The organism is Microbacterium sp. TPU 3598 (assembly GCF_002356155.1).
In the GTDB taxonomy this organism is placed as follows: domain Bacteria; phylum Actinomycetota; class Actinomycetes; order Actinomycetales; family Microbacteriaceae; genus Microbacterium; species Microbacterium maritypicum_A.
On the sequence record NZ_AP017975.1, the window covers coordinates 57672 to 288357 of the forward strand.

Here is a 230686-nt window from a genome sequence, read left to right on the forward strand (position 1 = left end):
CCTCGCTCACACTAGCGGCGGTCCCGCCACCGGCGGGGAAGAGCCAAACCGATGAGGAAGACGAGCGTGGCGGTCACCAGGAGGATCGCGAGGGGCAGGCATGCAACGAACAGGTCGACAATCTCCTGCCCGAACGTCGCGAAGAAATCGGGTTCGTCAGTGGCAATGAGAAGGTAGTGCACGTCGGCTCCTGTGCTCGCGTTGACGCTCTGCAACATCGTGAGCGTACGCGCACGCCGCGGACACGTAGACACGTACTTGATGTTCTCCGTAGACGCCGCTCGGCGCTGCGTGGTACACCGTAATTCACCAGTAAACGAGCCTGCTCGTTCGCCGCCCCTGGGGTGCGAGCCGAAGAGCTGCAGGCGGGGAAGGGGGGCCATGTCCCGGAATGAGCAGTTCCTCACCGCGGTCGACATTTTGCAGAGCAGCCGGAGTGTGGAGGTTACCGGGGAGCACGGCAGTGGCCGCACGCATCTTCTGCAACGGATCCGGGACCATTTCGTCACACTCGGATGGCGGGTCGTTGAGCTACCCGGGCAGGAGCCGTTCCGGCGAAGCCAGCTTGTCGCTCTCGCATTGGCGGGGATCGCCACCACAGGCAACGACCCTCGTGTCTCCCCTCTCGTCACCGCCTACCGATCACTGTTGGAACAGGTCGCCGGTGAGAGGACGGTCGTCCTCGTCGACGACAGCGACAGCATGGATGACGGGTCGTGGGGCATCATCACCGCGGTCAGCGCAGCGCAGCACGCCCCCGTCGCGTATACGCGTGTTCCGCACCGCCCGGCGCCTCCGGCGGGAGCTCTTGCCCCGGTATACAGCATCGACCTGCTTCCATTGTCCTATGCGGAACTCGAGGCCGCTGTGGAGGCGTCCTGGTCATTGACCATCGAGCCAAACACGATGAGTCGGGTGTTCGCCAAATCAGGGGGAAACATCGGCATCGCCCACCTCATACTCGATGCCGCGCGGCGGGCAGGCCGACTGACCGAACAGGACGGCATCGCCCGTGCGGTCGGGTCGTTGTGGGTGCCGACCTTGCGGGCGGTGGTAGATCGCATCATGGAGCCTTTGGATGCGCATGACATCAGTGCGCTGCAAGCGCTGTCGCTGCTCGGCACCGTCGACATCGAAACGGCGGTGAAGGTGGTCAGCCAGGAGCGACTGATCGCGTTGGAGGGTGCCCGGTTCGTGAGTGTCGTCCCTTTCGGGGGCAGGCGAATGTTGACAGTGAACCCGCCATTGATCGTGGAGTACTTCCGTACCCAGGCGCAGCCAGCTCAGTATGCGGCCATCCTTGCGAAGATTGGCGATTCGCTGCACGGTGAGGCGGCGGTGCAAACCACGTCTGCCGATCCCCGCAACACCTCATCGCACGTCCGTGTCGTCCACGAGCAGATTCGGATGCGGGCGGTCCGGGCGCGGGAAGCGTGGCATGCACATCCGACAGTCGCGCATGCGACGGCTCTGCTGCAGGCGATGCAAGCCGATAGTGCGCACATCGCCGATGAGGTTGATACTCTCGCGGTCGCGGTCGGACAGCTGGCGGCCCCCGATGAGGACTGGGCGGACTGGGAAAGCGCGTACTGGTCCCATGTCGCCCAACATCAAGGGGATGTCGAGCGTGCCCTTGAAGGGTTGGCGACCGCGGAGAACAAGTACCCGGCGGAGGCTGTTCGCCTCCGCGCCACCAGGCTCCTTCTGCAGATGGCGTTGGTCGACGTCCCAGAAGAGGAACCGTTCGCCGAGGTGGATACTGCCGTGCTGGCCGCCCGCGACGTGCCCCTGGTCCTGATGGTGCGGGTGGGATGGCATCTCATCCGCGGAGATGCCGTGCGAGCGCACGAGCTGATCACAGTAGGGTACGACGATGCCGCTCCCATCCCCGAACTTGATGCTCTTCAGGTGTACTGCGAATTGGGCTTGGATCGATATGAGCTGGCCTCCGAGCTGGCGGAGGAACGCTTGGAGAAAGCGCACGCGGCCTTCGACGCCACCAATATCCGGGTGTACTCGTACTTGGTGGCGCTGTGCGGGCTCGTGTCTCGACGGTTGGAGCGTGCCGAGACAATTATCTCGGAAGCGGCCGCGCTCGGCCTGCCGCCCGGGCAGGCACCCCTCAGCTACGTCGGTTTGACGTTGATGGGCGCGTACTTCGCGATCCGTCGGGGACAGCGCGGACAGATGGCCCAGTTCTTGGCGGAGCTCGACGAAACCGGTCTCCCCGACGGGACCCTTCCAGGACAGAACCGGGCGTTCATCAAGACGCGTCTCGCGCTCTTGGAGTCCGACACCGTCGCGGCCGCTCGCGTGAGCCGTGAGTCCGGCGACGCCCTGTGGGAGCGTGGAGCGCGCCTCGCGGCCGGCCACTGCTACCTCGACAGCGTGAACGCGGATCTTCGACCAGGGGACTGGGCGCACGCCAAGCATCGTCTCGACCAGCTCAACAGTCCCACCTTCGCCCGCGCCGCCTCTGTCTACGACGCGATGATGTCCGGGGACATGACCTCAACGGTCGAGCAGGTGAAAGCGTTGGCGGAGGTGGGAAGGCGCGGGGAAGCGGCTTACTACGCGCGCGCCGCGCTGCGCATCTTCACCGCGGACGATGCCGACACGCAGCGGACGCGGGAACTGTTGTCCGAGGTTATCGACGCCGCGCCGGTATCGCTGACGCGTTCAGGGGTCCCGGAGCTGACCGCGCGGGAACGGGAGGTTGCGGAGCTGGTCGCGTCCGGGTTGACGAATCCGATGATCGCCGATGCGTTGGTTGTCTCCGTGCGCACCGTGGAATCCCACGTCAACAAACTCATGAGGAAGATCGGCGTGAAACGGCGTACGGACGTGAGGGAGTACCTTCTCGCCAGCGGGGCTCGGGGGTAACGCCGCACGTACGCCCCGGTCGGTGTTCTACGGAGAAACGAGCCGTGAACACGCAACCATGCCCTGTTCGGGGTCGGGCCGGGTACGTGCGGGGCACGATGGGTTTGTGGTACTGAAGCCGTTCGATCTCGATTTCCGTGGTCGTTACGGCAGGACCACCCTGACGTCCCCACCCAGGGACGCGCGAGACCCGAACCCGCCCCAACACTCGCGGCAGTCCCAAGAGCCGTGAGGAGTCAGGAGATCCTCATGTATACCATCCCCTCTGCAGGAGGCGTCGTGCCCGGCGCGATCCTCGCGACCACGGGTGGAACCCTCACCGCCGTCGTCATCGGCCTGACCATTGCCGTGCTGTCCATCACCCTGGGCATCATGCTTGCTGTCCGTGAACGTCGGCGCCAACAGGAGCTGGAGGTGGCTCCCAGTGAGCGGTGACGTCACTGCGGTGGTGTCCGACACGCGCCGCGCGCAACGTGCCCTCTCCGAACCGCACCCGGTTCACCGCGTACCGGTGGCGCGAAAGATTGCCCACTATCTGGTCGGGCTGCTGCTGATCGCAGGCGGCATTGCCTTGATGGTGTCCGAAGGTGCGCTGCGAGAGTATGAAGCTCGTCTCGCGACCCAGATCGCGCACGCTACGTTCGCTCAGGACACGATGTTCGTGTGGAGCGCGGGAGAACCGGCGATTGGTTTCGCGGTCGCCGATTCTTGGTACGTCGCGAGAGTCACCGTCCAATGCGCTATTGCCCTCTATCTCGGACCCATCGCGATGCTCGCAGGACTGATGGCTTTCAGTGTTCGTCTGCGGTTGAACCGCATCCTGCTCGCCGCGGTCATCGGTCTTACGGGAATGGTCCTCCTCAACCAGGTGCGGCTCGTCGCGATCTGCTTCGCCTGGGGGACCTGGGGCCGGGACGGTTTCCACTGGTTCCACGGCCCCGTGGGTACCGCAGTGATGCTGCTCGGAATCGCCGGTGTGCTGATCACTTTCTTCCTTGTGGTCGTTCGAGGGCAGCGAACGGTCGCCGTCGCCCGCCCGGCCAAGGAGACCGCTCCTGACGTCGCTGTGGACAAGCTGTAGGGCACCGGGGGTCCGATGGGCGGCCCGAGCCAGAACGGCTCGCGGCCCACACCCCGGACGGCCGTGAACGATGGCGCGGTCCTCCGGCTGCCATCTGAACCTCCAGCACGCCAGTCAGCACTCCGACGCGGTTCATCCACGCTGGGGTGCTGCCGGCGTCTCGGCCTCGCTCATTCCCATTCCGCATCGGCACGCCGGTGCTGGTCCCGATGCGGGCGCGCGCTACCCGCACGTCCGATAGGCGCCGCCGTCCCCGAGCGTTGTGCCCCCGCGCTGCCTGGTGTCGCGCACAGCCGCTGCAGTTTCCACCGCAGCACACTGAGATTTCGCGAGACCACACCTAACACGTATGGGCTCGGACTCGCGTTTTATAGAGTCGATACGTCGCGGGCTGTCTCCGCGTGCGTGACGCGGCGCTTCTCGAGCCGCCCAGCGGGTGCGTTCTCGAGCCGGGAGCCGAAGACGCGTGTTGTAGCTGTTTCACCCATCTCAACGGGCGCCACGTCGGAAGTGAGAGGCGTTGCAGCGGTCGAGAACTCAACCGAAGGACCTACACCCGTGGATGACCCTCCTGTTCCCCCCCCCATGCTGTGAACGGGAATGCGCGCCGATACACGCGATGGCTAGCAATCGCCGCAGCCGGAGCTCTCGTCGCCGCGGCCGCCATCACCGTCACCGTTGTCGCAGGACTCTGTCCCATCCCGGGCTGACTGACGATGCGGGTCCCCGCTTCGTGCGGGATGCTCAACCCGCTCCCCGCCCCGCTCGGGGCGAGCGGATGACACTGCCGACGTTGCAGTGGCGCGCTGCCCTCGGCGTGCGATGAGCGACGGGGTGGGTCCCTACCTTCCGCCAGGCAGACAGATGACAGTTGTCGCGTCCTGACCTCGCACTTCGTGCCGCTCGACCGCTAGGAACAGAAGGATTGTCGTGCGTCCGGGTAGAAGCCGATACAGAGCGCCGTTTTCGCGGGAGTCCATCCGACTGGATGGCTCACACGGGGGCGACGGCGGGCCGGCAGGAAAGGAGTATTTCCGGAGCGCCCGCGTCCATCTTCGGCCTCTTCGTCACGATGACAGTGTCGATACGCAGCTCGCCCATTTCCCTCGAACGACCTTTGGGTTCGTGAGGTCTTCACGGGTGGGGGCGGTCTGGGCGCGCGACGGCGATTCCCGGTCTCGTGTGCTGCTGATCATGGTCCGCTCTGGGCGGATGAAGACTGACACTGCCGGGGCGGTGGTGCGTCGCGGGATGAACGCGGTGCTCGTGCTCCCCGGGCGCAATCCGGTGACGTTGTCAGTGACGACGTCTCGATGCGAGTTCGTGTACATCAGCACGGACATGGACGCCCTCCCTCCTTCGGCGATCACACTCAGGGGTGATATCACGGCCGCACCGATCTCCTGGGAACGTCTGGCGCCGCTGTACGCGTTTGTCCGAGCCGCCTGTATGACGGCTGTCGTGACCCGTAACGACCAGAATCTCGACGTGCTGTCCAGCCCGGCGGGCGAGATCGTCGCGTCGCTTCTGCGGGCGATGGTGCATGATCTCGATTGCCGCGGGGGACTGGTCGGTGGGGCTCGGGAGGTCATTCGCCGCCATCACACGGACGCCAACCTCACGCCCTCCCTGGTGGCAGAGCGGTTGGGGGTGTCGGAGCGGACCTTGCAGAGAGCCTTCGCGGTCGAGCGCACCGGAGTTCAGGAGGAGCTACGTCGTGCACGCGCAGGGCGAGCCAGGCGGCTGGCACGCGTGTACCCCCACCTCACCCGCGCACAACTCGCGGAGCTGTCCGGATTCTCGTCGCTATCGGCCCTGTATCGAAGTCTGGTCGACGACACCACCACCACGCAGTGAAAAGGTCTCGTCGTGGCGTCATCTCCCGCCAGCGCACTGTCAATTGCCGACACCGTGCCGAAGGCCAACGTGCCTGGTGCTCTACTGAAGTCGCATGCCGGGGCAGTCGCTGTGCCCGCTGGGCATCGCCTGAAGACAAGGAGAATTCGTGCGAATCGTGTACTCACGGAAACGGCTGGCCGCGCTCGCGGTTGTTCTGGCCCTGATGGCGACCTCCGTCGCCCCGATGCCCGCTGTGGGGGCGGAGTCGACATCGCCCGCCGTGATCGTGGTGAAAATGGGCGGGGATCGGCAGCAGGACGGCACGGTGTCCGGTGCACCGGGAGTGGAGTTGTCGCTGTTCAACGCCGGCACAGGCAATAGCGGGGACGCCAACAGTTCACGGCAGGGCGATGCGGGCCCCCGATACGAGTACCCGTGGGCAACGTGCGTGTCCGATGCTGAAGGGCTCTGCCGGTTTGAGATCCCCCTTCGTGGGGGTGAGCCGTCCCAGACCGGCGTTCCGGAGGACACCCGTTTTTGGGTCCAACAGAGCGGTACCGATCCACAGGGGTGGTACTCCAACCGCGTTGCCCGCTTGGGCGGGTTTGGTGCGTCGCCAGAGTACAGCTGGGAGTATCGATTCCGGACGGGGAAGGAGCTGCGCGCAGGTGTCACATACTGGTCTGATGCTGTTCCGACCGCTGAGCAGGCGCGGGATGCTGACGATGGCTTCATGTCGAACCGCAGCGATTCGGTCCAGGAGGGTGCCCCGTACCAGAACATTTCCCGTTCGACGGGGGTATGGAACCAGTCACGAGCGAACCCGTCTCTGGAGAAGACGTACTGCGGTCTCGACATCGCGCTGGTTGTCGACACATCTGGCTCCCTGAACCAGCCGGGCATCTGGGAGACACGGAAAGCCATCGCGGGGTTCGTTGACGCGCTCGAGGGGACACCCTCCCACCTGTCACTCTTCTCATTCTCGAGCGACAGCCCTGGAGCTGGTGCGAGTAACGCGCCCGACCGTTACCCTGTCGCTACCGCCGAGCAGGCGGCCGTGTTCAAGGCGCTCTCGGCGAAGTGGAACGCGAATGGCGGCACGAACTGGGATCGCGGGCTTGCCGCAGCCGCCAACTCCAGCAACCATTACGACCTCGCCATCATGCTCACTGACGGCAACCCCACCATGTTTGGAACACACCCAGCCCCGGCGGCAAGCGCGTACAACTCAAACCAAGACATCGACGCTGGTGTCTTCTCCGCGAACCAGCTGAAATCGCAGGGTACGAGGGTTATTGCGGTGGGTGTCGGGGAAGGGCTCACAGCCGCGAGCGAGGTGAACCTCCGCGCCATCACCGGACCGCTCGAAGGATCCGACTTTTTCCGTGTCGCGACATTCGCGGAACAGGGAGCCATTCTTCGACAGATCGCTGATCAAGGGTGCGAGGGGAGCGTCGAAGTACAGAAGATGCTCGTCCCCGAGGGCGGCAGCATCACGGACGCTGCCCCTGCGCCCGCGGGCTGGCAGTTCGCCGCGACCAGTGAGACAGCCGGGGTGTCGCTCGGGGAAGAGACTACCGTCGACACCGACGCTGAGGGTCGAGTGATTTTCGGAATGCGGTTCGCTGGAGACACGACCACTGGACCTGTCCAGATCTTCGAAACCCAGCAACCGGGATACGAGATTTTCCCGCAGGAGGGCAGTAACGCCACCTGCGTCAACGCCAACTCGGGGCTGGCCGTGCCGACACGCAACAGTGGCGATGCGGCATCTCCGGGATTCATCGTGGACACCCATGTGGACGATCTGATCCGATGTGTTGTGTTCAATACGCAGGTTGCGGTCGAGTCGCCCACGCGCCTCTCCGCCCGCAAGACGGCCTCCCCCAGCACAGGGCATCCTGTAGCCCCCGGAGAGCCGATCCATTACACGCTGACGTTCGAGAACGTCGGGACCGAACCTGTCGCAGTGGACCACGTCGATGTGCTCGCTGGAGCTCTCGACGACGCGACGCTGACCGGCGCTCCCGTCGTGTCGAACCCCGCGTTGACGGCCAGCGCCGTCGGTGACGACGAGTCCTTCGCGATCACGGGGACCCTCGCTGCCGGGCAGGCAGTGACCGTGTCCTACAGCGTCCTGGTTGACGTGGCGCCGTCCACTCGTGGCGACGGCAGTATCGTCAACCTGCTGCTTGCAGGCGATGAACCCCGCCCGGACACGCCAGTCAGCTGTGACGCAGAGGAACTCGACACGGTCGGATGCACGCAGCACAGACGTGACGGAGCCGGCTCCACTCCACCGTCCCCGCCCACAACGCCATCCTCGCCGATGGGATCACAGCCAGGCGAGACCACGGCTGGGGTGCTGGCTGGCACGGGTGGGCTGGCGCCGAGTGGGCTGGTGCTGCTTGCGCTACTCACGCTCCTCGGGGCGAGCACACTGCGTCGTCGACGCCGGAGCTGACGAAACGCACGGCACGGGGTCGCGTCGCGTGCCGCCGCCCCGCACCATACGTCAGGTGCGGAGGCGGCGGACGTAGCGCGTCGACCGATGACTACACCCCGGTTGCGTCCCGGCGAGGTGCGTGTCGAGTACTAGGCGGGGGCACAGAACGGGGTGGTGGTTGGGTCATCAACCGGGGACGTGGGCGAGGACCCAACCACCGCTCGTGTCGGCGCGGATGCCCGTTGCGTCGATACATCCAGGTCCCCACGCCTGGATGACCATCATCTCGCCTTCGCGTGCGTGCGGCAATTCTTGCTCAGGAATCGACGGCCGCTCGTGAGATGCGAGGGGGCCCGGGGGTGGTGCGAGACGGCCCGAGGGCGTGGCGGGCACAAGGAGAGGTGGTCAGGCGTGTGACGAAGCCGAGGTCCCGCGAGTTCACAAAAGCTCCGGCCGGCAGCAGCGCCTGAATCGCGGTGCGCAGCGAACCGTACTCAGAGACGGTCGCACTGTGCGCTCCTTTTTTCAAGGTGGCGAACCGCTCCCCGTGGCGCCAGACCGAGCCCAGCGGGTACGGATCCCGGACGGCGCGTCCTCGTCGGGGTGGTTCGATGGCGACGAGTCCGAGCTCATCGATGACAATTTCCCCGACGGGCCTGTCCGGAACCTCCTGATTTCTCACCGCGCGGCCGACGACCCTCCCAGCGGGCGAACAGAACGATTCCGAATCCCACCCGAGGTGGCGGAGCACGCGCTCAAGTGCCTCCCTGCGGGATGACATCGCCGGTCCAAGCGGCACTGTTCCGAGGTCTTGTGCGACCCACAGGTCTGCGTCGCGCTCGACATAGCCGACGCGATGAGCGAACTGGTTGAACCCGGCCAGGCGCCCGACCTGGGGGAGGTCGCCCGGGAAGACGTACACGCGTCCGCACCCGGTCACGAGAACATCTCTCATGCAGCAGGGGGCGGGATCAACGGTTCCCCCAGCGGGACGGGACCCTGTAGTAATCATCTGACTCCTCAGCGTTGCTAAACGCCAACCCTAGGTACCGCGGTGTCGCCGTTCGCCGCTAACGCGGGTAGATGCCGTGCGCGATCTCTCGACATCAGTACACGGCGTGGGCGGTGAGGCAGTCCGCGGCTTCATCCCCGCGCACCGTGCCCCTGGGAACCACTTCCTGTCCCCTCGAAGGTCAGCGCGGGCACTGCGGAAGCCGTTGTGGGCAGAAGGTCGACCGCTCAGCGGGAGCGGACCACCGATCTGTCGTCACGAGGAGGTGGTGGCGCGCGCGGCGCATATCGGAGGGTTCTCGCAGGATCGTCGTCGGTTCAGGATGAGTGCGGGGGTGCTGAGAATGTCACTGGCCGTGGCAGTTGTAGTTGGAACTCTGCGGGATCGACGGAGATGACGGCCACGAGGCCGCTGTTCATCATCCCGGCACGCAGGAGCCGCACGAGACGCACGGACGCGCCCGTCGCGTGCGCGACTTCTTCCGGGGTCTGCCGGGAGGTGCCGTTCTCATCGGCGCCGGCTGCTTCAGCGTTGATGACGGCGTCGACGACATCAACGGGTACATCGAACCTTGTGATGGCGACCTCATTGGCGCTCCGAGCGGCAGCAGATCGTGCGGCAGCGATCCACTCCTCACGGGTGGAGTACTCGGGAACCGGCATAGACGGAAGCTACCACCGTCGATCCTCGGTCCGCCATGGACCGGGTGACCTGGTCGAACGCTGAGGTGCTCGTGGTCGTACATCGGGCTGGCGACCACGGAGTGGGCTGGCACGTACGTGTGGGGCCGCACGTGCACGGTTTGGACGATGCGACACGGAGCTGGCAATGCCTTACACGGGAGTTTGAGTATCTCGGCGGGGGAGATGCGCCCTGCAACCTAACTTTGTGAAATCGGAGCAAGAACGTCACGGCCCGAACCGTTGCCCGCCACAAACCCAGGTTGGAAGACCATGTCACCGATCACTCCCACACCGGATATCCCCACCGCCCACCCCGACGAGGCTGCCACTCCAAGTGAGGCGGCGACCGAGCCGACGCGCATCCGGCTCGGCGCGAGCATGGCCCGAGCGAAGGCGTGGCTGCCGGCGGCGGCTTGGACTGCCGGGCTCGCAGTTGCGGGTATCGCAGCGCTCGTGTTCGCCCCTGCCGTCCGTGCTGTCGAAGCACGAATAGCGACCTGGCTCCTCGGGGCGACGTTTGCGGAAGACTCGATGTTCACCACCGTCGCGGGAGAGCCGGGCATCGGCTACCAGATCGCCGACGGATGGCTGGCCATGCCCGTCACGACAGCGTTGTCTGGCGCATACGTGCTCGGAGTAGTCCTCCTCATCACCGCAGCCCTCCTCTTCATCCCCCGCCTCCCCCGCCGCGCTGCCCTCACCGTCGGAGCCGCCGGCACGCTGCTCACAGCTGTCATCGTGCAGGCCCGGCTGCTCACCATTGCGATCATCTGGGGTGAGCACGGCATCAACAGCTACTACGACGCGATTGCCTGGACCGGGATCGTCGTCTTCGTGCTCGGGGTACTCGCGTGCATCGGCGCGTACTTCTTCATCACTGTTCAGCGCACCCGCGCGATCACCACTGCATAACGCTCCCTCTTCGCGGAGGGTCACTCCGCGATGGCGCCCCACAAGCGCCGTGAGGGAAGATAACCGAAGGAAGGTCTGAGCATGTCGCTCAAGAAGAATCGAAAGCCGTACCGCGCGCTTGTCGCCGTGGGAACCCTGGGCGCGTTGAGCCTGAGCTCCCTTCTCGCAGTCGCTCCTGCCAGCGCGGCCACACCCGCGAAGGTAGGACACCCGGGCGCGAGCGTGACGCTCAACGCCCCGTTCAACGGCATCCCCAGCCAAAGCCCGCTCGGTCCGATCAAGATCGTGTTCAACTTGGACAACGGTGCCACGTTCAAATCGAATCAGAAGACGGTGCCTGCGCAGACGTATCAGACCGGCAACTGGATCAGCTCCCAGGCAACGGCCACGAACTGTGTTCTCGCTCTGAGCGACACGCAGATGTCCTGCGACATCAACTACCCGGCGCAGACGTGGCCCACCCACAGTTCTTACCGGTGGAATCCCGTGGCGGTTGTGCCGGTCGGTGCCGCGGGCGGCACGATCTACAACATGACGACATCGATGACCGGTGCTCGCAACCAGGCTGCGTTGCCCGACGCTATGGAGGCAGCCGAGGCTCCGACCGTGGTCCTTTCTCCCAACGCTGACGCGACCATCGCGCACGTCGGTGAGATCATCACGGGTACGGCATCAGCGGGATACGAGGTCGTTCTCTCAACCGCGGGTGAAGGCGTTGTCGGCACCGGAATCGCGGACGACACGGGTAACTGGACCATCCCGGTCAGTGTTCCGCTGTCTGAAGGTCCGACCATCATCAACGCTACGGCGGGTGCGAACACTGCAAGCCGTTCCTTCCTGGTCGCCGCAGCGCCGCGCGCAGAGGTGGTCGTCACGACCCCGGCTGCGGGTGCTGAGCTCCCCAAGAAGGACATCGTCTTCGCCGGTGTCGGCGAACCCAACGCGGTCATCGAGATCCGCAATGACAAGGGTGATGTTCTCGCCACCGGCACAGCGGACGACCAGGGGAACTGGACGGCGACACTGCCGGGTCCGCTCACCACCGGCAACCACACGTTCACGGTCGTCGACACTCACAAGAACGGCCCCAGCACGCAGGTGTCCTACGATGTCGCTGCGGACGCGTTGAAGGTCCTGTCGCCGCAGGCCGACGAGGTGATCGGCAAGTCCGGTGTCGTCGTGGCCGGTACGGCAGAGCCCGGTGAGACCATCCAGGTCAAGGATGGCAACGGCACGGTCGTCGCCACCGGAACCGCAGACCCTCAGGGCAACTGGTCGGCAACGATCACCGGCCCGCTGTCGGCGGGAGCCGGAAGCCTCACCGTCACTGACGGTCTCGGCAACACGATCTCCATGCCCGTCACCGTGGACAGCGACGCGCTGACCGTTGCCTCCCCGGCTGCGGGCACCACGCTGGGCAAGACCGGTATCGAGTTCGCCGGAACGGCAGAGCCCGGGACCACGGTTGAGATCAAGAACAGCAAGGGCGAGGTCATCGCGTCCGGCACCGCAAACGCTCAGGGGAACTGGACGGCCACCGTTGCCGGTCCGCTCGTCGCAGGAGAGACAACCGTCACCATCACTGCGGGCGACAAGACCGTCGAGCGCACGTACATCGTCGCGACCGATGAGTTGGTCATCTCCAGCCCTGCACCGGGCGCGACGGTCGGGAAGACCGGTGTTGAGTTCGCCGGTACCGCCGAGCCCGGCGTCACCATTCAGGTGAAAGACGACGATGGAGATGTGATCGCCACCGGCGTCGCGGACGCCGAGGGCAACTGGACCGCCACGGTCGACCGTTCGCTGCCTGCAGGCAGCGGGATGTTCACCGTCACCGACGGTGAGCGGACGGTCGTCGTCTCCGGCGTCATCATCGCCACCGACGACCTCGTCATCACCAGCCCCGCCCAGGGCGCCACGGTCGGCAAGACCGGCGTGCAGTTCGCCGGAACGGCTGAGCCGGGAGCGACCGTCCAGATCAAGGACAGCAACGGCAAGGTCATCGGCCTCGCCACGGCGGACAGCGAAGGGAACTGGACCGCCACGATCCAGGACAAACTCGCGACGGGAGACAACACGTTCACCATCACCGATGGGGAGCACTCGTTCACCTACGACGTGAACGCTGCTGCCGACGAGCTCGTCATCTCCACCCCGGCGAAGGGCGCCACGGTCGGTAAGACCGGCGCCGAGTTCACCGGTACGGCCGAACCTGGAGCCACCGTCGAAATCAAGAACGCCAACGGCGACGTGATCGCGACCGGTGTTGCCGACGCTGAAGGGAACTGGTCCGCCACACTGGACGGCAAGTTGCCCACCGGCGACAACACGTTCACCATCACCGACGGGGACCAGACGATCACGTTCGACGTGACCGCCGCTGCAGACCCGGTCGTCATCACCTCGCCCGCTCCCGGATCGACCATCGAGACGACGGTCCCCGCATTCGCAGGAACTGCGGAGCCCGGCGCCACGGTCGAGATCCGCGACGCAGACGGCAACGTCATCGGCTCCGGCACGGCTGACAGCGAAGGAAACTGGACCGCACCGATCACGGGCACCCTACCCGAGGGCGCAACCACCATCACCGTGTCCGATGGCACCAACGACACCAGCTACGACTTCACCGTTGTGAAGCCGGACGCGCCCATCCAGGATGTCGTTATCACCTCACCCGCCCCCGGTTCCGAGATCAGCACCACGGATGTGGTGTTTGAAGGTACCGCAACCCCCGGTGTGACAGTGGAGATCAAGGACGCGGACGGCAACGTCATCGCCTCTGGCACCGCTGACGCTGAGGGCAACTGGACCGCACCGATCACGGGCACGCTCCCCGAGGGCGCAACCACCATCACCGTGTCCGATGGCACCAACGACACCAGCTACGACTTCACGGTCGTGAAGCCGGTGGCGCCGATGGAAGACCTTGTCATCACGTCCCCCACGGACGGCTCGACGATCAGCACCACCGATGTGGTGTTCGAAGGTACCGCCAACCCTGGTGCGACCGTTGAGATCAAGGACGCCGACGGCAACGTCATCGCCTCGGCAACTGCCGATGATCAGGGAGCATGGGCTGTCACCGTTCCCGGCCCGCTCCCCGAGGGGAAGACCACTCTGACCCTCACCGACGGCACCAACACCGTCACCGTGGAATACCTCGTGACGGACGACGAAGAAGGCACCCCGATGCTGAACTCCCTGGGTGGTGCGGCAGCTGCGGGCCTCATGCTCGGACTCGGCGCGCTGGGGCTGCGCCGTCGCAAGGCAGCGGAGGCCGTGGCTTAATCGCCACACCCCCCTGAGTGGGTGGAGTCGCTATCGATTCCACCCACATACGCAGACAGGCAACTTCCACAGAGTGGAAGTTGCCTGTCTGCGTATTGCAGTTCGCTGCCCGTGCTGCGCGCCGACGACGGCACACAGCGTACGTTGCGCCACATCGGGGGTTTGCATCGTACGAGACAGGCGCCGTGGACCGCGGGCAAAGCACTCTCACGTCGAGTGACATTCGACCCCACCGATGCGGCCCACGTGCCGACTGTTAGAACAAGTCCCCAAGCAGCGAAGCTTCCTTGACCGCTTAACCACTCGTTACGAGCTCGAAGCGGAACGTCGTCATATAGAAGCCAGGGAAAGTGGCATCCTCGATGGCGTCTTGGGCGCAGGCGAGTCCGAGATGTAGCGAATCGGAGATCTGCTTCGCGGCAGCAAGGCCGATCCCCTGGCCAGCGCTCTCCGCGACGCGGGCTGCCTTCGCTCGCACTTTTGGCATGAAGATTCCGAGGACCTCGTCCTCTTCGATGCGCGGACCTAGCGACCGAAAGCGGACTTCGACGGAATGTGCCAGTTCCGTGAACTCGACACTCGCTTCGGAGCGCGCCGGAGCGTACTTCACCATGTTGTCGAGCAGCGCCTGGATGAGTGTGCCGATGGCGTGACCGTTGTAGTGAACTTGGCGGTGGGTAGAACCGAGGAAGATGCGGAGCTTTTTCTGCTTCGCCGTCCAGTCATAGATTCGCTTGTACTTCAGCACCAGGGGGTGCACCCCGAAGGTGGACTCCCCGCCCGCGGCGCGGTTCAACTCGTTGATGTACTGCAGGGAGTCCATCTTCAACACCATCAACTGGGTGGCGAAATAGATCGCGCCTTCGTTGTGGAGTTGCTCTGCGGCATCCTCGGGGCTGAGCTTCGGGAGGCGTTCTCGGAGCAGAGCTTCCGCGTACCCCTTCACCAGCTTCACCATCTGCATGAAGTCGTGGCTCTGGTTCAGATCGTTCTCGGCGTCACGTCGGAGCTGGGCGGCGACGGCCCGTTGCATCTCCGGATCCGACTTGACCGCGGCCAATGCAACCTCGCGGCCGGCTTCGAAGCTGTCGACCACTCCGGGGCCGAGGGCGCGCACCACGTCTACGGAACGGCGAACCCGGGCCGAAGAGACATGGCGGTTGCGTTCCAGACGGATCCGCCGCTTCGTCCTCGTCGTCGGGTTCGGGAGGTCGGGGGCGACAACGCCGGCGAGGACACGGTCACGGTCGATACGTGCGTAGGTCAGGCCGAAACGGCACTGTCTTGGTGCACCGTTCTCGGTCGTCTCGTCGAGCGTGCACTCCCGGGTGGGGCACCGCCGGCAGTCCGCGTGCACCTCGAACAGCGACCCGTCGCTCAACGAATCGTCTGCGATGGTCGGAAACGGGAACAGTTTCCACGCGTCTGACATCACACGCTCCCTGTCAGGACCTTGATGCCCACACCGATCACGAATGCCGCGACCTCACGCACGTGCTCGTTGCCGAGAGTCTTAGATAGGTATGACTCGAGGGGCGCGATGTTGCCAGTGCGGAGTGCCTTCAGAGCCAGGGGTACGGCTTTCGGGGCCTTTGCCGCGTCTGCACCCAGGGTGAGGTTCATCGAGGCGATGAAATGGTCAGGGGAGGCACGCCGAACAAGAAGAGTGTCGATCTTCTCCCGGAACTCGAAGTACACACTCGACTTGTCCATCACCGCGTCCGCTTTCGCGAGCGTCACCGCATCGTTCACCGCCTGAGGCTTCGCGGAATACACGATGACGACCTGGGCGGGGTTCGTCTTCTTTATATGGTCGAGGATCCCGATGCCTTGACGTTCGGGGGAGTGCGTCATTCCGACGCCGTTGATGTCGAGCAGTACGAGCGCGTAACTGCCGTTGGTGAGACTGTCGGTATCTTCGACATCAGACCAGCGGGTCACATGGAAATGGTCGATCTCCAACTGCTTCTGATGCGGCCACTCCTGGTCATCGATGATGAGGATCTGTGCACGCTTACGCACCTCATCAAGCGAGGGGGCGACGAACGGCTTCTGGCGGCTGAACATGGCGACTCCGGATCTGCGGCAACACCGGCCAGGGCAGGTCGGGCTCCATCACTCAGCATATGGGAGGTGAGCGACGCACCCGTGAGGCAGGACGCCCTTGAGTCGGCAGGGGAGTACGGGTGCCGACGGCTCGAGTCGAGTGTCTATCGAGTGTGCACAGTGAGAGGGTGGGCGGGTGTGCGGATCGCCGTCGCGCCATCCACGAGCGCGATACCGCTCAACGCAAGACTTCGACGCACGTACGAGCAAGCTCCCAGTGATGCACTGACTTGGGATCAGCTTTTCAACTGATTCGGTCCACGATCCGCGCAAATCGTTCTCCAGCGCACGGGTCCTCCCGGTGTGGGCGGGGCACGCCGGGATGGTGGTGGTCAACTTGCTGTGCGGTCGAGCGACACCGACATCCGGATCATGCTCGCAAGAGTGAGGTAGAACACATGGGGCCCAGCGGTGCAGGCGGGACGCCGTCGAGACACGGTAGCTTCGCTGTGCTCACCCGGAGGCTGAGGCGCATGCACGACCGTTGTGTTCGCATCCAGGTGGTCGGGGGGCTCTTCGACGGTGCCGAGGTTGAGATGCCGTGGCGCACCCCTCCAGGGCTGGCGCTGAACTTGGTAGCCGAATCCGGGGAGGCGACGTATTCTCTCGTCGGAGTCGGCGAACAGATGCGGGTCGTTCCTGCATCGGGTATCCGGGGTGGTCGCTGACCCAGACACTACTTTGGGTGCGGTGCATCCCTGAATTCGTCGTCGGGCGCGGGCCCGTAACGCGCCGTGGCGGTGAGGGAGCGCCTCCCCCTAGCTGAAGATCGCAAGCGGCAGAACGCGAACTGACTTCCCGCGGACCCGGGAGTCCAGTTTCAGGTCGAGGAATTCCTCCGGGTTCAACCCGAGGACGGGGTCAGCGTCGGACAATGCGGAGCGCAACTGGCCGACGAGTTTGTCGAATGCGTCGGCGGAGAAGTTGCGAAGCAACTTGTTGCGAGCAAAGGTGGGGACATCTTCTTCAATCTCCGAGATCACCTTCCCGAAGACGGTGAACGTGCCGTCGAGGAGTCGGTCCGGGTCGCCGGCGATGAAGTGCTCGCGTTCGCAGACGGTGATCGCGGTCAGCGCAGGTTCGCGGGTGATCCGGCCGTAGTACTCACGGGTGCTCTCCTGGCGCGCGTCAGCGTGAACCGCGGCGGCAACGGCCCGAGCAAAAGCCCCCTTTCCTTCGGCTTCCACCCGCATCTTCTCGGCGTGCTCGCGGACCGCATCAACGCCGCGACCTACGGGGAATGAGTCTTTGTATTCACGGCGGACAGACCATTGAGCTATCGCGTCGACGAGGTCGGGACTGATGACCTCGAGCGCGAGGGTGAGTTCCACAGGGTCGAACGCTGTCGTGAATTCAACGAACGATCCGGGGGCGAGTGCTGCTGCGTCCTCTGCGGACGTCACACGATGCAGCTGTTGCGCCTCGGTGAGCTGGCGTCGCACGAGGTGCAGGTAGTAGGCCTGTGAGTAGACGAACTGCTGGCGTGCCGCCGTTCCCGTGGTCGAGGTCCAGCTGCCGGATGCGGACAGGTCACCGCTTGCTTTCACGTTCAGGGCGCCCAGCAGCGGAGCTTTTGCCGTACCGCCACCGGTGAGAGAACCGGATGATGCGACCGACGTATCGTCCCCCGCGGTGGTGGTGCTGTCGCGTGTCTCCTCGACGATGAGCGGCTGGCCGAAAAGTTGCTGCAGGACGCCTGCCACTTGATCCGAGTTCTGGTAGATCGTCGCGACGGGGACGGTTGCGGGTGTCCCCGTCGCGGGGCGGCGCAGCTCTTTCCTGGCAGTCATGCCCTCATAGTCCACCACGACACCAATGCAGGCCAAATCTGGCGCGGGCGGCGCTCGCGTGAGCGCAGGTCCGGCATCCGCGGCGTGGTGGGCGCGGTCGGCATGCCTGGCGCTCGTCACCGAGCCGGTTGGTTCTCGCCCTCACGGTCGACGCGCCCTCGTCTGAAACGGCCCCAGCCGACGCTGCGACGCCTGCACGTAGGGCCCGCAGGCGGTTCCGCGCGAACGAGAGCGCGCATACGGAAATCGCTCGCCCGCGTACGGAGGTCACCCCCGCTCATCTGATCGGGACGGTGAGCGACCGTACTTTCGAGAGTGTCAGATGCAGGTCGCACCCACTTCCAGGACCTGCCCGATCCAGGTTGGACTATGCACTTCTCGCGCGTACCCGAACGCTCTGTCTCGTCGCATCGCATGCTGCGTTCATATGACGCACCCCAGTCGGCTGGAGTGCGCTGATGACGACGGCACCTGTTGTGACCGCTCACCGTCTCGCCCGTCGTGACGTGTTCCTGCCCTCCGCGGTGATCCGTATCGCGGCGAGCCTGGGCCTGGTAAACGCGGGAATCGCCCTGATGGTTGTATCCGAATCGGTGCGCACCGTCGAAGCCCGCGTGTCCACGTGGGTGCTCGGAGCGACGTTCGCTGACGATTCCATGCTCACGAACGTCGCGGGGGAACCGGGCGTCGGATTCGGCATGGGTGGCGAGTGGTTCTCGCTGCCCGTATCAGCCGGCCTGTCTGGCTCCTACCTCACCGGGGCTGTCCTCGTCCTCACAGGGGCAGCGGTCCTCGTGCCAGGGATTCGACTTCGCTCCGTCGCCATCCTCGCCGGTATCGGGGTGAGCCTCACGTTCCTCCTCGTCCAAGCGCGTTTGCTGATCATTGCGACGACCTGGGGCATCCACGGCACACAGGCCTACCAGGACGCCGTCCACTGGACGGGCGTTGCGCTCTTCGTGATCGTGGCGCTCGTTTCTCTGGCCTGCTACCTCATCGTTTTCCCGTCCAAGCGCACCAACCCCTGAGGCGAGGTTCGCTCCCTGCTGTACCTGTTGGCCGTCCCGGTCACAGCGCCCCCACGCATACGTGCGTGCAACATGAAAGAAAGGTTGAGCATGTCGCTCACGAAGAAATCGAAGGCCGCACGCGTTGCCGTTGCTACTGGCCTTCTTGTAGCCCTCGGGGCCGGAACTGTCGGCCTTGCAAGCCCCGCCAGTGCCGTCGCCCCGTACGACAGGATGGTGAAACCAGGCGAGCAGGTTGCGATGACGACCTCTTTCGAGGGGACCACTCCCGCCGAGTACCAGCTGCACATGTCGACAATCGTCTTCGAGGTGGGAAACGGTGCCACGTTCAAGCCGAACAGCAGCGTTCCGGCTTCGTACTACAACAAGGGCACTGGCAAGTGGGTCGACGTGACGCACCTGTACGCGGGCAACTGCGTCACCGGCTCCGGAGGCACAACCCTGACCTGCGGCTTCCCATTCCTGCCGAAGGGGAGCGAGGCCAACTACCCCTGGAAGATGGGCAGCGCAGAGTACCGTGAGTACCTGCCCACGATTCTCGTCCCCTCGGGCGCGGCTCTTGGCACGAAGTACCCGGTGAAAGCCACAATGACGAGCACGGCTCACGCGACACGGTACGTCTCCGCTGAGGCAGTCGCGACTGTCGAGGCTGCCCCGCTCACCATGGCGACGCCCGTTGCGGGAGCGACTCTGCCCCACGTGGGCGGTGTCGTGACCGGAACCGCGTCGGCAGGCCACACCGTGACTGTCTTCAACATCAACGAGTCGCTCCAGATGACCGTTCTGGGAACCGGCGTTGCCGGCGCGGACGGAAAATACTCCGTGACGCTGACGACCCCCATGCCGGAAGGCCCCCGTGAGCTCCGCGTGGGTTCCACGGGCAAGACGGTCACGAGGAACGTCCTCTTCGCCGCCGCGCCGCGTGCGGAGATCGTGGTCTCCACTCCGGCCACGGGCGCGAAGCTGCCCAAGACCGACGTCGCTTTCGCTGGAACGGCAGAACCGAACGCCGCTCTCGAGATCCGCAACTCCCAGGGTGAAGTCCTCGCCTCGGGCGTCGCAGACGCCCAGGGAGCGTGGACGGCGAAGGTCGCCGGTCCGCTGGCGGCAGGCAGCCACACGTTCACCGTCGTCGACACGCACAAGAACGGCACCAGCACGCAGGTGACCTACGAGGTCGCCACTGACGCGCTGAAGGTGCTTTCGCCGCAGGCCGGGGAGACCATTGGCAAGAAGGGCACCCTGGTTTCGGGTACCGCTGAGCCCGGGCAGACCGTGCAGGTCAAGGACAACAACGGCACCATCCTTGCGACCGCGAAGACGGATACGTACGGTGTCTTCGTGGCGACCATCGCCGGCCCGCTGCCGGGAGGCGCCAGGACGCTGACGGTCACGGACGGCCTCGGCAACCAGGTCAACATCGATGTGAAGGTGGAAAGCGACGCTCTCACCATCACCTCCCCGACCGCCGGCGCGAAGCTCGGCAAGACCGGCATCGAGTTCGCGGGAACCGCGGAGCCTGGTGTGTCCGTCGAAATCAAGGACAGCAAGGGCAACGTCATCGCCTCGGGCGTTTCCAACGCTCAGGGCGTGTGGACAATGACCGTCACCGGTCCGCTGCCCGCGGGTGAGACGACTGTCTCGGTCACCGCAGGTGACAAGACCGTCGAGCGCACGTACACGGTCGCCACTGACCCGCTCGTGGTCACCACCCCAGCGCCTGGCGCGAAGATCGGCAAGACCGGTGTCGAGTTTGCCGGAACGGGTGAGCCCGGTGCCACCATCGAGATCAAGAACGACAACGGCGACGTCATCGCGACTGGTGTTGCTGACGTGGAAGGCAACTGGTCGGCAACGGTCAACGGTGCCCTCCCCGCAGGAAGCGGCTCCTTCACCGTCTCTGACGGTGAGCGTACGGTGACCGTGACCGGTGTGACGGTGGAAACGGATGCACTCATCGTGACCAGCCCCACCGAAGGCACCCCGGTTGCGAAGACCGGCACGGTGCTCTCCGGAACCGCCGAGCCTGGCGTGACCGTGGAAATCAAGGACAGCACCGGCAACGTCATCGGTATCGGAACAGCCGACAAGGACGGCAGCTGGTCCGCCACCGTGCAGGCGAAGCTCACCACCGGTCAGAACTCCCTGACCGTCACGGACGGTGCACACACCATCACCCACACGGTCACGGCTTCCGCTGACCCCGTCGTGATCACCTCGCCCGCCCCGGGTTCGGAGATCAGCGCGACCAACCCGGAGTTCGCGGGAACCGCAGAGCCGGGCGCAACGGTGGAGATCAAGGACGTGAACGGCACCGTGATCGGTTCGGGAACCGCCGATAAGGACGGCAACTGGAGTGCCACTGTCACCGGCACGCTTCCCGAAGGGGCCACGTCGATCACTGTCACCGACGGAACGAACGACTACACGTTCGACTTCACGGTCGTGGAGCCGGCCGCCCCGGCCGCGGACCTGGTGATTGTGTCCCCGGCGGATGGCGCAACCATCCCGACCACTGACGTGGTATTCGAAGGCACGGCAACCCCGGGCGCCACGGTGGAGATCACGGACGCGGACGGCAATGTCCTCGCTACGGCCACTGCGGACACCGAGGGTGTCTGGACGGTCACGGTCCCCGGACCGCTGCCCGAGGGAAAGAACACCCTCACGCTCAGCGACGGCACCAACACCGTCACCGTGGAGTACCTGGCCTCGGATGACGAAGAGGGCACCCCGATGGTGAACTCGCTCGGTGGCGCCGCCGCAGCCGGTCTTCTGCTGGGCCTGGGAGCCCTCGGCATCCGCCGACGCAAGACCGAGGAGGCAGCGGCCTAACCCGCACTGCTCACCCACTGTGGGGGAAGACCGGAATCGGTCTTCCCCCACAGTCATGCCCGCGCGCGCGAGGCACAGGCACACCTGCGACGCGCGTGGATGCCGGCCCCAGAGCAGCAACGTCACCGCGAGAGACGACGAGGCGACGCAGGTGGGTGTGTCCGGACGAACAGACGGTGTGGATGAAGGTCGAGGGCGAAAGGTGGTTTGTGTGCTCTGCACGGTGGATTAGCTGCTCCATGCCCACGCGTCGTGCCGGGCGTCGCGGAGCACATCGTCGAGGTGGCCGGCTCGGAGCTTGTCAACAGCGCTCGGTTGACCTTCGCCCTCGCCGTCGGGGAGTCGGGTGTTCAGCCATTGCGCCCAGGTCCATCGACCGGCGGTGCCGGTGCTCAGCACACGGAGAACCTCGCCCAGCCCCTGAACGGGGAGGCCCTGCCGGACTTGGAAAGCCGGGTAGAGCGTGACCCCGTCAGTGGAGGTGAGCTCGAGCACGTCGAGGCAGGCCGCAGCCGCGGCAACCTTCGCCTCGGTCCATCCGAGCGTGCGGGCAAGCGATGCGGTTGTGTAACAGGGGCCGATGATGTCGGCCCACGGGTTCGGTGATGGTGCGGTGCTCACTGCTCTGCAGCCTCCCGAATTTCGCGAATGCTGGGGGTGTCCATTCGCAGGGTGCGCATGTCGAGGAGTCCAAGGCTGCCTTGTTGATTGTTGCTGCCGAGACTCGCGACCCGGCGTCCGTCGGGTGTCATGCCCCCGCCGGCGACATGCATGTGTCCGTGCATCAGGAGTTCGGGTCGGACGGCGTCCCACACGTCGGCGACGCGGGCACGGGAGGCTGCCGAGTCCGCGAGCGCATCGTCGGGAAACCTCATCGGATTTGTGCGCAGTAGTTCACGCACGGCTGTCACTGGGGTGCGCGCGGGCGGCTCGTGGGTGAGCATCAGGTCTGCAGGCCCACCGGCGATAGCAACGGAGACGTGTTCGTCGGTGATGTCCTCATCGGGCCACCAGTTCACGCCTTCATGCCGCCACGCCTTGTCCACGGATACGGCACCACCGAGGGAAAGCACCTCTCGCCCTCCGACTGAGAGGCGGGCGGGGCGCGGAAGCAGCCAGGTGATCTGCGACACCCGGACTGCCCTGCCCGGGTGGGCGCGGAAGGTAGCGGTGATGTCGCCCCACGGTTCATGGTTGCCGAGAGTGACTATGACGCGGTCGATGCGCGTGGAGACGAAGGCCTCGTCCGTCGCTTCGGGATTCATCCACCAGTCCCCGAGCTGCAGGATGGTGGTCACATCGGGCGCGAGCGCCGGGAGCGCGCGAGCAAGCGTGCGAACCCACTCGACACTGCCATGCCAATCGCCGCACACCGCCACCCGCTGATCCGAAAGCGATATGTGGTCTGCCTGCTCCAAGACTCTCATCACGCCCCGTCTCCTCCGTCAGGATGTCAGCTTGCACCCGCGAGCGAGGCCCTGTCAAGCAGGCCTGTTGCAACACTATTCAGGCTGCGCTCCGTGCCTCGACCCGACACCACGAATGGGCATTATCCGTAGCTCGCGACGCGCTAACTGACGAAATCCTGTAGCTGGCTGAACCAGACTGCTACGGTGGTGGCAAACGAAAGGGGACTGGGGATGACTGGCGAACGGAAGAATTGGCGGGACGAGTTCGCGCGTGACGAGTTGAGTGCGTTGAGGTTTGCGCTTCCGGAAGGACTCAACGCGGCCCAAGAACGCTCGTCGCGCGCTCAGACGGAGTACCGAGACCCGAAGGGGCACAACTACATCTACGGCACGGGGATGGCGCGTGGGGCGCAGGACGAATGCCAGCAACGGTTGCAAGCGCTTCGCGGATACTCGGAGCGCCCTGTGCCGCGATCCACACGGGTGACGATGCACGTCGGTGAGCACCTTATCCATATTCAACGGGTGGGCAGGAGGATGCCAAACAACCACCTGCGAGTTCGCCTGAACTATATCTCCGAGGCTCGTCGAGACCAGCTGACCGACGCGAGCAGTGACGCGTTCGCTTCGCCCCCGCCGACTCCGCTGTTCGAGTTGCCGCAGGACGACATCTTCGCGACTCTAGAAGAGGCGGATGACATTGCTCGTTCCTCCGACGGAGGTGGCCTCTTCGTCGCCTATTTCAGCAGTACACCGTTTGCTCTCGGCCAGATGTACCTCGCCCCGGCGCAGCTTCACGGGAACTACCTCGAGTTCTCCGACCCGGAGCCGCTCGTCTACCGCAGGACAGGTGCGACGGAGAAGGCGGCGAAGCCGGCGGTGGCGGCGAAGCGGTTTGCGTCCGGAGAGCGTCCGCGAACCACGACCACGCTGCGCAATGAGTGACCCGAACGACAGCGCCCCACCGCGGGACCTCCTTGCCATCGCACGCGCATTCGATCCCGCGCGGCTCACGCAGGCGCGAAGAGTGAGAGGAATCTCGAAGACCGAGCTGCATCGTCTTGTCGGAGTGTCGGCGGCGGCCATCGGACAATACGAGCGGGGTGAGAAACGCCCGCGACCAGACACCGTCTCCACGTTGGCGATGGCGCTCGGGGTGCCCGCCGGGTACTTCGCCTACGGGAGACCGCGAGCGAAGGTGGAAGTCGCGGAGGCTTCCTTCCGCCGTTTGCGCTCGACGAGCGTCGCGCAACAGCAGCAAGCGACCGCGTACGTCGAGCAGGCGTGGGAACTCAGCCTCTACCTGGAGAAGCGTGTGGAGTTTCCCGCGCTGGATCTTCCCGCATGGGCGTCACCAGAATCGCAGGGCGCACCGGACCCGATCACCGCCGCGCAGCAGCTTCGGAGACACTGGGCGCTGGGCGTAGACCCCATCCCTCACCTGGTGTATGAGATCGAGCAGCACGGGATATTGACGCTGTTCTTCTCGATGAAGCAAGACCCCGACCTACCTGCGAAGAGCCGCATCGACGCGTTCTCCACGACCGCGATGCCCCGTCCGATGATTGTGCTCACCCCCGACAAAGCCGATGACGTGCTCCGGCACCGGTTCAGTGCCGCTCACGAGCTTGGCCACGTGGTGATGCATCACGGCAGACACGGCTCCGACGTGGACATGGAACGTCAGGCGAATGCGTTCGCTGCAGAGTTCCTCACCCCGCGTGACGTCATCAGGGATGCACTGCCCCGAAGGCTGAACATTGGCGTCCTCGAACAACTAAGCGAGGAGTGGGGCGTGTCGGTTCAGATGCTTCTGCGCCGGTCGCGAGACCTCGAAAGGATCTCGGACTCCACCGTCCGTCGCGGGTACATCACCCTGAACTCACTCGCTCGGCGTCCTCTCACGCTTGACGACGTGCCGAGCGAGCGACCCGAGTTGCTCCGGAACGCCATCGAGCTGCTCGGCTCAGTCGGCGTCGCGCTCGCGGACATTGCCCAGGACGTGCAGATGACCCCTCGACATGTCCGCCGGCTCGCGGGGATCGAAGTCGACGAACCGAGACTCAGTTTGGTGCGGTAGCCGTAACCGGTGTGACACCTCGGTGACTGCGGAGGTGAAGCGCGTGGTCGTTCTCCTTACGGACTGCATGGTGCTGAAATGGCTGCACCAAATCAAGTGGGCAAGTGCTGTCGCTACTTATTGACGCTCGGGCATGCTTTGGCTTCAGCGTGGTGCCAGAACTCAGCCAGGTTTACTACGTGCCGAGGACAGCCGTGGTCCGGCCGGCGCACGGTTCACTCGACGATTCCGGACGACGGTCCCGCGAAAGCGCTCCGAGGTTAAGACCCCGTGATGCGAGCACGCTCTCTCGAGACGGTGGGCGCGAGGTCAGACGCCAGCATCCGGGCCGTTTGCGTCGCCTTCGACAAACGCGCGCTGCGGCACGGTCATGAATGGTGACGGCCTCCCAACTGAAAAGTGGTGCATTCTGCTCCTCTGGTCTGACTTCCCGGAGAACCTCTGCGCGGCAGCTGAATGATGACGCGGAACATCAACGCCAGCAGACCTTCTGTGTGAGGGAACCAGTTCGCAGTCAGCGGGGAGCCGAACCCTCCGGCCGGTAAGGCCGAGGATGAACGGCGGCATTGGCCGGATGCAGACGCTGAGCGAGGTGCTCATGCCGTTCTCGACTCTTCGCGGGGAAGAAGCAGCGGTTGCGAGCGAGCGAGGGCTGATGGTCCAGCCGTCATTGTGCGGCACACGCGGCCCAGGTTCCGCCAAGGCCTCTAACGTCGGAAATGCCCAGTTCAGAGGCGTAAAATGGCGTCTTCGGCCAAGGTGGCCAAGTGCGGGGGGTGTCCCTATAGGGATTTGAAGAGAGAAGTTGCCCCTATCTTTACTACTTACTTTTGATCTCTCATATGAACTACCTACTACTTGGTCACCTTGCCACCCCCTCTCGATCCCAGTCAGGAGTAGAGCAAGCTCCAGCCAAGGTCTCCTTGGCAGAGCTTGCCAGACTTGGCAGAATCGGGCATCGGGAGCGACGTCCGCGCAGATTGACGCTGTGCACGGCGCACGCGCACACGCTCCTGGTCCGCCATGCGAGTCAGCAGGCGGGCGACGCCTACTGCCTCTGAGGGGCGGAGTTGCTTGCGAGCAACATGAGGGCGGCAGGGGACCGGTCGCCGACTCGATGTGTCGCGTCGCCGCCGTTTCTTTCGACGACGGCCACAGCGTCGGCGAGGCGACTGCGACTGCATGAGTTCGACGCGAACCCGCTTCCGCGTCTCGTGAGGGTCAGGCGCGCGATCCTCATGTGCCGCAGGGTATCTGCTGAGCGCGCCGTGTCGTGCAGAGATCGCTGCACGTAGGCGGGCGCTCAGAACGGATTCGTCTTGGAGTTCACACGTGCACCGCGCCTGCACCAGGCGCTGAAGGCGACGGTCGTCGTCTTGGTCGTACTTGGACTGGCGGTGACTGCGCTCGTTGCCACCCGGCAGCCGGCTCACGCGGCAGCGCCGGGGCACGGGTACGGCGCGTGGGATGACCGGATCGGCTGGCAGGGCGGATTTGTCGCGCCGGACGGCAGCGTCGTGTACTGCATCGAACCGGGCGTCTCAAACCCCTCCGGGGCCACCACGAGCGGCGGGCATCAGAGCAGCGTCCGCTCCGACAGCCCCTTCGGCAGCAGGACACTCACCAGCAACGACCTGGCCCGCATCAACTACCTGGTGACCGAGTTCGGACAGTCCGCGAGCAACCGGGAGGCGGCTGCCGTCAGTTTCGCGGTGAAGTACATCGCCAACCCCGGCGCGATGTTCAATTCGCACAGTTGGAACGGCACATGGGATCTTCCCGGATATGTGAACTGGGTCCTGCACGGCACCATCGGGGGCGCCGAGGCGGGGGCTGTCGCCACTCGCGCCCAGGACCTCATCACTTCGGCGTCCACGGTGACGGCCGGCCCTGCCGGGGGCGGCTCCGGATCGCTCACGTTCCAGGTAGACAACTTCAACAACTACCGCGGCACCATCACCATGGCGGGCACCGCCGGCGCTACGGGCACCGTCGCTCTCACGAACGGTGTGTTCACCACAACCGGATCGAGCTCTCTGTCCGGTATGCGAGCGAACACACCGTACCCGGTGACGGGTGTCCCGCCGACGGAAGACGGTGCTCCGTACAAAATCTCCGGAACCGGCACATTCACTGTGGCCGGCACCGGGTGGGAAGGAGCCGTGCACGTCTGGAACACCGGCAACCAGCAGGTGACGGCTGGCCCCGGTCCGCGCTCCGCCACGCAGTTCAACGTCGCAGGCACGGACCCCACGGACCGGTCCGTCCTTTTCAGCCCTGCCCTGTCCACCACGGCGACCGCATACGTGCAGCCGGGCGAGCGCGCGACCGATACCCTGACGTTCCGCACCGTCCCGGACCGGGCTGGGCTGAACAACTCGTGGCCGCGCACGGCCGACGGCAGCTACCGGGTCGTGAACGCCGAGGGAACGCTCTACGGTCCGTACGCGGATCAGCCGGCCGAATCAGAGACCGTGCCCGTCGATGCGCGCGTCGCCGGGCACGCGACCGTCTCCACCCTCACCGCAGGAGGCCCGACCGTGTCATACGCGGCGACGAGCGAGGAGCCCGTGGACGCAGCCGGCTACTACACCTGGGTGTGGGACATCGACTATGACAACCAGTCCGCAATCACCCGGATGTACCTGCCCGATGACTACTCGTTCACGGATAGTTTCGGTAAGACGGTGGAGACCAGTATCACCCCGATGCGTTTCACGGTGGACACGGAGGTTGTCGACAAGGAGGTCCTGCTGTCCGGAGCGGCCGCCGACACGGCGACCGTCACCACCGACGGCCTGTGGCTCCAGCAGAACGGGGAGAACGTTCCGGTCGTCGCCCGCTGGGACGCCTACTACGATCCGCGTGCGGCAGCAGACATCGAAGAGGTCGCGGGAACGGAGATCCCCGGCGAAGCCGTTTACCTCGGCACACATACCGAGATCATCACTGACAACGCCAACGTCTCGACGCCGACCACCGTCGAAGACGGCGCGATCCGCGTACCGGCGTCCGGTGAAGGCAGCATCGTCTGGGTGTTCAGCATTCTCCGCACTGACCAGGGCGACACTGCCGGATATGTCGTGGACGTCGTGGACAACTACGGTGTTCCCTCGGAGATCTCCACCATCCTCCAGCCCACGGTGACCACCCGGGCCTCGGCCGGCGGCCGCGTCGGCGAGGGCATTTTCGACACCGCCATCGTCGGCGGGCACTTGCCGGCCAACGGCGCCCAGCTGACGTTCGACCTCTACCGGGTCCCGATGGTGCAGGAGGACAACGGAGCCTGGGCCGTGGACTACCCGACGATGGACGAGAAGGGTGACCCGATCCTGGACGACGAGGGCAACCCGGTGGCGTTCGACTCCGGCGACCTGTCCTGGGTCTGCTCGCCGGAGAACCTCGTGGTCAGCGACACGGACACGGTCGGCACGACGGTGTCCGAGAACGGTGACTACCAGTCCTTCACCCACGAGTTGGAGGAGAACGGGAAGTACTTGTGGTCCGAGAAACTGTGGTCCATTCCCGGCACTGACGAGGACGGTGATCCTGTCGGCGAGCGGGAACTGATCCACGCCGGTGAGTGCGGGGTCGCCGAGGAGACGTCTTTCGCCCTGGACGTCAAGACGGTGGTGATGAGCGAGACCGGAGCGTCCACCGGCATCGAGCATGGTGTCAGCGTCTGGGACACCGCAGCGCTCACTGGCTACGTCCCAGAGAACGGTCGGGTGAACTTCGAGGCCTACCTCGTCCCGGACGGCACGACCGTGTGCACGGAGGAGAACCTCGCCTGGACCAGCGCCGACGTTCCTCTCGATGGCGGCCTCTACGACGCGGAGCGCCCGCTCGAGGTGAAGAGTGAAACTCACATGTTCAACCCGGATGTGGACTCGACGCTCTACTTCGTCGCCGTCACGTATGACGAGCTGGGCCGTGAGGTCAACCGCGGCGCCTGTGGCGACCCGGATGAGACCCTCAGCCTCAAGGGACAGAAGCTCATCGCGACCGGCGGTGAGTTCACACCGCTCATCGTGGGTAGCGCAGCTGCGGCTCTGCTCGCCGGACTCGGCATCTTCCTCGGAGTGCGTCGCCGCTCCCGCCATTAACGACAGCGCGGCGCCCCGGACCGGGGCACCGCGCTGTCATCCGGCCTCACGTCAGGTAGTGCAGTGCTGACCACACCTACCTGCGACTCAATCGCACTGCACTTGTCTCCACGTGCACGCGTGAGGGCCCGCAGGCGGAAGACACTGTGACCATGAAGGAATCTGCGCTATCTCCGCGCGCGTGTCTCCCACAGATCAATGGCCGACGCCGCAATAAGGGCCATGGTGCCCGCCAGACCCACGACCCCGACGGTGACCTGCGCAAGGCTGGTCAGAAGCAGGGTGGGCCTCGCCGGGTCCGAAGACACCACCGTCAACCATTCGTTGCCCGCTCCGAAGCCGAAGCACAGCAGCGTTACGCAGATCCCGCTCAACAGGACCCCGGAGCTCAGGGCCACCGTTGCCTTGCGTCGGCGCGCGTCCATTCGATGTGTCATGCGGGTTCTATGCGGCAGGGCTGACGGATGAGTAAAGGCAAACGTCGAGGACCGGCTCCACGCACAGGTACGACCTCACCGGCTTCGTTGTCGGAGGCTGCGCTGTCACGCGCCGTGGAGTCAGGTACCCAGAGCCTCCGCCGAGCACTCGCGCGTGAGTCGAGGAACCTGCAAACGACCGTGGCGGCGATGAATCGGCGCGGACGAGGAACGAAGGCAGCTATCGGCATCCTGACTGTTCTCCTATCGGCAACGGCGACCGTCAGCGCCGGCGCGTCCCTCTTTGTCGCGCTTGATGCGAGTTCGCGGGATGCTCTCACCAGCACGTTCGAAGTGCCGGTCTCATACTGCGTTTCCTTCGGCGCCGGCCCGCAGAGCAAGAGTTCGGCGACCTCGCAGAACCTCGTCATCACCAACACCGGGCGCCTTCCCATCACCGTCGTAGGAATCTGGAACGGTGATCCCGAAGGTGATCACTTCTCCTGGATTCGTCTTGAAGATCCGGACGACACCGGGCGCGATGCGGCTGTGGAGCTCGCCGTCGGGCAAGCCATAGCCGTACACATCCTGTCTCCTGGCAACACCGTCCTGTCATGGTCTGAGGTGCTCACCAGTGACGGCAAGACGCGCGAGCTCACCTCGATTCGCCCGCCGGCTGTCCCCACCCTGGCGGTCGAGCGTGCCTACTCGGCCCTACCAAGCTGCATTCCGGGCGGATCCGATGGCTGAACCCACCTAGAGCCCTGCGGATGCCCGCAGCACGAGTCAGCACACGACGAGAACGCATCAGCGTGACAGAGCATCGCGCACGTCTGTGACCGTGCCCGATGGCGAAGCACCAGCGGTCTCGGGCCGAAGTCGACGGACACCCTGTGGTGAGCGTCGCATGTTCCCCAGTGCGGAGAACTCGACGAGGGCGTCCCGCCACAAGGTGGCAGTGGGCGGATGTCGCCGTGACGAGGTCATACGTGCCAGTGCAGTCGCAGTACCGGCTCGACCATGCGCGCGGGGGCTGTGCCGCCAGGGCGTGTCACAGTCGATATCCGACACCGCGCATGGATGTGTCATGACGACACGTTCCCTGAGGGCCAAGAGTCTGGCACTACCCGTGCCCGTCGCCACAGTCCTCCGGTGTACGGCTGGAAGATCCCCATTCCCTGCGCGCCCAGATCCCCGGAAACACAAGGGCTCCGGGGGCGTCGTGGAAAATCGAGGACCTTAGCGTGGAAAGCGCTGAGAACCCCCCTCTGCGAGGCCTACTCCCGACTGGGATCGGGGATTTCATGAACCTCCCCACAGTATGTGCGTATCGGAAGTTGATCCGATCCGAGTGCGAGAATGGCCCGGTTCCGTTGAGGAAGCCGGGCCTTCTCTTTTGGATCAGGTCCGTGGACGCCGCGCCCACGGGGCCGGCGCCGGAGGTGCGGTCAGCCCCCTCACCGCACGGGCAGATACCGGTTCAGGTGCGCGAGCGGCGGCTGCGACGAGAGGTGCGACACGGCCGCGGATCCGACCGCACAGGCGGCTGCGAGCGCGTCGGCCGGCGAATGTCCGGCGCGAAGCGCGAGCACGAGAGCCGCACAGAACGCATCGCCCGCGCCGACGGTGTTCACGGCCTCCGCACGGACGCCGTCGGCCCGTGCGATCTCCTCGCCCCGGCGATACAGTGCCGCGCCGGCCGCCCCATAGGTCACGGCGACGAGCTCGGCATCGGCGAGCTCGGGCATGAGCTCGCGTTCGGTCTCGTTCACGATGAACAGGTCAACGCGACGCAGCAGGGCCTCGGGCAACGGCTGGGCGGGGGCGGCGTTGACCGCGACGAAACCGGTGGCGGTGGCGGCCACCGCTTCGACGACGGCGAGTGCGATCTCCAACTGCATGAGCACCGCCTCGTCTTCTCGGAAGGTCACCACGTCGAGGGCCACGTGGTCGTTCGCTCCCGGGCAGACCGCGATCTGGTTCTCGGCGTCGGAATCCACCACGATCAGGGCCGTTCCGGTGGGTGCGTCCACGGTCCGCAGATCGGCGACGTCCACTCCGGCCCGGATCATCTCCTCTCGCGTCCAGGTCCCGTCGGCGTCATCGCCGACGGCGCCGATCATGCGCACCCGTCCCCCGAGCTTCGCGGCGGCGACGGCCTGATTCGCGCCCTTCCCGCCCAGATCGCGGGAGAGTCGTCCTCCCGCCACGGTCTCACCTGCGGTGGGGAGGCGATCGACGAACGCGGTGACGTCGACGTTCGCGCTGCCGACGACGGCGAGAGACGGAAGAGCGGGAGTGACCATGGCGGCAGCTTTCGGATCGAGGAGGCGGTATCGGGGAACATCGGCATCGTGGTCGACTTGACGTTCCCGTAAGAAAGTGTAAACGTTTACGCACGAACATCTGCAAAGGAGCACCATGACCACTCCCGTCCTTCTCGACTGCGATCCGGGCCACGATGACGTCTTCGCGATCTGGCTCGCAGCCGGAAACGACGCCATCGACCTACGCGGGGTGACCACTGTCGGCGGCAACGGCTACCTCGAGCACACGACCCGGAACGCGCGGATCGCCCTCACCGTCGCCGGTGTCGAGAACGTGCCGGTCGCGGCAGGTGCCGACAAGCCGCTCACCCGTGAGCTGACGCCCGGGGCATGGATCCATGGGGAGAACGCCCTGGGTGGGCCCGCCCTCCCGGAGCCCACGGTGCCGCTGGACCCCCGTCACGCGGTCGAGTTCCTCGCCGACACTCTCGCCGCCTCACCGGAGCCGATCACGCTGATCCCGACCGGCCCCCTCACCAACATCGCGCTCCTGCTGCAGCAGCACCCGGAGGTCGCGCCCCAGATCAAGGAGATCATCTGGATGGGCGGCTCGACCGGCCGCGGCAACGTCGGCGCGTACCCGGAGTTCAACGCCTGGGCCGACCCGGAAGCCGCAGCGGTCGTGTTCGCCTCTGGGCTGCCGCTGACGATGGTCGGGCTCAACATCTCCCATCAGGCGCTGATCACCGAAGAGGTGATCCGGCGGATCGGTGCGGTCGGCAACGAGACAGCGGCCTTCGGCGTGGAGCTGCTGCGCTTCTTCTGCAGCACCTACGAGAAGGCGGAGGGAATGCCCGAAGGCCCTCTGCACGATCCCATCACCGTGGCGATCGCGATCGACCGCGCCGTCGCATCGATCCAGCGCTGCCACGTCGACATCGAGACCACGGGTGAGTTCACGGCGGGCGCGACCTGCGTCGATCTGCACGACATGCTGGGCAAGGAGCCGAACACCGACGTCGCGATCACCCTCGACGTGCCGAAGTTCTGGAACCTGGTGACGGATGCTGTCGCGGCACTGGCCTGACGTTCAGCGCGGCGCGACGAGCGTCGTCGACTCGGCCACACGCAGACTCGGCGCGAGGCGGCTGAGCACGTACGGGGCCTCGGGATCGTCCATTCGACGCACCAGCGCCTCGGTCGCCTCCCGGGCGAGCTCGTCGAACGGCTGCACCACGGTCGTCAACCGCGGTTCGCATACGTCGGCGAGCATCGTGCCGTCGAAGCCGGTGACCTGCACATCGGAGGGCACGCTCTTTCCGGCGCGCTTCAGCGCCGCGATGGCCCCGGCTGCGACGAGGTCGTCGCCGGCGATGATCGCATCGGGAAGCGGGCCGCGCGCCAGCAGCTCCTCCGCAGCCCTCTCGCCGAAGGCGAGCAGGTACTCGCCGAAGATGTTCTGTTCGCGGGGCATCGATCGGCTGCGCACCGTGGCCTCGAACGCCGCTCGTCGTTCACGGCCCACGGAGGTGACGTCGTTGCCCGAGACGAGCACCACACGGTGTGCGCCCCGGGCGGTGACGTGCTCGACGGCGAGATCGATGCCGGCGTCGTTGTCGACACCCACGAAGTCGGCAGGAAGATCGAGCACGCGACGGTCGAGCTGCACGAGCGGAACCCTTCGCGCGGTGTCAGCGACGGCGTCGAACGAGAGCTCGGCGTCGGAGGGGACCACGAAGATGCCCTCGACGCGACGTTCGACCAGCATGCGAAGACGGTCGCGTTCGCGGTCGACCTCGCCGTGGGAGTCCGCGATGACGAGATCGAAGCCGCGGCGCTGCAGATGGTCCTCGAGGCGGTGGATGAGTTCACCGTAGAAGGGGTTGCTGATGACCGGGACCACGACCCCGATGGTGGCGCCGGTGCCGGCGCGCAGGCCGCGGCCGATGAGGTTCACCCGATAGCCGAGTCGCTCGGCCACCTCGGCCACATGCTCCGCGGTGCGACCGGACACCCGGTCCTTGCCGTTGAGGGCTCGCGAGACGGTCGCGATGGACACACCGGCGGCGGCTGCCACCTCGTGCAGCGTGACGGACGCCTTCTTCACCACGACTTCCCATCCTGACCGGTGCCGCCGTCGACACCATCAGTCCAAGATAGGGCGTGCGTAAAGGATTACGCACGCGAACAGCCAACGATTCGACACGAAGAAGTGAGCAATGACCAATCAAGTAGATGCGGTTCGCACCCGGACCAGCGTGGTGTCGCTGATGATCGCCCTCCTCGCCGCGTGCCTGGCCTTCCAGCTCAACGCCAGCATGCTGAGCCCCGCGCTGGTGACGATGGAGCGCGAGCTCGATGCGACGTCGACCGAGATCGCCGCGACGCAGACCGTCTTCTTCACGGCCGCCGCGCTGTTCACCCTGTTCCTCCCCCGCCTGGGTGACCTGATCGGGCGCCGACGCGTCCTGGTCGGAATGCTCGTGGTGATGGCGATCGGCTGCGTCGTCGCGGCGCTGGCCACCAACGTCCCGATGCTCTTCATCGGTCGCCTCATCCAAGGCGTGTCGGGGCCGGTCGTGCCGCTCTGCCTCATCATGCTGCGGGCGGCCGTCAAGGATCCGAAGGCGTACGGGACCCTCCTCGGTGTCGTCACGGCGGTCAACGGAGGGATCGCCGGTGGAGATGCTCTGCTCGGCGGATATCTGGCGACGAACCACGGCTTCGCCTCCATCTTCTGGACGATGGCGGGTGTGGCGATCATCGCTGCGCTCACCGTGCGATTCCTCGCCCCGGAGACGATGGCCGACGACCGTCCGCGTATGGACTGGTGGGGATCACTGCTGCTGGTCATCTCGGTGGGGTCGATGCTCGTCGCTCTCAACGAACTGGGCGCGCTCGCCGAGGCGAACCTGGTGCTCGTGATCGTTCTCGCGGTCGTCGCCGTCGTGGCGTTCACCTCTTTCTGGAAGCTCGAGGGCAGGATCGACGATCCGCTCGTCTCGACGGCCCAGCTCAGGCAACGAGCCACCTGGGCGCTCAGCGCCACCTCGCTGCTCACCCTGTCGGGGATCTTCGCGATCATGAACGGAGTGGTCCCCGCCCTCGCGCAGGACACGGCGATGAACCTCGCGATGAGTGCCGAGGAGGTCTCATTGTGGATCCTGATGCCCTACGCGCTCGCCGGCCTCCTGATGGGACCGCTCAGCGGCAGGCTCGCCGCCACCGTCGGGTACCGCACGATGCTGCGCATCGGGCTGGGCGGCACCGTCGCGGTGCTCGCGCTCATGGTCGCCAATGTCGAGACCTCATCCCGGTTCGTCCTGCTCCTCCTCTCCATCGCGGTCGGCGTCACCTATGCGGGGATCGGCAACATCATGCTCAACGGCCTGGGCGTCGTGCTGTCACCGAAGGACCGCCCGGGATCGCTTCCCGGCCTGAACACGGGCGCCATCAACCTCGGGGCGGGACTGAGCTTCGTCGTCATCTACGCGGCGCAGACCTCGTTCGCCTCCGGAGCAGGCGATGCGACGGCGGGATACGTCGCGGCACTGATCACCGGGGCGGTGGTGCTCGTCGGCGCCCTCGTCTTCTCGATGTTCATCCCCAAGCCCGTGACCGCCGAGCTGTCGCGCTAGTCCTCGTCACAAAGGGCCCCTCGCCCGCCCCGGGCGGGGGTCCTCGTTATCGAACACTCGGGAAACATCCGTCCGTAGTACGACGCCGCCGCTACCTTCGGCCGATGCTTCCCCGTGCCGTCCCGGCGACGATGGAAGTCCACCCTCCTCAGAGAAGACGTTCTGTGACCTCACGCACCCCCGACCCCCGTTTCGCTCTCGCTTTGGCCGCCGTCGGGCTCAGCACCTCGGCGCTCGCGCTCGCCGCGTGCGCTTCGGCTGCCTCCCCCGCGTCCCCCTCCACCGCCCTCGACCCCGCCACGGGGGAAGATGTGCCAGCCCACCACGGCGGAGACAAATCGAAGGCTGCTGGTTAGTCTGGCCGGTATGACGGACGAGCCGAAGCCCTCGACGAAGGCCCGTCCTCGTACTCTGATCCGCGATCAGGTGTACGCGCGGTTGGCTCAGGAGATCGTGACCGGACGCCTGGCTCCGCTCGAGGAGATCCGCGATCAGGACCTGCAGGCCGAATACGGCGTCTCCCGCACACCGATCAGGGAGGCCCTCATCCGGCTCGCCGACGTGGGCCTGGTCGAGATGAGCTCGAACCGCTTCACGCGGGTGGCCCCCATCGATCTGCGGGCACAGGCGGATCGCGCCGAGGCCGCTGGCGCGCTGATCGCCTACGCAGCCGCGAAGGTGGTGCCCGCCCTCACCGACGCCCAGCTCGACTCCCTCGATGCCCGCGTGCAGGCGATCTTGGACTCCGACCTCACTCGCGGAGGGATGCCGGACGGGCTGCGGCTCTGGTTCGCCCTGTGGGTCGAGGTGATCGAACTCGCCGACAACGCGATCGTGACCGAGATCCTCGATCGCAACCTCGTGCTGCACCTGAGCCGCTCGGTACAGGATCGCCCTCTCCCCGAATGGCTCGGACAGCAGCAGCGCGTACTCGTGGAGCCGCTGCGGGTGGCGTTTCGAGCGCGAGACGGCGCGGCCGCACGGGATGCCGTCTTCGAGCTCTTCCGCGTCACCACGGTCGAGCCACTGCGGGCGGCGCTGACCGGCGAATGGCGGCATCCCGGTGAGTAGCCCGGAGTCGGAAAGGCGCGCGGGTGCTCCCTCGTTCCTGTCGGTCGAGATCCTCGACCTCGTCGATCGGAAGGATCTGGCCGCGCCGAGACCTGTGGCCACACGGCTGGAGTCGGTCGTCGAGGCACTGACCCGCAAGATGGAGACCGGCGAGCTGCCCCCGGGAGCCGCGTTGACGGTCTCGACGCTCGCGAAGGAGCTCGACGTCGCCACGAACACCGTGCGCGAGGCGATATCGATCCTGACGGTGCAGCATCTGGTCGAGGCTCGTGCGCACAAGTCGTCGGTGGTGGCGACCCCCACACGCGCGTGGCTCGCGGCCGTCGTCGCGGAATGCTCCGGGCTGTCGACTCTGGCCGCGACCCTGGGCATCGCGCGCGCGACCCCGAGCGAGCGCCGGGCGTTCCGGGTGGCCGCCGAGCAGGCGATCACGGCATGGCGGGCGCAATCCGTCGATCACCGGGTCGCGTCCGGCTTGACCTGGAACCTCTTCCAGATGCTGGCGTCCTACTCGCGAAATCAGTACCTCGAAGCGATGCACGCCGCCAAGCGTCCCGCCCTCGTGCTCGGGTTCACGCACCTCGGGCGCGAGCGCAACGCCGCGATGGTGACGGGCGCGGTCGCGGATCTTCTCGAAGCGGTCGACGACGGGGCCGCGCACGAAGGGGCGGAGATCGTCGGCGACCTCTACGTCTACGTGCTCGATGACCTCATCCTGAACTGACCGCGCACCGATATTTCACTGGGCCGGTCGGAGAGTGGATACCGTTCAGAAGTCGCCTTCTGAGGGCGACCGCACAGCATCCCTGGCTTCGCCGCCGTCACGGTGATCGTCCCCAAGATCACCATCGAGGGGTGCTGCGCCTCGTTCGTTGGCCGCCGTTCCCCACGGCGGCCGGCGGACGTCCATCCGGTGATGAAGAGTGTGAGCCGACCGCTGCCGGATCGTGAGGAGAGCGCGGCCGGCGACCGGGACAGCCGTCAGCCCAGCGGCCCCTCGAGAACGGTGAGCACGTCGACCTCCTCGAACCCGACCGACCTGTTGAGGGCGAGCATCGGCTCGTTCGTCAGCGCCGTGTACGTCTGCAGGAAACGCGAGCCGGCACTCTCCGGAACGCTCAGGAGTCGGCGGAGGTTGACGACCTTCAGCGCACGCCCGATGCCGCGACCTCGAACCCGCTCCTCGACGAAGGTGTCGTCCTGAAGGGCGATCGTCGGATCGGGCCGAGAGAGCAGGATCTCGGTGTAGCCGACGGAGTGCCCGTCGATGCGAGCGACGCTCCGCACCAGGGCATACCCCTGTTCGGACATGCGCTCCTCGTTCCGGCGGACCGCCGCGACATCGACGGGCGCGGCAGTGCGTGTCAGGTCGCCCATCGGCACGTCGTCCGACATGTGCGCGCGCAGCCGAGCCCAGTCGTCGAGAAGCTCCTCCGGACACGCGTCCACCCACGAGATGACCTCGACGTTCGACGGCGGGCCGGGGAGGCTGTCGAGGATGCCCTGCGGCAGCGGGAGATCGACCACCTGCCGGCTCTCGCGGACGCCGATCCGCATGCCCTCGGAACGTGCGAACGAGACACCGGCATCGGAGTACGTCTCGGTGCGCATCACCGTGGCGGTGCCGCGCAGGGTGTCCCGCACGGCGTGGAGCAGCGCACGGGCGACTCCGCGTCGACGGAACACATCGAGAACGGCGATTTCGACGTCTGCCGGCTCGCCAGGGTGCGCGTGCGCCTCGGCCGCGCCGACCGGCACTCCGTCGATCTCCGCGAGCAGCAGCACCGAGCGGCGGATGGGATGGGGGTTCTGGAACTGCAGGCGCGTGGCCTCGTCGCTGCGGGACCACGCCTTCTGACGGCCGAAGGCGCACCCGTCGCGGAGGATGCCGTTCCACCGCAGCAAGAGGGTGACGTTCTGCGGATCGACGGGTTCGACGCGGATGCTCATCGCGGTCACGACGCTTTCGGGGGTTCGACGACGGGCGGGTGCATGACCAGGGTGCCATGCCAGGGAGGCGTTCATCCCTTTTCGCGCTGTCGCGGAGCCTCTGAGAGGGTGGAGGCAGGACCTGCCCTGAACGATGACGAGCGGTGAGCGATGAGTGGACCTGAATCCCCGATGGTCGCGGTCGAGGGCGCATCGACGCGGTGGTCGCCATGGTGGCTGGCCTCCGGAGTGCTCTTCATCGTCTCGGCGCTGCTGGCCGCGTTCCGCAGTCTTCCCGGGTCGCTCGAGGGGAATGCTCTCGTCGGCATCTCGACGGCGGCGACCGTGGCCTTCAGCCTCGCGCTCGCCGCGGCCGGGGTCGGAGCTGCACGTCGTGACGGCACCCTGCGGCTGCCGAGGTCCGCGGTCATCTCCCTCTTTCTCCTGGCGGTCTGGCTGCCGGTCGGTCCCCCGTCGCTGGCGGCGTCGTTCGACATCACGTCGGCTGCACCGATCTACGTGAACGCCCTCGTGGAGTTGGGGCTCAGCGGAACGATCGTGGCAGGTGTCCTCCGCAGTCCACTCGCGAAGCCCTGGAACGTGGTCCCCGCGGGCGCGCTCGCCACGGTGATCCTGGGGTCGTTGACCGAGGTCGCCGTGATGTCCGGCAGCGTGACCGATCAGAATACGATGATCCTCGTCTCCCACGTGCTGACGCTGACACGAATCCTCGCCACCGGAGCGATGGGAGCCGTGGCCATCCAGGCCGCGCGCTCGCGGAGGCGATCGGTGGTCGTGTTCGGGGATTGACCCTCGTTCTGCGCATGTCGGTCGCCCCACTCCCGCCGGGCGACCGACGCTCCCGTCAGGCGGCCGACACGTATCCGTTCGACGAGTCGTCCTCGACGAGGACGTACGCGAGCAGGCCGTCCGTCTGCGGTCGTGTCCGCCGCCACACTCGCTCGTGTCCACCGGCGGCGTAGTCGAGCACGATCCATTCGGGAGCGTGCGGATCGCGCCGTCCGACCACGTATGACGTGCTACCGAGGCCGACGGATCCGAGCTGGGCGACGAACTGATCGTCGTCGAGGGAGGCGGGCGGTGTACGGCAGAGCTCGGTCGAGCGGATGTGCATGGTCTGCGCGGCCTGCGCGGCTCGCCGTCTCATGCGAGTTCACCGGCTCGGACGCCCAGCTCGCTGGTGTCGCGGAGACCGTGCGCGTCGAGGTAGGCGCGGATGGTGTCGTGGACGATGCGGATCTGCGCCTCGTTCCCCATGGCGGCCTGCATCGTCCCCATCGTGGGTGCCGGCTTGCCGTTCACGCGGTCGAGCGCCTCCCAGACGATGTCCTCGCGGGAGCCGCGGCCCATCGAATGCGGCATCGAACTGAACACCGGGTTCGGTTTCCAACCGGTTCGGGTCTCCTCCATCAGTGATTCCTCTCCTCTGTCTCCTGGCGCTGTCGAACGCGGGTGCATCCGTTCTTGCGCGTGGGCGCGCCGAACACCCCCTGGGGCCAGAGACCCCCGACGGACGGCGCGCTGTCCTGCGGCCAGGAGCCTTCCCGCAGAGCTGTCGGATGCCGACGGAGGGAAGGACGATCTGGCCGTCCGGTTCCCTACGACAGTAACACTTATTTTTAGTCATTCAAAATAAGGAGGTGGTCCGAGTGGGTCGGAAGCGCCGAGAAGGCCCGATCCACGGGGGACCGGGCCTTCTCGCGGGGTGGGTGTCAGGCGCGCGGAGCGTCGTTCCAGGACCAGATGTCGTCGCCGCGCAGCACGGCGTCGGCACCGCCGTCGCAATAGATGGTCTGACCTGCCATATGGGTGTTGGCCGGGCTGGTCAGCCACACCAGCAGCTCGGCGATCGACGATGCGGGCTGGTGGTAGTTGAGGGGCATCGGCACGGCGGCGTCGACCTGCGCCACGCCCTCAGGGCTCGCCAGCAATCCGGCGGTCATGGCCGTGGTGACCGTGCCGGGCGCGACGGCGTTGAGGGGGATCCCCGCTCCGGCCCAGGCGTCGGAGACCGACGCGCGTCGCACCCAGCGCGAGAGGGCACGCTTGCTCGAGGAGTAGTTGAGGAACCCTCCCTCAGCCGTGGCGGCGAGCTGGTCGCCGATCTCGAGGGCGAGGGGCTCGTCGCCGCTCAGTGCGGCGTCGACGAGCTCGGCCGAGACGGGCTGCAGCGATGCCATCGACGACACCACGGCGGCGCGCGGCTGGTCCGCCAGGCTCAGGTTCGGCAGCAGCGCGGTGAGGAACTCGGTCACACCGAAGTAGTTGATCGCCATGGTCTTGGCGATCGGCGCCGCGATCCCCGCGCACGCGATGATCGCGTCGATGCCTCCGTCGGCGGTGGCGAGCACGGCGTCCGCGGCGGCCGCGCGGCCTTCGGGAGTCGAGAGGTCGCCTGTGACCTCCACGCCGGCGAGGTCGACACCGATCACGGTGTGTCCGTGCGCGCGAAGCAGCTCGGCGGTCGCGGCGCCGATGCCGGATGCGGCGCCGGTGACGACATAGGTGCGGGTCATGATTCCTCCTGGGGTGATGAGACGGCATCGGACGGCGACCGCGATACGGTCGCCTGCGTCGCCCCTGGTAGGGCGGCGACGAAACGGCTGAGGTGAGCCTGGAACTGGGCGATCTCCTGTGTCGACCAGCCGGCGAGGGCGCCGCCGACCATCTGCTGCCCGGCGGCGACGAGTCGTCCGTAGGCTTCGCCGCCCGCGTCCGTCAGGCGCACATCGACCGTGCGGCCGGAGCGGACCCGGTCGAAGAAGCCCTGCGCCGACATCCGCGAGACCAGCTTCGACGTCGTCGGGCGCGACAACGCGGCTCGATCGGCCAACTGACTGAACCCCAGGGAGCCGCCGCTCATGCCGACCAGGTACAGGCTGCGCACCTCTGCGGCATCGAGGGATCTGTCGACGCTCTCGGCGACCTCTACCTGCAGCTCGCTCTGCGTCCACTCCGCGACGACGCCGACCAGCGCCTCACGGATGTCTTCGATCCTGCCTTCGATCGCCACAATCTGATCGTATCAGCTCAGTTGCGTGAGGCAACTGTGAAGGGAGGGCTGTCCGTCAAGAGAGGTCGGCCGCCGTCGCGACGACCGTGGCGTACAGATCGGCGATGCCGGCGAGGGCTGCGCGGTGCAGCTGCGCGGCCGACACGTCGCCGACGACCGAGGGGAGGCTTCGCGTCGCGGTGGCGGCAGCGACCACCGTCGGACGGTTTCCGCGGAGGAAGGCGCCCTCGGTCGTGTAGGTGACGCACATGTGCGTCATGAACCCGGCGATCACGACATCGTCGTGGCCCGCGGCGTCGATGAGGTCTCCGAGCTCGGTGCCGACGAAGGAGTTCGGAGCGGTCTTCACGACGACCGCCTCCCCGTCGGTCGGAGCGACACGTTCGTGGATCGCGCCGATGTCCTCGCGGATGTCGTACGCCGAGCCGACCCCGCCGTCGTGCTGCACGTGGATCACGGTCGCACCGGCGCTGCGGGCCCGCATGAGGAGGTCGGCCGCGGCGTCGAGGGCGGCGTCCCACCCGTCGAGCTCCATCTCTCCGCGGGTGTAGGTGTTCTGGAAGTCGACGAGGATGACGGTCGAGGCCGCGAGGGCGGCAGGGGCGTCGACGATGCCGCTCAGGGCGCGGAGTGTGGATGACGTGGTCATGAGGTGTCCTCTCTCGGGTCGTCTGTAGTCTTGTTGACCCGAACGACTCTGAACAGCCGGATTCGGGTCAGCCGTCGCCGTGATCGGCTCGCCCTGAGGATGGAGGGACGCGCAATGAGCGCACCGCGTGTGACCGTGATCGCCGTCGACGGCATCAGCCCCTTCCACCTGTCCGTTCCGTCCCTCGTGTGGGGAGGCGAGACGCCCGTCGGCGAGATCGATCCATGGCCCATCCGCGTCGCGGCGCTGCGCGCGGGCACGCTCCGCACCTCCGCCGACTTCGACATCGACGTGCGACACGGGCTCGAAGCGGTTCGCGGTGCCGACGTCGTCGTGGTGCCGTGGTGGGGCGAGCCCGACCGGGCGGCGCCGGATGAGCTGTCGAACGCGCTGCGGGACGCGCACGACGAGGGAGCCGAACTGGTCGGACTCTGCCTCGGCGCTTTTCCCCTCGCCGACAGCGGCGTGTTGGAGGGTCGCACCGCGACCACGCACTGGAAGTGGGCCGACGTGTTCCGGCACAGGTTCCCCCGCGTCGCGCTCGAACCGGACGAGCTGTACATCGACGAGGGGCAGATCGTCACGGGAGCAGGCGCCACGGCCGGGATCGACGCCTGCTTGCACCTCCTCGCCCGCCGAGAGGGCCAGCTCGTCGCGAACCGGGTCGCCCGGAGGATCGTCGCACCGCCCCATCGCTCCGGTGGACAGGCGCAGTTCATCGAGCGGCCGGTTCCGGACGCGGGAGGAGCCCCGATCGCCGAGGCGATGCGATGGAGTGCCGCGAACCTCGATGCCGATCTGTCCATCGACGTCCTCGCCGCTCGAGCCCATCTCAGCCGGAGTTCGTTCACCCGGGCATTTCGGGCGCAGACGGGGTCGACGGTGGCGAAGTGGGTGCTCGCGCAGCGGCTGGCGGCGGCTCGGGAGCTGCTCGAGGCCACGTCGCTCCCGGTCGACACGGTCGCATCGACGACCGGGTTCGGCGGGGCCGCGCTCTTCCGCCAGCACTTCGGTCGTGCATTCGGTGCGACTCCGAGCCAGTATCGGTCGGCGTTCCGAACCACCTGAGTGGATGCACGCCGCCCCGCGGAGGCAGGGGGCGGATCATCCTCCCCCTGCGCCCGCGGGGCGCTGTCGGTGTCGGGGCCGATGTCACACGGAGACGGACTCCTCGGACGCCTCGCTCCGTGCCCGCGGCTTCGTCATCCAGATCGCGGTGACGATCGCGCCGACAAGGGCGAGGATCGCCGCGCCCAGGAAGGCGGCGGAGTACCCGCGCGTCAGGTCGACCGCCGTCGGAGCGGTGCCCGAGATGCCGTAGACGATCGCGGTGAGGACGGCGAGCCCGAGGGCCGATCCGATCTGGTAGCTCGTGCTCACGAGTCCGGAGGCGACGCCCGTCTCCATCGGAGGTGCGGCGTTGATCGCGGTGCCCAGCGACGGGACGAAGGCGAGCGACATCCCGAGCGCGGCGAGGAGCGACGCCGGCAGCACGTCCGCGGCGTAGTCGCCGTCCGGGCGGACGAACGACAGCCAGAGCAGGCCGCCGGCGAGGATCAGCAGGCCGCTGACGATCATCGACCTGGCTCCGAACCGCGCAAGGAGGCGAGGGGCGAGGGCGACCATCACCAGGACGACCAGGCCCGTCATCGGCAGCAGTGCGGCACCCGCGGCGAATGCGCTCGCCCCGAGGACCTGCTGCAGGTAGAGGTTCAGGAAGAACCACATCGACACCCAAGCCGCTCCGAGGAGCAGCTGGGCGCTGTTGGCCGCGGCCAACAGCGGTGCACGCAGCAGCCCGAGGCGCAGCAGGGGGTTCCGGCTGCGTGCTTGGATCACGAAGAAGATCGCGAGCAGGACGATTCCGGCGCCCACGAAGGTCAGGGTCGACCAGGTGAGCCATCCGACCTCGGGGGCATTGACGACGCCGTAGACGACGGCAGCGAGACCGAGGGTGACGGTGAGAGCACCGGCCACGTCGATCGATCCGGCGGCCGTGCGGACGGTGCGAGGGAGGGTGGATGCCGTGAAGGCGAGCACGAACAGCGCGATCGGCACCGTCACGTAGAACACCCACGGCCAGCTCGCGTACTCGGTCAGCACTCCGCCGAGGAAGACACCAGCCGTGCCGCCGATGGGGGCGGCGGCGCCGTACACCGCGAACGCCTTGGGAAGGTCGGAGGTGCCGCCGAACAGCATCATGAGCAGGGTGAGCGCGGCGGGAGCGATCAGAGCGGACCCGGCACCCTGAATGGCACGACCGGCGATCTCAAGCCCGACGTCGGTGGCGGCGCCGGCGAGGAGCGAGCCGATGATGAGGACGATCCACCCGCTCACGAAGATCTTCCTCGCGCCGAACGCGTCGGCCAGGCGTCCGCCGAGCAGCAGCAGACCGCCGAACGCCACGACGTAGGCGTTGAACACCCACGACAGTGATTCCGGAGTGAAGCCCAGGTCGCGCTGGATATCGGGCAGAGCCACTCCGATGATCGAGGTGTCCATGATGACGACGAACTGCGCCGTGGCGATGAGGACGAGCCCGAGCCAGCGCTGGGCTCGTGAGATGGGCGGGCGGGACATGGGTTCCTCCTGAGGGTGCGTGCCGGTGGGTCCGGTCAGAGATCACCATATACCTATAGGGGGTAGGGGTATTCAAAATGTCGAAAAGAGGTCCGTTCGCGTCGAGACCTGACGAAAGGCCCGGCCTCCAGGGGCCGGGCCTTCACAGAGTCCTGCGTGCCGGTCGTCCGTCGAGACTCAGGTGCACACGCCGTCGATGCTGCACGCCTCGCCGGCCTCCGACATCGAGGCGGAGACCGACGTCATCGATGGTGTGGTCGGTTCGGCGAGAAGACGCCCGAGGTAGGTGCCGAGGGCCAGTTCATCGACTGCGCCGAATGCAATCTGACGTACGCGCCCCTCCCGGTCGACGATGATCGTCGACGGCGTTCCCCGGAGTCCGTATCTGTGCATGGTCGCCGGAATCGCCTGACCGTCGAGCGGCCGATCGATCGCCACCGGGAACTCGATCCGGTATTCCGACAGGAAGGCCTCGAGCGCCTCGCGGCCCATCACGGCGTGATGCTCGAACACCGTGTGCAACCCGAGCACGACGAGCTCGCGGGAGTCGAACATGCCGTGGAGACGCTGGGCAAGCGGGAGGCCGTGGCTCACGCATCCGGGGCACAGCATCTGGAACGCTTCGACGACCACGACGCGTCCGCGGAGCGATTCCGGGCTGATCGGGGCACTGTTCACCCACTCCGAGACGTCGAGCGCGAAGGCGTCGGCCCCGAGCAGCGGCTCAGGCACGGGCTTCCTCCTCACGCTCGGGCAGCCGCGCTGCGACGTACTCGGTGAGGTCTGCCAGGCGGTTCGAGTAGCCCCACTCGTTGTCGTACCAGGCCGAGACCTTCACCTGGTCGCCGATCACACGGATCAATCCCGCGTCGAGGATCGAGGAGTGCGGATCGGCGACGATGTCGGCGGAGACGATCTCGTCCTCGGTGTAGCGGAGGATCCCCTTGAGCGGCCCTTCCGCCGCGGCGCGGTAGGCGGCCTTCACCTCTTCCACGGTCACGGGGCGCGATGCGGTGACGGTGAGGTCGGTGATGGATCCGGTGAGCACCGGCACGCGCAGCGCGAACCCGTCGAGCTTCCCGTCGAGTTCGGGGATGACGCGTCCGATAGCCTTGGCCGCACCCGTGCTCGTGGGGACGATGTTGACCCCCGCCGCCCGAGCGCGCCGGAGGTCCGAATGCGGGCCATCCTGCAGGTTCTGGTCGGCCGTGTACGCGTGCACGGTGGTCATCAGGCCGGCCTCGATACCGAAGGCTTCGTGGAACACCTTGGCCACCGGGGCGAGGCAGTTCGTCGTGCAGGAGGCGTTCGAGATGATGTGGTGCCGCTCGGGGTCGTAGGTGTGCTCGTTCACGCCGAGCACGAACGTTCCGTCGTCTCGGGTCGCGGGCGCCGAGATGATCACCTTCCGCGCCCCGGCCTCGACGTGCTTCGCGGCGAGCTCCGCCTTGGTGAACAGCCCGGTCGACTCGATCACGATGTCGACGCCGAGGTCTGTCCAGGGAAGGCGGAGTGGATCGCGCTCCGAGAACACGCGGATCGCCTGACCGTTGACGAACAGGTGCGCGTCGTCGTGCTTCACAGGTCCGGGCAGGGTGCCGTTCGCCGCGTCGTACTTGAGCAGATGGGCGAGCGTGCGCGTGTCGGTGAGGTCGTTGACCGCGACCACCTCGAGATCCGAGTGCTTCGCGAGCAGGGCTCGGAAGTAGTTGCGCCCGATGCGCCCGAAGCCGTTGATGGCGATCTTCGTGGACATGATGCTCCCTCCTGTGCCGGATTCCGGCGGTGATTGACTTTTGGCCTATGCCAAAAATATCACGCGAGAAGAGGGGTGGGGTCGGTGGGGGGGGGTCATCGCCCCACCGACCCAGGATCAGCTGAAGAGCACCACCAGGTAGGCCGCGAACGTCACCAGGTGCGCGGCGCCGTGCATGGCGGTCACCCGCTTCGCGGCGAACGTCGTCACCGACAGCAGCAGTGTCACGCCCAGCATCAGCAGGTTCGCCGGCGACTCCGCCAGAACGACGGTCTGACCGGTGAACATGCCGATGATCAGCACCGCAGGAATGGTCAGCCCCACGGTCGACACGAGGGCGCCGTGGCACAGGTTGTTCACGCGCTGGGCCTCGCCGCCGAGAGCAGCACGCACTGCGGTGATCGACTCCGGCAGGAAGACGATCCCCGCGATGAGCACGCCGGCGAGGGCGACCGGCGCTCCGAGGCGGCCCAGGCCGTCGTCCAGGAGCGCCGCCATGTCATGCGACAGGAGCACGATGGGGATCACGGTCACCACCAGGAGCGCGAGACGCACGAGCACCTCGGTGCGATGCTCCGCGAGAACCTCGCGGATCCCGCCACCCGCCTCCGCCTTCGCCCGGTGCGGAGTGGTCTCCAGCATGCGCGGGTCGACTTCGGTGAAGTCACTCGCTTGGGCACCCATCTGCCGGTAGAGGAAGAAGGCGTAGAGCACCAGGGTGAGCACGATGATCGGGATCTCCTGCGCCGTCGTGTACGAGCCGTCCGTGCCGATGAGGGCGGGGAGGCCGAATGCGAGTGCGACGAGCACGACCAGCATCGACAGATACGCCGAGGTGCCGGTGCGATTGTGGGCCATGCCGCGATGGCGGAGGCCGCCGAGGAGGAGAGCGAGGCCGATGACGAGGTTGAGGATGATCATCGAGACGGCCATGACCGAGTCGCGGGCGATGGTCGCGTGCTCTCCCGGACCGAGCATGACCGCGGAGATCAGGATGACCTCGATCAGCACGATCGACAGGGTCAGGACGAGCGAGCCGTAGGGATCGCCGAGCCGGTGCGCGAGGGCCTCGGCCTGCTTCACGACACCGAACGCGCAGACGAGGATCACTGCGATGATCGCCCCGAGCGCGATGATGAGTACCGGGGTGGGCACGGGGGGTTCCAGCACCGGGTGGAGGAGGAGGAGAGCTGCGAAGGCCCCCCATCCCAGGATGACGCGGACGATGTCCGTGACGCTGATCAACTGTTGCCGTTCCGTGCGTGACATCGCCGGACTCCTTCGAGCTGGGGCCGTCCCCGAGTGGTGACCACGACCGGGTCGTCCCGGCCGCAGCGCTGTCTCAGCGCACTGCATCTGATGGTACGCGGCGTTCGCGGCGGATGGCCGGCGATCGACGGCGGTGGCGTCACTCCGGAGCGGAGGAGCGGGAGAGCGCGTGGATGTACCGCTCGACGTCGCGGCGGAACGCCGATTCTCGATGTCGACGACGCTCGACGCAGACCCACTGCGCAGTAGCCCAGACGAGGAATCCCGCCGAGAGGAGGAGTTCCAGCCAGATCCCGCGCACGCCGACGGACAGTGCTGCCGCGCTGACCATGGAGAACGAGACGAAGCACAGCACGAGCGTGGCGCGTGCGGCCCGAGGTTCGCGGGATACGACCCAGAGGGGCCAGGTGGACGAGTGATTCACGGGAGACTCCTGTCGGGGTCGTCCCCGGTCTGTCTCTCCGTCGGAGGTCGTCCTCCGTCGTTGTTCCGCTCCCAGGGTAGCAAACCCGTTCGCCTCGCCGCCTGCTCGGGTTTCTCCTCGGCGGATTCCCGGGGGTCGCCAGGGCTTGTCGCGGGCACCGTCGCAATGTGTCGCGCATGAGATATTTCACTAAATATTCCGAAAACGGCATGAGCCTGGCGACGAAGATTTTTCCCGTTCAGCGGGAAATTTGACTTCCCCTGGTTCCGGGCTATGGTCGGAGGTTACGCCAGCCACCGAAGGGGAAGCGAGTAACCATGTCCGGAAAGTCCATCCAGGGTCGCGACAGCAAGAAGGCGCCGCAGCTCTCGCTCAAGGAGAAGCGAGCTGCCAAGCGGGAGAAGAACGCACCGGCCGAGTTCATCAAGCCCCGTAAGGGCGCGAAGGGCTGAGTCGGTTCGACCCGTGGGTGGGCACATCCGCGCTGCGCGAGATGCCCGCCCACCGGCCGAACGCGATCTGCCGAGCGTTCGAGCGTGGCATCGATCGTGCCCACGGCTCGGCCCCCACTCGGGAATGCGGCCTGCCGATGTGACAAGCTCCCACACATCGCTGATCGGCGCCGGAACGAAGATGGAGCGTGCGCCCGACAGCTCGTCGCTTCCGGTTGCGTGCGGGAGGGCAGTCGTCAGGCGTTTCCGGCTCGCATGAACTCCTCCGCCGCGCGCACCTGCTCCGCCGACGGACGGATGCCCGTGTAGAGCACGAACTGCTCCAGTGCCTGCAGGGTCGCCACCTCCGCCCCCGTGATCACCGTCTTGCCAGCCCTGCGCGCCGCAGCGATGAGAGGTGTCTCCGCGGGGAGGGCCACCACGTCGAAGACGACGGATGCCGCCCCGATCGCCTCTTCCGAAAACGACAGCGTGTGCTCTTCCGCGCCCCCGGCCATGCCGATCGGCGTGACATTGACCAGGATGTCCGCCCTGGCATCGTCGAGCCCAGCGGTCCAGGCGAAGTCGTACAAGTCGGCAAGGGGGCGCCCGTTCGCCTCATTCCTGGCGACGATCGTCACCCGCGTGAAGCCGGCGTCGCGGAACGCGGCGGCCGTGGCCTTCGCCATGCCTCCCGATCCGCGCAGCAGCACCGAGGCCGTGCGATCGAGACCTCCGCGTGCGATGAGCTGCGCGATCGCGGAGTAGTCGGTGTTGTAGGCCGTGAGCACGCCGTCGTCGTTGACGATCGTGTTGACGGAGTCGATGGCGCTCGCCGAGGGATCCATCCGGTCGACGAGCGCGATGACCTCTTCCTTGTACGGCATGGAGATCGCGCACCCACGGATGCCGAGACCCCGGACACCTGCGATGGCCTGCGCGAGGTCGGTCGGCGCGAACGCCTTGTAGATCCAGTTCAGGCCGAGCGCCTCGTAGAGATGATTGTGGAAGCGTGTTCCGTTGTTGCTCGGGCGCGCGGACAGCGAGATGCAGAGCGTCATGTCTTTGTTGAGCAGAGTCACCGGATCAGGCTACTCGCGCGCCGATGAAGGTCCGTGGCGAGAACGTGGATCCTCCCCTATGGTGAAGGTGCGTGCACATGGGGATCGATCGTCTACGTCTCTCCCCAGGAGACGGTGGCCCACCCCAGGGGCAGACGATCCGTGCATGCGATTGGGCCCTCTCGAGTAGTTCAGTCCCCAATGGGCTACTCGAGGGGGCCGCTGTCGTTCGTCTCGCAGAGAAGTTCAGATTTGTCCCCCAAAAGGGGGACAAGAGCATCGAAAAGGGGCTAAGCTGTCTCTGACGCACCCTCCGGTCGTCTTCGGCCCTCATCGCTCCCCCCGCGGTGAGGGCCACACCATTTTCTGGGCGTTCTCGTGCGCCCCGCTCCCGCGCTCGCGCGGATGACGGCCGGATGCCGCTCGTGCAACATTTGGATTACCTTCTTGCGGCGGCTATTCCGCTCAGGGCCTCCTCCACTAGCGTTAGCGATGTCGGGGCATCCCTGCGTCGGCTTCTTCACCAGCAGAACAGGCAGTACATGAGCACCCAGGGCACGGTCAAGTGGTTCAACTCGGAGAAGGGCTTCGGCTTCATCTCCCCCGACGACGGAGGCGCTGACGTCTTCGCGCACTACTCCGCCATCCAGTCATCCGGCTACCGGTCTCTCGAAGAGAACCAGCGAGTCGAGTTCGATGTGGCGCAGGGCCCGAAGGGCCTGCAGGCAGAGAACATTCGCCCCGTCTGAGACGGGCGAGACACCGAACTCCCCACCGGATCGCGTCCCCGATGCGTCATCCGGAGGGGAGTTCTGTGCTTTCTGAGCGATGATGAGGGCGATCAGGAGATCAGCAGCGCACGCAGCTCTTCGACCGAGGAGACACGGAACGCGGCCTCGTCGCCCTCGTGCGAATCGCTGAACCCCCACTCGACGAAGATCACGGGAACGCCGTTGGCGTTGCCACCCTCGACGTCGTGGTGCCGGTCTCCGACCAGGACGGGACGCGAGGTGTCGGCGCCGAGCTCGCGCAGCCGACGAAGAGCCTCTGCCACGATGTCGGTCTTCGAGGCGAGGGTCGACTCGTCCGGGGTCGCCCCGACGGTCGTCAGGAATGCAGGGCGCAGACCGAAGTGGTCGACGAGTGCGTCGACCTGGTTCTCGGGCTTCGAGCTGGCCGTCGCCTGGGGCACTCCGGCGGCGTGCAGCTCGTGGATGAGGTCGACCACTCCCGGGTAGGTCGCGACGTCTGTGGTGTAGCCGTCGGCCTTGCCGAGGGTGCGGTAGAAGGCGACAGCCTCGGCGGACTGCTCGGGCGTCATTCCGGCCTGATCCTGGAAGGACTGGAACATGGGGGGACCGATCCAGTGCACCAGCTCTTCGCGGGTCGGCGCCGGTCGGCCGAAGTGGGTCAGCGCGACATTGAGCCGGCGGAGGATGCCGACGGACGCGTCGACGATGGTGCCGTCGACGTCCCACAGCACGCAGGAGTAGGGGGAGTGAGGCATCTCTCCAGCCTATGGGCCGAACGGAGGGTGTCCGCTCGTCCTGCACAGGTGTGCAACGCAAAAGCTTGTGCACACCTCATGTGGGCACCGTCTGTCCCCATATAAGGTCGTGACATCGGCGGATACGCGGGCGAGAATGGGGGCATGTACGTGTCGGTGGAAGTCATCACGATGCTGGCGACAGCAGTGACGCTCCTGGTGGCGATCATCAGCGGTTTCGGCTGGATGATCAACCGGATGGACGCGCGATTCGCGGCGCAGGATGCAAGGTTCGATGCGCGGTGGGATGCGATGGAGACGAAGTTCGATACGCGGTGCGATGCGATGGAGACGAAGTTCGATGCGCGGTGCGATGCCCTGGACGCGAGAATCGATGTCCGGTGCGATGCGATGGAGACGAAGTTCGATGCCCGGTGCGATGCTCTGGACGCGAAAATCGATGTCCGGTGCGATGCCCAGGATGCGAAGTTCGATACCCGGTTCGACACGATGGAGACGAAGTCCGATGCGCGTTTCGATCGCGTCGAGCAGCAGATCTTCGAGGTGAAGATCGCGATCGCGCGCCTGGAGGGGCCGGCACCCCGGCTCATCGCCGCGCGCTGAGAGGAGACGCCTCAGAACAGTCGGGGGATGCCCGACTCGATGCCCTTCATGTCGTCGTAGTCGAGCACCAGGCAGCGGATACCGCGATCCTCGGCGAGCACGCGTGCCTGAGGCTTGATCTCCTGCGCGGCGAAGACGCCCTGCACGGGGGAGAGGTGCGGGTCGCGGCCCAGCAGTTCGAGATAGCGGGTCAGCTGCTCCACGCCGTCGATGTCGCCGCGGCGTTTGATCTCGACCGCGATCGCGGCGCCGTCGGCATCGCGCACCAGCAGGTCGACGGGCCCGATGGCCGTCGGGTACTCGCGGCGTACGAGCGTCGCGCCCTCGGAGATGCGGTCCACCTGTTCGGCGAGCAGCCGTTGCAGGTCGGCCTCGACGCCGTCCTTCTGCAGCCCGGGGTCGATGCCCAGCTCGTGGGAGGTGTCGTGGATGATCTCGTAGATCTGCACGCGCAGCGCATCGCCGGTCTTCTTGTGGGTGACGCGCCAGACCTCGACGACGCCGGCGCTGGCTTCTTCCTCACCGGGGGTCTCGCTCGAGAGCGAGCACGGCGGGCTCATCCAGTTCAGCGGCTTGTAGCTGCCGCCGTCGGAGTGCACGAGCAGACTCCCGTCTCCCTTGTGCACGAGCAGACGCGTGGCAAGCGGGAGATGGGCGTTGAGCCGACCGGTGTAGTCGACCGAGCAGCGGGCGATGACGAGACGCACCCGTCGAGCCTACTTCGTCGGGAGTGCCGCGCGGTCGCAGGCGGTGGGCGCGGCGGTCATCGGTCGAGGAACGACCCGATCGCCTGAAAGAGACCGAGCTCGGTGGCGGCGGAGCGGGCGATGAGGAATCCGATGATGCCGATGATCCAGGCGGTGTTCTCCGCGCCGGTGCGCTCCATCCAGGCCGCGAAGCGTTCGAGCGGCCGCCGCACCAGGGGGGCGGCGACCAGGCGCAGGACGAGCAGCACGACAGCGGGCAGGATCATCAGCGCGCAGTACCCGACGAGCGACAGCACACGCAGCGGAGTGTCGATCCCCGCATCCGCCAGCATCGTCATCGCGACGATGTACGGGAGCATGGTGGCGATCTCGACAAGCCCGGCGGCGATCGCAACGGCCATCACGGCGGTTCCGCGAGTGCGCGGGTCGAGCAGTCGCTCGCGCCACCGGGTGATGCGACCGGGGCGCGGCGCGGCGTCTGTCGTCATCGCGGGAGTCGGAGGGGGTGGCGTCGTCATCGACGAGCTGTGCGCAGCCGACCTCGCCGGCATCCCCGTCCGCGCCGAGACCTGCGGGGTCGTGGGTCCCGACGTGGGGGTCGTCGACGTGGGCTTGGCGCGCTTGTCACCGGTCGGCATCACGAAGGCCGTGATGAGGAGCGCTCCTCCGACGAGCAGGCGGATGACCAGGCCGGCGGGCGAGGCCAGGAAGTCGGACGCCACGTCGACGAGATTCACCAGCCCCCAGAGGAAGAGGAGCCCGACGAGCAGGTAGAACGCGGCGATCGACACCAGATACAGCAGGATGCGTCCGGCGCGCACCCGCCCCGGATGCAGGAGCAGGAAGACGGGGATGAGGAGAGTGCCGACGCTCAGCCCATCGATCAGCGCCAGGAGGGCGAGGGAGAGGGGAAGCGGCATTCCGCCGAAGAGTTCCATGTCTCCACGTTCACGGAACGGGGGACGGCTGCGGATCGGGCGAAAGTATCGTCTCCTTCGGCTCCCTCATCCCTTCGTCGGATGCGCGAGTGCGCGCGCCGTGGTTGCATGAGGGCATGCACGAGCAGGTCGAAGGCGGGTTCGGAGCCTGGTACCGCCGGCACCGCTGGTGGGCGGATCCGCTCGGGATGGCGATCCTCGCGGTCGTCATGGCGGGCTTCGGGTTCCGCGGCATCTGGGGTCCGTTCTCGATCCTCGAGACCTCCGTCTCGCCGTGGTGGGCACTGGCCCTCGCGCTTCCCGCTTGCGCGCTCGCCCTCGTCAAGCGGCGTATGCCCGTGACGGTCCTCGCGCTGGTCACGCTCCTCTTCGTGGTCGATCTGCTCACCGTCGGCGGCATCGGCACGCTCGTGGTGCTGCTGGACGTGTTGTGGACGGCGGCGTTCCTGGCGGGGCCGCAGGGGAGGCGGGTGCTGCTCCTCCTGCTGGGCGCTTCGACGATCATCTTCTTCCTCGCCGCCTGGTTCTTCACCGACGTGCCGTTCGCCGTGGCCTTCCTCATCGGCGTGCAGTTCGGCGCGATCTTCGGCACCGACTACTGGTGGGCGGTGGCGGTCTCCCAGGCCCACGAACTCGCCGAGCTGCATCGTCAGCGAGCGGAAGAGGCCGCCGCCGCCGCCGAGCGGGACCGCGTCGAAGCGGTGCAGCGTGAGCGCGAGACGATGGCGAGAGAGCTGCACGATGTCGTCGCCGGTCACGTGATGGCGATGGCGATCCGTGCCGAAGCGGCTTTGTCGTCCGCACCCGACCGTGCCAGGGATCGAGAAGCCCTGCAGGCTGTGCGCGACGCGGGACTCGATGCTCATGGTGCGCTGCGATCCATGATCTCGGTGCTCCGTCGCGGCGACGGGACTCTGGCGCCCGCACCGCGCTGGGCGGATCTCGGCGGAATCGTGCAGGAGGCGGAGCGGGCAGGGCTCGTCGTGCATCTCGTCGTCGATGACATCGAGGACATCGGTGCGGCACGCGAGCAGGCCGTCATCCGCATCGTGCGTGAGGCGCTGAACAACTGCATCCGCCATGCGAGCGGCGCCGTCGTCGACATCACGGTTCAGGAGCAGGACTCCGAGGTGCGGGTCGAGGTGCGCTCGCGTGGCGGTGCGCCCAGCCGCGCGGCTGCACACGGCGACGAAGGCTGGGGGCTGCAGATGCTCCGGGAACGCGTCGGCGCGTTGGACGGCGTCTTCTCCGCGGGGCCGACCCCGGGTGGATGGGCGGTCGAGGGGCGCATCCCGATGGAGGTGCGGGCATGACGGCGCCGACCGTGCTGCTGGCCGATGATCACAGCGCGATCAGGGCGGGCCTGCGCATCATGCTCGAGACACAGGGCATCTCGGTGGTCGGAGAGGCCGCGGATGGTGAGGTCGCTGTCCGCAACGCCGCGGCACTGCGCCCCGACGTCGTGCTCATGGATGTGCGGATGCCGGGGCGCGACGGGATCTCGGCCACCAGAGAGATCGTCGAGCGCGGTCTCGGCGACGTCCTGGTCCTGACGAGCTTCGACGAAGACGACCTCGTGTTCGGGGCCATCCGCGCCGGGGCCGTCGGATTCCTGCTCAAGACGGTCGACGCCCCTACCCTCGGGCAGGCTGTCCGCGCGGTCGCCGCGGGCGACGGCGCTCTGGATCCGCGGGTGACGAGACGTGCGCTCGCCGCCGTCGCCGAGAACGCCGCGCTTCCCGTGCCGGTGCCGGATGCGGGGAGGCTCGCGAATCTGACCGGCCGGGAGCAGGAAGTGCTCGAGGGGATCCTGCAGGGGTGGTCGAACGCTCAACTCGCCGCACGGCTGTGCATCTCGGTGCCGACGGTCAAGACTCATGTCTCGAATGTGCTCACGAAGCTCGGCGCGCGCAGCCGTTCACACGCGGCAGCGCTCGTCCGCGGTGGCGAGGACTGAACCTCCCTCCGACGCCGTGATCACTCCGCCGCCGTGATCACCCCGTCGCCGTGGTCAGCCCTGTGGAGTCGTCGCGGCCGGCGTCTTCTCGTCGTCGCGGAGCGGGCGCGCGGCGCCGGAGAACAGCCCGGACATCACGACCAGTGCGACCAGGATGAACAGCGTGTTGAGCAGACCGATGTGCTCGCTGATGACGCCGAGCACGGGAGGTCCACCCAGGAACGCGATGTAGCCGATCGTGGCCGCAGCGCTCACCCGGGCCGCTGCCTTTGCCGGATCGTCGGCCGCCGCCGACATGCCGAGCGGGAAGCCGAGGGAGGCGCCGACGCCCCAGAGCGCCGCCCCGACGAGCACGAGCGGGAAGGTGGGCGCGAGGATGAACAGCAGGATGCCCGATGCCGCCGCGACCGCGAGGATGCGCAGCACCAGCACGCGGCCGAAGCGGTCGACGAGCGGACCTCCGAACAGACGCACGACGGTCATGCCCACCGAGAACACGGCGAGCGACACGGCGCCGGTACCCTCGGCGAAGCCGTGCCCCTGCTCGGTGCCCAGGGCGATCCAGTCGTTGGCGCCGCCCTCGGCGAACGACATGCCGAGCATGACCACGCCGATCAGATAGGTGCGCGGTTCGCGCCATGCCTCGAGCGCGGTGTGCATGCGTGCACGGAAGGCCGGCTTCTCGTGCGCCGCGGGATCGAGGGCGGCCTCGCGCACCGGCACCTGGAAGAAGCAGACGATCGCGATCACGGCGATCAGTGCACCCATGACCGCGGCGTGGGCGGCGACGTTGATGGAGAGCTGCGCCGCGAGGGCGCCGATTCCGGCGCCGATGACCGTGCCGAAGCTGAAGAATGCGTGGAAGACCGGCAGGATCGTGCGGCCCATCTGCTGCTCGATCGCCGTGGCCTCGACGTTCATCATCACGTCGACCGATCCGTTGCCGAAGCCGAACAGCACCATGCCGATGATGACGACGGGAACGGAGCCGAACACATTGGCCCCGAGGCCCACGAGGACGATCCCGGATGCGAACATCAGCATCGTCAGGAGCATGCCCCGCCGGGCACCGAGGCGCGCCATCACGGCGGGACCTGTCGAGATGCCGATGATCGATGACACGCCCATGCCGAGCAGGATGAGGCCGACCTGCGCGTTGTCGAGCCCCAGCGCCTCCTTGATACCGGGCACGCGCGACGCCCAGGTGGCGATCGACAGCCCGCTCGCGAGGAAGATGGCGAAGATCGCCGCGCGCCAGCGCACGAACTGCGAACGGGAGAGGGCTGTTTCCATGCCGGACAGCCTATCGAATCGATTCGACCGAAGGGAACCGTGGGGAGCTATCCTCGAAGTATGAGCAGTCAGGAGACGCCGCGTCGGCCCACGATCGCCGACGTCGCACGTGAGGCGGGCGTGGCGACGTCCACCGCCTCGGTCGTCTTCAGCGGCAAGGCGAATGTGGCGGCCGCAACGCGGGAGCGTGTGCTCGCCGCGGCGTCGGACCTCGGATACGCGGGTCCGGATCCCCGCGCGGCGTCGCTGCGTCGCGGACGCAGCGGCATCGTCGCCGTCGTTCTCGAGGGGCATCTGCGCGCGGCATTCCTCGATCCGGTGACGACGGCCATGATGGACGGCCTCACCGACGGTCTCGCCGACCTCAGCGCGGGCATCCTCCTGATGCGCGACGAACCGGGGGAGGAGGGGGCCGCCATCACGAACGCCCCCGTAGACGCCTTCGTCCTGATCGGATGCTCGGGGCGCACGAAGGCCTCGCTCGAGGTGGTCGTCGGCCGTGGTCTGCCGGTGGTCGTGATCGAAGGAGATGCCGGTGAGGATATCCCCCGCATCACGCTCGACAACGTCGCAGCGTCCGCCGACGTCGCGCGGCACGTCCACGACCTCGGTCACCGCGACGTGGCGCTGGTCACGCTCTCGCTCGACAGCGAACGGGAACGGGCACTGGTGACCCCCGAACGGATCGCGAACGCGACCGTCGACGTCTCGGTGCATCGCCTCGAGGGGATGCGTCAGGTGTTCCCCGATGCGCCGGCGATCTCGGCGTCCGGCAGCCTCATCGACGAGGGCGTGCTGGTCGGACGGATGCTTCTGACCGACCCCGCCACCCGCCCGACGGCCGTGCTCGCCCAGAGCGACCTGCTCGCGGTCGGGGTGATCCGAGCGGCCGAGGAACTGGGGCTCCGCGTGCCCGAGGACCTCTCGGTCGCCGGTTTCGACGGGATCCCGCTCGACGGCTTCGGGGATCTCACCCTCACCACCAGCGTGCAACCGGCGGTCGAGAAGGGTCGCGCGGCGGGGGAGCAGGTCGCCCGCATGCTCCGCGGAGAACCGGGCGAGACGCAGCATCTCACCTGTGTGTTCCGCGCCGGCACGACCACCGGCCCCGTTCCGCGCTGAGCGGCGCCCGCTCAGCTGCGCTGCGGACCGAGCGGCAGGCCGTTCTCCCCGAAATCGAGGATGCGGTAGCGCCCGCAGTCGATCACCTCGTCAGGGATGACCGGTGACGAGAGGCGCCAGGGGACCGTCTGGGCGTCCTCCACGAGGAATGACACCTCACCGACATCGAAATCCGCTCGGTTCACGAGCCACGCGTAGCCGTTGAGCTCATGATCGACCTGCACGAGACGGGCGGGATCCTCCAGATGCAGCTTCGGCAGGCGTACCGTCCAGAACTGGCCGGCCCCGACCCGGCCCGACGCATCGACCCAGTCGGTCACACAGGCGAGATCGGCATCGGGGGCGGCGCTCGCAGCGGCGAGCCGGGGAACGCTGAGCGTGCCGCCGATCACGAGCACCACGGTGGCGGCCGCCGCGAGGAGAGCACCGGCACGCCGCGGCACCAGCCAGGCACGGGGAGCCGCCACCAGGGCGAGCACCGGCGCGAAGACGAGGGGCTGCAGGTACCGCGCGGCGTGGGTGCCGAGAGCGATCGCGCCGATCGCGACGAGCACGGGGGTGACCCACGCGACGGTCGCGACGAACCGCGTGCCGGGATCGCCCGCTCGCGCCGTGCGCGCGATGGCCGACGCGATGAGGGCGAGCACGATCAGGGCGCCGATGATGCCGGCGGGCGTCGCCGTGCGGTCGAGGAGAAGGGTTCCGTAGTAGCCCGCCGACTCCGGCCAGAGTTCGGGCTGGGCGTAGCCGGCTCCGGTGTTGGCGATCCATGCCCGAAGAGGAATGCGACCGAGGGAGCCCATCGCGGTGCCCAGGACCAGCACGACGAGCATCGTCGCCGTGCGGGTGCGTCGAGGCGACCGGATGAGCGTCACGGCGAGGAGAAGAGCGATCGGAACCGTCGCCCAGGCGGCGAACAACGGGTTGGAGAGGGTGGACACGGCGGCCGTCGCGCCCAGAGCGACCAACGACCCGGTTCCGCCCTCGTCGCGGTCGATCACCCGACGCACCAGACCGACGGACAGCACGACGGCGATCACCGTCGAGCAGTAATACGTGGTGGTGAGCAGCAGGGAGGCGAGTTCGAGCGCGTCCCGAGAACCCGAGACATCGGTCATCGCCAAGATGCCGAAGACCGCGAGCCCGAGGAGTGCCCAGCTGACCGGGGCGGTGTCGTCGCGTCGACGGCCCGAGACCAGCCGGAGGGCCCCGTAGAGAGCGAGCATGTTGATGACGGCATTGATCGTGAGCAATCCGTTCACGTCGACGGGCAGCACCGCATCGAGGCCGGCGAACACAGCAGACTCGGGCAGGAACAGCACGCTGGACATCGCCCAATCCAGCGGAGCGCCGGACAGGACGGATCGTGCGAACATCGCCACGACCAGGGAATCTCCATCGCGGAACAGCAGGTCGGCGCGAGCGGATGAAGCGACCTGCGCCACCGTGATCATCGCCACGGCCAGTGCCCCCACCCAGCCCGCGAGCTCTCGAACCCAGACCCGCCGCATGGGGCTACTCTCGCACGATCGTGCAAACGTGGACCGCAGGAACCTCTCGCGCCGGTAAACTGGTCTGACACCCGCCCGCCTGTGCCGAAATGGCCGACGAGCCCTGAGGGAGCCGCGTATATGCTGATGCTCCTCGCTGTGTTCCTCCTCGGGTCGCTGTTGATGCCCGTTCTGGTGCGCTGGCTCGGAGCTCAGGCTTTCGCCATCGCCGCCCTCGTCCCGGCCGCCGCCTTCGTGCATGCACTCGTCATGACGCCGCAGGTGCTCGACGGGCCGGTACCGTTCGAGTCGGTCGAGTGGATCCCCCAACTGGGTCTGAACCTCTCCATGAACATGGACGTGCTCGGCTGGGTGCTCACCCTGATCGTCACGGGCGTCGGAGCACTGGTTCTCCTCTACTGCCGTTGGTACTTCTACGAGGACTCGGCGGGCGTCGGACAGTTCGCCGGCGTGCTGTTGGGCTTCGCCGGCGCGATGTACGGACTGGTCCTGACCGACGACCTCGTGATCCTCGTCATGTTCTGGGAAGTCACGAGCATCCTCTCGTACCTCCTCATCGGTCACTACCGCCGCCGTGCCGCCAGCCGTCGTGCGGCGCTGCAGGCTCTGCTGGTGACGACGCTCGGTGGCCTCGTGATGTTCGTGGGCGTCGTGCTGCTCGTGGTCGACACCGGCACCTCGAGCATCCGCGAGATCCTCGTCATCGCGCCCAGCGGACCTCTCGTCGATGCTGCGATCGTCATGCTCCTGATCGGGGCGATCAGCAAGTCGGCACTGTTCCCCTTCCACTTCTGGCTCCCCGGTGCGATGGCCGCGCCCACGCCGGTGAGCGCGTATCTGCACGCCGCCGCGATGGTGAAGGCGGGCATCTACCTGATCGCCCGGTTCGCGCCGATCTTCGCGTTCAGCACCACCTGGCGGCCGATCGTCATCGCCCTGGGCATCATCACGATGCTGCTCGGGGGCATCCAGGCGTTGCGTGAGACCGACCTCAAGCGCATTCTCGCCTTCGGCACGGTCAGCCAGCTCGGCTTCTTCGCGATCGTCGTCGGCTACGGCACGCAGGCGGCGGCGCTCGCCGGTCTCGCCCTGGTCATCGGGCACGCGCTGTTCAAGTCGGCGCTCTTCCTGATCGTCGGCGTCATCGACCGTCAACTGTCCACCCGAGACATCAACGAGCTCTCCGGCGTCGGTCGGCAGGCACCCGTCATGGCGACCGCGGCATTCATCTCCGTGGCATCGATGGCGGGCATAGCGCCGACCATCGGCTTCGTCGCCAAGGAATCCACGCTCACCGCCCTCCTCGACGACGCACAAGGCGGATCCCCGTGGGGACTCGTCGCCCTCATCGGTATCGTCCTCGGATCCATGCTGACTGCGGCATATGGGGTGCGTTTCCTCTGGGGCGCGTTCTGGAAGAAGCGCGATGAGCAGGGCCAGCAACTCCCCGACACAGCCTGGCCCGACCCGCCGGTCGGCTTCCTCTCGGCCCCGATCATCCTCGCCGGCGTCACGCTCGCGGCGGGGATCGGCGCCCCCGCTCTCGACACGGCTCTGCAGGGGTACGCCCTCACCGCGACCCCGGGGCTCGACCATGCGGGCGAAGCCGTCGAGGGCCCCGGCCATCTCGCGCTGTGGCACGGCTTCGAGCCCGCACTGGGCATCTCGATCCTGTCGATCCTGCTCGGCATCGGGCTGTTCCTGGTCACCCGCAGGACCGGATGGGATCGCAAGCCGCGGATCCTGCGATTCACCGCGGCCGACATCTACTACTTCGTCATGCGCGGCGTCGACCGGCTCTCGGTGCTCAGCACCACGCTCACCCAGCGGGGCTCGCTGCCGGTGTACGTCGGCACCATCTTCGTGGTGTTCGTCGCCGCCGAGGTCACGGCCCTCATCGCGAGCGACATCGATCGGTACAACCTGTCCCTCTGGCACACCCCGGCGCAGATCGTGGTCGCGCCGATCATGGCGATCGCCGGCATCTTCGCCGTCCGTGCGCAGAAGCGCTACACCGGCGTGGTGCTCGTCTCGGTCACCGGACTCGGCATGGTCGTGCTGTTCGCGACGAGCGGTGCACCCGACCTCGCGCTGACGCAGATCCTGGTCGAGACGGTCACGATGGTCACGTTCGCGCTGGTGCTCCGTCGCCTCCCCGCGCGGATGGGCGAGCACAACGCCTCGGTCGGGCGCATCCCCCGCGCGCTGCTGGCGATCGGCGTGGGCGTCACGATGGCCTTCGTCGCCGTCGTCGCCACCCAGTCGCGCATCGCCGACCCGATCTCGGAGGCGTTCCCGAAGCTCGCGTACGAGATCGGACACGGCAAGAACGTCGTCAACGTGGCGCTGGTCGACCTGCGCGGCTGGGACACCATGGGCGAGCTCTCGGTGCTCGTGCTCGCCGCGACCGGTGTGGCCTCCCTGGTGTTCGTCACGCACCGCGCCGACCTGCTCGCCGCCACCAAGAACCTCCCCCGGGCGACGCGCAAGGCCGCACGCAGCCGCCCGCTCGTCGAGACGACCGAGGGCATCCGATTCCAGACCTCCGAGAACGAGAGCAGCCCGCGGGCGTGGCTCGTCGGCGGTCAGAAGATGAAGCCCGAGAACAGGTCGATCCTGCTCGAGGTGATCGTCCGCATCCTGTTCCACACCATCATCGTGGTGTCGATCTTCCTGCTGTTCTCCGGCCACAATCTGCCGGGCGGCGGCTTCGCCGGCGGTCTCGTCGCGGGCATGGCACTCGTGATGCGCTACATCGCCGGCGGACGCTGGGAGCTGGGCGCCGCGGCCCCCACGGATGCGGGACGACTGCTCGGCACCGGCCTGATCCTCGCCGTCGGCACGGCGGTCGTTCCCCTGTTCTTCGGTCTCGCGCCCCTGACCAGCACCTTCTGGGAGTGGGAGATCCCCGGCATCGGACACATGGAGTTCGTCACCTCGACCATCTTCGACATCGGCGTGTACCTCGTCGTGATCGGGCTCGTCCTCGACGTGCTGCGCAGTCTGGGCGCCGAGGTCGACCGTCAGGCGGCGCTGCGCACCACACCGGGTCCTGAAGGATTCCTCTCCCGGGGCGGGAGGAGCAGCTGATGGACGTCTCCCTCACCCTGATCGTCATCATGGCCATCCTCTTCGCGTGCGGCGTGTACGCGATGCTGGAGCGCAGCCTGACCCGTGTGCTGATCGGCTTCCTGCTGCTCGGCAACGCCACGAACCTGCTGCTCCTGATCGTGATGGGCGTTCCCGGCAACGCGCCGTTCTTCGGGACGGAAGGGGAGATGAGCGACCCGCTCCCGCAGGCGCTCACCCTCACCGCCATCGTCATCACGTTCGCGGTCTCGGCTTTCCTGCTCGCCCTGATCTACCGCTCCTGGCAACTGGGTCAGGCCGACACGGTCGAGGACGACGAGGCCGACATCGCGCTCCGCGAGCGCACAGATGCCGACGAAGACCTCATGGACGACGAGTCCGAGACCGACGACGACGAGGCGACCACCGACTTCGTCGGCGTGCAGACTGCGCCGATCACGGTGCTGCACATGCGCGATCATCCCTCGATCCACGACGATGCTCCGTTCGACGCCCCGACCGGGTGGGGGAGCGAGCCCTCCGAACCGTCAGAACCCTCCGACGAGGGCCGTGAACCGCGCCCCGACCAACCCCATGACCGCGACGAGAACGAGGAGGGCAAGCCATGACCGCCCTCGTCCCGCTCCTCGTCGCACTGCCTCTGCTGGGCGCCGCGGTCACCCTCGTCTTCGGTCGCAATGCGCGCCTGCAGGTCGTCGTCACGGTCGCCACTCTCGCCGCCGTCTCGGTCATCGCCGCCGTGCTCCTGGTCGTGGTCGATTCCGGTGCTCCGCTGGCGGTGTCGGTCGGCGGCTGGCCCGTGCCGTTCGGCATCGTGCTCTACGTCGACAGGCTCGCCGCCCTCCTCGTGCTCATCTCCAGCATCGTGCTGCTCGCGGTCCTGCTGTTCTCCATCGGCCAGGGTGCCGCAGACGGCACCGACGAGACGCCGATCTCGATCTTCAACCCGTCGTACCTGATCCTCGCGGCCGGCATCTTCAACGCCTTCATCGCGGGCGACCTGTTCAACCTCTACGTCGGCTTCGAGATCCTGCTCGTCGCGTCGTACGTGTTGATCACCCTCGGCAGCACCGAGTCCCGCATCCGTACCGGCGCGGTCTACATCGTGGTGTCGCTGGTCTCGTCGATCCTGTTCCTCGCGTCGATCGCGATGATCTACGGCGCACTCGGCACGGTCAACATGGCCCAGATCGCCGAGCGCATGTCGGAGCTCCCGCAGGAGACGCAGCTGGTGCTGCACCTGATGCTCGTGGTCGCCTTCGGCATCAAGGCCGCCATCTTCCCGGTGTCGTTCTGGCTGCCGGACTCGTACCCGACCGCACCGGCCCCGGTCACCGCCGTGTTCGCCGGCCTGCTCACGAAGGTCGGCGTGTACGCGCTGATCCGCACCGAGACCCAGCTCTTCGCCTCGAACAGCATCGACACGCTGCTCTTGATCATCGCGCTCGCGACCATGATCGTCGGAGTGCTCGGTGCCGTCGCACAGGCCGAGCTCAAGCGAATCCTGTCGTTCACACTGGTCAGCCACGTCGGCTACATGATCTTCGGTCTCGCGATAGCGACCCCCGCCGCGATCGGTGCCACGGTGTACTACATCGTGCACCACATCGTCGTGCAGACCACCCTGTTCCTCGCCGTCGGGCTCGTGGAACGTCGAGCCGGAAGCACCTCGATCCTGCGGGTCAAGGGGCTGCTGAAGGTCGCCCCCCTGATCGCCGTCCTCTACTTCGTCCCCGCGATCAACCTCGGCGGACTGCCGCCCTTCTCCGGCTTCATCGGCAAGTTCGCCCTCTTCGAGGCGGCGGCTTCGGTCGGTACACCGATCATGATCGTGCTGATCTTCGGCGGCATCGTCACGTCGCTGCTGACCCTCTACGCCCTGATGCGCGCCTGGAACCTCGCCTTCTGGCGCGAAGAGGAGGACTCCACCGAGACCGAGGGACGCATCTCGTACCTCGGCAACGCGCCGGCGGCCGATGAGCAGCAGGAGCGCCGTCGCATCCCGAAGATCATGACCGTGGCGACCGGCGGCATGGTCGCGGTCACGCTCGCGTTGACGATCTTCGCTGGTCCTCTCTACGCCCTCTGCGACCGCATCGGCGCCGCACTGCTGCAGCCGGTGAGCCTCGTGCAACTGGAAGAGGAGGTGGGCTGATGGCGCGCGACACCCGACGTCACCTCTGGCGCGACATTCGCGTGCAGCTGCCCTTTCTCGCCTGGCTCGTGGTGCTCTGGATGCTGCTGTGGGCGCAGTTCACGGTGCTGTCGTTCCTCACCGGACTCGTCGTCGCGATCTTCGTCACCCGCGTGTTCCGCCTGCCGACCGTCGCGCTCTCCGGCCGCATCAACCTCTGGTACGCCGCACTGTTCGTGGTGCAATTCCTGTTCGCGGTGCTGAGCGGTGCTCTCTCGGTCACGGTGCAGGTGTTCGACTTCCGTCGCCAGCCCGGCACGGCCATCATCGCGGTGCCGCTGCGGTATGCCGACGACCTGGTGATGACGCACGTCGCCGTCGTGTCGTCGCTGATCCCCGGGTCTCTCGTCGTGGAGACCGACCGCGACCGGCGGATCCTGTACCTGCACGTGATCGGGGTCCGGAATCTCGACGACGTGGAGAAGCAGCGCGCCGGCGTGCTCCGGTGGGAGCGACGCGTGGTGCGTGCGCTCGGCGACCCCGATCAGTATCGTGCCCTCAAGGCCGACGAGCGCGCGGGCCTCGGAACGATGAAGGGCGGTGCCCGATGAACATCCTCCTGCTGCTGATCATGGTGGTGTTCGGCATCGCCGCTGTGCTCGCGCTGATCCGCATCGTGCGCGGACCGTCGATCCTCGACCGCGCCGTCGCCTCCGACGTGCTGCTCACCGAGGTGATGTGCGTGATCGGCGCCGAGATGGCGATCAACGGTCACACTCGCAACATCCCCGTGCTCTTGATCATCGCGGCGATCGGAGTGTTCGGGTCGATCGCCGTCGCCCGGTTCGTCGCGAGAAGGGACAACACGACACCATGAACGTGTTCGGTCTCATGATCCCGGATGCCGTCATCGACGTGGCGGTCCTGGTGCTCATCCTGCTCGGAGCGCTGCTGTGCCTGTCGGCGGCGGTCGGTCTGCTGCACTTCCGCGATGTGCCGTCGCGACTGCACGCGGCGACCAAGCCTCAGGTGCTCGGACTGCTGCTCATCTGCATCGCGATCGCGCTGTCGCAGCGGTCGGTCGGCGGCATCCTGATCGGGTTCGTGCTGGTCGCCCCGGTCGTGCTCATGCAGTTCGCCACGGCTCCGCTCTCGGCGCACATGGTCGGACGGCAGGCGTATCGCAACGGCACCATCGAGCAGCGCGGCCTCGTCGTCGACGAGCTCTCCGAGTCGAAGCAGACCCCGCCCGCTGCGGGCTGACATCGAGCTCTGATCCTGCCGGCTGCGCCGGGCGCTCGATGCCGGCGCGCCTGATCCCGCGGGCCGCTCATGAGGAGGGCCCGTGGCGTCAGAGGCGAGCGGTGAACTCGCGGATCAGGCGCGCCGCGGGTTCGGAGTCGCTGATCAGCGTGCCGTGACCGTGGTCGGGGATGACTTCGAGGTCGGCGCCGGGGATGGCGTCGATGATCTCGCGGCACCAGCTCATCGGAGCCAGCGGATCGCTCTCCCCGCGCAGCACGAGCACGGGGCACTGGATGCGCACGAAGGCGTCTTCGGGCTCGTGCACGATGGTCGCACGCATCTTCCGGAACAGGTGGGGGCCGCCGCGGAGGTACTCCCGGGCCCCGCGCCAGATGACCAGGGGGCGTTCGCCGATGAGGTCGGTGAGCAGATACCGCGCCTGCGCGCCGATGTTGCGCGCGGCCTTGTTCACGGTGGGGCCGGCGAGCACCACTCCCTCGACGAGGGACGGATGCCGCGCGGCGAGCTCGGCGGCGATCTGACTGCCCATCGAGTGCCCGATCACGACGACCGGGCCCGAGTCGACGTGCTGCAGGTAGGCCGCGACGAGGTCGGCATGCCGTTCCATGGTGAGCGTGCGGGTGGGCTCGGGCGCCTCGCCGAATCCGGGCAGATCGAGGGCGATGACCCTTCCCTCGAGACGTTGCACGATATCGAGATAGACGCTCCGCCCCATGCCGATGCCGTGCAGGAGCAGATACGTGTGCGGGCCCTCACCGAACGTCTCGGCGATGAGGGTCGCACCTGCATGCTCGAACTCCAGGAGCGTGACGGGGGTGCCCTTGGGGGCGAGATAGGCGGATGGCACCCGTCAACGCTAGCCGAGCATCCTGGGGCGCTGCTTCAGATGCCCAGAGAGCCGTCGTTCAGCCGGCCGGGGTGAGCACCAGGGTGTTGACCGCCGCTGCCTTCACGGCCTTCGCCGAGTACGCCCACGGCTTCTGGATGCCCGCTGCCCAGTCCGCCGTCTGATCCGTGTAGTGCTCGTTGTACGCGTGACCCGAGGCGCCGGTGAGATGATTCCAGGTCGAGGCGTCGAAGTCGGAGAGGTCGACGACCATGCGCATCGACGGCACGGTCGTGGTGGCGTACGAGACCCCGAGCTCCCATCCGGTCGCGTTCACCACCGAGGCCCCTCCGCTAACCGGGAAAGGTCCACGGTTGAAGAGTGCTTCGATCGGCGCGATGCCCGAGGAGCCGAGGGTCTCACTGGTGAGGGTGATCGCGTGCAGGTCGCCCCAGTTCCAGCGTGAGACGGTCGTGCCCTGCAGAGCCGCGAGCTCGTCGTAGGCCTCTTCCGCCGACAGTGCCAGCATCTGCTCCATCCCGTCGACGTCGATCTGCGCGTTGACCCAGAGCGGGTCGGAAGGATCGGCCAGCATGTCGGAGACGACGGTGAAGAGCCGACCTTGGCCGTCGATGGGGAGCGGCTGAGCGCGCTCGGCGAAGATGTTCTGCACCAGGTTCGACCACAGCACGTTCGCGTAGGCCGCAGCCGCCGACGATGCGGAGTTCTGCCCGTCCCACCCCTGCAGCAGTTCCACGGCCGCGGTCGGGCCTGCAACGGACACGTCGACGTCGGCCATGGCGGTCGCCAGTTGGGTGCCGATCCACATCTCGTTGTCCATCTGGATCTCGCGCATGTCGTCGGCGGTCAGCGGTGCGACGGCCGCGCGTCGCTCGATGAGGTGTGCGATCCGGGCGGCGCGGTAGCCGTAATCCCAGTCGCGGGAGAGGAAGTAGGCGTAGTCGTCAGTGACGATCGCGTTGTTCGCGGTCACGATGTATCCCGAGGTGGGGTTGTACGAGACCGGCAGCTCCTCGAACGGGATGAACCCCGTCCAGTCGTAGCTGCTGTCCCACCCGGGCTGCGGCATCCATCCGTCGCCCGCGCCGCGGATCGGAAGACGGCCCGGGGTCTGGTAGCCGATGTTGCCCTCGGTGTCGGCGTAGATGAGGTTCTGTGCCGGCACGTCGAAGAGCGAGGCCGCGTAGCGGAAGTCGTCGAAGTCCTGCGCGGTGGAGAGCGCGAAGATGGCCGTCGCCGCCGTGCCGGGATCGAGCGCGGTCCACCGCAGACTCACGGCGTACTCGGCATCGTCGGAACCGGGGGGTGCGGGCGTCGGAGCGATGGCTTCGGCGCCGAGGGCGGGTTCCGGGGCCCCCGCGATCGCCGTGAAGTCGTCCGTGAGTCCGGAGATGAGGGGCCCGTGGACGGTCGAGCGGATGGTCAGCTCGATGTCGTCGCCGCCCGCGACCTTGATCGTCTCGGTGCTCTCCTCGAGAGGCACCAGTGCTCCGTCGCGCCAGTACTGGTCGCCCTCGACGCGCTCGATGTAGAGGTCGGTGACATCGGTGGTGAGGTTCGTGAACCCCCAGGCGACCTTCTGGTTGTGGCCGATGACGATGCCGGGAAGGCCGGAGAACGAGAAGCCTCCCACGTCGAACGGGCACTCCTCGCTCACCGTCGAGCACTTCAACTGCACCTGGTACCAGACCGAGGGCAGCGAGGCCCCGAGGTGCGGATCGTTCGCGAGCAGGGGCATCCCGGTTTCGGTGAGGTCTCCGGAGACGACCCAGGAATTCGAGCCGATGCCCTCGCCGACATCGCCGACCAGCACACTCGCCGCTTCGATCACGCTCGAGGTCTCCTCCCACTCGACGGTCGTCGATGCCTGCCGCGCCTCGCCGTCGGTCTCGGAGGTGGTGTAGGCCGCAGGCTCCGCATCGGTGCCGAGTGCGGGAACGGTCGAGATCTTGGGCACGATCACGGGGTTCTCGTCGAACGGGTAGTCGGGATAGAGCTTCGCCAGCAGGTCACCGGTGGCCGCGTCCTCTGCCCCGTCCGCGCCTGTGCTCAGCTCTGCGGCCAGCAGCGAGCGTTCGGTCTCGTCCTCGATGTTGCCGCGGAGGTCCCAGGCCATGGCCTTGAGCCAGGCGACGGAATCCGCGGGTTCCCACGGCTCGGGGGCGTAGTCGGGGTTCTGCAGTCCGATCACGGCGTACTCGAGCGACAGTTCGGCGCCGGAGCGCGAAGCCAGGTAGGCGTTCACGCCATCCGCATAGGCCTCGTAGTAGCCGCGCGTGGTGTCGTCCATCGCCTCGACCTCGGCCTCGGCGACCGTGCGCCATCCGAGCGTGCGGAGGAAGGCGTCGGTGCCGGCCTGTGACTCCCCGAACATCTCGGCGACGCGGCCAGCGGTCACATGGCGGCGGAAGTCCATCTCGAAGAACCGGTCCTGCGCGTGCACGAAGCCCTGTGCGTAGAACAGGTCGTCGGTCGAGTCGGCGGTGATCGTCGGGATACCACGGTCGTCGCGCTGCACGGTGACCGCGGCCGCGAGCCCGTCGAGCTCGATGGATCCCTCGGTCTGCGGGAAGGAACGCTGGATGGTCCAGGCCACGAAGAACGCCGCAGTCACGGCGATCACCACGACGGCGGCCACGACGAGGAACGCGATGCGCCCGATGCGAACGCCCAGCGGGAGGCGGGAAGGGGCAGCGGACTCCTGCGAATCGGTCATCATCGTCGAGAACACTTTCGGGTAGACAGGTGGAACTCAGTTCCACCGAGCCCCAGTGCGCGTTTCAGGGCCGCGCCTTCGCATCATATCCGCACCGGCGCTCGCCGCGAGGCGTTCCGCGACGAGCACCGGGTCGATCATCCGATCAGGCTCGGCTGCAGATCGCGCAGGGTGCGCCGATGTGTCATCCGTGTCACCCCGATCATCGCGAACAGCAGCGCGCCGACGAGCCACACGCCGAGCACGGCCAGATCCCCGCCGGCACGCGCGAAGTCGCCGCCGTACATCAGCTGTCGCATCGCATCGACGACGTAACCCAGCGGCAGCACGTGATGCAGGGCGGCGAGGGGAGCGGGCAGCGTCTGCCACGGGAATGTGCCGCCCGCGGTGACCAGTTGCAGCACCATCAGAACCAGGCCGAGGAACTGCCCGACCGATCCGAGCCAGACGTTCAGGGCGAGGATGATCGCCGCGAAGGTCGCCGACGCGAAGACCATGATGCCGAGCGTGCCGAGCGGATGGTCGAAGGTGAAGCCGAGCGTGATGGCGAGGATGCCCATCAACCCGAGCATCTGCACGGCACCGAGCAACGCCGGGGTCAGCCAGCCGGCCAGCGTGATGCGGATGGGGGAGTGCAGTGCGGTGATGGCGCGCCGGGAGATGGGCTTCACGATCAGGAAGAGGGCGTAGATGCCGATCCAGGCGGAGAGCGCGGCGAAGAAGGGGGCGAGTCCGGCACCGTAGTCCTCGGCGGAGGCGACCTTGTCGCTCGACACCTTGACCGGGTCGGCGATCGTGTCGGCCTGAAGCGAGCGCAGGTCGGGGGTGGAGGCGGGAATCGCGTCGACGCCCTGGGACAGTCCGTCGCGCAGCTCGGCCGTGCCGGAGGCGAGCGTGGCGAGTCCATCGCGCAGCTGAGCGGCACCGTCGTTCGCGGCGGAGGCACCCGTGGCGACCGCGCCGGCACCGGTGGCGAGTTCCGAGGCGCCCGAGGCGAGGGAGGCGGCACCGGCGGCGAGCTGGTCGACCTTGCCGACCGCGGCCTGCACCTGAGTGTTCCCCTCCTGCAGGCGAGCGCCGAGCGGATCGAGCGTGGCGAGCACCTGGTCGATCTCGTCGGGCGTGAGGCCCTGCTGCGTCAGGGTGTTCGCGATGTCGGTGCGCACCTGCGGCAGGGCGTTCGCGGCCTGCTGCACCGCGGATCCTGCCCGGTCGGCGACATCGGCGAGCTGACGGTTGCCCGCGCTCACCTGTTGAGCGCCGTTCGCGAGGCTCTGCGCCCCCGTGGCCAGTTGCGCCGTTCCGTCGGCGAGCTTCGCGGTGCCTTCGGCGAGCGTGGAGCTGCCGGAAGCGGCGGTGCCGGCGCCGTCGGTGAGCTGCGTGGCGCCGTCCGTCGCCGTGATCAGCTTGTCGCGCACGTCGCTGAGGCCGGTGAGCAGGCGCTCTGCGGCCTGGCTGCCGACCATCTGGGCGACCGAGCTGCGGATCTTCTCCACGGCCTGCGTGCCCATCGATGAAGCGAGGTAGTTGTTCGCGTCGTTGGTCTCGAGGTCGATGCGCGCCTGGTGCGGGTCGCTTCCCGCGGCCGAGGTGAGGGCGGAGGAGAAGTCGGCCGGGATCGTCACGGTGAAGTCCACAGTGCCGTGTGTCAGGGCTTCGGAGGCTTCGTCGGCCGACATCAGCTGCCAGTCGAAGGCGTTGCCCTTGATGAGGTTCTCGGCCACGTCCTCGCCGTAGTTCACGGTCTCACCGGTCGCGGGTTCGGTGCCGGTGGTGGGCGCGGGGGCGCCTTCGTCGTCGACCACGAGCGCGACAGGGACCTCGGGGAACTTCGCGTACGGATCCTGGTTCGCCCAGAGGTAGAGACCGCCGTAGAGGATCGGGACGCAGATCAACGCGACCAGGGCGATGATGCCCATCCGGCTCGCGGTGAGTCGCCGCAGCTCGGCGGCGATCATGGCGGGAACCTTCATCGCGCATCTCCGTTCTCACTCGTGGCGGGTGTCTCGTCGGCGGCGGGAGACGCGGGCTCGTCGATCGCGAGCGGTTCGACAGGCCCGGAGGCGTTGATCGCGTCGAACTCCTGCATCCGCTCCAGGGCGATGGCTGCCGAGCCTCCGATGATCACGAGCATCGCGTAGCCGCGGTCCGCGAATTCGCCCGCGATGCGCCACCAACCGTCGGGGCTTCCTCCGTGGCGGTCGGGCGACACGAGCACGATGCCCTCGACCCCGGATCGGAGCACCGCGAGTTCACACAGGATGCGCACGCGTGCGGCGGGATCGATGGAGCCGAACGGCACGCCGGCCAGCTCGGTGTAGCCGAGCCGCGCGAGCCAGCGTCGTGCGTGCAGCGGAGTGGCGCCGAGTCCGGCGAACATGAGCTCTTCCTCCACGACGCCGACGAGGGCGACGTCGGGGTGCGGGTCGCTGACGGCGGGGGCGTCGACCAGAGCCACGCGACGACGCAATGCCTTCGGATCGTCGGCGGCGTCGATGCTCACGCGGCCGGTGTCGGGGCGCATGCGACCGCTCGCGATGAGTCCGAGCACCGTCGGTCGCTGCTCCGTCTCGGCCAGGGCGAAGCGCACCGAGCCGGTGTGGAACTCGAGCGAGATCGCCGGGAGTGCTTGGCCGTTGCGGCCTTTGCTCACGTCGTGCAGAGAGATCTTCATGCCCGGTCCTCCGGGGTGTTCGGGGGTTCCGTCGGGGCTGCCGCGGATGCGGCGAGGTCGGGCTGCGATGCGAGCAGCTCGTCCGCTTCGCGCCAGGAGAGTCCGGCTATGCTCAGCACCGTCCGCACGGCGAGGTCGGCGGCCCCCGTGCTGGCCGCATCCGTGCGGGAGATGACCGTGCGCGCCATCTCTTCGATGAGGCGCGCAAGGGTGGGGGCGGCGAGGTCGGTGCGGAAGCTGCCGTCGTCCTGTCCCCGGCGCACGAGCGCTGCCACAGTGCGGCGCAGGGGAGCGAGCGCGGTGGCGGTGTGTTCGACGTGCGTCTCATCGAGAGCGAGGGCGGCGGCCACCTGCACGTGCGCGGCTTCGTGCCAGAGGTGGGCGGCGAGACGGGCGAGGGCGAGGCGGGCGTCGGTGTCGTCGATCGAGGCGGCGATGGCGTTGAACCGCTGCGCGCCGGTGGAGATGAGTTCGCGGATGAGGGCGTCGCGATCATCGAAGTGTCCGTACAGGGTGCGCCGCGAGAGCCCCGCGCTGCGCGCGATCACGTCGACGGAGGCGTGCGGATGCACGGCCAGGGTCGCGCGGGCGGCGGAGAGGATGCCGGCGCGATTCTCGACGGCGTCGCGGCGAGGTGCACGAGTGGTCATGAGTTCATGGTAGAGATCATGCACATGAATGTGCAAGATGCTGCTGCGGATTCGTGGAGAGCACCCGGGACGGCATACAGCGCTGATCGAGGAGCGCTGTGTTATGTTACGCGTTGCGCGCTGGTGCGCGCGGGGGATCGCACCGGTTCCGGACACGGGGGTTGTTCGGTCCGCGCGTGCCGACCGTTTCGAGTGGTGGGGGACCCGCTGTGGTCGAGGGAGGGTGTGATTTGGCAGGCATCGATGTGGCGCTCGAGCGCAGGACGATGAGTGAGGACGTCTATCGGCGGTTGCGAGATGCGATCGTGGACGGTGAGTTGCGACCGGGGGAACGCCTTCGCGACACCGAGCTGGCGGAAGATCTGGGCACCTCCAAGACGCCCGTGCGTCATGCGCTGGCGCGACTGGCCGAGCAGGGGCTCGTCGAGATGCAGCGAAATCGCTTCACGCGCGTGGCGCCGCTCGACCTGGACCGGATCCGCGACGCGATCGCGCTGTTCGGCGACATCTGGATCGGATCGGTGCGGCATGCGATGCCGCTCGTCGGACAGGATGACGTCAGCTACCTCGTCGACCTGACGGAGGACATGTCAGACGCAGCGGGTGAGCGCGACGTCCTGGCCTACGGCGTGGCTCTGCGTGCCATCGCCATCGGCTTCGCTCGTCTCGAGGGCAATGCCACGCGGGCGTCCGTGATCGAGTTGCTCGGGCCGCAGATCCGGCGCTTCACGCAGCATGCCGCCGGCTGGTTCGATTGGGTCGCGAGCGAGCGGTCCACCCTCGAGATCAGGGACGCCATCGTCTGCCGAGATGCGACGCAGGTGCGCGCGGCCCTCGTGACCCTGTTCGACGAGGTGCTTCCCGGCATCATCGACCGGACAGAGGTCGGAGACCGCTGAGGCGGGACGCCGCTGAGGCGGGACGGGGGTCTGAATGCACGATGCGCCGACACCCGAGGGTGCCGGCGCATCGGTGTCGCTCGATGTGTCAGTCCGTGCCGGAGTCGAAGGCCGCGCCTTCGGACGCCGAGTCGACGGCGTCGGCCAGCGTCTCGTCGGCTTCGGAGATCGACCCGTGGACGGACTCGGTGATCTCGCTCGACTCGCCGGCGGTGACGCGGCCGACGAGCTCGCCGGTCGCACCGCCCACGAGACCGAGACCCGCGTACTGCTCGAGGCGCGCACGGGAGTCGGCGATGTCGAGGTTGCGCATGGTGAGCTGGCCGATGCGGTCGACCGGGCCGAAGGCCGCATCGCCGACGCGCTCCATCGACAGCTTCTCGGGGCCGTAGGAGAGGTTCGGCGAGACGGTGTCGAGGATCGTCCAGTCGTCGCCGCGGCGCAGGCGGATCGTGACCGTGCCCGAGATGGTGAGCCCGACCCAGCGCTGGATCGACTCGCGCAGCATGAGCGACTGCGGCTCGAGCCAGCGGCCCTCGTACATCAGACGGCCGAGGCGGCGACCCTGCTCGTGGTAGGTCGCGAGGGTGTCTTCGTTCAGGATGCCGTTGACCAGGCGCTCGTAGGCGATGAACAACAGCGACATGGCCGGAGCCTCGTAGATGCCGCGCGACTTCGCCTCGATGATGCGGTTCTCGATCTGGTCGCTCATGCCGAGGCCGTGGCGACCGCCGATCGTGTTCGCCTCCATGACGAGGGCGACCGGGTCGGAGTACTCGACACCGTTGATGGCGACGGGGCGGCCGGCCTCGAACGTGACGGTGACGTCTTCGGTCTCGATCGCGACGGACGGGTCCCAGAACTTCACGCCCATGATCGGGTCGACGGTCTCGAGTGAGACGTCGAGGTGCTCGAGCGTCTTGGCCTCGTGCGTCGCGCCCCAGATGTTGGCGTCGGTCGAGTAGGCCTTCTCGGCGGAGTCGCGGTAGGGGAAGTCGCGGGCGACGAGCCAGTCGCTCATCTCCTTGCGGCCGCCCAGCTCGGTGACGAAGTCGGCGTCGAGCCACGGCTTGTAGATGCGCAGGCGCGGGTTGGCGAGCAGGCCGTAGCGGTAGAACCGCTCGATGTCGTTGCCCTTGTAGGTGGAGCCGTCGCCCCAGATGTCGACGCCGTCCTCCTTCATGGCGCGCACCAGCATGGTGCCGGTGACCGCGCGACCGAGGGGCGTCGTGTTGAAGTAGGTCTTGCCGCCGGAGCGGATGTGGAAAGCGCCGCAGGAGAGGGCGACGAAGCCCTCTTCGACCAGGGCGGTCTTGCAGTCGATCAGGCGCGAGGCCTCGGCGCCGTACTCCAGCGCGCGGCCCGGGATCGAGGCGATGTCGTCTTCGTCGTACTGACCGAGGTCGCCGGTGTACGTGAAGGGAACCGCGCCCTTCTCGCGCATCCACGCGACGGCGACGGAGGTGTCGAGTCCTCCGGAGAAGGCGATGCCGACGCGCTCGCCGACGGGCAGGGACTGGAGGACCTTGGACATGCTTCCCAGTCTATCGGCGGGCGGCGTGTCGCCCCGTGCTGCGTCAGATCACGCGCACATCGACGCCTAGCGCCGCATACGTTCCTATCGCGCGGCGATCGCATGTGACGAGCGTCACCCCGGCGGCCCTGGCGCACAACGCGACCAGGCCGTCGTAGACCGCTCCGCCGGCGATTCCAGCATCGGCGAGAACGTCGACGGCGGTGCGCGCGTCCTCTTCCGAGAGTGAGATCGATCGGGGGAATGCAGCCCGGATCGCGTTCGCCGCTGCCAGAGGGGTCAGGCGATTGGGGCCCGGCAGGCGCGTCAGCACGGAGTATGTCTCTGCTGAGGCGTGGCCGGCAAGGCCGAGGATTGCACCGGCGCAGGCGCTCTGGACCGCGATGTGCGCGGTGTTGTCTTCCACGAGGAGCGCGAGCGCCGCGCTCGTATCGAGGAGCAGGTCAGCGCTGGTCGGCAAGGCGCAACTCGCGGATGTCGTCGGGTGTGATCGCCATGCCGGACGACGCGACGACGAGACGCCCGTCCTTCTCGATGAGGTTGTCCGGGGCATCGATCTCGATGCGGATGCCGTTGCCGTCGAGGATGAGATCGATAGGACCAGGGATCAATCCGACGCGCTCGCGGAGCGCAGCGGGGATGACGATCCGTCCTGCCTTGTCCATGGTTGCCTTCATGCCATGAGAATACCATTCGAATGGCACAGAACGGGGGCGAGGCGGGTGCTTCATATCGGTGTCCTCGTTCAGGGTCCGCCGCTACATTGTGGCCATGCAGAGAGCAAGGTCGCGTAGGTGGTGGTTGATTGCGGGAGGTGCGCTTCTCGCCGCGATACTGGTCGTGCTTCTCGTCCTGGCGGTCCAAGCCTTCCGCGGGTCGACGCTCGCGCGGCAGGACATGGCGGCGCACCTGTCGTTCCCCGCGACGTATCACGGCTTCGAAGAGGCCTCGGAACTCGCAGGTTTCACACTCAAGGAAGACGGATCAGCGGAGGTCTCGGCGCTGATGCTCGGCACCGAGGAACGGGAACTCGACGACGGGCGGGTGTGCCTCGATGGCGACGTGACCCCGGTCGTCGGGAAGGCCAGCTGGCGGACGGACGATGCGGGGTGGGTCGTCATCGAGGCGGGTGAACGGCAGACGCGCCTGAGCCAGGACGATCCGATGCTCATGGGCTGGGGTTGGGGCAAGGTTTATGTCCTGACGCCCTGCACCGAGGAGTACACGGCGACGTTCGTCACCCCGAACGCCGACTACTCCGACTGAACGACATCTTCATGGCGTGCCAGGCGCAGTGGGGAGAAGAGCACGATCAGTGCAGCCACGACGAACACCACCACGCCGACCGAACGCGAAGGCGGTCACGGCGCCCGTGAACGCGCCGAGCGTCGACGATGACCAGAAGAGTGCGAAAGCAGGAATGCGCAGAACCTCGACCGGCCTGTCGCTCATCGCCGCCTCGCTGGGTCGCCCGCCGCTCCCGCTGTGGTCATCCTATTAGCGCCCCTTTCTGGAGACGGGTGGGTCGACCCGGATGGCGGGCTCGGAGGTGGGAGAGTAGGCCCCACGGAGGTCGGACATGGGTGGAGCAGTCCTGTGGGGTCTGGTCGCGGCTGCGCCGCTGTTCATCGGTGCGGTGCTCGCACTGCTGCGCACGTGGCCGCCGCGCTGGCTCGGCATCGTGCTGGGCTTCGGCGCCGGCGCGCTCATGGCGTCGATCGCCTTCGAGCTCTGGGAGGAGGGGCTCGATCTCGCCGGTCCCGTTCCCCTCATTGTCGGCGTCGCGGGGGAGCGATCAGCTACTACATCGCCGACCGCATCCTCGATGCGCGTGCTGCGAAGACCAAGGAACAGGCGGGTGGAGGTCAGCTCGCCGTGGGCGCTCTGCTCGACGGCATCCCCGAGCAGCTGGTGCTCGGCATCGGTCTCGCCTCCGGGGAACCGGTCAGCATCGCGCTCGTGGTCGCCATCCTGGTCTCGAACCTGCCCGAGTCGATCGGCTCGGCCGCCGACCTGCTCGAAGGCGGCATGGCGAAATCGAGGGTGCTGCTGCTCTGGGCGGGTGTCGCGGTGCTGTGCGCGGCCGCGACCGTCGCGGGCTTCGGTCTCGCGAGCATCACCGGCGATGAGTTCCGTTCGGCGGCGAGTGGTTTCGCCGCCGGCGCCCTGCTCGTGATGCTGGTCGATTCGATGATCCCCGAGGCGCAGTCCAAGGCCAAGGAATCGACGGGACTCGCGACCGTGCTGGGCTTCGCGCTCGCCGCCGGCCTGGCCCTCGCATCCTGAGCGACTGAGCGACGACGGAGATCACCCGGAGAGGGCGCTCAGTCCTTGCCGCGGAACTGGTCCCGTCGCACGGTACGGCCGGTGATGCTCTCGATGCGGAACGACAGCGGAAGGCTCCGATCCTCCCCCGCCCACGGATGCACGCGCGCGGCGCCACCCGCCGCTTCGTCGTCGGGGACCCGCGAGAGGGGGCCATGCAGCAGCACGCTCCATGCCGTGTTGCCGAGGGGGTCGTGGTAGTCCACCTCGAACGCGACCGGGAGCGGCTCGGAGGTCAGGGCGGCCAACACGCCGTCCGGGGCGGTGCGAAGAAGCAGGTCGTGACCGGAGACCGCGAAGTTCACGGGAAGGATCTGCACCCGGTCCTCATGGACGAAGCCGATCCGGCCGATCGTGGTGGTGGACAGCAGTTCGTAGGACTGCTGCTCGTCGAGTGCTCGAATCATGCGCGCATCCCTTCCCTTTGGCGCCAGGTTATCCAGGGCGGCACGCGCCATCAAGGGAGTCATGCGACGCCGGAGCGGAACAGCCCGCCATCCGGCGGATCGGAGACGTCGGATCCGCCCGCGCTGGCGGGTTACTCTCGGGAGCGGCGTGCGGGAGGCTGGCGGAACACCGCCGCGATGGTGGCCGAGGACAAAGGAGTTCCGATGACTGACACGACCCTGGCGCGACCGCCGTTCGATCCCGAGCTCGAGGCTGCTCTCGCCCTCGTCGGCGACCAGCTGCCGTCGACACTGACGCCCGAGATGATCCCGCTGATGCGCCAGTCGCCGGTGAGCGGCGACCAGGAGATCTTCACCGTGCTCGACGACCGCGGCTTCACGCGCCGTGACGTCACGATCGCCGGATACGACGGAGGCGAGATCGTCCTGTCCGTGATCGAGAAGGAGGGCCGGACCGGCACCGGTCCGGGCTTCTTCCACACCCACGGTGGCGGCATGATCATCGGCAACCGCTGGCTCGGTGTGGTCGGCTTCCTCGACTGGGCGGAGCGCTACGACGGCGTGATCGTCACGGTCGAGTATCGGCTCGCCCCCGAGTTCCCCGACCCGTATCCGGTGGAGGATTGCTACGCGGGTCTGCTGTGGACCGCCGAGCATGCCGAAGAGCTCGGGATCGACCTGTCGCGCCTGCTGATCGGCGGCGGCAGCGCCGGGGGAGGCCTGGCTGCGGGCACCGCGCTGCTCGCCCGTGACCGGAAGGGCCCCGAGCTGATCGGCCAGCTGCTCATCTACCCGATGCTCGACGACCGAGACGAATCGGTGTCCACCCGGCAGATCGACGGGATCGGGGTCTGGGATCGCGGGTCGAACGTGACCGGATGGACGGCGTTGCTCGGCGACCGCAAGGGTACCGACGACGTCTCGATCTATGCCGCTCCCGCGCGGGCGACCGATCTGAGCGGACTGCCCCCGGCGTTCATCGATTGCGGCAGCGCAGAGGTGTTCCGCGACGAGGATGTCGCCTATGCCACGAAGCTCTGGGAAGCCGGGGTCCAGGCCGAGCTGCACGTTTGGGCCGGCGGCTTCCACGGCTTCGACATGTTCGCCCCGCACGCCGCCGTCGCTCAGGCCATGCTCGCCGCGCGGGACAACTGGGTGAACCGCCTGCTCTCCTGAGTCCGGATTCCACCCTCCGGGGCCGCGCGCCGACCCCGTAGGGTGGAATCCCCGCGCGATGGAGCCGACATGCAAGATCTGCTGGGGCGTCTCACCGCCCTCGACCCGGATGCCAGCGAGACGCTCAAAGTCGTCAGCTACTTCGATGCCCTCGTCGCCCGCTCCGTGGGTGTGGAGAGCATGCTGCGGGGTGCGGCGGTGCTGAGCGGTGCGACCGTCGGCCAGCGCGACGGCCGGCACATCGTGCGCGTGCGGGCAGATGGGGTGCGCATCGATCCCGTCGAGCCGTCCCCCTCCTGGCCCGTCCGGGAGAGCGGGCCGGATGCCGTCGCCTGGATCGAGCGGGAGGGCGATGCGCATTCGAACGACGCGATGATCCTGGAGCGGCTCAGCCTCGCCCTCGGCATCATCCGGGCGCGACGCACGGTCGGCCCCGAGAGCGCGGTCGAACTCGCCATCAGTTCCTACGCCGGTGCCGAGGAGCGGGCCGCTGCGCTGCCGCGGCTCCGGCTCTCCGCGGGCATGCTGCGACTGGTCGCGTCACCCCCGGAGCCCGCACCGTTGCCGACGCACCCCTCGGCTGCGGTCGCCACCCGGCACGGACTCACGCGCGCGACGATCATCGACGCGCAGACGGACGTGCGGGAAGTCTGGCCCGATACCGCTGCTCTGCGGTTGGGCGTCGGTCTCGCCGGACCGGGAGACCAGCTTCCCCAGTCGTGGGCATCGGCTCTCGTCGCCGTGCGTCTGACGAGTCCGGGCGAGCCGGTGGTCGATGCGGCCGACCTCGGAGCGCTGCTCCTCGTCGCCGACGCCGCCGAGTCGAGCCCGTTGCACCCGGATGCCGCCGCGCTCGCGGCCCTCGACGCTCGTAGTCGGGAGCTTCTCGACGCGGTCGCCGAAGAGCAGAGCGTGCGCGCCGCCGCCACGCGTCTCGGCCGCCATCATTCCAGCGTGCAGGAGCGTCTGACGGTGCTGGTGGAGACTCTGGGCTACGACCCGCGCACCTCCCGCGGCCACGCCCGCTACGTGCTGGCCCGGATGCTGCTGACGCTCGGCCCCTGACGCGCATCGGCCCACGGCCCGGCAGGGCTCCGGCACCGTCTCACTCGAAGCCGGGGTACTCCTGCAGCTTCGTCTGGAACTCTTCGCGATGGGCCTCGCTCAGCACTCCGCTGGCGATCACGGTCAGCTGCAGGCCTTCGAGGGGTTCGCCGGTGCGGGCGTTCTGCGCCTCGCGGGCGGCCAGGAATCCGCCGTCCCGATCGTTCGAGAGGTCGTTGATGGTGGCGTAGAAACGCAGCGGATCGGGGAAGTTCTCGGTGTAGTACTCCCACGTCGTCTGCGTGCGCGGGTCGTCGCTGCCGTAGAGCTTCGCGATCATCGCGGGGTCGATTCCCGAGACCGAGGGATCGTTGAAGGAGTAGAGGTCCCACAGTCCGTGCTCGACGACGACCTCGTTGACGACACGCATCACGTCGAGCTTGCGCTCGTCATCCTGGATCGGTTCGTTCGTCGCCCACGCCGCGGAGGTGAATTCGACGAGCATCGACTCGCCGCCGTAGCCGTTGCGTTCCGGACGCAGGTCGTCGTCGCCCACCTGCACCCAGGTGTAGCCGAACTCGTCGGTGAGTCGCGTGCGGATGTCGGCGAACATGGTCTCGGCCTGCGCACGCACCTCCTCGAGCGACTGCTGCGAGAGGGTCTGCTGGGGGTCGGTGCCCTTGATCGCGGGATAGGCCTCCGCGTGCTTCTGCGCGGCCGTCTTCGTACCCTCGTAGTTGCCGGAGGCTGAGGTCTGCAGGGCACTCATGCCGCCCACGGTGGCGACGTTGAACAGGATCGCCACGACGAGCGCGATCGCCCCCAGCTTCCGTCCGCGTGCCGAGAACAGGGCGGCCGCGATGACCGCGACCACGACGAGCTGCAGGGCGAGCATCGTGACGCCGTAGAGCAGGTCGGTGCCGCCGGCGATCAGCGTCCCGAGCAGGATCAGCGCGAAGAGGATGGAGGTGGTGAGGGCGATCCAACCGAGGGCGTTCGACGGCTTCCTCGGCTCTTCCGCCGGGGCGATCGTCGCGACGTTCGGGCGCGGTGCGGATCCGAACGCATCGCGCCGCGCTCCTCGGTAGCCGCCGGGTGGGGGCACGGGTGGAGCGCCCTCGGTGCCCGCGATGTAGCGCGCGCGCTGCCTCTCGTGATCGCTCACCACGGCTTGTCCGTCTCCGAACCGCCCTGGTCGTCGCCCTGTTGCTGATCGCGTTCCTGCGTCCCCTGCTCGAGCTTGTCCTGCAGGCCCTTCAGCTTGTCCTCCGACGGCTGTTCCTTCTCCCCCGGTTGCGGCTGGGGTGACGGCTGCTGCTCCTCCTGCTGCTTCTGCTTGAGACGATCGGCGGTGCCGTCGAGAGAATCGGCCATGTCGCGCTGCGGGTCGGACGACTGCTGCCGGGCCTCTTCGCTGCGGCACTCCTCCGGCGTCTCGACCGTGATCGTGAGCGCCTCGCCGTAGAGTGCAGCGGCGCCCGCGCCGTCGCCGTCCGCGCGTGCGGCGTCACCCATGCGCTCGACCACCAGGGCGAGATTGATCCGTACCCCGCACACCTCCAGTCCGGTGGCGAGGTCGAGTGCCCTTTCGAGCTCGGCCCGCGCCTCCGGCAGCTGCTCCGCCGCACCGAGCGCGGTGCCGATGTTGAACGGTGCCTTGTACGGCTCGAACCAGTTCAGGAGGTCTTGTCCGCGTGCGGATGCCTCCGACCCGGCGAAGTCGTCCACCAGGTAGGCGGTGATGGCCTGATGTGCGAAGGCGTACATGCTCAGCAGCTTGCCCACGAACAGGAGCGCGGCGAGGGTGAGCGGAATCGTCCCGATCGCGACCCAGCGGCGGACGCTGCGGCGGCGGCGGTTGGACCGGAGGAGGGCGGCGGCGCTGTCGGCCGTGCTGGCGGTGGTGGTCGAGGACCCGAGCTCGGTCGCCGCGGGTGCCGACGGATGTGTCACGTCCAACCCCCTTACCGATCGACCACTGCTCAGCGCGGGGAATTCTGGTCCCCGAAGCGGCAGGACGAAGCGCTGAACATCCTATCCGGGGATCCTCCGGATACGATTCAGCCGACCTCGAGTGCCGAGGTCGGCTGAATCATGGTGAGGGACGATGCCCGTCCCCGGGCGCTACTCGGCTGCGGTGACGCGGAACGTGTCGAAGGCCACGCCGAGTGCCGCGGTCGAGCTGCCGGAGCGGTTGCCGCTCAGGCCCACCCCGCCCGCGGGCTGCAGGGGCGTCGCATCCGACGCCTTGAGCTGCCAATCGGCCGGTTCCGTCGCCCCGGTCGCCCAGATCTTCGCGTTGATGGACGCCTGCGCGGTGCCCGTCACCGTGACCTTGAGGGTGTACGAGGTGTTCGCCGCGAAGGCGAGACCCGAGACGGCCCGGGTGGCCAGGACGGTTCCGTCACGGTGGGCGACGAGCCAGATGGTTCCGTCGGGACGGAGCCATGCGCGGACGAGATAGCGTCCGGCGGCGGAGTCGCGTGCGATGACTCCGATGTACGCACCACCGGTGGTGGCCCCCTGATCGACGCGGAAGGTCGTCTCCAGAGCCGGGCTCGGGACCGACGTCGCGTTCAGCGTGGCGTGTCGGGTGTCGCCCGCGGCCAGGTTCAACCGTCCGAAGCCGTCGGCGACCGTAGCCGCCGCCTGCGAACCGCCCGCGATCGTCCAGGCGCCGCCCGCGACCGCGTTCCCCCAGCCGCGGCTGGATGCCTGCTCGAAGTCGTCACCCGCGAGCGGCGCGGGTTCCGCCACGACGGATTCGCGGGTCGTGGTCGCCGAGCCGCCCACGTTGTCGGTCACGGTGAGGGTGACCGTACGTGTCCCCGCCGTCGAGTAGGCGTGGCTGGCGACCGCACCCGCACTGGTCGTGCCATCGCCCCAGTTCCAGCTGTAGCTGCTGATGGTGCCGTCGGTGTCGGTCGATGCCGCTGCGTCAGCCGAGGCGGTGAGACCCGATGAGGAGAGGGTGAAAGACGCGGTGGGCAGCGCATTGACTCCCTGCACGACCACCGGCTTCTTGACCGACCCCACGAGCCCTTGGCTGTCGGTGATCGTGAGCTTGACCTGGTACGTGCCGGGCGCCGCATACGTGTGCGAGGGCGTCTTGCCCGTACCCGTCGTCCCGTCGCCGAAGTCCCAGCGGTACGCCGCGACAGTAGCGGATCCCGGCGGGACCGACGTGCTCGCGTCGAATGCCACAGCGAGCCCGACCGGGGTCGCCGTGTACGCCGCGACGGGCGCCGTGGAGCCCTTGGCGACCCAGAAGTGCGTCTTCACCTGCCCGGCGCTCAGCCCGTACGGGTAGATGGCGAACTGGTTGACGTTGCCGGTGAGGGACACCGACGTCGGGATGTTCGGCCAGTTGACCAGCTTGCCGCTGCCGATCTTCCAGAAGCCCTCGTAGGCCTGACCCTTGGTCACACCGGTGATCTGATCGTTGAGTTGGCCGTCGACGAAGAGCTTCATCCCCTCGGGGCTGACGGACGCCACGACCTGGTGCCACTGGTTGTCGTTGTACGCAGCCTTGGTCGTGATGACTCTCGTGCCGTCGCTGTACACCCCGAAGTTCAGGCGTCCGTCGTTCGACATATAGACGTTGCGGTCGTAGTTCTTCGAGAAGCCCGCTGCTGAGCTCTCGAAATCGAACAGCAGTCCGCCGCTTGTCGTCGACGTCTGGAACCACATCTCGGCGGAGTACGCGGAAGGTGCGGGCATCTTCGTGGTGGTGTCGACGCGTCCGGTCTCGGTGCCGTCGAGGGCCGTCGCGCCCGTGCCCTTCGACGTTCCCGACGGCAAGAGCTTCGCCCCTGCACGGAAGATCGGGCTGTTCGCGCCGGCAACGTCCTGGCCGATGGTTCCCAGCGGGTAGTAGAGCTGGGGTTCATCGGCGAGCACCGCGTTGGAATACGGTGGCGTCGGGTCGGCCACCGTCACGGTCGCCGTCTTGCTCGAGACGGTGTTGCCGTTGCCGTCTGTGGCGGTGAAGGTGTACTGCTGCTGCGAGCCGGCCGGAGCCGTCGTGTCCTCGAAGCTGACGGCGGGCAGGTTCCACCAGGTGGAGTCCACCTTCGTGGTGAGCAGAGGAGTGGTCGAACCGGCGCGGCGCAGCTCATAGGTGAGCGTGAGGTCGTCACGGTCCCAGTTGGCCGGGATCGACACCTTCACCCGGCCGGGGGTGAGAGACGTCGCGGTCGGCTGCCACTTGTCTCCGGAGAGGCGGGGGCCGTCTTTGGGACCGGCGGGAGGAGCGGTCGAGAATCGCACGAGTCCCTCGAACTGGCCGTTGTTGACGGAGCGGAACTCGCCTCCGATGGAGATCATGTTGCCCGTGCCGGTGATCGACAACCCGGCCTGACCGAGTCCGGTGGTGACACCGACCGCCCAGTCGGGAGACCACGCATACGGCGAAGGCGCGGGAGTTCCGCCCCAGTCCTTTCGGCCCGGTGCCGCCGGCTGAGGTGCGAGGGTCCCCCGGGCATCGGCCGTGTATGCCTCGGAATAACGGTGCACGCGCGGGGCCTGTTCCGGGTGGAGACCCAACGTCTCGCAGGTATGGGTGTGGCTCGTGGTGTAGACGACCTTGCCGGTCGAGTAGACGCCGTAGTGGTCGCCGATGCAGTCCGCGATCCAGCGGACCTTGCCGGTGCCGGCCTCGGCCGCGAAGGTGCCTTCGAGGTTGCCGGTGGCAGCGTCGGCATAGCCCCAACCGGTGCCGTAGACGCCGGTGGCATCGGTGGTGAGGCTGAAGGTTCCGGCTTTACCGGCGTAGATGCCGCTACCGGCGCCGTTCTTCACCGTCTTGGCCAGCTCCCACGCGGTGTTCAGCGTGCCGGTGGTCTTGTCGACGGCTCCGCTGCCACGCATCTCGGTGTTGCCGTTGATCTGCGAGAACCGTCCGCCGATGATGGTGTCCTTGCCGGCGGGGTCCATCACCATCGCATCCACCTGCAGGTCGGTCTGCGGGGCCCAGGGCAGGAGCGCGCCGTTCGCGGTGTTGAACGCGGCGAGGTTCTTCCGTGCGGTGCCGTTGGCCTGGCCGAACAGGCCGCCAGCGTAGACCGCGGTTCCGGATGTCGTGAGAGCGTAGACGCCCGATCCGCCGATCGACGGGACGAACCCGGCGACCAGCTCGCCGGTCTTCGCGTCGATCGCGGCGATGTTCCAACGGTCCTTGCCGTTGACATTGTTGAACGAACCGCCGATGTAGATGCGGCTGCCGTCGGGAGATGCGGCGACGGCCTTGATGACGCCGTTGACCTTCGGTGCGAACGGCAGCAGTGCCCCGGTGTTGATGTCGTAGGCGAGAACGTTCGACCGCGCGGTGAGGGCAGTGCCCGGAGCGGCTTTGGGCTCGCGGGCGTTGTCGAACTTGCCCACGGCGTAGACGGTGGAGCCGATGGTGGTCTGTGCCCAGACGTAGCCGTTGTCGATCTGCACCGTTGGAATCGGGTCGGATGTGACGACGTCACCGTCGCGTTGCAGCAGTGGCGGCAACGTCGGCGCGGCGTCGGCCGCCACGGCGACTCCACCCCCGAACGACACCAGCCCCGCCACGACCAAGATGCCGACGACGACACCAGCGGCCGCGGAGCGGGCGCGCTCAAGAACGTGATTGTTCCCCATGATTTTGTCTTCCCCAGTGATCTGATGCCGACGCGAGCGCCGACACGACATCGCAGTCACGCGCCGCGGAGGCTTCCCCAAGCCATGTGTTCCGCGATCGTCATGCATCTGCGAACCCCTGCCGGGACCAAGACAGTCCTCGACCGGTAAAACATTAGCAGCTGATATCGACGAAGCCTGAGTGTTAGATCTGGGTGCGTGAGCGGACGCGCTGTCGTGGCGCGCGCAGCTGCCGAAGTCGCGCGATCAGCAGGGCGGCACGCGTGAGCTCCACGCCGAGGATGGCCAGGGCGACGAGCGCCGCGATCCAGTAGAGCTCGATGACGTTGCCGACCTCGCCCGAATCGGCGTAGTCGGTGGTGGTCGACGGGGCCGCGGGGAGGGAGGGGGCGGCATCCGCCGTCCGAGTCGCGTACGTGACCCCGAGCTGGTCGGCGATCGTCTCGAGGTTCGACTCGTCGATCACCGAGAGAGCGTCGGCGCCCTGGTACTGGATGTAGTCGCCGCCCTGATCCGAGACGCCGCCCGTGGTGATGCGCATCGGCCCGCCCTCGGCGGTGCCGTAGCCGAACACGGCCCCCGAATCGGTGTACTTCTCGCTCGCGCTGAACGACTCCGGCGCGGTGTCGACCGTCTGCTCCCCGTCGCCGAAGTAGAAAACCATGCGCGAGCGGTCGGGAGACGATTCGGCTGCCGAGGCGAGGGTTTCCGACAGCAGGGGGGCGGCGATGCCGATCGAGCTGCCGCGTGACTGGCTGGTGACCTCGGGGCGCAGCACCCCGAGGGAACCCAGGAGTGCCGTGGTGTCCGTGGTCAGCGGCATCCTCAGCTCGGCCGCGGCATCCGAGGTGATGAGGGCGAAGCGCGCTCCCGGATACTCCTCCACCAGAGCGCGCACGTCTGCACGGATGCCGTCGAGCCGCGGTTCGCCGTCATCCCAGTCCTCAGCCACGATGCTCGCCGTCGTGTCGACCACGAGCACGATGTCGGTATCCGTCGCGAGGGTCTGGGTCGCTCCCCCGGGGATGCCAGGACGCATGAGCATCGCGAAGCAGGCGAGCACCAGAAGCAGCCGCATGGCCCACAGGGCACGATGCCCGGCCAGCGCGCGACGATCGGTGATCGGCACCCCGGCGGACTTCGGCGGACGCACCAGCACCCAGACGGCGGCGACGGCGACGGGGGCGCATAGAAGAACGACGAGCAGCGGGTTGAGCACGGGTTGGAGGATCACAGTCGCACCCTCCACAGCACCACGACGAAGCCGAGCAGGCAGATCGAGAGCAGCACGATCCACAGGTTCGGGGTGTCGGTCCAGACCACCTGCGCCTCCCCGCGCAACTCGGTCGCCTCCTGTTCCTGCACCTGGGTGACGATGTCGGAGACGGTGGTCGTGTCGCGCAGGCCGAATGCGGCGCCGCCCGTCGCCTCGGCCGCAGCGCTCAGCTCGTCGCTGACATCGGCATCCTTGCCCTGGACCGGGTTCAGCGCGAAGACTCGCACGTCCTTCGAGGCGGCGTAGGCGGCGGCCTCGTCGAGCGTGACGATCGAGGCGCCGTTGACCTCGTTGTCGGTGGCGAAGATGACGGAGCGTGAGCGCTCGGCGTCCGGGTTGTCGAAACCCATCGTGCAGGCGGCGAGACCGTCGCCGATCAGGGAGGCGCCGTCGCCGTTGAGGGTGCCGACCCAGTGCTCCGGGACCTGATCGACGTAGTCGAAGCTCTGCGTCATGCTCTCGATGTGCTCGCGCACGAAGTCGTAGTCGTCGGTCAGGGGGAAGATCTGCACGGGGGAGCTGTTGAAGATCGTCAGTCCGATGCGTTCGCCCTCGAAGCTGTCCAGAAGCTCGTCGAAGACGTTCAGCACCTCCACGTCGACCTCGGTCATGGAACCGGAGACGTCGAGGCACAGCATGATGTCTCGGCTGGTGTTGACGGGCTGGATCGTCTGCGCCGACATCGGCCGCGCAGCCACCACGCCCGCGACGATGGCGGCGGTCGCGCCGAGGGCGAGGATGCCGGACAGCGCGAGTGCTCTCCGCGTCAGCGCGCGGCGGAAGGAGGGCAGCGCGCGCACGCGCTCGGCACGGGCGATGCGCGCGGCGTCGGTGCCTCGGCTCGGGTCGCCCCGCCGGAGGCCGACGACGAGACCGATCGTGATCGCGAGCACCACGACCGCGACCGCGGCCGCGAGCATCCAGACGTTCGCTAGTGCCACGTGCGCACCACCGTCCTGGCGGCTTCGGCGCCGGCCACAGGATCGATCACCGGTCCCTGGCGGAAGATGCTCGGGTAGTAGTGCCTGCCGAGCGCATCGATGAGGGCGGGATGCACACCGCGGGCCACGAGATCGTCGAGTGCGAGCACCGGCGCCTCCAGGCCGCTGTACTCGTTCACGAAGGTGCGCACGGTGCGGCTCAGCTCGAGATTCGCCTGCCGGGCGGACATGCGGCGTTCGACGTACTCGGTCTCGATCTGCTGGATGCGCGCCAGGTACTCGGTGCGCAGCTGCGAGAGCACGTCGATGACCAGCGGCGCCTGCCCGGCGTTCGGGTCGGCGACCGCCAGGGTGCGCCGCGGTCGGGTGAGGACGATCAGCAACCACGCCCCCAGCACCAGTAGAGCCAGGATGCCGATTGCGAGCAGCATCCATCCCCAGCCGTACTGCGCCGGCGGATAGAGGTCGTCAGAGCCGGGCATTCGACCTCCGATTCAGCAGCGTCAGCAGCTGAGCGACGGCATCGTCCTGCCCGTCCAGCGTGGAGTGGCTGATCTCCATCCGGGTGAGGAGCTCGGCGAGGTGTGCGGCGTCGGCCTCGCGTTGCGCGGTCAGCTCCTGCACGATCTCGCGGTCGCCCTGCACGAATCCCGGCACCTGCCAGCGACTGTCGACGTCACTGCGGATGTGTCCGGTGGCGTGGTCCAGCACGGGCTCGGCGTCGCGCAGCGTGAGCCAGAGCACGTCGTGCTGCACGCGCAGTCGCCGCAGCATCCGTTCGGTCTCGCCGGTGACGGGGGCCTCGTCGGTGATCACGACCACGATCATGCGACGCGCGATCGTGCGGGTGACGAACGACAGCAGGCCATCACGGTCGCTCGGTGCGTCGCTCTGGTCGACGGCCCGATCGATCGTGCGCAGCGCGTGCTCGAGCGCCCCTTCGCTGCGGCCCGGCGCGAGGCGGCGCACCTTGGCGGCATCGCCGTACACCGTGGTGAAGTCGTCGCCGTGGCGCAGCGTCAGCACACCGAGCACTCCGGTCGCCAGGATCGCCAGGTGCTTCTTCGACTGCTCGTCTGCGGCGAGTGCTGACATCGAGCGCCCGGTGTCGACCACGAACAGCACGGTGTGCATGCGGGTCGCGCGCGAGCGCTTCACCAGGGGCGTTCCCAGCCGCGCGGTCGCCCGCCAGTCGATGTCGCGCACCTGATCGCCGTACTCGTACTTGCGCAGGTCTTCGAAGTCGAGGCTCCGCCCGCGCAGCAGCGACGCGTAGGCGCCGTCGAGCGCGTGCAACGACTTGCGCGTCGAGTGGATGAAGAGCTTGCTCTTCACCTGCGTGATCAGGCTGGCCATGGAGATGTCAGGGTGTGGGGACCGACGCGAAGATCTGGTCGATGATCTCCTCGCTGCGGATTCCTTCGGCGTCGGCCTCGAACGTCAGCAGCACCCGGTGGCGCAGCACGAGGTGCCGGAGCTCGCGGATGTCTTCGGGCAGCACATGCGTGCGTCCCTTGAGCAGAGCCAGCGCTCGCGAAGCCTGGAGGAACGCGATGCTCGCACGCGGACTCGCGCCGTACTTGATGAAGCGGGCGCGTTCTTCGCCGATGTACGGCGCCGGGTTGCGGGTGACGTAGGCGATCGACACGATGTAGTTGCGGATCGCGGGGTCGACGTAGATGCGGCTCGCGACGTCCTGCAGCAGATGAACGTCGTCGAGGCTGACGGCGCTGGCGACGTGCCGGTCGGGGTCGAGCACACCCGAATCGATGCGGCTGAGCACCTCGAGCTCTTCGGCCGGGCTCGGGTATTCGACGATCTCTTTGAGCAGGAAGCGGTCCATCTGCGCCTCGGGCAGCTCGTACGTGCCCTCCTGCTCGATGGGGTTCTGCGTCGCGATCACGAGGAACGGCTTCGGCAGGTGGTGGATCTCGCCGCCGATCGTGGTCTGATGCTCCTGCATGGCCTCGAGCATGGCGCTCTGTGTCTTGGCGCTGGAGCGGTTGATCTCGTCGAGCAGCACGAAGTTCGCGTGCACCGGGCCGAGCACTGTCCGGAACGCTCCCGTCGCCGCGTCGTAGATCTGGTTGCCCGTGATGTCGCTCGGCAGCAGGTCGGGCGTGCACTGGATGCGCTTGAACTGCGCCTTCACGGTGTCGGCGAGAGTGCTGGCCGCGGTGGTCTTCGCCAGTCCCGGCACGCTCTCGAGCAGAATGTGGCCGCCGGCGATGAGCGAGATGAGCAGGCTCGTGCGCAGCCGGTCCTGACCGACCATCTTGGCGGAGTAGGAGGCGGAGATGACCCGCAGCACCTCGGACGCTCTGGCCATCTCGGCGTCGGTGGGTGCGCCGTTCGCCGTGGCGGGTGAGGCTGCGGGGGCAGGGGCCTGCGCGGGAGCGGGCGGAGGCGGAGGTGCCACCGGCTGCGGGGATGCGGCGTTCAGGTCGTGCATGCTCTCTCCTCCTGGGGAGCGCGGCGCTTCTCCCCCAGCCAGGGTAGTCGCCGCACCGAGGAGGAGAGCTGAGCGCCGTCACTGGCCGAACATGGACGAGGTCGCCGCGATCCATCCGAACGTGAGGGCGAGGATCGTCACGATGATCCAGATGCTCATGGCGATCGCGTTGAGGGCGATCCCCCATCCCGCCTGTGTGCGTGCGCGCGGCTCGCCTCGCAGCGAGACGATCCCGAGGATGAGTCCGATGGCGGGCGCGAAGAACGTCCAGCCGGCGAACACGGAGCAGATCCCGAGAACGAGACTGGCGGTGCCTTTGGCGGTCGACGTCGCAGCGACGGACGGCGCGGTGGTGGAAGGGGCGGGTGCAGAAGCAGTTGTTGACATGACATCCACGCTATGACGGGGTCTGTCGGCGGTCATCGGACTGGAGTACCCACGTCGTACGTCCAGCGGATGATTGCGCCGGTTCTCAGGTACGGGCGTCGGAGCGTGTTCCGGCAGCGTGGGCCGCTACGCCGACCGCCGGTCGAGGAACAGCAACTCGAGCGGTGAGGCCAGCAGCGCATCCACTCCCTGCGCGAATGCCTGGAAGTGAGGTGTGGCGAAGTGGGTGTCGAGCGCAGCCTGGTCGTCGAACGCCTCGCGCATGTAGAACGTTCCTGGCTCGCTGCGCGATTCGAACAGCACGTAATCCTGGTTGCCGGGCTCCGCGCGGGTCGGCTCGATCAGGCGCTGCAGCGCGGCGAGCAGTGCGTCTCGGCGACCGGGGAGGGCGCGCAGGATGGCGAGGCTGTACAGCGGGTCGGGCAGGGGTGAAGACATGATGTGGTCCTTCTCGTGGGATCGAGCACGGCAGGCTGCCGCGAGATCATTACTACTCGAAGGGGAGCAGTTACCCGCAAGGACTGCTGGTAACTTTCGGATACCATGAACGGGTGACTTCTCTCAGCACCTGCGCCGCCGGCAGGCCCCATGATGTCTACGACGCCCAGTGCCCGTGCCGGGGCATCCTCGATCTGCTCGCCGACAAATGGAGCGCGCTCATCCTCGGCGCACTCGAGGGCGGCCCGATGCGGTTCGGTGAGCTCAAGCGCAAGCTCGAGGGCATCAGCCCGAAGGTGCTCACGTCGTGCCTTCGGCGACTCGAAGACCGCGACCTCGTCGCCCGCGAGATCTTCGCCGAGGTGCCGGCTCGCGTCGAGTACTCGCTCACCGCCCTCGGCGCCGACGCGGCGAAGCCCCTGCAGAGCCTCCGTGATTGGGTCGAGTCGAACATCCAGCGCTTCCCCGATCTCTGAGATTCCGAGAGTGGGGTGGTTACCCGGAGGTGACTTGCACCCCTTGCGGGAAACCAGGTGCTCGTCGATACCGTCCTCGCATGACAGATCAGACACAGGCAACGAACGACCCGTACTACGCGCTTCCCGACGTGCCGAGCTTCGAGCTCCGCAGCTCCACCGTCGCTGACGGAACACCCTTCGCCGAGGCGCAGTACTCCGGAGTCTTCGGCGTCCCGGGCGGACGCGACATCTCTCCCGAACTCACCTGGTCGGGGTTTCCCGACGACACCCGGAGCTTCATCGTCACGGTCTTCGATCCGGACGCTCCCACCGGATCGGGATTCTGGCATTGGGCCGTCGGCAACATCCCCGCCACCACGACCCACCTCGTCGAGGACGCGGGCTCCGAGAGCCGGGAGCTGCTTCCCGCCGGTGCCGTGGCTTTCCCGAACGACGCCGGGCTCGCGCGCTACATCGGCGCCGCTCCGCCTGCCGGATCGGGCGTGCACCGGTACCACATCACCGTGACCGCGCTGGATGTGGCGCGGCTCGATCTGGACTCCGGTGCATCCCCGGCGCTCCTCGGCTTCACGGCGGGCCCGCACACGATCGCGCGAGCCACGCTCGTCGCGTACGCCGGGGAGTAGACCTCGGGCGGAGCACCCGCGTCCCGGGCGGGATTCTCCCTGTCGGGCGGAGCTTTCGTCTCGAGATCTCCGCCCGACGGCGAGAACTCCGCCCGTCGCGGGGCGTCCATTCGTGAGCAGGAGTGGGCGGAAGCAGCTGCGGGGTCAGGCTGGGCGTCAGGCTGCGGCGATGGTGGCGTCGGCGGTCGAATCCGAGACGACCGCCCGGCGACGGCCCACCCACACGACGAGGGCGGCGGCGCCGATGATGATCGCGGCGATCAGCAGCACGTAGAGGGCGACGCCTCCATACCCGCCGGGCTGGGCAGGGTTGAGGAACGGGTACGGATACCACGACGGCTCACCCGATGCCGGCGCGATCACGAGGTTCGCCCGGATCAGCGTGTAGATCACCCAGACGATCGGGAAGATGGCGGCGATGCCCACGGCGCTCCAGCCGAGAGCCCGCCGTCTCGGGGCGAACAGCACATCGGCCAGCATGATGATCGGCACCACCACGTGGAGCACCTCGTTCGACCAGCCGACCGTCGAGCCCTGGGGCAGCTCGATGCCGCGAAGCAGCAGGTTGTAGACCACGCCGGTGACGATCATGTAGGTGCTGGCGCACATCAGCAGGATCGCGAGCCACCGCGGTTCCGCCGTCGTGTCGCGATGGGCGAGCGCCCAGAACCCGCCACACGCCAACGCGACCACGGCGAGGACGTTCGACTCGATCGTGAAGAAGCTGAAGAAGTTCGAGATGACGGTCGGCAGATGCGCGCCCCACTCGGTCGTGGCCGCAGCGGCGATCTCGAGGGTGCGGATGAGCTGCGCGATGATCGCTGCCGCGGAGAGCACGGCTGCGGCGATGCGCACGTAGGGCCACCAGGTCGTCATGTTCGCCTCCGGTCGCAACTGTAGTGGCAGATTTCCGTAGACCGCGGCACCGATATATCGATATCGTCGAGGGGCTCGCCGCCTCCCGGCGTCAGGTGCGGCGACGCCACCGCAGACGGGTGATGAGCACGCCGAGCAGGCACAGCGCCCCGCCGAGGAACATCAATGGCGTCGGCACCTCGCCGAGGATCGCCCACGACATCAGGATCGCGATCGCCGGCACCACGTAGGTGGTCGCCGAGGTCTGCCCCGCGGTGCTGCGCTGCAGCACGTAGGCCCAGGTCGTGAAGGCGATCGCCGTGGGGAAGACGCCGAGGTAGACGACCCAGAGCGTCGCATCCAGAGGTGCCGTTTGGAGCGCGCCGATGAGGTTGCCGATCCAGGGCAGCAGCGCGATGGTGCCGACACCCGCTCCGAGCCAGGTGAGGGTGGTCGGGTCGACGCCCGAGGTGAGCAGCCGCTTCTGCACGAGCGTGCACCCGGCGTACATGACCGCGGCGAGGAGGGCGAGCAGCAGGCCGGTGATGTCGGGGCCGGCACTGGTGGACGAGTTCATGCCGATCAGGACGACACCGAGGAACGCGATGGGTGCGCCGATCACGAGCGGCTTCGGGAACCCCTCGCGCAGGAAGAGTCCGCTGAAGACGACGACCATGAGGGGCGCGAGGTTCACGACCATCGCCGCGGTGCCGGCGTCGAGCGTGAGCTCGGCGCTGTTGAGGGCGAGGTTGTAGACGCAGAACCAGCCGACGCCCCACACCGCGATCAGCAGCCAGTGCCGACGCTCCGGTATGCGGATGCCGTGGCGCACGGCGATGATCGTCAGCACGACGGTGCCGACGGCCATCCGCAGCAGGGCCAGTGCGCCGGGGTCGTAGTGCGGGCCTGCACCGCGGATGCCGATGAAGGCCGAAGCCCAGAGCACCACGGTGACGAGCGCCGCGACGAGCACGAGCGCGCCCTGCTTCTTCGGCGCATCGGTGCTGTTGGTCGCGCTGGTTCGCGTGTGGATTCCGGGGTCCCCGGATGCGGCTTCTGCCATCCTTCGATCCTGGCAGGGGCGTCCGACATCGGTCGAGCCGTCGAAGCGACATCCGCCGATGCATTTCGGACGATCCGAGACGATGGCCCGTGAGCGGAGATTCACGAGATCTTCCCGACCGGTTCACGTATCTCTCCCGAGTGGAGAAAAAGTTCCGTTCGATCACCTTCCTCATCCGTGGATATTGTGGCGTCGTATGAACGCGGAAACCCGCACTTCACAGGGAAAGCCCAGCGTCAAGTAGGCCATTCGGGGGACAGACAAGACTCACAGCTGACGGATAGAGTCCCGAGCGAGTACCGCCGCAAGCCCACGGTCGAAGCGTGACGGTCCTGTTTCGAGGTCGTGGTTTGCGTGCATCCTGACGTGCGTGTACGCGCATATGCGCATGCGCCGCGACTCGTTCTGGGGCGCCATCGCAGCGTCGTGATCTTCACGCGGTCCGATCCCTCTCGTGTCCTCCTGGAGAAGAGTCCTGCGATGAAGACCAGACCTCACCGTCGGCGCCTGCGTTTCGCACCGGCGCGGCGGCTCCCGTTCGCGTTCGCCGCCATGCTGATGACGACCGTCGTCGCGGTCGGTCTCTTCCAGCCGCTCGAAGCGTCAGCGGCGACCGCCGCATCGGCCGCGCGGACGCAGGTGTCCGCGCCGGCGGGTCTCTTCACCCCGTCGACGGATGCCGCCGGTGTGGTCACGCAGTTCACCGATGGGGGTCCGGCTGTCCAGGAGGCGGCGAGGCAGGCGCTGCTCAAGGGTGGGCAGAGCATCGAGAGCTTCATCACCACGGGGCAGCACGAGGCGATCGCACAGGACTACCGCCTCATCGCGCTGCGACTGAGCCTCGCGGGCGGGCGCGCCGTCCGTCAGCAGGCGGAGGCGGTGCTGACGGCGAACAATCCGGACCAGCTTCGTGCCTTCGTCACAGAAGGGTGGAAGGACGCCTGGGAGGTCGACGACCGCTCGGCGGCGTATGTGCTTGCGGACACCGGAACGCCGACGGTCCAGCGCGAGGCGAACAAGGCTCTGGACTCGGATGACTCGAGCGCGGTGTCGCAGTTCCTGCTGATCGGTCAGTACGACGCGAAGATCATCGACGACCGCGCGGCGGCCTACGTGCTCGCCTCCACGGGATCGCCGAGTGTGATCGCCGCCGCGGAGGCAGCGCTCGATGCGACGCTCCCGGACGGGTCCGAAGACGCACAGGCCGTGGCGGATTTCCTGCGTTACGGGCAGTTCGTCGCCGGGGCGCGCGACGCCGAGGCGGCGACCATCGCCCAGCTGACGAACCAGGTGATCGCGGCGAACATGGTCGCTCAGGAAGAGCGTCGCAACGCCGACAACGCCTCCGCGCAGGCGGTCCTCGCGGCCAAGCTCGCGAAGGAGGCCACGCAGCGCGCCGCCCAGCAGGCCGCCGCCGCGCAGGGCAACGCCGAACAGGCCAGCGCCGCCGCGAGCAGGGCAGCCGGTCTCGCCCGTCAAGCCGCCGACGCGGCAGATCTCGCCGTGCAGGCGGCTGCGGCAGCGCACCAGGCGATGAACGCGTCGATGAGCGCGGCGGGAACAGCCGCATCCGCGGCTGCGCGCGCCAACCGGGCGGCGGCGAACGCTGATGGTGCGGCGGCGAATGCGGCGGGCCAGGAGGGCATGGCGGCTGCGGCACGGGCAGAGGCGGAGAAGGCGCGCGACGCCGCAGACAAGGCGGCGAAGGCCAAGCGTGCAGCGGCCGAGGCGGAGACGGCGACGAATGCGGCGAACCGCGCTGCGCAGGCTGCGGGCGCCGCGGCCGGCTACTCGGGCGAGGCGGCCGGATATGCGATGGAAGCCTCTCAGGCGTCGGGAGTGTCATCGGCCGCTGCCGCGCAGGCGCGGGCTGCTGCGGCCAAGGCGAACGCGGCCAAGAACCGCGCGGCATCCGCCACGGCGCGGACGGACCGCCTTGCCGCCGAGACCTCGGCTGTCGCTCAGCAGGCCCGTGATGCGGCCGGGCGTGCGGCCGACAACGCCAACGCCGCGGCGATCGAGGCAGACACGGCCGCGGCCCAGGCCGGTGTTGCGCAGGGGGCTGCTGCTCGGGCGACCGCTTCTTCGGCGAAGGCGGCGGCCGCTGCTGAGGCCGCGACGAAGGACGTCGAGCTGGCGAAGACCATCTTCGACCTGGCGCGGAAGGCCGATGCGGAGCGTCTGGCCGCAGAAGAGGAATTCGGGCTGGCGCAGGCGGAGATCGCCGCAGCAGAGGAAGCCGAGGAGAAGGAGCTCAAGGACGAGGCCAAGAAGGAGGGCGCAGCCGCCGTTGCGGAGAGCAGCGCGTTCCTGAAGAAGATCACCGCTCCGGATGCGAACCTGCAGGAGCTGCTGCCGGAAGCGCGCTCGGCCATGCTCGCCCTGATCACGTCGGGAACCCCGTGGATTGCCGCTGCGGCCGAGCAGGCTGTCGTCGGCAATGACGAGGCCGTCGTCGAGTTCTTCAAGAACGGGTACGGCGTCGCGCTCGAGCAGGATCAGTGGGACGAGGCGAAGGCCCTGCTGTATGAGGGCGACAACACGATGCTGCAGGACGAGGCCTATGACGTCCTCGAGAACGGCGAGGAGTACGTCGCGGCGTTCCTCAACGAGCGGCTTCCTGAGATCCGCGACCTCGAGAACCGCCAGATCGCATTCGTGCTCGCCACCGAGGGGGGACCGGCCATGCAGCGCGCGGCGAACCTCGCGCTCGATGCCGACGACCCCGCGGTCCTCGCCAAGTTCATCGCGGAAGGACAGTACGACGCACTGGAGATCGACCAGCGGGCGGCAGCCTTCGCGCTCAGCACGTCGGGCGGCCCCGAGGTGCAGGCGGCCGCGAACATCGCGCTCGAAGGTTCCCAGACGGCGCTGAAGAGGTTCCTCGAGCAGGGCCAGTACGAGGCCGCCAAGCGCGACAACGACACGGCAGCTCACGTGGCGCAGATGCAGAGCATGTTGCACCTGGCCGACCAGCAGGCTGCGGCCGCGCGGGAGGCGGCCGCGCTTGCGGAGAAGGCGGCGGCGACCGCGCGGCAGGCGGCGGCCGAGGCACAGGCGAGCGCCGACCTGGCTCGGAAGTATGCGCAGGAGGCGCAGGGCTGGGCGGCCCAGGCGGCTACCTCGGCCAACCAGGCGACCGCTTCGGAGAACGAAGCGCGACAGTCGTCGCAGCGAGCGCATCAGGCGCTGACAGCCGCTACTGCGGACGCGAAGAAGGCCAACGGGTTCGCTGCGCAGGCGACGTCGTCGGCGCAGTCGGCTAGTGCCGCAGCAGCACGGGCCAACGATGCCGCGAGCCGTGCGGCCACGTCGGCGACGAACGCAGGGCTGGACGCGGAAGCTGCGGTGAAGGCCGCGACGGAGGCTCGCGAGATCGCGGCATCGAAGCAACGCGCGGAAGATGGGGCCGACAACTACCCGCCGCCTGCCGGCAAAGAAGGGGAGCTCACCCAGGCGCAGATCGATGCCGCGTACGCGCTCGGTGGAGACGCAGAGGTGCAGCGGCTGAAGGACGCCCACGCGTTGACACAGCCTGATGCCCTGCTGAACTTCATCATCCAGGAGGGCGGCAAGGTTCTCCTCGACCTCATCGGTGTGACCGACATCATGGACTGCGTCACCAAGGGCGACATCGGTGCGTGCTTCATGACGCTTATCGGGTTCGCGCCCTGGGGCAAGCTTGCCAAGCTCGTCGAGTCGATCCCGCTGATCATGAAGCTCGCCGACAAGGTTGTGGGCTTCGTCAACAAGGTCGGCGACGCGTTCAGCCTTCTCAAGAAGAACAAGACCAAGACCGACGAAGTCGCCGGTGAGTGCATGGTTCGACCCGGTTGCGATCCCATCGACGCCTACCGGTTGACTAATCCGCCAGGTGCAACAGCGAACGAAAAGGGTCAGCTGGGTGAGTATGCCGCCGGTATCGTCATCGGGTCCCCGAAAGAGGTATTTGACAAGGCTTTGTATGGCACCACGCGAACGCGAATCACCGACTACGCGAACGAAACCATGATCATGGAGGTGAAGAACGTCGCGACACAGCACTACAGCACCCAGATCAAGGATCTACTTAAGATCACCGGCGCTACGAACAGGTCAGAGTTCGTGCTGGTGACGAGGCCCGATACTCATCTGACTGCTCCCCTTATCAAAGCACTGTGTCGAGCCGACCTCGGATTCGAGGTGATGGTCAAGCACCTCCCGATCGTTGTCGGTGGGGAGTTGTCCACCAACAAGCTGGTGTGCCCAGGGGGTTGAGCGCGAATGTCCTACGATCTTCACATCTACGGCCGGGAATCGCTTCCGCCGGACGAGCTGTCCGGGGTGGTCGCCCAGGTCGACGGCCTGAAAGCAGAACTCGATCAACCCTCAGGAGTCGTGACAGCGACGGTCAAGAGGCGATCCGGGCTTTGGTCTTCTCGCGAGCAGTGTTTCACCGTCGATGGACCGTTTGACCTCGATGCCGAAGACGTCCCCGGGCTAGGACCTTCGACCGGGCCCGGCGTGATGTACTCAGTCTCCGTGGATGGCGGCCGTCCCGATGACATTTCCCTCGCGCTGTCTTTCGCCGAGGTTCTTGCTCGTCGACTTGGAGGATCAGTAGTTGATCCCCAGAGGGCGGAGGTGCCACCTGCATCTGTGGCTTCGCAGTCTGCAGCGGGAGAGGCATCCACACGAAAGCTCTGGATGCACTTCAGCTGGTTCCGTCTCCGGGATGGACGTGCGGACCTTGCCGGCGAGTACCTGCGGGCGGCTCGGCGTTCTTTTGAGCTGGGTGTTCCTGTTCGCTTCGGATCATACGAGCCGATGCAGGGTCGCTTCCCGCGGGACCCGGACGAGAGATTCACCGAGACGTATGAAATGGAGTGCGACGCAACGCCTCTCTACTTTGCGAACAAGTCGATCTCGGAAGGAAGCATCGCCGGATGGTCGCTCGATGGACGGATGCGCTACCAGAGTGCTCAGCTCTCCGTTCGCTTCGAATCAGTGCAAAAGGCGAGTCTTGTCGCGGCCTCGCGCGACTTCTTCGTAGACCTGGCGCGGCGGTCTCAGAGCTTCTTCGGCTTCGTCGAGCTGAACGACCGTCAGGACGCAGACGCAGGGGTCGGGCACTTCGAGGGTGGATGGGGAGGGCTACCAGCTGACCCGCAATGGATGACGTGGTACGGGTCGGAATACGGCGAGATGGTGCGTCCTTACCTGGACGAGCGTGGGACCTTGGAGGAGTTCGAAGGCGGCACGCTCCATCGTTGGACCGAGCATCCTTGCGAGGCGAAGGACATTCGTGCGCAACTGGGCCGTCGCGGCTGGTTGCGCCCCGACTTCTTCGCGGTCGTGGAGGGGAGGACAGTGCGAGCGCCGGCAAAGAGGATGCCTCCGTCACTGCGCCCGCCCGAGCCCGGATCTGCGGAAGCCCTGCGTCTTGAAGCACTGTTTGCTCACAAGAGGGCACACAGGCGTTGGACGTCATGAGACGACCGAATCTCTTGAAAGGCATTGCATGTTCTCGTTGAAGTCTCGCCGTCGTGCGCGCATCAGCGCGGTTGGCATCGCGTCCGCGTTGGTGTCGGCGTTGCTCGTCTCGGTTCCGGTGTCGTCGGCGGTCGCTGATGACGCTCCGGGGTTCCTGGTGGAGTCGGGGGCGTATCCGGATGGGTCGTCGGTGGGTGCGGCGAACGGCATCGTTCTGAAGGACGGGAACGGTGGGTTGCGTGTCGTGACCTGTCCGGTCCCGATTCCGGTCGGTGCCGGGCTGGTCGAGGTCGAGTTCGAGAAGTCGGGTAAGCGCGCGAAGGTGTGCTTCGAGACGGTGTTCCGTCCGGCCGTGTTGAACCTGGAGATCGCGGCGTCGTTCGGGGTGAAGGCCGGCAAGCAGCCGATGGCTGTGACGTATTCGGTGGCGGGTGGTCCGGAGGAGGATATCTCGGTGCCGGCGGGCGGACGTCGCAGTGTTGATACGGGCTTGACGGGTCAGTCGACGATCGTGGTGATCGAGGTGAAGGCCGACCCGGCCGTGGATGTCCCGGCGACGACGACCACGCATCCGCGGACGGCTGTCACGAAGATCCGCACGGGTCTGGGCTCGTGCACGGGAACGCTGGTGGACCGGTCGTGGGTGCTGACCGCGGCGAGTTGTTTCGCGGCCGACCCGGCAACGCTTGTCGCGGGTGCTCCGGCGGCTCCGGCGAGGGTGTTGTTCGGTCCGGATGTCGCGAACGACAAGACGATGAGCGGTGCTGGGGATCTGGGTGTGAAGATCACCCACGTCGAGCCGGCCGGCAACGGTCAGGACGCGGTGCTGGCGAAGCTGGAGACGGCGGTGGATGACATCACTCCGATGCCGGTCGCCACGACCGCTCCGGTCGCGGGCCAAGACGTGGCGTTCACGGGCTTCGGCCGCACGAACAACGTGTGGGTCCCTCTCGCGTCTCGCACGAACACCTACCCGGTCACGGCGGTCAACGCCGCGACCGTGACTGGTTCGGCATCCGGTGCTTCCCTCTGCCTCGGCGACGGCGGCGCCCCCGGCGTCCGCAACGTCGATGGAACCGACACGCTCGTCGCTGTCGCCTCCCAGTCGACGCAGACCGGTTGCTACGGCTCCGGCCTCCCCGCAGGCACCGCTTCGACCATCGCGACACGCGGCGACATCATCGCCGGATGGGTGGCCGCCACGGTCCAGAAGGGGCTCGACACGACCCCGGTCGCCGCTGCGGATCAGACCCTTGCGCAGCAGATCGTGGCGACCGGCCGCGTGAGCGGAACCGAGGCGCTCGCCCAGATCCAGGCGTATGCCGACGGCTTCAAGCGCGGCCACCTGATCGGCGGACAGGTTCGTGACTGCACGATCGACCCCGTGATCCTCTCCGCTTTGAAGAAGGTCGTCGTCGATCAGAACTTCTCGATCACGATCTCTTCTCTCAACGAGTACTGCACCACGGCGACCCCGTCGGCCACGAGCTACCACGCGAAGAACAGTGGCGGTCATGCTGTCGACATCAGCGTCGTGAACGGCGTCGCCGCGACCGGCAACACGGCGCAGGACCAGGCTCTGACGACCGCCATGTTCACCGCGCTGCCGGCACCGGCGGGCATCGGTCAGGTCACGTGCCGCCCGGCGCTCACGGTTCCGAACGGCTGGGCGCAGACCGAAGAGGACTGCACGCACAACCACTTCGAGTACCACGGCGTGCCGCTCACACCGGCGAAGCCCTCGTTCGATCTGAACAGCGATGGCAAGGCTGACGTGATCGGGATCACCTCGTCCAATTCGCTCTACATCTATCACGGCAACGGCAACGGCGGATGGACGACCCAGACCTCCGTCAGCGCGGGATGGGCCTCGGCCAAGACGCTCATCCACGGCGACTACAACGGTGATGGCAAGGGCGACATGATGGTCGTCAACACCGACGGCACCCTCTGGTACTACCAGGGTGATGGTGCGCTGGGCTTCCCGACGAAGGCGCTGGCTGCCCGCGGATGGGATACGAAGGGCCTGATCACGGGTGGGATCGACTTCAACGGAGACAAGAAGGCCGACCTCGTCGCCCGTGAGTCCGACGGCCACCTCTACGCCTACCCCGGCAACGGGAACGGAACCTTCGGCGCCAAGATGAAGATCGGCCATGACTGGGGTGGGATCTCTCGGGTCCTCGTCGGCGACTGGACCGGCGACGGCAAGGGCGACATCCTCGCCACGACGACGACCGGACTCCTTCGCATCTACCCGGGCAACAACGTGACGCTCACCGGCGGTCCGCAGGTCGGCAATGGCTGGAACAACATCTCGGCGATCACCGGCGGCGTCGACTACGGCCTGGACGGCAAGGCCGACCTGTTCGGTCGGACCGGCGATGGCGGACTGTACGTATACCCCGGCCTCGGCATCTCCGGTTTCGGCGCCTCCACACGCGTCGGCAACGGGTGGACCTCGCTCCGCCTGTTCAGCTGAGCCCAGTCTCGCGGACTCACATTCCTTGAAAGGCATTGCATGTTCTCGTTGAGATCTCCCCGTCGTGGTCGTGTTGCGGCTGTGGGGGTGGCGGCGTTGGTGTCGGCCTTGCTCGTCTCGGTTCCCATGACCTCGGCAGTCGCCGATGATGCTCCGGGGTATCTCGTGGAGGCGGGGCTGTATCCGGATGGGGCCGCGGTCGGTCCGGCCGCCGGGATCGTTCTGAAGGACGGGAACGGTGGTCTGCGTGTCGTCACGTGCGCGGCGGGGACTGGGCAGGTCGAGGTGGAGTTCGAGAGGTCGGGCAAGCGGGCGAAGGTGTGCTTCGAGGCGGTGTTCCGTCCGGCGGTGTTGAATCTGGAGATCGCGGCGTCGTTCGGTGTGAAGGCCGGTGCGCAGCCGATGGATGTGACCTATTCGGTCGCGGGTGGTCCGGAGAAGGAGATCCCAGTGCCGGCGGGCGGGCGTCGCACGGTTGACGAGCTGCAGACGGGTCAGTCGACGATCGTGGTGATCGAGGTGAAGGCCGACCCCGCGGTTGACGTGCCGGCGACGACGGCCACGCATCCGCGGACCGCTGTCACGAAGGTCCGCACGGGTCTGGGTTCGTGCACGGGAACGTTGGTGGATCGGTCGTGGGTGCTGACGGCGGCGAGCTGTTTCGCAGCTGATCCGGCGACGCTGGTCCCGGGTGCCCCGGCGGCTCCGGCGCGGGTGCTGTTCGGCCCCGATGTCGCGAATGACAAGACGATGAGTGGCACCGGGGATCTGGGTGTGAAGGTCGCCCACATCGAGCCCGCCGGCAACGGTCAGGATGCTGTTCTGGCGAAGCTCGAGACCGCAGTGGACGACATCGCCCCCATGCCGATCGCGACATCGGCACCTGCCGCGGGTCAAGACCTCGCCTTCACCGGCTTCGGCCGCACGAACAACGTCTGGGTCCCCCTCGCCTCGCACACGAACACCTACCCCGTGACGGCCGTCAACACGGCCGCGCTGACGGCTGCAGCGGCCGGTGCTTCTCTCTGCCTCGGTGACGGCGGCGCCCCCGGCGTCCGCGATATCAACGGCACGAAGACACTCGTCGCTGTCGCATCCCAGGCATCACAGGCCGGCTGCTACGGCTCCGGCATCCCCGCCGGCACCGCAACCGTCACCGCAACCCGCGGCGACACCCTCTCCGGCTGGGTCGCCGCCACCATCCGCAACGGCCTCGACACGGTGGTCGTGCCGGCGGCGACCAAGGTCCTCGCTCAGCAGCTCGTCGACAGCGGCCGCATCACCGCGGAGCCGAAGATCATGACGCAGCTTCAGGCGTACGCGGCGGGCAAGGTGAGGGGAAACATCGTCGACAACCAGGTTCGCGACTGCACGATCGACCCGGTCCTCCTCGAAGCGTTGAAGAAGGTCGTCGTCGACCAGGGCTTCTCGATCACGATCTCTTCGCTGAACGAGTACTGCGTCACTCCGGGGGCTGCGAAAGCGGACTATCACTCGCGGAACGGCGGCGGATACGCCGTCGACATCAGCGTGGTGAACGGCGTGGCTTCGACAGGCAACACGGCACAGGATCAGGCGCTGCGAGCGGCGATGCTCGCGGCATTGCCTGCACCCAGCGGGATCGGACAGCTCAGCTGCCGCCCGAGGACCACGACACCTGCGGGATGGTCGCAGTTCGACGCCGCCTGCACGCACAACCACTTCGAGTACCGGGGGTCCGTCGCGGCTGCAGCGCCGGTGATCAAGCCCTCGTTCGACGTGAACAGCGATGGCAAGCCCGACGTTCTGTCGGTCTCGGCGTCGAATCACCAGCTCTACCTCTACCTGGGTAGCGGGACGGGTGGCTGGACCCAGCAGTCGACAGGCAGCGCCGGTTGGGAAGCGGTCACCGCGATCGTCCACGGAGACTACAACGCGGACGGCAACGGCGATATCGTCGCGACCTGGAATGACGGCAGCATCTGGTTCTACGAGGGTGATGGGGCGAACGGCTTCGTCGGCAGATCACTCATCGGCTCGGGTTGGCCCGGAACGGCGCTGCTCACCGGAGGCGTCGACTTCAACGGCGACGGACGCGCCGACCTCATCGGCCGCGGCACCAACGGGAACATCTACCTGTATGCGGGAAACGGCGCGGGGAGCTTTGCAGCCGGGGTGCATTTCAACGCCGGCTGGGGGCATATGACTTCTCTGCTCGCCGGCGACTTCAACGGCGATGGCAAGGGCGACCTCGTCGCTCGCGACTCCAACGGCCTGCTGTGGCGATTCCTCGGCGACGGCGTAAATCTCACGACGCCGACGCAGGTCGGCAACGGCTGGAACATCATGACCGTGATCACCGGCGGGCTCGACTACACCGGTGACGGCATCGCCGACATCCTGGCCCGCCAGACCACGGGTGCGTTCTGGATCTACCCGGGCACAGCCACAGGATTCACGGGCCCGACCAACCTCAACAGCGGGTGGAACGCTCTCCGTCTGCTCAGTTGAACGGCTGCTCTTTTTGCAGACAGACATCACTCACGCGTCCTGAACCCCAGGCTTCTTGAAAGGCATTGCATGTTCTCGTTGAGATCTCCCCGTCGGGGCCGCATCACGGCTGTGGGGGTGGCGGCGGCGTTGGTGTCGGCGTTGCTCGTCTCGGTCCCCGTGAGTTCTGCGGTGGCGGATGACGCTCCCGGGTATCTCGTGGAGTCCGGAGCGTATCCGGACGGGGGTTCGGTGGGTTCGGCCGCGGGCATCGTTCTGAAGGATGGCAACGGTGGTCTGCGTGTCGTCACGTGCGCGGCCGGGACCGGGCAGGTCGAGGTCGAGTATCAGATGGCCGGCAAGAAGGCGAAGGTGTGCTTCGAGGCCGTGTTCCGTCCGGCGGTGTTGAATCTGGAGATCGCGGCATCGTTCGGGGTCAAGGCCGGCGCGCAGCCGATGGATGTCACGTACTCGGTCGCGGGTGGTCCGGAGACGGAGATCCCGGTGCCGGCCAACGGACGTCGCACGGTCGACCAGAATCAGACTGGTCAGTCGACGGTCGTGGTGATCGAGGTGAACGCGGTGTCTACCGACGTCCCTGCGACCACCACCACGCACCCGCGGACGGCGATCACGAAGATCCGCACGGGTCTGGGATCCTGCACGGGCACGTTGGTGGACCGCTCGTGGGTGCTGACTGCGGCGAGCTGCTTCGCGGCCGACCCGACGACCCTCGCTGCGGGTGCCCCTGCCGCTCCGGCACGGGCGTTGTTCGGCCCGGATGTCGCGAACGACAAGACGATGAGCGGCACCGGCGATCTGGGCGTGAAGATCACTCACCTGGAGCCCGCGGGCAACGGTCAGGACGTGGTTCTGGCGAAGCTGGAGGCACCTGTCGATGACATCACCCCGATGCCGGTCGCGACGGCCGCCCCGGTCGCAGGCCAGGACATCGCGTTCACGGGCTTCGGGCGCACCGCATCCGTCTGGGTCCCGCTCACCTCTCGGACGAACACCTACCCGGTCACGTCCCTCAACACGGCCACAGTGACCACCGCAGCCTCCGGTGCTTCGCTCTGTCTCGGTGACGGCGGCGCCCCCGGCATCCGCGACATCAACGGCACGAAGACACTCGTCGCTGTCGCGTCGCAGGCATCACAGGCTGGCTGCCACGGCTCCGGCATCCCCGCAGGCACCGCATCGATCACGGCGACCCGCGGCGATGTCATCGCACCCTGGGTCACCGCGACCATCGAGAACGGCCGGAAGCTCGCCGGAATCAGCGCCGGTCAGGTGCTGGAGATCGAGAGCATCGCTCAGGCGGGCGCGTGCATGTCGACCAAGAACGCAGCGTCGAACTCTTCAGCGGGGCCTGTGGTGATTCCGTCGAGCTGCACGCTCATCGGCCAGATGCGTCGGTGGGAGCTCGTAGAGGTCACTCCGACCGTCTTCGCCCTGCGCAACTACGTCGACCGCGCGATGTGTGCCGCGAGTTCGGATGCCGCAGGCAGCGCCCTCGTGCAGGCCGCCTGCGCGCCCGCCGATCCGAAGCAGCAGTGGACGTTCCGCGAGCAGGCCGCCGGCACGGTGAGTGTCGTGAACATCGCGTCCGGCAAGGTTCTCGCAGCGCCCTCGACGACGGCCATCACGCTGAAGACGGATTCCGGCGCGAACGTCGATCGATGGAAGTACACGAACGTCGCGAAGATGCGTTACGACGCTGCCACCGTGGGAAGCTACGTATCGTTGCGCACGGCCGTCGGAGGCAAGTCCCTCACCGCGACCACCACCGCCCAGGCGAACGTCAAGGATGTCGTCGCGACGTCACCTCTCGCGTTGCGCCAGGAATCGACGTTCCGGGTCGTGAAGGGTCTGATCGATCCGCAGTGCGTCAGCTTCGAGTCGATCGCCTCGCCGGGCAAGTTCCTGAACATCTCCACGACGGCAGACGGAAACATCGTGCTGGTCGCGCCTTCTCCCACCAGTACGCGCAACGCGACCTGGTGTGCGCAGGATGCGGCGCACGGAGTCGGCTTCTCGTTCCCCGCGGCTCGCGATTCCTGGCGGATGCTGCGTTCACACAAGAACGGTCTCGTCTACGGCGGCGCCAGCTTCAATGCGGGCGTGCCCAACGGCGATGATCAGGCCGGCTACGTTCCCGATACCGCATGGGTCATCGGCGAGCCCTGGGCCGCGCCCACGTTCGCAGGAGGTCAGGTCTTCGAGATCGAGAGCATCGGCCAACCAGGCACATGCTTCTCGACGAAGAGCGCGGCCTCGAGTCCGAACGCCGGGGCTGTCCTGGCTCCTGTGGGCTGCACCCTGAACCCCCAGATGCGCCGCTGGGAACTGATCGAGATCACACCGACCGTGTTCGGCCTGCGCAACTACGCACATCACCCCATGTGCGCCGCGAGTTCGGATGCTGCGGGCAGCGGGGTCGTGCAGGCTGCGTGCGCTACGACTGACACTCGTCAGCAGTGGACATTCGCCGACCAGCCCTCGGGCGGAGTGAGCATCGTCAACGTCGCCTCCGGCAAGGTGCTCACAGCGCCGACATCGACGACTCTCACCTTGCGGGCCGCCACGGGCGCGAGCGTCGAACGATGGACGTACAAGAACGTCACCAAGATGCGTTCCGACGTCGCGACGATCGGCAGTTACGTTTCGCTGCGCACCGTCGTCGGTGGGAAGTCCTTGACGGCCGTGCCTGCCGCGGCGCAAGCATCCGTCGGCAACGTCACTGCCTCCTCACCGCTCGCTCAGCGTCAAGCAGCGACGTTCCGGGTAGTGCAGGGGCTGGTGGATCCACAGTGCTACAGCTTCGAGTCGGTCGCATCTCCCGGGAAGTACTTGAACATCTCCACGACGACGGATGGCTACATCGTCTTGGCCACGCCTTCTGCGACCAGCAGCCGTAACGCGACCTGGTGCGCAGAGGACGCGGAATTCGGCGTGGGACTCTCTTTCCCCGCCGCCCGTGATCCGTGGCGCAAGCTTCGCATGCACCAGAACGGTCTCGTCTATGGTGGTGCGACGTTCAGTGCGGGAGTGCCGAACGGCGACGACGCCGCCAACTACATCCCTGACACCGCATGGGTCTTCGGCGAGCCTTGGGTGACCGCACCGTAGGAGGCTCCTCGGACGGCGTGCCTCTGCTCTCTTCGTAGGCCCTGTCGCTCTCCGCGGGGGGAGTGACAGGGCCTGCGATCGGAGCGTGTGGAGCGCTTCCGGCAGGACGAGACAGACGAATCGAAAGGCGGGATAGGTGTCATACGACCTCGAGGTGTACGGGAAGGTCTCGTTGACGGCGAGGGACCTGGCGAAAGTGGTTTCGTCACTGCGCGGGCTGAAGGCTAAGGTCGATCGGCGATCGCAGACGATCTCGTCGATCGTCGACAAGCGCACCCGCGAGATGGCGTTCGAGCTCGACGGCCCCGATCGTGTGGAGCCGGAGGATATCCCGGCGGAGTGGACCGAGGTCGCGGATGCGACGGTGCTCTACAGCATCCACGTGTCGTACGACGTCACGTCGGGAGCGGGGTTCTCGTTCAGCGTCGACGAGACGAAGCTGGCGACGGCGTCGGCCTTCGCCGCACGGTTGGCGGAGCGCGTCGACGGCACGGTGATCGACCCGCAGACCTACGAGCCGCAGCCGGAACCGCAGCCGGAACCGCAGCCGCAGCGCCCCCGCTTCCTGCATCTGCGCTGGTACCGACTGCTCGATGACACACACGATAAGGATCTCGCCGCGATCTACCTCCGCACGGCGCGCGAGTTCTTCAGACCAGGGGTGCCGTCGCGATTCGGCACGCACGAACCGTTTCAGGGGAGGTTCCCCCGCGACGACGATGCGACGTTTGACGGGATGTACCGCGCAAACTGCTACCTCGGCGATCTCATCCTCGCGGGCAAGCCGATCGAGCACGGGACCATCGACGGCTGGACGAACGACCTGGAGCGCCGAACTCAATCGATCCGACTGAAGTTCGAGCTCGATCGGCTCGAGAAGCTCAAAGCTCTTGACGCCATCGAGCCGTTCTTCGTTGCACTCGCCGAACGGACCGGGGCCTTCTTCGCGTTCGCCGAGGTCAATACGAATCGGTACGGAACCGCCCACCCGCTCATGGACGTCAAACTCAAAGACCCGTGGAGCGGATTGCCGACCGCGCCGCAATGGATGACCTGGTTCGAGCCGGAATACGCCGAGATGGTCGCTCCGCATCTCGATCCCATCCGCACGAAGGCCAACGGCCAGGGGACTCTGCACCGCTGGACGGAGCACCCGGCCGAGGCGGAGGAGCTCCTTCGGTTGAGCGGCGATCCGTGGATCCCCGCCGGCTTCCGAGGGGTGCTCGATCCCGCAGGCGACGGGCGGTGCGCCGAGGCGGCCGCGGTCATGCCGGCGTCTCTGAGGTATCCCGCCCCCGAATCACCGCAAGCCCTGCGCATCGAGGCGCACTACGCGCGGGTGCGAGAGATCGAGGCCAACGCACGGAACCGAGCCGCCGAGGGGCGGCGATGACGCTCGAAGGGGGAGAGGTCGGCCCGACGTCGACCGCGAGGGGCTTCCTCTGGGCGACGGAAGGTCCGTGGGTGTACGTCGGACACGGCGAGCAGGGGCGCGAGAAGTGGATTCCATCGTCGTTCTACATGACGGCCGAGCTGGATGACGCGTGTGTGCGGACGCTCCGCGGGTGGAAGATGCGTTCTTACGAAGGACTGATGAACGAGTTCGGAGCCGCGCTCCAGTTCTTCGACGGATTCGGGGAGAACTGGTCGGCGCTGAGCGACTGCCTCCGATCTCTGGACGAGTGGCTGCCGGCCAAGGCCTACGTGCTCGTCGTCGAGCGCGCGGAAGAGGTTCTCGTCGACGATCCCCTTGATGTCGAAGCGTTCTTGCGCACGCTCCATTCGGCCGGAGAATCCTGGTCTGCAGCCGTGGACAGCCCCGAGATCTATGCGCGTCCGCCCATCCCGTTCCACGTGCTGCTGAACGTCAGCGATGCGCACCCGGAGGGCATCGACCGATTCGTCCGCACTGCCGCCGAGGCGCGAACCGATATAGCCTTGCGTGGCTCCTCGATGAATGGAGATCATCGTGTCTTTTGACCTCGAGGTGTATGGCGAGCACTCGCTCTCATCGGATCAGATCGCGGAGGTCGTCTTGTCGGTGGGGGGCCTCGTCGCTGAGCAGGACGCAACAGGGGCGAGCATCACGGCCGTCCGCCACGCCGACTCGGAGCGCCACTGCCTCACACTCGACGGCCCGTTTGGCATCGACGATGGAGACATTCCGGAGCGTTGGCAAACTGCCCTCTCCGGGGCGACCGTGCTCTATCAGATCCATGCGGACGTCGGAGAAGATGACGTTCGGTGCGCACTCGCGTTCTCGAGGATGCTCGCTTCACGAGTCGCCGGGCGGGTGCTCGACCCGCAGAACGATGAAGCGCCGGGACCTCGGTCCGCTCCGCCTGCGAAGTCGGCGGACGGGCAGTTCCTACACCTTCACTGGTTCCGCCCGGGCGGCATCGGCGAGGATGTCGCCGCCTTGTATCTGGAGGTCGCACGGGAACTGATGCCGCTCGCGGTCCCCGCGCGATTCGGACCGCATGAGCCCTTCCAAGGGAAGTTGCCTCGTGACGACGATGCCGCTTTCGATCGCATGTACCGGACGGCCTGCGCGATCGACAGCATGTACTTCGTCGGCACGGCGCCCTCGCTGGGAGGATACATCGACAGTTGGGGCTCGCCGAACCCGAAATGGCCCGTCGACCTGATGGTCACCTTCGACTTCAGCGGGCTCGAGAGGGCGGGCGCCGTGAGCGAGATCACCGACTTCTTTGTCGAGGTCGCACGCCGCATCGGAAGCTTCTCCGCCTACGTGGAGCTGAACGATGCGGCGTATGCGACGGCCGCGCCCCTGCGATCCCTCGGCGCGTGGGCCGGACTCCCCGACGAGCCGCAGTGGCTGACGTGGTACTCCCAGGAGTATGCCGCTCTGGTGCACCCCTATCTCACAGGTGGTGTGTCCCGCTCCTTCCCGGAGGGGCTCCTCCACCAATGGTCCGAGGCTCCGATGACCGCGGGGCAGATCCGGCCGCTGCTCACCAGGGCTCCGTGGGTTCCCGACGAGCTTCTACCGCTGCGCTCCCCCAGTTCCCGGCGGAGGCTGCTCCGCGTGGCCGACGAGATGCCCGAGTCCCTCCGCGGTGAGTGAGGCCCGAAGCGACATCCGGCGTTGCATTTCGGGCGATCCGAAATCGATCCGAGGGGCGGTGATTCAGGTGCGGCGTTCCGGCCTGAGGATGAGTGCGACTACTTTTCTCAACGACATCGACTGATGGGGCGAAACATGCAGTTCCTGACACTTCCCGAACTTCGAATCGACGAAGTTTCCCCAGATGCCGTTGGGGCATTCGTCGTTACCTCAAATGAGGTTGCTGTCCTCGCGAACGCCATCGCGCAATCGCGCCTGGCCATCGACGATTGGGAGTTCTCATCGCTGGTCGGAATGAAGCCGAGCGAGGCTGACCAGATGCGACAGGCTCTCGTTCATGTGTTGCGCACACACGAGCCGCCACAAACATAGCGACCAACCTCAACAGCGGGTGGAACGCCTCCGGCTGTTGAGCGCTCGTGTGGAGTGGGACGTCGCTACAGGTCACCCTGGTGACTTCCGTCAGCACGGCCGCGACGCGAGCGCAATCGGGGCACCCGTGCCCACCCGGGAGATAGGCTCCTGTGCCATGACGGAGCACAAGAACCAGCGGCAGCATCAGCCCGAACTTCACGGAGGGGTGCTGAGCGGCGGTGGCAGCCCGGCGCTGTGGGGCGCGCTGATCGGACTCATCGTGTTCGTCTTCGTCGGTGTCCCGATCAGCGCGGCGGTGCGCTTCGCGACCCATCCGATGTCCCAGCAGCTGTTCGGAGGCCGACTGTCGGAGGCGACCGTCGGCGGCTATACGGCGTTCTGGTGGATCGTCGCGATCATGCTCCTCGCCCTTCCCTTCCTCGTGGGGTGGGGTGTCGCGAAGCTCTCGGCGCGAACCCTCACGATCATCGGCGCGATCGCCGTCGCGTTCTTCGTGGTCATCCTGATCCTCGGCCAGCTGTACGTGTTCTGACCGCCCCCGACGCTCCCCCGAAAGGCGCACCGAAGCCCTCCCGATAGGATGGGACCGCCCGAAGAGGGCCAGCTCATCGGCCGGTGCAAACCCGGCGAAAGCCAGGGGGTTACCCATGCCAGGAATCGTTATCGTCGGCGTGCAGTGGGGCGACGAAGGAAAGGGCAAGGCCACCGATCTTCTCGGTGAGCGCACCGACTGGGTGGTGAAGTTCAACGGCGGCAACAACGCCGGACACACCGTCGTCGTCGGCGATGAGAAGTACGCGCTGCACCTGCTGCCCTCCGGCATCCTGTCTCCGGGCGTGACGCCCGTCATCGGCAACGGCGTCGTGGTCGACCTCGAGGTGCTGTTCTTCGAGCTCGAGGCGCTCGCCGCCCGCGGCATCGATGTCTCGCGACTCAAGGTCAGCGCCAACGCGCACATCATCACGCAGTACCACCGCACGCTCGACAAGGTCACCGAGCGCTTCCTCGGCAAGCGCATGATCGGCACGACCGGTCGCGGCATCGGTCCGGCGTACGCCGACAAGATCAACCGTGTGGGCATCCGTGTGCAGGACCTGTTCGACGAGAACATCCTGCGCCAGAAGGTCGAGGGCGCGCTCGACCAGAAGAACCACCTGCTGGTGAAGATCTTCAACCGCCGCGCGATCACCGCCGACGAGGTCGTCGAAGACCTGCTGTCGTACGCCGAGCGGCTGCGGCCCATGGTCGCCGACACCGGCTACCTCATCGCCCAGGCTCTGGACCGCGGCGAGGTCGTCGTGTTCGAGGGCGGCCAGGCCACGATGCTCGACATCGATCACGGCACCTACCCGTTCGTCACCTCGTCTTCGGCGACTGCCGGAGGAGCTGCGACCGGTGCGGGAGTGGGCCCCGGTGCGCTCGACCGCATCGTCGGCATCGTCAAGGCATACACGACCCGCGTCGGCTCGGGTCCGTTCCCGACCGAGCTCTTCGACGAGCAGGGCGAGTGGCTGCGCAAGCAGGGCTTCGAGTTCGGCACCACCACCGGCCGTCCGCGCCGGGTGGGCTGGTACGACGCTCCCATCACTCGCTACGCGACGCGCATCAACGGCATCACCGACCTCGTGCTCACCAAGCTCGACATCCTCACGGGTCTCGAGCAGATCCCGGTGTGCGTGGCCTACGACGTCGATGGCGAGCGGTTCGACGAGGTGCCGGTCAACCAGACCGACTTCCACCACGCGAAGCCGATCCTGGAGTACTTCCCCGGCTGGAACGAGGACATCTCGGTCGCGCGCACCTTCGAGGACCTGCCGCAGAACGCGCAGGACTATGTGCTGGCGCTCGAGAAGATGAGCAACACGCGCATCTCGGTGATCGGCGTCGGCCCGGAGCGCGACCAGGTCATCGTCCGCCACGGTCTGCTCGACTGACCCGCGCCCGTGACGCGCTTCTGGCTGGGCGGCTACGGTGCCGCGATGGACGGCTCGGCCGACGGCATCGGCCTGCTCGCGGGGGATGAGGGCCGCGAGGCCTCGACTCTCGCCTACCGCGGTGCCGTGGTCGAGACGCCGTCGCCGTCGTGGCTGGCGCAGCATCCGACCCTCGATGTCGTCTACGCGGCACTCGAGGGCGACTCCGCGGTGCAGGCCTTCTCGCGCGCCGGGGAAGCCGCCCTTGCGCCGCTGGGTGCGCCCGCGCCGGTCGGCCAGTACGTCTGCCACGTCGCGGTGGCGCCGAACGGTTCGGCCCTGATCGCCAGCTGCTACGGCGACGGTCGCGTGGTGCGGTTCGACCTGGATGCGGAAGGCCGTATCGTGCCTCCGAAGCCGGATGCCGCGGCGGCGCTCCGCGCAGCACTGTTCGGTGACGCCGACCCGGATGCTCCCGCTGCGACTCCGCCCGGCGACGGCGTCGCCGCGATCGACCCGTACGGGGTGGGCGGCGACCGCGTCTCCCACGCGCACGCTGCCGTCTTCCTGCCCGACGGACGCGTCGCCACGACCGACCTCGGCTTCGACCTCGTGCGGTTCTGGCGGCAGAGCGGCAGTGGGCTCGTGCTCGACCACGAGGTCGTGCTCCCGCTCGGCACCGGACCGCGGCACATGGTCCTGCACCCCAGCGGACACCTGCACGTGGTCACCGAGTACTCCTGTGAGGTCTTCACCCTCGCGCGCGCGGCAGACGGCACCTGGAGTGTCGTGTCGGTGACCCTGACGAGCCCGATCGCCGAGGTGGGGACGGACTTCCCGGCAGAACTCGCACGTACGCGCGACGGACAGTTCCTCTACACGGCTCTGCGCGGCAGCAACACCATCGCCGCGCTGCGGGTGCGGGGTGGCGGCGAGTCTCTGGAATCCGTGGCGCTCGCCGATTCCGGTGTCGACTGGCCGCGGCATCATCTGGTCCACGAGGGCAAGATGCTCGTCGCCGGTCAGCGCTCCGACACGATCACGCTGATCGACCTCAACGAGCGCACGGGCGCGCCCCTCGGTATCCGTCACGAGGCGCAGGTTCCGACCCCGACGCACTTCCTGCCGGTGCGCTGACCTCGCCGCGATTCAGTCGCTCGCGGTGAGCAGCAGCGCCGCGTTGTGGCCGCCGAAGCCGAACGAGGTCGACAGCACGGTGCGGACCGGATGCGGTCGTTCCCTGTCGCGTACGAAGTCCCAGTCGTCGGCACACGGATGCGACAGATTCATCGTCGGGGGCAGCAGCTGATCGCGGAGCGTCATCGCGATGATGACGGCCTCGACGACGCCGGCCGCACCGAGCAGATGTCCGGTCGTCGACTTGGTCGCGGTGAGGGGAACGGACGATGCTCTCCGGCCGAGCGCCTGCGTGAGCGCGACCAGCTCGGCCTCATCGCCCAGTATCGTGCCCGTGCCGTGCGTGTTCACGTGGTCGACCTCTGCAGCGTCCGTGTCGGCGTCGGTGAGGCAGGCGGCGATCGCTCTCGTCGCCCCCGCGGCGGCAGGGTCGGGCGCGGTGGCGTGATGTGCGTCGCTGGTCGCGCCGAATCCGGCGATCGTCGCGAGCGTTCGAGCGCCGCGCTCCCGTGCGGCATCGGCGGATTCCAGCAGTACGGCGGCGGCGCCTTGCGCCATGACGAAGCCTGTGCGGGCGCGGTCGAAGGGGCGTGAGGCCGACGAGGGGTCGTCGCCGAAGCCCGTCGCGACCGAGCGGAGGTTCGCGTGGGCAGCGAGATGCAGCGGGCCGAGGCAATCCTCCATCCCGACGACCAGCACCCTGTCGGCATACCCGTGACGGATTCGGCGCAGACCTTCCCCGATCGCGACCGCTCCACTCGCGCAGGCCGCGGCGACCGCGTGGGTCTGACCGAGGAATCCGTATCGTCTGCTGAGCACGCCGGCGATCGCATCCGCCGTTCCGTACACCGTGAGCCCCGGCGGCACCCGACGCGCCCCGTGGTCCCGCAGCGCGCCCGCGGCTCGCACGGTCGCATCTACCGGCCCGGAACCGGTCGCGACGATCACCTGCCCGGCATCCGCCTGCCACGGCTGCCCGGGGACGCCCGCGTCGGCGAGTGCTTCATCGGCGGCGGTGATCGCCCACTGCTGCATCGGTGTGAGGTGCCGGGCGAGCGATGCCGCCAGATCGACAGGGGTGGTGAAACCGCGCACCATTCCGCCGACCTGCACAGGGCCTGAGCCGGAGATCTCCGGAGGGAGGCGGGTGATGCCGCTTCGTCCCGCGCGCACAGACGCCCACGACGCCGATACCGTCAGTCCGCTCGGTGTGACCGCGCCGACACCGGTGATGACCACGGATCGCCTGCCGTTCATGCTCGCTCCTTTCCGAGCGCGACGAGATCCGCGACGGCGGCGCGACGGATCTTCCCGCCGGAGGTGCGCGGAAGCTCCGACAGTGCGTACCAGCGGCGCGGAACGGATGCCGAGGCGAGATGCTGTTTCGCCCACCTGCGCAGCTCCGCGGCGGGTGGGGCGACGCCCTCGACGACCAGCGCGATCCGCGTGCCGAGACGCTCGTCGCTCTCGGTGATCGCGCAACAGGCGCTGAGGCCGGGCATCCCGTCGAAGGCGCGCTCCACGTCGTCGAGTGCGAGGGTGTGCCCGCCCGTGGTGACGACGTCGCCTCTTCTGCCGACGAACGTGAAGTCGCGCCCGCGCAGTCGCCCTTGATCGTGCACGCTCGCCCAGCCGTCAGCGTCCGTCAACGATGTCGTGCTCGTCTTCGGCAGGTAGTCGGTCGAGCAGGAGGGTGAGCGCACCCAGAGACTGCCGAGCTCGCCGGGAGCCAGGTCGTCGCCGTCATCGCCACGGACGCAGGCCTCGACCTGCGGGTAGAGCCGGATGGCTTCGTCGCCGGCGCGATCGTCGCCGATGAAGCCGAGTTCGCCGGTGCCGAAGTAGCCGATGCTCCGGGCATGGGGGAGCGCCTCGGCGACGTCGGCTCGCGTCGATGCGGAGAGTGCCGCCCCTCCCGTGACGATGAGCTCGATGCCGTCGTACCGTCCTGGATGTCGGAGGGCGGCGTCGACGAGTGTCGTCACCGCCGCGGGGATCGTGACGAGGCGCGTGATGCGCTCGTCGTGCACGCGGGAGGTGAGCCACAGCTCGTCCAGGCTGTCGGCGACGTGCAGCTGACCACCCGTGGCGATTACCTCGAACAGCGTGTACAGGGTCAGGCTGTACGACATCGGCCCGGGTGCGAAGGTCGCGACGCCGTCGTGCGCGCCCAAGTGCTCGCGGGACACCTCGATGTTCGCCGCATACTGCGCTTGCGTCTTGAGGAACGCCTTCGGCGCGCCCGTCGTACCGGATGACGTCAGCAGCAGGAACGGGGTGTCGATCGGAGGGCCGTCGGTCGGAGCGTCGTCGGTCGGTGCCTCGGGCGCGGATGATCCGTCGTCCAGCAGGTCGGCGAGGTCGAAGACCAGACCGGGCCACCCGCTCGCGCGCAGAGCGTGCCGGAGGTGAGGAACATCCGTGATGATGGCAGCCATCCCGGATGTGACGATCGACTGCATCTGCAGAGCGACGGGCCACTGCGCGTCGACGACGGTGAGGATGCGGTCGCCCGCCTCCACCGCGACGACGGCGCGCGCCGTGTCGAATGCGGCGGACAGGCAGATACCGACGATCGGCGGGTGGGTCGAGTGGCCGTCCGCTCCGGACGTCGAGGGGATGCTCGCGAGCATGCCACGGAGGGCAGCGGAGATTCGGCGCGACTCGGTGTGGAGCTCGCCGTACGTCAGGTGGGCATCGCGGCCGACGATCGCCGGGCGGTCGGGGTCGTCGGCGGCGATGCGGCGCAGCGTCGGGGTGAGAGACGTGAGGACTCCTGGGCGGGTTTGCGTGCGGAGGGCGGGCGTCCCTATTCTAATGAACACCGTTCAGGTGAACGGCGTTCAGGAGGATTCATGACCAAGCCCCGCGCCACCGACACAAGCGCCTCGCTCGGCCGCATCGCGGTCTTCGCCGCACTGATCGTCGTGCTCGGCACGGTGATCGTGCCCCTTCCGAGCGGCGTGCCGATCACGGCGCAGACCCTGGGGGTCATGCTCGCCGGACTCGTGCTGGGGCCGCGTCTCGCGCCACTCGCCGTGGTCCTGGTGCTCGCGCTCGCCGCGGTCGGACTTCCGGTTCTCGCGGGTGGTCGTGGAGGCCTCGGCGTGTTCGTCGGACCGAGTGCCGGGTACCTCGTCGGCTGGATCGCCGGGGTCGTCGTGATCGGCCTGCTCATGCGCACGGGTCGCTTCACCTGGTGGCGCTCCGCGATCGCCGCTTTCGTGGGAGGGGTGCTCGTCGTCTACGCATTCGGCATCCCTGTGCAGGCGCTCGTGACGGCGGTGCCGCTCGGGCCCACGGCGCTGTCGAGCCTCGCGTTCCTGCCCGGAGACCTGATCAAGGTGGTGGCCGCGACGCTGGTCGTGGTCGCACTCCGACGGGCCTACCCGCGTGCGTTCGCCGACGGCCGGCGGGTGCGGACGGGTTCTGCGGTCTAGGAATCCGCGCAAGCTCGAGTGACGAACGGTGGATACACCACCGTCACGGGCGGAGTGTCGGTCGCGGGTTCGCCGAATGACTCGACGATCACGACGGTCACAGACCTGCTCGGTCGGACCGTGAGCTACACGGATGTGTGGGGCACGGTGACCACGCCCACATACGACCCGACTTCCGGTCGTGTGACCCAGATCTCTACGACTCCTGCCGGTGGCGCGGCGTCGGTGACGGCGTACACGTACGACGCCGACGGCAAGGTGAAGACGGTCGCGGTCGATGGGCAGCAGCTCGCATCGGTCACTTACGACGCCCTGCAGCGACTGAAGCAGGTCGCGTACCCGGATGGGTCGGCGTTGAGCAGTGTGGGTCGGGATGTGGCGGAGCGGGTGGTCGGTCAGGAGTGGCTGGTCGGTGGTCAGGTCGTGTCGGATGCTGTGGTGCGTTCGCAGTCGGGGCGTGTGGTGAAGCAGCAGTCGTCGATGGGGTCGGCGTCGTATTCGTCGACGTATGGGTATGACGCGGCTGGGCGTTTGGTGTCGGCGACCATTCCGGGGCATGAGTTCACGTATGGATTCGGGTCGTCGGGTGGGTGTGGTCCGAATGCGGCGGCGGGGATGTCCGGGAACCGGACGGGTCTGACGGATGTGTGGACGGCGCCGGGTCAGGCAGCTGTGTCGACGTCGACGTCGTATTGCTATGACTGGGCGGATCGGTTGTTGTCGTCGTCGGTGACGGGGGCGATCCCGGGTGCGACGACGGTGGCGGATGGTCTGGCGGCGTCGGAGATTGTGTATGACGTGCGGGGGAACACTGTTCGCCTGGGCGACATGCAGTTCTCCTACGACGCGGCCAACCGGCACATCGGGACGACGTATGACGATGGCACGGTGGTGCGGATCGTGCGGGATGCGTCGGGCAGGATCGTGTCGCGGTCGATGGATCCGGCGGGTGCGGATCCGGCGGTGACGACGAGCTACCTGTATGCGGCGGGTGGTGATGCGGTGTGGGGTCAGAAGTCCGGTGCGGAGTTGACCCGGAGTGTCGGGTTGCCGGGCGGGGTGTCGTGGACGAACCAGGCCGGGGTGGTGACGTGGTCGTTCCCCGGTTTGGGTGGACACGGCCTCGTGACCCGCACCGGGACGACAACGAGTGCACTGTTGTTGTGGGATCCGTTCGGTCAGCCGGTGGATCCCGTGACGTTCGCGGTCGGCACGACGGCGTCGGATGACACCGGTCAGGTGGCGGGGAACACACTCTGGCATCAGGGGGCGTTGAAGCCCGCGGAGTCGGCCGGGTCGGCTCTGGTGGTGGAGATGGGGGTGCGGTTGTATGTCCCCTCCCTCGGACGCTTCCTGCAAGTCGACCCCATTGAGGGTGGCGTTGACAACGACTACGTCTGGCCAACCGACCCTATTAACAAGGAAGATCTCACTGGGAAAGCGGAGTGGTGGCGGGTCGCGCTGAACGTTGGAATCGTTGTCGGCGGCATAGCCGCTGGTCTCGCCTGCGCCGCGTCAATCGTCTGTGGCATAGTTGCGGGTGCAGCAACTGCAGCACTGTCGTATACCGCACTCAATGCGGGTACACGAACCTTCAGCTGGAGTGGTCTAGCAGCGAGTACCGCATTGGGTGGTCTTGGCGGTGGTCTTGCAGGAGGTGCAATGAAGCTAACGTCGTGGCGCTACCAGAACATTGCCGGTACCGGAACTGGCGTGCGTTTCTCGGGAGGAGGCGGTCGCGGTACTGACTTCCTGTTCAGAGGGCAAAGAGTTTTCGGGATCCACAGTCACCGTATGCCCACATCTGTATCAAGGAACCCCATCGTTCGGCGGCTACCGCACTACCACTTTCGGAACCCCGGGGGCGGCGCGGGCAGCGGTATTGGGCGACATCGGCCGTTCCAAGGCTGGTGGTGAGTGGTATGGATGTTCGTTGGCCGGTCATCATCTTTGATGATTGGTTGTCACCTGCGGTCGTTCCGGATGTTGACAAGGCTTACGACTATGTTGAGCCGTCTCTCTACCCGAATCGACGTATCTCCTTCGATCGATCTTTTGCGATCGTTTCCTTCGAAGCATCGGCTGGCGAACAGGGCTTCCTGCCCCGATTGCGGGACGGGGTGCCGGAACCTGCGAGGTTCCGGCAAGTTGCAAGAGTTTCGTATCGTTTGCATGGTCCGCGAGCGGTATGGAGGCGGGGTCGACTTTGGCGCTCTGACCAGACCGACACTCGCGGCCTAGATGCTGATCAGCTATGGGCGGCGCTGGCGGAGTTGTTCACTGTGGAGTAGACGACCGAGACGACTCGGGGCGGCGTTGGCGCGCACACTAAGGTCAGTGACCCGCTCGGACGGACGCATTGCGTCGCGGCCGACAGATCCGGCGGGTGTGGATCCGGCGGTGACGACGAACTATCTGTATGCGGCGGGTGGTGATGCGGCGTGGGGTCAGAAGTCGGGTGCGGAGTTGACCCGGAGTCTCGGGTTGCGGGTGGGGTGTCGTGGACGAACCAGGCCGGGGTGGTGACGTGGTCGTTCCCCGGTTTGGGTGGACACGGTCTCGTGACCCGCACCGGGGTGACGACGAGTGCACTGTTGTTGTGGGATCCGTTCGGTCAGCCGGTGGATCCGGGGACGTTCGCGATCGGTACCACCGCGTCGGATGACACGGGTCAGGTGGCGGGGAACACGCTGTGGCATCAGGGGGCGCTGAAGACGGCGGAGTCGGCCGGGTCCGCGCTGGTGGTCGAGATGGGGGTGCGGTTGTATGTCCCCGCCCTCGGGCGGTTCCTGCAAGTCGACCCTGTGGAAGGTGGCGTCGACAACGACTACGTCTGGCCCACTGACCCCATCGGAAGCGCCGACTTGGACGGTGAGTTCGATTGGCTCTTCGCGCTGGACGTGGTGTCGACAGCGATAATGTTCGTACCTGGAGTTGGGACGGCTGCTGGTGCGGCGATCAAGGTCGGGCTGCTAGCTGCGCGTCTGGTTCTTGGTGCGGTGCGAGTCAGTAGTCAGGCCGCGAAGCTGACCAGAGTGGCATCGCTGGTTGCTCGTGCAGAGACGCGCGTCTTGCGTGAATACGGCTATCAGTCAGTGATCAGAGCTCGACCTACAGGTAGCGCCTTGAAACAGGACAGCTGGCATGGGTATGGCAGTTCTGCGTTGATTCGGAAGTCGATCAGAACAAGCGCTACCGTAACCAGAGGCCGGGGTGGCGACGGCGTGAGGACTACCTTCGTGCGTATGCCCATGTCAACTGATGGCCGCCCGGGAACACAAGAGTGGTTCGTACGTGGCGGGAACCTGACACACCAGCTTTGGAGGGGGTCAAGACGGTGAACTACCTTGAGATTTTTGGACCTCATCTGATGACAATGGGGGTGGTCGCAGAACTCCATCATTTCGGCGAACTTGGCATCAGTGACGTAGTCGAAGTCGAATTAGCAAGGATCAAGGCGGGAGCCGCAAGCGCCGAGGAAGAGGAGATCGGACTCCTGCTTTCAGACGACTATGAGCGGGGGCATTTGATCCTGGAGAGCGAGTTTGAGCAGAGTTTTCCCTCTGAGATCGAACGCGAGACGCTTCTTATTGCGGATCTAATCCGAATCCGCAATAACTGGACCGAGCTGGACGACCCGCCTTCTGAAGTGGAGGCTGCGCTAGAGGCTCATGCGCTGGATGAGAGATACGGAAGCCTGCGGCTACTGGCGCCAATGCGAAGGTCAGATAAGACTCCCAACAAGTACCTGGAGCGGGTCGACGGCGCAATCTCTACCGGACTGACGCGCCTCCGTGGCATCTCAAATCAGCGCGAGGCTGGCGCCACGGAGTGATTGTATGCGGCGGGTGGTGATGCGGCGTGGGGTCAGAAGTCCGGTGCGGAGTTGACCCGGAGTCTGGGGTTGCCGGGTGGGGTGTCGTGGACGAACCAGGCCGGGGTGGTGACGTGGTCGTTCCCCCGGGTTGGGTGGACACGGCCTCGTGACCCGCACCGGGGCCACGACGGGAGCGTTGTTGTTGTGGGATCCGTTCGGTCAGCCGGTGGATCCGGTGACGTTCGCGGTCGGCACGACGGCGTCGGATGACACCGGTCAGGTGGCGGGGAACACACTCTGGCATCAGGGGGCGTTGAAGCCCGCGGAGTCGGCAGGGTCGGCTCTGGTGGTGGAGATGGGGGTGCGGTTGTATGTCCCCGCCCTCGGGAGATTCCTGCAAGTCGACCCCATCGAGGGCGGCGGGGCGAACAACTATTCCTGGCCCACCGACCCGGTCAACGGAGACGACCCCAGTGGGGAAGAGTGGTGGAACCCTTGGGTTGGCGGTTCACGGGTTTGACGGATGTGTGGACGGCGCCGGGGCAGGCTGCGGTGTCGACGTCGACGTCGTATTGCTTTGACTGAGCGAATCGCTCAAGCATCCGCAGGCCGCCAGAAGCCGTTCATGATGGGCGTCGTCGGCGCATTCGGCGTGCTCGTCGGGCTGCTCATGCTGACCGGAGCGACGATAGGAATCGTTCAATACCTCTCCTAGATCCGCGGCCCGCGCCACGCCGCAGGGAACAACTCACCCGTGACTCGGCGTTGCTCATGAGCGAGACTGGGCCACGTAACCGGCTCACGGAGAGGTGCGACGCATGAATGCTGCGGAGAAGACCGACGAGTACGACCTGATCGTGTTGGGCGGTGGTCCGGTGGGCGAGAACGTCGCCGACCGAGCCGTGCAGGGCGGACTCACCGCGATCATCGTGGAGAGCGAGCTCGTCGGCGGTGAATGCTCCTACTGGGCCTGCATGCCGTCGAAGGCGCTGCTGCGTTCGGCGCAGGCGCTCAGGGCAGCTCAGAACGTGGGCGGGTCTTCGCAGGCAGTGACCGGAAAGCTCGATGTGCGCGCCGTGTTCGACCGCCGCGACTCGTTCACCAGCAATTGGTCGGACGACGGCCAGGTGAAGTGGCTCGACTCGGCCGGCATCGACCTCGCGCGTGGACACGGCCGCATCACGGGTGAGCGCGAAGTCACGGTGACGGATGCCGACGGCGCCGAGCGCGTGCTCACGGCGCGGCACGCTGTCGCCATCAGCACCGGATCGGATGCCGTCATCCCGCCTATCGATGGTCTCCGCGATGCCACACCGTGGACGAGCCGGGAGGCCACCAGCGCCGAGGAGCTGCCCGACAGCCTGGCGGTGATCGGCGGAGGGGTTGTGGCCGTCGAGATGGCGACCGCCTATGCCGCACTCGGCTCGAAGGTCACGGTGATCGCTCGCAGCGGTCTGCTCGGCGGGATGGAGCCCTTCGCGGGCGAACGTGTCGCCGCGGGCCTCAAGGAGCTCGGTGTCGACGTGCGCACCGGCACGGGCACCACATCCGTGCATCGCGGCGCGGACGGCGTGACCATCACCCTCGACGGCGGCGAGGAGATCACCGCGACCGAGGTGCTCGCCGCGACGGGTCGTTCGCCCCGCAGCGGTGACATCGGCCTCGACGTCGTGGGCCTGGAACCCGGTCGCTGGATCGACGTCGACGACACGCTCCGCGTCCCCGGATCCGACTGGCTCTACGCGGTCGGCGACGTCAACGGTCGCGTGCTCCTCACCCATCAGGGCAAGTACCAGGCGCGCGCCGCCGGCGATGTGATCGTCGCCCGTGCCCAGGGCGAAGATGTGGACGACGCCCCGTGGGGTCGTCACGTCGCGACCGCCGACCAGGCCGCCGTCCCGCAGGTCACGTTCTCGATTCCCGAAGTCGGGTCCGTCGGGCTCACCGAGGCCCAGGCGACGAAGGCCGGCATCGCGGTGAAGGCCGTCGACTACGACCTGGGCTGGGTCGCCGGCGCGAGCCTCTACGAAGACGGCTTCGAAGGCCAGGCGCGACTCGTGGTCGACACCGACCGCGACGTCGTGGTCGGTGCGACGTTCGTCGGTCCCGAGGTGGCCGAACTCGTTCATGCGGCCACCGTGGCGATCGTCGGCGAAGTTCCGATCGCCCGCCTCTGGCATGCGGTGCCGTCGTACCCCACGATCAGCGAGATCTGGCTGCGACTGCTCGAGGGGTACGGTCGCGACTCCGCGTGACCCGCGGAGGGAATCGATCCCGACATCGGGCCTGACCCGAATCCAGGGCAATCCGTTCTTCCGATCGCATCGAACAGGATCCGGATTGTTTCTCATATTGACGGCCGCGGCGCAACCCTCACCCCCGATGTCCGCACCGTCTTATACGCTCATACCCACATCCGAGGAGGCAGGACCATGAAGGCTGTACTCGCAGGAACCGTCATCGCTGAAGCCGACGAGAGCGATCTCGCCCGCATCGAGGGGAACTGGTACTTCCCACCCGCATCCATCGCACCCGGAGTGCTCGTCGAGAGCCCCACGCCCTACACCTGTCCGTGGAAGGGTGCCGCTCAGTACTACTCGGTGCAGACCGAGGGCGAGCTCCACACCGACTACGCCTGGTCGTATCCGAATCCCTACCCCTCCGCCTTCGATCGCGTGGGCAAGGACTTCTCCGGGTTCGTCGCCTTCGATCCGCGCGTCGAGGTCGGCCCGTAGCCATCAGAAGAGCCTAGACTCGTCCGCTCGCACATCGATCGACCGACTGGAGACCAGCCCATGATCGAGTTCCGCAACGTCACCAAACGCTTCCCCGGCGGCGCCCTCGCCGTCAATGACTTCAGCCTCGTGCTGCCCTCGCGCAAGACCACGGTGTTCGTCGGCTCGTCCGGCTGCGGTAAGACCACTCTGCTCCGCATGATCAACCGCATGGTCGAGCCGACTTCCGGCGAGGTCGAGATCGACGGCGAGAGCGTGCTCCAGGGTGACCCGGTGGCCCTGCGTCGACGCATCGGCTACGTGATGCAGAACTCCGGCCTCATGCCGCACTTCACGGTCATCGACAATGTGGCCACGGTGCTGCGCCTGACCGGCGTGAAGAAGGCTGCCGCCCATAAGCGCGCACGGGAACTGCTCGACACGGTCGGCCTCGACCAGGCACTCGCCGAGCGGTACCCGAGCCAGTTGTCCGGCGGTCAGCAGCAGCGCGTCGGTGTGGCCCGCGGCCTTGCCGCCGACCCGAACATCCTGCTCATGGACGAGCCCTTCGGTGCGGTCGACCCCATCGTGCGGGCCGACCTGCAGCAGGAGACCCTGCGGCTGCAGCGCGAGCTCGACAAGACGGTCGTGTTCGTCACGCACGACATCGACGAGGCGTTCCTGCTCGGCGACCAGGTCGTCATCCTCGACAAGGGCGCGCGCATCGTTCAGGTGGGCAGCCCCAGCGAGATCATCGAGAACCCGGCAGACGACTTCGTCTCGGCGTTCATCGGCGCCGAACGCGGACGCCGTGCTCTGCACCTCAAGCAGACGCCGCACGGCACCGTGGTGGTCGACGGCGAGGGTCGCACCCAGGGGGCGATCATCGATGTTCCTGATGCCGTGACCGACGCGCTTCTGAGCGAGGAGAGCGCGACGAAGGGCGCTCCGTGAACTGGATCGGCGACAATCTCGGCCTCATCCTCGAGCTGACCGGGATCCACCTGCAGCAGAGCGCGATCGCCATCGTGCTCGGCTTCGTGCTGTCGCTGCCGCTGGGGTGGGTCGCATGGCGTTATCAGCTGGTGAAGGGGCCGGTCATCGTTCTCACCGGACTCCTCTACACGATCCCCTCGCTCGCGCTGCTGATCCTGCTCCCGTCCGTCGCCGGATATCCCGCCCGCAGCCCCGTGAACCTCATCATCGGCCTCACGATCTACGCGGTCGCGATCCTGGTGCGCGCGGTATCCGACGGCCTCGACTCGGTCGACCCCGCCATCCGGCAATCCGCCACCGCGATGGGCTACGGCGGCTTCCGCCGGTTCTGGACCGTCGACTTCCCGCTCGCCGGACCCGTCGTGCTCGCCGGTCTCCGCGTGGCAGCCGTCAGCACCATCTCCCTCGCCACGGTCGGCATCCTGGTCGGGGTGAACAACCTCGGCTACCTGTTCACCAACGGCCTGCAGCGTCGCATCCTCGCCGAGGTGTTCGCCGGCGTCATCGCGGTGGTCGTGATCGCGCTCGTGATCGACCTGCTGCTCCTTCTCCTGGGTCGCGCACTGATGCCGTGGACGCGCGCGGCGAAGACACCGTCGGCCGCACGACAGGCCGCCACCCTGAGGACCGCCGCATGAACGTGTTCACCGACGCCTTCGCCTGGCTCTTCTCCCCTGACCGCTGGGAGGGGCCGTACTCGCTGCCCATCCTGTTCGGCCAGCACATGTACTACACGCTGATCTCGGTGCTCATCGCCGGCATCATCGCGATTCCCCTGGGGTGGCTCATCGGTCACACCGGCAAAGGCCGTGAGATCGCGGTCGCGGTCTCCGGCGCGGCACGTGCCATCCCGTCTTTCGGTCTCATGGTGCTGCTCGTGCTGATCCTGGGCGTGCTCCGCGTTCCCGAGGCCGCGATCATCACGTTCGTGCTCCTCGCGATCCCCTCGCTCCTCGCCGGCGCCTACACCGGCCTCGAAGCCATCGACCGTCGCGTGCTCGACTCCGCGCGTTCGATGGGCATGACCGAGTGGCAGGTGTTCTGGAAGGTCGAGGTCCCGCTCGGTCTCCCGCTGCTCGTCGGCGGCATCCGCGCGGCTCTCCTGCAGGTGATCGCCACGGTCACGATCGCCGCCTACGTGAATCTCGGCGGACTCGGTTGGCCGATCATCCAGGGCATCCCGCTGCGCAAGTTCGACCAGGTGCTCGGAGGGGCGATCCTCGTCGCGGTGCTCGCCCTGGTCGTCGACCTGATCTTCGCCCTGCTCCAGCACGCCGCCGTCCCCGCGGGGGTGCGCGCACCGACCACCACACGTCGCTCGCGCGCGGCCGCTGCCTCGCCGGCACCGGCCACCGCCTGACGCCCATCATCCGACTCATCCCACAGCCCTCACACCGTCCCACAGCACCAACCCCGTTGTCCCAGAGAAGAGGAAGTCCTCATGTTCACAGCACGTAAGTCACGACTCGCCCTTGCCGGTGGTGCCGCGCTCGCCGCGGTGCTCGTCCTCGGCGGCTGCGCGAACAGCAACCCGCTCGACGCCCCGAGCGAAGGCTCGAGCTCCGGCGGCGACACGATCGTCATCGGCTCGCAGGCGTATTACTCGAACGAGATCATCGCCGAGATCTACGCGCAGGCTCTCGAGGGTGCCGACATCAAGGTCGACCGCCAGTTCAACATCGGACAGCGCGACGCCTACATGCCCGATGTCGAGTCCGGCGCGATCGACCTGTTCCCGGAGTACACCGGCAACCTGCTCGAGTACCTCGACAAGGATGCGACCGCCACCAGCCCGGAAGACGTCTACGCCGCTCTGAAGGAAGCTCTGCCCAAGGGGCTGACCGCTCTGGACTACGCCGAGGCCTCTGACCAGGACACCTACACCGTGCTGAAGAGCTTCGCCGAGGAAAACGGTCTCACCACGATCGGCGACCTCTCGAAGGTCACGACCCCGGTGACGATCGGTGCCGCTCCGGAGTTCGAGCAGCGTCCGTACGGTCCGGCTGCGGCCAAGGAGGTCTACGGCGTCGATCTCGGCTTCTCGGCCACCGGCCCGACCACGCTCGAGTCCCTGCTGGCCGGTGAGATCCAGGTCGCCGACATCTACTCGGCAGACCCGGCCTTCCAGACCGAAGACATCGTCGCGCTCGAAGACCCGGAGAACATCATCCTGGCCTCGAACGTCGTGCCGATCGCATCGAGCGACGTCGCCGACGAGATCTCCGACGTGATCAACGCGGTCAGCAAGAAGCTCACCGCCGAGGAGCTGGTGGGGCTGAACGTGCAGAGCACGGTCGACCAGAAGTCGGCAGAGGACATCGCCAAGAAGTGGCTGGCCGACAACGACCTCAGCTGAGTCGTCACCACGCAGAAGCGCCCGGGCCCCTGAGGGTCCGGGCGCTTCTGCGTTGCGGGCGGGTCAGATCCGGGCGTCCTGCTTCGGGACGAGAACCTGTTTGATGATGATGAGGATCGACGCGGTCACCGGCACGGCGACCAGCGCCCCGAGCAGACCGAGCAGCGTGCCGCCGGCGAGAGCACCGATCACGACGAGAGAACCCGGCACCGAGACCGCCTTGTTCATGACGCGAGGGGTGATCACGTAGGCCTCGATCTGCATGTAGACGAGGTAGATCGCCGCGAAGATCAGGGCGGCGATCGGGTTGGTGAACAGCGCCAGGCAGGTGCCGAGGATCCAGAACAGCACCGAGCCGACCAGCGGGATCAACGTGATGCAGAAGGCGATGGCCGCCATCAGCGGGGGGAACGGCAACCCGAGGAAGAGGTAGAGCAGGAACGCGAGCGTCGCGTTGCAGAACGCGAGCACGACCATGCCCATCACGTAGCCGCCGACCGAGTCGGTGATCTGGTCGGTGATGTCGCCGGCACGAGCGCGGTCGCGGGCGGGGGCGAGACGCAGCAGACCCTGCTTCATCGACGGCAGCGACGCGAGGAAGTACAACGTCAGCACGAGCACGACGATGGCTCCGGAGATGCTGGTGGCGATCGAAGCGCCCACGGCCAGGGCGCCGCCGCCGATCGTCGCGAGGTTGCCGAAGTCGGTGAGGAAGGACTGCACCTGGGCGACCAGTTCTTGGAACTGGTCGCCGAACTGGGCTTCGAGGGTCGCGTAGATGTCGCTGTGTGTGAAGTCCTTGATCATGCCGGGCACGGACTGCACGAAGCTCACGATCTGATCGATCACGACGGGAACGATCATCCAGAGCACGAGGGCGAACACCACGATGAGTGCGAGGATCGTGATGACCACCGAGATCACACGCGAGAGGCCACGGCGTTCCAGGAACCGTACGGCGGGGTCGAGTCCGAGCGCACCGAACAGGGCGAGGGCGATGTAGATGAGCACGGTCGACAGGTTCGACAGCGCGAGGCCGATCACGATCGCCCCGAGTCCACCCAGCGTCACGAGGAAGCCGAACACGAACGGGCGGTCGATGCGCGTCCAGAACGAACGGCTCGGCGTCGTCGGCTCGATCACGACCGGGATCGGAGCGTCTGCGACGGCCGGCACGGATGCGGGTGCGGCCTTGCGACGGCCGGTCGCCGGCGCGGCGGGAGTCGCGGCGGATGCGTCGTCGTCGTGGGGCGCGGATTCCGGCGGCTCTTCGTTGCTCATGTGCTCACGATAGCGGTGCCATGGATCGAAACCAGGATGTCACGCGGCTCTAGAGTAGGGGCATGACCGCCGCCGAGGACCCGAAGGCCGAACTGCTCCGGCTTCGCGCCACCATCGACAACATCGACGCCGCACTGATCTTCATGCTGGCCGAGCGCTTCCGCGCGACTCAGCAGGTCGGGCATCTGAAAGCGGAGCATGAGATGCCGGCATCGGACCCGAATCGGGAGGAACAGCAGGTCGCCCGGCTGCGTGCTCTCGCCGAGGAAGCGCACCTCGACCCGGAGTTCGCGGAGAAGTGGTTCAACTTCGTGGTGGCAGAGGTCATCCGTCACCACACCGAAGCGGCCGAGAGCCGCTGAGGAGGAGGAGCCGGACGGGCGACGGTGTGTGCAGCACTCGCCCGTCCGGAGCTTTGTGAGATTCATTGACCAACTAAGTTCAATGAATAAACTTAGGGAGAGACTACGGATCGCGCCACGATCTGTCAACAGCTCGCGACGGGCGAGCGTCGGAACGGGAACACATGCTCAGCACGGATGACGGCCTCGACACCCAGGCGTCTGTTCGGCGTGCGAACCTGCGCCGGGCTCTGCAGCTGGTCTTCCGGAATCCGGGCACGCAGACGCGCGCGGGCATCGCGAGGTCGACCGGGCTGACCGCCGCCACCGCGTCATCGCTGGTCGCCGAACTCATCGAGAACCGGCTGATCGTCGAAGGGGAGCAGGCGGCGAGCACCGGTGGCAAACGGGCGACCACTCTGAGCGTCGATGCGGACCATCACCTGATCCTGGTGCTGGTGATCCAGCCCCTGCACGCCGACATCGCTCTCGTGGCGCTCGACGGCACCGAGGTCGACCTCCGTCGCGTGAGCTACACCGCCGAGAACCGCGACCGCACCCTCGACGAGGCGGTGTCGGCCGTGGCGGAAGAGTTCGGCGGACGGCTCCTGGCCGCCGGCGTGCAGCTGCCGGGCACGACCGATGGGCGATCGGTGCTCGAGAGCGTGCAGCTCAAGTGGCAGAACGTCCCCCTCGCCGACCGGTTCGAGCGTGTGCTGGGAGCGCCCGTGCTGCTGATCAACGACGTCGACGCCGAAGCCATCGCCGAGGCGGGTATGGAGGAGTCGCCGTCCGGCTACCGCCTCTTCATCCATCTCGGCGGCGGTGTCGGCGCGGCCGTCACGCTCGACGGCGAGCTGGCTCCCGGCCCCCGAGACCGCGCGGGTGAGATCGGACATGTGCAGGTCGTGTTCGGCGACGCCGCGCGCGCCTGCCGATGCGGGCAGCGCGGCTGCCTGGAATCGGCCGCCGCTCTCGGGGCGATGCTCGGCGACGAGTTCTCCGACGCCATGGATGCCCCGGAGATCCGCGCGCTCGCGGCTCAGGCCGACGAGGAGCAACTCGATGAGGGGGCTCGCGCGCTGGCCAGAGCCGTCAAGCTCATCGGCGCGCTGCTCGACCCGATCGAGGTCGTCATCGGCGGCCCGGCAACCGAGCTCGGACCGCGCTTCCTCGATCGCGTGCGCCGTGAGACCGAGTACCCCGCCCGCGGCACGGCGCAGGTTCCGGTGCGCTACGCCGATCCTCGTGTGTCGCTCGCCGCCGGAGCCGCCCAGGCCGCACTGACGTCGGCGCTCGGCGTGCGCTGGAATCCCGAGCAGCTGCGCGCGGCATCGACGTCGCGCTCCTGACCGGCAGACGCACATCCGCCCGACGGGTGCTCCCATCGGGCGGATGTCGTCAAGCGGATGTCGACGCGCGGATGCGGAGGGCTACTTGACGCTGCCCGCCGTCAAGCCACCGACGAGACGCTTCTCGATGAGCATGAACAGGATGACCACGGGCAGGATCGCGACGATCGAGACGCCGAACACGTACTGCCAGCTCGTCTCGTACTGACCGACGAACTTGGTCAGAGCGACCGACAACGGCTGGTTCTTGTCGGTCGACAGGATCACGAGCGATGCGGCGAACTCGTTCCAGCAGGCGACGAAGGTGAACACGATCGCCGTGACGATGCCGGGCCACACGAGCGGCAGGTTGATCTTGAACAGCACGGTGAAGCGCCCGGCGCCGTCGATCTGCGCGGCCTCGTCGACCTCCTTGGGGATGCCGGCGAAGAACGAGTGCATGATCCACACCGCGAACGACAGGTTGAAGGCCGCGTTGATGAAGATCATCGCGATCCAGGTGTCGCCGAGCCCGAGCACGGTGAACTGGCGGAACAGACCCGAGGTGAGCACGGCCGGCTGCAGCATCTGCGTGACGATGACCAGGAACAGGAACACCATGCGGCCGGGGAACTTGAAGCGCGCCGTGTAGTACGCCGCCGGAAGCGAGACCAGCAGGACCAGCAGCGTCGCGAACACGGCGATGACGATGGTCGAGATCAGGTTGTACGGCAGGGGCGTCTCCGGGGTGGACCACATCGAGATGTAGTTCTCCCAGTGCCACTCGATCGGGAGGTAGGTCGGATCGACCGACCGGATCTGCGACTTGGTCTTCACCGAGCCGAAGAACATGATCAGGTAGGGCAGCACGAAGATGGCGAGCACCAGGAGACCGGCGACGGTGCGCAGGATCACCCGGGGCAGCGTGACCTGGTCCTCGGTGTAGCGGCGCTTGCGGCCGGGTGTCGGCGGCGTGCGACGACCGCGGCCTCCGGCGGTGGTCACGAGCTCGGTCTCGGTCATGGTCATGATCAGACCTCCTTCATGGGCTTGACGATCTTCACGTACGCCGCGACGATCACGATGACGATGAGGAACGCGACCACCGACAGGGCGCTCGCGACATCGACCTTCTTCTGCAGCTCGATGTACTTGAAGATCAGGGTCATGATCGTGTCGGCGCCGTAGCCGGGGATCGACCCGGTCATCACCTTCAGGATCGGCAGCGAGTTGAAGACGTTGATGATGTTGATGAGGATGGCCACGGCCAGAGCGCTGCGCAGCTGCGGCAGCACGATCGACCAGTAGGTGCGGGCGGGGCCGGCGCCGTCCATCTTCGCCGCCTCGATCGCGTCGGCCGGGACCGACTGGAGTCCGGCGAGGATCGTGTAGGTCGTGAAGGGGAGCGACACGAAGATCGCGATCACGATCGACCAGGTGAAGGCCGTCGCGGGGTTCTTCGTCCAGCCGTAGCCCACCGCGTCATCGGAGAGCCCGATGTCGTAGAGGAACTTGTTGAAGATGCCGAAGTAGGGCTCGAGGCTGTAGTAGAACACCATGGTCGTCATCACGACGGATGCGGCCCACGGCACGATCACGGCCATGCGTACGAGCTGGCGCCCGGGGAAGGCCTTGTTCAGGATCTGCGCCAGACCGAGCGAGATCACGACCGTGAGGGTCACGACCGCGACCACCCACACGATCGTGCGGAAGAAGATCGGCCAGAACTCGGTGAACGTGAAGACCGTGACGAAGTTGTCGAAGCCCACGGACCCCTTGTCGAGGCCCGACAGGGAGATGTCACGCGTCGAGTTGAAGAACATCACCCCGGCGGGGAACAGCACGACGCCGATGATGAGCAGCAGCGCCGGTGCGATCCACGGCAGCGCTTGGAGAAGATCCTTTCCGCCCGGCCTGCCACGCGTGGCATCCGGGGTCTTCGGAGTGCGGGGGCGGCTCGTCGCCGCCCCCGCGAGGTTCGAGGACTCTGTCTTCTGGCTCATTCGGGTACCCGAACCTCTCCGATCAGCGGGCTCAGCCCGCGTCGACCTGTGCCTGGATCTCGGTCAGCACGTCCTGTGCCGGCTTCGACTGGATCTGACCGAACAGCGACTTGAACGCACCGTCGGCAGCGGACCACTTCGGGTTCGTCGACGGGTAGAACTGCGCGTCGGGCAGCACGTCGAGGAACGGCTTGAGGGCCTCTTCGCCGGAGAGCTGCTCGGCGCCGGACTTGGTGACCGGCAGGAAGCCCTCGGCCTGCACCCACGGCACGTAGACGTCGGCGGAGTAGTAGTAGTCGAAGAACTTGGTGATCGCCTCCTGCTTGTCACCATCGTTCTGGAACGCCATCAGCTGGTCCATGACGCCGAGGGTGAAGGGCGAGCCGTCCTTCGTCGGGATCGGAACGATGGAGTAGTCCAGGTCGGGGTTGTTCTCCTTGATCTGGCCGACCGTCGGCGGGAGGCCGACCTGCATGCCGATCTTGCCCTGGATGAAGATGTCCATCAGGGGGGAGCGCTGCGTGGAACCCGGGTCGGCCTGCGTCGCACCGGCGTCGATCATCTTCTTGATCTGCTCGGCACCGGGGAGGTTCTCCGGGGTGTCGATCGTGATCTCGGAGGCATCGCCGAACGATCCGCCGCCGCCCCACAGCCACACGGCCGCTTCCGCCTGTGCCTCTTCCGATCCGAGCGGCATGCCGTAGCCGGCGACACCGCCGCCGAGTGCGGACACCTTGGTGGCGGCATCCAGCAGCTCATCCCAGTTGGTCGGCGCCTCGACGCCGGCCTGGTCGAGCAGCGCGTTGTTGACGAACAGGGCGCGCGCCGAGGCGATCATCGGCAGCGCGTAGGCGGTCCCGTCGACCTCGGCGTTCTTGAGGAACGACTCCTGGAAGTCGGAGTAGGTGTCGTCGGAGACGACGTCCTTCGTCGGGTAGAGCAGCTCATCGCCGACGAAGCCCGCGAAGGGTCCGCCGTTGTAGATGTCCGGTGCCTCGCCGGCCTGGATCTTGGTGGAGACGACCTTCTCGAGGTTGTCCCACGACTGCACCTCGAGCTTGACCTTGATGTCGGGGTTGGCCTTCTCGAACCCGTCGATCACCGTCTCCCAGTTGGCCTTGGTGCCGTCGGAGTAGCTGGGGACGAGGAGGTCGAGGGTGGTCGAGCCGTCCCCGCCTCCGCTGTCGCCGGACGAACCGCCGAACCCGCACGAAGCGAGCGAGAGCGTGGCGACGGCCGCAATGGCGGCGGCGCCGAACCGCAGTGACTTCTTCATGTGTATTGCATTCCTCACTGTGATGTCCGAACCCTCGGCGGCAGGGCCGCTTCGGGAGGGGGTGTGGTGCACAGTCGCAAGCACATCACGCGACAGTGCGTGGGTGATCGTTTCGCCGTGAGGCAGCCGCGATCGTTCAAGCCGGGGCTCGGGGCTCTCGACTTCGGCCGGGGTCGACGTCGAGGGTGGAACTCGTCTGATTATTTGTCAGGAGAACAAACAAATCAAGGTAAAGCTGTTGGTGTTGTGATTCGACGCCATACTATGATCGAATTAGGCTTCAAACGATCACAAGTCTGCAACTTATCGCCAGAAAGGCACCTCGATGTCCGAATCGCTGCCCGGCGCACACATGCGCGAAGAACTCAATTCCCAGCCGGAGATGTGGGCGCGGGCGGCCGATCTGAAGGCCGAGCAGGCACTGCTCCCCGCATCGGGGGCCCGCATCGCCGTCGTCGGATGCGGTACGTCGTGGTTCATGGCGCAGTCGTACGCCGCGTTGCGCGAGTCCGCCGGTCAGGGTGAGACCGACGCCTACGCGGCGTCCGAGGCCTTCCTCGACCGCGGATACGACGCCGTCGTCGCCCTCACCCGTTCCGGGACCACGAGCGAGGTGCTCGAGCTCGTCGACCGCATCAAGGGCCGCATCCCGACCATCGGAGTGATCGGCGATCCTGATTCGCCGCTCGTCTCGCTCGCCGACGAGGCGGTGCTGCTCCCGTTCGCCGATGAGCAGTCGGTCGTGCAGACGCGATTCGCGACCACCGCGCTGGCGCTCTTCCGGGCGTCGCTCGGCGAAGACCTCTCCGGCGCCATCGCCGATGCCGAGGCCGTGCTCGCCGAGGACGGCGACGACGAGCTGCGCGACGCGGAGCAGTACACGTTCCTCGGACGCGGATGGACGATCGGCCTCGCCCACGAGGCCGCGCTGAAGCTGCGCGAGTCCTCGCAGTCGTGGACCGAGGCGTACCCCTCGATGGACTACCGGCACGGTCCGATCGCGATCGCGGCCCCTGGCCGCGTCACCTGGCAGTTCGGCGAGGCTCCCGAGGGACTCGCTGCGCAGGTCGAGGCCACCGGCGCCCGGTTCGAGCAGCGGTCGATCGACCCGCTCGCCGACCTCGTGCGCCTGCACCGCACCGCGCTCGACCGCGCCGTCGCCCGCGGCCTCGACCCCGACCAGCCCCGCAACCTCACGCGATCCGTCATCCTGGATGCATGACGCAACCCGCCGCCGGAGCTGACCATGACCCGAGCTGACGGGACGGATGCCGTTCCCGACGTCGAGCGAGACGCGACCGGTGAGAAGCTCGCCGCCGTGCGCACGCTCGGCGTCGGTGCCCCCGTGCTGGCGTTCGACGTGGGCGGCACCGACATCAAGTCGGCCCTGTTCGACGCCGACGGCACCGCCCTCGGACTGCGCCGCACGCCCACGCCGATCGCCGAGGGCGACCGCACGCAGGTGCTGCTCGAGCGTCTCGAGGTGCTGGCCGAGGAGCTCCGCGCCGCGCACCCCTCTGTCGTGCCGCAGGCGGTGGGACTCGTCGTGCCCGGGATCGTCGATGCGGATGCCGGCTTGGGCGTCTTCGCGAGCAACCTCGGCTGGCACGACTCGCCCTTGCGCGACCTCGCCGCTGAACGCCTCGGGCTGCCCGTGGCCTTCGACCACGATGTCCGTGCCGCCAGCTGGGCGGAACGCCGACTCGGTGGCGCGCGCGACTACGCCGATTCGGTGGTGCTCGTGATCGGCACGGGGATCGCCGGTGCGCTGCTGGTCGGGGGCGTCCCGTACACCGCCGGCGGTTACGCGGGTGAGATCGGGCACTCCCCGATCGCGGACGGGCCGATCTGCGCGTGCGGCGCACGCGGTTGCCTCGAAGCCGTCGCCTCGGCCGGTGCCATCGCCCGGCGGTATCGCGAGGCGACCGGGATCGCTCCGGACGGAGCGAAGGACGTGATCGCCCGCGCGGCGGCCGGCGACGAGGTGGCCGGGGACATCTGGAATTCCGCGCTCGACGCGCTCACGATGTCTCTGGCTCAGCTCACCGCCGTCGTGGCGCCGGAAGCAGTGGTCATCGGCGGCGGACTCTCCCGCGCCGGCGGCGCCCTGTTCGATGAGCTGCGCACGCGCCTGGCCGCCCGGCTCAGCTTCCATCGCATCCCGGCGCTGGTCCCCGCCGAGCTCTCCGGCAACGCAGGGCTGCTGGGCGCCGCTCTCCGCGCACGGGAGCTCACATGATCCTCACCGTCACTCCGAACCCCGCCCTCGACCTCACCTGGCGCGTCGATCGGCTCGTCGAGGGCGGAACGCACCGGGCGGATGCCGGGGCCGCTCGTGCCGGCGGCAAAGGACTCAACGTCGCGCGGGTGGCGTACGCCGAGGGTGCGGACGTGCTCGCGGTCACCACCGTGGGCGGTCGGGTCGGCGAGGAGTTCGCCGCGGAGCTGCGCACGAGCGGTGTGCCGCACGCGCTGGTGGCGGTCGCCGCGGAGACCCGCCGCAGCATCGCGGTGGTCGATGAGGCGCTCGGCGACACCACGATCATCAACGAGCGGGGTGCGAATCCGACCGATGCCGAATGGGCGGCGCTGCTCGCCGAGGCCGTCGAACGGTTGTCGGGTGCGCGTGTGCTGGTCGTGTCCGGCAGTGTGCCGCCTGGCGCGCCGGAGTCGTTGCTCCCCATGCTCATCGCGGTGGGGAAGGACGCCGGAGTGCCGGTGATCGTCGACACCTCCGGACCCGCTCTGCTGCGCGCGGCGGAGGCCGGAGCCGCAGTGCTCAAGCCCAACGCGGCCGAGCTGGTCGAGGCCACAGGCGTCGCCGACCCTGTCGAAGGGGCCCGATCGCTGATCGCCCGGGGCACCGAACTCGTGCTGCTCTCGCTGGGGGCCGAGGGCATGCTCGCGGTCACGGCGTCCGCACTCGTGCACGCTCGCCTCGACGAACCCCTCGCGGGCAACCCGACGGGCGCCGGTGATGCCGGGGTCGCCGCCTGCGCCGTGCTGTACGCCGAGGGGGTGCGCGATCCCGAGCAGATCCTTCGCCGGGCCACCGCCTGGTCCGCCGCCGCGGTGCTGACCCCGCTGGCCGGCGACATCTCGTCGCGCTGGACGGAGCTCGAACAACAGCTCCGCATCTCGCATCCCCATCCTGAATCGTTCCGGAAGGACCCTTCGTGACCCTCGTCTCCGCTCGCGACCTCGTCTCCGCCGCTGCCGCCGAAGGCACCGGCATCGGCGCCTTCAACGTGATCCACCTCGAGACCGCCGAGGGGCTGGTGCGGGCCGCCGCCCTCGCGCAGCTGCCCGTCATCCTGCAGATCTCGCAGAACTGCGCCGACTACCACGGCGGGCTCGAGCCCATTGCGCTCGCCACGCTCGCGGTGGCCAGGCGCGCGCAGACACCCATGGCTGTGCACCTCGATCACGCCGAGCGGCCTGAACTGGTCGACGAGGCCATCGCGCTGGGCTTCGGCTCGGTCATGTTCGACGGCGGCGCCCTGCCCTACGACGACAACGTGGCTCTCACGGCGGCGGTCGCCGCCCGTGCCCACGAGGCGGGGGTCTACGTCGAGGGCGAGCTCGGCGAGGTGGGGGGCAAGGACGGGGCGCACGCTCCGGGTGTGCGCACCGACCCCGACGAGGCGCGTGCGTTCGTCGCGGCCACCGGCGTCGATGCGCTCGCGGTCGCGGTGGGTTCTTCGCACGCGATGACCGACCGCACGGCGTCCCTCGACCTCGACCTGATCGCACGACTGCACGAGGCCCTGCCGGTGCCGCTGGTGCTGCACGGGTCCTCCGGCGTCGCGGATGCCGTGATCGCCGACGCCGTGCGGGCGGGCATGACGAAGATCAACGTCTCGACGCACCTGAACGGGTTCTTCACGCGGGCGGTGCGCGAGAAGCTCGACGCCGATGAGCGTCTCGTCGACTCCCGCAAGTACCTCGCCCCCGCCCGCGACGCCCTCGCCGGTGAAGCGGCGCGGATGCTGCGGCTGTTCGCGCTGCGGCCGGCGGAATCGGTCGCCTGATGAAGCGGGCGGCTCGGCTGAACGCGATCCTCGACCTCCTGGCCGCGAAGGGCGAGGTGACGGTCGAAGAGCTGGTCGAACGGTTCGAGGCCTCGTCGGCGACCACACGCCGAGACCTCGACACCCTCGCCGAGCAGCGACTGCTCACCCGCACCCATGGCGGTGCGGTGGCGCAGACCGTCGCCTATGAGCTGCCCATCCGCTACAAGAGCCACCTGCGCACGCACGAGAAGGCGAGCATCGCGCAGACCGCGGCCGGCCTGGTCGCCCCCGGCATGGTCGTCGGCCTCTCGGGCGGAACCACCACGACCGCCATCGCCGCAGCGCTCGCCGCACGCGACGACCTCTCGGGCAACGGCGGCATCACGGTCGTCACCAACGCCGTGAACATCGCCGCCCAGCTCGCCACCCGCCCCGACATCAAGGTCGTCGTCACCGGCGGCGTCATCCACTCGCGCAGTTACGAACTGGTCGGTCCGTTCGTGGAGCAGCTGCTGCGCGGGGTGCGGCTCGACATCGCCTTCATCGGCGTGAACGGGATGGACGCCGTCGCCGGTGCGACCACGCAGGACGAGCGCGAAGCCGCGGTGAACCGGATGATGGCCGAGCGGGCCCGGCGTGCGGTCGTGGTGACCGACGGCAGCAAGCTCGGCGTGGAGGCGTTCTCGACGGTCGGCGGCGTCGACCTCTTCCCGACCGTCATCACGGACGCCGGAGCGGATCCCGAGGTGCTCGCCGCCCTCCGCGCGGCCGGATACGCGGTGCTGGTCGCCTGAGCCCGGACGCTGTCGGACACCCCGAGGGCCCCGACGTCCCCAGATCGTCGAGGCCCTCTGAGGGTGTCGCGGCTGCATGCCGCGACGCCCCCGAGCAGATGGTGTCCGTGTCGTACTCGCGCTCCCCAGTGCGCCTGATCCCCAGATCCGACTGCGCCTCCCTCGCGCCTCACCCTTCGAGGCCCTTCGCATGGCACCTTCCGAAGAACAGGAGCGTGCGGCATCGGTTCTGATACACCGAATGGAGGAAAAGTCAGAATCCGTTTCCATGACACTGGAACGGCGCGTTCACGCCGGTGTCGACCGCGGCCCTCGCGAGCGCGACGGCCGGTGCGGCACCCGCGGAGAGACCGGTGTGCACAGCGCTGAGCAGATCGCCGGCCACATCATCGGGGACCGCGACGGGGGCGGCGATCACGCAGTCGGCACCGGCGTGCAGCCACACCCGCGTCATGCCCAATGCCTCCTCGCCCCAGCGCACCGACGAGCGTCCGAGCTCACAGGCCGAGAGGATCACCGTCGCCGGGACCCGCGGAATGAGATCGACGTCATAGCCGAAGAGGATGCCGTCGGCGAGCTCGAATCCGGAGAACAGCGGGTTGTCCACCGCGTGCCTGCCGTGCGCGGCGATGTGCAGCACATCGGTGGCTGCGGCGAGTTCTGTGACCGCGGCGACCGTCGCCTCCCCGGTCAGCAGGGTCTGCGGTGCCACCCCGGCGCGTCGCCAGGCCGCCGCTGCCCGTTCGACCTCGTCACCGGCGCGAGCGACACGCGGACCGGCGGCGAATCCGACCGAGGCCGGCCGCGTGATCGTGCGGGAGGGGCCGGCCAGCAGGCGCGAGACGGATGTCGCGAGCGTGAACGGGGTGCCCGACATGCCGGAGAGCATCGCCCACGGAACTCCACCGAGCGCTCCGGGTACCGTGATGGCCAGTCTCGCTGCGGACGGCGCGGCGAGCAGCAGCGGCGCGAGGAGCTCGGCGTCGAGGATCGCCAGGCGCGAGGCGAGCGCCCGTTCGGTGACCTCGCCCATCAGGCCGCCACGGGTCAGGGCGGCCATGTCGAGGTCGGCGCGGAGGCCGTCGAGCGCCGACTGCACCCGCGACCAGGACAGATCGACGACGGTCGCACCCGCGGTGGTCACCAGGACCGCATGCAGATCGGTGCCGGTGAACACGTATGACAGGACGGCCAGGTCGGGATCGAGCAGCGCCATCGCCTCCGTGAGTCCGAGCCGTTCGCGCGTGCCGCCTGAGCCGGTCGCCGCCCACTGTCGTTCGCGCACCCGATCACGGAGGGCGCGCACCCTCGCATCCGTCGTCCAGTCGGCGCCGGCCAGCTCGGCACGGAGCATGCGCAGTTCCGCCAGATCGACCGCGAGGGATTCGTCGTGCGGGGGGCGCACCGGGGCGACCTGCTGGCTGAGGTGCCGCGCACGCTCCGACCACTCGAACAGGAGGGCGGGGTCGCGCCGTCGAGCGGCCGCGGAGAGTCCAGCGAACATCAGGTCGCTGCCGTGCATCGCGACCGACGCCTGCAGGTCGAGAGCGCCGAACGACTGCTGCCAGGCGGTGAGCAGATCGAGGCCATCGGCGGCTGCCCGGAGGGCATCGCGGTCGCGACCGGCGGCTGCGGCGCGAGCGGCGCGCACCTCGTGTGCACGCAGGCGCAGGGGCGTCGGGGCCGCATCGTCCAGCCGTGGCAGCCGGCCGGAACCGTCACGCCGAGCGCTCAGGCGGAGCCCTGTCGCCTCGGTGCGGAAGCCGCCCTGGTCGAGCGCCTTCGCGGTGCGCGCGAAATCGTCGCCGTCGATGGGGCGGTGCGGCTTCGCCCGCTGCTGCGCCTCGAGGCGCACCGCTTCGGCACGCGCCGCCCACCCGTGATTCCCGAGTGCGGTGAAACGTCGGGCGGCGCTGCGGGCCGCCCGCTCTGCGGCGGCGGGATCATGTCGCAGCAGCGAGCGGGCGAGGTGGAATTCGGCCTCGCCCCTGGCTTGCCGCATCCGCTGCGCGCCGAACTGGGCGGCGACCTGTTCGAGCAGTGCCTCGGCCTCGGTCGTGAGGCCCGCGTCGCGCAGCACCTCCGCCCGATCGAGGTCGCTGATCGCCGCGGCGAGGTCGCTGATCGCGGCGAGCTTCGGACGGGAACGGGTCATCAGGGTGAGCGCGGTGACGAGGTCGCCCCCGAGCAGCGCCGCATAGCCGAGATTGTGCCGCGCCTCGGCCAGGGGCTCGTCATCGTCGTTCGCCTCGTACACGGCCACCGCGCGCCGCAGATCCTCGACGCAGGTCTCGAGCTCGCGCTGCTGCATCCGCACCACCGAACGGTTCATCAGACAGTTCGCGAGCTCGGTGGTCTCGTCTCCGATCGCCGTGAGCGTGTCGATGGCGCGGGTCAGTTCGACTTCCGCCTCGGCCAGCCGTCCGCCGTGCATGAGAAGTGTGCCGAGCTGGCCGCTGAGCACCGTGATCGTCTCCGCACGGAGGCCCGTTCGGCCGAGGGCCTCGCGGCACAGCTGCTCGGCGGCCGCGGGCTCTCCGGTCTGCGCGAGCACGTAGGCGACCGTGCCGTCGATGCGCGCGCGGAGGTCGGGGTCGTCGGTGCGGGTGGATGCCGTGTCGAGCGCGCGTCGTGCCTGCGTGAATCGTCGGGCGTTCGCCGCTTCGACGCCGCGCCGGTGCAGCTCGATCGCGGACAGGGGCATCCCTCCAGAATGCCGTGCGTCGGGTCTGCAAGGGAAGAGCCCGGATTCCGCGGAGCACCCCGCGCACCAGGACGGGCCGCCCGCATCGGTACGGACGGCTCGTCCCGGGGGTACATCAGGCCGGGTGCATCAGGCGCGATCGATCAGGCGGAGTCCACGGGATCCGGAAGCGACTTCAGCACCGCGGCGACGGCTTTCGCCGCGGCTCCGGGGCTGACACCGCCGACCGGCACGGTGCCGAGCTGCGCGGCGACGCGCGCGGCCACGTACGGGGCGGAGAAGGAGGTGCCGCTCCAGATCGCGAATCCGCCGCGATAGTCGTCGGGGTCGATCGTCTCGCGGCGGAGACCGTCGACGTCGGCCTTCGTCACCGCCTGGGTGCCGCCCACGAACGCGGGTGACGTGCTCACCACGGCCGCGCCCGGTGCATAGACCCGGACCCAGGGGCCGATGTTCGAGAAGAGGGCGACCGACTGCGCCGACGGATTGAGAGCTCCGACCGACACGAGCGGCGCGTCCTTGTCGGGGTGGATGCCGTTGTCGGCACCAGGCCAGGGCCAGAGCGACGCGGGGAAGGAGGGGCGGTCGATCGCGTCGTTCCCGGCCGAGCACACCACCACGCATCCGAGCTCGCGCGCCTTGGCGAGCAGCTGGTACAGCGTGAGACTGAAGAGTCCGTCGGTCGGTGTCTCGTGGTAGTAGCTGAGCGACAGGTTCAGCACATCGATCGGGAAGCCCGTGTTCGGATCCTCCCGGTGGCGGGCGAGCAGCGTCACGACCTGGGCGACGGTCTCGAGCAGGGTGCTCTCGTCGACCACTCCGAGGGCTCCGGCCACCCGGATCGAGAGGATGTCCGCATCCGGGGCCGCCTGTCGGACGAGCCCGGCGATGAAGGTGCCGTGCCCGGCGACCGCGTCGATCTCGCCGTCGAGCTGCCCGTACAGGTCGGGGTAGCGCTCCGGGTCGGCGTCGTCGGTCAGCCCCACCGGCACACCGTCGAGGTCGACCGTGCGGGTGACGATGTCGGCGGGCAGCCAGGCGTGTTCGCCGCAGCCGGTGTCGAGCACCGCGACGACGGGCCGCCGTCCGCGCTTCGGAGCGGGCCCGCGCACCGGAGCGGGGCCCAACCAGGTGACGGGCTGTCGCGCGCCGCGTCCGGGCTCGAGGTAGTCGTCGCTGCCGCCCGCGCCCCCTCCGGCGCCGCGCACCGGGTTGGTGCGCGTGAACGGGTTGGTGCGGGTGAACGGGTTCGTCCGGGTGAACGGATTGAGCCCGACCGGGTCGATGGACAGCACGTGGTCGAGGCTCGTGCGCGGCATCGTGGAGCGGGACATGCGGCGGGCGCGCTGGAGCACGCGCCAGGCGTCGGGTGCGACGGGCGATTCGCCGCGGACCGGTTCGTCGGGGGTGCGCAGCCGTGCGCGCAGGAAGCCGGGGACTCCCGGAACCAGCTCGCCGTCGAGTGCCGAGCGGGTGCCGTCCTCGATCTCGAGCTGCCATCCGAAGGTGTCGGCTGCATCACGCAGGGTGCGCACCTCGCGGTCGTAGGCCTCTTCGTCGCCGAGGGCGCGGGTGATCAGCAGCCGCTCCGGCAGGTACGCCGTCGGAAACGCGCGGATGCCGTCCACCGGTTCCGTGCTCGGGTCGAGTGCCGTGCCCCGGCGGATCGATCCCTCCGCGCGGTCCTGCCAGGTCCATCCCTTGGGCTGATCCATGCGTCATCCTCTCCGTGCGGGTCACCCCGCGTCCTCATCGACGGGCGGTGCCCGCGATCACAGCTCGAACTGCGGGGTCGCGAGGGTGCGCGTCTCGTCCCCGATCACGGTCGTCAGGCTCACGCGTGTGAGGCCGGGAGGCACATCGTCGAACACGAAGCGTCCTGTCTCCTCCGGCGAGACCGACCGTGTCTTCTCGCCCTGCGTCAGCACGATCTCCGCGGCAGCGGTGTCGACCCAGCCGTCGACGCGGCGGTGACCGGACGCGGTGGTCGTCACGTGCAGCAGGATGCTCGTGGAGCCGTCGCTGAACTGCAGGGTGAGCGCATCCGCTTCGCCCCGCACCGCGCCGAACTGTCCCTCCACGAGGGTCAGAAGCGCGTACTCGCGGTTCAGGCCGTCGGCGGCGACCGCGGCGACCATGCGATCGATCAGGCCGGCGGGCATCGGATCGATCTCGCTCCACAGGGAGCGGAGCCGGGCGAACATCTGGGCATCCTCATGCTCGGTCATGCGAGTCCCCCTGTCTGCGCTGTCGGCGGCGCGTCCAGCAGGGCGCGCAGCTTGGCGAGGCACCGATTGCGTGTGGGGCCGATGCTTCCGATGGGCATGGCGAGGTCGCTGGCGATGCGCGCATAGTCGGGGCGATCCTCGAAAGCGATCACACGCAGCAGCTTCTGGCAGCGTTCGTTGAGGCGGCGCACGGCCGACCACAGGCGACGGTTCTCGTCGCCGAGCGCCGCGTGCTCCTCAGCCGAGGCCTGCTCGGGAAGAAGCGTGTCCAGGTCGTCTGCTTCGGCCGTGTCGACCTTGCCATGCGCCTTCGCGACCTTCCAGGCCTCGCGGCGCGCGGTGGTCGTGAGCCAGGCGGACACGGCGCGAGGATCGCTGATCGACCCGTGGCCGCGGACGAGCTGCAGCCACGTGGTCTGCACGACGTCTTCGGCGAGCGTGCGTTCGAGCCCGTACGCGCGCACGACGTGCCAGAGCACGGGCGTCATCAGCCGTACGAGCTCGTCCATCGCGCGGCCGTCGCTCTCGCGCCATGCACCGAACAGATCCGCGGCGCGCTCCCAGCGTGCGCGCCCGTCGTCCGAGGCAGGATCGTGAGCGGTGCCGGGTGCACCGTCGATCATGAAGCCCATTGTGATCACACCTACCAGGAGCGCGGCAAGGGCTTTCTGATACATGTCTGCATCCAAGAATCCCGCGGCTCCCCGGTGGGTCGCGCGCACAGGTGACGCCGATAGCGTGGAGGGGTGATCCCCCTCGCCGTCGTGCTCTTCCTCAATGCCGTCTTCAACGCTCTCGTCTGGCCGCAGTTCTACAAGCGCGTCGCCAAGGATCCGCGGGCGCGGGATGAGAACGGCAGGGCCACCGCGTTCCTCAAGGTGCACGCGGTGCTCATCGGGATCGCGCTCGTGCTCGCCCTGGTCTCCCTGCTCGCCGGTATCGCGGCGCTGACCGGCGTTCTCTAGGCCGGAAGAGTCGGGCCTCGCCGCCGCGCGGCGTCAAACCGTCTCGTACTGTTTCGCGTGCGCGGCCCAGCCTGACTCGACCGGGAGCGCCCGCAGCGCACGGTTGCTCACGGCGAGCACGACCGAGATCAGGCACAGTGCGGCGCAGATCAGGATGGTCCACTCCCTCCCGATCCACGCGAGCCCGAAGCCCGCGATGAGCGGTGCGAGCGGCATCGCACCCATGCCGAGGACTCCGGCGGCGCTGTTGGCACGACCGAGCAGATGGCTCGGGGTGGCGACCATGAAGTAGCCCATCATCCCGGCGTTGAGCGCGGGGATCAGGAGAACCGAGGCGCCGAGCACCACCGCGATGGCCCAGGGATCGGTCACCATCGAGAGGGCGATCGCGCCGATCGAGACGACCGTGAGTCCGGCGATGGTCAGGACGCCGGCCTTGATCCTCGGCACGAGCAGCGGTGCACAGACCGCGCCCACGAGCATCACGGCTCCGATCGACGCGCTCAGGGTGCCGATCAGCAGCTCGGAGTAGCCGTCCTGCTGGAGGGCGTAGATGATGGTCGTGATCGTGGCGTTGAAGCCGAGGTTGATGACCGTCGTGATGAGCAGCACTCCGCCGAGGTCGGGGCGGGAGAGCAGCCAGCCGAATCCCTCGCGCAGTTCCGCCCAGGCGTTCGGCTTCACGGCCACACCGGGCTCGACGACGGTACTCGGCTCGGCGACGTCATCCGCACCCGTGTCGATCATCCCCGCACGGCGCACCTGACGCCCCAGCATCCACGCGGTCAGGGCCGCGATCGCGTGACACAGCGTCATGACCACGCCGACGAGCCATCCGCCCACGCCCAGCAGCAGGCCGCCGAGCGGACCGCCTGCGAGCTGGAGAGCGGCATCGCGTCCCTGGTTCGCGGCTTGGGCACGGCCCATCGCGTCGTCGGGCACGATCTCCTTGATCGCGCTCTCGCCCGCGACATCGAAGAGCCCACTGCGCGCGGCGAGCAGCACGTCGATCACCAGCAGCGACCCGAACGTCATCGCATCGCCGAGGGCGAGAAGGGTGAAGCCGCCCGCGAGCACGATGCCGATGAGGGAGCCGAGGAGCATCAACGCGATGCGGCGGTGGCGGTCGGCCAGCACGCCGCCGGCCAGGGTCATGAGGAGTCGGGCGACCATGCCGGCACCGCCGATGATGCCGGCCTGGGCGGGATCGTTCGTCACGATCAGTGCGAGCAGGGGGATGGCGAAGCCGAACAGCGAGGCCGCGAGGCCCTTGCTCGTGTCGCTCACCAGCCAGGTGAGGTATCGGGTGTTGCGCCACAGGCGGTGGGGCGCGGTGACGGTGGTCATGTCTTGAGAATAGATGCGCAAGGACTATTGCGCAACTCTTATTGCGCAATTCTGGGTGCGGGTAGGATCGGCACATGACGGAGGACACCGCGAAGAGCACCAGCGACGATCCCGTCTGGATGACCTCGGCCATGCTCAAGGCCTACTCGCACCCACTGCGGCGCCAGATGATCCGGCTGTTCTCGCGGCGGGAGTTCCTCCGCGCCGCCGACATCGCCGCCGAGCTCGGTGTGCCGGCGAACAGTGCGAGCTTCCATCTGCGCGCGCTCGCCGACGCCGGGCTCATCGAAGAGGCGCCCGACAAGGCCCGCGATCGGCGCGATCGTGTCTGGACCGGACACAAGGGTGCGCTCAACGTCGGAGGGCCCGAGAGCCCCGTCGCCGACGAGGCTCTCGGCTCTGCGGTGATCGCCGCCCTCGTCGAGGACCATCAGGATCTGATCCGCCGGGTGATGGCCTGGACCCCGGAGTACGTGGCCGGGCGCACGGCCGAGGTGCACGCCGCCTTCACCCAGCGGACCATCCGGCTCACCGAGTCGGAGTTCGACGATGTGATGGTGAAGATCAACGACGTCTTGAGCGCTGCCGATGATGCCCACGACAGTTCCGACTCCGAGGGTCGGTACTGGCAACTGGATCTGATCGCCGCCGACGACACCATCTGACGCGGCTCAGGCTGCTACTCCTCCGCCGGGGCGGGCGTCCCGCTCAGGATCAGGATCCGCCGCAGATGCATGGCGGTGAGCACGCCGGGTCCCATCGACCGCCGGACATCGATGGTGCGGTCGTCGACGGTCTCGAGAAGCAGTCGGATCGCACGGGCCGCCTCGCCGCGAGCGCGGTGATCGTCACTGGACGAGGCGTCACCGCGAGCGATCACGTCGGCGACCGCGTGACAGGCCGCGGACAGGGGATCCGGCAGGGCGGGGTCGAGCGCCAGGCCGGCCGGTCGATCCCAGATGGTGTCGGCGATCTCGTCGGAGATGTCGCGGATGAGGTGCGCGATGCGATCGAGGGCGGCGAGCTCATCGTGGCTCTGCTGGATCCGGGTGCGATGGCCCTTGGCGCGAGGGTTGCCGCGTCTGCTCTCGTCCGCCTCCGTCAGAGCCGAGCGCAGCGCGGAGGACGTGTCGGCGAGCGAGGCCGCATCGTCGGCCCATTGCTCGTGCTCCGGAGGCCACGACTCCGAGACCGCGGAGCCGATGTCGTGCAGGTGCGCGGCCAGTTGCTCCCGGAAGGCCGCCACCCGCCCGGCTGCCGCGACGGTCAGGGGTGCCGGCGCGATGATGAGGTTCACCAGCAACCCGACGATCACCCCGACGGCCGTCTGGGTCAGGTAGCCGAGCGAGTAGTCATCGGCGTCCTGCCCGCCGATGATCAGCACGAACAGCGCGGCCATCGGCACGTACTCGCGACCGACACCGAACCAGCCCGTACCGGAGAGCAGCACTCCGACCCCGACCACCAGCGGGATGCTCCACCAGGTCGGGCCGATCGTCAGCACCACGATCGTGGCGAGCCCGATGCCCGTGGCGAGGCCGAGCAGCGTCTGCAGACTCGACTTCGCCGAACCCATCAGCGTCGGGTACATGCTCAACAGGGCCCCGAGCGGAGCGTAGTAGGGGTACTCGTCGGTGACCCCGGGCATGTGCGGGGCGATCATCCAGGCCAGTCCGACCGCGAGGGTCGTCTTGGCCACGAGCAGGAGGCGGGCGGGGCGGACGGCGTCGTGGAGTGCGCGTTGGACTCCTGCTCGTCGTACCCGGAGCCGGGTGCGGGTCTGGGGCACGGCGTCCTCTCGGTCGGGGTGGGCGCGGTCGGGGCGTGTGCGGTAGGGGCGGGTGGTCCCGCGAGCCTATGCGTCCTGTGCGTCGGGGGCGAGCGGGTTGCGTCCTCGGGGACGTACGGGTAGCGCGCACACGCGACGCCGGCCGCCCGGGAGGGCGACCGGCGTCGACGAGGCGGTCGGATCTAGGGGATGGCTCTGCGGAATGCGAGGAACGAGACGCCCATGAGGGCCGCGGTGACCACGAGGCCCCACAGCGCGAGGCCGAGGGCCCCCAGATCGCCGATCCCGGTCCAGACCTGTCCCCACAGCTCGAGCCTGGTCACGAGGTACACGATTCCGACGAGGATCAGTGCCAGCGCGATCCACGTGATCGTCAGGACCGTCAGCCCCCAGCTCTTGTAGATCGTGGCGCCCGTGAAGCCGACCACGAAGAAGAACAGCGCGAGCGTGAAGTAGACGATGAAGGCCCCGAGCGGTCCCGCCTCCCACAGCCACGGAAGATAGAACACCCAGCCGTTCACGCCGTAGCCGTTCGTGGCGACCTCGATGCCCCCACCGACCAGGAAGAGTGCGCCCATGAACGTGCTGGCGAGCACCGCGGTCAGCATCGTGCCGAAGAAGAACTCGCGACGTGTGATGCTCATCGCCTGGGAGAACGGGAACGTGAGCGTCATCGCCGACAGCCCGATGGCGAAGAAGTACCAGAGGGGCGCCTGGCCGCCGCCGCCGTATTTAGGGGAGTCCCCCGGGATCATCGCGTAGATCAGCACCGAGATCAGTGTTGCTCCGGCGAGGACGATCAGCGGGACCCAGATGAACGTCTGTCGATTGATCATCTGCAAGCGGATGACGTTGAGCGTGCGTCGCATCAGCGCACCTCCTCTTTCGTGGCGGCCGATCTCGTGGAGTCGGCCTCGGCCTTCTGGGTGAGGCGCACGATCAGCTGCTGCAGCGAGACCGGCGCGAGGTCGAGCCCGGAGGCCGTGATCTCCGCACGCTCCGCCGGGGACACGGCACCGAGGACGGTGACGGAGGCCACGCGGCCGAGCGCCTCACGGTGCAGCACCTCGCGGGCTCCCACCCAGGCGTCGACCTTCGCGGCGTCACCCACCACGGTCACGGCGCGGTCACGCACCGCATCCGTGTCCTCGTTCAGGAGGATCCGGCCGTTGTCGATCACGATGACCTTCTCGATGAGGTTGGAGACCTCGTCGATCAGGTGCGACGAGAGGATGACGGTGCGCGGGTGCTCGGCGTAGTCCTCGATCAGACGGTCGTAGAAGATCTGCCGGGCGACGGCGTCGAGGCCGAGGTAGGGCTCGTCGAAGAACGTGATCTCGGCGCGCGAGGCGAGTCCGATGATGACGCCGACCGCGGAGAGCTGTCCGCGGGAGAGCTTCTTGATGGTCTGCTTCATCGGCAGCTGGAACTCGGCGATGAGCTCGTCGGCGAGCGACTGGTCCCAGTTCGGGAAGAACAGGCTCGCAGCCTTGAAGGCGTGCTTGGGGTACGCGTCGTCGGGGTACTTCTGGCTCTCGCGGACGAAGCAGATCCGGCTGAGCACGTGCGCATTCTCATACGGGTGCTCGCCGAACACCTTCACGGTGCCGGACGATTCGAAGTTCTGGGCCGTGAGGATCGACATGAGTGTCGTCTTCCCTGCCCCGTTGCGACCGAGGAGGCCGTAGATGGCGCCACCCTCGATGGCGAGCGACACGCTGTCGAGGGCTCGCTTCTCCTTGTAGCGCTTGCTGAGGTTCTGCACCTCGATGACGGTGGTCATGCGGGGGTCTTCCCTTCTGCGTCGGTGGTCAGTGCGGCGCGATGCCGGAGCAGGGCCGCGAGGTCTTCGGCGCCGAGCCCGAGCGTGCGGGCCTCGGCGAGGAGCGGGTCGATGTAGCGGTCGGCGAAGGCGGCACGGCGCTCGCCGAGGAGCAGCTCCCTGGCGCCATCGGCGACGAACATGCCGATGCCTCGGCGCTTGTAGAGCACTCCCTTGTCGGTGAGCATGGCGACTCCCTTGGCTGCGGTGGCGGGGTTGATGCGATAGAACGCGGCCAGCTCGTTCGTGGAAGGGGCCTGCGCCTCCTCGGCGAGCGAGCCGTCGACGATCGAGTCCTCGATCTGCTCGGCGATCTGGAGGAAGAGCGGCTTGCCTTCTTCGATCACGAGTCCTCCGCTGGGTTAGTGGGTTACTTGCTCGACTAAGTAACCATGCAACCCGCGTGGGTGTCAACCCCTCGTCGTCTCGCGTGCGAAAACCCAGAGCATTCGTCTCGGGCTCGGCGCGTCGACGCGCGGCACGCCGGAGCGCACGCGGATGGTCTCCGTTTCGGCCGACGGGTGGATGCTGCGGTCAGTCGGCGTCGCGGCGGTGCTCGCGCCAGTCCTCGACGATCTGCAGCATGCGCACGGAGAGGAAGCGGAAGAATTCGGCAAGTTCGACGGCCCGGTCATGCGCGCCCCGGTCGTCGTCGTGCGCGGCGGCGATGTCGTCGATGTACTCCGACAGGCGCGAGTACACCGGCATGTTCCCGACGATCGAGCTGTAGAACGGATCGTGCACGAACTCGTAGCGGTCGCGCCGGTCGCCGGGTCGTGAGCGGCGCTGGATGAAGTGCAGCTGCTGCAGGTAGCGCACCGCACCGGAGACGGCGGCTGCCGAGACCCCGAGGCGCTCGCCGAGCTGGGCGGCGGTGTATCCGCCCTCGGGGGCGGCGATCAGCGCCATCATCACGCGGGCGGGCATGCGTGGCATCCCGGCCGCGGTCATCATGGCCGCGGCCTGCTCAGCGGGTTCCATCCCGCGGTGGGAGTCGCTGTGGCGAATCGACGCCTCGGGCTCGAGGTCGTCGGTGCTGTCGTCGGCCATCGGAGTCCTCCTATGCTCCGGGGGCGAGTTCGCGCCGCCTCATCAGGGCCAGGGATCCTGCAGCTCCAGCGGCCAGCGCGAGCATCAGCCACCACAGGCCGCGCACGTCCACGCCGCTGCCGTCCACCACGGGGGTCACGGCGAACGGGGAGAGGTTCGCACTCCATTCCGGCAGACCGAACAGGGGGCCGAACATGCCGAGCAGGGCCGCGAGCAGCACGAGGCTCCACGCCACCGCTGTCGTCGCCCGGGGGAGGAGCACGAACACCAGCGCAGTGAGCACCGCGAAGATCGAGGCCGCGACCGCCTGGCCGAGCCCGGCCACCGCGACGATGCGGTAGAGCGACGCGTCGCCGCCGTTCGACCAGACACCCGCCCAGCCGGCGAGCACCGCGGCGGCGACCACGATCAGCACCGCGACGATCCCGACGATCACGAAGTCGGCGAGCCAGCGCACGCGACCGACCGGCGTGGCGAGCACGGCCTCGGCGGTGCCGTGGGCCTCCTCCTGTCGCGCGCGCACCACCGTCTGTACGGCACAGCACGCGGCCAGGATCCCGAGCAGGGTGAAGAACACCGTGACGACGACCTCGTCGAGTCCGCCCGTCGCGCCTCCGATCTTCTTCAGGATGTCGGCGACGGCCGGATTCTCGCCCGAGATCTGGTCGACCAGCCCGCTCAGCGTGGTGGCGAGGATGCCCGTGATGGCGCCTCCGATCGCCCAGCCCACGATCGAGCCGGAGGTGAGCCGCCACACCAGGGCGTGGGGCGAGGCGAGGGTCGGTCGTGCCGAGACCCGGCCGAGGCGCTCCGCGACGAAACCGGCATCGATGTCGCGCAGCGACTGCAGGGCGACGGCGGCACCGGCGAGCACGAACCCGAAACCGAGCCCGAGCAGCATCGGCCAGACGATATCGGTGTCGTACGGGCGGGTCTGCTCGACCCAGCCGAAGGGGGAGAGCCAGGCGGGCCAGGCGCTCGTCATGCTCGTGAGGTCATCGCTCGGGGTTCCTGCCGCGTTGCCGATGCCGCGGATCAGGAACGTCGCCACGAGCACCCAGACCGTCAGGGAGTTCGCCCCGCGCGAGGTGCGCATGAACTGTGCGGCCAGCAGGCCGATGCCGAGGAATGCGATGCCGCACGACGCGGCCGCAGCTCCGGTGAGGAGCGATCCTCCCGCCGGGAGTCCGGTGGCGACCAGCGCGAGCGCTGTGAGCGCGGCCAGCACGACGTTCGCCAGGATGCCGTGCACGATGGTGGCGATCGTCGGCAGGCGGCGTCCGGCCGGAGTCGCCCACACGAGCTCGGCGCGCCCGGCCTCCTCATCGCCGCGGGTGTGCCGCACGGCGAGGAACGTGCTCATGAGCGCGGCGAGCAGCGCCAGCCACGGCAGCACCTCGAAGGCGAGGAAGGCGCCCTCGGATGTGCCGGAGGGGAGGCCGCGGAACATCAGGATCACCGGGTTCGCGAGCGCCGCGGCCAGGATGTTCTGCCGGTCGGCGAGGGTGGCGTACGACTGGCTGACACCGGCGTACCCCGCGAACGCCATCAGCGCCGTGCCGACGATCCACAGGGTCAGCTGCAGCCGGTCACGCCGCAGCCGCTGTCGGAGCAGCACGCCGAAGGCGCTCATCACGCACGCTCCTTCTGCGCACGCCGCTCGCGGCGGGTGGAGGGGCTCGCGTCGTCCGTCCGACCGTCCTCCGCGGCCTCGAGCGTCGCGAGGTCATCGCCGTAGTGGCGCAGGAACAGCTCCTCGAGCGAAGGCGGCGCGACGCGCAGGTCGCTGATGCCGAGGGCCGCGAGCGCGGGGAGCACGGTGGCCGTGCGGTCGCTGTCGACGGCGAGGCGGATGCGGTCGCCCTGCTGTTCCGGGCTGTGCACATCCGGGATGCGGGCGACCTGCTCGAGGGTGGCTCCGGAGGGGGTGAACGACACGTCACTGCGCGTGAGATGCCGCAGCTCCGTGAGCGTGCCGGTCTCGACGATGCGGCCGGCGCGGATGATCGACACCCGGTCGCATAACTGCTCGACCTCACTCATGATGTGGCTCGACAGCAGCACGGTCGCACCGTTCGCATGCGCACGGGCGACCTCGCGCTGGAAGATGACCGCCATCAGGGGATCGAGGCCGCTGGTGGGCTCGTCGAGGATGTAGAGGTCGGCGGGCACCGCGAACGCCGCGATGAGGGCGACCTTCTGCCGGTTTCCCTTCGAGTAGGCGCGGCCCTTCTTGCGCGGATCGAACTGGAACGCGTCCATCAGCCGCTTCTTCTCGTGCTGGTAGGCGGGGTCCTTGGTGTGCGCTCCCCGCAGCCGGGCGAGCAGATCGACGGCCTCACCTCCCGACAGGTTGGGCCAGACGCTGACGTCACCGGGAACGTACGCGATGCGTCGATGCAGCTCGACCGCGCGATTCCAGGGGTCCTCACCGAACACGGTCGTCTCGCCCCCGGTGCGCCGCGCGAGGCCGAGGAGGACGCGGATGGTGGTCGACTTGCCCGCACCGTTCGGGCCGAGGAAGCCGTGCACCTGGCCGTGTTCGACCGTGAGGTCGAGGCCGTCGAGAGCGTGCACGTGGCCGTAGTGCTTGGTGAGGTTCCGGGTGGTGATGACGGTGGTCATGCGCGGGAGCGTACGCCCGATTCACAAACTTGTGAATCGGGCGAAAACAACGCATGCGAAATCCTTACGGCCGCCGCGTACAGTGGGCTGGTGCCGGAGTTCCCCTACAGCCGCCTGCGCCGCTGGCCCGACGTCGAGGCGGACAACCTCCAGGCTCATGACGCGACCGATCTGCTGCTCGTCGAACGGGCGCTCGCGCTCGATGTCGCCGGCTCCGAGACCGTGGTGATCGGTGAGGAGTACGGTGCGATCACCCTCGCTCTCGTCGCCGCCGGGAGACACGGCATCCGCGTACATCAGGACCTCGCGACCGGTCGGCGGGCTCTGCTGCGCAACGCCGAGGAGCTCGGACTCTCCGTCGCGGACGGCCGAGACGGAGACGAGGACGCCCCGGTGCGGCGCGTCGCCCCGCAACACGCCGAGGGTAAGTCGGATGGTCTGGGTTTCGGCCGACCGTTCCACCTCCGCGAGCTCGATGCCGAACTGCTCACCGGCGCGAAACTGGTGCTGCTGCAGCTGCCGAAGGCGCTCGCGGAGCTCGAGGAGATCGCGGATGCGGTCGCCCGCTGGGCGGCTCCCGACGTGGTGCTCGTCGCCGGAGGGCGGGTGAAGCACATGACCCTCACGCAGAACGAGGTGCTGGGACGCAGCTTCGCGCGGGTTCAGCCCCAACGCGCCGAGCGGAAGTCGCGTCTGATCGTGGCGTCGGAAGCCCTGCCGGTCCCGGTCGATCCGCCGTACCCCGTGACCGCGCAGCATGACGGGCTGACCTTGGTCGCCCATGGCGGAGCCTTCGCGGGCGCGCGCCTCGACATCGGCACGCGTGTGCTGCTCGACGCGCTCCGTGCTCAGCCGCCGGCCGCCGCGCCACGCGTGCTCGATCTCGGCTGCGGCACGGGAGCGCTCGCCGTCTCGTACGCGCTCGCTCACCCCGATGCACGTGTGACGGCGACCGACCGATCCGCCGCCGCTGTGGCATCCGCGCAGGCGACGGTCGCCGCGAACGGCGTCGCCGACCGGGTCACGGTCACCCATGACGACGCGGCCTCCGAGCTGCCGGACGCCTCCTTCGACGTGATCCTGCTGAACCCGCCGTTCCACCTCGGCGCGAGCATCCACACGGGGGCGGCGACCCGCCTGTTCGAGGCCGCGGCACGCCTGCTCCGACCGGGCGGCGAACTCTTCACCGTCTACAACTCTTCGCTCGCGTACCGCCCCGAACTCACCCGGCTGGTCGGTGCGACGGTGCAGGTGGAACGTACACCGAAGTTCACCGTGACACGCAGCATCCGCGGCTCCTGAGAGGGCGATTCCGGCCTGCCGCCAGCCACGCGGAGGGATTGTTGAATACCCGTGCAATTCCCCGGTCAGCGACGGAAACCCGAGCGCGCCGCGGACCCAGGATTTGCCCCTGATCGGCCATTTCGTTACGTTGGAACGTGGGCCTGACGGCCCGAAGACCAGTCCGCGACCACGTCCTTCTTTCGATGAGCTGTGCTGCGAAGAGGCGTGGACGTACGGTCGATGCTCTATCGCGGCGGATCCGAAATCCGCCGTCTGTGCCGCCACAGCGAACACGTCGAACGGCCCCGAGAGCCTCACCCGGGCGTAACCGAAGCAGGCTCAGCCACCCGAAGGCGAGCCGCGGGGGAAACGTGTCCGAAATCGCTCTCGAAGCGCGCCATCTGTACAAGGTTTTCGGTAAGAATCCGAACACCGCCGTCCGTCGATTGAAAGCCGGTGAGAGCCGTGCCGCCGTCGCGGATGCCGGTACCGCGGCGGTCATCGACGCCAGCTTCACCGTCAACCGCGGTGAGATCTTCGTCATCATGGGGCTGTCCGGATCGGGCAAGTCCACCATCATCCGCATGCTCAACGGCCTGCACGACGTCACCGACGGCACCGTCACCGTCAACGGCGACCCGATCACGGGCATCCCGTCATCGAGGCTCCGCGAGATCCGTCGTGACCGCATCTCGATGGTGTTCCAGCACTTCGCACTGCTGCCGCACCGCTCGGTCGCCGCGAACGTCGCCTACCCGCTCGAGCTCAAGGGCACTCCCAAGGCCGAGCGTCTGGCCAAGGCGGAGGAGATCCTCTCCCTGGTCGGCCTCGAGGGCCAGGGCGAGAAGCTCCCCTCCGAACTCTCCGGCGGAATGCAGCAGCGCGTGGGCATCGCCCGTGCGCTCGCCGCCGACAGCGACATCCTGTTGATGGACGAGGCGTTCAGTGCCCTCGACCCGCTGATCCGCCGCGAGATGCAGGAGCAGCTGCTCGAACTGCAGCAGAAGCTGCAGAAGACGATCGTCTTCATCACCCACGACCTGAACGAGGCCATGTTCCTGGGCGACCGCATCGCGGTCATGCGCGACGGCCGTATCGTGCAGATCGGCACGCCGGAGGACATCCTGATGGACCCGGCCAACGACTACGTCGAGCAGTTCGTGCAGGACGTCGACCGCGCTCGCGTGCTCACCGCCGCGAACGTGATGGAGCGCCCGCGCCCCGTCGTGCCGCACACCGCCGGCCCCCGCACGGCGCTGCGGCAGATGCGCGACGCGTACATGTCGGCCACCTACGTCGTCGGCCGCGACCGGCAGCTCGTGGGCGTCGTGACCGACCGGGATGCGGTCAAGCTCGTGCGCAACGGCGCGACCACCCTCGATTCGATCATCAAGCCCGTGCTGCAGAGCGTGCGCGAGGACGACGTGCTGATGAACCTCTTCGTCCCCGCCGTCGAGTCTCCGCTGCCGCTCGCCGTGATCGACGCCGACGGCCGTCTCGTGGGTGTGATCCCGCGCGTCACCCTGCTCGCCGCCCTCGGCCCCGGGCCCGGCGCAACCGAGGAGATCACCCTGCCGATGATGCCGATGCCCCAGGCCGAGATCGATGCCGTGCTCGATGACGGGTGGACCGCCGACCCGGTCGACGCCCCGACCACGGAGGAGGTGCGCTGATGGATGGCTTCCGCATTCCCATCGGAACCTGGATCGAGTCCGCTGTCGACTGGATCAAGGACAACCTCGACGGCCTGCTCGATGTGATCTCGTTCGTGATGAGCTTCCTCGTCGACGGCCTCACCCGAGCGCTCCTCGCCCCGAACTTCGTGGTCATCATCGTGATCGCCGCACTCATCGCCTGGGTCGTGCGCTCGTGGCAGCTCGCGATCGGCACGATCGTGTCGTTCGCGCTGATCGTGGGGATGGACCTCTGGGTCCCCGCCATGCAGACTCTCGCCTTGGTGCTCGTCGCCGCCGTGATCGCGGTACTGATCGCCGTGCCGCTCGGCATCTGGTCGGCGCGCAACGCCACGGTGCGCGCGGTGCTCAAGCCCGTGCTCGACTTCATGCAGACCATGCCGGCGTTCGTGTACCTGATCCCCGCGATCGTGTTCTTCGGCATCGGCGTGGTGCCGGGCCTGGTGGCCACCGTGATCTTCGCGCTGCCTCCGGGCGTGCGCCTGACCGAGCTCGGCATCCGTGGCGTCGACTCCGAGACCGTCGAGGCGGGACAGGCCTTCGGTGCGAAGCCCGGCCAGATCCTGCGCGGTATCCAGCTGCCGCTCGCGATGCCGACCATCATGGCCGGCGTCAACCAGGTCATCATGCTCGCCCTGTCGATGGCGGTCATCGCCGGTATGGCCGGCGCGGACGGTCTCGGGAAGATGGTCGTCGAGGCGATCTCGACGATCAACATCCCGAAGGGCGTGGAGGCCGGCCTCGGCGTCGTGCTGATCGCGGTCTTCCTCGACCGCGTCACCGCGGCGCTGGGCGCGCCGGGCGAGAACCGGTCGTCGCTGCTCGGCATGATCGAGCGTCGACGCACTCCGAACGGTGGCGGAACAGCATCCGCTCCCGCTCCCGAGGTCATCGAGCAGCAGGATGCCGCGGCTGCGGCGGAACGTGCCGAAGTCGCTCCGCGACGCAACGCCGTCGGTGGCGGAGTGCACTGACTCACACCCCTACGAAACAACACCCATACGGAACGCAAGAGAGAGAAATCACATGAAGAAGAAGATCCTCGCAATCACAGCGCTCGGTGCCGCAGCGGCGCTCACCCTCGCCGGATGCAGCGGCGACGGCGCGGGCGGCACGGGCGGCGGCGACGGCTCGGCCGACGACAAGGGCACGATCACGCTGGGCTTCCTGCCCTCGTGGACCGACGGCCTCAGCACCGCATACCTGCTGCAGGACCAGCTCGAGAAGATCGGCTACACGGTCGAGATGAAGACGCTCACCGAGGCGGGACCGCTTTACACCGGACTCGCGCAGGGTGACGTCGACATGTACCCGTCGGCGTGGCCCGAACTCACCCACGCCTCGTACATGGAGAAGTACGGCGACGACATCGAGGATCTGGGCAAGTACTACGAGAACGCCAAGCTCACGCTCGCCGTACCCGAGTACTCCGAGCTCACCTCGATCGAGGACCTCGTGGGCAAGGGTGCCGAGTTCGACGGCAAGATCTACGGCATCGAGCCGGGCGCGGGTCTCACCGCCCAGACCCAGAAGATGATGCCCGAGTACGGACTCGACAGCGAGTACGAACTCGTGACCTCGTCGACCGCGGCCATGCTCACCGAGCTGAAGACCGCGACCGACAAGCAGGAGGACATCGTCGTGACGCTGTGGCGTCCGTTCTGGGCCAACGATGCCTTCCCCGTGAAGGACCTCGAAGACCCGAAGGGCGCTATGGGCAAGGCCGAGGGCCTGCACTTCCTGGGCACCAAGGGCTTCGCGGAGGAGTTCCCCGAGGCCGCTGAGCTGATCGAGAAGATCAAGCTCGACGACGCGCAGTACGGCGCACTCGAAGACCTCGTGGTGAACGAGTACGGCGAGGGCAAGGAAGCCGACGCGGTCGACGCGTGGCTGAAGGAGTACGGCGACCAGTTCGACTGGGCCGTCACCAGCTGACGCGAACCCGTCTCAGAGGTGTGCTCCGGTCGCACTTCCTGCCGCTTCCCGGTCCGCCGGGCGACAGGAAGGGCGACCGGAGCTTCTGCGTGGGGGCTCAGTAGCCTAGTCGTGCCCGAACGTCGTTGAGCAGCTGCGAAGAACGCAGTGCCGCATCGGGGGCGACGGCGGAGATGCCCTGGACCAGCACGTCCGAGATCAGGATCGCCGAGAGGCTCTCGGAGGTCAGCCCTGTGGGGGTGTGCGGTGCGGTCAGGATCGCGTCGACACGGGAGGAGAGCCTCTCGTGGAGCTCGTCGGTCACGAGGATGACGCCGGCGCCCATCAACTGCGCGTGGTCCAGGAGCACATCGATGTCGCGGGTGACCCGTCCAGGCGCGAAGATGACGAGGACGTCCTTCGCCCCGAGGTTCAGGACCTCGTCTGCGAGGCGGAATCCGTCGGTGCTGAGCCGTCGAGTGGAGAGTCCCGTGCGTCGTAGGCGCAGTGCGAGGTTCTCGGCGGCGATCCCGGAGGCGCCGAGGCCGTAGCAATAGATGCTCTCGGCGCGCATGAGCAGCGTGATGGCGGCGGAATACGCGTCGTCGTCGTTCGAGCTGCGGGCGAGTTCGATGAGCGACGCCGCCTCATCCCAGGTCTCCTGCTGGATGCGGGCGAGATCCTGGCCGATGTGCTCGATGCGGGTCTTGAGGCGCACCTCGGGCGAGACGCTGCTCGAGAACGGAGCGGCCACCTCCTGCTTCAGATGTGAGAGGCCCGAGTATCCGAGCTTCTGCAGGGTGCGCACGACGGAGGCGTTCGAGGTGCCGCTCTGGGTGCCCAGTTCGGCGGCGCTCGCATAGAGGATGTGCTCGGCTGACGTCGATGAGAGCACGCGGCAGACGGCACGTTCGGATTTCGAGAGATCGTTCCACGTCCTGGCGATGCGCGCGCGGAGGCCGGAGAGCGCGGGGTTCTCTGTATCGCTTGTTACAAACGGTTCCATTGCTGTATCATTCTGTTCGAGAGGCGCATCATCCGTAACGGATGATTCAATCATCTCGGGTGCAACCACATTGCGCAACAGGCGCACCTGACAGGGAGGTCACATGGCGGCCATGACACCGATCCGCACGATCGAGATCAGTGGGGCGCCCCGCGAGCGCGGGCGCCGATACGGCGAGGCCGCCGCCGACCTCATCGCCGGCTCGATCGAGTACTACACGGAAGCGCTGACCCAGCAGACCGGCATGAGCTGGGCCGCGATCACGGATTCCGTCTCGCGATGGGTTCCGATCAGCGAGCAGATCGCGCCGCACCTCGTCGAGGAGATGCGGGGGATCGCGGAGGGGGCGGGTGTCGCCTTCGCCGAGATCGTCACGCTGAACGTGCGCGGCGAGTTCGTCTACGACCACCAGGGACCGTCGCGAGTCACGAGCACCACGGTCCGTGCCGCCGACGACGAGCGCGACGACGCCGTCGACGGATGCACGTCGTTCTTCCTGACGGGTGAGGGCAGCGGCACCGGGCACACGCTCGTCGGGCAGAACTGGGACTGGCGCACGCGCACCGCGGGAACGACCCTCATCGTCCGCGTCGTGCAGGATCCGCTTCCCACGGTGATCATGCAGGTGGAAGCCGGGCAGGTGGGGCGCCACGGTGCCAACTCCGCCGGCATCTCGTTGAACGCCAACGGGCTCGGGGGGAGCTTCGGAGCGGCGGTCGGCGTGCCGCAGACCCTGATCCGCCGACTCGTGCTCGATCAGGGCGATATCGCGAGCGCGCTCAGGATGCTGGTCAAGACCCGTCCCCATATCGCGAGCAATGCGCTCCTCGCCGACCGCAGCGGATTCGGCATCGACCTCGAGACCACGCCGAGCGGCGTGGACTGGATCTATCCCGAACGCGGCGTGATCGCGCACACCAACCACTTCCAGGCGTCCGTGCCGCCGCAGCTCGCCGGGTCCTACCTTCCGGTGGCAGCGGATTCGCTGCTTCGTCTGCCGCGTGTCCAGGCCGGGCTGGCGGCGGTCGCGCGTGCGGAGAACCCCGAACAGAGCTACGCGCTCGTGCGTGAGGCGATGTCGGATCACCTCGGCTTCCCCGAGGGTGTCTGCACGCATCCGCATCCCGACTCCCCCTCGGTGAAGCAGTGGTCGACGCTCCTCTCGAGCTGTGTCGACCTCACCACCGGCGAGTACCGCGTCGCGAACGGATTCCCCTGCGAGACCGAGTACGAGGTGCTGCCCTGGAACCTCTACGACGGCCCGCACGTCGAACTCCCCTCCCCCTGACCGACAGATTGAGAACCCGAGGAGATAGCGTTCAATGAAGAAGCAGCATCACCCCATCACCGTGACGATCGGCGTGCTCGCCGCCTCGGCATTCGTGCTCGCCGGATGCAGTTCGGGCTCGAAGGGCGAAGACGGCGACGCCGCGCTCGACGTGCCTTTCGGCGCGACGACACCCGCCGCCTCCGGCTCGCTCGAGAGCGTGACGTGGATGCTCGGCGGAGAGCCGACGACACTCGATGCCGACATCGATGCGACCACCGCCGACGACACGGTTCTCGCGAACGTCTGCGACCGGCTCATGCAGGTGCAGCCCGACCTGACCCTCGGCCCCGGGCTGGCATCGGACGCCGAGTGGACCGACGACACCCATCTCGTCTTCACCATCAGGCAGGGGGCGCTGTTCCACGACGGCAGCCCCGTGAGCACGGCGGACGTCGTGTGGAGCATGCAGCGCCACTCCGAGGACGGTGCCGCCGAATCCGACGAGTACCGGAACGTGGTCTCGATCGAGCAGACCGGCGCCGACCAGATCACCGTCACGACATCGCAGCCGGATGCGATCCTGCTCCAGGCGATGGCGGGCGATGGCGGTATCGTCTGGAACCCGCGTGTGATCGAAGCCGAAGGAGAGGATTTCGGCAGCCCCGGTTCGGCCTCCGCGTGCAGCGGGCCGTACCAGGTGACGTCGTGGGACGCGGGGTCGCAGCTCACCATCACCAGGTTCCCCGACTACTGGGATTCCGACGTCGAAGCCCTCACGGACGAGGTCGTCTTCCGATGGGCCGACGAGACCGCGATAGCCAACTCGGTCACGACCGGTGAGGCCCAGGGGTCGTTCCTCGAGAACGCCGGCGCCGCCCGGAGTTTCATCGGCAGCGCCGACGTGTCCGTCTATCAAGGACCCTCGACGAACGCATGGGTGCTCGAAGCGACCGATCGCGGCGCACTGACGGATGAGCGCATCCGTCAGGCCCTCTCGCTCGCCCTCGACCGGACCGGTGTCGCCACGGCTGCCTTCGGCGGTCTCGCCCAGCCATGGAAGACACCCGTCGGCTCGGGAGCATGGGGATACGAGGTCGACACCTTCGAGCAGGCCTACGATGCCCTCGAGGGCGCGCCCGCGAAGCCGAGCGAGGCCGATCTCGCGGCGGCCAAGGACCTGATCGCCGAGGCCGGCGCCCCTTCCGCCCCGATCGTCGTCGCCTCGAACGGCTCCTCGACGCACAACGTGATCGCGAATGCGCTGGTCGCCGCGGCGCAATCGATCGGGCTCGAGGCGGAGATCACCGTGATCCCGCAGGTGCAGTACGGCGACTTCTACTCCGACCCCGACCTCCGAGGCCAGGCCGATCTGTGGCCCGACGAGTACTACATCTCGAAGAACGACCCCCTCGGCTTCTACAAGAACGGCGCGTCCGATGCGAGCGTGAACTTCGGCGTCTTCTCCGACCCGGAATACGATGCGCTGGTGGACGAGGGCTACGCCGCGACCGATGACGTCGAGCGCGCCGAGATCACGACAGAGCTGCAGAAGCGCTGGGTGGAGCACGCGGTGTGGATCCCGGTCGTCGCGACGCCGTCGACGCTCATCATGTCGAAGACGGTGACGGGTGTCCCCGCCTCTGCGGCGTTCATCTACTACCCGTGGGCCGTCGATCTCGGCAGCGCGAAGGGGTAGTCACGATGCCATTCGCGCTCCGCAAGCTCGCCGGCATGGTCTTCACGCTGGTGATCGCCTCCTTCATCATCTTCGCTGCGATGTACGCAGCGCCGGGTGACCCGGTCACGTTCCTCATCGGCAACCCCGAGAACCTGACCCCGGAGCGGATCGCGAGCGTCCGGGCCCAGTACCACCTGGACGAGCCGATGCTCGTCCAGTACTGGCACTGGGCCTCCGGAGTCCTCACCGGCGACTTCGGACAGTCGTTCCAGTACCACCAGCCCGTGAGCGCGCTCCTGGCGGCGAGGGTGCCCATCACCCTGTCGCTCGTCGCCTACGCGGCCGTCGTGCTCACCGTCGTCGGCATCGGCCTCGGCATCGTCGCGGCCGTGCGCCGAGGAAAGGCAGCCGATACCGCCATCATCGGATTCACGACTCTCGCCGCGAGCATCCCCTCCTTCGTGCTGGGAATCGCCTTCGTCGCGTTCTTCGCCGTGGAACTGCGATGGTTCCCCGTGGCAGGTGCGGGGTCCGCTGGACTCGATCGTCTGTATGCGCTCACACTCCCGGCACTCACCCTCGCCATCACCGCGCTCGCCATCGTGAGCCGCGTGACACGACAGTCCATGATCGAGCAGTTCTCCTCGGAGCACGTCGAGGCCGCCCGTGCCTCGGGTCTCCGCGAGCGGTACATCGTGCGCGATCACGTCCTGCGCGGGGCCTGGGGACCCATCATCACCATGGTCGCGCTCGTCATCGCGAGCATGATCGCCGGAACGGTCGCGGTCGAGACGGTGTTCGGGATCTCCGGCGTCGGCTCGCTCCTCGTCGACGCGATCAACACGCACGACTTCCCGGTGGTGCAGGCGGTGCTCCTGTTCATGGTCGTGGCCTACATGATCGTCACGACGATCGTCGATCTGCTCCTTCCCGTGCTCGACCCCCGTATCCGACGAAGGACGGTGTCCGCATGACCTCCGTGATCCTCCCGCGGGTGCGCCGCCGTCGGCGGTCCGGATCCGATCTCGGTTTCTGGATCTCCTGCGGCCTCCTCGCACTCATCGCGGCGGCGGCCGCGTTCGCCCCGCTCCTCGCCCCCTACCAGGCCGACAGCGTCGACTTCGCCGCTATCTGGGAAGGGCCGAGCGCACAGCACCTGCTCGGCACGGACCAGCTCGGACGCGACCTCTTCTCCCGGCTCCTCATCGGAGCGGGTGAAACGCTCGTCGGGCCGGTGGTGCTGCTCGCGCTCGCCACCGTGCTCGGAGTGGCGATCGGTGTCCTGGCGGCGTGGCGGGGCGGATGGATCGATACGGTCCTGGCCCGCGCGACCGACGTGATGTTCGCGTTCCCCGGGCTGCTCTTCGTCGTGCTCGTCATCGCCGTGTTCGGCAAGGGGCCGGCCACGGCGATCGTGGCGCTCGCGCTCGCATACGCGCCGGTCATCGCGAAGTACACGCGCAGCCTGGCCCTGAGCGAGATGACGCGGCCCTACATCGACGCGTACCGGGTTCAGGGGCTCGGCGGCCTGACGATCTGCGTGCGCGGAGTCATTCCGAACCTGCTCCCTCCGCTCGTCGGGTATCTCGTCGTCCTCTTCGGCGAAGCCCTCATGAGTCTCGCGACGCTCAGCTTTCTCGGGTTCGGGGCGCAGCCTCCGAGCTCGGAGTGGGGCCTGATGGTCCAGGAGGGGCAACCCGGAATCATCCAGGGGGAGTTCCTTCCCACGCTCGTCCCCGGTGCCGCCATCGCCATCGTCGTCATCGCGGTGAACGTCGCCGGGGTGCGCGTGGCTGACCGACTGCTTGCGAAGGGATGAAAGATGCTCCTCGACATCCAGGACCTTGACCTGGCCTTCGGCGAAGGAGACGACGCGGTTCGGATCCTCGCCGGTGTCAGCCTCACGGTGGACCGCGGTGAGCTCGTCGGACTCGTGGGAGAGTCGGGCTCGGGCAAGTCCACGACGGCTCGCGCCGTCCTCGCGCTCTACGGCGATGAGGCGTCGATCGAGGGGAGCATCCGCGTCGACGGCACCCAGATGGTCGCCGCCGATGGGAGCACCCGGCGCCGAGTGCGCTCCGATTCCGTCTCGCTGGTGCAGCAGGATCCGCGCGCCGCGCTCAATCCGGTGCGCCGCATCGGGGACTCGCTCACCGAACGACTCGTCCGCGTGCACGGCTGGCGACGAGGTCGCGCCGAGGCGCATGTCGTCCAGCTCCTCGCCGCGGTGGGACTCACCCACCCGGAGCGGAGAATGCGACAGTACCCGCATGAGCTTTCGGGCGGCATGCTCCAGCGCGTGGTCATCGCTTCCGCACTGAGCACCGATCCCGCGCTCCTGCTCGCCGATGAGGCGACGAGTGCGCTCGACGTGACGACGCAGGCCGAGATCATCGCGATCTTCCAACGGCAGATCCGCGACCGCGGTCTCGGCATGCTCTTCATCACCCACGACCTGGCGCTCGCCGGAGCGATCTGCGATCGGATCCATGTGCTGCGGCAGGGCGAGATCGTCGAGACGCTGACGACACCGGGCCTGTTCGCGGACGCCGTCCATCCGTACACGCTCTCGCTGATCGCCGCGGCCCCGGTGCTCGACACGAAGGAGGCGTCATGAGTCTGGTGGAGGTCTCCGAGCTGTATCGGGCCTTTCGGATGGGTCCGGGAGCCGAGCTCGTCGTCGCGGTGAACAACGTGAGCTTCGCCATCGAATCGGGTGAGGCGCTCGGCCTCGTCGGTGAATCGGGTTCGGGCAAGTCGACGATCGCTCGGATCCTCGTCGGTCTGGAACGCGCCGACGCGGGGTCGGCGGTGATCGACGGTGTCGACCGCCTGAGCAGGCCGCGCGGCAGAGCCGAGCGCCGTGCGAGGGCTCGTGCGGTGCAGATGGTGTTCCAGGACCCGAACGGTTCGCTTGATCGACGGCTGACCGTGCGCGAGGCGTTGCGGCGCACCCTGCGTCTGCGGGAACAGGGGGCGGGCGCGCACATCGACCGCACGATCGGAGAGCTGCTGGATCGCGTGCGGCTGACCGAGCGGCACGCCGACGCGAAGCCGCATGAGCTGTCGGGCGGTCAGCGGCAGCGCGTCGCGATCGCGCGCGCACTGGCGGTGTCTCCGCGCCTCGTCGTGCTCGACGAGGCCGTGTCCGCACTCGATGTCTCCGTGCAGGCGCAGGTGCTCGAACTCCTCGCCGAGATCCAGCGCGAGTCGGGGGTGAGCTATCTGTTCGTCAGTCACGACCTCGCCGTCATCCGCGAGCTCTGCTCCCGCGTGCTCGTGCTGTTCCGCGGCACGGTGGTCGAACAGGGAGAGACCGGCCAGGTGCTGCGAAGCCCGCAACACCCGTACTCGCAGCTCCTCATCGCCTCGACGCCCGGCCCGGGGTGGGACCCGGAGCGGGTCGTGCAGGACCGGATGACCTTCACGCAACGCATGGAGGTCGTCGGTCGGGGCGACCGGAGGTAGGTCGGGTCAGAGCGGGAGGACGATCGCGGCGATCAGGCCGCCGTCCTTGCGGGCGCGCAGACGCACCTCGCCGCCATGGGTCTTGGCGATGCTCTGCACGATCGCGAGTCCCAGCCCGGTGCCGTCCGGGCCGGCCGAGGTGCGACTCGCATCGCCGCGGTAGAACGGCTCGGTGAGCAGCTGCACGGTGGCAGGGGTGATCGGCGTCCCGGTGTTCTCGACCTCGATGACGGCTCGTCCGCGTTCCCGTCGGCAGCGCACCCACAGCTCACCGCCGGGCACGTTGTGGCGGATGCCGTTCTCGAGCAGGTTGCGCACGGCCCTGGCCAGCAGCACCGCATCGCCTTCGACCGTGAGGTCGCGCAGGTTCGCGTGCACCTCGATCTCCTGGGCGTCGAGGTCGTCGACCTGGTCCTCGATGAGCGTGCTCAACTGCACAGGTTCGACCTCGTCCAGCCCGGTGCGGGCCCGGGCGAGGGCGAGCAGGGCCGTGATGAGACGCTCGCTCTGCTCGGTGGCCCGCAGCGCGCGCTGCATGTTGGCCTGCAGGTCCGCCGGCACCGCCCCCTGTTCGAGCGGGATCTCCAGGGCGGTCCTGGTTGTGGTCAGCGGGGTGCGCAGCTCGTGCGAGGCGTTGGCCACGAAGCGATCCTGCGCGGTGAACGCCGACTGCAGCCGGTCGAGCATCCCGTCGATCGTGTCGCCCAGCTCCTTGATCTCGTCGTCGGGGCCCGGCAGGTCGAGGCGGCGCCCGAGGTCGCGCTCCGAGATGTCGCGGGCTGCGGCGGTGACCTCGCCGATGCGATCGAGTGAGCGCCGTGCGAGCCAGAACGCGATCGCGGCGGCGACACCGGTGAAGGCGACGAGCACCACGATCGACCACAGGAGGAGCCCGCTGCCGACCTCGTCCGCGAGGAACGTCGACTGCTGCAGCACCGCCCCTTCCACGGCGTCGAGTGCGACGGTCTGCATCGGCGTGGCCACCGCGAAGTCGGTGACATCGGCGGTCTCGGCGAAGTAGGCGCATCCGGTGCCGGTCGTGCCGTAGAGGAGATCGCCGCTCTCGGTGAGCGGGGAGACGCCGCTCATGTCGGTGCTGTCCGCGGCCGGCGTCCCCGGTGCGACCTGTGTGACCGAGAGTGCGGGCACGCAGGTCGCAGCCGTCGTGTCGATGGCCGAGGCGAACAGCGACTGCACCACCAGGTACTGCACCGAGAGCAGTGCGGCACCCGCGGCGATGAACACGGCCGCGATGGTGACGACCAGCCGGGTGCGGAAGCTCATGCGTCTCATGCCGTCCCCACTCGATACCCGTGCCCTGCCGCGGACTGGACGACCTCGGGAGCCCCGAGCTTGCGGCGCAGCGTGTGCACCACGATCTTGACCACGCCTCGGGTGCGCTCGTGCGGCTCGTCCCACACCTCGTCGAGCAGATCGTCGGCGCTGACGTAGCCGCCCTCCGCCGCGAGAAGCGTCTCGAGCACCCCGAACTCCTTGAGCGTGAGGCGGATCGGCGTGCCGTCGCGCTCCACGATGCGCCGCACGACGTCGAGGCGCACCCCGGCGAATTCGAGCACCGCACTCGCGCGCGCGGAGTGTCCGCGGCGGCCGAGAGCACGCAGGCGCGCGAGCAGCTCGACGTACGCGAACGGCTTGGCGAGGTAGTCGTCGGCACCGAGGTCGAGGCCCTCGACGCGGTCGTTGAGGGTGCCGGCGGCGGTGAGCATCAGGATGCGCGCCGGGTACTCCTGCGCCACGAGGGTGCGGCACACGGCATCGCCGCTCAGCACGGGCAGGTCACGGTCGAGCACGATCACGTCCACATCGTTCGATGCGGCGGCGGTCAGGGCGCTCGCCCCATCGCGCGCCACGTCGACGAGGTATCCCTCCCGGCGCAGGCCGTCGGCGAGGGTGTCGGCCAGGTCGGCCTCGTCTTCCACCAGCAGCAGTCGCATGGCACCTCCCGTCTCCGAGGGTGCGCGGTGCGCGGTTAGTTTCCGGTTAGGCGCCGTCATACCCCCAGCAAACCAGCGCATCCGTAGAACTGACTGCACGTCGCGGACGAGCTGCGACCGCGAGAAAGGGAAAGTCATGTTCGACTCGAAAGCACGCCGGTCCATGGTGGTGATGCCCGCTGTCGTGGCGCTCTTCGCGCTCTCTGCGTGCACCGCCCCGTCCGGGGACGACAAGGCGAAGGACGGCGCGAATGATGCGGCCGCTGCGCGGTTCGTGAGCTGCCTGACCGACGAGGGCCAGACGGCGAAGATCGTCGAAGGCGGTCAGGTCGGGCTGCTGATGCCGGATGCTCCCGGTGACGGGGCGATGGGCACGCTGAGCGACAGTACCGCCTCTGCCGGCGCCGGAGAGGAGATGGCGATGACGATGATCTTCACGGACGACGACGGCACGTGGATGGCCTCGACAGCGGCATCCGGCTACCCCGAGGACGGCGGCCAGCGCGCGGCGTGGGAGGCGTGCGAGGAGAAGGTCCCCGAGTTCACGCAGCCGGAGCCGGACATCTCGATGAAGGCGGGCGCCGAGACGCAGATGATCTCCCCCGAGGAGCTCACGGAGGCCGGGCTCGCCTTCGCGTCGTGCGCACGGGACAACGGCTTCACGGACTTCGCCGACCCCGACTCCGACGGCATGCTGACGCTGCCGACGGGCATCACCGAAGACGAGGCGCGCACCCTCCTCGAGGCGTGTGCGGAGAAGGCGGGCGACATGCCGCCCATGTTCACGCAGGAGAGCATCGAAGCCGTCGACTTCGACTGGTTCGCCCTGATGAGCGAATACTTCGAAGGCGCCTTCACCGCGGCGACCGTCATGCCCTCCGGAGGCGAGGAATGAGCCGCCGGGTGACGAAGGTGCTGCTGCCGGTCGGGGTGCTGCTCGTGGCCGGGGCGGTGGCACTCGCAGTGCTGCAGCCGTGGAGCTCGGTGGCCGAGTCTCCGGACGACGCCGAGAAGCCGGTCACCGCCACGGCCGAGCTCACCACGCTGACCTCCGACCTGCGGCTGAACGGCACCCTCAGCTACGGAGCGTCCATCGCGCTGCCGGGGCGCGGGGGGACCATCACACGCCTGCCCACCGCGGGTGAGGTGATCGGCGTCGGCCAGGCGATCTACGAGGTCGACGGGAAGCCGGTGATCGCGATGCGCGGCGACCGTCCGTTCTGGCGCGACCTCGGCGTCGGCGTCGAGAAGGGCCCGGATGTGCGCCAGCTGGAGCAGGCGCTCGCCGACCTCGGCTTCGGCAGGAACATGACGGTGGACGACGAGTTCACCGCGGTCACGGAGACCAACGTCAAGGCCTGGCAGAAGTCGCTCGGGGTGCCGCAGGACGGCATCGTGAAGCTGGGAGACGTGGTCGCGATCACCGCCGCATCGGTGCGCATCGAGTCGGTGAAGGGAAAGCTGGGAGACCCCGCCGGGACGAGTCCGCTGACCTACACCAGCACCACCCTGCGTGTGGTCGCCAAGCTCACCGACGCGCAGGCCCGCGAGATCCTGCCGGGGACCCGCGTGACCGTGGTGCTGCCGGACGGGACGGAGGTGCCCGCGACGGTGACCGCCGTCGACCCCGGTGGTCAGCCGACCGAGAAGGAGGGCGAGACCACGCCCGCCACGGCGAACGTGGAGTTCGACGATCCGGCCGTCGCCGAGGGCATCGGACTGCGTGCGGTCAAGGTCGTGTTCGCGACCTCGGAGGTGAAGGACGCGCTGGTCGTGCCGGTCACAGCCCTGGTGGCGACGACCGACGGAGGCTATGCGGTCGACGTGCTGCGCAAGGGCGGCAAGGTCGAACGGGTCGCCGTGGAGGTCGGACTGATCGCCGACACCAAGGTGCAGGTCACGGGCGGAGACCTCGCTGCCGGCGACGCCGTGGTGGTGGCGCAATGACACCGGACACCGTGGTCGAGCTCGTCGACGTGATCAAGGAGTATCCGGGAAGTCCACCGTTGCGCGTGCTGCACGGCATGAGTCTCGCGATCGAGAGCGGAGAACTGGTCGCAGTGGTCGGGGCATCCGGATCCGGCAAGAGCACGATGCTCTCGATCATGGGTACGCTCGACGATCCCACCAGCGGCACCGTGCTGATCGACGGGACGGATGCCGCAGCCCTCGCCGAGCGCGAGCGGGCGGTGCTGCGCGCTCGCCGCATCGGGTTCGTGTTCCAGCAGTTCTTCCTGTTGCCGGCGCTCAGCGCGGTCGACAACGTGGCGCTCGGACTCCTCTACTCGGGAGTGCCTGCTGCGGAGCGCGCGGTGCGTGCCGCGGCCGCCCTGGAACGGGTCGGTCTCGGCGCCCGCATGAAGCACCGACCCGGGCAGCTCTCCGGAGGGGAGCAGCAGCGGGTGGCCATCGCCCGCGCGATCGTCGGGAATCCGTCGGTGCTCTTCGCCGACGAGCCCACGGGGGCGCTCGACTCCACCACGGGCGACCGCATCCTCGAACTCCTCACCTCGATCGCCGACTCCGGCACCGCGGTCGTGATCATCACTCATGACCCGCACATCGCGGAGCGCACGCAGCGGCAGGTCGGCATCCACGACGGACGCATCGTGAGCGATACGGGCTCACCGGATCGGGAAGAGGTCGCGGCATGAGGCGCCGAGGGGAGCGGATGCCGCGGCTGAGCGTCGCGGACAGCATCCGCACGGCGCTCATCGGACCGCGCAGCCGCAAGATGCGCACGGCCCTGTCGGCGCTCGGCGTCGCCGTGGGCATCGCGGCACTCACCGCCATCACGGGTATCGCCGCATCGAACCAGGCGGAGCTGCTGGCCAAGCTCGACGCGCTCGGCGCCAACATGATCGTGGTGCAGCCGGGGTACGGGCCGGACAACAAACCGGTCGCACTGCCCGAGACGGCCGGCGGGATGATCGAGCGGGTGACGGGGGTGGAGCAGGTCGGGGTGCTCGAGAAGGTGCCGGACGGTACCGGCGTGTATCGCAACGACCTCATGCCGAAGAGCCAGGGCAACGGGCTGACCGCGTATGCGGCGAGTCCCGACTTCCTCTCGTCGGTGGAGGGATCGGTCGCGAAGGGGTCGTGGTTCGACGAGACCGACCGCTCCCTGCCGGTGACCGTGCTCGGGTCAGCGGCAGCTGCGCGCATGGGCATCACGGAGCCGGGCGTGCGGGTGTGGATCGGCGAGCAGTGGTACACCGTGATCGGGATCCTCGACTCGGCCGGGCTCGCGGAGGACATCGACGCGAGTGCCTTCCTCGGCGATCATTGGGCGGCCGAGCACGTGTCGGCGAAGGGCGATGACACGATCGCCTCGATCTACGTGCGCATGGCCGACGGCGGCACGGGCGAGAAGGTCCGAGACGCGATCGCGCGCGCCGCGAATCCGTCGTCCCCGTACGTGCAGGTGACCGGACTCGGCGACCTCGCCGGGGCGCGGGACACCGCGGATGACTCGCTGTCCGGCCTCGCGGTCGGTCTCGCGGCGATCGCGCTGCTGGTCGGAGGGATCGGCATCGCGAACACCATGGTGGTGGCGGTGCTGGAGCGGCGTGGCGAGATCGGACTCCGGCGGGCGCTCGGCGCGCGTTCGGGTCAGATCGCGGGTCAGTTCGTGGCGGAGGCGATCGTGCTCGGCGGCCTGGGGGGCGTCGCCGGTCTGCTGCTGGGGGCCGCGGGCGTGTTCGTCTACGCCGGCATCCAGGGGCAGGCGGCGACGATACCCCTCGTGGTGCTCGTCGGGGGCCCGGCCGTGGCGCTGGTGGTCGGTGTGATCGCGGGGCTGTATCCGGCGATCAGCGCCGCCCGCCTCTCGCCCACGTCGGCGCTGCGTACGGTGTGAGCCGCCTCCGTCCGGGCGGAGTTCTCCGCGTCGGGAGGAGCATCCGGGCGGAAGGATCCTCCCGAGAGGGGGAACTCCTCCCTACGCCGAGGTCCGAAGCTACGCCGAGGTCCGAAGCTACGCCGAGGTCCGACACCTCGCCGAGCGCGGCGAAACGCCCCGGCCGGGTCGAGTGACCCGGTCGGAGCGTCCCGTCTCGCTGGGCGAAGATCAGCTGACCTTCTTCCGGTACGAGATGATGGCGAACACGTAGGCGACCACGAGGATGCCGACGCACCAGGCGAGGGCGACCCAGATGTCGTTGCCGACGGGCTTCTCGGCGAAGAGTGCCTGGATGGTGTTGACGATCGAGGTGACCGGCTGGTTGTCGGCGAACCACTGCACCGGAGCCGGCATGGTGTCGGTCGGCACGAATGCCGAGCTGATGAACGGCAGGAAGATCAGCGGGTACGAGAACGCGCTCGCGCCGTCGACCGTCTTCGCGTTCAGACCCGCGATGATCGCCAGCCACGTGAGGGCCAGGGTGAACAGCATCAGGATGCCGATGACTCCGAGCCAGGCCCAGAAGCTCGCCCCGGTGCGGAAGCCCATCAGGAATCCGACGCCGAAGATGATCGCCAGGGTGATGGCGTTGGCCGTGAGAGACGTGAGCACGTGCGCCCACAGCACGCTCGATCGCGCGATCGGCATGGAGTGGAACCGCTCGAAGATGCCGCTCTGCATGTCGGTGAACAGTCGGAACGCCGTGTAGGCGATGCCGGATGCGATCGCGATGAGCAGGATGCCGGGCAGCAGGTAGTTCACGTAGTTGTCGGTGCCGGTGCTCTGCTGGAGTGCACCGCCGAAGACGTAGACGAACAGGAGCATCAGCGCGATCGGGGTGACCGCCGTGGTGATGATCGTGTCGGGACTGCGGAAGATGTGCCGCATGGAGCGGCCGGTGAGTGTCGCCGTATCGGCGGCGAAGTGCGTGCTCATGCTGCGTTCTCCTTTCCGGAGGCCTTGGGGCCGATGAGGGTGAGGAAGATCTCCTCGAGGGTGGGCTGCTTCTCGACGTACTCGACCTTGGCGGCGGGGAGCAGCCGCTTGAGGCCGGCGAGGGTGTCGTTGGCGATGATGCGACCCTCGTGCAGGATCGCGATGCGGTCGGCCAGCTGCTCCGCCTCGTCGAGGTACTGCGTGGTGAGCAGCACGGTGGTGCCGCTGTTCGCGAGCTGTTTGACCACGTCCCACACCTCGATGCGGGCTTCGGGGTCGAGGCCCGTGGTCGGTTCGTCGAGGTAGATGACCTCGGGGTCGCCGACCAGGCTCATCGCGATGTCGAGCCGGCGACGCATGCCGCCGGAGTAGGTGCCGACCTTGCGGCCGCCGGCATCGGTCAGACGGAACGTCGCCAGCAGGTCGTCGGCGACCTTCCCGGCGTCGGGCAGGTGCCGCAGCTTCGCGACCAGCACGAGGTTCTCGCGTCCGGTGAGGATCTCGTCGACGGCGGCGAACTGTCCGGTGAGGCTGATGCGCTCACGGACGCCGACCGGGTCGGAGGCGACATCCACGCCCTGCACGGTCGCCGTGCCGGCGTCTGCCTTCAGCAGGGTGGAGAGGATGCGCACCATGGTGGTCTTGCCGGCGCCGTTCGAGCCGAGGAGGGCGAAGATGCTGCCCTTCTCGACCTCGAAGTCGACGCCGCGCAGCACGTGCAGATCCTTGTACGACTTCTCGATGCCGCGCACCGAGATGGCGGGGTTCGTCATGATTCGTTCTCCTTCTTCTTCGCGTCGTCGAACGCCTTGATGAGGCGTGCGCGCTCCTTGTCGATCCACTGCGTGCCGCCGTAGGCACGGGCGTAGTCCTCGGCGTACTCCACGGGGTCATCGCCCACGATGGCGCTGACCGGGGTGCCGTCGACTGCGGCGCGCTCCCACAGGTCGGCGAGGTCGAGGAACATCGTGACGATCGTGTCGCCGTCGGTGATGCCGCCGTAGTACAGGTAGTACCGGTACTGGGCGTTCGCCACCTCGCGGTACGGCGAGGGGAGGGCGTCGATGCGGGCCTTGGCCTGCTTGTACTGCTTCTTCTGCTCGAGCGATCCGGTGAGCGCTTCGATCCACTTTGCGGCCATGATCAGTTCTCCTTGTTCGGGGTGGTGCTCGTGTTGTCGGTCTTGTTCAGCTGTGCGATGTGCTGCGCGAGGAAGTCCCAGGTCTTCCAGAACTCCTCGAGCTCCTGGCGGCCCTGTGCGTTCAGGGTGTACACCTTGCGGGGCGGACCCTTCTCGCTCGGGACCTTCTCGACGTCGACGAGGTTCTTCTGCTCGATGCGCACGAGGAGTGCGTAGATCGTGCCCTCGGCGATGTCGGTGAACCCGTGGTCGCGGATGCGTGTGGTGATCTCGTACCCGTATGCCGGCTGCTCGGCGAGGAGGGCCAGAACGATGCCCTCCAGAGTGCCCTTGAGCATCTCGGTCATCTGCTTGCCCATCAGGTCCTCCTTTCGTTTCGGTTAGTACTCAGTGTTGCTGGGTACCGGTACAAAGTAACACCGAGTACCGGTACTTAGCAACACCGAATACCAAACTTTTTCGAACGAGATCCCGAAGCGGTTCCGGGCGCGCGAGAACGACCGTCGACGGCGACCGTCGACGGCGAGGCGTGGAGAGGGGAAGCGCTGCTACGGGAACATGCGGCGGAGCAGCGCCAGGTCGTCGATGCTCAGGGCCTGTGAGATCACGGCCGCCGTCTCCGGGGGCATGTCCTTCTCCAGCCGCTGCCATAGGAGCCGCGCGGCACCCAGGTCTGCGGTGGCGACAGCGGTCGAGAAGGCTGCCACTCCGTCGTAGTAGGGGATGGTCGAAGACCCGGGTTCGGCGTTGTACGGCGAGTAGATGTCGACGAATGGAAGCGTCGGGTCTGGTCGCAGGTAGAGCACGTCCCCGGGAGCGATCGGCTCATTGCCGCGCACGTGGTTGAAGCTGCCGACGGTGACGTAGTCGACGCAGAAGCGCTCGCCGATCGCGATGAGGCTGTCGCCGGTCTGCACCTCGTAGGAGAAGATCTCGCCGTCGGCATCGAGGGTGACGGGACCGCGTGCCAGCTCCGACGCGCCCATGTCGACGAGGTCGCCCAGGAGCTTCCCGTGGGCCGGGGAGCCGTCGTCGCTCCCGATGTTGATGAACGCGTTGGTGGTGCAATCACCCGGTCCGCCGGCGGGAACGCTGATGCCATCGCCCAGATCGACGTATCCGACCGGATCAGAGGCGTCGGCGGCACTCGTCGGGGCCGTGGAGGGTTCGGCGGCGAAGCGTTCCGACGCCCACGAAGCCGCATCGACGACGGCGGGTGCGGCGCTGATCACGGCGGGAGCGGCAACGGCGACCAGCCCGGCGACGGCCACGACGACGACGGCAGTGGTGATCCTGGTGTTGCGCTTCATCCCCGACAGCATGGCATCGCTCGGCACCGCGGCGGTAGAGCGGGTGCCGGGTCAGTTGCGCAGGTACGCGAGCACGGCGAGCACACGCCGGTGGCCGCTGTCACTTGCGGCGAGGCCGAGCTTGGCGAAGATGTTGCCGATGTGCTTGCTCACCGCGGTCTCGGTCACGAAGAGCCGTTCGGCGATGGTGCCGTTGTCGAGCCCCTCGGCCATGAGACCCAGTACCTCGCGCTCGCGGGGTGTGAGGGTCTGCACCGGATCGTCGGCGCGACGGCGGCTCATCAGCTGCGAGATCACCTCGGGATCCATCACCGTGCCGCCGGCGGCCACGCGGTGCAGGGCATCGATGAAGGCCGCGACCTTGCCGACACGCTCCTTGAGCAGATAGCCGAGGCCGTCGGCTCCGGCAGCCAGCAGCTCACCGGCGTACCGATCCTCGACGTAGGCCGACAGCACCAGCACGGGGAAACCGGGGCGGCGGGCTCTGGCTTCGGCCGCGGCCTTCAGCCCCTCGCTGGTGAAGGTGGGCGGCATCCGCACATCGACCACGGCGGCATCGGCCTCGTCGAGCCGGGCGAGGAATGCCTCGGCGTTGTCGACGGCCGCCACGACCTCGAACCCCTCGCTGCGCAGCAGCAGCGCCAGCCCCTCGCGGAGCAGGGTGTCGTCTTCGGCGATCACGATCCGCATGGCAGCTCCGCTCTCAGGATGGTGGGGCCGCCGACCGGGCTGGACAGCTCCAGCCCACCCTCGAAGGCCTCGAGGCGACGACGGATGCCGGCCACGCCGCCGCCCGGGCGTTCGGCTGCTCCGCCCACGCCGTCGTCCTCGACCGTGATCAGCAGCACCTCCCCCTCCCGTTCGACCCGCACCGCGGCCCGCGTGGCGTCGCTGTACTTGCTGACGTTGGTCAGAGCCTCGGCCACCACGAAGTAGCTGGCCGACTCGACGGCGGCCGGGACGCGTCCGACCCGCGACGTCTCGATCGTGCAGGGCACGGCGCTGCGCCCGGCCAGTGACGCCAGCGCCCCCTCCAGCCCGAGCTCGTCGAGGATCGGGGGGTAGATGTCGTGCACCGTGCGGCGGAGTCCGGCGAGCGCATCGCTGGCGGCATCCTGCGCTCGCCGCAGCGGTTCGAGCACGTCGCCACCGGTCTCCTGCGCGCGCTCGGCGATCCCGAGCATCATCACCACGTTGACCAGGCGGTTCTGCGCACCGTCGTGCAGGTCGCGCTCGATGCGCCGCAGTTCGGCCGCGTGGGCATCGAGCGCGGCGGCGCGGCTGAGGGTCAGGGCGTCGACCCGTGCGGCGAGGCGCGACTTCTCCGGCGTCGCGAGCAGCGTCGCCGACACGTACGACACCAGCCGTGCGACCGCGGGGATCAGGAGGATGGACAGGATCGCGTACGCCGCCGCGAGCAGCGGCATCGTGGCCGCGAGCTCCCAGGAGGTGACGGGGTACACCGAGCCCACGGGGTCGTCGGCGGGAGCGAACTGCCAGTAGTAGGTGATCGCGAGGGTGTTGACCGCCGCGACCGGCAGCGAGATCGTCAGCAGTGAGACGAACAGCACGGGGAGCCCCTGCACGGCGAGCCACAGCACGTCGCGGCCGGTGGCGCGCGAGAAAGCGAAGCGCAGACGATCGTCGATGGTCGAGGCCGGCGGGAGCACGTGGCCGATCGGCGTCAGCTCCTCGCCCCGGTAGGCGCCGACACGACGGCGGTTCAGGTCCGTCCAGCGGTGCAGGCTTTGCACGGTCTCGGGCATCAGCAGCACGCCGCCGGTGAGGATCATGAAGGGAAGCAGGACGATGCCCAGGCAGAGGAACACCACGGAGGCGATCGAGACTCCGGCCTCGACGGCCAGGTATCCCCACGCGCGCAGCCATCGCCGCATCCGTCCGTCCTTCACTCTCACAGTCTGCCCGAGCGGTCGGAGCGGCACGGTATAGCCAGCACCACCATCGAAGCGGCAGCGGGCGGGATGGGATGCCGTCCGCCCCGTCCCTAGCGTCGGATCATGACCTTCACCCCACTCTCCCCGGCCGTCGACGCGCGGCCCTCCGAAGCACTGCGGCTGCAGTCCGTCGTCAAGACCTACGGCACAGGTGCCAGCCGCGTCACGGCCCTCCGTGGCGTGAACCTCGCCATCGCGAAGGGCACGTTCACCGCGATCATGGGCCCTTCGGGCTCGGGCAAGAGCACCCTGCTGCACAGCGCCGCAGGACTCGACCGGCCGAGCAGTGGCACCGTGCACCTCGGCGGAACCGAGATCTCGGGGCTGAAGGCACGCCAGCTCACCGCCTTCCGCCGCGATCACGTGGGCTTCGTGTTCCAGGCGTACAACCTGCTCCCCGCACTGAACGTCGAAGACAACATCACTCTGCCGCTGCGACTCGGCGGCCGTCGACTCGAGGCGCCGTGGCTCGACTTCCTGCTCGACGCCGTGGGGCTCACCGAGTACCGTCGTCGTCGCCCCTCCGAGCTCTCCGGGGGCCAGCAGCAGCGGGTGGCGATCGCCCGCGCGCTCATCACCCGGCCGCATGTGGTGTTCGGCGACGAGCCGACCGGCGCGCTCGATTCCCGCTCCGGCAAGCAGGTTCTCGACCTGCTCGCGCACACGGCGCGCGAGCTCGATCAGACGGTCGTGGTCGTCACGCACGACCCGGTGGTGGCCGCGCACGCGGATCGCACCATCTTCCTCGCCGATGGAGCCTTCGCGGGATACCTCGACGGTGCCGACCCCGCGCAGATCAACGCCCGCATGAGCGCATTGGGGGAGTGGTGATGTCGGGCACGCTGGGCTTGAGTCGACTCGTCGGTGCCGATCTTCGCCATCACCGCGGGAGCTTCGTGGGAGTGGCGGTCGCGGTGTTCGTGGCGAGTGCACTGGTGACGGGCCTCGGAGTCCTCGTCGAATCCGGTATTCGCGGAGGCTTGGCGCCGGAACGCTATTCCGCGGTCGACGTGGTGGTCGGTGCGCCGCAGCAGGTCGATGTGCCGGAAGACCTGCCGGTTCCCCTGCGGGAACGCGTGCCGCTGCCCGCCGACGCAGCGCGCGACATCGCCGCTCTTCCCGGAGTCGACCGCGTCGTGGCCGACGTCACGATTCCGCTCTCACTGCAGGATGCCGGTGCGGATGCCGGTGCCGGCGGTTCCGTCCTGGTCGAGGCGCACCCGTGGCCCTCCACTGCGCTGACCGGCTTCGAGCTGCGCGAGGGTCAGGAGCCCGCGGCAGCCGACGAGGTCGTCGTCACCGCGGGCAGCGGTTTTGCCGTGGGCGACGCGGTCGTCCTCGCGCACGGCGGCGTTCCGTCGGAGTACCGCGTGGTCGGCGAGGTCGCGGCACCGGTGATGCCGGAGCGAGGAGCGCACGTGTTCCTCAGCGAGCGTCGCATCGACCAGCTCGACCCGCACGAGGGGGCCGCGCAGGCACTCGGCGTGTTCGTCTCGGGCGTCGACCCCGAGCAGACGGCCGGTGCGATCCGCGAGGCCTTCCCCGACCTGATCGCCCGCACGGGAGACGCCCGCGGCGACGTCGAGTTCCTCGACTCGGGCGCCGCGCGTTCGACGCTCGTGGCCATCGGCAGCGCGTTCGTCGGCACCTGCATCCTCGTGGCGATGTTCATCGTGGCGGGCACCCTGTCGCTGTCGGTGCAGTCGCGCCGCCGTGATTACGCGCTGCTGCGGGCCGTCGGGGCGAGTCCGTCCCAGGTGCACGCGCTCGTCGCCCGCGAGGTGCTGTGGGTCTCGGCCGTCGCGGTGCTGCTCGGCATCGCGCCGGGATACCTGCTGTCGACCGTGCTGCAGGCGGCTTTCGTATCCGGTGGCGTGATCCCCGGCGACTTCGCCCTGGCCACAGGTCCTCTCCCCGCCGTCGGCGCGGTGCTGCTCGTGCTGGCCTCGGCCTGGGGTGCGGCGCGCATCGCGGCGGCCCGGGTCGCGAAGCTCGATCCGGTCGAAGCGCTGCGGGAATCGGCGACGGGCGCTCCGGCCATCGGTCTGCCGCGCATCATCACCGGAATCGTGCTCGCCGCCGCGGGGATCTCGGTCTCGACGGTGCCGCTTGTCGTGCGCGGGCAGGTCGCCGCCGGCGCGGCTGCCGGTGCGGCCATGCTGCTGATCGTCGCGCTCGCGGTGCTCGGCCCGTGGCTGGTGTCGTTGAGCGTCCGGCTGGTCGGCACCGTGCTGCGTCGCTCGTCGTCTGCGGGCTTCCTCGCGTCGGCGAACGCCGCGGCGCACAGCAGGCGGCTGGCGTCGGCCATCCTGCCGATCGCTCTCGGCATCGGGCTGGGCCTCGTGCAGATCGGGGCGCCGTCGATCATCGCCGCGGAGGCGGCGACCCAGGCCAGCGCCGGGGTGATCGCCGACCTGCGGGTGGCCGCGCCGTCGGGACTCTCGCCGGAGGCGGTCGACGTGATCCGCGAGATGGCCGGGGTGGCCGAGGCGTCGGGGGTCGCGCTCAGCGCGGCGGTGGTGGACTCGTTCGATTTCGAGGGCAAGCTGGAGCGTGCCGAGCATGTGCTGCAGGGCGTCGACCCGGAGAACATCGCGCACAGTCTCGATCTCCGCGTGCGTGAAGGATCGCTCGCCGACCTCGACGGCATCGCGACGGTCGCGGTGAGCACGGATGCCGCGCAGACGCTCGGGCTGGGTATCGGCGGCACGGTCGTCGGACACCTCGGAGACGGTTCGCCGCTAAAGGCCACGGTCGTCGCGGTGTACGAGCGGGGTCTGGGCTTCGGCGACCTCACCATGGCCGCCGAAGAGGTCAGAGCCCACACCACGACGGGTCTCGATGCCTTCGCGCTCGTGGCGGTCGACGAGGCGGCGACCGGCGAGGTCCGGGCCGCGCTGGAGGCGCGCGGTCTGCTCGTGACCGACGGATCGGGGCAGGAGGCCGCGGGGGCCGGAGCGCACGCCCAGAACGGGTGGGTGAACCTCGTCGCACTGCTGGTGATCCTCGGCTACATCGCGATCGCCGTGGTGAACACGCTCGTCATGGCGACGGGTGAGCGCTCACGGGAGCTGGCTCTGCTGCAGCTGATCGGATCGTCCCGCGGGCAGGTGCGCTCGATGATGCGGATCGAGGCCGTGCTCGTGGCGGTGATCGCGATGGTGTTCGGCGTGGTCGTCGCGATCCCTCCGCTCATCGGCGTGAGCATGGGCATCTCGGGGCAGCCGATCCCCGCGCTGCCCGTGCTGGGATCGCTCCTGATCGTCGGGGCGATGGGCGCGCTGGCGCTCGTGGCGATGTGGGTCGGGACCACGGCGACCATGCGCACCCGTCCCATCGACGAGATCGGGTCCCGGCAGTAGCCACGCTGCGGAGGGGCGCGCCGGAGTCGTCGGTGCGCCCCTCTTCGCGGGAACGGGGGAAGCCGTCGTACGGGGTGAAAAGACGGGGTGAATTCTCCGGGATCGGCAGGATCGCGTCTCGGCCGACGGGCAGGCTGGCGGTGGCCCGGACCGAGTTCACCATGCCCGAATGGTGCTCGGCGGTCGCCTGAGGGGGCGGGGGCTTCCGTGCGCGAGTGCGCGCCGGGGAAGCGATGAATGGGGAGACAGTCATGGCGTTTCGTGTTGCCCGCAAGGACCGCACATCCGATGGCCTTCCGTCCGAGCGGCGCAGCCGCTGGCGGGGCCGCGCGAGAAAGCTGATCGGCGGCGCCGTGAGCACGGCGCTCGTCGCCTCGTCGATGGTCTTCATCGGCGGGACGCTGACGGCAGCGCCGGCAGCTGCGGCTGATCCGTTCCTCTGCACCCCCGGAGCGGTGTACGTGCAGAGCGCGACCGAGGTGCGCGAGTTCGTCGTGAACGAGCAGGGCGGTGCCCCCGGCGAAGGGGAACGCTCGGTGCCACGACCCTCGGCGTCGACCACTCCAACAACGCCCTGGGCATCTCGTCCAGCGGCCAGTACGCCTACACGGTCACCAACGCCGCCGGAAGCAAGGTGCTGGCCAAGCACGACCGTGTGACCGATGTCACCACGCGCACGTCGTTCACCCTCAACTCGTCGGTGCTGCGTGGCGCCGTGCACCCCGACACGGGCGTCTACTACTTCGCCAGCGGCACGATCAACGGCGCGATCAACATCTACGCGTGGGAGGAGAACCTCACGCCGCAGACCTACGTGCAGGTCGGAACCCTCCGCCCGACCGCCGGCAGCAGCGCGTTCGGCGCCAACGGCGACATGGCCTTCAGTGCCTCGGGTCAGCTCGTCCTGGTCGCGGACAACTTCATCTACTCCGCCGACCTGCCCGCCACGGTCACGCCGAGCACGGCCACCATCGAGGCCAAGCAGGTGCACGACATGGGTGCCGGTGTGCAGGGCAACGGCATCGCGTTCGGAAACCTCGGGCACATCTTCGTCTCCGCGTCCGGTGGCGGAAACCGCATCATCGAGGTCGACCTGCCCCGCGGGCAGACCGTCAACACCACGTCGCTCGGGTCCTTCGCTCCCACCGACATGTCCAGCTGCACCTTCCCGAACACCCTCACGCTGAAGAAGGACCTCCCCGCGGGGCGCCACTCGGCCACCGACCAGTTCGCGCTGCGCGTGCAGTCGCCCGCCGGCTACCAGGTGGCGCAGACCGACGCCACCACGCGCGGAGAGCGCACGGGCCTGCAGCCCGATTACGCGGGCCCGGTCTTCACCAACCAGGGCGACACCTTCCGCCTGTCCGAGGCGGCATCCGGCACGACGGATCGCACCCGGTACGCCGAGTCGCTGGACTGCGTGCAGGTGAACCCCAACGGGACCACGACCCCGGTGGCGGTGACCGCCTCGGGCGAGGTGACGCAGCCGTCGGGCTCGCGCGGCACCGACGTCACGTGCACGTTCACGAACGTGCGGCTCGTGCCCGGCCTCGCTCTGCGCAAGACGTCCGACCCCGCCGACGGCCTCGCCGTGCAGGCCGGCCAGCGCCTCACGTACACGGTCGAGGCCGAGAACACCGGGAACACGGTCCTCGACCCCGTGCAGGTGAACGACGACCTCTCCGGCGTGCTCGCGTTCGCCGAGTACCAGGGTGATGTCGTCACCAAGATCGACGGCACGCCCGTGGCGTCTGGGGCCGCCACCGTCACAGGTGACGACCTCGCCTGGACCGGTGCGCTCGAGCCCGGTCAGGTGCTCAGCGTGACCTACTCGGTCATCGTCGACGCCGGCGTCGAGGGTGAGCGGATCGCCAACAGCGTCACCGCCTCGGGCACCCCGCCCGGCACGCTCCCTCCGCCCGTCACCCCGCCCGTGACCACCGAGCACCCCGTCGCGGGCTTCACCGTCGCCAAGACCTCCACCCCCGCAGCGGGAACGGTCGTGGAGCCGGGTCAGGTCATCGAGTACACGGTGACCGGGACCAACACGGGGGCGACCACGCTGAACCCCGCGTCGATCGCCGACGACCTGTCCGGTGTGCTCGCGCACGCCGCCTACAACTCCGACATCGCGACCTCGGTCGCCGGCGCGCCCCTCACCACGGGCGCCGCGACCATCACCGGTGACGACCTCGCCTGGACCGGCGCGCTCGCCCCCGGGCAGGCTGTGACCATCACGTACTCCGTGACCGTGGATGCGGACGCCTCGGGAGAGATCCTGAAGAACTCCGTCACCGGCACCGCGACGCCGACCACGCCGAAGCCCGGTGATCCCGAGGGGCCGGAGGTGCCGGGCGAGCCGATCGTCCCGCCGACCGTCACCACCGAGCACCCGGTCATCGGGTCGGGCTTCACGATCAGCAAGTCCGCCGATCCCGCGTCGGGCACGGCGGTCTCGGCCGGTGACACGGTCACGTACACGATCACCGGCACCAACACCGGTGACACCGACCTCGACCCGGCCCGCATCGTCGACGACCTCTCGGGTGTGCTCGACGACGCCGGCTACAACGACGACGTCACCGCCGACCGCGGCTCCGTCACCGTCACCGGCAGCACGCTGACCTGGTCGGGTGAGGTGCCCCGCGGAGCCTCCGTCACGATCCGCTACTCGGTGACCGTCGACGCGGGTGTCCAGAAGGCGCTGCTGCACAACGTCGCCACCGGCACCGCCACGCCGCAGATCCCCGTCGACCCGACCGACCCCGCTGGTCCCTCGACCCCGGGAACGCCGATCGTCCCGCCGGCGGTGGAGACGAACCACCCGGTCGTGGACACCGGCTTCGAGGTCGTGAAGTCCGCTGACCCGGCCTCCGGTACCGCCGTGCGTGCGGGTGACACGATCACCTACACGATCTCGGGTGTCAACACGGGCAACACGACGCTCGATCCGGCGACGATCGTCGACGACCTGTCGGCCGTGCTCGCGCACGCCCGGTACGGTGACGACGCGACCGCTTCGACCGGCGCGATCGCCCTCGACGGCACCACCCTGACCTGGAACGGGACGCTCGCTCCCGGCGCTCGGGTCGAGATCACCTACACGGTCACGGTCGACGAGGATGCCACCGGTGTGCTGCTGCGCAACACCGTCACGGGTGAGGGCACACCCCTCATTCCGGTCGACCCGACGGACCCGGGCAGCCCGACCACACCGGGAACCCCGGTGACGACGCCCCCGTCGACGACGGAGCACCCGGTCGCCACCCCCGGATTCACGGTGACCAAGTCGGCCGATCCCGTCACCGGGACGCGCGTCGATCCCGGCAGCGTCATCACCTACACGGTCACCGGCACCAACACGGGTGACACCGTGCTCGACCCGGCTTCGATCGCCGACGACCTGCGCGGTGCGCTGGCCCACGCGTCGTACAACGACGACGTGACCGCCACCCGCGGGGACGTGAGCGTGGCTCGCGGGGCCCTGTCCTGGAGCGGAATGCTGCGCCCGGGTCAGGACGTCGTCATCGTCTACTCGGTGACGGTCGATCCGACCGCCGGTGGCGAGACGGTCGCCAACACGGCGACGGGCACGGCGACTCCGCTGATCCCGACGGACCCGAGCGACCCCGACAGCCCGACGACCCCGGGCACGCCGATCACCCCGCCGCCCTCGACCACGGAGCACCCGGTCAACGCACCCGGCTTCACGTTCGCCAAGACGGCCGATCCGGCACCGGGCACCGCCGTGGACCCCGGTGACGTGCTCACCTATACGCTGACGGCCGTCAACACCGGTCAGACCGCCCTCGACCCGGTCGAGATCACGGATGACCTGTCGAAGGTGCTGCCGTACGCGTCGTACAACTCCGATGCCGTGGCCGTGATCGGCGGGCAGCCCGCCGGTGCGGTGTCCGTCGCCGGAGTGAAGCTCCGCTGGTCGGGCGCGCTCGCGGTCGGCCAGACCGTCACCGTCACGTACTCCGTCACGGTCGGGGCGGACGGCGTGGGGTCCGTGCTCGAGAACAGTGCGACCGCGACCGCGACCCCTCCGGGGGGATCGGTCATCACCCCGCCGCCCGGCATCACGACGAACGTCGTCAACGTGCCCGGATTCTCGGTGTCGAAGAGCGCCGATCCGGCGGCGGGCACCGCGGTCGACCCCGGCAGTGTCATCACCTACACGGTGACCGGCGTGAACACCGGCGAGACGATCCTCGACCCGGTCACGATCGTCGACGACCTCTCGGGAGTGGTCTCGCACGCCGACTACAACGGCGACGCGACCGCCAGGATCGGCACCACCGCGGCGACCGCCCCTGTGGTGACCGGTGACCGGCTGTCGTGGGATGGTGTCCTCCCCGTCGGTGCGACCGTCACGATCACGTACTCCGTGACCGTGCAGGCCGACGCCGGGGGAACGGTCATCGCGAACTCGGTCTCGGGCTCGGCGACCCCGCCGGGAGGTGTGCCGCCGATCGAGACCCCTCCCGCGACGACGGAGCATCCGGTGAACGAGCCCGGCTTCGAGGTGCGCAAGTCGGCCGACCCCTCCTCGGGAACCCGAGTCGACCCCGGCAGCGTCATCACCTACACGGTGACCGGCGTGAACACCGGTGAGACCGCACTGGCGCCTGTGAGCATCAGCGACGACCTGTCGGGCGTGCTCGCCTACGCCGCCTACAACGGCGACGCCACCGCGACGGTGGTCGACGGGTCAGCCCCGGCTCCTGTCGTGGACGGCGACGCGCTCACCTGGACGGGCGCTCTCGCCGTGGGCCAGCGCGTCACGATCACGTACTCGGTCACCGTGAACGGCGACGCGGGCGGTGCGACGATCGCGAACACGGTCTCCGGTACCGCCACCCCGCCGGGTGGTGCGGTGATCACGCCTCCGCCCGTCACGACGGAGAACCCTGTCGGCACCCCCGGCTTCGCGTTCGTCAAGACCGCCGATCCCGGAACCGGTACGGCCGTCGCCACGGGAAGCGTCGTCACGTACACGCTCGTCGGCACGAACACCGGCGAGACGGGCCTCGACGAGGTCGTCATCACGGATGATCTCTCCGGAGTGCTGCGGCACGCCGACCTCCGCGCCGGCGCGACCGCCGTCGTGGGCGACGGCACGGCATCCGCACGCACGGTGGCCGCTCCCACGGTGGAAGGCACGCAGTTGCGCTGGTCCGGCAGCCTCGCCGAGGGCGAGAGCGTCACGATCACGTACTCCGTGACCGTGCACGCCGACGCCGCCGGAGCGAATCTGCGCAACGTGGCCGTGGGGACGGCCACGCCTCCCGGTGGCGAGACGATCACTCCGCCGACGAGCGTGACCGAGAACCCGGTGCTCACGCCGCTCGCTCTCACCGGCGGCCTGCTGGCCCCGTGGGTGCTGGCTCTCGCGATCGCGCTGCTGCTCGGCGGTGCCGTGCTGCTGATCGTGCGCCGTCGCCGGGCGCAGGTCTAGCGGACACGGGAAAGGCCTCGTCCGTCGCATGCGACGGACGAGGCCTTCCGCGTTCCCGCGGGACCGCGGGTCACTCCGGGAGCAGGCCGTGGCGCGCCGCCTGCTCCATCGCCTCGGCGCGGTTGTGCGCGCCGAGCTTGCGATAGATGCTGCGGAGCTGGGTCTTGAGCGTGTTCTGCGAGACGCGGAGCTCGTCGGCGATCGCCGGCAACGGCGCTCCCGACGTCAGGGCGCGCAGCACGATCTGCTCGCGGGATGACAGTCGTGGCCGGGTCGCGAACGACGGCAGCGCCGATCGCAGCGGGAAGGTCGCCCGACCGGTGGGGTCGAGATCGGATCGCACGGCGCCGAAGTCCTCGGCGCCCAGGAGCACGAGCGGGGTGGTGAGTCCCCGGTCGGTGAGCTGGGCGTTCAGGGCCTCGCTCGACGGCTGCGCGGCCGCAGCGGACACCCGGTGCAGCGCGGCGCTGTGCACGGCCGCTGCTTCGGCGCGCTCTCGGGCGGTGGACGGGCGCAGGCGGGTCTGCCCCAGAAGCCGGACCACGTCGGCGGTCCTGCCGTCGACGAGCGCCAGACGCGCCCGTTTGAGGACCGTGCCGAAACGGTCGGGAAGCGTATCCCGCTGCACGATGTTCCTGGCGGTGCTCACATCACCGAGGGCGAGGTGCAGGAGCGTCCTCGGGCGCGACAGGGCGTGGCGCACGTGAGGTGCACTCGCCTCTTTTCCCCGGAGACGGACGAACGACTCCAGGCGCTCCAGTCCGGCAGCGGCCTCACCCTCGTGCAGAGCGATCCATGCCTCCACGGAGGCCATCGTCGTCCAGTGCTCGCTCGTCGCCCGGTACGGTTCGAAGAAGCGGATGTGCCGCTTCGCCGCGGCGATGTCGCCGTCCTCGACCGCGAGCATCGCCTCGGCCACCCGGTAGTAGGTGCCCCGATAGCTGTCGAGGAGCACCGGGTCCCATCCGCCGTCGCGGATGAGACCGACATAGTGACGAGCCTCCGGCAGATCCCCGTTCAGGGCGTGGACCCCGGCGAGGAGGCATATCCCGTGGAAGGCGTTGGTGCTCCCGTGCGCCGCGGCCAGGGCGGTGGCCTCCTCCCACAGCCGGATCGCCTCATCCTGCTCTCCGCCGTAATAGAGCGAGATGCCCAGATGGGTGCACAGCAGCGGCATGTCGCGGGCGTACTGCTGCCACTGCGATTCGGGGGTCTCGTGGAACAGCGCCAGTGCGCGCGCCGCCACCTGGGCTGCCCGCTCCGGTCGACCGATGGCTCGCAGCGACGCGCTCTCGGCCGCCCAGATGAAGATCCGCTCTGTGGCCGAGAGCGTCGTGCGGCGGGCGTTCGCCGCCGCCACCGCCATGCGCAGCAGCTGGAGCCCGCGCTGGCGTCGGAGCCGGTTGGGTTTGAGGCACATCCCGAGCAGCATGGCCACGAGGGGCTCCCGCTTGAGCCGCGCCACGGGCACATCCCCGAGCAGCTCGACCACCGCATTCCGATCACGGTGGAGCAGCCGGTTCCATCCCGACATCGTGACGTGCGTCGCGAGGCGCAGGTCGTCGTCTTCCAGGGCGAGGCGGAGTCCCTCGAGCGGGAGGTCGCGGCGCACCGCACCTTCTGCCGCGACGCGCCGCAGCTGGGGGATCTCGTGCGGAGCGACCCGGCGGAGCTCGCGGCGCAGCATGCCTCGCGTGAGCGGCGTCAGGGCGAAGGCGCTGCGCCCGTCGGCGGCCCAGCGACCGAAGCCGAACGTCTCGGCCTGGTCCAGGGCTCTGGGGATCTCGGCGTCACCCGTCAGCGCCACCGCGAGCGGAACGTCGACCGACTCCGTGACGCTGATCCGCAACAGGCCCTGCAGGGTCTGCCGATCGAAGGCGCATTCGGCGAGCCGATCCTGCAGGTAGTCCTCGATCACGGTGGTGGCGGCGCGCAACGACACCGCGTCCGTTCCGGCGCCGCGGAGGGCCAGCGCACGGATGAGAGCGGGGAACCCTCCCGTCGCTTCGCGCGTGGCGATGGCCGTGTCTTCGTCGACATCGAGCGCCCGGCGGATCTCCTCGGCGTCGAACATGAGCTCTTCGGGGGCCAGGAGCGTCGTGTCGATCACGAGGTCGAGGCCCTCGCTGTCGAAGGGGCTGGGGCGGTTCGTGGCGACGATCAGGCGGGTCAGCGGGGTGGTGGCGACGGCTCGACACAGTGCGAACACGCCCTCGCGGTCGACGGCGGCCGCATCATCGAGCACCACGACCAGTGGACCGTCCACGTCGCACAGACGCGAGGTCACGGCGGCCCAGCCGTCTTCCGCGGCGGCGGAGTGCGCGGGAGCCGTGCCCGGCAGTACCCGCAGCAGCGCGCGGGCGAGGGCGTCGCCGGTCGCGATGGAAGGCGTCACGGTGATCCACACGACACGTGAGGTGGTCGCGGCCGCCCAATCGACGAGGGCGGTGGTCTTGCCCGACCCCGATGCCGACCGGACCAGCGTCAACGGCGTCTCGGTCTCGAGCGACGCGATCAGTCGTGGACGACTGATCGCGTGCGCCGACACTCGCGGTATATGTCCGTCCCCCTGCGCGACAAATGCCGACACCGTACCTCCCCAGGTCCCCACCCCTACGATATTCCGAAATCTCAGAGGGGCAAGCCAGAGGGGCAAGCCAGAGGGGCAAGCCAGCGGGAGGGAGTGCCGGTGATACCCGGGGGAGGGATGCCGGACTCTGCGCCGTCCGGTCGCGTCAGCGGTCGGCCGACCGACGCCACGGAGCCGTGAGCCGTGACCAGAATCTCGGAGTCGACGTGGTCTCGTCGGGCGCGGGCAGGGCCACGGCGAACTGCACGATCTCTTCCGCACCATGATGCACGACGCGGTACAGCGCGGTGCCGATGAGCACACCGAGGGCGATCGACATGACCGAGACGAGGGCCGCGACGAAGTCGGTGAGTCCGCCGTCGGTGGCGACCGCCTCGGTGAGTCCGACCAGACCGGCCGCTCCGGGGACGAGCAGCCAGAACGCCGGCAGGAACGTGAGCTGCGACGGCGCCCCGTGCCGGAGCCCCGCGATCCAGAAGACGACGGGGGTCATCACGAGCGCGCCGACGAAACCTCCGACCGTGGGGCCGACGAACTCGTTGCCTGCCCACTGCCCCGAATACGCGACGACCAGGGCGATCAGCACCCAGCCGAAGGTCGAGGGCGGCGCCGAGAAATGCAGATAGTTGCCGAGCGCGAAGACGAGGATGCCGATGATCGCCACCCACCACGGCAGGGGGGAGGTGGCCTCCAACGGTTCGTACGATCGCGACTCCACTCCCACCACGGTGCCGGCGGCGAGGATGCCGAACGCCAGGAGGGCCAGCTGCACGAAGCCGTAGACCAGGCGGGAGGCGCCGGAGATCATCTGTCCGGCCGCCAGCTCGACCGTCGCCGTGGTCAGCACGCCGCCGGGGAGGAACGTCACCAGCGGCGCGATGAGAAGACGGATCGGATCGCCGATCTCGATCACCTCGGCCAGGAGGAAGACTGCCGCCGCACACACGAACGCAGCGGCGATGGGCAGGATCAGCTGGAGTGTCGGCGACCGCACCAGCTTGAGCAGCCCGATACCGAAGCCGAGCACGAACGCGACGATCACGCCCTGCCAGGTTGGCGCGAGCAGCAGGGCGAGCCCGGTGGTGAGGATGGCGTGACCCAGGGTGCGCGTGAACCAGTCGAGCCGCGGGCGCATGGCTCCGATCTCGTTCAGTCGTCTGATGCCGTCGAGTGGCGGGATCGCCCCCGTCCGCGCCTGGCCGATCAGTTCGTACAGCGCGGCGATCTGATCGAAGCGGAAAGAGGCGTTCGTGGCGGAGCGGATCGCGACGCGGGCTTCCTCCGACTCCCCGGTCTCGACGAGGATGATCGTCGGCAGGACGACGAAGTCGGCGTCACCGCCGCCGTAGGCCTTCGCGACGTCGGTCATCGTGTCGCGGATGCGGTCGACCGATTCGGCCGAGGCGTTCATGCCCTGCGCCAACCCGAGCAGGAACTGTCGCAGTGCGGTCCGGTCGACGCCGTCGGTCATGTCGTGGACGACCGCTCAGCTCACGTGAACAGGAACGAGAGCGGCACGCCCACGATGATCGCCACGGCCACGTAGATGAGGTTCGGCAGTTGGAACGAGTGGTCGAAGACGAACTTGCCCATCTTGGTGGTTCCCGTCTGGTCGAACGCCACGGTCGCGACCTGGCTGCCGTTGGCCGGCAGCGTGTAGATGCCCATCGCCGCCGGCCAGAGCCCCACCAGGAGCGAGGCGGGCAGGCCGATCGTGATGCCGATCGGCACGATCGCGTTCGTGGCGCTCGACTGGCTGGTCGTGAGCATCGCGACTGCGAACAGCGCCAGCGCGAACAGCAGCGCACCGAGGAAAGCCGAAGACCCGGAGACCACCGAGCCGAGTCCGTCGACGATGAGGGTCTGGTTCGCGGCGACGAACGTGTTCGCCAGCCAGGCGATGCCGAAGAGCGCGATGGCGCCGACGATGCCGGCGGGGAACGTGGGCTGCTTGGGCACGTCGGCCGCCTTCACCTTGCAGAAGACGAAGATCAGGGCGGCGATGATGCCCATCACGACCTCGATGATCACGGTGACGCTGAGTCGAACCGGGTCGCCGGCGTCGTCGGTGCCGATGACCGGACGCAGATTCTCGAACAGGCCGAAGAGCACGATCACGCCGACGCCGGCCAGGAACAACGAGGCGGAGAGGACGGCGGTCGACGGCAGCTTCTTCTCGTGGGCGTCGGTCTCCGGCGGCTTGATCTGGTGATCGGCCAGGCGCCTCTGGAACTCGGGGTCGTCCTCCAGGTCCTTGCCGTGACGCATCATGACGAGTGCGGCGACGAAGAGCCCGACGATCGAGGCCGGCCACATGATGAGCAGCAGCCCGCCGAGGTCGACTCCCTGAGGGGCGAGCAGCACCACCATCGAGGCGGTGGCTGCGGAGACGGGGGAGCACAGGATGCCGACCTGCGAGGCGACGGCGGAGACCGAGAGCGCCCGCTCCGGACGGATCTTCTGCTGATACGAGACGTCGTAGATGACGGGCAGCAACGGGTAGAAGATGTTCCCCGTTCCGGCGCCCACCGTGAAGAGGAACGACATCGCCGGGGCGAGGAAGACCACGGATCTCGGCCTGCGTCTGATCACCTTCGCCGCGACCGACACCATCCAGTCGATGCCGCCGGCGGCTTGCATGGTCGATGCGGCGGTGATGACGGTGATGACGATGAAGACCGCATCGACCGGCGCATTGCCGGGCGCCTCGCCGAAGAAGAAGATGAGGACGGCCACGCCGACCAGCCCCCACACGCCGAGCCCGATCCCGCTCGTGCGGGTGCCCATGTAGATGGCGCCGATGACGACGATCAGCTCGGCGACGAGGATCCACACGTTGTCGTTCATGACGATGGTCCCTTCACGATCGGGGCGTTCCCGGCGAGCACCGTCGTGGGGAGTTCGGTCTCGACGATCTTGCCGTCGATGGCCTCGACGCGCAGCGCGAGGGCGTCCTCCACGGGGCTGACCGCGGTCACGAAAGTGGAGTTCTCGAAGTGCAGGGACTGGAGGTTGCCGACCGCGTACCCGGTGGAGAGCTCGCCGCTCAGCAGAGAGGCGTGGAACAGCGGACGGCGCTGGTCCTCGGCGTCGTAGTGCGGGCAGAAGCTGCCGTGCAGGAACCCGAGTCCCTCGGGAAGGACCTGCAGGGTGGGGCCGTAGCTGTCGGTGGTGCCGCCTTCGAACCAGCAGATGCCCCCGGCGCTGCCTCCGGTGAACACCACGTTCGAGTCGGGGTCCTCCCACATCTCGCGCATGATCTCGTCGAGGCCCTGACGCTTCCACACGTCGAGCATGTTCGCGGTGTTGCCGCCGCCGACGTGGATCACGTCGAAGCCCTTGACGAAGCCGGCGAGGTCGTCGACCGCGCGGTGGAAGAGCGGCAGGTGGTGTGGCGCGCACCTGTCGGAGTCGTAGGTGGAGTAGAAGCTCACGATGTACGCGCTGTCGTCACCCGTGGCCGTGCCTACGAAGAGGACGCGGGGTCGCTCCTTGCCGGTGAGCTCGAGGATGTAATCGTGCGTCGGGTCGTTCCGACGCTCCATCATGGCCTTCCCGGCCCCTGTTGCCACCACGTGAGACATGCCCCCACCTCTCCGACGACTGCGAATGCGCTCAACCTAGCGGGGGCCTGCGGCGGCGTCCAGAGGCCTTTCGTCCACCGAGGGTGAGGGCGTCCGAGCGGTCTAGCCGTTCAGCCGGGCGGTCGCGACCATTCCTTCGAGCAGGGCGAAGGTGCGCGCGCGGGGCCCGTCGGGGCGGATGCCGATCACGTGCGCGAGTTCGAGCGCGAGGGCCGCATGCCCTTCGGTGTTCGGGTGGAACGGATCGTTCATGAGCCCCCACGGGATGCCACCGGCGCCGATATCGGCGAAGCGGGCGTACTGGTCGACCAGGATCACGTCCTCGCTCGCGGCGACGTGCCGCACGGCATCGGCGAACTCGCCGATGCGCGCCCGCTCCGGGGCGTTGCGGGTGTCGATCGCGGGCGGGGTCTGCAGCACCGGGATCGCCCCGAGCCCGCGCACTCGCTCGACGAACTCCCGCAGCGACGCGGCGTAGTCGTCCGCCGTGATGACCTCGCGCGGTCCACCGTCGGAGGCGTCGTTCGTTCCGATCATGAGCGTGACGACGTCGGGGTGCCACGACGCGACGCGACGGTCCCAGTCGCCGAGGAGGTCGACGATGCGGTTGCCGCTGATCGCGGTGTTCAGCACGACGTCGCGCACGCGCTCCAGTTCGCCGCGGATCAGCTCGTGCAGGTGCTCCGGGTAGCTGCGCCCGCCCTGTGTGTGCACCAGCCCGTGGGTGATCGAGTCGCCCGTGATGACCCAGTTCAGCGGCTCCGGATCCGCGAGGGCCGCGGCGATGCGGCGGAGGTCGGAGGCGGCGGATGCGGAGACGGAGGATTCGGCGTTCGACACGGCACCGAGCCTATCGGCCGCTTCGGCATCGGCTAGGTTGGGACCGTGAGCCCTGAGTCCGACAGACCGTAGATCGCGGGTCGAGCGCCTTCCGCGCGCTCCCCGCATCCGCTGTCGACCCTTCTCACCCGCTGTTCATCGCGCTGTGCGATTCGAGCGGCGTCTTCGTGTCTGGATGCTCCATGCCCCTGCTCGTCCCCGTCCTGGCTCTGGCGATCTTAGCCCAGGGCACCAGCGAGTTCATGCTCGCCGGCCTCCTCCTCCCCCTCTCCGTCGATCTCGATGTCGATCCGTCGACGGCGGCCCTGCTGACCTCGGCCTTCGCGGTCGGCATGGTGATCGGCGCCCCGACCATGGCGGTCTTCGCCAGCCGTTGGGCTCCGCGGCGCGCTCTCGTGCTGCTGCTGGTGGTCTTCATCGCCGCGCACCTCGTCGGCGCGCTCGCGTCCTCCTTCTGGCTGCTGCTCGCGACGCGCGTGCTCGCTGCCCTGGCGAACGCGGGATTCCTCGCGATCGCTCTGGCGACGGTCCGGGCCGTCGTCGATCCGGCGACGGTGACGCGCGCCGTCGCCGTCCTCCTCTCGGGCACGACCCTGGCCACGATCGTCGGCGTCCCCGCCGGTGCGGCGCTCGCGAATGCGTACGGCTGGCGCTCGACCTTCTGGGCCGTCGCGCTGCTGTGCCTGCCCGCTGTGGTCGCCCTGCTGCGGGACCGCACTCTCGTCGCGGTGCCGCGTTCGCCGAGGATCGCCGTGCGTGCAGAGCTCGGGGAACTGAGGCGTCGCCCGGTGGTCGTCGCCGTGGTGCTCGCGGTGCTCGTGAACGCCGCGACCTTCGGCGTCTTCACATTCCTCGCTGTGATCGGTGCCGATGCCGGGGTGGAGGAGACCGGGATCCCCCTGCTGCTCGCCGCCTTCGGGGTGGGAGCCTTCGTGGGTGTCTCCGCGACCGGCCGATGGGCGGCCCGCTTCGAGCGGGGCTGGATCGTGGGGGGTGCTGCGGTGACGGCCACGGCCTGGAGCGTCTTCGCCCTGTCCGTCGATTCCGTGCCGGGGGTGTTCTTCGGCGCCGCGGCCGGGGGCATGCTGTCGTTCGCCGTGGGCTCGGCCCTGATCGCCCGCATCGTCGGGCAGGCGTCGGGTGCCCCGGTCCTCGGCGGCGCCTATGCCACGGCAGCGCTAAACCTGGGGGCGTTCGTCGGTCCCGTGGCTGCCGGCTTCGCCTACGCGCAGGCCGGAGCGCCCGGGGTGCTCGTCGCGGCTGCCGGTCTGGCGGCCGTCGGTGTGCTCCTCGCTCCCCTCCTTCGCGCGCGATGACCGCCCGGGAACCCGGTCGATGCGAAAGACTGGAGGCATGACCTCGCCTGCGCTCGATTCCCTCCTGGCCCGCATCGTCGAGAGCGGGCTGCTCGAAGATCCCATCGCCGAGAACGGCCTCGTCTACGGACGGGCGAGCATCGACGCGGCGGGAACCGTGGTCAACGTCAACGTCGACCCGGAGCTCGACGACGATGACGAACACGGCGACGACGTCGATCTCGATGTGCTGATCGCGGCCGTCTCGCGCATCCTCTCCGTCGGGGAATCCCGTTGGCGCGCGGTGATCGACGAGGTGGCGACCGACATCGATGATGCGGTGGATGACGAGTCCGTGGTCGAGCAGATCGATCTGCGAGAGGACCTCGAGGCGACCTCGGTCGTGGTGTTCGCCGACGCCGTGCTGCTCGCCTTCGTCGCCCCGAAGCAGTTCCCCGATTCGCGCATCCTCGTGCAGCTCGACGACCAGCTCGACGTCGACGGGGTCGAGGTGCGAGAGCTCGACGGTTCCGAGAGTATCGATTTCGAGACGCTCGACGAGCTGCTCGACCACATCAGCGGTCCCGACGAGAAGTGACCGTCGGATGCCGCGGCGTGGGCCCGCGGCATCCGACGGTCGATCGGGGGTCAGGCGCCGGCGATGGCGGTTGTCGCGTCGTCGATCAGATCGCAGATCGCGGCGGGGTGCGAGGCCAGCGAGGCATGGCTGGCATCCAGTTCCACGATCTTGCGCGGTGACATCCGCGCCGCCATGCGCCGCTCGTTGTCGGGGTGGATCATGCGGTCCTGGGTCGACACCTGGTACCAGGTGGGCTTGACCTTCCAGGCGGGTGCGGTGACGTCGTCGCCGAACGTGGAGGCGAGCGGCGCCTTCTGGGTGACGGCCATCACGAGCGCTTCATCGTCCGTCAGATCCTGGCAGAAGCTCTCCTGGAACTTGTCCTGGGCGACCCAGAGGTAGCCGTCGCTGTCCGGCGCGATGTTCTCGAACGCTGCGGGCGGGTGCTCCGCGCTGATCTGCCCGGGGTTCTCGCCCGCATCCGGAGCGAAGGCCGCGACATAGACGAGTCCGACGACGTTGGGCAGGTCTCCTGCCTCGGTGATGACCGCCCCGCCGTAGGAGTGCCCGACCAGGAGGACAGGGCCGTCGACCTGCCGGATCATCGTGCGCGTGCGCTCCGCGTCGTCGGCGAGCGAGGTGAGCGGATTCTCGACCGCCTGGATCGATTCGTACCCGCGCCGCCGCAGTTCGACGATGACTTTCGCCCAGTGGGCGGCACCGCCCCAGAATCCGTGAACCAGGATGATCGTCGGTTTCGTGGTCATGGGAATACCTCCTGCATTGGATCGGTTACCGTACTCCGACCATATACTTTCCACGGAAAGTAATCTAGGCATCGCAGGAACCGAGAGGGACACCATGTCAGCCGAAGAAGATATCCGCGAGCTGCTCGCCACCTACGAGCGGGCACTCAATACCGATGACACCGCGCTTGCCGTGTCATGTTACACGCAAGACGGCGTATTCATGCCGACGACGCTGCCCACGGCCGTGGGCCCGGAGCTCACACAGGCCTACGACGCCGTGTTCGCGGCGATCCACCTCGCGGTGGTGTTCACGATCGACGAGGTGACCGTGTTCAGCGACACCGCAGCCGCCGCGCTGACCCGCAGCAACGGAACCCAGACCGTCCGCGCCACGTCGACCACCACGCCGGAGTCGAATCGCGAGCTGTTCACCTTCGCCATCGAAGACGGCCGATGGAAGATCAGCCGCTACATGTTCAACAAGTCCGCATAGCACCGACCGCACAAGACCTACAGGAGATCACCATGACCACCGCCATCATCGGAACCGGAAAGATCGGCAGCATCATCGCCCAGGACCTCGCGGTCGGGGGAGAGGACCTGATCATCGCCGGCAGCGACCTGGAGAAGGCGGCGTCGCTCGCCGCCGCGGTCGGCGGAAGTGCGCGTGCGGCCGAGGTGCCCGCCGCGATCGCCGCTGCCGACATCGTCATCCTCGCCGTCTGGTTCGACGTGTCGAAGAAGCTGATCGACGAGAACCGCGACGCTCTCGACGGCAAGATCGTCGTCGATCCCTCCAATCCGCTCGGCCCGGACGGGAACGGCGGATACGTGAAGATCCTCGCGCCCGAGGAGTCCTCGGGCCAGATCCTGGCCCAGAAGCTCCCCGCCGGAGCATCCCTCGTGAAGGCCTTCGGAACGCTGGGCGCGGAGTCGATGAAGGTGAGCGCTCGGCAGGATCCTGCGATCGCACTCCTCTATGCGACCGACGACGGTGCGGCAGGGGAGGCCGTCGCCTCGCTGATCCGCTCCGCCGGTTTCGCACCCGTGAACGTCGGCGGACTCGACCAGTCCGTGCGCATCGAGGTGTACGGCGAACTGCACGAGATCGGTGGGCTCGGCCGGACCGTCACCGCGGAGGAGGCCCGCGCCGCCCTGTGATGGATCTTCCCGAACCCGCAACCGCACGAACTGCAACCGCACGAAGAGCAACAGAAGGAAAGCCGATGAACGAACAGAAGAAGATCGCGGTCGCCGGTGCGACCGGTTCCCAGGGCGGTGGCGTCGTGGACGCCATCCTCGCCGACCCCGAGCAGCGATTCGCCGTCCGCGCGCTCACGCGCGACCCGGCGTCCCCGGCCGCACGCGCGCTCGCCGCACGCGGAGTGGAGGTGGTGCAGGCCGACTTCGCCGACGAGCCGAGCGTGGTCGCCGCACTCACCGGCGTCGATGGCGCGTTCCTGGTGACGAACTTCTGGGCGCACGGATCCGCTGCCAGGGAGCTCGCGGAGATCGCGACGCTCGCCCGCGCCGCCGCCGCGAGCGGCGTCGGCCACGTGGTGTGGTCGACGCTGGAGGACACGCGCGATCTGCTCCCCCTGGAAGACCCGCGAATGCCTGTGCTGCAGGATCACTACAACGTGCCGCACTTCGACGCGAAGGGCGAGGGCAACGCCTTCTTCGCCGCGGCAGGAGTGCCGACCACCTACCTGAACACGGCATTCTTCTTCCAGAACCTCGCGGCCTCCGCGATGGGCGCGCGTCGAGAGGACGACGGTGTGCTGACGCTGACGCTTCCGCTCGAGGACGGGAAGCGCATGTCGGCGGTCGACGTCTCGGACATCGGACGGACCGCGTTCGCGATCCTGGCCGCGGGCGACGAGTACATCGGCCGGACGGTCGGGTTGGCGGGGGACCACCTGACGGGAGCCGAGTACGCGTCCGTCTTGAGCGACGTGCTCGGGGAACCCGTGCGATTCCGGTCGATCGCGTACGACGATGCGCGCAGCTCGGGCGCTCCCGGCAGTGACGAGTTCGGCAACATGTTCCAGTACTACGGCGATTTCGACGCCGAGTTCACCGGGGCGCGTGACCTGACGTCACTGCGGAAACTCGTTCCCGGGCTCAAGGACTTCCGCACGTGGGCTCAGGAGAACGTCGCGCTGCTGACGGCCGAGTAGAACGATGAGCGAACACGCGGTGACCGTCTCGACGGCTCGGGAGCTGCTGGCCGCCGTCGGCGCAGGTGTCGAGGACATCGAGGTGCGCGGGGTGATCGTCGGGGCGCCGGGGTTCACCCTCGCGCCCGGTGTGAGTCTTCGCGGAGGGACCCTGCAGTTCGGGGCCAGGGGTGTGCGCCTCACCTCGGACAACACGCTCGAGGACATCTCGATCCTGACGGCCGATGAGGAGGCGGCGATCCTCAACGACACGGGGGTGACCGATCTCGGCACCCTCACGCTGCGCAACGTCACCACGCGGGGGCAGATCGTCATCCTGGCGGAGGACCGTGTGCGTGCCGGGCACGTGCAGGCCGAGAACGTGCGGGTGATCACCGCCGACCTGCGTGGACGGTTCCACCGTCCGCACGGGTTCGGCGTGGACGTCTTGCAAGGAGGCTTCACGCTGTGGAACCGGCAGGCGGATCCCGAGGTGGAGCTGACAGCCGAACTGCTCGAGATCTCTGCGGGGACGGAGGCCGAGCCGGTGTACGGAAGCGGGATCTTCGTCGGGGGACACGGAGGTCGGGACGGGCGCGGTGCGGGCGGAACCGTGCACGTCACCCGATTGCGCACCGGAGAGGTGCACACGGACGGGGCGATCCCGGCGGGGACGCCGGACCTGATCTCGGCCGGGGTGTTCGTGCTCAGCGGGGCGACGGTCGACGCGGTGCGCACCGCGGGGGCCGTCACGACGTACGGCCCGAACGACATGGTGCTCGACAACTGGGGATCGGTGGGCACCTGGATCGCCACGGGAGAGGTTGCGTCGCACGGGCCGAGCGGTATCGGGGTCGTGAACTTCGGCGATATCGACACCCTCGACGTGCGCGCGCCGATCGTCACGACGGGGAGGGGCGCCCGGGGCTTCAACCTCTACGACGGCACGTTGCGGGAGGCGAGGTTCCAGAGCATCCGCACGACGGGCGACGGGTCGATCGGCATCCAGATCAGCAGGCCGATGGGGAGGCTTGCGGTGGATGGCGATGTCACGACGAGCGGCGGTGAGGGGCTGAGCCTCGTCAAAGGCGTGCAGATGACGCTCCCGGCGATCGCGCTGAGCGTGACGGGGACCGGATCCGTCGACGCGCTCCGCATCGGCGGACGGCTCGTCACCGCGGGGGCTAACGTGGTCACACTGGAAGTGGGGGACGTGTGGGCGAGGTGTCGATAGCCGGTGGCGTCCGCGCTACAGGAGCGGGCTCGAGGGCCGTGGCGCTGCTCGACAGTGCGGACATCGACATCGCGGACATCGACATCGCGGACATCGACCTCGCGGACATCGACATCGCGGACATCGACAGCGCGGACATCGACCTCCGATCGTCCGGCCCGAGGGGATGAGGCGCCGTGGGGGATGAGGCGGGCGTCCGCATCGAGGACTACGCGCTGCTGAGCAACTGCCGCACGGCGGCGCTGGTGTCGTGCGCGGGCAGCATCGACTGGCTGTGCCTGCCGCGGCTGGACTCGGCATCGACGTTCGCGGCGATCCTCGGCGACGAGTCCCACGGGCGGTGGCTGCTGCATCCGACCGACCCCGCTGCGACGAGCACGCGACGCTACGACCGGGAGACCTTCGTGCTGGTCACCCGATGGGAGAGCGGCGATGCGGTCGCCGAGGTGCACGACTTCATGCCGATGGGACTCGATCCCGATGCGGCGATCCGGCGGACCGATCTGGTCCGCCGGATCGTGGGAGTGCGCGGCTCCATGGTCTTCGAGCAGCGGCTGAGCATCCGCTTCGACTACGCCAGGGTGATGCCCTGGGTGCGCCAGGTCGGGCCGGAGGGAGACCCCTGTCTGGTCGCGATGGGTGGCCCGGATGCCCTCGCCCTGCGCGGTGCACCGCTGAAGCCGATCGACCATCAGCACCGGGGCGAGCTGGCGGTCGACGCCGGAGAGGTGCGTGACCTGCAGCTGACGTGGTTCCCCTCGCACCTCGACCTCCCCCATGCGCTCGACGTGCAGAACGAGCTGGACGCCACGAAGGCCTGGTGGCAGGACTGGGCCGATCGGATCTCGCACGACGGCCCGCACCGGGACGAGGTGGTCCGGTCGCTGCTGATCCTGCGGGCACTCACCAACCACGAGACGGGCGGGATCGCCGCCGCGGCGACCATGGCCCTGCCGGAGGAGATCGGGGGCGTGCGCAACTGGGACTACCGCTATGTCTGGCTGCGCGATGCCGCCCTCACCCTCGAAGCGCTGCTCGCCCACGGGTTCCTCGGGGTGGCGGGGCAGTGGCGGGAATGGCTGCTGCGGGCCGTCGCCGGGGACCCTGCCGACCTCCAGATCATGTACGGCCCGGCGGGGGAGAGAGATCTCGTGGAGCGCGTGCTGACGAATCTCCCGGGATACGAGGGTTCCGCACCGGTGCGGATCGGCAACGGTGCGGCGGACCAGTATCAGGCCGACGTCGTGGGCGAGGTGCTGGTGACGCTGTCGGCCGCGCGGGCGGCGGGACTCAACGAGTCGGGCTTCTCCTGGCCTCTGGAGCGCGAGTTGGTCCGATTCGCCTCCGAGCAGATCGAGCGCCCGGATCAGGGACTGTGGGAGATCCGGGGTGAGCCCCGTCTCTTCACGCACTCACGGGTGATGATGTGGGCGGCGTTCGATCGCGCGGTGCGCGCGGTCGAGGAGCACGGACTCGAAGGCCCCGTGGAGCGCTGGCGCGGGCTGCGGGATCGGATCCGCGAGGAGATCGATCGCGACGGTGTCGTCGACGGTCACTTCGTGCAGCACTACGCGACCACCGAGGTCGACGCCTCGCTGCTCCTCCTTCCGCAGGTGGGGTACTGCCGGCCGGATGATCCCCGGATGCTGGCGACGGTCGCACGCATCGAGCAGACGCTGATGTCCGACGGGCTCGTGCGTCGGTATCGCACCGGCACGGGGGTCGACGGACTCTCGGGCTCGGAAGGTGCTTTCCTGGCGTGCTCGTTCTGGCTGGTCGAGCAGTACGCGTTGACGGGGCGGCGTGCGGATGGGCATGCCCTCATGGAGCGGTTGTGCGGGCTCGCGAACGACGTGGGGATGCTGTCGGAGGAGTATGACCCGGTGGCGGGGCGGCAACTCGGCAACACTCCGCAGGCCTTCTCGCACCTCGCGCTCGTGCGTGCAGCGGATGCGCTGGCCCTGGCGGATCTCGGCTCCGCAGAGGAGAGGTCGCGCTGAGGGGGCGGTCCCTCGGCGTCTTCTCACCCGAGCGCGCAGTTCCTAGGATGTGGACATGACGGAACCGATCAAGCGGCGGGACCCTCTGGTCCCGCGCCGACGGTTCTCCGTCAACGCGGCTCTCGACGACGTCTTCTTCGTGTTCGCCGGTCTCGCCGCGATCTGGCTCGCGTATCTCATCATCACGGAGGCGTTCTCGTGGGGCTGGTGGGCCATCGGGTTCGCGGTGGCGTTCTGGCTGATCCTCGCCTACCTCGTGCTGCCGAGACTGCACTCCATCCTCACGCGCATCTACGTGCCCAGCTACTTCATCGGGCGGGCGCGAACGAGCGACGGCCTGCTCGGAGACCCGGTGAACCTCGCCGTCCTCGGCACCGAGGAGCAGCTCACCCGGTGTATGGCCGAGGCCGGGTGGACACGCGCCGATGACATCACGGCCGTGTCGACCTGGCGCATCGTGTCGTCGACCATGCTCAGGCGCAGCTACGACGAGGCCCCGGTCAGCCCGCTCTTCCTGTTCGGGAGACGGCAGGATCTCGCCTATCAGCAGGAGGTCGAGGGCAACCCGGCCAAGCGGCACCATGTCAGATTCTGGCGCTGCCCTGACGGCTGGATGCTGCCAGGTGGGCACCGTGTCGACTGGGTGGTCGCCGGCACGTTCGACCGTGCGGTCGGGTTCTCGCTGTTCACCCTGCAGATCACCCACAAGATCGATGCGGACATCGACATCGAACGCGATCACATCGTCCGCACTCTTCGCGAGGCGCACACCGGGGTGCGCATCGTCATCATCCGTGACTTCTCCACGGGATACCACTCCCGAAACGGCGGGGGCGACAGCATCCACACCGATGGCGATCTGCCCGTGGTCGATCTCCGCCGCGTGGTGCAGGCGCGGTCGGCGGATGCCGCGGAGGAGGCCGTCGAGGAGGCGCCGGTCACCGAGCTGCGGGGTCTGTCGTGAAGCGTCCTCTGGCCACCGGCCTCGGCACGGTGCTGATGTCGCTCCGGGTGATCTGGGGGTTCGTCTCGATCCTCGTCTACGTGCTGAACTGGACGGCGATCAGGGAGGAGATCTTCTCCACCGGCGACGGAACCGTGCTGGTTCCGCCGGATGTCGCCGACGTCCTCCTCATCGTCGGGTTCAGCGCGCTCGGCGTCTGGTACCTGTTCTACGGTGTGCTCGCCGGCCTGGTGTTCGCCGGGTCGAACTGGGCCCGCATCGTGGCGATGAGCTTCGCCTCGCTCAGCATCATCGTCGTCTTCCTCGACTGGTGGAACGCCGGCATCCCCGTCACGTTCCGCACCTCGCTCGCGAGCGTCGCGCTCGACATCCTCGTGCTGCTCGCCCTGTCGGCGCAGAGCGCCCGGAGCTTCGCCCGGCGCAACGACCCCCGCTTCATCAGCACCGGTGAGCCACTCGGGTGAGGCCGTCGGGTCAGAGCCACTTCTTGTACTTGAACACCCCGAACAGGCCGACGGCGAACGCGACCATCGCGCCGATGGCCATCGGGTAGCCGAAGGCCCAGTGCAGCTCGGGCATCACGTCGAAGTTCATCCCGTACACCGTGCCGACCAGCGTCGGGGCGAAGATGATCGCCGCCCAGGAGGAGATCTTCTTGATCTCGTCGTTCTGCGCGAGCCCGGCTTCGGTCTGGCGGCGTGCGACCAGCGCGGAGTGCACGGTGAGCGCGTTCTCGAGGATCGCCCGGAACGAGTCGATCTTCTCGTTGACGCGGATCGTGTGGTCGAGCACGTCGCGCAGCGAACGCTGCAGCTCCTCGTCGATGCGGTACTTCGCCGATCCCCGACGCAGCCACTCCAGCATCCCGTTCAGCGGGTGCACGGCGCGCTGGAAGTTGATGACCTCGCGGGACAGCTCGTAGATGCGGCGGGAGAGCGCGCTGTCGTCGTCGCCGTCGCCGAAGAGCTGGTCCTCGATCTCGTCGATGTCGTTCAGCAGACCCGCCACGATCGGCTCGTAGCCGTCGACGACCTCATCGAGGATCGCGTAGAGCACGGCCTCCGGCCCCATCGCGAGCAATTCGGGGTTCGCCTCCATGCGTGCGCGCACGGCGGCGAGGTTGGGCGACTCGGCGTGCCGGATCGTCACCACGAAGTCGGGGCCGACGAACAGGTGCAGCTCGCCGAACTCGATCGACTCCTGCTCGTCGCGGTAGCGAGCCGGACGCAGCACCGCGAACAGGGTGTCGCCGTAGCGCTCCACCTTCGAGCGCTGGTGCCCCGAGAGCGCATCCTCGACCGCGAGGGGATGCAGGTCGAACTCGCGAGCGACGGACGCCACCTCTTCGGGGCTGGGCCGGTACAGGCCGATCCACGCGATGCCCCCGGCGGCATCCAGCATCCGGTAGGTCTCGTCCAGGTTCTTGGGGGTCTCCACGCGACGTCCGTGGACGTACACGCCGTTGTCGATGAGCGCCATGATGCGGCTCCGTTCTCGCAGGTGCACGGCAGCAGAGAGCTCCGTGCGCGGGTTCGTCAGGGGGCGGATGACGCCGCCGACGGCTGCGGAGAAGGACGTGCGAAAGCGGACCGGAAGGTCAACGCGCGAGCGCAGGGAGTCGCGACGCAGCGAAGGCGGCGTCGTAACTATCACCGGACATCGCCATCACCGCCTTTCGGGACTCTTCGGGCCGAACGACCCAACACGTCAGCATACTCCTGTCTGCTGTGAGGCTTCCCGGTCGCGCTCCTGCCCCCGATCAGAGCAGTATTCTGCTCGCCGAGAGGTGGAGTAGCACGTTACCTGCTAGTAGCATCGGACCTCGAAGCGATGCGGAGAGTCCGGCGTCGCCCCTTTCCGCATCGATCCGTCCACTCCCGGCGCAGCCTCTTCGTGCGCCCGGTGTGTGCGGGCGATGCGCCGCACGAAGGAGACTCCATGTCCGCTGCCCTCAGTCGTCCTCGAGCCCGCGGTCTGCGGGGTGGGATCGCCGCCGTGCTGATGGTGTCGGCCGGGCTCGTCGGGGCCTCCATCGCCGCCGCACCCGCCGCTCAGGCGGCGCCGGTCCTGCAGTGCACGGGGTCGACGGTCTACGTCACCAACCAGGGTGCGGGTGACGGCGATCTCTGGCAGATCGATGCGACGACGGGGGCGGCGACCGCGCTGGTCGACCTTCCCGGTGACAACGTCGTCAATCAGCTGGGCATCGCGCCGGGAGGGGGGAACTTCCTGTTCACCAAGGCGGGGACCGTGTACGACTACACGCTCGCGACCGACTCCTTCGACTCCACACCGGCCCAGGTGCTCACGGGCTACTCGGCCGTCGGCGGGGCGGTGAGCCCGACGAGCGGGCTCTACTACTACGGGGGCATCGGCGCCGGCGGCACCGAGTACCAGATCGCCGTCTACGACCCCGTGACGAACACGAATCGAGGCGTCGCCTCGACGATCCGTCTGCCCGACGGCATCGCGCTCACCAACAGCGACTTCGCGTTCGACACCCTCGGTCAGATGTACATCGTGGGCAGCACACCGACCGGTGGTGCGCTGATCCGCGTCGACGGTTCGATCCCCTCGACGGGGTCGAACTCCGCACTCACCTCGTCGCTGCTCACGACGATCGAGCCCGTCGCCGGTGTGACCTATGCCGCCATCGCCTTCGGTGGGACCGGCGAGGTGTACATCGGTGGAGGCGCGGGACCGATCCTCCGGGTGAACGCCACCACCGGGGCATTGGTCGGGAACGTGCCGGTCTCGGGGGCCGTCGCCTCGAACATGACGGACTTCGCGACCTGTGGTGCGCCGCCGACCCTGACGGTGCAGAAGAACGTGGCGGGGCGGGTGCAGCCCACCGATCAGTTCGCCCTCTCGATCACCGGCGGCGGCATCGTGCCGGGACCAGGCAGCATCGGGGTCACCGAGGGGGCTGAGCCCGGGCTGCAGACGCAGTCGCCGGCCGAGACCGCCGGATCGGTGATCGTGCAGCCGAACGCCACCTACGACTTCGGCGAGACCGCCGCGGGAACGACGACTCTCGCGGACTACGGATCCCGCTGGGAGTGCGTCGATGCGCAGGGACCCGCGGGGGCCACGATCGGCTCCGGCACCGGTCCGTCGGGGAGCGTCACGATTCCGCAGATCGCCGGCGTCGCCGTGGTCTGCACCGTGTTCAACGACCCGCTCGTGCCCGGGATGAGCCTCGACAAGAGGGTCACCGGAGTCGTCGACGCCAATGGAAACGGCTACGACGATGTGGGCGACCGGATCACGTGGGAGTTCGAACTCACCAACACCGGCGAGACTCCGCTCACGGGACTCACGATCGACGACGACAGGCTCGCTGCTGCAGGTATCGGCATCACCTGCGATCCGGACGCGCTCGCCCCGGCGGAGTCGGTGGTGTGCACGGCGGACCGGCCCTATACGATCACGCCGGCCGATCTCGCCGCGGGCGCGGTGGTCAACACGGCGACGGGGACAGGCACGCCCCCGGGTAAGCCCCCTGTCATCACCCCTCCGGACACCACGGAGACACCGGTCGGCGGCTACACCGTGACCAAGGGGTCGGACCCCCGGTCTGGCAGCTCGGTGGCGGCGGGTTCCGTCATCGCCTACACGCTCACGGTGACCCAACGCGGCCTGGCGGCCGTTCCCGGAGCGGTGCTCGAGGATGATCTCGCCGAGGTGCTGGACGATGCCGCCTACAACGGTGATGTCTCCGCTTCTGCCGGTGCCGCATCCTTCGACGCGGCCGCGGGGACGCTCTCGTGGAGAGGCGACCTGGCAGCGGGCGACGTGGTCACGATCACGTATTCGGTGACCGTGGGAACGCGCGGTGACGGTGACCTCGTCAACACGGTCACCAGCCCGGGGTGCAGCACCGCCTGCACGACCACGCACGACCGGGTCCCGCCCCCCGCTGCCGGCCTTGCGACTACGGGAGGCGGAGTCGCGATCGGCGGCATCGTGGGCGCCGTGCTGGTCATCGCCGTCGGTGCAGGGCTCGTCCTCCGCGGGCGCCGCGGGGCTCGCCACGACGTGAGCTGATCTGAACGGACACGTGAGCTGACGCGGACCGAGGCGGGAGCGTCGAGGAAGGCCGGTCGGGAGCGCTCCGACCGGCCGTTCGCTCGCGGCCTCGGCAGATGCATAGTCCGGTTCAGGGATGATCGCGTAACACGTTACGCATCACGCTCAGTGAGTGTCCATCCGGATGATGCGAACGTCGAGGACCGGAGGTCATCTCATGAAGACGAAGACAGCAGCAGCTCTCGGTGGACTGGTTCTGGCTGCGGGTCTGCTTGCCGCGTGCACCAGTTCCTCGGGTGCACCCGCAGGGTCGCCCACGGGGGCACCGACGAGCACGTCGGCGAGCACCCTCAGCACTGCGGAGCTCGCCATGTGCACGGCTCTCAAGAAGGTCGCCGCCGACGTGGTGCCTGATCTCGAGAGGGCTTCCGAACTCGTCAAGTCCGACCCCGCAGCTGCGGCTTCGCTGGTCGACAAGATCCGCGAGGCGTTCATCAGCGGACAAGAGGATGTCGACTCCGGTCTGACTCCCGACTACGCGACAGCCATGGACGGGTACGCAGTGGATATCAGGGCACTGCCGGCCGGGGCGGATGCGACGAAGATATCCCAGGAGCTTGCGGAGCGCGGGACCGCGTTCGCCTCCGACGTCGCCTACTTCTGCAAGGAGTAGACGACGCCAGACGGAGTGCTGTCGCACGCCGGGACCTGCACGATCAACCGTGACCAGGTTCACGAGCTCACCGCTCGGTTCGGGTGAGCTCGTGACGGCTGTGTCCGCGGCTGTGGTTATCGTCCGTCGCGAGGCGCGTCAGAGGGCGATGACCGCGCCGCCGCGGGCGGCGGAGGCCTGCGCGGCCGTGGCGATCTCGACCGTGCGGATGCCCACGCCGGCGTCTGGCTGCGGTTGGCGCCCCTCGCTCACGGCGCGCACGAACTCGTCGAGCAGCAGCGCGTCGAGGTCGGCGCCGACCGGGCTCCAGGTCTCGCCGTGCGCATCGTGCCCGGCGACCCCCTTGGCGAAGGGACTGACCGTGACCGTGCCGCGCTCGGCGACGACCTGCAGGGTGAGTCCACCCCAGGTGGCCGAGCTCATCGGCCAGCTCCAGGAGCAGTCGATCGTGGCGATGACCCCGCTCGGGTACCGGATGGTCACGAGTCCGCCGGTCTCGACGTCGAGTTCGCTCTGCGCGTGCAGGATGCTGTTGGACACGGCGCGGACCGACTGGGCGCGCTCACCCAGCAGCTGGTCGAGCAGGTCGGCGCAGTGCACGACGTGGTCGACCAGCGCGCCGCCTCCGGCCAGCTCCGGATCGGTGAACCAGGCACGATCCTGCGGCAGCTTGCCGTTGTTGATGCCGGTGACGCCGAGGACCGTGCCGAGACGGCCGCTGCGCAGTTCGGCGATCGCCTCGCGCACGCTCGGCGCGAACCGCACCGGGTAGGCGACCATCAGGATCACGCCGGCGCGGTCGCACGCCTCGCGCATCGCGATCGCGTCGGCGACCGTCGTGGCCAGCGGCTTCTCGCAGAGTACGTGCACCCCGGCGGCGGCCGCGCGCTCGACGAGGGCACGATGCCGGGAGTTCTCGGCGGCGATAACGACCGCATCCGGTTTCCAGGCGAAGGCTTCGTCGTAGGTCTCGACGTAGGCGACGCCCAGCTCGGACGCGAGGTCTGCGCCGCGAGGGGCGTCGTCGGGAGCCGAAGCGCCGTCGGGGTCGGCCGCGATCAGCTCCACTCCCGGCATCGTCTGCAGCGCGTGCACATAACTGAGGGCATGCGTGTGCGCGAACGAGAGCACGGCGATGCGCAGCGGGGCGGAAGCGGTCATCGGGCGGCCTCCTCGGCATCGGGCGCGAAATGTTCAGGAGCGCGGTGTTCGGACAGCGCCACGGGGGCGCCGGAAGCGATCGACGCGTATGCGGCCTCGGCGACGGCGACCGCCTCGATGCCGTCCGCAGGGCTGACCCTCGCCTCCCGCCCCTCGCGCAGCGCGGCGACGAAGTCGGCGATCTCGGCGTAGTACGGACTCTCCTGCGGAGACATCGGCGGCAGGTAGTCGGCGTCGCCCGCGGGGAGCACGGCGTCGGTGCGCAGCGCATGGTCCTCGGCGCTGTCGTAGCGGAGGCGCCCCTCGGAGCCCGACACCTCGACGCTCGTGCGGAACGGCATGCCCGGAGCGACCCAGCTGCCGTGGATGTGGCTGATGACGCCGCTGCGGTGCGTGAGCACCACGTGCGACGTGACGGGGGCGGGAACGCGGTCGTCGATCGTCGGCGGGTTCTGCACTGCGTAGACGCTCGCGACGGGACCGGCGAACCAGACGGCCTGGTCGATGTCGTGGATCATCAGGTCGCGGATGACGCCCCCGCCCGCGCGTTCGGAGAAGAACCACGGCGTCTGCGGGGCGGAGCCGGCACGGCTGAACCGCTGCACGGCGAGCGTGCCGATGCGACCGGCGTCGATGCCGGCCTTGATCTGGGCGTATTCGCCCATGTACCGCACGACGTGGGCCGGGAAGAGTCGTACCCCGGCCTCTTCGGCGGATCGGGCCACGGTCGCCGCGGCTTCGGCCGTCGCTGCGAGCGGCTTCTCGCAGATCACGTCGAGTCCCCGGGCGATGGCGCGCTGCGCGAAGTCGGCGTGGGTGCTGCTGGGGGTCACGATGTCGACGATGTCGACCAGCCCGATGAGGGTGTCGACGTCGGGCACGAGCTCGAATCCGTACTCCTCGGCGATCTCCTCCGCTCCGACGAGAGAGGTGACGTACCCCTCCGCCCCGAGCGCCCGCCAGGCGTCGGCATGCACGCGGGAGATGCCGCCCGCGCCGATGAGTCCGACCTTCAACGTGCTCACTGCTTCTCCTCGGTTGTGTCGATGACGGGGTCTTCCGCCCCCACCGGTTCGAGCGGCCGCGGGGTGATGGGCGGCGCCGGCATGTCCTCGATGCCGTAGATCTCGGCGGCGTGCCGTTGGAACGCATGCACGACGGCTCCGTGCGCGGCGGCTTCGGCGCCCAGCCGTGCTTCGGCGATCGGCACCTGGAAGGGCAGGCCCAGGTGGCCGGGCAGGGCCGCCCGGAGCGGATCGAGCAGCTGCTCGTGCGCGGCGGAGAGCCCGCCGCCGATCACGATCATGGCGGGGTCGACCGTCATGGTCAGGGTGGCGATGCCGTGCGCGAGCTCGTCGATGAAGGCGTCGAGCTCCTGCTGTGCGGCGTGATCGCCCCCGCGGACCAGAGCGAACACCTCGGCGGCGGTCGGGGCGGTGCGCCACGTGATCTGGCCCGTCTCGGTGTTCAGCCCGCGGAAGGCGAGGCGGCCGATGTCGCCCGCGGCGTTGTGGATGCCGCGGCGCGGTCGTCCGCCGAGGATCAGTCCCATCGCGATCCGGTTGCCGACGGACAGGTAGATCACGTCGTCGACGAGTTGCGCGACCCCGAGATGGTGCTCGGCGACGGCCGCGAGCCGCACCCCGTTGTCGACCGCGACGGGGCAGCCGAACGCGTGCCGCAGCTGCGAGCCGATGTCGATGCCCGACCATTCCGGGATCACGACCGAGGTGGTCACGCGTCCCGCATCGTCGACGATGCCGGGGAGCGAGACCCCGACCGCTCGTACCTTCGATGTGGGGATCGACACGACCGAGAGGGTGCGGCGCACGTCGTCGATCACGGCCGCGAGCTTGGCTGCGCCGTCGAGCTGCTCGGCCACACCGGAGTAGCTGCGCTGCGCGATCACGACCCCTGACAGATCGGCGAGCACGACGCGAACGCTCGCGACACCGATGTCGACGCCCACGACGGTCCCGGCGGCACCGTGGAACGAATAGCGACGGGCGGGGCGACCGGCACCGCCGCCGTTCTGGGCGGGGGCGTCGACGATCAGGCCCGAGTCGGCCAGCACGGTCACCGCGTTCTCGACCGACGTGCGCGAGATCTCGAGCGAGCGGGACAGATCGTTCACGGTCGCGGGCCCCGAGTCGCGCAGCTGCAGAGCGGATCGCGCGACGATCGAGAGCGGGCTGTTCACGGCCATGTGCGGTCCCTTCCTCATCTCCGTCGTCGGGTGCGATCAAATTAGCACACCCAATTCTCAGATCAAGCTTTGATGTTCTCGAACGGGAAACACGGCGGAAACATGGCTCTGAGAACTTGTACTTGACGAATTATCCCATTGCAGTGTCATAATGAACCGTACTCAGCACGGTATAAGCAAAGGAGCACCATGCGCGTCAGCAAGATCACCGGCGTCGTCGCGGGAATCGCGGCCGCCACCCTGTTGGCCGGATGTTCGGCCGGCGGAGGCAACACCGCAGAGGGAGAGCAGGACATCACCGTCTGGCTCTACCCGGTCATCGCCGACGAGGCGGTGCACAAGGACTTCTGGGACTCGACGATCGCCGACTTCGAGAAGCAGAACGAGAACATCAACGTGAAGTACGAGATCTTCCCGTGGGCGAACCGCGACGAGGCTCTCCAGACCGCGATCGCGGCCGGCAAGGGACCCGACGTGGTCTACCTGATCCCCGATCAGCTCGCGGCGTACCAGAAGTCGATCGCCCCGCTCAACGACCTGCTGAGCACGGAGCGTCAGGACGACCTGCTGCCCAACGTGAAGAAGTCGGTCACGCTCGACGGCGACATCCTCGGAGCCCCGATCCTCACCAGCGCGCAGCCGCTCATCTGCAACGCCGCGGCGTTCGAGGCCGCGGGCGTCACCGAGTACCCCGAGACCTGGGACGACGTCACCGCGATGGCCCCCCGGTTCACCGAGAAGGGCATGTACGCCCTGAACTACCCGGCATCCGCGGAGAACACCCTCAACCTCACCTACTACCCGCTGCTGTGGCAGGCCGGTGGCGAGGTCTACACGAAGGACGGCGACGTCGGCTTCGACAGCAAGGAAGGCGTGCAGGCGCTCACCTTCCTCACCGACCTGGCCGAGGCGGGTGCTCTCGACCCCGAGGCGCTCACCACCAACGTCCCGCTCGAGCAGACCGCCGTCGCCCAGGGCAAGGTCGCGTGCACGTGGAACAACGCGGTCAACGAGGTCGTGCCCTTCTGGGGCGAGGAGAACGTCAAGGTCATGGCGCCGCTGACCGAGAAGGAGTCCGTGGCCTACGGCACGGTCGGATCGCTCTCGGTGCTCAAGGGCTCCAAGGCGCAGGACGCGGCGGCGAAGTTCGTCGAGTACGCCACCGGCGCCGACGTCGTCGAGCCGTACCTCAAGGCCGCCGGCTACTTCTCCGCACTCAGCACCACCGAGCCGCTGTACGCGGACGACCCGCTGCTCGGCGAGGTCGAGAAGTATGTTCCCGACACCACGGTCGGCGAGCTCAACGCCTCGTCCCGTGCGCTGATGGGCGTGCTCGCCCCGGAGATCCAGGCAGCGCTCCTCGGCGACAAGTCGCCGGAGGACGCGTTGAAGGATGCCGCGACCGCCGCGGCGCCGCTGGTCAAGAAGTAACACCTCGGGGGCGTGCGGAGCCCGAACTCCGCACGCCCCCGCACCCCTTCACTCCCCCCACGTGAGGTACCACTGATGACGACGGCAACCACGGCGAAGAAGCCCGCAGGGCGAGTCACGCGGGTGCTCGCACGACGAGAGGCGCGGATCGCGTTCCTGTTCGTGCTCCCCGCCTTCCTCCTGTTCATCGCCTTCCGCTTCGGCCCGAGCATCGCCGGAGTCGCGCTGAGCTTCTTCGACTACGACATCACCGGTGAGATCTCGTGGCGGGGTCTCGACCACTTCCAGCGCATGATCGCCGACCCGCTGTTCTGGCGGGCGATGGGCACCACGCTCATCTACACGGTGTGCGCCGTGCCGATCGCGCTGGTGCTCTCGACCGTGATGGCCCTCGGCGTGCGTCGGGCCTTCCGCGGCGCACGCTTCTTCCGCTCGATCTTCTTCCTCCCCGTCATCACCTCGCTCGTGCTGGCCGGGTCGATCTTCGTCTGGATCTTCTCCGCGAACGGACCCTGGTCGGCGCTGATGGCGCCCCTCGGTCTCGGCGGATCCTGGCTCGGCAGCACCGTCCTGGTGATCCCCGCGATCGTCGTCGTCGGCGTCTGGTCGCGATTCGGCTACGGGATGATGATCCTCATCGCCGCGCTGCAGGACGTGCCGCGCGAGCTCGAAGAGGCGGCGCTGATGGACGGCGCCAACGCCTGGCAGCGCTTCCGCTACGTGATCCTCCCGGTGCTGCGGCCGACGTTCTTCTTCCTGGCGGTGATCGAGACGACCGCCGCGTTCCAGGTGTTCGACGTCATCTACGTGATGACCCAGGGCGGGCCGGCGAACGCCAGCTACTCGCTCGTCTACATGCTCTACGACCAGGGCTTCCGCTACTTCGACTACGGCTACGCGGCCGCGATCGGTGTGGCCCTGTTCGTCATGACCCTCGTCGTCGCGCTCATCCAGCGCCTGGTGATCGGAAAGCAGAAATGACCGCTCTGTTGCAGCCGCCGACCCAGACCCCGGCGACGCCGCCGAAGACGTCGACGAAGCAGCGCCGCGCCTACCGCGCGCTGCAGCCCACCGGCTGGGGGATCGTGGGGCGATGGATCTGGCTGAGCCTGGCCGGCATCCTCAGCTTCTTCCCCTTCTACGCGATGGTCGTGCTGAGCCTGAAGCCCGGCATGGTCGTCGAGCTCCCGGGTTCCCTGCTGCCTTTCCAGGACATCTCGTTCGACGCCTACGAGCAGGTGCTCGCCGGGCAGAACATCCTCGGCTGGCTCGGCAACACCCTCATCTACTCGCTCGTCTCGGTCGTCGCGGTGCTGTTCCTCTCGGCGCTCGCCGGCTACGCGTTCGCCAAGAAGCGCTTCCGCGGCAAGGAGGTGATGTTCTGGTCGTTCCTCGCGATGGTGATGGTGCCGTTCCATGTCACCCTCATCCCGACGTTCATCCTGATGGCGAACCTCGGTGGCGTCGACACGTACTGGGGCCTGATCCTGCCGTCGCTCGCGAACGCACAGGCCGTGTTCCTGATGCGGCAGTTCATCCAGGGGCTGCCGGACGAGCTGTTCGAGGCCGCACGCATCGACGGCGCAGGGGAGTTCCGCATCTTCCTGCGGATCGTGCTGCCGCTGTGCAAGCCGATCCTGGCGACGCTCGGCATCTTCGTCTTCCTGTGGCACTGGAACGACTTCCTGTGGCCGCTCATCATCGCGAAGTCCAACGCGATGTTCACACTCACCGTCGGCATCTCGTCGCTGCAGCAGCAGAACGTGCCGCTGAGCACCATGCTCGCCGGATCCGTCGTGGCACTGCTGCCCATCTTCCTCGCGTACCTCATCGCTCAGCGGTACGTGCAGGAGGGCGTGGCCGGTACGGGCATCAAGGGCTGAGAAGAAGGGAAAGCACCACATGACTCAGCACCAGTTCACTTCCGAGGCGGAACTCGAGGAGGCGCTCGCGACACCGAGCGCCGCGCTGATCGCCGATCTCGCACGCGGTGCGGGCGACCTCGTGATCCTCGGCGCCGGCGGCAAGATGGGTCCGACCCTGGCGATGCTCGCGCGCCGCGGGATGGATGCCGCCGGACGCCAGGGCGACACGGTCTACGCCGTCTCCCGCTTCGGAGACGCCGCGATCCGCGAGCGCCTGGAGAGCGCCGGGGTGAAGGTCGTCCCGTTCGACCTGATCGAGAACGACGACTTCGCATCCCTCCCGGATGCCCCGAACGTGGTGTTCATGGTCGGTGCGAAGTTCGGCGCCGCGACCAACGCGTCGTGGGCGTGGGAAGTCAACGCCGCGCTGCCCGACCGCGTCGCCCGCCGCTACCGCGACAGCGCGATCTCGGTGCTCTCGACCGGCAACGTCTACCCGTTCCTTCCTGCGGCTTCGGGTGGAGCGTCTGAAGAGGTGCAGCCCGCACCCATCGGCGAGTATGCGCAGTCGTGCCTGGGACGTGAGCGCGTCTTCGAGTTCGGGGCGCAGGAGCGCGGCACCAGGGTCGCGATCATCCGCCTGAACTACGCCGTCGACCTGCGCTACGGCGTGCTCGCCGACATCGGCAGCGCCGTGCATGCGGGACAGCCCGTGTCGGTCGCCACCGCCAACGTCAACGTGATCTGGCAGGGTTACGCGAACGAGGTCGTGCTGCGCAGCCTCGTGCACGCCTCGACCGACCCCTTCACGATCAACCTCACCGGCCCGGAGCTGCTGAGCGTGGAATCGATCGCCCGTCGCTTCGGCACCCTGTTCGACCGCGAGGTCGAGATCGTCGACGAGCCGCAGCCCACCGCGCTGCTCAGCGACGCCCGCCGGTGCATGGCGCTGTTCGGATACCCGGCGGTCTCCGCCGAGACCCTGATCGGCCTCCAGGCCGACTGGATCGAGAAGGAGCTGCCGATGATCGCCAAGCCGACCAAGTGGGCCGTGCGGGACGGGAAGTTCTGATGACCGTTCCCCCTCTGCGCCCGGAGGCCGCGGCGACCCTCGCCCGTGGCGCCGTGATCCCGGCGCATCCGCTCGCCCTCACCGCCGAGCGACGCATCGACGAACGCCGTCAGCGCGCGCTCACCCGCTACTACCTCGACGCCGGGGCCGGAGGCATCGCGGTCGGGGTGCACACGACCCAGTTCGAGATCCGCGATCCGGAGCACGCCCTGTTCGAACCGGTCCTCGCGCTCGCCGCGGAGGAGCTGGATGCCCGCGCGGATGCCGACGTGGTGCGCATCGCCGGTGTTGCCGGTGGCACGACCCAGGCGGTCGCCGAAGCGGAGCTCGCCCGCGACCTGGGCTACGACGCCGTGCTCGTGAGCCCTCGCGTCGCCGGTGCCGACGAGCGGGCTCTGCTCGAACGCGCCCGCGCGGTGGGCGAGGTGCTGCCGGTGGTCGGCTTCTACCTGCAGACGGCGATCGGTGGACCTGTGCTCGATCGCGACTTCTGGCGCGAGTTCGCCTCGATCCCGGCCGTCGTCGCCGTCAAGGCCGCTCCCTTCGACCGCTACCGCACGCTGGAGCTGGTGCGCGGGGTCGCCGCCTCCGGCCGTGCCGACGAGATCGCTCTCTACACCGGCAACGACGACGCGATCGTGGCCGACCTGCTCTCCGAGTTCCACGTGGATTCGCCGACCGGTCCGCGCACCCTGCGGTTCGTCGGTGGGCTGCTCGGCCAGTGGGCCGTGGGCACACGTGCCGCCGTCTCGCTGCTCGAACGCGCGCAGCGGGCGATGGGGGGAGACGAGGACGCCTACCGCGAGCTGGGCCTCATCGCCTCCGACATGGTCGACGTGAACCAGGCGGTGTTCGATCCGGGCAACGATTTCCACGGCGTCATCGCCGGCGTGCACGAGATGCTCCGCCAGCAGGGGCTGCTCGATGGCACCTGGTGCCTCGACCCCGCCGAGGGTCTCTCGCCGGGGCAGGCGGAGGAGATCGCACGGGTGCGTCTCGCGTATCCCGATCTGAACGACGACGCCTTCATCGCCGCGAACCTCGAGACCTGGTTGAGGTGAGTGTTGCGTTGAGTGTCGAGATGAGCGTGGGCATGAGTGCGCCGACCGTGGTCGCGGTCGTCTCGGAGGAGCTCTTCACGGAGTTCTTCTCCCACGCGGATGCCGAACGCCTGCGTGCGGTCGCCGCGGGTCTGGGCGGCGGGTTCGCACGGGTCGATCGACTCGCAGAGGCAGAGCTCGGCGCCGCACGCGTCGTGATCACGAGCTGGGGCGTCGGCCCCTTCGACGCGGCCGTGCTCGCGGCGCTGCCGAACCTCGAGCTGATCGCGCACACCGGTGCGACGATCAAGCCCTTCGCGACCGATGAGCTGTTCGACCGCGGTGTCGTCGTGACCCAGGCGGGTGCGGGCATGGCGCGGCCGGTCGCCGAGGTGTCGCTCACCTTCACGCTCGCCCTGCTGCACCGGGTGCCCGAGATGCACAACGCCCTGCGCGCCGGCGACGGCTGGTACGACGCGGATGCCGTGGGCGTGCAGCGCGAGATCCTCGGCACCCCCATCGCGGTGATCGGGGCGTCCCGCACCGGGCGGGCCTACCTCGAACTGATCCGGGTGCTCGGCGCCGAGCCGCTGCTGGTCGACCCGACCATCGATGCGGAGGCGGCCACCGCTCTCGGAGCCGCACTCGTCCCGCTCGACGAGGCACTCCAGCGTGCCCAGATCGTCGCGGTGCACGCCCCCACCCTGCCCGAGACCCACCACCTGATCGGTCGGCGGGAACTCGCGCTGATGCCCCACGGCGCGGGGCTCGTGAACACCGCGCGCTCCTGGATCGTCGATGAGGCGGCGCTGATCGACGAGCTGCAGCGGGGACGGCTGAGCGCCGCGATCGACGTGTTCGACGAGGAGCCGCTCGCCGCGGACAGCCCGTTCCGCGCGCTTCCCGGAGTGCTGGTCACCCCGCACCGAGCCGCCGGGACGACCCAGGGACGACGGCGTCAGGGGCGGATCGTCGCCGACGAGGTCGAGGCCTTCGCCGCGGGGCGTCCCCTCGCGCACGCCGTCTCCCGCGGCCAGCTGTCGTCGATGGCATGACCGGCACCCCGCTGCGTGTGGCCTTCGCCGGACTCGCGCACTCGCACCCCTACAGCGACGCCGCGAACGTTCGCGCGCTCGGTGCCGAAGTCGTCGGGGTGCACGATGCGGATGCGGGGGCGGCCGAGGAGTTCGCCCTGCGCTTCGGTGGCGCGGCGGTGGCCTCGCTCGATCTGCTGACGGCGGTGCGTCCCGACCTGGTCATCGCGACACCGCGCCCGCACGATGTCCGGGGCTTTCTGCACCTGCTCGGCAGCCGAGACGCTCCGGTGTTCGTGAACAAGGTGATCGCCCCCACCGGGGCTCGATTCGCCGAGATCGACCGCGTGCTGACGGCATCGTCGGCCCCCGTCGGCACGAGCTCCGTCCTGCGCTTCGCTCCGGCGCTCGTCGCGCTGGCCGGGCAGATCGGGGGCGAGGATGTGCTCGCGCTCCGCGTGCACGCACAGCACGACAATGCCGCCTTCCAACTGCCGGACCGGGCGTGGCAGGACGACCCGCGGCGCGGTGGCGGTACGGCCGTGACGGTCGGGGTGCACGCCTGGGAGATGGTCGATGTGCTGCTGCCCGGGGCGGCTCTCGTCTCGGGGTCCGGCTGGACGCGCACGCGCCCCGGATCGACGAGCGCGTCGGAGGATGCTGCGGGCATCGAGGGTCTGCTGCGGGTTCCCGGCGCGGAGCGCGAAGTGCCGGTGCAGGTGCTCGTCACGGGGACGCCGGGCGCGGATGCGTACGGAGCGGAGGTGGTGACGGCCGCCGGTATCCGTTCGGTCTCGCTCGACGTGGACGGCGATCAGGACGCGGTGGGCGATCAGGGTGAGGGGCCGAACGAGACGCTGGGGTTCCGTGACCTGATCCACGCGTTGCTCGATGCGGCACAGCGCGGGGCGACCGTGGCTCCCTGGGGCGAGTCGCGGGTGGTCGTGGCGAACACGATCCGCGCGGCCGAGATCGCCCGGAGCGACGCATGAGTGCACCGATCATCCGTGCGGCTCGGGCCGAGGATCAGACCGCGCTCACCGCGCTGTGGGCGCAGGCGTTCACGCCGCCGCTCGCCCCCGACCAGTGGCTCATCGATCAGGAGCGGCTCGCGCACACACTCGTCGCCGAGGACGATGACGGCCTGTGCGGTTCGATATACGGTCTGCCCAAGCAGCTGCGCGAGTCCGATGGCGTCGCCGAGGTGCACGCGATCGGCAGCGTCGCGGTGGCCGAGCGGGCGCGAGGACAGGGCCTCGCCCGTCGACTCGTGGCGGCGACCCTGCAGACGGGCGGCGACGCCGACTGGGCATTGCTGTTCACCGGCACCCCGGAGGTGTATCGGTCCAGCGGCTTCGACACCTTCTCCATGGCGCGCACTCTGGCCGGCTCCTGGACGGCACCGGTGTCGGCCGGGACCGATGCGCGAGTCGAGCGCGCGACCGTCGGACTCGGGAGCTTCCGCCCGCTGTGCGAGGTCTACGAGTGCTCACGTGCGGGCAGGGTCGTGCTCGCCCCGGTGCGTGGTGACCGCGACAGGGCGATGGCGGAGGTGCGGATGCGGGATGCGACGCTGTACTGCCGGACCGAGGGGTCGACGGTGCTCGGCTACGCGGTCGCCGAGCGTCGCGGCGGGATCGGCACGCTCCTGGAGAGCGCTGTGCTCCCGGGAATGGACGGCGACGAGGTGCGCGATGAGCTGCTCTCCGCCATCGCCGTCGACTGGCACTCCGCCGGGGTGACATCGTGCGAGCTCGCCGTTCCCGCCCTGCCGGAGGAGGATCGCGCACTTCGCGCCTTTGCCCCCGAGGCCGTGCGGCAGGACGACCGCACCGGGATGATCCGTGCGCTGCGGCGTGCGCCGCGGCTCGACGGCATCCGCCATTTCACGGCGGGCGACTACTTCTGAGCGCCTCGCTCGGAAAAGCGCTGGGGACGGGGGATCGATCGGATGATGCGGCCCGGCCGAAGGACCGGACGCCTGACCGCGGCGATGACGCCGCAAGGAGGATGAGCATGACCCAGAAGATGAGCACGACCCAGAAGGAGACGGCCGCTCTCGAGAGCCCGACCGCGACCCTGCGCAGCAGGCGCATGCTGCTCGCCGGCTTCGGCGCGGCGGCGATCGGAGGCGTGGCGGCCGTCAGCGCGCAGACTCCGGCGCAGGCTGCCGGCCCCATCGTGACGCAGGGCGATTCGGGATCGTCGTCGGTGGCGAACGGCGGCACGGCGACCACGCTCGTGAAGCGCAAGGGCAAGGACGGTGATCTGGTGCGCACGACCGGTTACGCCGCAGCCGGCGACGGGGGTGCCGGGCTGTACCGCTTCGTGAAGAAGGACGCTCCGGCGGCGAACGGCGGCACCGTGCTGGCGGCCCCGAAGGGCGGAGCGTGGCTGCTCGTGCACGGCGGGATCGTGGACTTCCGGATGTTCGGGATCATGGATGCGAGCGTGAACGCCGACGACGCCCTCGACGCCATGGTGAACGACGCGAGCATCCACCGCATCGAGGGGCACAGCCCCCTCAACTTCGTGCGCCGCCACAGGTTCTCACGGTCGAACATCGCCTTCGACTTCGGGGGACACCTCATGACCACGGTCGGCATCGAGAACGCCGGCAAAGACGATCCGTTCGCGGCGGTCATGTTCTTCCGCGGCGAGGTGACCGATGCGGTGCAGGAGGCGAAGCTCGGCGAGGTGGTGCCGGATCTCGGCGACGTCTTCCCGGTCGCCGATTCGTCGTTCTTCGCTGTCGGCGAGTGGTACGCGGCAGAGGTGAACGCGCTGTCGGGTCGTTGGGAGCGCGAGCTGCAGCGCATGGTGCAGGTCACGCAGATCGTGGACGGCACGCACATCCGCATCAACTACAAGAACGGCTGGCCGCTGGGCAAGGACCGCACGATGACCTGGCGCCGGGTCGTGCCGGTGCAGGACGTGACGGTGTCGAACCTGAAGTTCCTCGGCACCGGTACCGACGAGTACACGGGATCGCACCCGCTGGCGTTCGAGTACGCGGTGCGCTGCGACGTCGACCACATCGACGGCACGGGGACCTTCTGGCCGCTCATCCAGCGCCGGTGGAACACCTACTATTCGACCGTGAGCTGCACGCTCAACAACCCGACCTCGGTCACCTGGGGTGGGGCCGGCTACCTGACGCAGCAGATCTACTGCCTCTACGGATACGTCGCCAACTGCCACACCGCGAACGCCCGGCACCTGAACGACTTCACCGCGAGCGCCTACTGCCTGGTCGAGAACTGCCACGGCGACGGTGACGACCAGGGTCCGTTCGTCACCCACGGGCAGTACGAGCATGACCTCACGTACACCGGCAATTCCGGTCTCATGACGTTCGCGAACTCCGGTGCGGCCTGGGGCTCGGCGGCCAAGCGCATCACGGTGCGCAAGCACGTGTGCTCGTGGTTCGTCGCCCGTGTGCGCATCACCGACCTCACGCTCGAAGACGTGCAGGTGATCGGCAAGCCCTCGCTCGCCGGCTCCGGCATGCTGTGGATCAACGCCGACGGCGCGCAGCTGCGCGGGTGCACGGCATCCGACACCCTCGTGATCACGCAGGCGTCCGACAATTCCGCACGGCCGACGGTGATCGCCGACTCGCACTTCACGTTCGTCGCGCCGGGAGAACTCACCAACGCCACGGTGAAGACACCCGTTACGTTCGTCGACACGGTGCTCGACCGGGTCGGCGGCATGAAGATCGCGGGAGCCGGAGCGGTCACGTTCCGGGGATCGACGCTCACGGCGGCTGACGATGCCGCGCCGATCGCCTCGTCGTCGGAGCGTCTGCGGTTCGAGGGATCGACACTCCGCAACGCCCGTATCGCCGCGGCCAGAGGAGAGCGGCAGGCCGTGGAGATCGCGGGATCGGACGTGGCGGTCAAGGGCGGCACCGGCGTCTCCCGGACCGGCGACGGCGAGCTGCATCTGACGCTCTCCGACAGCACCTTCCGCGCGGAGGGGGCGGCGACGCACGTCGCGGTCACGAAGGGCGCGACTCACTACCGCGCGGTCGGCAACCGCTTCGAGGGCGGGGCGCTGGAGCTGGCGGACGCCGCGTTCGGCGGCTCGTCCACGTTGGTGCACACCGGTAACGTCGAGTCGGGCGTCACGCGCACGGCCTTCTCCGCCGAGGGCCCGCGCGTCGTCGACACGGCGAACCTGAGGGTCTGAGCCGGGCGCGCTTCCTGGCGCGAGTGCAGCGGATGCCGCCGAGCGCACGGGAGGCTGCCGAGTGCACGGCTTCTCGACGTGAAGAAGCCGTGCACTCGGCGAGCACCCGTGCACTCGGCGGGGTGTGGGGTGTGTGAGGCGTGGGGGTGTGGGGTCAGAGGCCGGTGACGACGACCAGCTTGCCGACGGCGGTGCCCTGTTCCATCGCGGTGTGCGCCTCGGCGATCTGGTCGAAGGCATAGACCCGGTCGATCGGCACGGTGGCCTCGCCGGCCGCGACCGCATCGAGGAAGCCCTGGAGCACAGCCGGCGGCAGGTCGGCCGCGCCTCCGCCGTACGCGCTGAGGCGCACGCCGCGGGGGATGTACTCGATGGGGTAGAAGTCCTTCACGGTCCACTCGTTCGAGAGCATCCCGGTGAAGCAGACCACGCCGTGCACGCGCGTCGAGCGGAGGGTGTCCGGCAGGGTCGGCGTGCCGACCAGCTCGAGAGCCGTGTCGACGCCCTCGGGCAGGATCGCTCTGACCTGCGCCTGCACGTCGCCGTCGTCGATGAGCACGTGGTCGACGCCGATGCGGGTGAGCGCCTCGGCCTTGCGGGGGTTGCGTGTGGTCGAGAAGACCGTCATCCCGCGCTGCTTCGCGAGCACCGCGGTCGCCATCCCGATCGACGAGGTGCCGCCGCGGATCAGGATCGACTGGCCCGGCTGAGCGTCGAGCCCCACGGTGAGCGATCCGTACGAGGTCTGCAGCATCTCGGGCAGGGCGCCGAGGGTGCCCCAGTCGAGGTCGCTCTCGAAAGCGATCACCTGGGTCGTGGGAACGCAGGTGTACTCCGCGTATCCGCCGTCGTACGCGCGTCCCATCCCGCCCATCACCGCCACGACCTGCTGGCCGGGGGTGAATTCGCCCCCGGGCGCCTCGACGACGACTCCGGTCGCCTCGATGCCGAGCACGCGGGGAAAGGTGACGCCCTCCGCCAGGCCGAGTCGGGTGTGGAGTTCGGAGCGGTTCAAGCCGAACGCCTTCACCTGGATCAGCACCCAGCCCTCACTCGGTGTCGGGATCGGCAGCTCGCGGATGGTGAGGGCCTCAACGGGGCCGGGTGCGTCGAGCACGATCGCGCGCATCATCTCGGTCATGGGGTGACTCCTGTCGTCGGTATGGGCTTGCGCACCCGAAGGGTGGCGAGAGTGGTGGCGAAGTGCTGAAGGTCGTCGGCGGAGACGCTCTGGAACCACGGCTCCAGTTCTCTGCCGAAGGTCTGGGTCGCGATCGTCAACATGTCCTCGCCCGCCGGCGTGAGCGTGATGAACGAGGCCCGCCGGTCGTCGGGGTTCGGTGTGCGCTCGCAATAGCCCGCTGCTTCGATGCGAGCGACCAGCTTGCTGGTGCCGCCCTCGGTGATCGAGAGCTCGGTCGCGATGTCGGAAGCCCGGCAGTTCTCGATCCGGTCGATGGCCCGCATGGGCTCGAACCAGCTCAGCGGCAGGGAATGCTCGGCGCGGAGACGTCGGTCGACCGCCTCCCAGATCTCCATCTCGAAGCGGATCACATCATCGAAGAGTCGATGCAGGTCCACGGCGCATCCTTTCCACGAGCACTGACTTACTTTCCGTGGCAAGTATATGGGCGATTCGGTGGACCGGGCGCGAGAAGGGCGAATCTCACCTGCGGGGGAGGCGGCGGGAGAGGTGCCGGAGCGAGGTGGCGGGAGGATGCGGGACTAGGTGGAGGAGATGCCGACGAGCTCGGCGCTGCGCTGCCAGAGCGCCTCGGCCAGGGCCGCGTCATCCACCTGCGGATTGACCTTCGCGGTCAGCTGACGCTCGTCGTAGTAGGCGCCGGAGAACCATGTCTCATCAGGGGTGCCCTCGATGAACCAGCGCAGGGTCGCGCCACCCTTGTCGGCGCCGACGAGCATGAGGTGCTTGAGCGGTGTGCGGTAGAGCAGGCGCATGATGCTCGACGAGTCCGAAGCGAAGTTCGTCTGCACGGTGCCGGGGTGGAACGCGACCGCACTCAGCCCGTCGGCGTGGAACTTCGTGTGCAGGCTCTTGGCGAACAGCACGTTCGCGAGCTTCGCATCGCCGTAGGCCTTGTTCGCGCTGAAGCGGCGGTGATTGTCGAGGTCGTCCACATCGAGGTGGCCGAACAGGCGGTGCGCGATGCTGGAGGTGTTGATGACTGCGCCCTCGGCCTTCAACAGCTGAGGCCGCAACAGGTTCGTGAGCAGGAACGGCGCCAGGTGGTTGACCTGCATGGTCTTCTCGAAGCCGTCGACCGTGGGGGTCTGATCGCCGAAGATGCCACCGGCGTTGTTCGCCAGCACGTGGATGCCGCCGTCGCCGACGCCCTCCACGATCTTCGTGGCGAGCGCCCGCACGTCGTCGAGGCGTGCGAAGTCGGCGGTGAACCACGCAGCGCCCGTCTCCGCGGCGACCGCACGGGTCTTCTCCTCCGAGCGTCCCACCAGGATGAGCCGATGCGGGGACGACGCGAGCTGGCGGGCGGCTGCCGCGCCGATCCCGTCGGAGGCTCCGGTGAGGACGATCGTGCGCGCGGTCACGGGGTGTCCGCGTCGGTCGACGGGGTGATGCGCTCGACCGCCCTGGTCACGTGCGCGGCGATCACGGCCTGCGCCTGCTCCGGGTCACCGCTCGCGATGGCATCGACGATCTGTTGGTGGCTGCGCACATGCTCTTCCTGCTCGGCAGGGTCGAGAGCGGCGTTGGCGGCATGCAGGAAACCGGTGATGCGTCCGCGCAGCTGGCCGCTCAACTCGTCGAGGAAGCGGTGCTCGGCGAGGTCGGCGAGCGTCTCGTGGAACAAGCGGTCCTGGCGCAGCACCTCGTCGATGTCGCCGGGTGCCGCATCCGCCATCGCCTGGATGATGGCACCGAGCCGGGCGGCGGATTCCTCGCTCCACCGCTCCTGCACGCGGATCGCCATGAACTGCTCGAGCACGATCCGCAGGCTCGAGATCTCCTGGAGGTCTTGTGCGCTCAGCTGGGCGACGCGGGCGCCGCGGCGGGGCTCCCGGGTGATGAGGCGCTCCTCGGCGAGACGGGTCAGTGCCTCGCGTACCGGGATGTGGCTGACGCCCAGCCGGTCGGCGAGCTTGCGTTCGACGAGGCGCTCACCGGGGGCGAGTTCTCCGGAATGGATGGCCGCGCGCAGCTCGTCTGCGACCTGTTCGGCGATGTTCTGATCCGAGACGCTGCGCATTCGGTGCCCTTCTCGATCCGCGGTTCCGTCTCGTCGAGCGGGCGCGCATTCGTTCGCTCGATGCTATGGCATTTTCCGGATGAGTGGACACGGCGAGGGTTTTGCTAGATGCTATAGCAAGCCAGTCCATCGATGACGAAGGAGTTGTCATGTCCGGGAACGGAATCGCCCCCGATACGCGCACGTCAGAGGAGGTCGGGGCCTCCGCCATGAAGAAGGCGATCTGGCGCCTCGGCCCGTTCCTCGGGCTGCTGTATCTCGTCGCCTACATGGACCGCAACAACGCGGGCTTCGCCAAGCTGGAGATGACGGCGGCGCTGCAGATCACCGAAGCGGCCTTCGGATTCGCCGCCGGCATCTTCTTCATCGGGTACCTGCTGTTCGAAGTGCCCAGCAACCTGCTTCTCGAGCGCTTCGGTGCGCGCAAGTGGATCGCGCGCATCATGGTCTCCTGGGGCCTGGTCGCCGCGCTGACGGCCTTCGTGCAGGATGCGACCCAGTTCGCCATCGCACGCTTCGTGCTGGGCATCGCCGAAGCCGGCTTCTTCCCCGGAGTGCTCCTGTACCTCACGCTCTGGTTCCCGCGGCAGTACCGCACGCAGGTGCTCGCGGTGTTCGTCTTGTCGAACCCGATCGCGAACGCGGTCGCGGCGCCGCTGTCGGGCTGGATGCTCGAACTGCACGGGATGTGGGGCCTCGACGGCTGGCAGCTGGTCTTCCTGCTGCAGGGCATCCCCGCGGTGATCCTCGCCTTCGTCGTCTTCTTCTGGCTGCCCGACCGCCCGCAGGACGCCCGCTGGCTGGACCCGACCGAGCAGCGGTGGATCAACGACACCCTGGCCGCCGAGACCGCGGCCACCGAGCAGAAGCACGGGCGGCTGCGCCTGCGCGAGGTGTTCAGCAACGGGCGTCTGTGGACCCTGATCGTGCTCTTCTTCGGCGTCGTGTTCGGCGCGTACGGGCTGGGCATGTGGCTGCCGACGATCGTGAAGAGCATGGGCGACTTCTCCAACTCCACCACCGGATGGCTCGTCGCCCTGCCGAACCTGTGCGCCGCGCTCGTGATGCTCCCCTGGGAGCGCGCAGCCAGGAAGCAGGGCAACATCCCCCTGCAGATCGGCATCACGCTCACGATCACCGCGCTCTCGCTCATCGCGGCGGTCGCGGCCCAGGGCACGCCGATCCTCGCGCTCGCCGCCCTGTGCGTCGGCATGTCGGCCCTGTTCTCGACGACACCGCTGTTCTGGAGCCTGCCGCCCATGGTGCTCACGGGCACGGCGGCTGCTGCCGGGCTGGCCTTCATCAACTCGGTCGGCAACCTGGCCGGTTTCGCCGGTCCGTATGCGATCGGCTGGATCAGCGAGACCACCGGATCGGCGATCTGGGGTCTGCTCCTCATCGCCGGGCTCACCCTGCTCGGCGCGAGCATCGCGTTCGTGCTGAGTCGACGGGCGGACTTCACGGTTCCGGCCGAGGTGCAGTTGAAAGCGGACGCCACGTCCGGGGTGCGGTGATGTCCCGCGCCGAACTGGATGCGAGTGTGCGATCGGCGGGTCGCCGCGCCGTCATGACCGGACTCGGTGCGGTCGCCCTCGGCGCTGCCGGCTCTCTCGCCGGTGCGACGGCCGCTCAGGCCGCTCCCGTCGCGGCCGGTGCGAAGGACATCCTCCGCGCGGAGACGGTCTCCGACCTGTCCCGGTTGCGGGCACGCGACGGCGAGGTGGCCATCGTCGCCGGCTACCGGACCCCCGGCGACGCCGGGCTGCTCGTCTACGTAGGCTGCGGCGGGGCCGACGTCGCGGCAAACGGCGGCACGGTGATTGCCGGAAAGCGCGGCACCACGTGGCTGCTGCAGCATGACGGCACGGTCGACTTCCGGGTCTTCGGCATCACCGGGCCCGAGACGGCGGCCGATGACGCGCTCGACGCCCTGGTGAACGACCTCCGCGTCCGGCGGATCGAGGCGAGCACCGATCTGCTCTTCCAGCGGCGACACCGCTTCACCCGTTCCCACCTCGAGATCGACTTCGGCGGTCATGTGATCACGACGGAGGGTATCGAGGCGAACACACACGACAACCCGTTCGGTGCGGTGATGTTCTTCACCGGGGTGTCCCGCGACGTCACCGTCGAGCACGCCCTGGCGGAAGCCTGGCCGGAGCTGACGGATGCGGTCGCCGTGCCCGATGCGTCGAAGTTCGCCGTCGACACCTGGTGGGCGGTGCAGTGCGATCCGGTCGCCGGAGGTGGAGCCGACGAGCGTGAGCTTCAGAGATTCGTGCAGGTGACGCAGCAGATCGACGGCACCCACATCCGGATCGATTACCTCAACGGCTGGCCGCTCGACAAGGGGCGAAAGCTCGTCTGGCGGCAGGTGGATCCGGTCGCGGGGGTGCGCATCTCGAACATGCGGTTCCTCGGGGCCGGGCCCTTCGACGGGCCGACGGACGGCTCCTTCCCGGACTCTCGCGAGCTCACCGGATCGCACCCGATCGCCTTCGAGTACGCGATCCACTGCGATGTCGCCGACGTGCACGCCAGCCGCACCTGGTGGCCCGTCATCATGCGCAGATGGAACACCCACTTCACGACCGAACGCTGCTCGGTCGAGAACCCGCCCACGGTCTTCTACGGCGGTGCGGGCTACCTGACGCAGCAGATCTACAGCCTGTACGGTCGCGTGAGCGACTGCACGTCGTCGAACGCGCGGCACCTGAACGATCTGACGGCCAGCGCCTACTGCATCGTCGAGAACTGCCACGGAGACGGCGACGATCAGGGCGGGAACCCCTTCACCACGCACGGGCAGTACGAGCACGATCTCACCTTCATCGGCAACTCGGGGCTGATGGATATCGCCAACTCCGGGGCGCAATGGGGCACCGCCGCGAAGCGCATCACGGTGCGCGACCACGTCTGCTCGTGGTTCGTCGCCGGCACGAAGATCAGCGACCTGACGCTCGAGAACGTCCGGGTGATCGGACGATCGACGTTCGATCCGCAGGCGACCATGACGATCAATGCCGACGGGGCTCAGCTGCGCGGCTGCACCGCCGGGCTGCTGGCGATCGGCCAGCGATCGGCGCGATCATCGCGGCCGACGGTGATCGAGGACTGCACCTTCGCCCTCCCGAAGGATCAGGTGCTGATCCAGACGCCGGTCTCGGTGCCCGTCAGCTTCGTGCGATGCACGATCACCGGAATCGACGGGATGAAGGCACGAGGCGCCGGAGCCGTCGAGTTCGTCGACTGCCGGCTGAGCGGTCCGGCAACAGGTGCCCCGGCAGAGCTCGGTGCGTCGAGGGTGACCATCCGGGGCGGCACGGTGCGCGATGTGCAGCTCACCGTGACCGCGGTGCGGGACCAGGCCATCGCTGTCGAGGGGGTCGAGCTGTCGACCGAGCGCACCGACGGCGCTCTGCTGAGCAGGGCCGCCGGTGGGGGCGTCGTGACCTGGCGGGTGGGTGGCGTGACATCGACCGTGCCCAAGGGTGCTGCCCACCTCGACATCGGCGTGGGGGTCAACCACGCTCGCATCACCGGGAGTCAGTTCGTGGGAGGACGGATGCGGCTGGCCGATGGCTTCGCCGCACCCTCCACGCTGCTCTACAGCGACGGCGTCGAGCGCGGCGTCGAGGTGACTCTTCCCGAGGCTGGAGCACGTGTGCTGATCGCCGACGTGCTGACGATCGCCTGAGCGGCGGCATCATGGAGAACATGGAGGACCAGGTTTGAACGACACGGCACCGGCCACACGTCTCGGCGCCCGCATCCGCATCCCCCGCACGCGGGCGCGCATCGGTATCGCCCGACGCGACATCACGCCGCCGGTCGGCATCCGTGCCAAGAACTGGGGACCCGCCGACTGGGAGCGATCCGAGGGGGCGCATCGTCCGTTCGAGCTGACCGCGCTCGCCGTGATCGCCGCCGACGACCGCCCGCGCGTGCTGCTTGCGGTGGACGGTACCTGGTGGCGTCGCGTCGCGGATGAGCAGGGTGTGCGCGGAACGATCCTCGACGCTCTCGGGCTCGACCCCGATCAGCTGATGCTCTCGCTCTCGCACACCCACGCGGGCGCCGTGCTCTGTGCCGCGGATGCGCATCTGCCGGGGGAGAGCTGATCCCGGGGTATCTCGAGGCGCTCGCTGCCGCAGGGGTCGCCGCCGGGCGCGAGGCGCTCGACGGTGCGGTCCCCGGGCTGATCGAGTGGACGACCGGCACCTGCTCCCTGGCCGCCGACCGTGAGCTCGACGTCGACGGCCGCCCTCTCGTGGGGTACAACCCGCAGGGCACGGCCGACGACACCGTCACGATCGGGCGCCTCAGTGTCGACGGCGCGGTGCGAGGCACGCTCGTGAACTACGCGTGCCACCCGACCACGCTCGCCTGGCAGAGCCGTGAGGTGTCGCCGGACTACGTCGGGGCGATGCGCGAGGTCATCGAGTCGGCCACGGGGGCGCCCTGCCTGTTCGTGCAGGGGGCATCGGGAGAGTTGGCTCCGCGCGAGCAGTACACCGGCGACGTCGCGGTCGCCGATCGACACGGACGTTCGCTCGGGCACGCGGTGCTCGCGGCGTTGGACGCGCTTCCCGTTCCCGGAGAAGAGCTGACGCTCGACGGCATCGTCGAGTCCGGTGCACCGCTCGCGATCTGGACGGGCCGGACGGCGGAAGGCGGGGAGGATGCGGCGGGTTCGGTCACGAGCGTCGAGCTTCCGCTGCGCGACCTGCCGACGCTCGACGCGCTCGCCGAGGAGTGGAAGGATATCGACCCGCGCTCGCGGGAGGAGCGTCTCGGTCGCGCGCGCAATCTGCGTGACGGATACATCGACGGTCCGACCGTGCAGCACCCTGTCTGGGCCTGGAGGCTCGGCGATGCCGTGATCGTGGGGCATCCGGGTGAGGCGTACTCGCGACTGCAGACCACGCTGCGCGCGCGGTTCCCCGCGACGCCGATCGTGGTGATGAACCTCACGAACGGCCCGGGGTTCGTGTACCTGCCGACGCGCGATGCCTACGACCGCGGGGCGTATCAGGCGTGGCAGACGCCACTGGCGCCGGGCGCACTCGACCTGCTCGAAAAGCATGCCGTCGCCGTCGTGGGCGATCTGCTCGACCGCTGACGATGCTCCCGATACACTTGCTATAGCAAATCTTGATCTTTCTGAGGAGAGCAATGACCGCCCCCACCCCTGCCGGCTCCGTCGCCGTCGTCACCGGAGGATCCGCCGGGATCGGATGGGAGATCGGCCAGCGCCTCGCCGCAGACGGCTACCTCGTCGTCGCCGCCGACCGGGTGCCGGGCCTCACCGCCGACGACAACCCCGCCGGCATCCTGTGGCGCGAGCTCGATGTCACCGATCATGCCGGCGTCGACCGTGTGTTCGGAGAGATCGAAGCCGAGCTCGGGCCGATCGAGGTGCTCGTCAACAACGCCGGCATCCAGCGCCATCGCGGCATCGAAGACCTCAGTTGGGACGAATGGTCGGCCGTGGTCGACGTCAACCTGCACGGGGTGTTCTCGGCGCTGCAGGCGGCAGGGAAGCGGATGCTGGAGCGGGGCGATGGGCGCATCGTCAACATCTCCTCCATCTCGTCGCGCGGCTCGGCCGGTCGTGCGCCCTATGCCACGACCAAGGCCGCGGTGATCGGACTGACCTCGACCGCGGGTGCCGAGTGGGCGTCGCGCGGCGTGCGGGTCAACGCGGTCGCGCCCGGCTACGTCGACACCGGCGTCTTCCGTCAGGGCGTCGAGGCGGGCACCCTCAGCCTCGACACGATCCTGTCGCGCATCCCCGCGAAGCGCCTGGCCGAGGCGAGCGAGATCGCCGCCGCGGTCAGCTTCCTCGTCTCCGACGAGTCGCGCTACATGAACGGACAGACCCTCTACGTCGACGGCGGCTTCATGGTCGACTACGGCGTGCCGCTGGCGAAGAAGCCCGAATGAGCGCGATCGCCCGCATCGACACGGCCACGGCCGTGCTGCCGCTCCTTGCACCGTTGCACCTGGGGGCGATGACGGTGACCCGCCGCGAGTACAGCGCCGTGCAGGCGACGGCTGACGACGGCACGACCGGGGTGGCCTATTGCCTCTCGCGGGAGGCGCCGATGGCCGAGATCGTCGATCGCCTCGTCGCGGCGCACGCGGTGGGTGCGGATGTCGACGACCCCGCGGCGACCTGGGAGCGGATGCTGCGCGGCAGCGCGATCGTCGGACGGGTGGGGTTGGTGCGGCGCGCGATCGGCCTGGTCGACATCGCGCTGTGGGACATCGCGGCGCGGCGTGCGGGTGTGCCGCTGTGGACGCTGCTCGGCACGGGTGACGCCCCGCGGGAGTCGATGCTCGTCGCCGCGTACCCGTCTGCCGAGCGGACTCCCCGCGAGGTGGCCGATGAGGTTCTCGCGCAGGCGGAGGGCTGGACGAACGTGAAGATCTCCCGCATTCCGGATCCGGCATATATGCGTGAACTGCTCGCCCTGCTGAACGCCGAGCTTCCCGATGCGACCGGTCTGGTCGTGGACGTGGGCTTCGGCTGGCCGGATGCCGACACCGCGCTGGCCGAGATCGCGCGGTGGGGCGACCCGCATCTCGCGTGGCTGGAAGACCCCCTGCTCCCCGAAGACGCCGAGGGGGTCGCGCGCATCCGCCGGGAGTCGGGACTCCCGGTCTCCGTGGGCGACGAGGTCACCGACCCCGCTGTGCTGAAGGCGCTGGTCGATGTCGGCGGTGTCGACGTGCTGCGACTCGACGTCGTCGCGATCGGCGGCGTGACCCCTGCCCGCGAGATGATCGATTGGGCAGCCTCGCGCGGTGTGCCCGTGTCGGGGCATGTCTATCCTGAGATCACCGCGCACCTGGGCATCGGTGTGGAGACGTTCGCCCGGGGAGTCAAC

203 protein-coding genes (2 of these 203 only partly in view) are annotated in these 230686 nt (G+C 68.1%); 115 read left to right on the forward strand and 88 right to left on the reverse strand.

Annotated features, from left to right (window positions below; translation table 11 throughout):
* The 6 genes from MST3598_RS00250 to MST3598_RS00275 form a co-directional block, all read left to right on the forward strand.
* Positions 1-55, forward strand: the final stretch of a protein-coding gene (locus tag MST3598_RS00250) for an acyltransferase family protein (RefSeq protein ID WP_096359285.1). It extends 2042 nt beyond the left edge of the window; only the last 55 of its 2097 coding nucleotides appear in the window; its start codon lies off the left edge, out of view; the stop codon is at positions 53-55.
* A gap of 326 nt (positions 56-381) precedes the next feature.
* Positions 382-2883, forward strand: coding sequence for a helix-turn-helix transcriptional regulator (locus tag MST3598_RS00255; protein WP_157749836.1), 2502 nt, complete (start codon positions 382-384; stop codon positions 2881-2883).
* Positions 2884-3132: 249 nt separating this feature from the next.
* Positions 3133-3318, forward strand: coding sequence for a hypothetical protein (locus MST3598_RS00260; RefSeq protein WP_157749837.1), 186 nt, complete (start codon positions 3133-3135; stop codon positions 3316-3318).
* Entirely contained in the window at positions 3308-3964 is a 657-nt protein-coding gene (gene xrtR / locus MST3598_RS00265; protein ID WP_096359291.1) for an exosortase R, read from the forward strand. The genes MST3598_RS00260 and xrtR overlap by 11 nt, the downstream gene beginning before the upstream one ends.
* Before the next feature lie 1212 nt (positions 3965-5176).
* The gene (locus MST3598_RS00270) at positions 5177-5821 is read left to right on the forward strand and encodes a helix-turn-helix domain-containing protein (protein ID WP_172889110.1); all 645 of its coding nucleotides are present in this window, start codon (positions 5177-5179) and stop codon (positions 5819-5821) included.
* 148 nt (positions 5822-5969) lie between these two features.
* On the forward strand, positions 5970-8267 hold the full coding sequence (locus MST3598_RS00275; protein ID WP_096359295.1) for a vWA domain-containing protein: 2298 nt from the start codon (positions 5970-5972) through the stop codon (positions 8265-8267).
* A gap of 1311 nt (positions 8268-9578) precedes the next feature.
* Here MST3598_RS00275 and MST3598_RS00285 read toward each other — a convergent pair.
* A complete protein-coding gene (locus MST3598_RS00285) occupies positions 9579-9923 on the reverse strand; it encodes a hypothetical protein (protein WP_096359299.1) in 345 nt (114 codons plus the stop codon).
* A 291-nt stretch (positions 9924-10214) separates the two neighbouring features.
* Between MST3598_RS00285 and MST3598_RS18325 the strand changes: the two genes are divergently transcribed.
* The gene (locus tag MST3598_RS18325; RefSeq protein ID WP_157749839.1) at positions 10215-10856 is read left to right on the forward strand and encodes a hypothetical protein; all 642 of its coding nucleotides are present in this window, start codon (positions 10215-10217) and stop codon (positions 10854-10856) included.
* A gap of 81 nt (positions 10857-10937) precedes the next feature.
* On the forward strand, positions 10938-14144 hold the full coding sequence (locus MST3598_RS00295; protein WP_096359303.1) for an Ig-like domain-containing protein: 3207 nt from the start codon (positions 10938-10940) through the stop codon (positions 14142-14144).
* Positions 14145-14439: 295 nt separating this feature from the next.
* Here MST3598_RS00295 and MST3598_RS00300 read toward each other — a convergent pair whose 3' ends face one another.
* The 3 genes from MST3598_RS00300 to MST3598_RS00310 form a co-directional block, all read right to left on the reverse strand.
* Positions 14440-15576 (reverse strand): ATP-binding protein, encoded by a 1137-nt coding sequence (locus tag MST3598_RS00300; RefSeq protein WP_096359305.1) that lies wholly within the window; start codon positions 15574-15576, stop codon positions 14440-14442.
* A complete protein-coding gene (locus tag MST3598_RS00305) occupies positions 15576-16211 on the reverse strand; it encodes a response regulator (protein ID WP_096359307.1) in 636 nt (211 codons plus the stop codon). Before MST3598_RS00305 ends, MST3598_RS00300 begins: the two co-directional genes overlap by 1 nt.
* 797 nt (positions 16212-17008) lie before the next feature.
* Positions 17009-18040, reverse strand: a complete 1032-nt coding sequence (locus MST3598_RS00310; protein ID WP_096359309.1) for a DUF6414 family protein — start codon at positions 18038-18040, stop codon at positions 17009-17011.
* A gap of 458 nt (positions 18041-18498) precedes the next feature.
* Here MST3598_RS00310 and MST3598_RS00315 point away from each other — a divergent pair, with 458 nt between their 5' ends.
* Both MST3598_RS00315 and MST3598_RS00320 read left to right on the forward strand, forming a co-directional pair.
* Entirely contained in the window at positions 18499-19068 is a 570-nt protein-coding gene (locus MST3598_RS00315; protein ID WP_096359311.1) for a hypothetical protein, read from the forward strand.
* Positions 19069-19158: 90 nt separating this feature from the next.
* Complete coding sequence (locus MST3598_RS00320; protein ID WP_172889112.1) at positions 19159-21903, forward strand: Ig-like domain-containing protein; 2745 nt, start codon at positions 19159-19161, stop codon at positions 21901-21903.
* A 228-nt stretch (positions 21904-22131) separates the two neighbouring features.
* On the opposite strand, the gene MST3598_RS00325 is transcribed toward MST3598_RS00320, so the two are convergent.
* Both MST3598_RS00325 and MST3598_RS00330 read right to left on the reverse strand, forming a co-directional pair.
* The gene (locus tag MST3598_RS00325) at positions 22132-22524 is read right to left on the reverse strand and encodes a hypothetical protein (protein ID WP_096359315.1); all 393 of its coding nucleotides are present in this window, start codon (positions 22522-22524) and stop codon (positions 22132-22134) included.
* Positions 22521-23330: a metallophosphoesterase family protein gene (locus MST3598_RS00330; protein ID WP_096359317.1), complete on the reverse strand. Its 810-nt coding sequence runs from the start codon at positions 23328-23330 to the stop codon at positions 22521-22523. The genes MST3598_RS00325 and MST3598_RS00330 overlap by 4 nt, the downstream gene beginning before the upstream one ends.
* 186 nt (positions 23331-23516) lie before the next feature.
* Here MST3598_RS00330 and MST3598_RS18490 point away from each other — a divergent pair, with 186 nt between their 5' ends.
* The 4 genes from MST3598_RS18490 to MST3598_RS00350 all read left to right on the forward strand — a co-directional run bounded on the left by MST3598_RS18490 (position 23517) and on the right by MST3598_RS00350 (position 30664).
* A complete protein-coding gene (locus tag MST3598_RS18490) occupies positions 23517-24257 on the forward strand; it encodes a hypothetical protein (protein WP_231924903.1) in 741 nt (246 codons plus the stop codon).
* Positions 24250-25392, forward strand: a complete 1143-nt coding sequence (locus MST3598_RS00335; RefSeq protein ID WP_172889116.1) for a helix-turn-helix domain-containing protein — start codon at positions 24250-24252, stop codon at positions 25390-25392. Before MST3598_RS18490 ends, MST3598_RS00335 begins: the two co-directional genes overlap by 8 nt.
* A 1319-nt stretch (positions 25393-26711) precedes the next feature.
* Positions 26712-29498: a hypothetical protein gene (locus MST3598_RS00340; RefSeq protein WP_096359321.1), complete on the forward strand. Its 2787-nt coding sequence runs from the start codon at positions 26712-26714 to the stop codon at positions 29496-29498.
* Between the two features lie 626 nt (positions 29499-30124).
* Positions 30125-30664, forward strand: a complete 540-nt coding sequence (locus MST3598_RS00350) for a hypothetical protein (RefSeq protein WP_096359325.1) — start codon at positions 30125-30127, stop codon at positions 30662-30664.
* Positions 30665-31371: 707 nt separating this feature from the next.
* On the opposite strand, the gene MST3598_RS00355 is transcribed toward MST3598_RS00350, so the two are convergent.
* Entirely contained in the window at positions 31372-32220 is an 849-nt protein-coding gene (locus MST3598_RS00355; RefSeq protein ID WP_029259483.1) for a ribokinase, read from the reverse strand.
* 115 nt (positions 32221-32335) lie between these two features.
* On the opposite strand from MST3598_RS00355, the gene MST3598_RS00360 reads away from it, so the two are divergent.
* Positions 32336-33268 (forward strand): nucleoside hydrolase, encoded by a 933-nt coding sequence (locus tag MST3598_RS00360; protein WP_029259484.1) that lies wholly within the window; start codon positions 32336-32338, stop codon positions 33266-33268.
* A 3-nt stretch (positions 33269-33271) separates the two neighbouring features.
* Here the strand turns inward: MST3598_RS00360 and MST3598_RS00365 are convergent, their stop codons facing one another.
* The gene (locus MST3598_RS00365; protein ID WP_081859810.1) at positions 33272-34291 is read right to left on the reverse strand and encodes a LacI family DNA-binding transcriptional regulator; all 1020 of its coding nucleotides are present in this window, start codon (positions 34289-34291) and stop codon (positions 33272-33274) included.
* Positions 34292-34400: 109 nt separating this feature from the next.
* On the opposite strand from MST3598_RS00365, the gene uriT reads away from it, so the two are divergent.
* The 4 genes from uriT (at position 34401) to MST3598_RS00380 (ending at position 37614) form a co-directional block, all read left to right on the forward strand.
* Positions 34401-35819 (forward strand): uridine transporter UriT, encoded by a 1419-nt coding sequence (uriT, locus tag MST3598_RS00370; RefSeq protein WP_029259486.1) that lies wholly within the window; start codon positions 34401-34403, stop codon positions 35817-35819.
* 164 nt (positions 35820-35983) lie between these two features.
* Positions 35984-36175 carry a hypothetical protein gene (locus tag MST3598_RS18330; protein ID WP_136024349.1) on the forward strand — a complete coding sequence of 64 codons (192 nt, stop codon included), beginning with the start codon at positions 35984-35986 and terminating at the stop codon, positions 36173-36175.
* A gap of 10 nt (positions 36176-36185) precedes the next feature.
* On the forward strand, positions 36186-36890 hold the full coding sequence (locus MST3598_RS00375) for a GntR family transcriptional regulator (RefSeq protein ID WP_021201342.1): 705 nt from the start codon (positions 36186-36188) through the stop codon (positions 36888-36890).
* Positions 36883-37614, forward strand: coding sequence for a GntR family transcriptional regulator (locus MST3598_RS00380; protein ID WP_136024347.1), 732 nt, complete (start codon positions 36883-36885; stop codon positions 37612-37614). The genes MST3598_RS00375 and MST3598_RS00380 overlap by 8 nt, the downstream gene beginning before the upstream one ends.
* Positions 37615-37871: 257 nt before the next feature.
* On the opposite strand, the gene MST3598_RS00385 is transcribed toward MST3598_RS00380, so the two are convergent.
* Positions 37872-38840: a GNAT family N-acetyltransferase gene (locus tag MST3598_RS00385; protein ID WP_096359665.1), complete on the reverse strand. Its 969-nt coding sequence runs from the start codon at positions 38838-38840 to the stop codon at positions 37872-37874.
* Between the two features lie 150 nt (positions 38841-38990).
* Between MST3598_RS00385 and MST3598_RS00390 the strand changes: the two genes are divergently transcribed.
* Entirely contained in the window at positions 38991-39629 is a 639-nt protein-coding gene (locus MST3598_RS00390; protein ID WP_136053576.1) for a hypothetical protein, read from the forward strand.
* A 55-nt stretch (positions 39630-39684) separates the two neighbouring features.
* Here the strand turns inward: MST3598_RS00390 and MST3598_RS00395 are convergent, their stop codons facing one another.
* The 5 genes from MST3598_RS00395 to MST3598_RS00415 form a co-directional block, all read right to left on the reverse strand.
* Positions 39685-39987 (reverse strand): hypothetical protein, encoded by a 303-nt coding sequence (locus MST3598_RS00395; RefSeq protein WP_029268172.1) that lies wholly within the window; start codon positions 39985-39987, stop codon positions 39685-39687.
* Complete coding sequence (locus MST3598_RS00400; RefSeq protein ID WP_029259492.1) at positions 39984-40250, reverse strand: hypothetical protein; 267 nt, start codon at positions 40248-40250, stop codon at positions 39984-39986. The genes MST3598_RS00395 and MST3598_RS00400 overlap by 4 nt, the downstream gene beginning before the upstream one ends.
* A 302-nt stretch (positions 40251-40552) precedes the next feature.
* Positions 40553-41356 carry an SDR family oxidoreductase gene (locus MST3598_RS00405; RefSeq protein ID WP_029259493.1) on the reverse strand — a complete coding sequence of 268 codons (804 nt, stop codon included), beginning with the start codon at positions 41354-41356 and terminating at the stop codon, positions 40553-40555.
* Entirely contained in the window at positions 41353-41853 is a 501-nt protein-coding gene (locus MST3598_RS00410) for a MarR family winged helix-turn-helix transcriptional regulator (RefSeq protein WP_029259494.1), read from the reverse strand. The genes MST3598_RS00405 and MST3598_RS00410 overlap by 4 nt, the downstream gene beginning before the upstream one ends.
* A 55-nt stretch (positions 41854-41908) precedes the next feature.
* Positions 41909-42502: an isochorismatase family protein gene (locus MST3598_RS00415; protein WP_029259495.1), complete on the reverse strand. Its 594-nt coding sequence runs from the start codon at positions 42500-42502 to the stop codon at positions 41909-41911.
* Positions 42503-42616: 114 nt separating this feature from the next.
* Between MST3598_RS00415 and MST3598_RS00420 the strand changes: the two genes are divergently transcribed.
* Positions 42617-43570: a GlxA family transcriptional regulator gene (locus MST3598_RS00420; protein ID WP_029259496.1), complete on the forward strand. Its 954-nt coding sequence runs from the start codon at positions 42617-42619 to the stop codon at positions 43568-43570.
* An 84-nt stretch (positions 43571-43654) separates the two neighbouring features.
* On the opposite strand, the gene MST3598_RS00425 is transcribed toward MST3598_RS00420, so the two are convergent.
* From MST3598_RS00425 to MST3598_RS00445, 5 genes are all read right to left on the reverse strand, one after another.
* Positions 43655-45082, reverse strand: a complete 1428-nt coding sequence (locus MST3598_RS00425; protein WP_021201332.1) for an MFS transporter — start codon at positions 45080-45082, stop codon at positions 43655-43657.
* 177 nt (positions 45083-45259) lie between these two features.
* On the reverse strand, positions 45260-45814 hold the full coding sequence (locus tag MST3598_RS00430) for a peroxiredoxin family protein (RefSeq protein ID WP_197020549.1): 555 nt from the start codon (positions 45812-45814) through the stop codon (positions 45260-45262).
* Entirely contained in the window at positions 45807-46838 is a 1032-nt protein-coding gene (gene gap / locus MST3598_RS00435) for a type I glyceraldehyde-3-phosphate dehydrogenase (RefSeq protein WP_096359327.1), read from the reverse strand. The genes MST3598_RS00430 and gap overlap by 8 nt, the downstream gene beginning before the upstream one ends.
* A gap of 117 nt (positions 46839-46955) precedes the next feature.
* Positions 46956-48107 carry a calcium:proton antiporter gene (locus MST3598_RS00440; RefSeq protein ID WP_029259498.1) on the reverse strand — a complete coding sequence of 384 codons (1152 nt, stop codon included), beginning with the start codon at positions 48105-48107 and terminating at the stop codon, positions 46956-46958.
* Positions 48108-48246: 139 nt separating this feature from the next.
* Complete coding sequence (locus MST3598_RS00445; RefSeq protein ID WP_029259499.1) at positions 48247-48531, reverse strand: hypothetical protein; 285 nt, start codon at positions 48529-48531, stop codon at positions 48247-48249.
* A 317-nt stretch (positions 48532-48848) separates the two neighbouring features.
* Here MST3598_RS00445 and MST3598_RS18735 point away from each other — a divergent pair, with 317 nt between their 5' ends.
* Positions 48849-48983: a hypothetical protein gene (locus tag MST3598_RS18735; protein WP_017829963.1), complete on the forward strand. Its 135-nt coding sequence runs from the start codon at positions 48849-48851 to the stop codon at positions 48981-48983.
* 236 nt (positions 48984-49219) lie between these two features.
* Here MST3598_RS18735 and MST3598_RS00450 read toward each other — a convergent pair whose 3' ends face one another.
* Complete coding sequence (locus tag MST3598_RS00450) at positions 49220-50044, reverse strand: shikimate 5-dehydrogenase (protein ID WP_269320233.1); 825 nt, start codon at positions 50042-50044, stop codon at positions 49220-49222.
* A 521-nt stretch (positions 50045-50565) separates the two neighbouring features.
* Here MST3598_RS00450 and MST3598_RS00455 point away from each other — a divergent pair.
* Positions 50566-50772, forward strand: a complete 207-nt coding sequence (locus MST3598_RS00455) for a cold-shock protein (RefSeq protein WP_017203899.1) — start codon at positions 50566-50568, stop codon at positions 50770-50772.
* A gap of 92 nt (positions 50773-50864) precedes the next feature.
* On the opposite strand, the gene MST3598_RS00460 is transcribed toward MST3598_RS00455, so the two are convergent.
* Positions 50865-51530 carry an HAD hydrolase-like protein gene (locus MST3598_RS00460; RefSeq protein ID WP_029259501.1) on the reverse strand — a complete coding sequence of 222 codons (666 nt, stop codon included), beginning with the start codon at positions 51528-51530 and terminating at the stop codon, positions 50865-50867.
* Between the two features lie 144 nt (positions 51531-51674).
* Here MST3598_RS00460 and MST3598_RS00465 point away from each other — a divergent pair, with 144 nt between their 5' ends.
* Positions 51675-52133 carry a response regulator gene (locus MST3598_RS00465; protein ID WP_096359329.1) on the forward strand — a complete coding sequence of 153 codons (459 nt, stop codon included), beginning with the start codon at positions 51675-51677 and terminating at the stop codon, positions 52131-52133.
* Positions 52134-52144: 11 nt separating this feature from the next.
* Here the strand turns inward: MST3598_RS00465 and nucS are convergent, their stop codons facing one another.
* The gene (gene nucS, locus MST3598_RS00470; protein WP_021200066.1) at positions 52145-52840 is read right to left on the reverse strand and encodes an endonuclease NucS; all 696 of its coding nucleotides are present in this window, start codon (positions 52838-52840) and stop codon (positions 52145-52147) included.
* Positions 52841-52896: 56 nt separating this feature from the next.
* Entirely contained in the window at positions 52897-53778 is an 882-nt protein-coding gene (locus MST3598_RS00475) for a GAP family protein (RefSeq protein WP_029260812.1), read from the reverse strand.
* 116 nt (positions 53779-53894) lie between these two features.
* Between MST3598_RS00475 and MST3598_RS00480 the strand changes: the two genes are divergently transcribed.
* Both MST3598_RS00480 and MST3598_RS00485 read left to right on the forward strand, forming a co-directional pair.
* A complete protein-coding gene (locus MST3598_RS00480) occupies positions 53895-55091 on the forward strand; it encodes a sensor histidine kinase (RefSeq protein ID WP_029260813.1) in 1197 nt (398 codons plus the stop codon).
* Positions 55088-55735, forward strand: a complete 648-nt coding sequence (locus MST3598_RS00485; RefSeq protein WP_029260814.1) for a response regulator — start codon at positions 55088-55090, stop codon at positions 55733-55735. Before MST3598_RS00480 ends, MST3598_RS00485 begins: the two co-directional genes overlap by 4 nt.
* 54 nt (positions 55736-55789) lie before the next feature.
* On the opposite strand, the gene MST3598_RS00490 is transcribed toward MST3598_RS00485, so the two are convergent.
* A complete protein-coding gene (locus MST3598_RS00490) occupies positions 55790-57028 on the reverse strand; it encodes an MFS transporter (protein ID WP_029260815.1) in 1239 nt (412 codons plus the stop codon).
* A gap of 60 nt (positions 57029-57088) precedes the next feature.
* On the opposite strand from MST3598_RS00490, the gene MST3598_RS00495 reads away from it, so the two are divergent.
* Positions 57089-58150: a LacI family DNA-binding transcriptional regulator gene (locus MST3598_RS00495; protein WP_029260816.1), complete on the forward strand. Its 1062-nt coding sequence runs from the start codon at positions 57089-57091 to the stop codon at positions 58148-58150.
* Between the two features lie 11 nt (positions 58151-58161).
* On the opposite strand, the gene MST3598_RS00500 is transcribed toward MST3598_RS00495, so the two are convergent.
* The gene (locus MST3598_RS00500) at positions 58162-59661 is read right to left on the reverse strand and encodes a hypothetical protein (protein ID WP_029260817.1); all 1500 of its coding nucleotides are present in this window, start codon (positions 59659-59661) and stop codon (positions 58162-58164) included.
* 120 nt (positions 59662-59781) lie between these two features.
* Between MST3598_RS00500 and MST3598_RS00505 the strand changes: the two genes are divergently transcribed.
* Genes MST3598_RS00505 through mnhG form a run of 6 tightly spaced genes read left to right on the forward strand, consistent with a single transcriptional unit; the run spans position 59782 to position 66148 of the window.
* Positions 59782-62751, forward strand: coding sequence for a Na+/H+ antiporter subunit A (locus tag MST3598_RS00505; protein ID WP_036272006.1), 2970 nt, complete (start codon positions 59782-59784; stop codon positions 62749-62751).
* A complete protein-coding gene (locus tag MST3598_RS00510) occupies positions 62751-63359 on the forward strand; it encodes a Na(+)/H(+) antiporter subunit C (protein WP_021200074.1) in 609 nt (202 codons plus the stop codon). Before MST3598_RS00505 ends, MST3598_RS00510 begins: the two co-directional genes overlap by 1 nt.
* The gene (locus tag MST3598_RS00515; RefSeq protein ID WP_021200075.1) at positions 63356-64906 is read left to right on the forward strand and encodes a Na+/H+ antiporter subunit D; all 1551 of its coding nucleotides are present in this window, start codon (positions 63356-63358) and stop codon (positions 64904-64906) included. Before MST3598_RS00510 ends, MST3598_RS00515 begins: the two co-directional genes overlap by 4 nt.
* A complete protein-coding gene (locus MST3598_RS00520; protein ID WP_021200076.1) occupies positions 64906-65496 on the forward strand; it encodes a Na+/H+ antiporter subunit E in 591 nt (196 codons plus the stop codon). The genes MST3598_RS00515 and MST3598_RS00520 overlap by 1 nt, the downstream gene beginning before the upstream one ends.
* Positions 65493-65762, forward strand: coding sequence for a monovalent cation/H+ antiporter complex subunit F (locus MST3598_RS00525; RefSeq protein WP_021200077.1), 270 nt, complete (start codon positions 65493-65495; stop codon positions 65760-65762). Before MST3598_RS00520 ends, MST3598_RS00525 begins: the two co-directional genes overlap by 4 nt.
* The gene (gene mnhG / locus MST3598_RS00530; RefSeq protein WP_021200078.1) at positions 65759-66148 is read left to right on the forward strand and encodes a monovalent cation/H(+) antiporter subunit G; all 390 of its coding nucleotides are present in this window, start codon (positions 65759-65761) and stop codon (positions 66146-66148) included. Before MST3598_RS00525 ends, mnhG begins: the two co-directional genes overlap by 4 nt.
* An 88-nt stretch (positions 66149-66236) precedes the next feature.
* Here the strand turns inward: mnhG and MST3598_RS00535 are convergent, their stop codons facing one another.
* The 5 genes from MST3598_RS00535 to MST3598_RS00555 form a co-directional block, all read right to left on the reverse strand.
* Positions 66237-66998 (reverse strand): alpha/beta fold hydrolase, encoded by a 762-nt coding sequence (locus tag MST3598_RS00535; protein WP_029260819.1) that lies wholly within the window; start codon positions 66996-66998, stop codon positions 66237-66239.
* 58 nt (positions 66999-67056) lie between these two features.
* Positions 67057-69714 carry a penicillin acylase family protein gene (locus MST3598_RS00540; protein WP_081860230.1) on the reverse strand — a complete coding sequence of 886 codons (2658 nt, stop codon included), beginning with the start codon at positions 69712-69714 and terminating at the stop codon, positions 67057-67059.
* A gap of 137 nt (positions 69715-69851) precedes the next feature.
* The gene (locus tag MST3598_RS00545; RefSeq protein ID WP_029260821.1) at positions 69852-71687 is read right to left on the reverse strand and encodes a YhgE/Pip family protein; all 1836 of its coding nucleotides are present in this window, start codon (positions 71685-71687) and stop codon (positions 69852-69854) included.
* Positions 71684-72388, reverse strand: a complete 705-nt coding sequence (locus MST3598_RS00550; RefSeq protein ID WP_021200082.1) for a hypothetical protein — start codon at positions 72386-72388, stop codon at positions 71684-71686. The genes MST3598_RS00545 and MST3598_RS00550 overlap by 4 nt, the downstream gene beginning before the upstream one ends.
* The gene (locus MST3598_RS00555; protein WP_029260823.1) at positions 72385-73038 is read right to left on the reverse strand and encodes a TetR/AcrR family transcriptional regulator; all 654 of its coding nucleotides are present in this window, start codon (positions 73036-73038) and stop codon (positions 72385-72387) included. The genes MST3598_RS00550 and MST3598_RS00555 overlap by 4 nt, the downstream gene beginning before the upstream one ends.
* 230 nt (positions 73039-73268) lie before the next feature.
* Between MST3598_RS00555 and MST3598_RS00560 the strand changes: the two genes are divergently transcribed.
* On the forward strand, positions 73269-73937 hold the full coding sequence (locus tag MST3598_RS00560; RefSeq protein WP_029260824.1) for a GntR family transcriptional regulator: 669 nt from the start codon (positions 73269-73271) through the stop codon (positions 73935-73937).
* A gap of 88 nt (positions 73938-74025) precedes the next feature.
* Here MST3598_RS00560 and argG read toward each other — a convergent pair whose 3' ends face one another.
* Genes argG through MST3598_RS00575 form a run of 3 tightly spaced genes read right to left on the reverse strand, consistent with a single transcriptional unit; the run spans position 74026 to position 76148 of the window.
* Positions 74026-75471, reverse strand: a complete 1446-nt coding sequence (gene argG, locus MST3598_RS00565) for an argininosuccinate synthase (RefSeq protein WP_021200085.1) — start codon at positions 75469-75471, stop codon at positions 74026-74028.
* Positions 75472-75514: 43 nt separating this feature from the next.
* Positions 75515-75931, reverse strand: a complete 417-nt coding sequence (locus MST3598_RS00570) for a PIN domain-containing protein (RefSeq protein WP_029260825.1) — start codon at positions 75929-75931, stop codon at positions 75515-75517.
* Complete coding sequence (locus MST3598_RS00575) at positions 75915-76148, reverse strand: AbrB/MazE/SpoVT family DNA-binding domain-containing protein (protein ID WP_029260826.1); 234 nt, start codon at positions 76146-76148, stop codon at positions 75915-75917. The genes MST3598_RS00570 and MST3598_RS00575 overlap by 17 nt, the downstream gene beginning before the upstream one ends.
* Before the next feature lie 163 nt (positions 76149-76311).
* Between MST3598_RS00575 and MST3598_RS00580 the strand changes: the two genes are divergently transcribed.
* Positions 76312-76737: a hypothetical protein gene (locus MST3598_RS00580; protein ID WP_029260827.1), complete on the forward strand. Its 426-nt coding sequence runs from the start codon at positions 76312-76314 to the stop codon at positions 76735-76737.
* Positions 76738-77346: 609 nt separating this feature from the next.
* On the forward strand, positions 77347-77757 hold the full coding sequence (locus tag MST3598_RS18625; RefSeq protein ID WP_231924904.1) for a hypothetical protein: 411 nt from the start codon (positions 77347-77349) through the stop codon (positions 77755-77757).
* Positions 77758-77795: 38 nt separating this feature from the next.
* Here MST3598_RS18625 and MST3598_RS00590 read toward each other — a convergent pair whose 3' ends face one another.
* Positions 77796-78203 (reverse strand): pyridoxamine 5'-phosphate oxidase family protein, encoded by a 408-nt coding sequence (locus MST3598_RS00590; RefSeq protein ID WP_029260829.1) that lies wholly within the window; start codon positions 78201-78203, stop codon positions 77796-77798.
* Positions 78204-78407: 204 nt separating this feature from the next.
* On the opposite strand from MST3598_RS00590, the gene MST3598_RS00595 reads away from it, so the two are divergent.
* Both MST3598_RS00595 and MST3598_RS00600 read left to right on the forward strand, forming a co-directional pair.
* Entirely contained in the window at positions 78408-79379 is a 972-nt protein-coding gene (locus tag MST3598_RS00595; protein WP_021200092.1) for an alpha/beta hydrolase, read from the forward strand.
* Between the two features lie 69 nt (positions 79380-79448).
* On the forward strand, positions 79449-80444 hold the full coding sequence (locus MST3598_RS00600; RefSeq protein ID WP_096359331.1) for a hypothetical protein: 996 nt from the start codon (positions 79449-79451) through the stop codon (positions 80442-80444).
* A gap of 40 nt (positions 80445-80484) precedes the next feature.
* On the opposite strand, the gene MST3598_RS00605 is transcribed toward MST3598_RS00600, so the two are convergent.
* The 10 genes from MST3598_RS00605 to MST3598_RS00650 all read right to left on the reverse strand — a co-directional run bounded on the left by MST3598_RS00605 (position 80485) and on the right by MST3598_RS00650 (position 91545).
* A complete protein-coding gene (locus tag MST3598_RS00605) occupies positions 80485-81588 on the reverse strand; it encodes a hypothetical protein (protein ID WP_231494506.1) in 1104 nt (367 codons plus the stop codon).
* A complete protein-coding gene (locus tag MST3598_RS00610; RefSeq protein WP_029260832.1) occupies positions 81585-82376 on the reverse strand; it encodes a hypothetical protein in 792 nt (263 codons plus the stop codon). The genes MST3598_RS00605 and MST3598_RS00610 overlap by 4 nt, the downstream gene beginning before the upstream one ends.
* 171 nt (positions 82377-82547) lie before the next feature.
* A complete protein-coding gene (locus tag MST3598_RS00615) occupies positions 82548-86051 on the reverse strand; it encodes a PKD domain-containing protein (RefSeq protein ID WP_081860226.1) in 3504 nt (1167 codons plus the stop codon).
* Positions 86052-86235: 184 nt separating this feature from the next.
* Positions 86236-87285, reverse strand: a complete 1050-nt coding sequence (locus MST3598_RS00620) for a VWA domain-containing protein (protein WP_029260834.1) — start codon at positions 87283-87285, stop codon at positions 86236-86238.
* The gene (locus MST3598_RS00625) at positions 87282-88268 is read right to left on the reverse strand and encodes a VWA domain-containing protein (RefSeq protein ID WP_231494507.1); all 987 of its coding nucleotides are present in this window, start codon (positions 88266-88268) and stop codon (positions 87282-87284) included. Before MST3598_RS00625 ends, MST3598_RS00620 begins: the two co-directional genes overlap by 4 nt.
* On the reverse strand, positions 88259-88750 hold the full coding sequence (locus MST3598_RS00630; protein ID WP_021200099.1) for a hypothetical protein: 492 nt from the start codon (positions 88748-88750) through the stop codon (positions 88259-88261). Before MST3598_RS00630 ends, MST3598_RS00625 begins: the two co-directional genes overlap by 10 nt.
* Entirely contained in the window at positions 88737-89624 is an 888-nt protein-coding gene (locus MST3598_RS00635; protein ID WP_021200100.1) for a DUF58 domain-containing protein, read from the reverse strand. Before MST3598_RS00635 ends, MST3598_RS00630 begins: the two co-directional genes overlap by 14 nt.
* A 7-nt stretch (positions 89625-89631) precedes the next feature.
* Positions 89632-90597, reverse strand: a complete 966-nt coding sequence (locus tag MST3598_RS00640) for an AAA family ATPase (RefSeq protein WP_051671257.1) — start codon at positions 90595-90597, stop codon at positions 89632-89634.
* A gap of 201 nt (positions 90598-90798) precedes the next feature.
* Complete coding sequence (locus MST3598_RS00645; RefSeq protein WP_036272007.1) at positions 90799-91107, reverse strand: DUF4190 domain-containing protein; 309 nt, start codon at positions 91105-91107, stop codon at positions 90799-90801.
* A 126-nt stretch (positions 91108-91233) separates the two neighbouring features.
* Positions 91234-91545: a putative quinol monooxygenase gene (locus MST3598_RS00650; protein WP_021200103.1), complete on the reverse strand. Its 312-nt coding sequence runs from the start codon at positions 91543-91545 to the stop codon at positions 91234-91236.
* Positions 91546-91658: 113 nt separating this feature from the next.
* Here MST3598_RS00650 and MST3598_RS00655 point away from each other — a divergent pair, with 113 nt between their 5' ends.
* Both MST3598_RS00655 and MST3598_RS00660 read left to right on the forward strand, forming a co-directional pair.
* Positions 91659-92021, forward strand: coding sequence for a winged helix-turn-helix transcriptional regulator (locus MST3598_RS00655; protein ID WP_021200104.1), 363 nt, complete (start codon positions 91659-91661; stop codon positions 92019-92021).
* Between the two features lie 80 nt (positions 92022-92101).
* Positions 92102-92650, forward strand: a complete 549-nt coding sequence (locus MST3598_RS00660) for a YbhB/YbcL family Raf kinase inhibitor-like protein (RefSeq protein ID WP_029260838.1) — start codon at positions 92102-92104, stop codon at positions 92648-92650.
* Between the two features lie 156 nt (positions 92651-92806).
* Here the strand turns inward: MST3598_RS00660 and MST3598_RS00665 are convergent, their stop codons facing one another.
* Positions 92807-93526 carry a Pr6Pr family membrane protein gene (locus MST3598_RS00665; protein WP_029260839.1) on the reverse strand — a complete coding sequence of 240 codons (720 nt, stop codon included), beginning with the start codon at positions 93524-93526 and terminating at the stop codon, positions 92807-92809.
* Between the two features lie 91 nt (positions 93527-93617).
* Positions 93618-94568, reverse strand: a complete 951-nt coding sequence (locus MST3598_RS00670; RefSeq protein WP_029260840.1) for a DMT family transporter — start codon at positions 94566-94568, stop codon at positions 93618-93620.
* Between the two features lie 480 nt (positions 94569-95048).
* Between MST3598_RS00670 and MST3598_RS00675 the strand changes: the two genes are divergently transcribed.
* The 12 genes from MST3598_RS00675 (at position 95049) to MST3598_RS00730 (ending at position 114636) form a co-directional block, all read left to right on the forward strand.
* A complete protein-coding gene (locus MST3598_RS00675) occupies positions 95049-98825 on the forward strand; it encodes a putative toxin (protein WP_051671253.1) in 3777 nt (1258 codons plus the stop codon).
* A 6-nt stretch (positions 98826-98831) separates the two neighbouring features.
* Complete coding sequence (locus tag MST3598_RS00680; RefSeq protein ID WP_136053486.1) at positions 98832-100040, forward strand: hypothetical protein; 1209 nt, start codon at positions 98832-98834, stop codon at positions 100038-100040.
* A gap of 28 nt (positions 100041-100068) precedes the next feature.
* Positions 100069-102522, forward strand: a complete 2454-nt coding sequence (locus MST3598_RS00685) for an FG-GAP-like repeat-containing protein (RefSeq protein WP_029260843.1) — start codon at positions 100069-100071, stop codon at positions 102520-102522.
* Positions 102523-102648: 126 nt separating this feature from the next.
* A complete protein-coding gene (locus MST3598_RS00690) occupies positions 102649-105012 on the forward strand; it encodes an FG-GAP-like repeat-containing protein (protein ID WP_168436335.1) in 2364 nt (787 codons plus the stop codon).
* A gap of 69 nt (positions 105013-105081) precedes the next feature.
* Entirely contained in the window at positions 105082-108123 is a 3042-nt protein-coding gene (locus MST3598_RS00695; RefSeq protein ID WP_096359335.1) for an AbfB domain-containing protein, read from the forward strand.
* A 136-nt stretch (positions 108124-108259) separates the two neighbouring features.
* Entirely contained in the window at positions 108260-109516 is a 1257-nt protein-coding gene (locus tag MST3598_RS18335; protein WP_029260846.1) for a hypothetical protein, read from the forward strand.
* Positions 109513-110103, forward strand: a complete 591-nt coding sequence (locus tag MST3598_RS18340; RefSeq protein ID WP_051671254.1) for a barstar family protein — start codon at positions 109513-109515, stop codon at positions 110101-110103. The genes MST3598_RS18335 and MST3598_RS18340 overlap by 4 nt, the downstream gene beginning before the upstream one ends.
* A complete protein-coding gene (locus tag MST3598_RS00710) occupies positions 110081-111211 on the forward strand; it encodes a hypothetical protein (protein WP_029260848.1) in 1131 nt (376 codons plus the stop codon). The genes MST3598_RS18340 and MST3598_RS00710 overlap by 23 nt, the downstream gene beginning before the upstream one ends.
* A 135-nt stretch (positions 111212-111346) precedes the next feature.
* On the forward strand, positions 111347-111583 hold the full coding sequence (locus MST3598_RS00715) for a hypothetical protein (RefSeq protein WP_136053502.1): 237 nt from the start codon (positions 111347-111349) through the stop codon (positions 111581-111583).
* A gap of 157 nt (positions 111584-111740) precedes the next feature.
* Positions 111741-112118: a hypothetical protein gene (locus MST3598_RS00720; protein ID WP_021200112.1), complete on the forward strand. Its 378-nt coding sequence runs from the start codon at positions 111741-111743 to the stop codon at positions 112116-112118.
* A gap of 115 nt (positions 112119-112233) precedes the next feature.
* Positions 112234-113520, forward strand: coding sequence for an adenylosuccinate synthase (locus tag MST3598_RS00725; RefSeq protein ID WP_029260850.1), 1287 nt, complete (start codon positions 112234-112236; stop codon positions 113518-113520).
* A gap of 9 nt (positions 113521-113529) precedes the next feature.
* Positions 113530-114636: a lactonase family protein gene (locus tag MST3598_RS00730; protein ID WP_096359339.1), complete on the forward strand. Its 1107-nt coding sequence runs from the start codon at positions 113530-113532 to the stop codon at positions 114634-114636.
* 12 nt (positions 114637-114648) lie between these two features.
* Here MST3598_RS00730 and MST3598_RS00735 read toward each other — a convergent pair whose 3' ends face one another.
* Complete coding sequence (locus MST3598_RS00735) at positions 114649-115893, reverse strand: beta-ketoacyl-[acyl-carrier-protein] synthase family protein (RefSeq protein ID WP_029260852.1); 1245 nt, start codon at positions 115891-115893, stop codon at positions 114649-114651.
* Complete coding sequence (locus MST3598_RS00740) at positions 115890-117461, reverse strand: class I adenylate-forming enzyme family protein (RefSeq protein ID WP_231494508.1); 1572 nt, start codon at positions 117459-117461, stop codon at positions 115890-115892. Before MST3598_RS00740 ends, MST3598_RS00735 begins: the two co-directional genes overlap by 4 nt.
* A 30-nt stretch (positions 117462-117491) precedes the next feature.
* Between MST3598_RS00740 and MST3598_RS00745 the strand changes: the two genes are divergently transcribed.
* The 10 genes from MST3598_RS00745 (at position 117492) to MST3598_RS00795 (ending at position 127959) form a co-directional block, all read left to right on the forward strand.
* A complete protein-coding gene (locus tag MST3598_RS00745; protein ID WP_029260854.1) occupies positions 117492-118076 on the forward strand; it encodes a biotin transporter BioY in 585 nt (194 codons plus the stop codon).
* A gap of 18 nt (positions 118077-118094) precedes the next feature.
* Positions 118095-119993 carry a hypothetical protein gene (locus tag MST3598_RS00750; RefSeq protein ID WP_157749841.1) on the forward strand — a complete coding sequence of 633 codons (1899 nt, stop codon included), beginning with the start codon at positions 118095-118097 and terminating at the stop codon, positions 119991-119993.
* 1420 nt (positions 119994-121413) lie between these two features.
* Entirely contained in the window at positions 121414-121911 is a 498-nt protein-coding gene (locus MST3598_RS00760; protein WP_029259833.1) for a hypothetical protein, read from the forward strand.
* A gap of 148 nt (positions 121912-122059) precedes the next feature.
* Positions 122060-122413, forward strand: coding sequence for an RHS repeat-associated core domain-containing protein (locus tag MST3598_RS00765; RefSeq protein ID WP_197703113.1), 354 nt, complete (start codon positions 122060-122062; stop codon positions 122411-122413).
* Between the two features lie 298 nt (positions 122414-122711).
* A complete protein-coding gene (locus tag MST3598_RS00770) occupies positions 122712-124148 on the forward strand; it encodes a dihydrolipoyl dehydrogenase family protein (RefSeq protein ID WP_029258812.1) in 1437 nt (478 codons plus the stop codon).
* Between the two features lie 177 nt (positions 124149-124325).
* Entirely contained in the window at positions 124326-124628 is a 303-nt protein-coding gene (locus MST3598_RS00775) for a DUF427 domain-containing protein (RefSeq protein ID WP_029258813.1), read from the forward strand.
* A 60-nt stretch (positions 124629-124688) separates the two neighbouring features.
* Positions 124689-125561 carry an ABC transporter ATP-binding protein gene (locus tag MST3598_RS00780; RefSeq protein ID WP_021200123.1) on the forward strand — a complete coding sequence of 291 codons (873 nt, stop codon included), beginning with the start codon at positions 124689-124691 and terminating at the stop codon, positions 125559-125561.
* Positions 125558-126241, forward strand: a complete 684-nt coding sequence (locus tag MST3598_RS00785) for an ABC transporter permease (protein WP_021200124.1) — start codon at positions 125558-125560, stop codon at positions 126239-126241. Before MST3598_RS00780 ends, MST3598_RS00785 begins: the two co-directional genes overlap by 4 nt.
* Entirely contained in the window at positions 126238-126963 is a 726-nt protein-coding gene (locus MST3598_RS00790) for an ABC transporter permease (protein WP_029258814.1), read from the forward strand. Before MST3598_RS00785 ends, MST3598_RS00790 begins: the two co-directional genes overlap by 4 nt.
* An 81-nt stretch (positions 126964-127044) precedes the next feature.
* Positions 127045-127959: an ABC transporter substrate-binding protein gene (locus MST3598_RS00795; RefSeq protein WP_029258815.1), complete on the forward strand. Its 915-nt coding sequence runs from the start codon at positions 127045-127047 to the stop codon at positions 127957-127959.
* 63 nt (positions 127960-128022) lie between these two features.
* Here MST3598_RS00795 and MST3598_RS00800 read toward each other — a convergent pair whose 3' ends face one another.
* Positions 128023-129240 carry an AI-2E family transporter gene (locus MST3598_RS00800; protein ID WP_029258816.1) on the reverse strand — a complete coding sequence of 406 codons (1218 nt, stop codon included), beginning with the start codon at positions 129238-129240 and terminating at the stop codon, positions 128023-128025.
* 62 nt (positions 129241-129302) lie between these two features.
* Here MST3598_RS00800 and MST3598_RS00805 point away from each other — a divergent pair, with 62 nt between their 5' ends.
* On the forward strand, positions 129303-129602 hold the full coding sequence (locus MST3598_RS00805; RefSeq protein WP_021200128.1) for a chorismate mutase: 300 nt from the start codon (positions 129303-129305) through the stop codon (positions 129600-129602).
* A gap of 164 nt (positions 129603-129766) precedes the next feature.
* Complete coding sequence (locus MST3598_RS00810) at positions 129767-130933, forward strand: ROK family protein (RefSeq protein WP_029258817.1); 1167 nt, start codon at positions 129767-129769, stop codon at positions 130931-130933.
* 81 nt (positions 130934-131014) lie between these two features.
* Here the strand turns inward: MST3598_RS00810 and MST3598_RS00815 are convergent, their stop codons facing one another.
* The 3 genes from MST3598_RS00815 to MST3598_RS00825 are packed head-to-tail and all read right to left on the reverse strand — an operon-like array spanning position 131015 to position 134191.
* Positions 131015-131941, reverse strand: a complete 927-nt coding sequence (locus MST3598_RS00815; protein ID WP_021200130.1) for a carbohydrate ABC transporter permease — start codon at positions 131939-131941, stop codon at positions 131015-131017.
* Positions 131942-131943: 2 nt separating this feature from the next.
* Positions 131944-132915, reverse strand: coding sequence for a carbohydrate ABC transporter permease (locus MST3598_RS00820; protein WP_029258818.1), 972 nt, complete (start codon positions 132913-132915; stop codon positions 131944-131946).
* Positions 132916-132946: 31 nt separating this feature from the next.
* Positions 132947-134191: an extracellular solute-binding protein gene (locus MST3598_RS00825; RefSeq protein WP_021200132.1), complete on the reverse strand. Its 1245-nt coding sequence runs from the start codon at positions 134189-134191 to the stop codon at positions 132947-132949.
* Positions 134192-134516: 325 nt separating this feature from the next.
* On the opposite strand from MST3598_RS00825, the gene MST3598_RS00830 reads away from it, so the two are divergent.
* From MST3598_RS00830 to MST3598_RS00850, 5 genes are read left to right on the forward strand one after another with little or no spacing between them, the layout of a single operon-like run.
* Positions 134517-135413 (forward strand): SIS domain-containing protein, encoded by an 897-nt coding sequence (locus MST3598_RS00830; protein WP_021200133.1) that lies wholly within the window; start codon positions 134517-134519, stop codon positions 135411-135413.
* A 24-nt stretch (positions 135414-135437) separates the two neighbouring features.
* A complete protein-coding gene (locus MST3598_RS00835; protein ID WP_081859622.1) occupies positions 135438-136430 on the forward strand; it encodes an ROK family protein in 993 nt (330 codons plus the stop codon).
* Positions 136427-137371, forward strand: coding sequence for a 1-phosphofructokinase family hexose kinase (locus MST3598_RS00840; RefSeq protein WP_036271530.1), 945 nt, complete (start codon positions 136427-136429; stop codon positions 137369-137371). The genes MST3598_RS00835 and MST3598_RS00840 overlap by 4 nt, the downstream gene beginning before the upstream one ends.
* The gene (locus tag MST3598_RS00845; protein WP_029258821.1) at positions 137368-138222 is read left to right on the forward strand and encodes a class II fructose-bisphosphate aldolase; all 855 of its coding nucleotides are present in this window, start codon (positions 137368-137370) and stop codon (positions 138220-138222) included. The genes MST3598_RS00840 and MST3598_RS00845 overlap by 4 nt, the downstream gene beginning before the upstream one ends.
* Positions 138222-138998, forward strand: coding sequence for a DeoR/GlpR family DNA-binding transcription regulator (locus MST3598_RS00850; RefSeq protein WP_021200137.1), 777 nt, complete (start codon positions 138222-138224; stop codon positions 138996-138998). Before MST3598_RS00845 ends, MST3598_RS00850 begins: the two co-directional genes overlap by 1 nt.
* Before the next feature lie 253 nt (positions 138999-139251).
* On the opposite strand, the gene MST3598_RS00855 is transcribed toward MST3598_RS00850, so the two are convergent.
* The 4 genes from MST3598_RS00855 to MST3598_RS00870 all read right to left on the reverse strand — a co-directional run bounded on the left by MST3598_RS00855 (position 139252) and on the right by MST3598_RS00870 (position 144553).
* The gene (locus tag MST3598_RS00855) at positions 139252-141702 is read right to left on the reverse strand and encodes a CHAT domain-containing protein (RefSeq protein ID WP_029258822.1); all 2451 of its coding nucleotides are present in this window, start codon (positions 141700-141702) and stop codon (positions 139252-139254) included.
* A gap of 143 nt (positions 141703-141845) precedes the next feature.
* Positions 141846-143417 (reverse strand): S8 family peptidase, encoded by a 1572-nt coding sequence (locus MST3598_RS00860; protein WP_029258823.1) that lies wholly within the window; start codon positions 143415-143417, stop codon positions 141846-141848.
* Between the two features lie 57 nt (positions 143418-143474).
* Entirely contained in the window at positions 143475-143930 is a 456-nt protein-coding gene (locus MST3598_RS00865) for a hypothetical protein (protein WP_029258824.1), read from the reverse strand.
* Positions 143927-144553 (reverse strand): RNA polymerase sigma factor, encoded by a 627-nt coding sequence (locus MST3598_RS00870; protein WP_231494428.1) that lies wholly within the window; start codon positions 144551-144553, stop codon positions 143927-143929. Before MST3598_RS00870 ends, MST3598_RS00865 begins: the two co-directional genes overlap by 4 nt.
* Positions 144554-144676: 123 nt before the next feature.
* Between MST3598_RS00870 and MST3598_RS00875 the strand changes: the two genes are divergently transcribed.
* The gene (locus tag MST3598_RS00875) at positions 144677-144895 is read left to right on the forward strand and encodes an SCO4848 family membrane protein (protein ID WP_029258825.1); all 219 of its coding nucleotides are present in this window, start codon (positions 144677-144679) and stop codon (positions 144893-144895) included.
* A gap of 33 nt (positions 144896-144928) precedes the next feature.
* Here MST3598_RS00875 and MST3598_RS00880 read toward each other — a convergent pair whose 3' ends face one another.
* Positions 144929-146242: an MFS transporter gene (locus MST3598_RS00880; RefSeq protein ID WP_029258826.1), complete on the reverse strand. Its 1314-nt coding sequence runs from the start codon at positions 146240-146242 to the stop codon at positions 144929-144931.
* 74 nt (positions 146243-146316) lie between these two features.
* Here MST3598_RS00880 and MST3598_RS00885 point away from each other — a divergent pair, with 74 nt between their 5' ends.
* The gene (locus MST3598_RS00885) at positions 146317-146907 is read left to right on the forward strand and encodes an ArsR/SmtB family transcription factor (RefSeq protein WP_021200144.1); all 591 of its coding nucleotides are present in this window, start codon (positions 146317-146319) and stop codon (positions 146905-146907) included.
* A 14-nt stretch (positions 146908-146921) separates the two neighbouring features.
* Here the strand turns inward: MST3598_RS00885 and MST3598_RS00890 are convergent, their stop codons facing one another.
* The 7 genes from MST3598_RS00890 to MST3598_RS00920 all read right to left on the reverse strand — a co-directional run bounded on the left by MST3598_RS00890 (position 146922) and on the right by MST3598_RS00920 (position 153528).
* A complete protein-coding gene (locus MST3598_RS00890) occupies positions 146922-148031 on the reverse strand; it encodes an FUSC family protein (RefSeq protein WP_031207473.1) in 1110 nt (369 codons plus the stop codon).
* Positions 148032-148213: 182 nt separating this feature from the next.
* Positions 148214-148900, reverse strand: coding sequence for a hypothetical protein (locus tag MST3598_RS00895; protein WP_021200146.1), 687 nt, complete (start codon positions 148898-148900; stop codon positions 148214-148216).
* Entirely contained in the window at positions 148900-149814 is a 915-nt protein-coding gene (locus tag MST3598_RS00900) for an ABC transporter ATP-binding protein (protein WP_029258828.1), read from the reverse strand. The genes MST3598_RS00895 and MST3598_RS00900 overlap by 1 nt, the downstream gene beginning before the upstream one ends.
* Positions 149811-150200, reverse strand: coding sequence for a GntR family transcriptional regulator (locus tag MST3598_RS00905; protein ID WP_029258829.1), 390 nt, complete (start codon positions 150198-150200; stop codon positions 149811-149813). Before MST3598_RS00905 ends, MST3598_RS00900 begins: the two co-directional genes overlap by 4 nt.
* A 187-nt stretch (positions 150201-150387) precedes the next feature.
* Positions 150388-150903, reverse strand: coding sequence for a GbsR/MarR family transcriptional regulator (locus MST3598_RS00910; protein WP_029258830.1), 516 nt, complete (start codon positions 150901-150903; stop codon positions 150388-150390).
* 10 nt (positions 150904-150913) lie between these two features.
* The gene (locus tag MST3598_RS00915) at positions 150914-152536 is read right to left on the reverse strand and encodes an ABC transporter permease (RefSeq protein ID WP_029258831.1); all 1623 of its coding nucleotides are present in this window, start codon (positions 152534-152536) and stop codon (positions 150914-150916) included.
* Positions 152536-153528, reverse strand: a complete 993-nt coding sequence (locus MST3598_RS00920; protein WP_021200151.1) for an ABC transporter ATP-binding protein — start codon at positions 153526-153528, stop codon at positions 152536-152538. Before MST3598_RS00920 ends, MST3598_RS00915 begins: the two co-directional genes overlap by 1 nt.
* A gap of 90 nt (positions 153529-153618) precedes the next feature.
* Between MST3598_RS00920 and MST3598_RS00925 the strand changes: the two genes are divergently transcribed.
* From MST3598_RS00925 to MST3598_RS00940, 4 genes are all read left to right on the forward strand, one after another.
* Positions 153619-154830, forward strand: a complete 1212-nt coding sequence (locus tag MST3598_RS00925) for a class I SAM-dependent methyltransferase (protein ID WP_036271531.1) — start codon at positions 153619-153621, stop codon at positions 154828-154830.
* Between the two features lie 353 nt (positions 154831-155183).
* On the forward strand, positions 155184-156485 hold the full coding sequence (locus tag MST3598_RS00930; RefSeq protein WP_021200153.1) for a quaternary amine ABC transporter ATP-binding protein: 1302 nt from the start codon (positions 155184-155186) through the stop codon (positions 156483-156485).
* Positions 156485-157480, forward strand: coding sequence for an ABC transporter permease (locus tag MST3598_RS00935; RefSeq protein WP_021200154.1), 996 nt, complete (start codon positions 156485-156487; stop codon positions 157478-157480). Before MST3598_RS00930 ends, MST3598_RS00935 begins: the two co-directional genes overlap by 1 nt.
* A gap of 52 nt (positions 157481-157532) precedes the next feature.
* A complete protein-coding gene (locus tag MST3598_RS00940) occupies positions 157533-158441 on the forward strand; it encodes a glycine betaine ABC transporter substrate-binding protein (protein WP_021200155.1) in 909 nt (302 codons plus the stop codon).
* Between the two features lie 97 nt (positions 158442-158538).
* Here MST3598_RS00940 and MST3598_RS00945 read toward each other — a convergent pair whose 3' ends face one another.
* Complete coding sequence (locus MST3598_RS00945; RefSeq protein ID WP_021200156.1) at positions 158539-159426, reverse strand: MurR/RpiR family transcriptional regulator; 888 nt, start codon at positions 159424-159426, stop codon at positions 158539-158541.
* 103 nt (positions 159427-159529) lie between these two features.
* Between MST3598_RS00945 and MST3598_RS00950 the strand changes: the two genes are divergently transcribed.
* The 6 genes from MST3598_RS00950 to MST3598_RS00975 are packed head-to-tail and all read left to right on the forward strand — an operon-like array spanning position 159530 to position 165842.
* Complete coding sequence (locus MST3598_RS00950; protein WP_029258833.1) at positions 159530-160714, forward strand: C45 family autoproteolytic acyltransferase/hydolase; 1185 nt, start codon at positions 159530-159532, stop codon at positions 160712-160714.
* A 34-nt stretch (positions 160715-160748) separates the two neighbouring features.
* Complete coding sequence (locus tag MST3598_RS00955) at positions 160749-162392, forward strand: ABC transporter substrate-binding protein (protein ID WP_029258834.1); 1644 nt, start codon at positions 160749-160751, stop codon at positions 162390-162392.
* Positions 162393-162397: 5 nt separating this feature from the next.
* Positions 162398-163348, forward strand: coding sequence for an ABC transporter permease (locus tag MST3598_RS00960; RefSeq protein ID WP_029258835.1), 951 nt, complete (start codon positions 162398-162400; stop codon positions 163346-163348).
* Positions 163345-164193, forward strand: a complete 849-nt coding sequence (locus tag MST3598_RS00965; RefSeq protein WP_021200160.1) for an ABC transporter permease — start codon at positions 163345-163347, stop codon at positions 164191-164193. Before MST3598_RS00960 ends, MST3598_RS00965 begins: the two co-directional genes overlap by 4 nt.
* A 3-nt stretch (positions 164194-164196) precedes the next feature.
* Positions 164197-164991, forward strand: a complete 795-nt coding sequence (locus MST3598_RS00970) for an ABC transporter ATP-binding protein (protein ID WP_051670968.1) — start codon at positions 164197-164199, stop codon at positions 164989-164991.
* The gene (locus MST3598_RS00975; RefSeq protein ID WP_051670970.1) at positions 164988-165842 is read left to right on the forward strand and encodes an ABC transporter ATP-binding protein; all 855 of its coding nucleotides are present in this window, start codon (positions 164988-164990) and stop codon (positions 165840-165842) included. Before MST3598_RS00970 ends, MST3598_RS00975 begins: the two co-directional genes overlap by 4 nt.
* Positions 165843-165848: 6 nt before the next feature.
* On the opposite strand, the gene MST3598_RS00980 is transcribed toward MST3598_RS00975, so the two are convergent.
* Together MST3598_RS00980 and MST3598_RS00985 are read right to left on the reverse strand one after the other, a co-directional pair.
* Entirely contained in the window at positions 165849-167126 is a 1278-nt protein-coding gene (locus MST3598_RS00980) for a sensor histidine kinase (protein WP_051670972.1), read from the reverse strand.
* Positions 167127-167131: 5 nt separating this feature from the next.
* The gene (locus MST3598_RS00985) at positions 167132-167797 is read right to left on the reverse strand and encodes a response regulator transcription factor (RefSeq protein WP_029258839.1); all 666 of its coding nucleotides are present in this window, start codon (positions 167795-167797) and stop codon (positions 167132-167134) included.
* A gap of 136 nt (positions 167798-167933) precedes the next feature.
* Between MST3598_RS00985 and MST3598_RS00990 the strand changes: the two genes are divergently transcribed.
* Genes MST3598_RS00990 through MST3598_RS01005 form a run of 4 tightly spaced genes read left to right on the forward strand, consistent with a single transcriptional unit; the run spans position 167934 to position 171656 of the window.
* Positions 167934-168692, forward strand: coding sequence for a hypothetical protein (locus MST3598_RS00990; RefSeq protein ID WP_029258840.1), 759 nt, complete (start codon positions 167934-167936; stop codon positions 168690-168692).
* Positions 168689-169744 (forward strand): peptidoglycan-binding protein, encoded by a 1056-nt coding sequence (locus tag MST3598_RS00995; RefSeq protein WP_081860091.1) that lies wholly within the window; start codon positions 168689-168691, stop codon positions 169742-169744. The genes MST3598_RS00990 and MST3598_RS00995 overlap by 4 nt, the downstream gene beginning before the upstream one ends.
* Entirely contained in the window at positions 169741-170451 is a 711-nt protein-coding gene (locus MST3598_RS01000; protein ID WP_021200167.1) for an ABC transporter ATP-binding protein, read from the forward strand. The genes MST3598_RS00995 and MST3598_RS01000 overlap by 4 nt, the downstream gene beginning before the upstream one ends.
* Positions 170448-171656, forward strand: a complete 1209-nt coding sequence (locus MST3598_RS01005) for an ABC transporter permease (protein WP_029258842.1) — start codon at positions 170448-170450, stop codon at positions 171654-171656. Before MST3598_RS01000 ends, MST3598_RS01005 begins: the two co-directional genes overlap by 4 nt.
* A 210-nt stretch (positions 171657-171866) precedes the next feature.
* On the opposite strand, the gene MST3598_RS01010 is transcribed toward MST3598_RS01005, so the two are convergent.
* From MST3598_RS01010 to MST3598_RS01040, 7 genes are all read right to left on the reverse strand, one after another.
* Positions 171867-172634: an ABC transporter permease gene (locus MST3598_RS01010; protein WP_021200177.1), complete on the reverse strand. Its 768-nt coding sequence runs from the start codon at positions 172632-172634 to the stop codon at positions 171867-171869.
* Positions 172631-173407 (reverse strand): ABC transporter ATP-binding protein, encoded by a 777-nt coding sequence (locus MST3598_RS01015; RefSeq protein WP_029258843.1) that lies wholly within the window; start codon positions 173405-173407, stop codon positions 172631-172633. The genes MST3598_RS01010 and MST3598_RS01015 overlap by 4 nt, the downstream gene beginning before the upstream one ends.
* On the reverse strand, positions 173404-173775 hold the full coding sequence (locus tag MST3598_RS01020; RefSeq protein ID WP_021200179.1) for a DUF1048 domain-containing protein: 372 nt from the start codon (positions 173773-173775) through the stop codon (positions 173404-173406). Before MST3598_RS01020 ends, MST3598_RS01015 begins: the two co-directional genes overlap by 4 nt.
* A 2-nt stretch (positions 173776-173777) precedes the next feature.
* Positions 173778-174134, reverse strand: a complete 357-nt coding sequence (locus tag MST3598_RS01025; protein ID WP_029258844.1) for a PadR family transcriptional regulator — start codon at positions 174132-174134, stop codon at positions 173778-173780.
* Positions 174135-174323: 189 nt separating this feature from the next.
* Positions 174324-175085 (reverse strand): LysM peptidoglycan-binding domain-containing protein, encoded by a 762-nt coding sequence (locus MST3598_RS01030; RefSeq protein WP_157749842.1) that lies wholly within the window; start codon positions 175083-175085, stop codon positions 174324-174326.
* 51 nt (positions 175086-175136) lie between these two features.
* Positions 175137-175775 carry a response regulator gene (locus MST3598_RS01035; RefSeq protein ID WP_029258846.1) on the reverse strand — a complete coding sequence of 213 codons (639 nt, stop codon included), beginning with the start codon at positions 175773-175775 and terminating at the stop codon, positions 175137-175139.
* Positions 175763-176995: a sensor histidine kinase gene (locus tag MST3598_RS01040; protein ID WP_231494429.1), complete on the reverse strand. Its 1233-nt coding sequence runs from the start codon at positions 176993-176995 to the stop codon at positions 175763-175765. The genes MST3598_RS01035 and MST3598_RS01040 overlap by 13 nt, the downstream gene beginning before the upstream one ends.
* 108 nt (positions 176996-177103) lie before the next feature.
* Between MST3598_RS01040 and MST3598_RS01045 the strand changes: the two genes are divergently transcribed.
* The 3 genes from MST3598_RS01045 to MST3598_RS01055 all read left to right on the forward strand — a co-directional run bounded on the left by MST3598_RS01045 (position 177104) and on the right by MST3598_RS01055 (position 185866).
* The gene (locus MST3598_RS01045) at positions 177104-177871 is read left to right on the forward strand and encodes an ABC transporter ATP-binding protein (RefSeq protein WP_029258848.1); all 768 of its coding nucleotides are present in this window, start codon (positions 177104-177106) and stop codon (positions 177869-177871) included.
* The gene (locus MST3598_RS01050) at positions 177871-180402 is read left to right on the forward strand and encodes an ABC transporter permease (protein ID WP_036271535.1); all 2532 of its coding nucleotides are present in this window, start codon (positions 177871-177873) and stop codon (positions 180400-180402) included. The genes MST3598_RS01045 and MST3598_RS01050 overlap by 1 nt, the downstream gene beginning before the upstream one ends.
* A gap of 655 nt (positions 180403-181057) precedes the next feature.
* A complete protein-coding gene (locus MST3598_RS01055) occupies positions 181058-185866 on the forward strand; it encodes a beta strand repeat-containing protein (protein ID WP_231924905.1) in 4809 nt (1602 codons plus the stop codon).
* A 70-nt stretch (positions 185867-185936) separates the two neighbouring features.
* Here the strand turns inward: MST3598_RS01055 and MST3598_RS01060 are convergent, their stop codons facing one another.
* The 5 genes from MST3598_RS01060 to MST3598_RS01080 all read right to left on the reverse strand — a co-directional run bounded on the left by MST3598_RS01060 (position 185937) and on the right by MST3598_RS01080 (position 192880).
* On the reverse strand, positions 185937-188414 hold the full coding sequence (locus MST3598_RS01060) for a LuxR C-terminal-related transcriptional regulator (RefSeq protein ID WP_029258851.1): 2478 nt from the start codon (positions 188412-188414) through the stop codon (positions 185937-185939).
* A gap of 187 nt (positions 188415-188601) precedes the next feature.
* On the reverse strand, positions 188602-189927 hold the full coding sequence (locus MST3598_RS01065; RefSeq protein ID WP_021200188.1) for a threonine/serine ThrE exporter family protein: 1326 nt from the start codon (positions 189925-189927) through the stop codon (positions 188602-188604).
* Between the two features lie 20 nt (positions 189928-189947).
* Complete coding sequence (locus tag MST3598_RS01070) at positions 189948-191303, reverse strand: anaerobic C4-dicarboxylate transporter family protein (protein ID WP_021200189.1); 1356 nt, start codon at positions 191301-191303, stop codon at positions 189948-189950.
* Positions 191300-192040, reverse strand: a complete 741-nt coding sequence (locus MST3598_RS01075) for a peptidase E (protein WP_029258853.1) — start codon at positions 192038-192040, stop codon at positions 191300-191302. Before MST3598_RS01075 ends, MST3598_RS01070 begins: the two co-directional genes overlap by 4 nt.
* A 102-nt stretch (positions 192041-192142) precedes the next feature.
* Positions 192143-192880, reverse strand: a complete 738-nt coding sequence (locus tag MST3598_RS01080; protein ID WP_029258854.1) for an SGNH/GDSL hydrolase family protein — start codon at positions 192878-192880, stop codon at positions 192143-192145.
* Positions 192881-193062: 182 nt separating this feature from the next.
* Between MST3598_RS01080 and MST3598_RS01085 the strand changes: the two genes are divergently transcribed.
* Both MST3598_RS01085 and MST3598_RS01090 read left to right on the forward strand, forming a co-directional pair.
* On the forward strand, positions 193063-194196 hold the full coding sequence (locus tag MST3598_RS01085) for an MFS transporter (protein ID WP_096359351.1): 1134 nt from the start codon (positions 193063-193065) through the stop codon (positions 194194-194196).
* A gap of 37 nt (positions 194197-194233) precedes the next feature.
* On the forward strand, positions 194234-194773 hold the full coding sequence (locus MST3598_RS01090) for a hypothetical protein (RefSeq protein ID WP_029258856.1): 540 nt from the start codon (positions 194234-194236) through the stop codon (positions 194771-194773).
* Between the two features lie 50 nt (positions 194774-194823).
* On the opposite strand, the gene MST3598_RS01095 is transcribed toward MST3598_RS01090, so the two are convergent.
* Complete coding sequence (locus MST3598_RS01095) at positions 194824-195522, reverse strand: alpha/beta hydrolase (protein ID WP_029258857.1); 699 nt, start codon at positions 195520-195522, stop codon at positions 194824-194826.
* Positions 195523-195616: 94 nt separating this feature from the next.
* On the opposite strand from MST3598_RS01095, the gene MST3598_RS01100 reads away from it, so the two are divergent.
* From MST3598_RS01100 to MST3598_RS01130, 8 genes are all read left to right on the forward strand, one after another.
* Positions 195617-195997 (forward strand): YybH family protein, encoded by a 381-nt coding sequence (locus tag MST3598_RS01100; protein WP_029258858.1) that lies wholly within the window; start codon positions 195617-195619, stop codon positions 195995-195997.
* A 32-nt stretch (positions 195998-196029) separates the two neighbouring features.
* Positions 196030-196665 (forward strand): NADPH-dependent F420 reductase, encoded by a 636-nt coding sequence (locus MST3598_RS01105; protein WP_029258859.1) that lies wholly within the window; start codon positions 196030-196032, stop codon positions 196663-196665.
* Between the two features lie 65 nt (positions 196666-196730).
* Entirely contained in the window at positions 196731-197684 is a 954-nt protein-coding gene (locus tag MST3598_RS01110; RefSeq protein WP_029258860.1) for an NmrA/HSCARG family protein, read from the forward strand.
* Positions 197685-197688: 4 nt separating this feature from the next.
* Positions 197689-198897 (forward strand): hypothetical protein, encoded by a 1209-nt coding sequence (locus MST3598_RS01115; RefSeq protein ID WP_197703114.1) that lies wholly within the window; start codon positions 197689-197691, stop codon positions 198895-198897.
* A 38-nt stretch (positions 198898-198935) separates the two neighbouring features.
* Positions 198936-199067 carry a hypothetical protein gene (locus MST3598_RS18740; RefSeq protein ID WP_269458658.1) on the forward strand — a complete coding sequence of 44 codons (132 nt, stop codon included), beginning with the start codon at positions 198936-198938 and terminating at the stop codon, positions 199065-199067.
* Between the two features lie 6 nt (positions 199068-199073).
* Positions 199074-200897 (forward strand): glycoside hydrolase family 15 protein, encoded by a 1824-nt coding sequence (locus tag MST3598_RS01120; protein ID WP_036271536.1) that lies wholly within the window; start codon positions 199074-199076, stop codon positions 200895-200897.
* Positions 200898-200952: 55 nt separating this feature from the next.
* Positions 200953-201861, forward strand: a complete 909-nt coding sequence (locus MST3598_RS01125; RefSeq protein WP_051670977.1) for an LssY C-terminal domain-containing protein — start codon at positions 200953-200955, stop codon at positions 201859-201861.
* Positions 201858-202325, forward strand: a complete 468-nt coding sequence (locus tag MST3598_RS01130; RefSeq protein WP_051667879.1) for a hypothetical protein — start codon at positions 201858-201860, stop codon at positions 202323-202325. Before MST3598_RS01125 ends, MST3598_RS01130 begins: the two co-directional genes overlap by 4 nt.
* Before the next feature lie 10 nt (positions 202326-202335).
* Here MST3598_RS01130 and MST3598_RS01135 read toward each other — a convergent pair whose 3' ends face one another.
* Complete coding sequence (locus MST3598_RS01135; protein WP_029258864.1) at positions 202336-203340, reverse strand: magnesium and cobalt transport protein CorA; 1005 nt, start codon at positions 203338-203340, stop codon at positions 202336-202338.
* Between the two features lie 459 nt (positions 203341-203799).
* Here MST3598_RS01135 and MST3598_RS01140 point away from each other — a divergent pair, with 459 nt between their 5' ends.
* Positions 203800-205908 (forward strand): DUF7927 domain-containing protein, encoded by a 2109-nt coding sequence (locus MST3598_RS01140; RefSeq protein ID WP_029258865.1) that lies wholly within the window; start codon positions 203800-203802, stop codon positions 205906-205908.
* 199 nt (positions 205909-206107) lie between these two features.
* Positions 206108-206563, forward strand: a complete 456-nt coding sequence (locus MST3598_RS01145) for a hypothetical protein (RefSeq protein ID WP_029258866.1) — start codon at positions 206108-206110, stop codon at positions 206561-206563.
* 138 nt (positions 206564-206701) lie between these two features.
* Here the strand turns inward: MST3598_RS01145 and MST3598_RS01150 are convergent, their stop codons facing one another.
* The 3 genes from MST3598_RS01150 to MST3598_RS01160 are packed head-to-tail and all read right to left on the reverse strand — an operon-like array spanning position 206702 to position 209930.
* The gene (locus MST3598_RS01150; RefSeq protein ID WP_029258867.1) at positions 206702-207724 is read right to left on the reverse strand and encodes a Gfo/Idh/MocA family protein; all 1023 of its coding nucleotides are present in this window, start codon (positions 207722-207724) and stop codon (positions 206702-206704) included.
* Positions 207721-208749, reverse strand: coding sequence for a Gfo/Idh/MocA family protein (locus MST3598_RS01155; RefSeq protein ID WP_029258868.1), 1029 nt, complete (start codon positions 208747-208749; stop codon positions 207721-207723). The genes MST3598_RS01150 and MST3598_RS01155 overlap by 4 nt, the downstream gene beginning before the upstream one ends.
* A complete protein-coding gene (locus tag MST3598_RS01160; RefSeq protein ID WP_029258869.1) occupies positions 208746-209930 on the reverse strand; it encodes an ROK family transcriptional regulator in 1185 nt (394 codons plus the stop codon). The genes MST3598_RS01155 and MST3598_RS01160 overlap by 4 nt, the downstream gene beginning before the upstream one ends.
* 189 nt (positions 209931-210119) lie before the next feature.
* Between MST3598_RS01160 and MST3598_RS01165 the strand changes: the two genes are divergently transcribed.
* From MST3598_RS01165 to MST3598_RS01205, 9 genes are all read left to right on the forward strand, one after another.
* Complete coding sequence (locus MST3598_RS01165; RefSeq protein WP_021200217.1) at positions 210120-211361, forward strand: ABC transporter substrate-binding protein; 1242 nt, start codon at positions 210120-210122, stop codon at positions 211359-211361.
* Between the two features lie 75 nt (positions 211362-211436).
* On the forward strand, positions 211437-212342 hold the full coding sequence (locus MST3598_RS01170; protein WP_021200218.1) for a carbohydrate ABC transporter permease: 906 nt from the start codon (positions 211437-211439) through the stop codon (positions 212340-212342).
* Positions 212339-213244 carry a carbohydrate ABC transporter permease gene (locus tag MST3598_RS01175; RefSeq protein WP_021200219.1) on the forward strand — a complete coding sequence of 302 codons (906 nt, stop codon included), beginning with the start codon at positions 212339-212341 and terminating at the stop codon, positions 213242-213244. The genes MST3598_RS01170 and MST3598_RS01175 overlap by 4 nt, the downstream gene beginning before the upstream one ends.
* 19 nt (positions 213245-213263) lie before the next feature.
* Positions 213264-214298, forward strand: a complete 1035-nt coding sequence (locus MST3598_RS01180; protein ID WP_021200220.1) for an NAD-dependent epimerase/dehydratase family protein — start codon at positions 213264-213266, stop codon at positions 214296-214298.
* A complete protein-coding gene (locus MST3598_RS01185; protein ID WP_021200221.1) occupies positions 214298-215359 on the forward strand; it encodes a dihydrodipicolinate synthase family protein in 1062 nt (353 codons plus the stop codon). Before MST3598_RS01180 ends, MST3598_RS01185 begins: the two co-directional genes overlap by 1 nt.
* A gap of 32 nt (positions 215360-215391) precedes the next feature.
* Complete coding sequence (locus MST3598_RS01190) at positions 215392-216393, forward strand: hydroxyacid dehydrogenase (protein ID WP_231494430.1); 1002 nt, start codon at positions 215392-215394, stop codon at positions 216391-216393.
* On the forward strand, positions 216390-217364 hold the full coding sequence (locus tag MST3598_RS01195) for a hypothetical protein (RefSeq protein ID WP_096359353.1): 975 nt from the start codon (positions 216390-216392) through the stop codon (positions 217362-217364). The genes MST3598_RS01190 and MST3598_RS01195 overlap by 4 nt, the downstream gene beginning before the upstream one ends.
* Positions 217361-218281, forward strand: a complete 921-nt coding sequence (locus MST3598_RS01200; protein ID WP_096359355.1) for a GNAT family N-acetyltransferase — start codon at positions 217361-217363, stop codon at positions 218279-218281. The genes MST3598_RS01195 and MST3598_RS01200 overlap by 4 nt, the downstream gene beginning before the upstream one ends.
* A 107-nt stretch (positions 218282-218388) precedes the next feature.
* Positions 218389-220566, forward strand: coding sequence for a hypothetical protein (locus tag MST3598_RS01205; RefSeq protein ID WP_029258873.1), 2178 nt, complete (start codon positions 218389-218391; stop codon positions 220564-220566).
* A gap of 154 nt (positions 220567-220720) precedes the next feature.
* On the opposite strand, the gene MST3598_RS01210 is transcribed toward MST3598_RS01205, so the two are convergent.
* The 4 genes from MST3598_RS01210 to MST3598_RS01225 form a co-directional block, all read right to left on the reverse strand.
* Positions 220721-221707, reverse strand: a complete 987-nt coding sequence (locus MST3598_RS01210) for a zinc-binding alcohol dehydrogenase family protein (RefSeq protein ID WP_172889118.1) — start codon at positions 221705-221707, stop codon at positions 220721-220723.
* The gene (locus tag MST3598_RS01215; RefSeq protein ID WP_029258875.1) at positions 221704-222147 is read right to left on the reverse strand and encodes a MarR family winged helix-turn-helix transcriptional regulator; all 444 of its coding nucleotides are present in this window, start codon (positions 222145-222147) and stop codon (positions 221704-221706) included. Before MST3598_RS01215 ends, MST3598_RS01210 begins: the two co-directional genes overlap by 4 nt.
* A gap of 144 nt (positions 222148-222291) precedes the next feature.
* Positions 222292-223134: an SDR family NAD(P)-dependent oxidoreductase gene (locus MST3598_RS01220; protein ID WP_029258876.1), complete on the reverse strand. Its 843-nt coding sequence runs from the start codon at positions 223132-223134 to the stop codon at positions 222292-222294.
* Positions 223131-223793: a GntR family transcriptional regulator gene (locus MST3598_RS01225; RefSeq protein WP_029258877.1), complete on the reverse strand. Its 663-nt coding sequence runs from the start codon at positions 223791-223793 to the stop codon at positions 223131-223133. Before MST3598_RS01225 ends, MST3598_RS01220 begins: the two co-directional genes overlap by 4 nt.
* 149 nt (positions 223794-223942) lie before the next feature.
* Between MST3598_RS01225 and MST3598_RS01230 the strand changes: the two genes are divergently transcribed.
* The 6 genes from MST3598_RS01230 to MST3598_RS01255 all read left to right on the forward strand — a co-directional run.
* Positions 223943-225307: an MFS transporter gene (locus MST3598_RS01230; RefSeq protein ID WP_021200230.1), complete on the forward strand. Its 1365-nt coding sequence runs from the start codon at positions 223943-223945 to the stop codon at positions 225305-225307.
* On the forward strand, positions 225307-227490 hold the full coding sequence (locus MST3598_RS01235; RefSeq protein WP_029258878.1) for a hypothetical protein: 2184 nt from the start codon (positions 225307-225309) through the stop codon (positions 227488-227490). Before MST3598_RS01230 ends, MST3598_RS01235 begins: the two co-directional genes overlap by 1 nt.
* Before the next feature lie 34 nt (positions 227491-227524).
* Positions 227525-227914, forward strand: a complete 390-nt coding sequence (locus MST3598_RS01240) for a hypothetical protein (RefSeq protein WP_096359357.1) — start codon at positions 227525-227527, stop codon at positions 227912-227914.
* 149 nt (positions 227915-228063) lie between these two features.
* A complete protein-coding gene (locus MST3598_RS01245) occupies positions 228064-228915 on the forward strand; it encodes a hypothetical protein (protein ID WP_096359359.1) in 852 nt (283 codons plus the stop codon).
* Between the two features lie 53 nt (positions 228916-228968).
* Positions 228969-229739 carry an SDR family NAD(P)-dependent oxidoreductase gene (locus tag MST3598_RS01250; protein ID WP_029258880.1) on the forward strand — a complete coding sequence of 257 codons (771 nt, stop codon included), beginning with the start codon at positions 228969-228971 and terminating at the stop codon, positions 229737-229739.
* Positions 229736-230686, forward strand: the 5' portion of a protein-coding gene (locus tag MST3598_RS01255; protein WP_029258881.1) for an enolase C-terminal domain-like protein. Its footprint extends 126 nt past the window's final position; 951 of the gene's 1077 nt are visible here — the first part of the coding sequence; its start codon is at positions 229736-229738; its stop codon lies off the right edge, out of view. Before MST3598_RS01250 ends, MST3598_RS01255 begins: the two co-directional genes overlap by 4 nt.

Excerpts from the sequence above, each read along its gene's own strand:
- MST3598_RS00970 (WP_051670968.1), top strand. The coding sequence starts at position 164,197 with ATGCTCCTCGACATCCAGGACCTTGACCTGGCCTTCGGCGAAGGAGAC.
- MST3598_RS00440 (WP_029259498.1), bottom strand. The coding sequence starts at position 48,107 with ATGTCACGCACGGAACGGCAACAGTTGATCAGCGTCACGGACATCGTC.
- MST3598_RS01230 (WP_021200230.1), top strand. The coding sequence starts at position 223,943 with ATGTCCGGGAACGGAATCGCCCCCGATACGCGCACGTCAGAGGAGGTC.
- MST3598_RS01045 (WP_029258848.1), top strand. The coding sequence starts at position 177,104 with ATGACCTTCACCCCACTCTCCCCGGCCGTCGACGCGCGGCCCTCCGAA.
- MST3598_RS00940 (WP_021200155.1), top strand. The coding sequence starts at position 157,533 with ATGAAGAAGAAGATCCTCGCAATCACAGCGCTCGGTGCCGCAGCGGCG.
- MST3598_RS00305 (WP_096359307.1), bottom strand. The coding sequence starts at position 16,211 with ATGTTCAGCCGCCAGAAGCCGTTCGTCGCCCCCTCGCTTGATGAGGTG.
- MST3598_RS00795 (WP_029258815.1), top strand. The coding sequence starts at position 127,045 with ATGTTCACAGCACGTAAGTCACGACTCGCCCTTGCCGGTGGTGCCGCG.
- MST3598_RS00975 (WP_051670970.1), top strand. The coding sequence starts at position 164,988 with ATGAGTCTGGTGGAGGTCTCCGAGCTGTATCGGGCCTTTCGGATGGGT.
- MST3598_RS01185 (WP_021200221.1), top strand. The coding sequence starts at position 214,298 with ATGACCGTTCCCCCTCTGCGCCCGGAGGCCGCGGCGACCCTCGCCCGT.
- MST3598_RS00505 (WP_036272006.1), top strand. The coding sequence starts at position 59,782 with ATGCTGATGCTCCTCGCTGTGTTCCTCCTCGGGTCGCTGTTGATGCCC.
- MST3598_RS00715 (WP_136053502.1), top strand. The coding sequence starts at position 111,347 with ATGCAGTTCCTGACACTTCCCGAACTTCGAATCGACGAAGTTTCCCCA.
- MST3598_RS01210 (WP_172889118.1), bottom strand. The coding sequence starts at position 221,707 with ATGACCGAGATGATGCGCGCGATCGTGCTCGACGCACCCGGCCCCGTT.
- MST3598_RS01090 (WP_029258856.1), top strand. The coding sequence starts at position 194,234 with ATGACCTCGCCTGCGCTCGATTCCCTCCTGGCCCGCATCGTCGAGAGC.
- MST3598_RS00995 (WP_081860091.1), top strand. The coding sequence starts at position 168,689 with ATGAGCCGCCGGGTGACGAAGGTGCTGCTGCCGGTCGGGGTGCTGCTC.
- MST3598_RS01010 (WP_021200177.1), bottom strand. The coding sequence starts at position 172,634 with ATGAGCACGCACTTCGCCGCCGATACGGCGACACTCACCGGCCGCTCC.
- MST3598_RS00600 (WP_096359331.1), top strand. The coding sequence starts at position 79,449 with ATGCAAGATCTGCTGGGGCGTCTCACCGCCCTCGACCCGGATGCCAGC.
- MST3598_RS00495 (WP_029260816.1), top strand. The coding sequence starts at position 57,089 with ATGAGCAGTCAGGAGACGCCGCGTCGGCCCACGATCGCCGACGTCGCA.
- MST3598_RS00800 (WP_029258816.1), bottom strand. The coding sequence starts at position 129,240 with ATGAGCAACGAAGAGCCGCCGGAATCCGCGCCCCACGACGACGACGCA.
- MST3598_RS00405 (WP_029259493.1), bottom strand. The coding sequence starts at position 41,356 with ATGACCCGCACCTATGTCGTCACCGGCGCCGCATCCGGCATCGGCGCC.
- MST3598_RS00485 (WP_029260814.1), top strand. The coding sequence starts at position 55,088 with ATGACGGCGCCGACCGTGCTGCTGGCCGATGATCACAGCGCGATCAGG.
- MST3598_RS01115 (WP_197703114.1), top strand. The coding sequence starts at position 197,689 with ATGAGCGAACACGCGGTGACCGTCTCGACGGCTCGGGAGCTGCTGGCC.
- MST3598_RS00885 (WP_021200144.1), top strand. The coding sequence starts at position 146,317 with ATGACGGAGGACACCGCGAAGAGCACCAGCGACGATCCCGTCTGGATG.
- MST3598_RS00710 (WP_029260848.1), top strand. The coding sequence starts at position 110,081 with ATGGAGATCATCGTGTCTTTTGACCTCGAGGTGTATGGCGAGCACTCG.
- MST3598_RS01125 (WP_051670977.1), top strand. The coding sequence starts at position 200,953 with ATGACGGAACCGATCAAGCGGCGGGACCCTCTGGTCCCGCGCCGACGG.
- MST3598_RS00955 (WP_029258834.1), top strand. The coding sequence starts at position 160,749 with ATGAAGAAGCAGCATCACCCCATCACCGTGACGATCGGCGTGCTCGCC.
- MST3598_RS00315 (WP_096359311.1), top strand. The coding sequence starts at position 18,499 with ATGACGACGGCACCTGTTGTGACCGCTCACCGTCTCGCCCGTCGTGAC.
- MST3598_RS00630 (WP_021200099.1), bottom strand. The coding sequence starts at position 88,750 with ATGCCCGGCTCTGACGACCTCTATCCGCCGGCGCAGTACGGCTGGGGA.
- MST3598_RS00270 (WP_172889110.1), top strand. The coding sequence starts at position 5,177 with ATGAAGACTGACACTGCCGGGGCGGTGGTGCGTCGCGGGATGAACGCG.
- MST3598_RS01145 (WP_029258866.1), top strand. The coding sequence starts at position 206,108 with ATGAAGACGAAGACAGCAGCAGCTCTCGGTGGACTGGTTCTGGCTGCG.
- MST3598_RS01195 (WP_096359353.1), top strand. The coding sequence starts at position 216,390 with ATGACCGGCACCCCGCTGCGTGTGGCCTTCGCCGGACTCGCGCACTCG.
- MST3598_RS00805 (WP_021200128.1), top strand. The coding sequence starts at position 129,303 with ATGACCGCCGCCGAGGACCCGAAGGCCGAACTGCTCCGGCTTCGCGCC.
- MST3598_RS00920 (WP_021200151.1), bottom strand. The coding sequence starts at position 153,528 with ATGACCACCGTCATCACCACCCGGAACCTCACCAAGCACTACGGCCAC.
- MST3598_RS00335 (WP_172889116.1), top strand. The coding sequence starts at position 24,250 with ATGAGTGACCCGAACGACAGCGCCCCACCGCGGGACCTCCTTGCCATC.
- MST3598_RS01095 (WP_029258857.1), bottom strand. The coding sequence starts at position 195,522 with ATGACCACGAAACCGACGATCATCCTGGTTCACGGATTCTGGGGCGGT.
- MST3598_RS00910 (WP_029258830.1), bottom strand. The coding sequence starts at position 150,903 with ATGGCCGACGACAGCACCGACGACCTCGAGCCCGAGGCGTCGATTCGC.
- MST3598_RS00545 (WP_029260821.1), bottom strand. The coding sequence starts at position 71,687 with ATGAAGGTTCCCGCCATGATCGCCGCCGAGCTGCGGCGACTCACCGCG.
- MST3598_RS00385 (WP_096359665.1), bottom strand. The coding sequence starts at position 38,840 with ATGAGCATCCGCGTCGAACCCGTCGATCCGCAGAACGTCACCCTCTTG.
- MST3598_RS01050 (WP_036271535.1), top strand. The coding sequence starts at position 177,871 with ATGTCGGGCACGCTGGGCTTGAGTCGACTCGTCGGTGCCGATCTTCGC.
- MST3598_RS00285 (WP_096359299.1), bottom strand. The coding sequence starts at position 9,923 with ATGCCGGTTCCCGAGTACTCCACCCGTGAGGAGTGGATCGCTGCCGCA.
- mnhG (WP_021200078.1), top strand. The coding sequence starts at position 65,759 with ATGAACGTGTTCGGTCTCATGATCCCGGATGCCGTCATCGACGTGGCG.
- MST3598_RS01205 (WP_029258873.1), top strand. The coding sequence starts at position 218,389 with ATGACCCAGAAGATGAGCACGACCCAGAAGGAGACGGCCGCTCTCGAG.
- MST3598_RS00255 (WP_157749836.1), top strand. The coding sequence starts at position 382 with ATGTCCCGGAATGAGCAGTTCCTCACCGCGGTCGACATTTTGCAGAGC.
- MST3598_RS00400 (WP_029259492.1), bottom strand. The coding sequence starts at position 40,250 with ATGGAGGAGACCCGAACCGGTTGGAAACCGAACCCGGTGTTCAGTTCG.
- MST3598_RS00870 (WP_231494428.1), bottom strand. The coding sequence starts at position 144,553 with ATGATCGACGGTGCACCCGGCACCGCTCACGATCCTGCCTCGGACGAC.
- MST3598_RS00590 (WP_029260829.1), bottom strand. The coding sequence starts at position 78,203 with ATGATTCGAGCACTCGACGAGCAGCAGTCCTACGAACTGCTGTCCACC.
- MST3598_RS00320 (WP_172889112.1), top strand. The coding sequence starts at position 19,159 with ATGTCGCTCACGAAGAAATCGAAGGCCGCACGCGTTGCCGTTGCTACT.
- MST3598_RS00360 (WP_029259484.1), top strand. The coding sequence starts at position 32,336 with ATGACCACTCCCGTCCTTCTCGACTGCGATCCGGGCCACGATGACGTC.
- MST3598_RS00615 (WP_081860226.1), bottom strand. The coding sequence starts at position 86,051 with ATGGGGAACAATCACGTTCTTGAGCGCGCCCGCTCCGCGGCCGCTGGT.
- MST3598_RS00835 (WP_081859622.1), top strand. The coding sequence starts at position 135,438 with ATGACCCGAGCTGACGGGACGGATGCCGTTCCCGACGTCGAGCGAGAC.
- MST3598_RS00525 (WP_021200077.1), top strand. The coding sequence starts at position 65,493 with ATGAACATCCTCCTGCTGCTGATCATGGTGGTGTTCGGCATCGCCGCT.
- MST3598_RS00260 (WP_157749837.1), top strand. The coding sequence starts at position 3,133 with ATGTATACCATCCCCTCTGCAGGAGGCGTCGTGCCCGGCGCGATCCTC.
- MST3598_RS00640 (WP_051671257.1), bottom strand. The coding sequence starts at position 90,597 with ATGGCCAGAGCGTCCGAGGTGCTGCGGGTCATCTCCGCCTCCTACTCC.
- MST3598_RS00690 (WP_168436335.1), top strand. The coding sequence starts at position 102,649 with ATGACCTCGGCAGTCGCCGATGATGCTCCGGGGTATCTCGTGGAGGCG.
- MST3598_RS01135 (WP_029258864.1), bottom strand. The coding sequence starts at position 203,340 with ATGGCGCTCATCGACAACGGCGTGTACGTCCACGGACGTCGCGTGGAG.
- MST3598_RS01015 (WP_029258843.1), bottom strand. The coding sequence starts at position 173,407 with ATGACGAACCCCGCCATCTCGGTGCGCGGCATCGAGAAGTCGTACAAG.
- MST3598_RS01150 (WP_029258867.1), bottom strand. The coding sequence starts at position 207,724 with ATGACCGCTTCCGCCCCGCTGCGCATCGCCGTGCTCTCGTTCGCGCAC.
- MST3598_RS00635 (WP_021200100.1), bottom strand. The coding sequence starts at position 89,624 with ATGGCCAGCCTGATCACGCAGGTGAAGAGCAAGCTCTTCATCCACTCG.
- MST3598_RS00660 (WP_029260838.1), top strand. The coding sequence starts at position 92,102 with ATGACAGATCAGACACAGGCAACGAACGACCCGTACTACGCGCTTCCC.
- MST3598_RS00985 (WP_029258839.1), bottom strand. The coding sequence starts at position 167,797 with ATGCGACTGCTGCTGGTGGAAGACGAGGCCGACCTGGCCGACACCCTC.
- MST3598_RS01175 (WP_021200219.1), top strand. The coding sequence starts at position 212,339 with ATGACCGCTCTGTTGCAGCCGCCGACCCAGACCCCGGCGACGCCGCCG.
- MST3598_RS01085 (WP_096359351.1), top strand. The coding sequence starts at position 193,063 with ATGCCCCTGCTCGTCCCCGTCCTGGCTCTGGCGATCTTAGCCCAGGGC.
- MST3598_RS00680 (WP_136053486.1), top strand. The coding sequence starts at position 98,832 with ATGTCCTACGATCTTCACATCTACGGCCGGGAATCGCTTCCGCCGGAC.
- MST3598_RS01075 (WP_029258853.1), bottom strand. The coding sequence starts at position 192,040 with ATGTCTCACGTGGTGGCAACAGGGGCCGGGAAGGCCATGATGGAGCGT.
- MST3598_RS01000 (WP_021200167.1), top strand. The coding sequence starts at position 169,741 with ATGACACCGGACACCGTGGTCGAGCTCGTCGACGTGATCAAGGAGTAT.
- MST3598_RS00830 (WP_021200133.1), top strand. The coding sequence starts at position 134,517 with ATGTCCGAATCGCTGCCCGGCGCACACATGCGCGAAGAACTCAATTCC.
- MST3598_RS00815 (WP_021200130.1), bottom strand. The coding sequence starts at position 131,941 with ATGACCATGACCGAGACCGAGCTCGTGACCACCGCCGGAGGCCGCGGT.
- MST3598_RS00880 (WP_029258826.1), bottom strand. The coding sequence starts at position 146,242 with ATGACCACCGTCACCGCGCCCCACCGCCTGTGGCGCAACACCCGATAC.
- MST3598_RS00745 (WP_029260854.1), top strand. The coding sequence starts at position 117,492 with ATGACCAAGCCCCGCGCCACCGACACAAGCGCCTCGCTCGGCCGCATC.
- MST3598_RS00540 (WP_081860230.1), bottom strand. The coding sequence starts at position 69,714 with ATGACCGATTCGCAGGAGTCCGCTGCCCCTTCCCGCCTCCCGCTGGGC.
- MST3598_RS00770 (WP_029258812.1), top strand. The coding sequence starts at position 122,712 with ATGAATGCTGCGGAGAAGACCGACGAGTACGACCTGATCGTGTTGGGC.
- MST3598_RS18325 (WP_157749839.1), top strand. The coding sequence starts at position 10,215 with ATGTCACCGATCACTCCCACACCGGATATCCCCACCGCCCACCCCGAC.
- MST3598_RS00415 (WP_029259495.1), bottom strand. The coding sequence starts at position 42,502 with ATGACCACGTCATCCACACTCCGCGCCCTGAGCGGCATCGTCGACGCC.
- MST3598_RS01225 (WP_029258877.1), bottom strand. The coding sequence starts at position 223,793 with ATGCGCAGCGTCTCGGATCAGAACATCGCCGAACAGGTCGCAGACGAG.
- MST3598_RS00915 (WP_029258831.1), bottom strand. The coding sequence starts at position 152,536 with ATGAGCGCCTTCGGCGTGCTGCTCCGACAGCGGCTGCGGCGTGACCGG.
- MST3598_RS00480 (WP_029260813.1), top strand. The coding sequence starts at position 53,895 with ATGCACGAGCAGGTCGAAGGCGGGTTCGGAGCCTGGTACCGCCGGCAC.
- MST3598_RS00645 (WP_036272007.1), bottom strand. The coding sequence starts at position 91,107 with ATGTCAACAACTGCTTCTGCACCCGCCCCTTCCACCACCGCGCCGTCC.
- MST3598_RS00735 (WP_029260852.1), bottom strand. The coding sequence starts at position 115,893 with ATGAACGGCAGGCGATCCGTGGTCATCACCGGTGTCGGCGCGGTCACA.
- MST3598_RS00670 (WP_029260840.1), bottom strand. The coding sequence starts at position 94,568 with ATGGCAGAAGCCGCATCCGGGGACCCCGGAATCCACACGCGAACCAGC.
- MST3598_RS00375 (WP_021201342.1), top strand. The coding sequence starts at position 36,186 with ATGACGGACGAGCCGAAGCCCTCGACGAAGGCCCGTCCTCGTACTCTG.
- MST3598_RS01110 (WP_029258860.1), top strand. The coding sequence starts at position 196,731 with ATGAACGAACAGAAGAAGATCGCGGTCGCCGGTGCGACCGGTTCCCAG.
- MST3598_RS01070 (WP_021200189.1), bottom strand. The coding sequence starts at position 191,303 with ATGAACGACAACGTGTGGATCCTCGTCGCCGAGCTGATCGTCGTCATC.
- MST3598_RS01170 (WP_021200218.1), top strand. The coding sequence starts at position 211,437 with ATGACGACGGCAACCACGGCGAAGAAGCCCGCAGGGCGAGTCACGCGG.
- MST3598_RS00395 (WP_029268172.1), bottom strand. The coding sequence starts at position 39,987 with ATGAGACGGCGAGCCGCGCAGGCCGCGCAGACCATGCACATCCGCTCG.
- MST3598_RS01025 (WP_029258844.1), bottom strand. The coding sequence starts at position 174,134 with ATGGGCAAGCAGATGACCGAGATGCTCAAGGGCACTCTGGAGGGCATC.
- MST3598_RS00310 (WP_096359309.1), bottom strand. The coding sequence starts at position 18,040 with ATGACTGCCAGGAAAGAGCTGCGCCGCCCCGCGACGGGGACACCCGCA.
- MST3598_RS00460 (WP_029259501.1), bottom strand. The coding sequence starts at position 51,530 with ATGCCTCACTCCCCCTACTCCTGCGTGCTGTGGGACGTCGACGGCACC.
- MST3598_RS00500 (WP_029260817.1), bottom strand. The coding sequence starts at position 59,661 with ATGCGGCGGGTCTGGGTTCGAGAGCTCGCGGGCTGGGTGGGGGCACTG.
- MST3598_RS00935 (WP_021200154.1), top strand. The coding sequence starts at position 156,485 with ATGGATGGCTTCCGCATTCCCATCGGAACCTGGATCGAGTCCGCTGTC.
- MST3598_RS01160 (WP_029258869.1), bottom strand. The coding sequence starts at position 209,930 with ATGGCCGTGAACAGCCCGCTCTCGATCGTCGCGCGATCCGCTCTGCAG.
- MST3598_RS18735 (WP_017829963.1), top strand. The coding sequence starts at position 48,849 with ATGTCCGGAAAGTCCATCCAGGGTCGCGACAGCAAGAAGGCGCCGCAG.
- MST3598_RS00665 (WP_029260839.1), bottom strand. The coding sequence starts at position 93,526 with ATGACGACCTGGTGGCCCTACGTGCGCATCGCCGCAGCCGTGCTCTCC.
- MST3598_RS00810 (WP_029258817.1), top strand. The coding sequence starts at position 129,767 with ATGCTCAGCACGGATGACGGCCTCGACACCCAGGCGTCTGTTCGGCGT.
- MST3598_RS00775 (WP_029258813.1), top strand. The coding sequence starts at position 124,326 with ATGAAGGCTGTACTCGCAGGAACCGTCATCGCTGAAGCCGACGAGAGC.
- MST3598_RS00475 (WP_029260812.1), bottom strand. The coding sequence starts at position 53,778 with ATGGAACTCTTCGGCGGAATGCCGCTTCCCCTCTCCCTCGCCCTCCTG.
- argG (WP_021200085.1), bottom strand. The coding sequence starts at position 75,471 with ATGTCCAAGGTCCTCCAGTCCCTGCCCGTCGGCGAGCGCGTCGGCATC.
- MST3598_RS00780 (WP_021200123.1), top strand. The coding sequence starts at position 124,689 with ATGATCGAGTTCCGCAACGTCACCAAACGCTTCCCCGGCGGCGCCCTC.
- MST3598_RS00720 (WP_021200112.1), top strand. The coding sequence starts at position 111,741 with ATGACGGAGCACAAGAACCAGCGGCAGCATCAGCCCGAACTTCACGGA.
- MST3598_RS00860 (WP_029258823.1), bottom strand. The coding sequence starts at position 143,417 with ATGGATCAGCCCAAGGGATGGACCTGGCAGGACCGCGCGGAGGGATCG.
- MST3598_RS00425 (WP_021201332.1), bottom strand. The coding sequence starts at position 45,082 with ATGTCCCGCCCGCCCATCTCACGAGCCCAGCGCTGGCTCGGGCTCGTC.
- MST3598_RS00490 (WP_029260815.1), bottom strand. The coding sequence starts at position 57,028 with ATGGAAACAGCCCTCTCCCGTTCGCAGTTCGTGCGCTGGCGCGCGGCG.
- MST3598_RS00420 (WP_029259496.1), top strand. The coding sequence starts at position 42,617 with ATGAGCGCACCGCGTGTGACCGTGATCGCCGTCGACGGCATCAGCCCC.
- MST3598_RS01035 (WP_029258846.1), bottom strand. The coding sequence starts at position 175,775 with ATGCGGATCGTGATCGCCGAAGACGACACCCTGCTCCGCGAGGGGCTG.
- MST3598_RS00840 (WP_036271530.1), top strand. The coding sequence starts at position 136,427 with ATGATCCTCACCGTCACTCCGAACCCCGCCCTCGACCTCACCTGGCGC.
- MST3598_RS01200 (WP_096359355.1), top strand. The coding sequence starts at position 217,361 with ATGAGTGCACCGATCATCCGTGCGGCTCGGGCCGAGGATCAGACCGCG.
- MST3598_RS00725 (WP_029260850.1), top strand. The coding sequence starts at position 112,234 with ATGCCAGGAATCGTTATCGTCGGCGTGCAGTGGGGCGACGAAGGAAAG.
- MST3598_RS00790 (WP_029258814.1), top strand. The coding sequence starts at position 126,238 with ATGAACGTGTTCACCGACGCCTTCGCCTGGCTCTTCTCCCCTGACCGC.
- MST3598_RS00895 (WP_021200146.1), bottom strand. The coding sequence starts at position 148,900 with ATGCGACGCACGCTCAACGTCATCCGCTTGCAGATGATCAATCGACAG.
- MST3598_RS01165 (WP_021200217.1), top strand. The coding sequence starts at position 210,120 with ATGCGCGTCAGCAAGATCACCGGCGTCGTCGCGGGAATCGCGGCCGCC.
- MST3598_RS00455 (WP_017203899.1), top strand. The coding sequence starts at position 50,566 with ATGAGCACCCAGGGCACGGTCAAGTGGTTCAACTCGGAGAAGGGCTTC.
- MST3598_RS00330 (WP_096359317.1), bottom strand. The coding sequence starts at position 23,330 with ATGAGAGTCTTGGAGCAGGCAGACCACATATCGCTTTCGGATCAGCGG.
- MST3598_RS00695 (WP_096359335.1), top strand. The coding sequence starts at position 105,082 with ATGTTCTCGTTGAGATCTCCCCGTCGGGGCCGCATCACGGCTGTGGGG.
- MST3598_RS00555 (WP_029260823.1), bottom strand. The coding sequence starts at position 73,038 with ATGACCACTCGTGCACCTCGCCGCGACGCCGTCGAGAATCGCGCCGGC.
- MST3598_RS00300 (WP_096359305.1), bottom strand. The coding sequence starts at position 15,576 with ATGTCAGACGCGTGGAAACTGTTCCCGTTTCCGACCATCGCAGACGAT.
- MST3598_RS00390 (WP_136053576.1), top strand. The coding sequence starts at position 38,991 with ATGAGTGGACCTGAATCCCCGATGGTCGCGGTCGAGGGCGCATCGACG.
- MST3598_RS00900 (WP_029258828.1), bottom strand. The coding sequence starts at position 149,814 with ATGACCACCGTCATCGAGGTGCAGAACCTCAGCAAGCGCTACAAGGAG.
- gap (WP_096359327.1), bottom strand. The coding sequence starts at position 46,838 with ATGTCCACGAAGATCGCCATCAACGGCTTCGGGCGCATCGGGCGCAAC.
- uriT (WP_029259486.1), top strand. The coding sequence starts at position 34,401 with ATGACCAATCAAGTAGATGCGGTTCGCACCCGGACCAGCGTGGTGTCG.
- MST3598_RS01100 (WP_029258858.1), top strand. The coding sequence starts at position 195,617 with ATGTCAGCCGAAGAAGATATCCGCGAGCTGCTCGCCACCTACGAGCGG.
- MST3598_RS01020 (WP_021200179.1), bottom strand. The coding sequence starts at position 173,775 with ATGGCCGCAAAGTGGATCGAAGCGCTCACCGGATCGCTCGAGCAGAAG.
- MST3598_RS00685 (WP_029260843.1), top strand. The coding sequence starts at position 100,069 with ATGTTCTCGTTGAAGTCTCGCCGTCGTGCGCGCATCAGCGCGGTTGGC.
- MST3598_RS01065 (WP_021200188.1), bottom strand. The coding sequence starts at position 189,927 with ATGACCGACGGCGTCGACCGGACCGCACTGCGACAGTTCCTGCTCGGG.
- MST3598_RS00595 (WP_021200092.1), top strand. The coding sequence starts at position 78,408 with ATGACTGACACGACCCTGGCGCGACCGCCGTTCGATCCCGAGCTCGAG.
- MST3598_RS01190 (WP_231494430.1), top strand. The coding sequence starts at position 215,392 with ATGAGTGCGCCGACCGTGGTCGCGGTCGTCTCGGAGGAGCTCTTCACG.
- MST3598_RS00980 (WP_051670972.1), bottom strand. The coding sequence starts at position 167,126 with ATGAGCTTCCGCACCCGGCTGGTCGTCACCATCGCGGCCGTGTTCATC.
- MST3598_RS01105 (WP_029258859.1), top strand. The coding sequence starts at position 196,030 with ATGACCACCGCCATCATCGGAACCGGAAAGATCGGCAGCATCATCGCC.
- MST3598_RS00990 (WP_029258840.1), top strand. The coding sequence starts at position 167,934 with ATGTTCGACTCGAAAGCACGCCGGTCCATGGTGGTGATGCCCGCTGTC.
- MST3598_RS00650 (WP_021200103.1), bottom strand. The coding sequence starts at position 91,545 with ATGTCTTCACCCCTGCCCGACCCGCTGTACAGCCTCGCCATCCTGCGC.
- MST3598_RS00850 (WP_021200137.1), top strand. The coding sequence starts at position 138,222 with ATGAAGCGGGCGGCTCGGCTGAACGCGATCCTCGACCTCCTGGCCGCG.
- MST3598_RS18340 (WP_051671254.1), top strand. The coding sequence starts at position 109,513 with ATGACGCTCGAAGGGGGAGAGGTCGGCCCGACGTCGACCGCGAGGGGC.
- MST3598_RS01030 (WP_157749842.1), bottom strand. The coding sequence starts at position 175,085 with ATGAAGCGCAACACCAGGATCACCACTGCCGTCGTCGTCGTGGCCGTC.
- MST3598_RS01235 (WP_029258878.1), top strand. The coding sequence starts at position 225,307 with ATGTCCCGCGCCGAACTGGATGCGAGTGTGCGATCGGCGGGTCGCCGC.
- MST3598_RS01140 (WP_029258865.1), top strand. The coding sequence starts at position 203,800 with ATGTCCGCTGCCCTCAGTCGTCCTCGAGCCCGCGGTCTGCGGGGTGGG.
- MST3598_RS01250 (WP_029258880.1), top strand. The coding sequence starts at position 228,969 with ATGACCGCCCCCACCCCTGCCGGCTCCGTCGCCGTCGTCACCGGAGGA.
- MST3598_RS00675 (WP_051671253.1), top strand. The coding sequence starts at position 95,049 with ATGAAGACCAGACCTCACCGTCGGCGCCTGCGTTTCGCACCGGCGCGG.
- MST3598_RS00520 (WP_021200076.1), top strand. The coding sequence starts at position 64,906 with ATGGCGCGCGACACCCGACGTCACCTCTGGCGCGACATTCGCGTGCAG.
- MST3598_RS00515 (WP_021200075.1), top strand. The coding sequence starts at position 63,356 with ATGACCGCCCTCGTCCCGCTCCTCGTCGCACTGCCTCTGCTGGGCGCC.
- MST3598_RS00510 (WP_021200074.1), top strand. The coding sequence starts at position 62,751 with ATGGACGTCTCCCTCACCCTGATCGTCATCATGGCCATCCTCTTCGCG.
- MST3598_RS00825 (WP_021200132.1), bottom strand. The coding sequence starts at position 134,191 with ATGAAGAAGTCACTGCGGTTCGGCGCCGCCGCCATTGCGGCCGTCGCC.
- MST3598_RS00950 (WP_029258833.1), top strand. The coding sequence starts at position 159,530 with ATGGCGGCCATGACACCGATCCGCACGATCGAGATCAGTGGGGCGCCC.
- MST3598_RS00855 (WP_029258822.1), bottom strand. The coding sequence starts at position 141,702 with ATGCCCCTGTCCGCGATCGAGCTGCACCGGCGCGGCGTCGAAGCGGCG.
- MST3598_RS00575 (WP_029260826.1), bottom strand. The coding sequence starts at position 76,148 with ATGAAGGCAACCATGGACAAGGCAGGACGGATCGTCATCCCCGCTGCG.
- MST3598_RS00350 (WP_096359325.1), top strand. The coding sequence starts at position 30,125 with ATGAATCGGCGCGGACGAGGAACGAAGGCAGCTATCGGCATCCTGACT.
- MST3598_RS00945 (WP_021200156.1), bottom strand. The coding sequence starts at position 159,426 with ATGGAACCGTTTGTAACAAGCGATACAGAGAACCCCGCGCTCTCCGGC.
- MST3598_RS00465 (WP_096359329.1), top strand. The coding sequence starts at position 51,675 with ATGTACGTGTCGGTGGAAGTCATCACGATGCTGGCGACAGCAGTGACG.
- MST3598_RS00865 (WP_029258824.1), bottom strand. The coding sequence starts at position 143,930 with ATGACCGAGCATGAGGATGCCCAGATGTTCGCCCGGCTCCGCTCCCTG.
- MST3598_RS00355 (WP_029259483.1), bottom strand. The coding sequence starts at position 32,220 with ATGGTCACTCCCGCTCTTCCGTCTCTCGCCGTCGTCGGCAGCGCGAAC.
- MST3598_RS00820 (WP_029258818.1), bottom strand. The coding sequence starts at position 132,915 with ATGAGCCAGAAGACAGAGTCCTCGAACCTCGCGGGGGCGGCGACGAGC.
- MST3598_RS00960 (WP_029258835.1), top strand. The coding sequence starts at position 162,398 with ATGCCATTCGCGCTCCGCAAGCTCGCCGGCATGGTCTTCACGCTGGTG.
- MST3598_RS01005 (WP_029258842.1), top strand. The coding sequence starts at position 170,448 with ATGAGGCGCCGAGGGGAGCGGATGCCGCGGCTGAGCGTCGCGGACAGC.
- MST3598_RS00295 (WP_096359303.1), top strand. The coding sequence starts at position 10,938 with ATGTCGCTCAAGAAGAATCGAAAGCCGTACCGCGCGCTTGTCGCCGTG.
- MST3598_RS00550 (WP_021200082.1), bottom strand. The coding sequence starts at position 72,388 with ATGAAGATCTCTCTGCACGACGTGAGCAAAGGCCGCAACGGCCAAGCA.
- MST3598_RS00965 (WP_021200160.1), top strand. The coding sequence starts at position 163,345 with ATGACCTCCGTGATCCTCCCGCGGGTGCGCCGCCGTCGGCGGTCCGGA.
- MST3598_RS01180 (WP_021200220.1), top strand. The coding sequence starts at position 213,264 with ATGACTCAGCACCAGTTCACTTCCGAGGCGGAACTCGAGGAGGCGCTC.